Origin of the sequence: Micromonospora sp. WMMA1923 (assembly GCF_049179195.1) — a bacterium.
In the GTDB taxonomy this organism is placed as follows: Bacteria; Actinomycetota; Actinomycetes; order Mycobacteriales; family Micromonosporaceae; genus Micromonospora; species Micromonospora yangpuensis.
Genome location: NZ_JBMHLZ010000001.1, coordinates 5550439 through 5781124 on the forward strand (window position 1 = coordinate 5550439; position 230686 = coordinate 5781124).

At 71.7% G+C, this 230686-nt stretch carries 216 protein-coding genes, 5 tRNA genes and 4 pseudogenes (2 of these 225 running past the window's edge); 118 read left to right on the forward strand and 107 right to left on the reverse strand.

Going from position 1 to position 230686, the window contains the following annotated elements; genetic code table 11:
* Together ACN28G_RS25180 and ACN28G_RS25185 are read left to right on the forward strand one after the other, a co-directional pair.
* Positions 1-1616, forward strand: the 3' portion of a protein-coding gene (locus ACN28G_RS25180) for an asparaginase domain-containing protein (protein ID WP_421480476.1). It extends 49 nt beyond the left edge of the window; only the last 1616 of its 1665 coding nucleotides appear in the window; its start codon lies beyond the left edge, outside the window; it ends in the stop codon at positions 1614-1616.
* Positions 1617-1645: 29 nt separating this feature from the next.
* Positions 1646-2497 carry a PhzF family phenazine biosynthesis protein gene (locus ACN28G_RS25185; RefSeq protein WP_421480477.1) on the forward strand — a complete coding sequence of 284 codons (852 nt, stop codon included), beginning with the start codon at positions 1646-1648 and terminating at the stop codon, positions 2495-2497.
* A 116-nt stretch (positions 2498-2613) separates the two neighbouring features.
* On the opposite strand, the gene ACN28G_RS25190 is transcribed toward ACN28G_RS25185, so the two are convergent.
* The 9 genes from ACN28G_RS25190 to ACN28G_RS25230 all read right to left on the reverse strand — a co-directional run bounded on the left by ACN28G_RS25190 (position 2614) and on the right by ACN28G_RS25230 (position 10896).
* Positions 2614-3024 (reverse strand): VOC family protein, encoded by a 411-nt coding sequence (locus tag ACN28G_RS25190; RefSeq protein WP_091445503.1) that lies wholly within the window; start codon positions 3022-3024, stop codon positions 2614-2616.
* A gap of 9 nt (positions 3025-3033) precedes the next feature.
* Entirely contained in the window at positions 3034-3522 is a 489-nt protein-coding gene (locus ACN28G_RS25195; protein ID WP_091445506.1) for a PhzA/PhzB family protein, read from the reverse strand.
* Positions 3523-3554: 32 nt separating this feature from the next.
* Entirely contained in the window at positions 3555-5390 is a 1836-nt protein-coding gene (gene asnB, locus ACN28G_RS25200; protein ID WP_421480478.1) for an asparagine synthase (glutamine-hydrolyzing), read from the reverse strand.
* Between the two features lie 41 nt (positions 5391-5431).
* Positions 5432-6049, reverse strand: coding sequence for a phenazine biosynthesis FMN-dependent oxidase PhzG (gene phzG / locus ACN28G_RS25205; RefSeq protein WP_421480479.1), 618 nt, complete (start codon positions 6047-6049; stop codon positions 5432-5434).
* A complete protein-coding gene (locus tag ACN28G_RS25210; protein ID WP_091445511.1) occupies positions 6046-6393 on the reverse strand; it encodes a hypothetical protein in 348 nt (115 codons plus the stop codon). Before ACN28G_RS25210 ends, phzG begins: the two co-directional genes overlap by 4 nt.
* 4 nt (positions 6394-6397) lie before the next feature.
* Positions 6398-8305, reverse strand: coding sequence for an anthranilate synthase family protein (locus tag ACN28G_RS25215; RefSeq protein ID WP_421480480.1), 1908 nt, complete (start codon positions 8303-8305; stop codon positions 6398-6400).
* On the reverse strand, positions 8302-8925 hold the full coding sequence (locus ACN28G_RS25220; protein WP_091445516.1) for an isochorismatase family protein: 624 nt from the start codon (positions 8923-8925) through the stop codon (positions 8302-8304). The genes ACN28G_RS25215 and ACN28G_RS25220 overlap by 4 nt, the downstream gene beginning before the upstream one ends.
* The gene (locus ACN28G_RS25225) at positions 8913-10145 is read right to left on the reverse strand and encodes a 3-deoxy-7-phosphoheptulonate synthase (protein ID WP_421480481.1); all 1233 of its coding nucleotides are present in this window, start codon (positions 10143-10145) and stop codon (positions 8913-8915) included. The genes ACN28G_RS25220 and ACN28G_RS25225 overlap by 13 nt, the downstream gene beginning before the upstream one ends.
* A 115-nt stretch (positions 10146-10260) precedes the next feature.
* Positions 10261-10896, reverse strand: coding sequence for a YybH family protein (locus tag ACN28G_RS25230; protein ID WP_421480482.1), 636 nt, complete (start codon positions 10894-10896; stop codon positions 10261-10263).
* A gap of 532 nt (positions 10897-11428) precedes the next feature.
* Between ACN28G_RS25230 and ACN28G_RS25235 the strand changes: the two genes are divergently transcribed.
* On the forward strand, positions 11429-11635 hold the full coding sequence (locus ACN28G_RS25235; RefSeq protein ID WP_139135810.1) for a hypothetical protein: 207 nt from the start codon (positions 11429-11431) through the stop codon (positions 11633-11635).
* A gap of 130 nt (positions 11636-11765) precedes the next feature.
* Here ACN28G_RS25235 and ACN28G_RS25240 read toward each other — a convergent pair whose 3' ends face one another.
* Positions 11766-13025, reverse strand: coding sequence for an IS701 family transposase (locus ACN28G_RS25240; RefSeq protein WP_421480483.1), 1260 nt, complete (start codon positions 13023-13025; stop codon positions 11766-11768).
* A 62-nt stretch (positions 13026-13087) separates the two neighbouring features.
* Positions 13088-13441 (reverse strand): RidA family protein, encoded by a 354-nt coding sequence (locus tag ACN28G_RS25245; RefSeq protein ID WP_373868335.1) that lies wholly within the window; start codon positions 13439-13441, stop codon positions 13088-13090.
* A gap of 205 nt (positions 13442-13646) precedes the next feature.
* Here ACN28G_RS25245 and ACN28G_RS25250 point away from each other — a divergent pair, with 205 nt between their 5' ends.
* Complete coding sequence (locus tag ACN28G_RS25250) at positions 13647-14678, forward strand: helix-turn-helix transcriptional regulator (RefSeq protein ID WP_091445528.1); 1032 nt, start codon at positions 13647-13649, stop codon at positions 14676-14678.
* Positions 14679-14859: 181 nt separating this feature from the next.
* Here the strand turns inward: ACN28G_RS25250 and ACN28G_RS25255 are convergent, their stop codons facing one another.
* Genes ACN28G_RS25255 through ACN28G_RS25265 form a run of 3 tightly spaced genes read right to left on the reverse strand, consistent with a single transcriptional unit; the run spans position 14860 to position 17739 of the window.
* A complete protein-coding gene (locus tag ACN28G_RS25255) occupies positions 14860-15714 on the reverse strand; it encodes an alpha/beta fold hydrolase (RefSeq protein WP_091445530.1) in 855 nt (284 codons plus the stop codon).
* On the reverse strand, positions 15704-16894 hold the full coding sequence (locus ACN28G_RS25260; protein ID WP_091445533.1) for a hypothetical protein: 1191 nt from the start codon (positions 16892-16894) through the stop codon (positions 15704-15706). The genes ACN28G_RS25255 and ACN28G_RS25260 overlap by 11 nt, the downstream gene beginning before the upstream one ends.
* A complete protein-coding gene (locus ACN28G_RS25265) occupies positions 16891-17739 on the reverse strand; it encodes a cytochrome P450 (RefSeq protein ID WP_175440706.1) in 849 nt (282 codons plus the stop codon). The genes ACN28G_RS25260 and ACN28G_RS25265 overlap by 4 nt, the downstream gene beginning before the upstream one ends.
* A 493-nt stretch (positions 17740-18232) precedes the next feature.
* Here ACN28G_RS25265 and ACN28G_RS25270 point away from each other — a divergent pair, with 493 nt between their 5' ends.
* The 4 genes from ACN28G_RS25270 to ACN28G_RS25285 are packed head-to-tail and all read left to right on the forward strand — an operon-like array spanning position 18233 to position 23359.
* Positions 18233-19345, forward strand: coding sequence for a methyltransferase domain-containing protein (locus ACN28G_RS25270; protein WP_229688263.1), 1113 nt, complete (start codon positions 18233-18235; stop codon positions 19343-19345).
* A 24-nt stretch (positions 19346-19369) separates the two neighbouring features.
* Positions 19370-20521: an acyl-CoA dehydrogenase family protein gene (locus ACN28G_RS25275; protein ID WP_091445537.1), complete on the forward strand. Its 1152-nt coding sequence runs from the start codon at positions 19370-19372 to the stop codon at positions 20519-20521.
* Positions 20511-22001, forward strand: coding sequence for an amino acid adenylation domain-containing protein (locus tag ACN28G_RS25280; RefSeq protein ID WP_421480484.1), 1491 nt, complete (start codon positions 20511-20513; stop codon positions 21999-22001). The genes ACN28G_RS25275 and ACN28G_RS25280 overlap by 11 nt, the downstream gene beginning before the upstream one ends.
* Complete coding sequence (locus tag ACN28G_RS25285) at positions 21998-23359, forward strand: NAD(P)/FAD-dependent oxidoreductase (protein ID WP_421480485.1); 1362 nt, start codon at positions 21998-22000, stop codon at positions 23357-23359. The genes ACN28G_RS25280 and ACN28G_RS25285 overlap by 4 nt, the downstream gene beginning before the upstream one ends.
* Positions 23360-23473: 114 nt before the next feature.
* Here ACN28G_RS25285 and ACN28G_RS25290 read toward each other — a convergent pair whose 3' ends face one another.
* The 3 genes from ACN28G_RS25290 to ACN28G_RS25300 form a co-directional block, all read right to left on the reverse strand.
* A complete protein-coding gene (locus ACN28G_RS25290) occupies positions 23474-23617 on the reverse strand; it encodes a hypothetical protein (protein WP_175440707.1) in 144 nt (47 codons plus the stop codon).
* 376 nt (positions 23618-23993) lie between these two features.
* Positions 23994-24066 (reverse strand) — tRNA-Arg (locus ACN28G_RS25295).
* A gap of 34 nt (positions 24067-24100) precedes the next feature.
* Positions 24101-24191: transfer RNA gene (locus ACN28G_RS25300), tRNA-Ser, on the reverse strand.
* 954 nt (positions 24192-25145) lie between these two features.
* Between ACN28G_RS25300 and ACN28G_RS25305 the strand changes: the two genes are divergently transcribed.
* The gene (locus ACN28G_RS25305; RefSeq protein WP_421480486.1) at positions 25146-25784 is read left to right on the forward strand and encodes a hypothetical protein; all 639 of its coding nucleotides are present in this window, start codon (positions 25146-25148) and stop codon (positions 25782-25784) included.
* On the opposite strand, the gene ACN28G_RS25310 is transcribed toward ACN28G_RS25305, so the two are convergent.
* Positions 25745-26515, reverse strand: a complete 771-nt coding sequence (locus ACN28G_RS25310) for a type II CAAX prenyl endopeptidase Rce1 family protein (RefSeq protein WP_421480487.1) — start codon at positions 26513-26515, stop codon at positions 25745-25747. The two genes, ACN28G_RS25305 and ACN28G_RS25310, sit on opposite strands and share 40 nt — an antisense overlap.
* Positions 26516-26691: 176 nt before the next feature.
* Between ACN28G_RS25310 and ACN28G_RS25315 the strand changes: the two genes are divergently transcribed.
* Positions 26692-27810, forward strand: coding sequence for a globin domain-containing protein (locus tag ACN28G_RS25315; protein ID WP_421480488.1), 1119 nt, complete (start codon positions 26692-26694; stop codon positions 27808-27810).
* A 103-nt stretch (positions 27811-27913) separates the two neighbouring features.
* Here the strand turns inward: ACN28G_RS25315 and ACN28G_RS25320 are convergent, their stop codons facing one another.
* Positions 27914-29440 carry a peptide deformylase gene (locus ACN28G_RS25320; RefSeq protein ID WP_421480489.1) on the reverse strand — a complete coding sequence of 509 codons (1527 nt, stop codon included), beginning with the start codon at positions 29438-29440 and terminating at the stop codon, positions 27914-27916.
* A 256-nt stretch (positions 29441-29696) separates the two neighbouring features.
* On the opposite strand from ACN28G_RS25320, the gene ACN28G_RS25325 reads away from it, so the two are divergent.
* Complete coding sequence (locus tag ACN28G_RS25325) at positions 29697-30416, forward strand: IucA/IucC family C-terminal-domain containing protein (RefSeq protein WP_175440828.1); 720 nt, start codon at positions 29697-29699, stop codon at positions 30414-30416.
* Positions 30417-30466: 50 nt separating this feature from the next.
* On the opposite strand, the gene ACN28G_RS25330 is transcribed toward ACN28G_RS25325, so the two are convergent.
* Positions 30467-32284, reverse strand: a complete 1818-nt coding sequence (locus ACN28G_RS25330) for a hypothetical protein (protein WP_421480490.1) — start codon at positions 32282-32284, stop codon at positions 30467-30469.
* Positions 32285-32493: 209 nt separating this feature from the next.
* Between ACN28G_RS25330 and ACN28G_RS25335 the strand changes: the two genes are divergently transcribed.
* A complete protein-coding gene (locus ACN28G_RS25335; protein WP_091445552.1) occupies positions 32494-33204 on the forward strand; it encodes a class I SAM-dependent methyltransferase in 711 nt (236 codons plus the stop codon).
* 216 nt (positions 33205-33420) lie between these two features.
* Here ACN28G_RS25335 and ACN28G_RS25340 read toward each other — a convergent pair whose 3' ends face one another.
* On the reverse strand, positions 33421-33954 hold the full coding sequence (locus tag ACN28G_RS25340; protein WP_091445554.1) for a YbhB/YbcL family Raf kinase inhibitor-like protein: 534 nt from the start codon (positions 33952-33954) through the stop codon (positions 33421-33423).
* A 178-nt stretch (positions 33955-34132) separates the two neighbouring features.
* Between ACN28G_RS25340 and ACN28G_RS25345 the strand changes: the two genes are divergently transcribed.
* Positions 34133-34618, forward strand: coding sequence for a hypothetical protein (locus ACN28G_RS25345; RefSeq protein ID WP_139135811.1), 486 nt, complete (start codon positions 34133-34135; stop codon positions 34616-34618).
* Between the two features lie 56 nt (positions 34619-34674).
* Positions 34675-35061 (forward strand): winged helix-turn-helix transcriptional regulator, encoded by a 387-nt coding sequence (locus ACN28G_RS25350; protein WP_091445559.1) that lies wholly within the window; start codon positions 34675-34677, stop codon positions 35059-35061.
* Between the two features lie 16 nt (positions 35062-35077).
* Here ACN28G_RS25350 and ACN28G_RS25355 read toward each other — a convergent pair whose 3' ends face one another.
* From ACN28G_RS25355 to ACN28G_RS25405, 11 genes are all read right to left on the reverse strand, one after another.
* A complete protein-coding gene (locus tag ACN28G_RS25355; protein WP_091445562.1) occupies positions 35078-35485 on the reverse strand; it encodes a RidA family protein in 408 nt (135 codons plus the stop codon).
* Positions 35486-35714: 229 nt separating this feature from the next.
* A tRNA-Ser gene (locus tag ACN28G_RS25360) sits at positions 35715-35801 on the reverse strand.
* Between the two features lie 108 nt (positions 35802-35909).
* Positions 35910-36362, reverse strand: coding sequence for a hypothetical protein (locus ACN28G_RS25365; protein WP_421480491.1), 453 nt, complete (start codon positions 36360-36362; stop codon positions 35910-35912).
* A 15-nt stretch (positions 36363-36377) separates the two neighbouring features.
* Complete coding sequence (locus ACN28G_RS25370; RefSeq protein ID WP_421480492.1) at positions 36378-36725, reverse strand: hypothetical protein; 348 nt, start codon at positions 36723-36725, stop codon at positions 36378-36380.
* Positions 36726-36746: 21 nt separating this feature from the next.
* Positions 36747-37589 (reverse strand): hypothetical protein, encoded by an 843-nt coding sequence (locus ACN28G_RS25375; RefSeq protein WP_421480493.1) that lies wholly within the window; start codon positions 37587-37589, stop codon positions 36747-36749.
* Positions 37570-38814, reverse strand: a complete 1245-nt coding sequence (locus ACN28G_RS25380; RefSeq protein ID WP_421480494.1) for an XRE family transcriptional regulator — start codon at positions 38812-38814, stop codon at positions 37570-37572. Before ACN28G_RS25380 ends, ACN28G_RS25375 begins: the two co-directional genes overlap by 20 nt.
* A gap of 234 nt (positions 38815-39048) precedes the next feature.
* A complete protein-coding gene (locus tag ACN28G_RS25385; protein ID WP_421480495.1) occupies positions 39049-39591 on the reverse strand; it encodes a GntR family transcriptional regulator in 543 nt (180 codons plus the stop codon).
* A 32-nt stretch (positions 39592-39623) separates the two neighbouring features.
* Positions 39624-40331, reverse strand: coding sequence for a PP2C family protein-serine/threonine phosphatase (locus tag ACN28G_RS25390; RefSeq protein ID WP_421480496.1), 708 nt, complete (start codon positions 40329-40331; stop codon positions 39624-39626).
* Entirely contained in the window at positions 40328-40909 is a 582-nt protein-coding gene (locus tag ACN28G_RS25395; protein ID WP_421480974.1) for a UTRA domain-containing protein, read from the reverse strand. The genes ACN28G_RS25390 and ACN28G_RS25395 overlap by 4 nt, the downstream gene beginning before the upstream one ends.
* Before the next feature lie 46 nt (positions 40910-40955).
* Entirely contained in the window at positions 40956-41282 is a 327-nt protein-coding gene (cutA, locus tag ACN28G_RS25400; protein ID WP_091445574.1) for a divalent-cation tolerance protein CutA, read from the reverse strand.
* Complete coding sequence (locus ACN28G_RS25405; RefSeq protein WP_421480497.1) at positions 41279-41887, reverse strand: helix-turn-helix transcriptional regulator; 609 nt, start codon at positions 41885-41887, stop codon at positions 41279-41281. Before ACN28G_RS25405 ends, cutA begins: the two co-directional genes overlap by 4 nt.
* Positions 41888-42116: 229 nt before the next feature.
* On the opposite strand from ACN28G_RS25405, the gene ACN28G_RS25410 reads away from it, so the two are divergent.
* From ACN28G_RS25410 to ACN28G_RS25420, 3 genes are all read left to right on the forward strand, one after another.
* Positions 42117-42461 carry a hypothetical protein gene (locus ACN28G_RS25410; protein ID WP_421480498.1) on the forward strand — a complete coding sequence of 115 codons (345 nt, stop codon included), beginning with the start codon at positions 42117-42119 and terminating at the stop codon, positions 42459-42461.
* On the forward strand, positions 42448-43659 hold the full coding sequence (locus ACN28G_RS25415) for a helix-turn-helix domain-containing protein (protein WP_421480499.1): 1212 nt from the start codon (positions 42448-42450) through the stop codon (positions 43657-43659). The genes ACN28G_RS25410 and ACN28G_RS25415 overlap by 14 nt, the downstream gene beginning before the upstream one ends.
* Before the next feature lie 180 nt (positions 43660-43839).
* Positions 43840-44817 carry an NAD(P)H-quinone oxidoreductase gene (locus tag ACN28G_RS25420; protein ID WP_421480500.1) on the forward strand — a complete coding sequence of 326 codons (978 nt, stop codon included), beginning with the start codon at positions 43840-43842 and terminating at the stop codon, positions 44815-44817.
* Positions 44818-45228: 411 nt separating this feature from the next.
* Here the strand turns inward: ACN28G_RS25420 and soxR are convergent, their stop codons facing one another.
* Positions 45229-45666, reverse strand: coding sequence for a redox-sensitive transcriptional activator SoxR (soxR, locus tag ACN28G_RS25425; RefSeq protein WP_091445578.1), 438 nt, complete (start codon positions 45664-45666; stop codon positions 45229-45231).
* 45 nt (positions 45667-45711) lie between these two features.
* On the opposite strand from soxR, the gene ACN28G_RS25430 reads away from it, so the two are divergent.
* Both ACN28G_RS25430 and ACN28G_RS25435 read left to right on the forward strand, forming a co-directional pair.
* Positions 45712-46413 carry a transketolase gene (locus tag ACN28G_RS25430; protein ID WP_421480501.1) on the forward strand — a complete coding sequence of 234 codons (702 nt, stop codon included), beginning with the start codon at positions 45712-45714 and terminating at the stop codon, positions 46411-46413.
* Positions 46414-46556: 143 nt separating this feature from the next.
* Complete coding sequence (locus tag ACN28G_RS25435) at positions 46557-47438, forward strand: transketolase family protein (protein ID WP_421480975.1); 882 nt, start codon at positions 46557-46559, stop codon at positions 47436-47438.
* A 26-nt stretch (positions 47439-47464) separates the two neighbouring features.
* Here ACN28G_RS25435 and ACN28G_RS25440 read toward each other — a convergent pair whose 3' ends face one another.
* Complete coding sequence (locus ACN28G_RS25440; protein WP_091445583.1) at positions 47465-48166, reverse strand: glycosyltransferase family 2 protein; 702 nt, start codon at positions 48164-48166, stop codon at positions 47465-47467.
* A gap of 122 nt (positions 48167-48288) precedes the next feature.
* Between ACN28G_RS25440 and ACN28G_RS25445 the strand changes: the two genes are divergently transcribed.
* Positions 48289-50721: a collagen-like triple helix repeat-containing protein gene (locus ACN28G_RS25445; protein WP_421480502.1), complete on the forward strand. Its 2433-nt coding sequence runs from the start codon at positions 48289-48291 to the stop codon at positions 50719-50721.
* 179 nt (positions 50722-50900) lie between these two features.
* Here the strand turns inward: ACN28G_RS25445 and ACN28G_RS25450 are convergent, their stop codons facing one another.
* The 5 genes from ACN28G_RS25450 to ACN28G_RS25470 form a co-directional block, all read right to left on the reverse strand.
* Positions 50901-52355, reverse strand: coding sequence for a sensor histidine kinase (locus ACN28G_RS25450; protein WP_421480503.1), 1455 nt, complete (start codon positions 52353-52355; stop codon positions 50901-50903).
* Positions 52348-53040, reverse strand: a complete 693-nt coding sequence (locus ACN28G_RS25455; protein WP_091445587.1) for a response regulator transcription factor — start codon at positions 53038-53040, stop codon at positions 52348-52350. The genes ACN28G_RS25450 and ACN28G_RS25455 overlap by 8 nt, the downstream gene beginning before the upstream one ends.
* Before the next feature lie 66 nt (positions 53041-53106).
* Positions 53107-53571 (reverse strand): hypothetical protein, encoded by a 465-nt coding sequence (locus ACN28G_RS25460; RefSeq protein WP_091445589.1) that lies wholly within the window; start codon positions 53569-53571, stop codon positions 53107-53109.
* Positions 53572-53649: 78 nt separating this feature from the next.
* Positions 53650-54771: an aminoglycoside phosphotransferase family protein gene (locus ACN28G_RS25465; protein ID WP_421480504.1), complete on the reverse strand. Its 1122-nt coding sequence runs from the start codon at positions 54769-54771 to the stop codon at positions 53650-53652.
* A 420-nt stretch (positions 54772-55191) separates the two neighbouring features.
* A complete protein-coding gene (locus ACN28G_RS25470; protein WP_421480505.1) occupies positions 55192-56364 on the reverse strand; it encodes a thiolase family protein in 1173 nt (390 codons plus the stop codon).
* A 114-nt stretch (positions 56365-56478) separates the two neighbouring features.
* Between ACN28G_RS25470 and ACN28G_RS25475 the strand changes: the two genes are divergently transcribed.
* Entirely contained in the window at positions 56479-56940 is a 462-nt protein-coding gene (locus ACN28G_RS25475) for a PH domain-containing protein (RefSeq protein ID WP_091445596.1), read from the forward strand.
* Between the two features lie 43 nt (positions 56941-56983).
* On the opposite strand, the gene ACN28G_RS25480 is transcribed toward ACN28G_RS25475, so the two are convergent.
* Positions 56984-57895, reverse strand: a complete 912-nt coding sequence (locus ACN28G_RS25480) for a rhomboid family intramembrane serine protease (protein ID WP_091445599.1) — start codon at positions 57893-57895, stop codon at positions 56984-56986.
* A gap of 56 nt (positions 57896-57951) precedes the next feature.
* Complete coding sequence (locus ACN28G_RS25485; protein WP_091445601.1) at positions 57952-58482, reverse strand: peptidylprolyl isomerase; 531 nt, start codon at positions 58480-58482, stop codon at positions 57952-57954.
* 84 nt (positions 58483-58566) lie between these two features.
* On the opposite strand from ACN28G_RS25485, the gene ACN28G_RS25490 reads away from it, so the two are divergent.
* Complete coding sequence (locus ACN28G_RS25490; protein ID WP_421480506.1) at positions 58567-59430, forward strand: hypothetical protein; 864 nt, start codon at positions 58567-58569, stop codon at positions 59428-59430.
* 331 nt (positions 59431-59761) lie between these two features.
* Here the strand turns inward: ACN28G_RS25490 and ACN28G_RS25495 are convergent, their stop codons facing one another.
* Both ACN28G_RS25495 and ACN28G_RS25500 read right to left on the reverse strand, forming a co-directional pair.
* On the reverse strand, positions 59762-60859 hold the full coding sequence (locus tag ACN28G_RS25495; protein ID WP_421480507.1) for a PLP-dependent aminotransferase family protein: 1098 nt from the start codon (positions 60857-60859) through the stop codon (positions 59762-59764).
* Between the two features lie 143 nt (positions 60860-61002).
* Positions 61003-61461 (reverse strand): ester cyclase, encoded by a 459-nt coding sequence (locus tag ACN28G_RS25500; RefSeq protein ID WP_091445608.1) that lies wholly within the window; start codon positions 61459-61461, stop codon positions 61003-61005.
* A 171-nt stretch (positions 61462-61632) separates the two neighbouring features.
* Between ACN28G_RS25500 and ACN28G_RS25505 the strand changes: the two genes are divergently transcribed.
* From ACN28G_RS25505 to ACN28G_RS25530, 6 genes are all read left to right on the forward strand, one after another.
* Positions 61633-62082, forward strand: a complete 450-nt coding sequence (locus tag ACN28G_RS25505) for an NUDIX domain-containing protein (RefSeq protein WP_091445610.1) — start codon at positions 61633-61635, stop codon at positions 62080-62082.
* Complete coding sequence (locus ACN28G_RS25510; RefSeq protein WP_091445612.1) at positions 62079-62846, forward strand: hypothetical protein; 768 nt, start codon at positions 62079-62081, stop codon at positions 62844-62846. The genes ACN28G_RS25505 and ACN28G_RS25510 overlap by 4 nt, the downstream gene beginning before the upstream one ends.
* 78 nt (positions 62847-62924) lie before the next feature.
* Positions 62925-63656 (forward strand): sugar phosphate nucleotidyltransferase, encoded by a 732-nt coding sequence (locus ACN28G_RS25515; protein WP_091445614.1) that lies wholly within the window; start codon positions 62925-62927, stop codon positions 63654-63656.
* Positions 63644-64711 (forward strand): iron-containing alcohol dehydrogenase family protein, encoded by a 1068-nt coding sequence (locus ACN28G_RS25520; protein WP_091445616.1) that lies wholly within the window; start codon positions 63644-63646, stop codon positions 64709-64711. The genes ACN28G_RS25515 and ACN28G_RS25520 overlap by 13 nt, the downstream gene beginning before the upstream one ends.
* A complete protein-coding gene (locus ACN28G_RS25525; RefSeq protein WP_421480508.1) occupies positions 64686-65408 on the forward strand; it encodes a CDP-alcohol phosphatidyltransferase family protein in 723 nt (240 codons plus the stop codon). Before ACN28G_RS25520 ends, ACN28G_RS25525 begins: the two co-directional genes overlap by 26 nt.
* Positions 65409-65551: 143 nt before the next feature.
* Positions 65552-66076 carry a DinB family protein gene (locus ACN28G_RS25530; protein WP_421480509.1) on the forward strand — a complete coding sequence of 175 codons (525 nt, stop codon included), beginning with the start codon at positions 65552-65554 and terminating at the stop codon, positions 66074-66076.
* A gap of 338 nt (positions 66077-66414) precedes the next feature.
* Here the strand turns inward: ACN28G_RS25530 and ACN28G_RS25535 are convergent.
* The 3 genes and pseudogenes from ACN28G_RS25535 to ACN28G_RS25545 all read right to left on the reverse strand — a co-directional run.
* Positions 66415-66546 (reverse strand): annotated as a pseudogene (locus tag ACN28G_RS25535) (DUF397 domain-containing protein); the annotation flags it as partial.
* Between the two features lie 18 nt (positions 66547-66564).
* Complete coding sequence (locus ACN28G_RS25540; protein WP_091447781.1) at positions 66565-67341, reverse strand: GntR family transcriptional regulator; 777 nt, start codon at positions 67339-67341, stop codon at positions 66565-66567.
* 2 nt (positions 67342-67343) lie between these two features.
* Positions 67344-67874, reverse strand: coding sequence for a GntR family transcriptional regulator (locus ACN28G_RS25545; RefSeq protein ID WP_091445625.1), 531 nt, complete (start codon positions 67872-67874; stop codon positions 67344-67346).
* 313 nt (positions 67875-68187) lie between these two features.
* Here ACN28G_RS25545 and ACN28G_RS25550 point away from each other — a divergent pair, with 313 nt between their 5' ends.
* The 5 genes from ACN28G_RS25550 to ACN28G_RS25570 all read left to right on the forward strand — a co-directional run bounded on the left by ACN28G_RS25550 (position 68188) and on the right by ACN28G_RS25570 (position 72356).
* A complete protein-coding gene (locus ACN28G_RS25550; protein ID WP_189021535.1) occupies positions 68188-68358 on the forward strand; it encodes a hypothetical protein in 171 nt (56 codons plus the stop codon).
* 58 nt (positions 68359-68416) lie between these two features.
* A complete protein-coding gene (locus ACN28G_RS25555; RefSeq protein WP_175440709.1) occupies positions 68417-68581 on the forward strand; it encodes a hypothetical protein in 165 nt (54 codons plus the stop codon).
* Positions 68582-68813: 232 nt separating this feature from the next.
* Complete coding sequence (locus ACN28G_RS25560) at positions 68814-69983, forward strand: helix-turn-helix domain-containing protein (RefSeq protein ID WP_175440711.1); 1170 nt, start codon at positions 68814-68816, stop codon at positions 69981-69983.
* Positions 69984-70227: 244 nt separating this feature from the next.
* Positions 70228-71634, forward strand: a complete 1407-nt coding sequence (locus ACN28G_RS25565) for a hypothetical protein (protein WP_139135813.1) — start codon at positions 70228-70230, stop codon at positions 71632-71634.
* Between the two features lie 131 nt (positions 71635-71765).
* Positions 71766-72356 carry a hypothetical protein gene (locus tag ACN28G_RS25570; protein ID WP_421480510.1) on the forward strand — a complete coding sequence of 197 codons (591 nt, stop codon included), beginning with the start codon at positions 71766-71768 and terminating at the stop codon, positions 72354-72356.
* Between the two features lie 58 nt (positions 72357-72414).
* Here the strand turns inward: ACN28G_RS25570 and ACN28G_RS25575 are convergent, their stop codons facing one another.
* Positions 72415-73620 carry a glycosyltransferase family 4 protein gene (locus ACN28G_RS25575; protein ID WP_091445631.1) on the reverse strand — a complete coding sequence of 402 codons (1206 nt, stop codon included), beginning with the start codon at positions 73618-73620 and terminating at the stop codon, positions 72415-72417.
* 25 nt (positions 73621-73645) lie between these two features.
* On the opposite strand from ACN28G_RS25575, the gene ACN28G_RS25580 reads away from it, so the two are divergent.
* From ACN28G_RS25580 to ACN28G_RS25720, 29 genes and pseudogenes are all read left to right on the forward strand, one after another.
* A complete protein-coding gene (locus ACN28G_RS25580; protein ID WP_091445633.1) occupies positions 73646-74506 on the forward strand; it encodes an Fpg/Nei family DNA glycosylase in 861 nt (286 codons plus the stop codon).
* Between the two features lie 311 nt (positions 74507-74817).
* On the forward strand, positions 74818-76329 hold the full coding sequence (locus tag ACN28G_RS25585) for a sugar transferase (RefSeq protein WP_229688289.1): 1512 nt from the start codon (positions 74818-74820) through the stop codon (positions 76327-76329).
* A gap of 19 nt (positions 76330-76348) precedes the next feature.
* Positions 76349-77572, forward strand: coding sequence for a sensor histidine kinase (locus ACN28G_RS25590; RefSeq protein ID WP_091445637.1), 1224 nt, complete (start codon positions 76349-76351; stop codon positions 77570-77572).
* Positions 77569-78324 (forward strand): LytR/AlgR family response regulator transcription factor, encoded by a 756-nt coding sequence (locus ACN28G_RS25595; protein WP_091445639.1) that lies wholly within the window; start codon positions 77569-77571, stop codon positions 78322-78324. Before ACN28G_RS25590 ends, ACN28G_RS25595 begins: the two co-directional genes overlap by 4 nt.
* A gap of 85 nt (positions 78325-78409) precedes the next feature.
* The gene (locus ACN28G_RS25600) at positions 78410-79567 is read left to right on the forward strand and encodes an ATP-binding protein (RefSeq protein ID WP_421480511.1); all 1158 of its coding nucleotides are present in this window, start codon (positions 78410-78412) and stop codon (positions 79565-79567) included.
* Positions 79564-80058, forward strand: a complete 495-nt coding sequence (locus ACN28G_RS25605) for a roadblock/LC7 domain-containing protein (protein ID WP_091445645.1) — start codon at positions 79564-79566, stop codon at positions 80056-80058. Before ACN28G_RS25600 ends, ACN28G_RS25605 begins: the two co-directional genes overlap by 4 nt.
* Positions 80055-80399, forward strand: a complete 345-nt coding sequence (locus ACN28G_RS25610; RefSeq protein ID WP_421480512.1) for a DUF742 domain-containing protein — start codon at positions 80055-80057, stop codon at positions 80397-80399. The genes ACN28G_RS25605 and ACN28G_RS25610 overlap by 4 nt, the downstream gene beginning before the upstream one ends.
* Positions 80400-80582: 183 nt before the next feature.
* A complete protein-coding gene (locus tag ACN28G_RS25615; RefSeq protein ID WP_268239659.1) occupies positions 80583-82286 on the forward strand; it encodes a helix-turn-helix transcriptional regulator in 1704 nt (567 codons plus the stop codon).
* Positions 82287-82552: 266 nt separating this feature from the next.
* A complete protein-coding gene (locus tag ACN28G_RS25620; RefSeq protein WP_091445649.1) occupies positions 82553-83230 on the forward strand; it encodes a response regulator transcription factor in 678 nt (225 codons plus the stop codon).
* On the forward strand, positions 83227-84279 hold the full coding sequence (locus tag ACN28G_RS25625; protein WP_091445652.1) for a HAMP domain-containing sensor histidine kinase: 1053 nt from the start codon (positions 83227-83229) through the stop codon (positions 84277-84279). Before ACN28G_RS25620 ends, ACN28G_RS25625 begins: the two co-directional genes overlap by 4 nt.
* Positions 84276-86264 (forward strand): DUF4153 domain-containing protein, encoded by a 1989-nt coding sequence (locus ACN28G_RS25630; protein ID WP_421480513.1) that lies wholly within the window; start codon positions 84276-84278, stop codon positions 86262-86264. Before ACN28G_RS25625 ends, ACN28G_RS25630 begins: the two co-directional genes overlap by 4 nt.
* Positions 86265-86398: 134 nt before the next feature.
* A complete protein-coding gene (locus tag ACN28G_RS25635; protein ID WP_229688271.1) occupies positions 86399-86803 on the forward strand; it encodes a hypothetical protein in 405 nt (134 codons plus the stop codon).
* A 1-nt stretch (position 86804) separates the two neighbouring features.
* Positions 86805-88445: a cation acetate symporter gene (locus ACN28G_RS25640; RefSeq protein ID WP_421480514.1), complete on the forward strand. Its 1641-nt coding sequence runs from the start codon at positions 86805-86807 to the stop codon at positions 88443-88445.
* Between the two features lie 146 nt (positions 88446-88591).
* A complete protein-coding gene (locus tag ACN28G_RS25645; protein ID WP_091432269.1) occupies positions 88592-89356 on the forward strand; it encodes an ABC transporter ATP-binding protein in 765 nt (254 codons plus the stop codon).
* A complete protein-coding gene (locus ACN28G_RS25650) occupies positions 89341-91047 on the forward strand; it encodes an ABC transporter permease (RefSeq protein ID WP_421480515.1) in 1707 nt (568 codons plus the stop codon). The genes ACN28G_RS25645 and ACN28G_RS25650 overlap by 16 nt, the downstream gene beginning before the upstream one ends.
* Positions 91048-91094: 47 nt before the next feature.
* Positions 91095-91751, forward strand: a complete 657-nt coding sequence (locus ACN28G_RS25655; protein ID WP_421480516.1) for a hypothetical protein — start codon at positions 91095-91097, stop codon at positions 91749-91751.
* Between the two features lie 47 nt (positions 91752-91798).
* Complete coding sequence (locus tag ACN28G_RS25660) at positions 91799-92314, forward strand: SRPBCC family protein (protein ID WP_421480517.1); 516 nt, start codon at positions 91799-91801, stop codon at positions 92312-92314.
* Positions 92315-92320: 6 nt separating this feature from the next.
* A pseudogene (locus tag ACN28G_RS25665) lies at positions 92321-92875 on the forward strand (flavin reductase family protein); the annotation flags it as partial.
* Between the two features lie 344 nt (positions 92876-93219).
* Positions 93220-93567, forward strand: coding sequence for a DUF485 domain-containing protein (locus ACN28G_RS25670; RefSeq protein ID WP_091432283.1), 348 nt, complete (start codon positions 93220-93222; stop codon positions 93565-93567).
* Positions 93564-95240 (forward strand): cation acetate symporter, encoded by a 1677-nt coding sequence (locus tag ACN28G_RS25675; protein ID WP_421480518.1) that lies wholly within the window; start codon positions 93564-93566, stop codon positions 95238-95240. The genes ACN28G_RS25670 and ACN28G_RS25675 overlap by 4 nt, the downstream gene beginning before the upstream one ends.
* A gap of 146 nt (positions 95241-95386) precedes the next feature.
* On the forward strand, positions 95387-96364 hold the full coding sequence (locus ACN28G_RS25680; RefSeq protein WP_091432290.1) for an NAD-dependent epimerase/dehydratase family protein: 978 nt from the start codon (positions 95387-95389) through the stop codon (positions 96362-96364).
* Positions 96365-96441: 77 nt separating this feature from the next.
* On the forward strand, positions 96442-97662 hold the full coding sequence (locus ACN28G_RS25685) for an LCP family protein (protein WP_421480519.1): 1221 nt from the start codon (positions 96442-96444) through the stop codon (positions 97660-97662).
* Positions 97663-97886: 224 nt separating this feature from the next.
* A complete protein-coding gene (locus tag ACN28G_RS25690; RefSeq protein WP_421480520.1) occupies positions 97887-99110 on the forward strand; it encodes an LCP family protein in 1224 nt (407 codons plus the stop codon).
* Between the two features lie 177 nt (positions 99111-99287).
* Positions 99288-100229: an LCP family protein gene (locus ACN28G_RS25695; RefSeq protein WP_175440712.1), complete on the forward strand. Its 942-nt coding sequence runs from the start codon at positions 99288-99290 to the stop codon at positions 100227-100229.
* Between the two features lie 62 nt (positions 100230-100291).
* Positions 100292-100627: a rhodanese-like domain-containing protein gene (locus ACN28G_RS25700; RefSeq protein ID WP_091432311.1), complete on the forward strand. Its 336-nt coding sequence runs from the start codon at positions 100292-100294 to the stop codon at positions 100625-100627.
* Positions 100628-100640: 13 nt separating this feature from the next.
* Positions 100641-101423 (forward strand): glycerophosphodiester phosphodiesterase, encoded by a 783-nt coding sequence (locus ACN28G_RS25705; protein ID WP_421480521.1) that lies wholly within the window; start codon positions 100641-100643, stop codon positions 101421-101423.
* A 44-nt stretch (positions 101424-101467) separates the two neighbouring features.
* Positions 101468-102925 (forward strand): PAS domain-containing sensor histidine kinase, encoded by a 1458-nt coding sequence (locus tag ACN28G_RS25710; protein WP_421480522.1) that lies wholly within the window; start codon positions 101468-101470, stop codon positions 102923-102925.
* A gap of 63 nt (positions 102926-102988) precedes the next feature.
* Positions 102989-103402 carry an ATP-binding protein gene (locus ACN28G_RS25715; protein ID WP_175440378.1) on the forward strand — a complete coding sequence of 138 codons (414 nt, stop codon included), beginning with the start codon at positions 102989-102991 and terminating at the stop codon, positions 103400-103402.
* A 117-nt stretch (positions 103403-103519) separates the two neighbouring features.
* Positions 103520-104404, forward strand: coding sequence for a DUF5926 family protein (locus tag ACN28G_RS25720; protein WP_421480523.1), 885 nt, complete (start codon positions 103520-103522; stop codon positions 104402-104404).
* Here the strand turns inward: ACN28G_RS25720 and ACN28G_RS25725 are convergent.
* Complete coding sequence (locus ACN28G_RS25725) at positions 104390-105670, reverse strand: arginine deiminase (RefSeq protein WP_421480524.1); 1281 nt, start codon at positions 105668-105670, stop codon at positions 104390-104392. The genes ACN28G_RS25720 and ACN28G_RS25725 overlap by 15 nt on opposite strands.
* Before the next feature lie 159 nt (positions 105671-105829).
* Between ACN28G_RS25725 and ACN28G_RS25730 the strand changes: the two genes are divergently transcribed.
* The 4 genes from ACN28G_RS25730 (at position 105830) to pheA (ending at position 108935) form a co-directional block, all read left to right on the forward strand.
* Positions 105830-106573, forward strand: coding sequence for a hypothetical protein (locus ACN28G_RS25730; RefSeq protein ID WP_421480525.1), 744 nt, complete (start codon positions 105830-105832; stop codon positions 106571-106573).
* 175 nt (positions 106574-106748) lie between these two features.
* Entirely contained in the window at positions 106749-107201 is a 453-nt protein-coding gene (locus ACN28G_RS25735; RefSeq protein WP_091432254.1) for a hypothetical protein, read from the forward strand.
* Positions 107202-107531: 330 nt separating this feature from the next.
* Entirely contained in the window at positions 107532-107975 is a 444-nt protein-coding gene (locus ACN28G_RS25740; RefSeq protein WP_421480976.1) for a hypothetical protein, read from the forward strand.
* Positions 107976-107984: 9 nt separating this feature from the next.
* Positions 107985-108935: a prephenate dehydratase gene (pheA, locus tag ACN28G_RS25745; protein ID WP_091432257.1), complete on the forward strand. Its 951-nt coding sequence runs from the start codon at positions 107985-107987 to the stop codon at positions 108933-108935.
* A 91-nt stretch (positions 108936-109026) separates the two neighbouring features.
* On the opposite strand, the gene ACN28G_RS25750 is transcribed toward pheA, so the two are convergent.
* From ACN28G_RS25750 to ACN28G_RS25760, 3 genes are all read right to left on the reverse strand, one after another.
* Positions 109027-109743 carry an AIM24 family protein gene (locus ACN28G_RS25750; RefSeq protein WP_091432260.1) on the reverse strand — a complete coding sequence of 239 codons (717 nt, stop codon included), beginning with the start codon at positions 109741-109743 and terminating at the stop codon, positions 109027-109029.
* A gap of 86 nt (positions 109744-109829) precedes the next feature.
* Positions 109830-110192, reverse strand: a complete 363-nt coding sequence (locus ACN28G_RS25755; protein WP_175440377.1) for a metallopeptidase family protein — start codon at positions 110190-110192, stop codon at positions 109830-109832.
* Between the two features lie 211 nt (positions 110193-110403).
* A complete protein-coding gene (locus ACN28G_RS25760) occupies positions 110404-110835 on the reverse strand; it encodes an OsmC family protein (protein WP_421480526.1) in 432 nt (143 codons plus the stop codon).
* A gap of 297 nt (positions 110836-111132) precedes the next feature.
* On the opposite strand from ACN28G_RS25760, the gene ACN28G_RS25765 reads away from it, so the two are divergent.
* From ACN28G_RS25765 to ACN28G_RS25775, 3 genes are all read left to right on the forward strand, one after another.
* The gene (locus ACN28G_RS25765) at positions 111133-111849 is read left to right on the forward strand and encodes a hypothetical protein (protein WP_091432266.1); all 717 of its coding nucleotides are present in this window, start codon (positions 111133-111135) and stop codon (positions 111847-111849) included.
* A 305-nt stretch (positions 111850-112154) separates the two neighbouring features.
* On the forward strand, positions 112155-112976 hold the full coding sequence (locus ACN28G_RS25770; protein WP_091432318.1) for an HAD family hydrolase: 822 nt from the start codon (positions 112155-112157) through the stop codon (positions 112974-112976).
* Positions 112976-113788, forward strand: a complete 813-nt coding sequence (locus ACN28G_RS25775) for an HAD family hydrolase (protein ID WP_091432321.1) — start codon at positions 112976-112978, stop codon at positions 113786-113788. The genes ACN28G_RS25770 and ACN28G_RS25775 overlap by 1 nt, the downstream gene beginning before the upstream one ends.
* A gap of 1 nt (position 113789) precedes the next feature.
* Here ACN28G_RS25775 and ACN28G_RS25780 read toward each other — a convergent pair whose 3' ends face one another.
* Positions 113790-114392, reverse strand: a complete 603-nt coding sequence (locus tag ACN28G_RS25780; RefSeq protein WP_091445661.1) for a bacterial proteasome activator family protein — start codon at positions 114390-114392, stop codon at positions 113790-113792.
* A 269-nt stretch (positions 114393-114661) separates the two neighbouring features.
* Between ACN28G_RS25780 and ACN28G_RS25785 the strand changes: the two genes are divergently transcribed.
* Together ACN28G_RS25785 and ACN28G_RS25790 are read left to right on the forward strand one after the other, a co-directional pair.
* Positions 114662-115444, forward strand: a complete 783-nt coding sequence (locus ACN28G_RS25785) for an alpha/beta hydrolase family protein (protein ID WP_421480527.1) — start codon at positions 114662-114664, stop codon at positions 115442-115444.
* Between the two features lie 74 nt (positions 115445-115518).
* On the forward strand, positions 115519-116712 hold the full coding sequence (locus ACN28G_RS25790; RefSeq protein WP_091432327.1) for an ABC transporter substrate-binding protein: 1194 nt from the start codon (positions 115519-115521) through the stop codon (positions 116710-116712).
* Positions 116713-116799: 87 nt separating this feature from the next.
* Here ACN28G_RS25790 and ddaH read toward each other — a convergent pair whose 3' ends face one another.
* Positions 116800-117633, reverse strand: coding sequence for a dimethylargininase (gene ddaH, locus ACN28G_RS25795; RefSeq protein WP_175440389.1), 834 nt, complete (start codon positions 117631-117633; stop codon positions 116800-116802).
* Between the two features lie 59 nt (positions 117634-117692).
* On the opposite strand from ddaH, the gene ACN28G_RS25800 reads away from it, so the two are divergent.
* The gene (locus ACN28G_RS25800; RefSeq protein WP_091432333.1) at positions 117693-118151 is read left to right on the forward strand and encodes an Lrp/AsnC family transcriptional regulator; all 459 of its coding nucleotides are present in this window, start codon (positions 117693-117695) and stop codon (positions 118149-118151) included.
* A 65-nt stretch (positions 118152-118216) separates the two neighbouring features.
* On the opposite strand, the gene ACN28G_RS25805 is transcribed toward ACN28G_RS25800, so the two are convergent.
* From ACN28G_RS25805 to mobA, 3 genes are all read right to left on the reverse strand, one after another.
* Positions 118217-119323 carry a T3SS (YopN, CesT) and YbjN peptide-binding chaperone 1 gene (locus ACN28G_RS25805; RefSeq protein WP_421480528.1) on the reverse strand — a complete coding sequence of 369 codons (1107 nt, stop codon included), beginning with the start codon at positions 119321-119323 and terminating at the stop codon, positions 118217-118219.
* Positions 119324-119426: 103 nt separating this feature from the next.
* Positions 119427-119681: a DUF6457 domain-containing protein gene (locus ACN28G_RS25810; protein WP_091445665.1), complete on the reverse strand. Its 255-nt coding sequence runs from the start codon at positions 119679-119681 to the stop codon at positions 119427-119429.
* Complete coding sequence (mobA, locus tag ACN28G_RS25815) at positions 119678-120424, reverse strand: molybdenum cofactor guanylyltransferase (protein ID WP_373868334.1); 747 nt, start codon at positions 120422-120424, stop codon at positions 119678-119680. The genes ACN28G_RS25810 and mobA overlap by 4 nt, the downstream gene beginning before the upstream one ends.
* A 114-nt stretch (positions 120425-120538) precedes the next feature.
* On the opposite strand from mobA, the gene fdhD reads away from it, so the two are divergent.
* Complete coding sequence (gene fdhD / locus ACN28G_RS25820) at positions 120539-121390, forward strand: formate dehydrogenase accessory sulfurtransferase FdhD (protein WP_091445667.1); 852 nt, start codon at positions 120539-120541, stop codon at positions 121388-121390.
* Between the two features lie 62 nt (positions 121391-121452).
* Here fdhD and ACN28G_RS25825 read toward each other — a convergent pair whose 3' ends face one another.
* Positions 121453-122160 carry a GAP family protein gene (locus ACN28G_RS25825; protein WP_091432339.1) on the reverse strand — a complete coding sequence of 236 codons (708 nt, stop codon included), beginning with the start codon at positions 122158-122160 and terminating at the stop codon, positions 121453-121455.
* Between the two features lie 139 nt (positions 122161-122299).
* Positions 122300-123340 (reverse strand): DUF4192 domain-containing protein, encoded by a 1041-nt coding sequence (locus ACN28G_RS25830; protein ID WP_091432342.1) that lies wholly within the window; start codon positions 123338-123340, stop codon positions 122300-122302.
* A gap of 172 nt (positions 123341-123512) precedes the next feature.
* On the opposite strand from ACN28G_RS25830, the gene ACN28G_RS25835 reads away from it, so the two are divergent.
* The 5 genes and pseudogenes from ACN28G_RS25835 (at position 123513) to ACN28G_RS25855 (ending at position 130444) form a co-directional block, all read left to right on the forward strand.
* Complete coding sequence (locus tag ACN28G_RS25835; protein ID WP_421480529.1) at positions 123513-124427, forward strand: fructosamine kinase family protein; 915 nt, start codon at positions 123513-123515, stop codon at positions 124425-124427.
* Positions 124424-125434 carry a GTP 3',8-cyclase MoaA gene (gene moaA / locus ACN28G_RS25840; RefSeq protein ID WP_091432348.1) on the forward strand — a complete coding sequence of 337 codons (1011 nt, stop codon included), beginning with the start codon at positions 124424-124426 and terminating at the stop codon, positions 125432-125434. The genes ACN28G_RS25835 and moaA overlap by 4 nt, the downstream gene beginning before the upstream one ends.
* A 2-nt stretch (positions 125435-125436) precedes the next feature.
* Entirely contained in the window at positions 125437-125682 is a 246-nt protein-coding gene (locus ACN28G_RS25845) for a MoaD/ThiS family protein (protein ID WP_421480530.1), read from the forward strand.
* A 164-nt stretch (positions 125683-125846) separates the two neighbouring features.
* A pseudogene (locus tag ACN28G_RS25850) lies at positions 125847-127163 on the forward strand (metallophosphoesterase); the annotation flags it as partial.
* An 83-nt stretch (positions 127164-127246) separates the two neighbouring features.
* Positions 127247-130444 carry a UvrD-helicase domain-containing protein gene (locus ACN28G_RS25855; protein ID WP_421480531.1) on the forward strand — a complete coding sequence of 1066 codons (3198 nt, stop codon included), beginning with the start codon at positions 127247-127249 and terminating at the stop codon, positions 130442-130444.
* A 139-nt stretch (positions 130445-130583) separates the two neighbouring features.
* On the opposite strand, the gene ACN28G_RS25860 is transcribed toward ACN28G_RS25855, so the two are convergent.
* Positions 130584-131444 (reverse strand): prepilin peptidase, encoded by an 861-nt coding sequence (locus ACN28G_RS25860; RefSeq protein WP_421480532.1) that lies wholly within the window; start codon positions 131442-131444, stop codon positions 130584-130586.
* A 494-nt stretch (positions 131445-131938) separates the two neighbouring features.
* Here ACN28G_RS25860 and ACN28G_RS25865 point away from each other — a divergent pair, with 494 nt between their 5' ends.
* Positions 131939-132442, forward strand: coding sequence for an LppU/SCO3897 family protein (locus ACN28G_RS25865; protein ID WP_421480977.1), 504 nt, complete (start codon positions 131939-131941; stop codon positions 132440-132442).
* Positions 132443-132614: 172 nt separating this feature from the next.
* Complete coding sequence (locus tag ACN28G_RS25870) at positions 132615-133856, forward strand: ATP-binding protein (protein WP_091432358.1); 1242 nt, start codon at positions 132615-132617, stop codon at positions 133854-133856.
* A gap of 39 nt (positions 133857-133895) precedes the next feature.
* On the opposite strand, the gene ACN28G_RS25875 is transcribed toward ACN28G_RS25870, so the two are convergent.
* Positions 133896-134441, reverse strand: a complete 546-nt coding sequence (locus tag ACN28G_RS25875) for a GNAT family N-acetyltransferase (protein ID WP_421480533.1) — start codon at positions 134439-134441, stop codon at positions 133896-133898.
* A gap of 138 nt (positions 134442-134579) precedes the next feature.
* Here ACN28G_RS25875 and ACN28G_RS25880 point away from each other — a divergent pair, with 138 nt between their 5' ends.
* Together ACN28G_RS25880 and ACN28G_RS25885 are read left to right on the forward strand one after the other, a co-directional pair.
* On the forward strand, positions 134580-135125 hold the full coding sequence (locus ACN28G_RS25880) for a DoxX family protein (RefSeq protein WP_091432364.1): 546 nt from the start codon (positions 134580-134582) through the stop codon (positions 135123-135125).
* 301 nt (positions 135126-135426) lie between these two features.
* On the forward strand, positions 135427-136875 hold the full coding sequence (locus ACN28G_RS25885) for a glycosyltransferase 87 family protein (protein WP_091432367.1): 1449 nt from the start codon (positions 135427-135429) through the stop codon (positions 136873-136875).
* Positions 136876-136974: 99 nt separating this feature from the next.
* On the opposite strand, the gene ACN28G_RS25890 is transcribed toward ACN28G_RS25885, so the two are convergent.
* From ACN28G_RS25890 to moaC, 4 genes are all read right to left on the reverse strand, one after another.
* A complete protein-coding gene (locus tag ACN28G_RS25890; protein ID WP_091432369.1) occupies positions 136975-137373 on the reverse strand; it encodes a molybdenum cofactor biosynthesis protein MoaE in 399 nt (132 codons plus the stop codon).
* 104 nt (positions 137374-137477) lie between these two features.
* Entirely contained in the window at positions 137478-138737 is a 1260-nt protein-coding gene (locus ACN28G_RS25895) for a molybdopterin molybdotransferase MoeA (protein WP_421480534.1), read from the reverse strand.
* Positions 138738-138870: 133 nt separating this feature from the next.
* On the reverse strand, positions 138871-139341 hold the full coding sequence (locus ACN28G_RS25900) for a MogA/MoaB family molybdenum cofactor biosynthesis protein (protein WP_421480535.1): 471 nt from the start codon (positions 139339-139341) through the stop codon (positions 138871-138873).
* Positions 139338-139829: a cyclic pyranopterin monophosphate synthase MoaC gene (moaC, locus tag ACN28G_RS25905; protein WP_091445673.1), complete on the reverse strand. Its 492-nt coding sequence runs from the start codon at positions 139827-139829 to the stop codon at positions 139338-139340. Before moaC ends, ACN28G_RS25900 begins: the two co-directional genes overlap by 4 nt.
* A gap of 568 nt (positions 139830-140397) precedes the next feature.
* Here moaC and ACN28G_RS25910 point away from each other — a divergent pair.
* The 4 genes from ACN28G_RS25910 (at position 140398) to ACN28G_RS25925 (ending at position 145390) form a co-directional block, all read left to right on the forward strand.
* Positions 140398-142923 (forward strand): putative bifunctional diguanylate cyclase/phosphodiesterase, encoded by a 2526-nt coding sequence (locus ACN28G_RS25910; protein ID WP_175440390.1) that lies wholly within the window; start codon positions 140398-140400, stop codon positions 142921-142923.
* A gap of 68 nt (positions 142924-142991) precedes the next feature.
* Positions 142992-144332: a glycosyltransferase 87 family protein gene (locus ACN28G_RS25915; RefSeq protein WP_421480536.1), complete on the forward strand. Its 1341-nt coding sequence runs from the start codon at positions 142992-142994 to the stop codon at positions 144330-144332.
* A 10-nt stretch (positions 144333-144342) separates the two neighbouring features.
* Positions 144343-144975 carry a phosphoribosyltransferase gene (locus tag ACN28G_RS25920; protein WP_421480537.1) on the forward strand — a complete coding sequence of 211 codons (633 nt, stop codon included), beginning with the start codon at positions 144343-144345 and terminating at the stop codon, positions 144973-144975.
* A gap of 19 nt (positions 144976-144994) precedes the next feature.
* Positions 144995-145390 (forward strand): zf-TFIIB domain-containing protein, encoded by a 396-nt coding sequence (locus ACN28G_RS25925; protein ID WP_175440391.1) that lies wholly within the window; start codon positions 144995-144997, stop codon positions 145388-145390.
* 70 nt (positions 145391-145460) lie between these two features.
* On the opposite strand, the gene dnaB is transcribed toward ACN28G_RS25925, so the two are convergent.
* A complete protein-coding gene (gene dnaB / locus ACN28G_RS25930) occupies positions 145461-148235 on the reverse strand; it encodes a replicative DNA helicase (protein ID WP_421480538.1) in 2775 nt (924 codons plus the stop codon).
* Positions 148236-148634: 399 nt separating this feature from the next.
* Here dnaB and ACN28G_RS25935 point away from each other — a divergent pair, with 399 nt between their 5' ends.
* Positions 148635-150746 (forward strand): hypothetical protein, encoded by a 2112-nt coding sequence (locus ACN28G_RS25935; protein WP_421480539.1) that lies wholly within the window; start codon positions 148635-148637, stop codon positions 150744-150746.
* A gap of 155 nt (positions 150747-150901) precedes the next feature.
* On the opposite strand, the gene rplI is transcribed toward ACN28G_RS25935, so the two are convergent.
* From rplI to rpsF, 4 genes are all read right to left on the reverse strand, one after another.
* On the reverse strand, positions 150902-151348 hold the full coding sequence (gene rplI / locus ACN28G_RS25940) for a 50S ribosomal protein L9 (RefSeq protein ID WP_091432390.1): 447 nt from the start codon (positions 151346-151348) through the stop codon (positions 150902-150904).
* 14 nt (positions 151349-151362) lie between these two features.
* On the reverse strand, positions 151363-151602 hold the full coding sequence (gene rpsR / locus ACN28G_RS25945; RefSeq protein WP_007073789.1) for a 30S ribosomal protein S18: 240 nt from the start codon (positions 151600-151602) through the stop codon (positions 151363-151365).
* A gap of 41 nt (positions 151603-151643) precedes the next feature.
* Positions 151644-152186, reverse strand: coding sequence for a single-stranded DNA-binding protein (locus ACN28G_RS25950; RefSeq protein WP_421480540.1), 543 nt, complete (start codon positions 152184-152186; stop codon positions 151644-151646).
* Positions 152187-152266: 80 nt separating this feature from the next.
* Positions 152267-152557: a 30S ribosomal protein S6 gene (gene rpsF / locus ACN28G_RS25955; protein WP_067301247.1), complete on the reverse strand. Its 291-nt coding sequence runs from the start codon at positions 152555-152557 to the stop codon at positions 152267-152269.
* Positions 152558-153120: 563 nt separating this feature from the next.
* On the opposite strand from rpsF, the gene ACN28G_RS25960 reads away from it, so the two are divergent.
* Together ACN28G_RS25960 and ACN28G_RS25965 are read left to right on the forward strand one after the other, a co-directional pair.
* Complete coding sequence (locus ACN28G_RS25960) at positions 153121-153912, forward strand: deoxyribonuclease IV (RefSeq protein WP_091432393.1); 792 nt, start codon at positions 153121-153123, stop codon at positions 153910-153912.
* Positions 153909-156278 carry a hypothetical protein gene (locus tag ACN28G_RS25965; protein ID WP_421480541.1) on the forward strand — a complete coding sequence of 790 codons (2370 nt, stop codon included), beginning with the start codon at positions 153909-153911 and terminating at the stop codon, positions 156276-156278. Before ACN28G_RS25960 ends, ACN28G_RS25965 begins: the two co-directional genes overlap by 4 nt.
* A gap of 16 nt (positions 156279-156294) precedes the next feature.
* Here ACN28G_RS25965 and ACN28G_RS25970 read toward each other — a convergent pair whose 3' ends face one another.
* The 3 genes from ACN28G_RS25970 to ACN28G_RS25980 form a co-directional block, all read right to left on the reverse strand.
* A complete protein-coding gene (locus ACN28G_RS25970; RefSeq protein WP_421480542.1) occupies positions 156295-157806 on the reverse strand; it encodes a glycosyltransferase family 87 protein in 1512 nt (503 codons plus the stop codon).
* Between the two features lie 737 nt (positions 157807-158543).
* Positions 158544-161567, reverse strand: a complete 3024-nt coding sequence (locus tag ACN28G_RS25975; RefSeq protein WP_421480543.1) for a transglycosylase domain-containing protein — start codon at positions 161565-161567, stop codon at positions 158544-158546.
* A gap of 194 nt (positions 161568-161761) precedes the next feature.
* Positions 161762-162235 (reverse strand): DUF5318 domain-containing protein, encoded by a 474-nt coding sequence (locus ACN28G_RS25980; RefSeq protein WP_091432411.1) that lies wholly within the window; start codon positions 162233-162235, stop codon positions 161762-161764.
* A gap of 188 nt (positions 162236-162423) precedes the next feature.
* Between ACN28G_RS25980 and ACN28G_RS25985 the strand changes: the two genes are divergently transcribed.
* Positions 162424-163062 (forward strand): PadR family transcriptional regulator, encoded by a 639-nt coding sequence (locus ACN28G_RS25985; protein WP_091432413.1) that lies wholly within the window; start codon positions 162424-162426, stop codon positions 163060-163062.
* Positions 163063-163085: 23 nt separating this feature from the next.
* Positions 163086-164165, forward strand: a complete 1080-nt coding sequence (locus ACN28G_RS25990) for an inositol-3-phosphate synthase (protein ID WP_091432416.1) — start codon at positions 163086-163088, stop codon at positions 164163-164165.
* A 63-nt stretch (positions 164166-164228) separates the two neighbouring features.
* Here the strand turns inward: ACN28G_RS25990 and ACN28G_RS25995 are convergent, their stop codons facing one another.
* The 3 genes from ACN28G_RS25995 to ACN28G_RS26005 form a co-directional block, all read right to left on the reverse strand.
* Positions 164229-164615: a hypothetical protein gene (locus ACN28G_RS25995; RefSeq protein WP_421480544.1), complete on the reverse strand. Its 387-nt coding sequence runs from the start codon at positions 164613-164615 to the stop codon at positions 164229-164231.
* On the reverse strand, positions 164612-164818 hold the full coding sequence (locus ACN28G_RS26000) for a ribbon-helix-helix protein, CopG family (protein WP_091432422.1): 207 nt from the start codon (positions 164816-164818) through the stop codon (positions 164612-164614). Before ACN28G_RS26000 ends, ACN28G_RS25995 begins: the two co-directional genes overlap by 4 nt.
* A 486-nt stretch (positions 164819-165304) precedes the next feature.
* Positions 165305-165562 (reverse strand): hypothetical protein, encoded by a 258-nt coding sequence (locus ACN28G_RS26005; protein WP_421480545.1) that lies wholly within the window; start codon positions 165560-165562, stop codon positions 165305-165307.
* Between the two features lie 465 nt (positions 165563-166027).
* On the opposite strand from ACN28G_RS26005, the gene ACN28G_RS26010 reads away from it, so the two are divergent.
* Positions 166028-166246 (forward strand): DUF397 domain-containing protein, encoded by a 219-nt coding sequence (locus tag ACN28G_RS26010; RefSeq protein ID WP_421480546.1) that lies wholly within the window; start codon positions 166028-166030, stop codon positions 166244-166246.
* Between the two features lie 145 nt (positions 166247-166391).
* On the opposite strand, the gene ACN28G_RS26015 is transcribed toward ACN28G_RS26010, so the two are convergent.
* The 3 genes from ACN28G_RS26015 to ACN28G_RS26025 all read right to left on the reverse strand — a co-directional run bounded on the left by ACN28G_RS26015 (position 166392) and on the right by ACN28G_RS26025 (position 170982).
* The gene (locus tag ACN28G_RS26015; RefSeq protein WP_091432435.1) at positions 166392-166871 is read right to left on the reverse strand and encodes a methylated-DNA--[protein]-cysteine S-methyltransferase; all 480 of its coding nucleotides are present in this window, start codon (positions 166869-166871) and stop codon (positions 166392-166394) included.
* Positions 166872-167267: 396 nt separating this feature from the next.
* Entirely contained in the window at positions 167268-169295 is a 2028-nt protein-coding gene (locus ACN28G_RS26020; RefSeq protein WP_421480547.1) for a S8 family serine peptidase, read from the reverse strand.
* 226 nt (positions 169296-169521) lie between these two features.
* Entirely contained in the window at positions 169522-170982 is a 1461-nt protein-coding gene (locus ACN28G_RS26025; RefSeq protein WP_091432439.1) for a CCA tRNA nucleotidyltransferase, read from the reverse strand.
* Between the two features lie 126 nt (positions 170983-171108).
* On the opposite strand from ACN28G_RS26025, the gene murJ reads away from it, so the two are divergent.
* The 7 genes from murJ (at position 171109) to ACN28G_RS26060 (ending at position 179837) form a co-directional block, all read left to right on the forward strand.
* Positions 171109-172851, forward strand: a complete 1743-nt coding sequence (gene murJ / locus ACN28G_RS26030; RefSeq protein ID WP_091432442.1) for a murein biosynthesis integral membrane protein MurJ — start codon at positions 171109-171111, stop codon at positions 172849-172851.
* A gap of 451 nt (positions 172852-173302) precedes the next feature.
* Entirely contained in the window at positions 173303-174916 is a 1614-nt protein-coding gene (locus ACN28G_RS26035; protein ID WP_091432445.1) for a protein kinase family protein, read from the forward strand.
* A gap of 40 nt (positions 174917-174956) precedes the next feature.
* Positions 174957-175820, forward strand: coding sequence for an RNA polymerase sigma factor SigM (gene sigM / locus ACN28G_RS26040; protein WP_421480548.1), 864 nt, complete (start codon positions 174957-174959; stop codon positions 175818-175820).
* Positions 175817-176920 (forward strand): hypothetical protein, encoded by a 1104-nt coding sequence (locus ACN28G_RS26045; protein ID WP_421480549.1) that lies wholly within the window; start codon positions 175817-175819, stop codon positions 176918-176920. Before sigM ends, ACN28G_RS26045 begins: the two co-directional genes overlap by 4 nt.
* 197 nt (positions 176921-177117) lie before the next feature.
* A complete protein-coding gene (gene trxB / locus ACN28G_RS26050) occupies positions 177118-178068 on the forward strand; it encodes a thioredoxin-disulfide reductase (RefSeq protein WP_091432451.1) in 951 nt (316 codons plus the stop codon).
* Between the two features lie 33 nt (positions 178069-178101).
* Positions 178102-178425: a thioredoxin gene (trxA, locus tag ACN28G_RS26055; RefSeq protein WP_091432453.1), complete on the forward strand. Its 324-nt coding sequence runs from the start codon at positions 178102-178104 to the stop codon at positions 178423-178425.
* A 245-nt stretch (positions 178426-178670) separates the two neighbouring features.
* The gene (locus tag ACN28G_RS26060; protein ID WP_091432457.1) at positions 178671-179837 is read left to right on the forward strand and encodes an N-acetylmuramoyl-L-alanine amidase; all 1167 of its coding nucleotides are present in this window, start codon (positions 178671-178673) and stop codon (positions 179835-179837) included.
* A 152-nt stretch (positions 179838-179989) separates the two neighbouring features.
* Here the strand turns inward: ACN28G_RS26060 and ACN28G_RS26065 are convergent, their stop codons facing one another.
* The gene (locus tag ACN28G_RS26065) at positions 179990-180658 is read right to left on the reverse strand and encodes a GNAT family N-acetyltransferase (protein ID WP_091432460.1); all 669 of its coding nucleotides are present in this window, start codon (positions 180656-180658) and stop codon (positions 179990-179992) included.
* Positions 180659-180965: 307 nt separating this feature from the next.
* On the opposite strand from ACN28G_RS26065, the gene ACN28G_RS26070 reads away from it, so the two are divergent.
* Both ACN28G_RS26070 and ACN28G_RS26075 read left to right on the forward strand, forming a co-directional pair.
* Complete coding sequence (locus tag ACN28G_RS26070; protein WP_091432463.1) at positions 180966-182279, forward strand: PLP-dependent aminotransferase family protein; 1314 nt, start codon at positions 180966-180968, stop codon at positions 182277-182279.
* 8 nt (positions 182280-182287) lie between these two features.
* Positions 182288-183301 (forward strand): D-alanine--D-alanine ligase family protein, encoded by a 1014-nt coding sequence (locus ACN28G_RS26075; RefSeq protein WP_229688276.1) that lies wholly within the window; start codon positions 182288-182290, stop codon positions 183299-183301.
* A 261-nt stretch (positions 183302-183562) separates the two neighbouring features.
* On the opposite strand, the pseudogene ACN28G_RS26080 reads toward ACN28G_RS26075, so the two are convergent.
* From ACN28G_RS26080 to rpmH, 9 genes and pseudogenes are all read right to left on the reverse strand, one after another.
* Positions 183563-184237: pseudogene (locus ACN28G_RS26080) on the reverse strand (hypothetical protein); the annotation flags it as partial.
* A 912-nt stretch (positions 184238-185149) separates the two neighbouring features.
* Positions 185150-186229 (reverse strand): ParB/RepB/Spo0J family partition protein, encoded by a 1080-nt coding sequence (locus ACN28G_RS26085; RefSeq protein ID WP_091432466.1) that lies wholly within the window; start codon positions 186227-186229, stop codon positions 185150-185152.
* A gap of 41 nt (positions 186230-186270) precedes the next feature.
* On the reverse strand, positions 186271-187476 hold the full coding sequence (locus ACN28G_RS26090; RefSeq protein ID WP_421480550.1) for a ParA family protein: 1206 nt from the start codon (positions 187474-187476) through the stop codon (positions 186271-186273).
* Between the two features lie 245 nt (positions 187477-187721).
* Entirely contained in the window at positions 187722-188459 is a 738-nt protein-coding gene (rsmG, locus tag ACN28G_RS26095; RefSeq protein WP_421480978.1) for a 16S rRNA (guanine(527)-N(7))-methyltransferase RsmG, read from the reverse strand.
* A 118-nt stretch (positions 188460-188577) separates the two neighbouring features.
* The gene (locus ACN28G_RS26100; RefSeq protein WP_091445691.1) at positions 188578-189177 is read right to left on the reverse strand and encodes a protein jag; all 600 of its coding nucleotides are present in this window, start codon (positions 189175-189177) and stop codon (positions 188578-188580) included.
* A gap of 215 nt (positions 189178-189392) precedes the next feature.
* A complete protein-coding gene (yidC, locus tag ACN28G_RS26105; RefSeq protein ID WP_091432473.1) occupies positions 189393-190391 on the reverse strand; it encodes a membrane protein insertase YidC in 999 nt (332 codons plus the stop codon).
* 3 nt (positions 190392-190394) lie between these two features.
* The gene (yidD, locus tag ACN28G_RS26110) at positions 190395-190634 is read right to left on the reverse strand and encodes a membrane protein insertion efficiency factor YidD (protein WP_217628897.1); all 240 of its coding nucleotides are present in this window, start codon (positions 190632-190634) and stop codon (positions 190395-190397) included.
* Between the two features lie 44 nt (positions 190635-190678).
* A complete protein-coding gene (gene rnpA, locus ACN28G_RS26115; RefSeq protein WP_091432479.1) occupies positions 190679-191074 on the reverse strand; it encodes a ribonuclease P protein component in 396 nt (131 codons plus the stop codon).
* 30 nt (positions 191075-191104) lie between these two features.
* Complete coding sequence (rpmH, locus tag ACN28G_RS26120; RefSeq protein ID WP_067300964.1) at positions 191105-191242, reverse strand: 50S ribosomal protein L34; 138 nt, start codon at positions 191240-191242, stop codon at positions 191105-191107.
* A gap of 645 nt (positions 191243-191887) precedes the next feature.
* On the opposite strand from rpmH, the gene dnaA reads away from it, so the two are divergent.
* From dnaA to ACN28G_RS26145, 5 genes are all read left to right on the forward strand, one after another.
* A complete protein-coding gene (gene dnaA, locus ACN28G_RS26125; protein WP_421480551.1) occupies positions 191888-194083 on the forward strand; it encodes a chromosomal replication initiator protein DnaA in 2196 nt (731 codons plus the stop codon).
* 861 nt (positions 194084-194944) lie between these two features.
* On the forward strand, positions 194945-196078 hold the full coding sequence (gene dnaN / locus ACN28G_RS26130) for a DNA polymerase III subunit beta (protein WP_091432486.1): 1134 nt from the start codon (positions 194945-194947) through the stop codon (positions 196076-196078).
* An 80-nt stretch (positions 196079-196158) separates the two neighbouring features.
* Positions 196159-197031 (forward strand): phosphogluconate dehydrogenase (NAD(+)-dependent, decarboxylating), encoded by an 873-nt coding sequence (gene gnd, locus ACN28G_RS26135; RefSeq protein WP_091432490.1) that lies wholly within the window; start codon positions 196159-196161, stop codon positions 197029-197031.
* A 15-nt stretch (positions 197032-197046) separates the two neighbouring features.
* Positions 197047-198180: a DNA replication/repair protein RecF gene (gene recF / locus ACN28G_RS26140; protein ID WP_091432493.1), complete on the forward strand. Its 1134-nt coding sequence runs from the start codon at positions 197047-197049 to the stop codon at positions 198178-198180.
* A gap of 25 nt (positions 198181-198205) precedes the next feature.
* The gene (locus tag ACN28G_RS26145; protein ID WP_091445694.1) at positions 198206-198850 is read left to right on the forward strand and encodes a DUF721 domain-containing protein; all 645 of its coding nucleotides are present in this window, start codon (positions 198206-198208) and stop codon (positions 198848-198850) included.
* A gap of 7 nt (positions 198851-198857) precedes the next feature.
* On the opposite strand, the gene ACN28G_RS26150 is transcribed toward ACN28G_RS26145, so the two are convergent.
* Positions 198858-199412: a hypothetical protein gene (locus ACN28G_RS26150; RefSeq protein ID WP_421480552.1), complete on the reverse strand. Its 555-nt coding sequence runs from the start codon at positions 199410-199412 to the stop codon at positions 198858-198860.
* A 554-nt stretch (positions 199413-199966) separates the two neighbouring features.
* Between ACN28G_RS26150 and gyrB the strand changes: the two genes are divergently transcribed.
* From gyrB to ACN28G_RS26180, 6 genes are all read left to right on the forward strand, one after another.
* Entirely contained in the window at positions 199967-201913 is a 1947-nt protein-coding gene (gene gyrB, locus ACN28G_RS26155; RefSeq protein WP_091432500.1) for a DNA topoisomerase (ATP-hydrolyzing) subunit B, read from the forward strand.
* A gap of 194 nt (positions 201914-202107) precedes the next feature.
* Positions 202108-205824 carry an intein-containing DNA gyrase subunit A gene (gyrA, locus tag ACN28G_RS26160; RefSeq protein WP_421480979.1) on the forward strand — a complete coding sequence of 1239 codons (3717 nt, stop codon included), beginning with the start codon at positions 202108-202110 and terminating at the stop codon, positions 205822-205824.
* Between the two features lie 4 nt (positions 205825-205828).
* Positions 205829-206737 (forward strand): DUF3566 domain-containing protein, encoded by a 909-nt coding sequence (locus ACN28G_RS26165; RefSeq protein WP_091432507.1) that lies wholly within the window; start codon positions 205829-205831, stop codon positions 206735-206737.
* Between the two features lie 147 nt (positions 206738-206884).
* A tRNA-Ile gene (locus tag ACN28G_RS26170) sits at positions 206885-206958 on the forward strand.
* 42 nt (positions 206959-207000) lie between these two features.
* Positions 207001-207129, forward strand: coding sequence for a DLW-39 family protein (locus ACN28G_RS26175; protein ID WP_217628753.1), 129 nt, complete (start codon positions 207001-207003; stop codon positions 207127-207129).
* Positions 207130-207151: 22 nt separating this feature from the next.
* Positions 207152-207227: transfer RNA gene (locus ACN28G_RS26180), tRNA-Ala, on the forward strand.
* 66 nt (positions 207228-207293) lie between these two features.
* Here the strand turns inward: ACN28G_RS26180 and ACN28G_RS26185 are convergent.
* From ACN28G_RS26185 to ACN28G_RS26195, 3 genes are read right to left on the reverse strand one after another with little or no spacing between them, the layout of a single operon-like run.
* Positions 207294-207695: an arsenate reductase ArsC gene (locus ACN28G_RS26185; RefSeq protein WP_421480553.1), complete on the reverse strand. Its 402-nt coding sequence runs from the start codon at positions 207693-207695 to the stop codon at positions 207294-207296.
* Entirely contained in the window at positions 207692-208429 is a 738-nt protein-coding gene (locus ACN28G_RS26190) for an aquaporin (protein WP_421480554.1), read from the reverse strand. The genes ACN28G_RS26185 and ACN28G_RS26190 overlap by 4 nt, the downstream gene beginning before the upstream one ends.
* Positions 208426-208794: an ArsR/SmtB family transcription factor gene (locus ACN28G_RS26195; RefSeq protein WP_421480555.1), complete on the reverse strand. Its 369-nt coding sequence runs from the start codon at positions 208792-208794 to the stop codon at positions 208426-208428. The genes ACN28G_RS26190 and ACN28G_RS26195 overlap by 4 nt, the downstream gene beginning before the upstream one ends.
* Before the next feature lie 102 nt (positions 208795-208896).
* Here ACN28G_RS26195 and ACN28G_RS26200 point away from each other — a divergent pair, with 102 nt between their 5' ends.
* The 5 genes from ACN28G_RS26200 to ACN28G_RS26220 all read left to right on the forward strand — a co-directional run bounded on the left by ACN28G_RS26200 (position 208897) and on the right by ACN28G_RS26220 (position 216022).
* A complete protein-coding gene (locus ACN28G_RS26200) occupies positions 208897-209358 on the forward strand; it encodes an ArsI/CadI family heavy metal resistance metalloenzyme (protein WP_421480556.1) in 462 nt (153 codons plus the stop codon).
* Between the two features lie 261 nt (positions 209359-209619).
* The gene (locus ACN28G_RS26205; protein WP_421480557.1) at positions 209620-211653 is read left to right on the forward strand and encodes a serine hydrolase domain-containing protein; all 2034 of its coding nucleotides are present in this window, start codon (positions 209620-209622) and stop codon (positions 211651-211653) included.
* A 16-nt stretch (positions 211654-211669) separates the two neighbouring features.
* The gene (locus tag ACN28G_RS26210) at positions 211670-213025 is read left to right on the forward strand and encodes a sensor histidine kinase (protein ID WP_421480558.1); all 1356 of its coding nucleotides are present in this window, start codon (positions 211670-211672) and stop codon (positions 213023-213025) included.
* Positions 213022-213678, forward strand: coding sequence for a response regulator (locus ACN28G_RS26215; protein WP_091432525.1), 657 nt, complete (start codon positions 213022-213024; stop codon positions 213676-213678). The genes ACN28G_RS26210 and ACN28G_RS26215 overlap by 4 nt, the downstream gene beginning before the upstream one ends.
* A 97-nt stretch (positions 213679-213775) precedes the next feature.
* On the forward strand, positions 213776-216022 hold the full coding sequence (locus ACN28G_RS26220; protein ID WP_421480559.1) for a helix-turn-helix domain-containing protein: 2247 nt from the start codon (positions 213776-213778) through the stop codon (positions 216020-216022).
* Between the two features lie 9 nt (positions 216023-216031).
* Here ACN28G_RS26220 and ACN28G_RS26225 read toward each other — a convergent pair whose 3' ends face one another.
* Both ACN28G_RS26225 and ACN28G_RS26230 read right to left on the reverse strand, forming a co-directional pair.
* Positions 216032-216721: a helix-turn-helix transcriptional regulator gene (locus tag ACN28G_RS26225; RefSeq protein WP_217628754.1), complete on the reverse strand. Its 690-nt coding sequence runs from the start codon at positions 216719-216721 to the stop codon at positions 216032-216034.
* Positions 216722-216796: 75 nt separating this feature from the next.
* On the reverse strand, positions 216797-217297 hold the full coding sequence (locus ACN28G_RS26230) for a response regulator transcription factor (RefSeq protein ID WP_421480560.1): 501 nt from the start codon (positions 217295-217297) through the stop codon (positions 216797-216799).
* 283 nt (positions 217298-217580) lie between these two features.
* Between ACN28G_RS26230 and ACN28G_RS26235 the strand changes: the two genes are divergently transcribed.
* A complete protein-coding gene (locus ACN28G_RS26235; protein ID WP_421480561.1) occupies positions 217581-218327 on the forward strand; it encodes an AfsR/SARP family transcriptional regulator in 747 nt (248 codons plus the stop codon).
* Here the strand turns inward: ACN28G_RS26235 and ACN28G_RS26240 are convergent.
* The 13 genes in view from ACN28G_RS26240 to ACN28G_RS26300 are tightly spaced (at most 51 nt apart) and all read right to left on the reverse strand, a layout consistent with a single transcriptional unit that may run on beyond the window.
* Positions 218314-219366: a zinc ribbon domain-containing protein gene (locus ACN28G_RS26240; RefSeq protein WP_091432538.1), complete on the reverse strand. Its 1053-nt coding sequence runs from the start codon at positions 219364-219366 to the stop codon at positions 218314-218316. The two genes, ACN28G_RS26235 and ACN28G_RS26240, sit on opposite strands and share 14 nt — an antisense overlap.
* Entirely contained in the window at positions 219363-219944 is a 582-nt protein-coding gene (locus tag ACN28G_RS26245) for a phage tail protein (RefSeq protein ID WP_091432541.1), read from the reverse strand. The genes ACN28G_RS26240 and ACN28G_RS26245 overlap by 4 nt, the downstream gene beginning before the upstream one ends.
* Positions 219945-219961: 17 nt before the next feature.
* The gene (locus ACN28G_RS26250; protein ID WP_091432544.1) at positions 219962-221923 is read right to left on the reverse strand and encodes a putative baseplate assembly protein; all 1962 of its coding nucleotides are present in this window, start codon (positions 221921-221923) and stop codon (positions 219962-219964) included.
* Entirely contained in the window at positions 221923-222333 is a 411-nt protein-coding gene (locus tag ACN28G_RS26255; protein ID WP_091432547.1) for a GPW/gp25 family protein, read from the reverse strand. The genes ACN28G_RS26250 and ACN28G_RS26255 overlap by 1 nt, the downstream gene beginning before the upstream one ends.
* A gap of 4 nt (positions 222334-222337) precedes the next feature.
* The gene (locus tag ACN28G_RS26260) at positions 222338-222709 is read right to left on the reverse strand and encodes a PAAR domain-containing protein (protein ID WP_091432550.1); all 372 of its coding nucleotides are present in this window, start codon (positions 222707-222709) and stop codon (positions 222338-222340) included.
* Positions 222710-222724: 15 nt separating this feature from the next.
* On the reverse strand, positions 222725-224488 hold the full coding sequence (locus ACN28G_RS26265; RefSeq protein ID WP_421480562.1) for a VgrG-related protein: 1764 nt from the start codon (positions 224486-224488) through the stop codon (positions 222725-222727).
* Entirely contained in the window at positions 224475-225206 is a 732-nt protein-coding gene (locus ACN28G_RS26270; protein WP_091432555.1) for a peptidase M23, read from the reverse strand. Before ACN28G_RS26270 ends, ACN28G_RS26265 begins: the two co-directional genes overlap by 14 nt.
* A complete protein-coding gene (locus ACN28G_RS26275) occupies positions 225206-225634 on the reverse strand; it encodes a phage tail protein (RefSeq protein ID WP_091432558.1) in 429 nt (142 codons plus the stop codon). Before ACN28G_RS26275 ends, ACN28G_RS26270 begins: the two co-directional genes overlap by 1 nt.
* A 51-nt stretch (positions 225635-225685) precedes the next feature.
* On the reverse strand, positions 225686-228943 hold the full coding sequence (locus ACN28G_RS26280; protein WP_421480563.1) for a hypothetical protein: 3258 nt from the start codon (positions 228941-228943) through the stop codon (positions 225686-225688).
* 6 nt (positions 228944-228949) lie between these two features.
* Complete coding sequence (locus ACN28G_RS26285; RefSeq protein ID WP_175440397.1) at positions 228950-229108, reverse strand: DUF6760 family protein; 159 nt, start codon at positions 229106-229108, stop codon at positions 228950-228952.
* Positions 229105-229581: a hypothetical protein gene (locus ACN28G_RS26290; RefSeq protein ID WP_421480564.1), complete on the reverse strand. Its 477-nt coding sequence runs from the start codon at positions 229579-229581 to the stop codon at positions 229105-229107. The genes ACN28G_RS26285 and ACN28G_RS26290 overlap by 4 nt, the downstream gene beginning before the upstream one ends.
* The gene (locus ACN28G_RS26295; RefSeq protein WP_091432567.1) at positions 229578-230018 is read right to left on the reverse strand and encodes a phage tail protein; all 441 of its coding nucleotides are present in this window, start codon (positions 230016-230018) and stop codon (positions 229578-229580) included. The genes ACN28G_RS26290 and ACN28G_RS26295 overlap by 4 nt, the downstream gene beginning before the upstream one ends.
* Before the next feature lie 30 nt (positions 230019-230048).
* Positions 230049-230686, reverse strand: partial view of a phage tail sheath family protein gene (locus ACN28G_RS26300; RefSeq protein ID WP_091432570.1) — the end only. 913 nt of this gene lie beyond the right edge of the window; 638 of the gene's 1551 nt are visible here — the last part of the coding sequence; its start codon lies off the right edge, out of view; the stop codon is at positions 230049-230051.

Below are 230686 nucleotides of genomic sequence, written 5' to 3' on the forward strand. Positions count from 1 at the left end.
TCGCCGGGCCGACGGCGACCATCCTGAATACCCCCGACCTGGTCACGTCGAACAAGGCCCGCACCCGGCACGGCCTCGCACCCCGGCCGGGCCGGTTCGACGCACTGCGTCCGCAGCGGCTGGCGGCGCCGGTCACGGCATACGTCGAGGCGTACAGCGCGCATCCACTCGAACGCGACGCGGCACACCTGTACGCGCCGCCGGACGGCTGGCTCGACACCGACGGCGCGTTCCACACCACGCAGCCGACCGGCGACGCCACCCCGGTGTTCGTCGTGGAGCTGCACCCCGACGACGGGCTGTACCCCCTGCCCTATATGGGGCGGCAGCGTGACGGTTCAGCGTGGGAGGAGGCCGCGACCGCGCCGTACGCGCCGTCGGAGGCGGCCCGGCAGACGTTCTACCCGGACGCGCGCCGCCTCTACGAGGAGATCGAACGGTTCGGGCTGGGCGATCACGGCACGCCCGTCGAGTTCGGTTCGATCGCCGACTTCGACTTCTTCCGCGCGGCCCCGTCGGGTGGCTACACCGCAGGTCCGGACGGGGAGCGGCCCGGCCGTGACTTCTTCGTCTACTACCCCTACCACCTGCAGAGCGAGCCGCACCTGGGTGACCTCGCCGGGGCGACCAACCAGGTCCAGGCCATCCTCGCCGCGGGTGAGCACGACGGCGTGCAGTGGCTCGAGGGCAGCCCGACCGTCGACGAGACCCTCTACTGGCTCGGCCTGTTGATCGACACGACGGTGCCCCTCGTCGGCCACGCCGCCCAGCGGCGGCATCACTCGCTGAGCGCCGACGGCGACCGTAACGTGGTGGACGGAGTGAAGTACATCGCCTCCGGCGTCGCCCTCGACGCGCAGGGTGTCGACCGGGTCGGCGCCTGCGTGATCGTCGACGAACTCGTCTACACCGCTCGCGACGTGACCAAGGTCGACGCTCGGCCGGGCGGATACGAAGTCACCGGCGGCCACGGGGGAATCGTCGCCGACCTGGGCGGGTACGGTCCCCCGCAGCTCACCTACCTGCCGACGCGCCGGCACACCGCGCGCTCGCAGCTGCGCCTCACCGTGCTACCGAAGGAGGTGACCGGCGTCGCCGGCTCGTTGGAGTCGGGCGTCACCCTGCTCGGCGTCGCGACGAGGGACGGTGACGGGCTGATCCCGGAGGCCATGCCCAGGGTGACGATCACCAAGTACAGCCGCTACGCGGTGGAACCGGGCGGCGATCCCCAGGTGGGCGACGAGGTGGAGATCCTGGCCCGGATCCGGGCCAATCTCGCCGCTGCCCCGCTCGCCGGTTTCGTCTGCGAGGGCATGTCGCCGTTCGGGATGGCGGACCCGGCGAAGAACTTGGCGCTCGGTGTGGCCATCTTCGCGGGGATGCCGGTGGTGCGTACCGGCCGTGGCAACACCGGCGGCATGGCGTACCGGACGGATCCGACGTTCATCGTCGGCAACAACCTGACCGCGACCAAGGCCCGGTTGCTGCTGATGGCTGCCCTGCTCAAGTACGGTGCGCTGCCACCGGCCACGGACCCGTTCCGGCCCACCCACGCCGAGCGTGCGGTGACCGAGCAGGCGGTCGCCCGCTACCAGGCGCTGTTCGACACCCATTGACCCAGCTGAGTTCCGGATGGAGAGAGCCTGTGGGCACTCACGAGTACGTGGTGGCGGACGTTTTCACGGAGACGGCGTTGGAGGGCAACCCGGTCGCGGTCTTCCTGGACGCGGCAGCCCTGTCCGCCGAGCGGATGCAGCAGATCGCGAACGAGATGCACCTGTCGGAGACCGTCTTCGTGCTGCCTCCGCGCCGCGACGGTGACGTGCGGGTCCGCATCTTCACGCCGGTCAACGAGCTGCCGTTCGCCGGGCACCCGACCCTGGGCACGGCGATCGTGCTCAGCGAGCTGAAGCCGGTCGGGGAAATCCGGATGGAGACCGCCATGGGGACGGTGACGTTCGACATCGAGCGGTCCACCCGGGACGGGCGCGGCTCGGCGAGTTCGTGGCAGCCCGTCCCCACATGGGGGCGCTACGACCGGGCCGAGGAGCTGCTCGCCGGGCTGGGTGTCCCGGCCGCCGACGCCGTCCTGCCGGTGGAGGTCTACGACAACGGGCCGAGGCACGTGTTCGTCGGTCTGCCGGGCGTACCCGAGTTGTCCGCGCTGGAGCCCGACCAGCGCGTTCTCGCCCGGCTGCCCGACATGGCGGCCAACTGCTTCGCGGGTTCCGGCAGGCAGTGGCGGCTCCGCATGTTCTCGCCCGCATACGGCGTCGTCGAGGACGCCGCCACCGGTTCGGCGGCCGGTTCGTTGGCGGTGCATCTGGCGCGGCACGGCATGATCCCGTTCGGTGAGTGGATCGAGGTCCGGCAGGGCGTCGAGATCGGTCGCCCGTCGACGATGCGGGCCCGGGCCACCGGTGCACCGGACCGGATCGAGACGGTCCAGGTCGCCGGATCCGCGGTCGTGGTGGCCCGGGCGACGCTCTACACGTGAGCCCCGGCGGTCCCGCCGACGCGCGGTGAGCCGACAGACCGAGGTGGGCCCGCCCTGCTGTCAGCGGGCGGGCCCACCTCGGTGGCTGCCGTGCCGGATCGGCCAGGTGCGGCTGGTCAGCCCTTCGACCGGGTGATGTTGACCATCCAGAAGATCCCGAACTGGTCGATGAACGAGCCGGCCTCGTCGCCCCACACCTGCTTGTTGAGCGGCATCGTCACCGTGCCGCCGACCGACAGCCGCTCGAAGTACCCGCGCAACGCGGGATCGTCGCCGCCGAGATAGATGGCGACGTTGTTGCCCGGGTGGAACGGCACCCGTTCGGGGACGTCCCAGGCCATCAGGGTGAACCCGTCCGGGGTGGTGAGCACCGCGTGCATGATCTTGTCGGCGGCCATCACGTCGGACGCGCCGTACTCGGTGAACGTGCCGATCTTCAACTCGCCGCCGAGGACCTCGCGGTAGAACCGCAGGGCCTCCCGGGCGTTGCCATTGAAGGCGATGTACGGGTTGAGTCGAGCGGTCATCTGCTGCTCCTAGGTGGGGATTCCGCCGCGGTCGATCGTCGGCACCTCGATGCCCAGCGCCCGGAGCTGCTGGAACGGGTTCATGAATTCCCGCTGGCGGCGGATCTTGCCATTGTCCAACTCGAACGAGTGGATGAAGTGGTTGCGGTAGTACCCGGGCGGGTACGCCGGATAGAGGATCTGACCCTCGCCGTCGCACTCGACCCAGAACCGGTTCGGGTCCTGCGTCTCGAAGATCTCGACGTTCGTCCACTCCCAGTCGGGGAACATCCGCAGCGACCACTCGCCGTGCGCCCGGAGCAGTTCGTGGCCCTGTGAGGCGACCGGCTGCCCGGTGTCGGTGGTCCACAGGCCGGCGCTGCCGTCCTCGGTGAACAGCAGGTAGCGGGTCAGCCGGTTCTCGCCCATGCGACTCATGTAGTCGGTGACGGTCGCGCGGTTGCGGGCACGCAGGTCCACTTGGTCGGTGAATCCCGGAAGCTGGGTCTCGGTCGTCAACGGAAGTCCCTTCTCAGCCGGTAGCGGTCAGGTCAGAACCGAAGCTCGGGGCGGTAGATGTCCAGCCAGGTGCTCAGGTCGAGCACCCGCTCCATGCCGTTGCGGATCTCGATCGGCAGGGCGCCAGACTCGCGGGTGATGTCCTCCAGGTAGGTGCGGTCGACCAGGTTGAACACGGGGCTGTCGGTGGCGAGCAGGTCCCTGCACTGCTGCAACAGGGCGCTCGTGTACATCGGGTCGAGCGTGGCTGGATACGGGGCCTTCACCCGGTCGAGGACCGACCGGGGGAGCAGGTCGGCGGTCGCGGCCCGAAGCAGGCTCTTCTCCCGCCCGTCGAACGTCTTCATCGACCACGGGGTGTTGTAGACGTACTCGACCAGCCGGTGGTCGCAGAACGGCACCCGGACCTCCAGACCGACGGCCATGCTGATCCGGTCCTTGCGTTCGAGCAACATCCGGACGAAGCGGGTCAGGTGCAGGTAGCACATCTCGCGCATCCGGAACTCGTGGTCGCTCTCGCCGTCGACCCGCTCGATCTCGGTGAGCGCCTCGGCGTACCGGTCCCGGATGTAGCTGGGCAGGTCGAGAGCGGCCGTGATGTCGGCGTTGAACCGATCCGACACCTGGGCCTTCGCGCCGCTGACGAACACCGCCATCCAGGGGAAGGTCGCCGCGGCCTGTGCCTCCGGCTGGAAGAACCACCGGTAGCCGCCGAAGACCTCGTCGGCGGACTCGCCGGACAGGGCTACCGTGGAGTGCTGACGGATCGCCTGGAACAGCAGGTACAACGAGGTGTCCATGTCACCGAGGCTGAGCGGACTGTCCCGGGCGGTGATCACCGCCCGCCGTACCGCGGGGTCGGCGATGTCCTGGTGGTTGAGGACCACCGACTCGTGCAGCGAGCCGACGTGCGCGCTCACCTCGCGCGCGTACGGGGCGTCGGTGGTGGCGCGCAGATCGTCGGCGACGAAGTCGTCCTCGCGTCCGGTGAAGTCCACCGCGAAGCTGCGCACCTTCTCACCGCGTTCGCCGAGCTTGGCGGCGGCGATGGCGGTAATCGCGCTGGAGTCGAGCCCACCGGACAGCAGGGTGCAGCGCGGCACGTCGGAGACCAGTTGGCGTTCCACCACGTCCCTGAGTAACGAGCGGACGTTGGCGATGGTGGTCTGCAGGTCGTCGGTGTGCGGGCGGCTCGGCAGCGTCCAGTAGCGGTGCTCGCGCAGGCCTGCGCGGTCGACGGTGACGATCCCGCCGGGCAGCACCTCGTTCATCCCGCACCAGACGGCGCTGCCGGGCGTCTGGGTGAAGCTGACCAGCTCCCGGATCCCCGCCAGGTCGACGACACGTTCGGCCAGCGGGTTGGCGAGGATCGCCTTGGGTTCGGAACCGAAGAGTACCCCGTCGTCGGTGCGATAGTAGTAGAGCGGCTTGACGCCGAGCCGGTCCCGGATCAGCACCAGCTTCTCGACCCGGGAGTCCCACACGGCGAAGGCATACATGCCGTTGAGCCGTTCGGCGACCGCCTCGCCCCATTCCAGGTAGCCGTGCAGCACCACCTCGGTGTCGCTGCGGGTCCGGAAGCGGTGACCGCGGCGTCGCAGTTCGCCGCGCAGCTCCCCGAAGTTGTACACCTCGCCGCTGTAGGTGATTGTCACGGTGCCGTCGTCCGTCTGCACCGCCATCGGCTGGGTGCCGCCGTCGATGTCGATGACGGCGAGCCTGCGGTGGCCGAGCCCGGCGTGCCGGTCCAGCTGGACACCGGCGGCGTCCGGGCCCCGGCAGGCCATGGTTGCCGTCATCGCGTCCAGGTCGGCCTGGTGTCGCGCCAGATCCCGATCGTACGAGACCCAGCCCGCAATTCCGCACATCTCGTCTACCTGTTCCTCTCGAGCGAACTGTCCGGGTGTGGTCAGGGTTGGAGGCGGTCGGACCTCCACCCGGTGCCGTCGCGGTCGAAGCGCAGCCGACGGTGCAACCGGTCCGGGCTGGACTCCCAGAACTCGACCGACTCCGGCTCAAGCAGGTAGGCCAGCCAGGCATCCGGACGGGGCAACGGCACACCCCCGTCGCCGAGCTGCCGCGCCTGCTCGCGCAACGCGTTCTCGTCGGTGAGGGGCGCGCTCTGCTGCGACGCCACCGACATCGGGTGGGTGGCGACCGGCCGGGCCATCCACAGGGCGTCGGCCTCGTCGGCGCCCAGCGGGCCGGTCGGCCCGCTGACGACCACCTGGCGGGCCACCTCCCTCCAGTAGAGGACACCCGACGCCCAGCGGTTGGCCGCCAACTCCCGGCCCTTGCGGCTGCCGGAGTGACTGGCGAACAACAGTCCGGTGTCGCGCACGGCGAGGACCTGCACCATCCGGGTCGACGGGCGACCGTCGGCGTCGGCGGTCGCCAGCGCCAGCGCACCGGGCTCGCGGACGGCGTCCGCTCGCGCGGCGTCCAGCCAGCTCCGCAGCAGCCCCATCGGCTCGTCGGGCGGAGTGGCGAAGACATTGCCACCCAACTGCTGTGCGGACGTGCTCACGACGGATTCCGGACGGGTCCGAATGCCAGCCCACGGTCGTCGGACGGCCCGGCGTGCAGTCCTTCCACGATGGCCTCCACCTCGGTCATCATCCGTACGGTGGGCGGGTATCCGATCAGCTCGGTGGCCCGGTTCGGCGGCAGGGGCGCGGACAGGTCGGCGGTGGCGTCCCACAGCATGACCGCGCCCCAGCGGTTGGTCTCCCGGTCGGAGATCCAGAACTTCAGACGCATTCCGTGTACCCGCTCCCACGGATGCACGCCCTCCTCCCGCAGGTAGTCGCGCAGTGAGTCGATGGTCTGGGTGGATCCGGCAAGGTCCCACCAGGAGATGGCGGCCTTCATGCGTTCATGACCCCTCGATGTGTGTCAGCGATGCCAGCAGGTCACCCAGCACGCGTTCGCCGTCCTGGGTGAGCACCGACTCCGGGTGGAACTGCACGGAGCTGAAGTGGGCTCCGCGTAGGGCGTGCACCTCACCGGTGGTGCGGTCGTGGCTGACGCGCACCTCGCCGGCCTTGGGACTGTGGAACTGCTCCATCCGCCCGTACGCGACGAAGGAGTTGTAGAAGCCAACCCGTGCCGGGGTGCCGAACAGGTCGATCTCGCGTTGGACACCCTGGTTGGGGATGTCCCGGCGCCGCAGCGGCAGGCCGAGGTGCCGGCACAGCAGTTGGTGGCTCAGGCACACCGCCAGGAACGGGGTACGCCGGGCGAGGAGCTGGTCGATCACCTCGGTGAGGCGGCTCATCCGTGGGTCGGCGGTGTCGCTCGGGTCACCCGGACCGGGGCCGAGGACGACGAGGTCGTGGGCGTCGAACCCGGGGCGGGTGTCGAACCGGGTCACCTGCACCGCCAGGCCGAGTGCCCCTAGCTGGTGGGCCAGCATCGCGCTGAAGGCGTCCTCGGCGTCGACGATCAGGGCTCGGCGGCCGGCCAGGGCGGGCTGCGGCTGCCTGCGGGTCTGCGCGTCGCTGAGCCAGAAGCTCGCGATCGCCGTGTTGCGGCGGTCGAGCGCCTGCCGGATCAGTGGGTGCCGGTCGAGGCGTTCGCCGACGCCCAACGCGGAGAGGACCCCGGCGGCCTTGGTGTGGGTCTCGGCGACCTCGGCGTCGGGATCGGAGTGCCGGACGAGCGTGGCACCGACGCCGACCTCGATGCTGGCGCTGTCGTCGGTCTCCGAGGGCCGGATGTCGACGGTGCGGATCATGATGGCGGCGTCCATTGTCCGTGCGCCACCGGCGTCCCGGCCGATCAGGGCCGCGATGCCGCCGTAGTAGCCGCGGCCGTGCGGTTCGTAGCGGGCGATCACTCGGAAGGCGTTTTCCAGCGGGCTCCCCGTCACGGTCGGGGCGAACATGGTTTCCCGGAGGATGTCCCGGGGGTCCAGACTGCTGGGGCCCTCGATGTTGTACTCGGTGTGCGCGAGCCAGGCCATCTGCCGCAGGAACGGGCCGACCACCCGGCCCCCACCGTCGCACACCCGGGCCATCATCTTGAGCTCCTCGTCGAGGACCATGTACAGCTCGTCGGTCTCCTTGCCGTCGGTGAGGAAGTCGAGGACCTCCGCCAGCACCGGCCCAGTCCTCGGGTAGCGGTAGGTGCCGCTGATCGGGGTCATCGCCGCCACGCCGCCACGCAGGCTGATGTGCCGTTCCGGGGTGGCGCCGACGAAGGTCCGGGTGCCGGTGTGCACGAGGAAGGTCCAGTAGGCGCCGGTCTCCCGGGCGAGCAGCCGGCGGAACAGGCTCAGCGCCGTGCGCGGGGAGTACCCGGTGACGGTGGTGACGTACGACCGCTTGATAACGAAGTTCGAGCCGGCACCGGTGCTGATCTCGTTGGCGAGTACCGCACGTACCGTGTCGGCGTAGGTGTCGTCCTCCGTGTCGAAGCCGCCGTTGGTGAGGCTGATCGGCTCGTCCGGGAGGTGTTCGAACGCTTCGGCCCTGGTCATCGAGCCCTGTTCGGTCACCGACAGGGTGATCAGCGGTGACCCGTCCGCGACGGCGGTGAATCCCCGCTCGGTGATTTGCTGGTGGGGCACCAGCACCAGCGTCTCGTGTAGCGCCTCGTCGCCTGGTCCGGCCCCGTGGAGCGGGGCGTCGGGGAGTGGGACGTCGGCGAGCCGGGCGACGGCGCCGATCCGGCCGGACAGGATCTCCACTCGGTCGCCGTCCACCGACTCGGGGCGGTGCAGCAGGGCGAATGCCTCCCGGCCGGGATCGACGAGCTGTCGGAGCAGACGGGGCGCGTTCACGGGAAGACCTCCTCCGTGGTGGTGACCACCGCGCAGCGCGCGGCCGCGTAGTCGAGCGTCAACTGGTGGTGGTCGGCGGAGAAGTCACCGATGGCGTCGGCGACGAGGAAGGGCTGGATGTCGTTGGTGAACGCGTCGAGGGCGGTGGCCAGCACCCCGACGTGCCCGTAGACCCCGCAGACGATGAGCTGGTCGCGACCCTGCCGGCGTAGTCTGGCCAGCAGGTCCGAACGGTGGAACGCGCTGTAGCGCCACTTGGTGAGAATGTGGTCCGCCGGTCCGGGCGCGAGTTCGGTGACGATCTCTCGGTCGCCGGGTTGCCCGCTCATCCCGGGACCCCAGATGTCCTTGAGCAGGCCGCGCTCCTGCTCGGTCATGCCTCCGGGCTGGGCCGTGTAGTAGGTCGGCACGCGGAGTTCGCCGCATCGCTGGCGTAACTGGACGCAGTTGCGGACCAGCGGCTCGCGTACCGACGGGGCGAACGGGCCGAGGAAGTAACGCTGCATGTCGTGGACGAGCAGCGCTGCCCGGCTGGCGTCGGGAGTCCACTGCGCGATGCTGGCGGGCAGGTCACCCGTGGTCGGAAGCGGGTAGGCGGCGATCGGTGTCAGGCCCGGCACGATTTCTCCTCAGCCCGGTTCGTCAGGGGTATCGCCTGCCAGGCGGAGACCACGGTCTGCGCCTGGCGGAAATTGAGCCGCGGGTCGCAGAGCGAGGTGTACCGCCGGCCGGCCGGCTCGCCGCTGTGCCCGTCGTCGATGCACTCGGTCACGTCGTCGGGGGTCGTCTCGAGGTGCATGCCGCCCGCGACGCCACCTCCGGCGTGCACCGCGACCTGGAACGCGGTGACTTCCCGGATGATGGTCGACAGGACGCGCGTCTTGCGTCCGGTGGATGTGGTCACGGTGTTGCCGTGCAGGGGATCGACCAGCCAGACCACCGGGTGCCCGGCAGCGCGTACGGCCCTCACGAGCGGCGGCAGCCGGTCAGCGGCCACGTCGGCGCCCAGCCGGGCGATCAGGGTGAGACGGCCCGGTTCCCGCAGTGGATCGAGCCGTGCGCACAGGGCGAGCAGGTCGGCGACCGTCATCGTCGGCCCGACCTTGCACGCGACCGGGTTAACCACCTGGGCGAGCAGGGCGACGTGGGCACCGTCGAGCTGCCGGGTCCGCTCACCGATCCACGGCCAGTGGGTGGAGGTGAGTACGAGTCGGCCGGCGCGGTCACGGCGCAGCATCGGAACCTCGTAGTCGAGCAGCAGCGCCTCGTGGCTGGTCCAGACGGGCGCATCGGCGGCACGGCCGGTCCGGAGTTCGCTGATGGTCCGTCTCGCCGACCGGTATCCCACGAGCAGCCGCTGCGGGTCGGGCCGGCGTGCCAGCCGGGTCGCCGCAGGATCGTTTACCAAGTGGCCGCGGTAAACGGGCAGGTCGACGCCGTCGACCTGTTCGGTGGGCCTCGACCGTGGCTTGGCGTACTGGCCGGCGATGCGGCCCACCCGGACGACGGGTCGACCGGTGGCGGTGCTCATGGTGTTGGCGAGGGCGTCGAGCAGGGCCACCTTGCGCCTGACGTGTTCCGCGGTGCATTCCGCAGGGTCCTCCGCGCAGTCACCGGCCTGCAGTACCTGTGCGTGCCCGGCGGCGACGTCGGCGAGTGAACTCTGGAACGTGGGAAGTGACTCCGCCTCGATGAGCGGGGGGAGGCTCGCCAAGACGTCGCGGATTTGCGTGACCTGCGCCGGGTCTTCCCATTCAGGTTGCTGCTGGGCGACCTTGGCCGGTGGAACATCGAGTGAGATGGCGTTCACACTCTCTCCCAACCTCGGACATTTCGGCATTCGCTGGTTACTTCAGGTGTGGCCCGCAGTCGATTCGGCTGGTGAATCGGCTGCGGGCTCACTTACCGACGTGCTGTGGAGTGCGTGAGAGAGACGCGGTCAGTGGATGGGCCGATCAGCTGTGTGGCGGGTAGGGATTGTCCTGAATGTAGAGCCAGGTGCCGTTCACCTGCTGGCGGACGATGTCGCAGAAGTTCCCCGAGAAGCTCACCCGGGTGCCGTCGGGCCCGTCCTGTTCGAGCGTGTAGGTGCCCATCACGGACGCTGAGCGACCAATCACCTTGTTTCCGACGCGCGTTCCGCCGGCCTCCACGATCTGGAGCGGGTTGACCTGGAGGATCGGGTCTGATTCGAACCACTCGACGTAGAACGCGCGAATGGCGGCATGGCCGCGAATGACCGATCCGTCCCAGTCGATGATGGCCGCCTCGCGCTCCTGGAGCGCGATGATCCCGTCGACGTCCTTTGCCACGATCCGCTGACCGAGGAGGTTGATCAGCTCGGCGGGGGTCTGGGCGCCGGCCTGGAGGGCGGCGGCGTTGGCGGCGGGGGCCGGTGCGGCGGTGGTGGTCGGCGCGACGAATCCGGGCACTCGGGCGTGCGCTGCGTGTCCGGCGGAATGGTTGGTGTGTGCCGTTTGGGGGCTGTTCGTATCGGTCTGGCCATAGGCGGAACTGGCCCCGAAGAGGGTGCCGGCGGCCAGCAGGATACCGCAGGCGACAATGGGTAGCGTGCGCTTGATTTCATGCATGACTGTCTCCCCCTAATTGGAAGTGGTTACTAGGGTTTGAGTCGCTCATCTGGCCCGTCATTTACGGGCACGCTTCATGATCCCCGGTTTGTTGTTCGGCGGTCCGATGGCATTGATACAACAGCCCGCCTCTGACCCTGTCAAGACACATTAAGCTCGGGCTGCGACAGTATTTCAACATCATGAATCGCTTGGTGGGGCGTTGTGCCACCGACTCGTGCTTACTACCAGCCAAAACGCGAATCTCCGATTCTCTCCTTCCGGAAGGATGCCCCCAAAACGCGCTGGCCGAAGTTGTGGACTACAGTTGCGGATCTTGGTCTCATGGTGGTCGCACGGCGGTTTGCGAATCCCGTCGGCGCACTTACCTAAACTTTGGCCGTTTTGCTGGCTTTCGGTAGTTCGATCTGGGTGATGGCTATTTCGTAGGTGACGCCGCAGGATGCGTTGTGTACGTCGTTGGTGTTTCGTGCGGGTGCGGGTGTGTCGGTTGCGGGTATCGGCCAGGTCGATCGCGGTGCCGTCGATCGCGGTGACCAGCAGGCCGAACGCGTACGACTCGGGGCCGAACGTCGGTGTGGACCGGGCGGCGTCGGTGAACACCTGCTCCGTCACCGCCGCCGGGAGCCTGGCCCGGGCCTTCGACACCGCCGCCGCGGTCGGTACGCCCTCGACCCGGGTGCGGGGGGTCCGTGAGATCACCCGTGCGGCCACCACCACCGGCATGAATACCGGATGACGACAGCCTGGCTGGAGTTCAAATGAGAGCGATGGTCCGATTCGGACGGCGCCGCCGGTGTGTTGTCACGGCCGAGCTCCCCGCCCCTGCCACTGCCCGAGGTCCGACCGGTGCCCGGTCGACCACGCCCTTACGAAGTCCGCTGGTGCCCCGAGCCACTGCGCAGCGGGTGGCTCGCTACGCCGGTGCCCACGCCGGGGCGGCAGGCCGCGACCTGCCGGGGCTTGCGGGGGGCGGGGCAGGCATCGGGCGCGGTTGCCAGTTGCACCGTGCGGAACGCGTGGGCGAGCATGCACGTGGTGATCGTGTGGTGCCAGGCGGTCCAGGTGCGCACCTGGTACTGGTCGAGACCGATCAGTTCGTCGCCGGGTTGCTCCGGCTGCCCCGCGCGGTGTCGCCGCTCCGCCGCGCTGATCAGGACGGACGCGGGTGTACGGCGGCGCGCGTGGGCCACGAAGTAGGCGACATCGTGCGGGTTGTCGACCGACCGCCGCATCATGAGCGACTGGGCGAACCCACGGGTGGGGACCTCGCCACCGACCAGCAGGCTGCCGCCGAGTCCGACGAGCGCCCAGTCGTGCGTACGTCCGGTCGTCCGTTCGGTCCGGCGGTGCCAGTAACTGTCGGCGATCTGACCGAGGATCTGTTCGGGGCCGGTCGTGGTGGCCGACCTGGTTGCACCGACCCTGATCAGGGGCAGCGTCGCCGGCACGGCCGCGATGTACGGCAGGGCACGCTGCACGCACCAGTCGCGGACCTGCGGATGCTGGGCGTATCCGTCGTCGAGGCTGACCCAGCTGAACGGCACCGCCGCATCGACTGCCTCGGCCAGCAGCTCGACGGCCTGCTCCGGCCGGGAGGCGTACGCGACGTCGGCGGGAATGCCCGCCTTCCTGCGGCGCACCGAGTCGGCGATCCAGGTGCGCGGTAGGTGCAGCCGATGCCCGACGTACGCCGTCCCGGCCGGCGCGGCGTACGCCAGCATGACCGCGACCTGGCAGTTCTCGACGCGGTTGGTGAGCGTGCAGTGCTGCGGTCCCACCCCGACGGACTTGTCGCCCCGCTTGATCACCTGGGCGTCGCGGATGACGAGCATGGCGTCCGGGTCGCCCAGGTGCTCGATCACGTACGAGCGGACCTCGGACTCCAGGGCGTCGGCGCTCCACGCGCCCCGCGACAGCAGCGCCTGCATGCGGCCCGGGTGGCTGTGCCCGGCCCGTTCGGACAAGGACCAGCAGTTCTTCTTCGGCAGGTCCGACAGCAGCCCTTCGACCAGATCGTGGAAGACGACGCGGGGCTCGGGGCGGGCGAACACGTGCCCGACACGGTCCGTCAATTGTCGCAGTTGCGACGCCCAGCCGGGGGGCAGGCCGTTGGCCACCAGGGTCACCCAATCTGCCAGCTGCCCGCGCCGGACGGACCGGCGCGAGCAGCGAGCGTGGCGAGGTCGGTTCAGGCGACGGCGGTGCCCTCGAGCTCGACCAGTTGGCCGGGGATCGCCAGGCGCGTCACCCCGAGCATCGTCGTGGTCGGCGCGACACCCGCAGCCCCCAGTCGCCCGGCGAGCACGCCATAGTGGGGGAACAGCTGGTCGACGTCGGTGGTGTAGACGTTCAATCGGATGAGGTTCGCCAGGGTCATGCCCGCTTCCTTCAGCACGGCCTCCAGGTTGTCGACGCACAGCGCGAGCTGCGCGGCCATGTCGCCGTCGTGCTCGGGCTTACCCTCCGGGCTCATCGACGTCTGTCCCGAGACGTACAGCGTCCGGGTCTGACCAGAAACGACTTCACCCTGGTTGAAGCCCATCTCGAGCGACCAGTTCACCGGGTTGACCGCGATACGCTCTGCTGCCACAGTTACTCCTTGACTCATTGAGGGCGAGCTCGGTTGAGGACGCGTGCGTCACGCTGCCTGAGCAGGTGGCGTGACGCGCTTCTGCGGACGAGTGTCACAAGGAATCACGACACCTTGTGTCAGGTATTCCGGGGCTGTCCCTGGCTAGAGTTGTCCTGTGCGCGCCGATCGGCTTGTCTCGCTGATGTTGCTTCTTCGCCAGCGTGGTCAGTTGACCGTCGACACCCTGGCGCGGGAGCTCGAGGTCTCCACCCGCACGGTGCTGCGTGACGTCGAAGCGCTGTCCGCCGCCGGTGTGCCCGTCTACACCGAGCGGGGCCGCCACGGAGGCGTCGCTCTACTACCCGGCTTCCGCGCTGAGCTCACCGGCCTCAACCACGACGAGACGCTGGCCCTGGTAACCGCTGCCTCCGCCCGGGGTGAACAGGTCTTCGGTCTCGGTGGCGCCCTCTCCTCGGCCATCCGCAAGGTCGTGAACGCGCTGCCCGACGGCCATCGGGTCACCGTCAGCGACGCGGCCCAACGGCTACTCGTGGAGCCGGAGACCGATCTGCTCTCCCGCAGGCAGGCTGCCCGAGCCGTCCCTGACAGCACCATGCTGACTGTCCGGCATGCCGTGGTCGCCGGTAATCGGCTGCGAATCCACTACGCGGCTCGTGACCAGAACCCACTGTGGCGCACGGTCGACCCGGTGGGCCTGGTGACCGTGCGCGACCGGATGTATCTGCTCGCGACCCGCAACGGCGAAGATCGCACCTACCGGTTGTCCCGAGTGCTGGCCGCCGAGGAACTTGACGAACGGGCGCAGCGCACCGATCACATCGATCTCGACTTGCTCTGGAAGCAGCGGTGCGCGCAGTTCCTGTCCGCCGACCACATCTCCGTGTCGGTCAGGGTCGCCCCGATGTGGCGTGAGGAACTGCTGGCCAGTGCCGTGGCCGTTCGCGCCGAAGAGCCCGACACGGACGGCTGGCTGCGCCTCAACGTCACCTTCGAGAACCTGCGGCATGCCGTCTGGGCCGTGTGGCAACTCGGCGCCGATGCGGAGGCACTCTCCCCGCCCTCCCTCCGGGCCGCTCTGGGCTGCCGGGCGGCGACGCTCGCCGACCTCTATGACAACTCCGGGGACGCCCATCGTCACGCGAGTGCTGCCCCGTCCCCGGCCGCCCCGGGTGACCGGCGAGAGTGACGGTTTGAGAGGGCATCGAAACCGCTTCGGGATGTACGCCGTACCTGTCCACCCCGAGGGAGAAGCCGCCCATCGCCCGGAGACCCGCACTGCGGGTGTACCGCAGACTCATGGGCGCGGTTCGTCCCGACCGACCCACGCCGGGCCCGCACCCGCCTCGTGCTCCGGTGCCGTCACTGCGTCACCCGGTGGCCCGTGCGCTGGTGAGCAGAGCACGCAGCGCCGCGCCGAACGCCGCGGGGTGGGTCCGGTACCCCTCGTGGCCACCCGGCAGGTCGGCCAGGTGTACGCCGAGTACGGCCGCGAGCCGGGCGGCGGAGCGACTGGGGAAGGTGTCGGTCTCTCGGCCGGTGGCGGGCACGATCGTCGGGGCACCCGTGCGCAGCGCCGCCCAGCCGGCGGCGCTGACCTGGTATTCCCACGTCGCACGCGCCTCGCCGGTGAGGAAGGCGTTGATGTTCGCGACAGTCCGACTGCTGGGCGGCTCCCACACCACCTCGTCCTCGCGGTCGCGTGGATCGTGGGAGGGGTCTCCGAAGCCGGCCCGCAGGACCCTGAGCGCCGCCTGCCAGCCGGACTCCGCGTGGACCCGGCGGGCGTCGCGGTGCAACCTGTCGTACTCGGCGCGCTCGGACGCGGTGGCGAGCGACCGCAGCGGGGACTCGTGGGCGACGAGGACACTCACCCGCTGCGGCCGGCGCCATGCGAGTTCCAGGCCGATGACCGCGCCGGTGCTGCATCCGAACACGTCGACGGGGGCCGCGCCGAAGACGTGGTCGGCCAGCGCGCCGGCGTCCTCGGCATGCCGCTCGAGTGACACCGGGCGCCCCGGGTCGTCCACCGTGGTGCGGGTCTGGCCCCGGCGGTCGTACGTCAGCACGGTGTGGGTCTCGGCGAGCCGGGTGGCGAGCAGATCGGCGGCGTGCGCGTCACCACCGCCGCTGGGCAGCAGCATGAGGGGCGGGCCGGCACCGCGTACGACGTGGTAGAAGTCCGCGCCGTCGCCCCGGAACGTCCCGGTTCGGTCAGCGGCCACCGTCGTCCCCGCCCTGGCTCTGGAAATGCTTCGCCCGCGCGAGATCACCGTTGGTGAGGCCGTGTCGCCGGAAGTACATCCGTGGGTTGAAGTACACCGCGATCCGCGCGGGTCCGTCGGCGGAGCGCTGTGCGCTGAGGAACGAGTGCGCGTACATCTCCCTGTCGGCCTCGCCGCCCAGGAAGAACCGCGCGCAGCGCTCGTAGGCGTCGCGGCTGCGCGCCGACACGTCGTAGGCGTCGAGGACCTCGCGGATCATCCACTGCGCCTCCGCGTCGGAACGGCAGCGCGGGGTCAGCCCGAACTGGTGCATCACCGACTCGATCGGACGCGTGCCGCCGGGTACGAGCGAGACGTAGGTGCCGTACGACCAGAACCGACGGTGGTTGGAGCGCCATTCGAGCCGGGTCCGCGCCGGGGTCCCCGGTGTCCACGCGGATCGTGCCCAGGCGCGGCTGGCGATCGCGGCCATCGTGGGCCCGTCGCCGAGGTCGGCGCGTGGCCCCAACCGGTCCCAGCGGGCGAGGCGTTCCGGGGTGAGGACCCCGCGGTGCTGCACGTACAGCTTCGTCCTGGCTGACGGTCCGTCCGCGAGGTCGAGGCACAGGTAGGAGACCGTGTCGTCGTCGTGCATGGCGCCGGCGATCACCTGCCACTGGCCGGGAAAACCGAGCGCGGACAGGGCCGCGTCGACGCGCGCGGCCGTGTCGGCGGGGTCGGGGCCGCCGAGCCACAGATGGATCTTGCCGCTCGGTGGTCGACCGGGCACCCAGCCCATGGTGTGGAACGCGGCCATGGGCGGGCGGTCGGCCGGTCGGGGTGCCACGAGGTGCTCGATCCGCCGCAGCCGGCTCAGATCGAGGCCGTGGGTGGCGCTCAGGCGCGCGCTCAACCGTTGCGCGCTCTCCCAGTACGACACCGGGTTGGCGGGTTCGGCGTGCGCTTCGACCGAGGCGCGCAGACCGAGCGGCTCGTCGCCGAGCACGACGGAGAGTTCGAGCGGTGTGCTGTCCGCGGTGAGCGTCGACCACGCCGGCGGGGTGTCGAGCAGGCGATGTCGCCACGTCTCCCCCATGAGCTGGACGTCCGCCGCCGCCTGGTCGGCGAGTTGGTCGAGGCCGGCCGCGTGGCACAGTCCTCGCACGGCGGCCTCCGCGTGCTCGCCGCAGGTCGTGGTCACGGCGTGAACCTCATCGGCAGGCTGGCGATCCCGTTCACCACGGCCGACACGAGGTGACGCGGAGGGCCGGCGAGAGCGAAGTGGACGCCGCTGTCGGCGAGTTCGTCGACGACGGCGGTGAGCAGGGTGCGTGCCGCCGCCGCGCCGACGCAGAAGTGGGGGCCGAGCCCGAACGCGAGGTGCGGGTTGGGCGCGCGGCGGGGATCGAACCGGTCGGGCGACGGAAACACGGACTCGTCCCGGTTCGCCGACGCGATCCAGGCCACCACCCAGTCGCCCGCGCGCAGCCGCGCCCCGCCGAGTTCGACGTCCGTGGTGACCCGACGCACCAACTGCCGGGCGGGGGTGGTCCAGCGAGCCGCTTCGTCGACCAGCCCGGGAATCACCGACCGGTCGTCGACGACCGCCTGCCACAGGTCGGGCGTGCGCGCGAGGTGCAGCAGCAGGTGGAGCGCGACGCTCACCGTGGCGGTGTTGCCGCCGACCAGCGCGCTGTGGACGTTCAGCATGATCCGGCGCCGGGTCAGCGCGGTGCCGTCGACAGGGGTCGCCGACAGCGCCCCGATCAGCGTTTCCGGTCGGGACAGTGACGTGGGCAACGAGGCCCTGATCGACCCGAAGAGCCGGGAACTCGCGCGTAGGACGGTCTCGTCCTCGTCTCCGTCCCGGTAGGACGGGTCGCCCGGGGCGATGGTGGCGAGGGCAGCCGTGACCGCGTTGTCCCAGTGTTCCTCGGGCATCCCGAGCAAGGGTCCGGCGGCGATCATCGGGAGCTGCCGCAGTGTGGTGGCCAGATCGTGGACGCCTCCGGCGAGCATCGGGCGCAGCAACCGACGCACGCGCACGCGGATCTCGGTCTCGTGCGCCCGGACGGCAGCCGGCCCCACCGCGCGGTTGGACGGCCGGCGCAGCGCCGTGTGCTGGGGTGGGTCCGTGAGCGCCAGAGCCTGGCCGCCAGCCGGATCAGGTGCGCCGACACAGGTGAGCACGGCGCCCGAAGTGGAGCTGTAAACCGCCGCGTCGCGTAGCACCGTGTGACATTCCGCATAGCGGAAAAACGACCAGCATTTCGTCCCGTTGGGGGCGACGTCCTTACGCACCGGCTCGGTCCGCCGCAGTGCCCGCCACGCCGCGTGCGCACCACCCTCCGGATAGGAGGTGGCGTCAAAGCAATCAAAAGTGGACATCACATGTGCTGCTCGCGAGCGGCCTGATTCCGCAGCCATGCCGTATCACCGCCCTGCGCCGACGACAACTGCCGTGAGCTTGCCAGACTCTTGCACACTCCCACAAATAGTTGGATCATGGCGAGACCCCCTCACCAGGGAAGGCAAGACAGTGGACGACATCGAACGGGCAATCCACGGCTTCATCGCGAACGTGCTGCTGGAGGGCGAGGACATCTCGTTCGACGAGCACACTCCGCTCCTGGAGCACCGGCTGATCGACTCACTCAACGTAGAAGAGCTCATCGCTTTCATCGAGAGCACCTATTCGGTTACGTTGAGCGACTGGCCGCACTCGAAGTGGGAGACCATCCAGAACATGGCTGGGCTCATCCACGCGCATTCCCCACACTTCCCGGAGGCCGCCATGAGCACCACACCCGAGGCCATCGTCACCGATTACGAAAAGTCAGTCGCTCGTTACTGGAACGAGAAACTGGACGACCCGATCAACCTTCTGCTCGGTGCCGAGGACGGGCTGGTCCACCACCACTACGGCCTCGGGGACTACGACCCCGCGGTGCTCTCCGGCAGCGGCGCCGACCGCGAAGCCGCCATCATCCGGGAGCTGCACCGGCTGGAGTGCGCCCAGATGGACGTCGTGCTGGACGCGCTCGGCGGCATGGAGCCGGACAACCGGTTCCTCGACGCCGGGTCGGGCCGGGGCGGTGGCTCGTTCAGCGTGCACCGCAGGTTCGGCTGCTGGGTGGATGGCATCACCCTGTCGCAGGCCCAGATCGACTTCGCCACGAAGCTGGCAGCGCGACACGGCTGCACGGACAAGGTCGCCTTCCACCTGCAGAACATGACCCGAACGCAGTTCCCGGACGGCCACTTCGACCGGATCCTCACCAACGAGACCACCATGTACGTCGACCTGGCCGCCGCGTTCGGCGAGTTCGCCCGGGTCCTGCGTCCCGGCGGTCGCTACGTCTGCGTCACCTACTGCGTCAACGACGCGATCGCGCCGACCAGCGCGGACTGCGAGGCGGTGGACGCGCACTACGGGACCCGGATGCACAAGCGCAGCGAGTACCTCGCGGCGTTGTCCGCCGCCGGGTTCTCGCCCAGTCAGGTCACCGTCCTCAACTCCCAGACGATCCCGTACTGGGAGCTGCGCAGCCACTCCGAGCACCGGACCGGCGTCGAGCGGGCGTTCCTCGACGGATACCGGTCCAACGTGCTGCAGTACGTGCTGATCGTGTCCGAACGCCTGCCGGCCTGACCCGGGCACCCCCGCCGAGGACACATGGACTTCGCACCGGACCCCGACCAACGGCTGCTCGCCGACAACTTCCACGCCCTCGGCGTCACGCTCAACGCCTCGGACGAGCACGACCGCCACGGCGGGACGTACTTCAGCCGGCAGAAGTGGCGACGGTGCGGAGACATCGGCCTGCTCGGACTCAGCCTTCCCGAACGCTGGGGTGGGCTCGGGCTCGACTCGCTGAGCACGGCCATCGCGATCGAGGCATTCGCCCGCGGGCACGAGGACCTGGGGCTCGTCTTCTCCGCCTGCGCCCACCTGTTCGCGGGCGCGATGCCGATCGCGGCGCACGGCACCGACTCCGTACGGGACGAGGTGCTGCCGAAGCTCGGGTCGGGCGAGTGGATCGCGGCCAACGCGATAACCGAGGCCGAGGCGGGGTCCGACGTCTACGCCATGCGCGCCACGGCCGTACGCGACGGCGACCGGTACGTGCTCGACGGCGTGAAGAGCTACGTGACCAACGCTCCCCTGGCCGACGTGTTCGTGGTGTACGCGAGCACCGATCCCCGCAGCGGTTACCTGGGCATCAGCGCGTTCGTCGTCCACCGCGACACACCCGGGGTGACGGTCGGCTCGCCGCTGCCGAAGACCGGGCTCGCGTCCTCGCCACTCGCCCCGGTCTACCTAGACGGTGTGGCGGTGCCGGTGGCGAACCGGCTCGGCGGCGAGGGCGACGGGCGCGACGTCTTCACCGGGTCCATGGAATGGGAACGTACCTGTCTGTTCGCCGCCTACGTCGGCGCCATGGACCGTCAACTCGGCAGGACCGTCGCGTACACCGGCGAGCGCCGTCAGTTCCGCAAACCGCTCGCCAGACACCAGGCCGTCGCACACCGACTCGCCGACATGAAACTACGTCTGGAAAGCGCGCGTCTGCTGCTGTACCGCGCCTGCTGGGCGCGCGACCAGGGAACGGTCCGCCCGCTCGACGTGTCGCTCGCGAAGCTGGGCATCAGCGAGGCCGCCACCCTCAACGCGCTCGACGCCGTACACCTGCACGGCGGTGCGGGCATCGTGGAGGGTTCCGGCGTCGAGCGGGCCATCGCGGACGCGGTGCCCGCGGCGCTGTTCTCCGGCACCTCCGAGATCCACCGCGACGTCATCGCGGCGCAGCTACGCCATGAGACTTGAGGAGCACGTCCTCCGCGCCGCCACGGCGACACCCGACGCGGTGGCCGTGTGCGGTCCGGACGCATGCCTGACCTATCGCGAGCTGAACGCCCGCGCGGACGAGCTCGCCGCCGGACTGCGAGCGCTCGGTGTCGATGCCGGTGACCGCGTCGTCCTGTGGTTGCCGAAGTCCGCGTTCGGCGTCGCGGTCACGCAGGCGGTACTGCGGCTGGGCGCGGCCTACGTACCGGTGGACCCGCGCGTTCCGGCACTGCGGACGGCGGCCCTGATCGGCGACTGCGCACCTGCCGCGGTGGTGACGACGGCCGGGAGGGCCACCGACCTCGCCGGGCAGACAGCGCTACCGCCCGCGCTGGTCGGCCACGACGATCTCGCCCGGTGGGACCTCGCTCCGGCGCAACGCCCGCCCCGGCCGTCGACACGGGACGTCGACCTCGCCTACGTGCTCTACACGTCGGGTTCGACCGGAAATCCCAAGGGCGTATGCGTCAGCCACTCCGCGGCATCCGCGTTCGTCGACTGGGCGGCGGACGAGATCGGCCTCACCGGCGGCGACCGCCTCGCCAACCACGCGCCGTTGCAGTTCGACCTCTCGGTGTTCGACCTCTTCGCGGCGTTCCGGGCGGGCGGTTCCGTGCACCTGGTCCCGGAGTCCACCCCGGCGCGGAACCTGGTGCGGTTCATCGACGACCACGCCATCACGGTCTGGTACTCGGTGCCGTCCGCGCTGACGATGATGATCGAGTTCGGACGTCTCCTCGACCATGACCGCCTGCCGCTGCGCACCGTCGTGTTCGCGGGCGAGCCGTTCCCCATCGAGCACCTCCGGGCGCTGCGCCAGCGCTGGCCCGCACTGGACCTCTACAACTTCTACGGCCCCACCGAGACCAACGTCTGCGCCTTCCACCGCGTCGGGGTGATCCCGGCCGACCGCACCGCGGCGGTGCCGATCGGCACCGCCGCCGCAGGCGACGAGATCTGGGCCGTACGCCCGGACGGAACGATCGCCGAGCCCGGCGAGGAAGGCGAACTGATGGTCGCCGGGCCGACGCTGATGACCGGATACCTCAACGCCGAGCCGCTGCACGGCCCGTACGCCACCGGCGACGTCGTGCGCCGACTCTCCGACGGCGCGTTCGAGTACGTCGGCCGCCGCGACCACATGGTCAAAGTTCGGGGCTACCGGGTGGAACCGGCCGAGATCGAGGCGGCGCTACACGCTCACCCGGATGTCGTCGAGGCCGCGGTCGTGGTCACCGGGACCGGTCACCGGGCCCGCCTGCGCGCCTGGGTGCGCACCCGATCCGGACACCCCCTGCCGCTGGGCGAGGTCAAACCGTTCCTCGCGCAGCGACTGGCCCCGCACCTCGTTCCCGACAGCATCCGCACGATCGACCGGCTGCCGCGAACGCCCAACGACAAGATCGACCGTCGTGCGCTGGTCGAGAACCACACGACTGCAGGGAGGGACGGATTGTGACTGCCGAGACCTACGACGTCTGCATCATCGGAGGTGGCCCCGCCGGTTCGACCACCGCGTCGTACCTGGCTAAGGCTGGTCTGCGTTGCATCGTGTTGGAGGGCGACCGGTTCCCCCGCCCGCACGTGGGCGAGTCGCTGGTGCCGAGATCCACGGTCGTCCTTGAAGAGATCGGCGTGCTGGACAAGATCGACCGGGCCGGGTTCGCGCGGAAGTACGGCGCGGCGTGGACAGCCGCGGCGGATGACGCCCCGACGGTCGACGGCGTGGTGCGTTACCGCCGCCACTTCTCCATCCCGCAGGTCGCCGTCCGGTTCGCCGAACGCCAACAGACCGGGGTCTCGCACGAATACACCTATCACGTCGACCGGGCCCGCTTCGATCTCTTGCTGCTGGAACATGCCGCCGAGCTGGGCGCCACGGTGCTCCAGGAGGCCCGGGTCGGGCGGGTGGACCTCGACGGCCCGATGAAACGCGTGACCTTCCGGCGGCACGGCGTGACGTCCGAGGTGCACGCGCCGATGGTGGTCGACGCGAGCGGCCGCCGCACCATGCTCGGTCGCCAACTCAAACTCAAAGTCGCCGATCCGGAGTTCAAGCAGTACGCCGTGCACTCCTGGTTCGAGGGCCTCGACCGGGAGGCGGCGAGCGGCACCACCGGCATCGGCGACTACACGATCATCCACTTCCTTCCCTTCGCCGGATCCTGGATGTGGCAGATCCCGATCTCGGACACCGTGACCAGCGTCGGCGTCGTCACGGAGAAGGCCCGCCTGCGCGAGGCGAGCGGTGACCTGGAGACGTTCTTCGACTCGTGGGTGAGCACCCGGCCACCGCTGGCACAGGCACTGCGCGCCGCCCGACGACTGCGCCCGTACACCGCCGAGGGCGACTACAGCTACTCGATGCGCGAACTGTGCGGCGACGGATGGGTGCTGGTCGGCGACGCCGGGCGGTTCGTGGACCCGATCTTCTCCAGCGGTGTCGGCATCGCGCTCAGCAGCGCGCGGCTCGCCGCGAGCAACATCATCGCCGCCGCACCGCTCGGCTTCCCGAAGTCCGCGTTCGCCGAGTTCGAGCGCAAGTCGCGCAACGCCACCCAGTGGTGGCGCAACTTCATCAGCCTCTACTACCGGCTGAACGTGTTGTTCAGCTCCTACATCCGCAACCCCGAGTACCGGCTCGATCTCATCCGGCTCCTCCAGGGCGACTTCTTCGACGACGACGAGGAGCCGGCGGTGCTCGGCAAGATGCGGGAGAAGTTGGCGTTGGTGGAGAGCAACCCGAACCATCCGTGGCACAGCGGCCTCCGGTCGTTGCAGCCGCAGTCATGGCGGGACGGCTCCGTGGAACGCTGACCCGACAGACTCCGGGCGGGGCCGGTCATCCACTCGCCGCGTCCGGGGTCCCAACGGGGTCGCGCCTCCATACGCCGAGGTCTAGCTTCGGGCAACAGGTTGTCCGTCTCTGCGTCATCGGGGCATCGGCGCGTACTCGGCGACCAGGTACGACCGGTAGGAGATCACTGCGGGAATCGTCACGTTCAACTTCCCCGCCGTCGTGGTCAGCACCTCCTCGTATCCCCACAGCCCGCCGGAGCGCGGGTCGACGATCACCGTGTACTGGGCAGGCCAAGGTCGTCACCGCGTACGCGATGACCGATCGACGGCGGGGAAGCCGTCGGTCAGTGCGGCCACGGTGCGGCGAATCCGGGTCTCCGCCACCGGGTCGGTCTCGCCGGAGCGCACGACGTGATGCAGTTTCTGCTCGGCGATCCCGATGCACCGCCCGTCGCCATCCCAGCCGACAGCCCCGACCGCCCGCGAATCAGAAGCTGTACAACCCTCCCCACCTGCCCCGACATTCACCACCGCCGAAACAGACGAGCACCCACGGAGCACCAACGTCCCACCAGGCGGGACCGATGGCCGCGAAGATGGGAAAGAAAAAGCCGCGACCCCTGTCCTAGCAGGTCACGGCCTTGATCATTTGTGCGCCCGAAGGGACTCGAACCCCTAACCTTCTGATCCGTAGTCAGATGCTCTATCCATTGAGCTACGGGCGCTGGTGCTCGGCCAGTCTACACACCGGCTTTCGCGCGGAGACTCCGGGATTCGAACCCGGGAGGGGCTTTAAGACCCCAACCGCATTAGCAGTGCGGCGCCATAGACCAGACTAGGCGAAGTCTCCTCGGTGGCCCGCAGACCACCGCGGCTGAGGATACAGGCCGACACCCATGCGGGGCAAAGCGACTATCCGACCCACCCGCGCCGGCCCCGCACGGCCGCCGCCACCACGGGCCCTTCACGCTGTACGTGGGCCGGATCAGGGCTAGTCTCCATCGATATGCAGGAGGAGCCGCCCAGCGACCCGCCCCGCCGCACCAGCCGCGACGCGTCACCGAGCCCCGGGGTTCGAGGAGGCCGTGAGCTGCGCGGGAGGACGCCCCGCAGCCGCTCCACGAAGCCGACCTTCACGCCACCGATCCAACGCGACGAGACTGCCCGACCCGACGAGACTGCCCGACCCGACGGAACTGCCCGACGCGACGAGGCACACCAACGGGACGAACCGAGCACGGGGGGCGATACGAACCACCCAGGCGGTCAGTCGGGGGCGACTCCAACACAGCGGAAGTCGACCCGCCGCACGAAGGCGGCACCCACCGTGCTCTTCCAACCGCCCGAGGCGACCGACCCACCGTCCGCTCCGCGACGCAGGGCGGTTCCACCCGCTCCGGCGCCCGGACCCGAGTCGCCGGGCAGGCCAGCGAGCGAGACGAGTGATCCACCGCACACCAGGGCCACTCCCGCAAAGAAGATCACTCCCACGAAGAAGGCCACTACGGCAAAGAAGGCTGCCCCCGCAACGAAGGCCACCACGGCGAAGAGAGCCACTCCAGCCCGCCAGACTCCGGAGCAGGCAGCCAGCCCGGAGCAGGCAGCCAGGCCGAAACCGGCAGCCGCACCGGGGCACCAGGACGCCACCGGTACGCACGCCACCGCCAGGCCGGCACCCGCAGGTACGGCGCGTACCGGCGGCCTCACCGCGCGCCTGGTCGACCATCCGGGGTTCGCACCGGAGCTGCTCGCCCTAGCCGCGGTCGACGTGTTGGGGCCGGGCGCACGGGCCTGGGCCGACCGGGTGCGCGCAGGTTATCCGGAGGCGGACTCGGCAGGGCTGGCCCGGCTCGCCACCCGGCGGTTCGTGCGACGGGCCGGGGTGGGTGGGGCGACTGCCGCGACGGCCGGGCTCTTCGCACCGGTGGCCGAGTTGGCGGCGGCGCTCTGGACGCAGGCCGATCTGGTGCTCCACCTGGCTGCGGCGCACGGTCGGGATCCGGCCCACCCGGACCGGGCGGTCGAGTTGCTGGTCCTGACCCGGGTCCACCCGGACGCCGACGCCGCCCGCACCGCGCTGACCGCCGCCCGCACCGCGATCAAGCCACCCTCCGAGGCCGCGATCAAGCCATTCTCCGAGGCCGGGATCAAGCCACCCCACGAGGCCGTGGACGAACCGCAGCACGAAGCCAAGCCACAGCCGTGGTCGGAGCTGGTGGAGGGGGCGCGGCGGTTGGCGGCACCGCTCGCCGCGCAGGATGGCGGCTGGTGGGCGGTGCGGTTGGCGGCGCGGTTGCTGCCGGGGGCGGCGGTGCTCGCGGCGGCGGCCGGCGACAGTGCCGCCGCCCAGCGCCTGGCGGCCCGCGCGACGGCCAGCTACCGGCACGCCGGCCGGGAGACTACTCAGAGCCAGTCGAACCATTCCCGGGGAAGCAGGGCGTAGCCGACGAAGGCGAAGATGTCGAGCAGGGTGTGCGCCACGATCAGCGGCATCACCCGTCGGGTCCGCAGGAAGAAGTAGCCGAACACGATCCCCATCACCACGTTGCCGACGAACGCCCCGAAGCCCTGGTAGAGGTGGTACGAGCCGCGCAGCACGGCGCTGGTGGCGATGATCACACCTACCCGCCAGCCGAGCTGCCGCAGCCGGGTGACCAGGTAGCCGACCACGATCACCTCTTCCAGGATCGCGTTCTTGAACGCGGCCAGGATCAGCACCGGCACCGCCCACCAGTAGTCCGGCAGCGCCGCCGGCACCAGGCTGGCGTTCAGACCGAGCTGGGCGGCGACCCAGAACAGCGCCAGGCCGGGCAGGCCGATCAGCGCGGTCAGGCCGACGCCCCGGGCCAGGTCGGAGGCGGGTCGACGGCCGTCAAGGCCGAGGGTCCGCACCGCGTCGCCGGGGTCCCGGTTCACCAGGTGTACGGCGAGCAGCACCGGCAGCAGCGCGAAGGCGATGCCGAGCAGTTGGTACGTCAGATCCAGGTACGGCCGCGCCGACTGGGAGGTGTTCAACGAGGCGGTCTGGTTGGACAGGCCTCCCTCGGCGGTCAGCTTCGCCACGATGGAGACCGTCGCGTACACCGCTGACTGGCCCAGGGAGAGTCCCAGCACCAGCAACGCCTCGGTGCCGAGGGTCCGACGGGACGCCTGGCGGTTCAGCTCGACCGTCACCGCACCACTGTGCCCGACGGCACGCCGTAAGCCACACCACCCCACCCGTGACCGCACCCCGGACAAGGCCCACGACAGCGGCAGTATGAGCCGATCGCACATTCTGTGCGACCACCGGGCACGCTCCGTGGCCATCCTGTGCTGGCCCGATCCGCCGTACCCGAGGGAGCGTGCCAGTGGAAGACGTCGCGCGGCTGCTGAAGGAGAGCTGGACCCTGGTCGAGTCCGACCGGGAGCGGCTGAGTGGCCTCTTCTACGCCCGGCTCTTCCTCCTCGATCCTGAGCTGCGGAAGTTGTTCCCGGCGGAGATGTCCGGCCAGGGTGACCGGCTGCTGGAGGCGATCGTCACCGCCACCCAGTGCGTCGACGACCCGGAGAGCTTCGACGAGTACCTGCGGTCGCTGGGCCGGGACCACCGTAAGTACCACGTGGACGCCGCGCACTACGCGACCATGGGGGTGGCGCTGTTGGACGGGCTGCGCCGCACCGCCGGCGACGACTGGACGCTGGAGTACGACCAGGCCTGGCGGGACGCGTACGCGGCGATCTCGGCGAAGATGATGGCCGGCGCGCAGGACGACCCGAACCCGCCGTTCTGGCACGCCGAGGTGCTGACCCACAAGCGGCTCGGCCCGGAGACGGCGGTGTTGACCTGCCGGGCCCTGCAGCATCCGCTGCCCTGGCAGGCCGGCCAGTACGTGAGCGTCGAGGTGCCCCGGCACCTGCCCCGGGTGTGGCGGACGTACTCGGTGGCGAACGCGCCGAACGACGACAACGTGCTGGAGTTCCACGTCCGTACGCCGTCCGGGGCGGGCTGGGTCTCCGGCGCGTTGGTCCGCCGGACCCGCCCGGGTGAGCTGCTCCGGGTGGCCGCGCCGATGGGTTCCATGGTGGTGGACCGTTCGTCGAGCCGGGACATCCTGGCGGTCGCCGGCGGGGTGGGGGTGGCCCCGATCAAGGCCCTGGTCGAGGAGCTGGCGACCTGGAACAAGACCCGTTGGGTGCACGTCTTCTACGGTGCCCGCAACGCGGCGGACCTGTACGCCCTGCCGGGCCTGCGGGAGCTGGTGGAGGCACATCCGTGGCTCTCGGTGACCCCGGCGTGCAGCGCGGAGGCGGACTTCGACGGCGAGACCGGGGACATCTCCGAGGTGCTCGGCCGGTACGGCCCGTGGACGAATCACGACTGTTTCGTCTCGGGTTCGGCCCGGATGGTCCGGGCCACCCTGCGGGCGCTCGCCTCCGACGACGTGCCGCCGGCCCGGATCCGGTACGACACGTTCGGCAGCCTCTAGGCAGCAGACTTTCCTCCCCCCATGCCGGGTCGCGTGCCCCTGCCCCCTGGGGCACGCGACCCGGCCCCCTGTCGTCAGGATCCCGGCATCAGGACCCCCGGCATCAGTACCGCCAGGGGTGGCCGGTTTCGCGGTACTCCTCGACCGGCACCAGCGGTACGCCCGGTGCCATCCGGTCGACGTAGAGCCGCCCTTCCAGGTGGTCGACCTCGTGGGCGACCAGCCGGGCCATGCCGAACTCGAACGAGGTGATGATCCGGCTGCCGTCCCAGCGGGCGTGCTCGACGTCCAGGCGCAGCGGTCGGGGCACCAGTCCCCGGTGGTCGAAGAAGGAGAGGCAGCCCTCGTACTGCTCGTCGGTGTCCGGTGAGGCGTCCACCACCCGGGGGTTGAGCAGGACGACCGGCTCGGCGCTGCGGTCGGGTGGGCGGACCACGGCCGCCGCCCAGGCCAGCCCGAGTTGCGGGGCGGCGATCCCCACGCCCTTGCTGAACGGGTGCAGCTCGTCCAGCCGGGCCAGCGCGGCGGTCATCCGGTCCACCAGGTCGCGGGCGGTCTGCTCGTCGCGGGGCAGGTCGAACTGCCGGCTGGGTTGCCGGAGCAGGTCGGCGCCGCGTTGCACGATGCCGAAGGCGCGCATCCGCTCGCTGGCGCGTACCCGGTCGGTGGCCTCGGGGTCGTCGGGGTCGGTGCCGGGCTGGTTGCGGAAGCGCCACTGCATCCGGTAGCGGGCGTTGAGCGGCGGGTCCTCGGTCGACCAGTCGAAGATCGCCCGGTCGTCCTCGTCGTGCCGGCTGACCGGGGTACGCAGCGGGCCCTCCTCGGCCGAGAGTGAGGTCTCCGCCCCCCAGACCTGGGGGTCGAGGTCGGTAGGCAGGTTCAGCCGGACGGCGAGGTGCCGGGTGGGCAGCCGGACGGCCCGCTGGAACCAGGGGCCCCACTTCTCCCGCCCGACCTGGTACGAGTACTCGATGGTGGCCCGGTGGCCGGGGTAGAGCGGGAAGCGGCGTTCGCCGTTCTCGAAGAGCAGCCAGATCTCCTTGAAGGCGTCCCGGTCGTGCTTGGCCCGCCAGTGCATCGGCTCCTGTTCCTGGCCCTCCTCCCGAACAGCGTGCAGTTGCAGCTCGGCGAAGGTCAGCGGGTGTTCGCGGTGGTGCCGGTTGGAGCGCCCGGGGTCGCTGGGGTACCTGTCGACGGCGACCCGGGCGAGGTAGCGGGTGACCGGTTCGGTGCCGGCGTTGTACAGCTCCCGGCGGATGACGCAGCGGTAGCCGTCGGGGGTGTGGATGAGGGTGGCCAGCTCGCGTTCGACGATGAGGCCGGTGCCGGGTGGCATCCACTGGCCGGGCGAGGGTGGCTCGCGGTGGGCCGGCACGGAACGGGCGTGCCGCAGCTCGTCGTACTCGCAGAAGCGTTGCCAGATCGCGCCGCTGGCCTCCAGGACGGCCTCGGCCCGGCGGGCGAAGTCCTCGGTGGGTCGGTGCCGGCGTCCCTCGACGTGGCTGACGTACGACGGGTCGAAGCCCATCATCGTGGCGAGCTGTTTCTTGGACAGCCCCCGGCCCGTGCGGTGTCGGGCGAGCTCGGTGGCGAAGAGGTCGGCGGCCCGGTCGAGCGGTGAGGCGGTCATCGGCTTCCTCGGAGCAGGGAAGTACAATTTTCACGTTGAGTGCCCGGATGCATACAGAAGTGCCATATTGTCGACAAGTTGCTTGACAAAGCGAGCATCTTTCGCGTCACCCGAAACGGCTACCGCTTCCGCCGAGGAGTGGTTAGGTTAGCCTTAGCTGAAACGGTGACGTCGGGGGGTGGGTCCAGTGACAACGGTGCTGCCCCGGCACGACACCGCCAGCCTGCTCGCTCCGGTGACCGCCACCCTGCGGGCCATGTTCGGCACCGACGACCTGCCCGGCCTGACTCCGGGCCTGCTGGTGACCGACGAGTACGGCTGGTCGCCGGCGAGCACCCTGGTCGACGGCACCCGCCTGCCGCAACTGCTCACCGAGGCCGCCGCCCGCTGGGGCGGCACCCCGCACGCCTGCGCCGCGCTGGCCTGGAAGTCCTACAGCTACTGGGCCGCCCTGCCGGTGGTCCTCGGCTGGGCCTCGGCCCGTCGGGTCCCGCTGGCCGACGCCGACGACGTGCTGATCCACTTCGCCGACCGGCGTCCGTTGATCACCCTGGGGCTGCGCCGGTCGACCACCGTGGCGGTGCTCCCGCACGACCCGCTGGCCCTTTCCGGGCTACCGCAGGTCCGGGTGGTCGCCGACGAGGCCGAGTTGCTCACCGCGCTGCGCGCCTCGCTGCTCGACGCCCACCTCGCCCCGCTGGTCGAGGCGATCCGGGGCGAGGTCCGCATCGGCACCCGTACCCTGCTCGGCTCGGTGGCCTCCGGCATCGCGCACGGCGTGCTGCGGGCCGCCGACGCGCTGCCCGGCTCCTCGACCGAGGCGGTCGGGACCCTGCTCGACGCGCTCGACCTGGCCGACCTGGTCGAGCTGGTGCCCGGTCCCGGCGGTGCGCCGACCGTGCAGCGGCGTACCTGCTGCCTGGCCTTCACCCTGCCCCGGCCGAAGCTCTGCCAGGGCTGCTGCGTCACACCCTGACCGACCCGGCCCACTGACCGGGGCCCGGCCCACCATTCGACCGGCCCGGCTCAGTCGATCAGCGGGCGCACGTCCCAGAGCCACACCCCACCGGTACGCACCGGCTCGATCCCGGTCAACGCGGTCATCCCCCGCCGCAACGCCTCCTCGCGCGGGTGCGGCCCGAGCACCACCACCCCGGCCCGCCAGTACCGCAGGTCGTCCAGGACGGCGAGCCGGGTCTGCGCGGTGATCGGCGGCACCTCCCCGGTGCGCCGGATCTGGTCGAAGAAGGTACTGGTGGTGCGGGGTGGGGCACCGAAGATGCCGATCCGCCCCTCGGGGGCGTCCGGTCGGGTGTCCGGGCCGAGGAAGTACCCCCGGGCGATCGGCATCTCCAGCCCGGTCTCCGCCGACCAGCGCAGCGGCTCGGCGTAGTTGCTGTCCGGCATCGGCAGGGTGACCAGGCTGCGCCCGCCGGCCAGGTAGGGCCGCCAGGCGCCGGCGGTGACGAACTGGGGGGTGGGCTCGATCCGCGTGGTGGGCAGCGGGGTCGGCAGGATCGGCACCAGCGCCATCGCCAGCACCAGGGCGGTCACGGTACGGATCGGCCGGCGCTGCTGCGGATGCTCCCGGGCGAGTTGGCGGACCCGCTCGGCGCCCAGCGCCAGCAGCACCCCGACGATCGGGGTGATCGCCAGCGACCAGCGGGTGGGCACCACCGAGTGCAGGACGGGCAGGTTCTCCAGCAGCGCCCAGGGCCCGGGTACGCCGGTGGGGTGCCCGTTGAAGCGGATCTCCCGCCCCAGCGACAGCACCGCCAGCAGCAGGCCGAGCACGGCCAACCCGACCACCACCACGTTGCGCCGCAGCCACCACACCAGCGCCGCGACGAGGATCACCAGCGGCCAGCCGAAGAAGGCGTTCTCCTCGGTCGGGTTGACGGCCAACCGGCCCGCGCCCTCGGGGTCTCCGGCGAACGACTCCCCGGCGAAGGAGACGAAGGACCACAGGTCGGTCGAGTAACCCCGGATCAACCGCGACAACCCCTGGTACGCGCCGGGCCCGAAGAACTGCACGTGCAGCGGGTACGCCAGCAGCGCCCCGGCGAGCACGGCGACCACGGCCAACCCGGCGAGGAACGGTCGGGCACTCCGGCGCAGCTCCGGCCGGCCGATCGCCAGCGCGGCCACCACCACCCCCAGCCCGATCGCGGTGACCAGCAGGATCTCCAGGTTGAGGAAGGCCTGCCAGACGATCAACAGCCCGAGCAGCAGGCCGTTGCGCAGCCACCGGCCGGGCTCGGCCAGCCGCAGGGTCCGCCAGACGATCAGCGGTACGACGTACTGGGCGACGATGTTCGGGTGCGCGTTGGCGTGCGACACCATCGCCGGGGCGAACCCGCAGAACGCGGCCCCCAGCCAGGCCGGCCCCCGGCTGCCGACCACCACCCGGGAGAGCACGAAATACCAGCTCGTCGCGGTCAGAATCAGGGCCCCGGTGAGAAAGACCAGGAAAGCGGCGCGTGGCCCGGCCAGCAGGGTCAGTGGCGACAATGGCAGTGATACCGATAATACGGAGGTATTTGCCACCAAATTGACACTCTCCGGAACGTTCATCCGGTCCGAGCCGAACGGATAGGCAAAATCGGTCACGACTCGCGCACCGTGTGCCATCATCCACTCGAACTGCGCCTGGTCCGTCGGGTTGTCCCGCACCCCGTGACCGGGATCCCACCAGAGCCGCAGCGTCACCCAGAAGGCGAGCACGACGAAACTCGCCACGGCGGCCAGGTCCGTCCAGCGCCCGGAATGTGGTCGTACCGCACGGTTTTCCGGCTCGCCGTCCGAGCCGGCACCTCCGGTCGGTCCCGATTGGTGCGTAGTCATAGCAATTCATAGCGTAGTGAGGCTATGACGGCCGCGTGGCGGCTTTCGGGGTACTGACGTACTATGTACCGGGTTCGCTGACCGCCGATCTTCGCGCCGCCCCGACCGCTATTCGGCCATCCCGGTCCCCCGTTTCCGTCACCACTCCGGCGGATGGTTCACTCTGTCGGTCCAGGCGCGGGTCGAGGCATACCGTGAGGAATCGACGCATGGCAGAAATCACTGGGGATCAGCGCGTCCAGTCCGAGGTCCTAGAAGGCCTGGCTACCGCCGTCAACCACCGCACGTGGTTCGTCGAACTGGCCCTGCCCTACCTGGGCGAGGACCCGATCGAGATCGGCAGCGGGCTGGGAGACTACGCCCTGGCGTGGGCGCCGCACGTGCCCAAGTTCACCGCCACCGAGGCCGACCCGGACCGGCTGGTCTCGCTGAAGGAACGCCTCGCCGACCAGCCCAACATCGACGTACGGCAGATGCTGCTGCCCCACTTCGAGCCCGCCGAGCACAGCGCGGCGGTGTCGTACAACGTGCTGGAACACATCGACGACCACGTGGGTGCGCTGCGCAGCATGCGCGACCTGGTCCGGCCCGGTGGCGCGGTGATCATTATCGTCCCGGCGTTCCAGTTCGCGATGGGCCCGGCGGACATCGCCACCGGACACGTCCGCCGGTACACCAAGAAGACCCTGGCCGGCGCGATGACCGAGGCCGGCCTGACGGTCGAGAAGATCCACTACGCGAACGCGCTCGGCCTGATCGGCTACTTCATGGCCACCAAGGTCTTCCGGCTGATGCCGAAGGAGGGCCCCATGGTCAAGGTGTACGACACCCTGGTCCTGCCCGCCACCAAGGCCGCCGAGCAGCTCGTCCGCCCGCCGTTCGGGCAGTCCGTCTTCGCCGTGGCCCGCGTCCCGTCCTGACCGCCCGGCACCACTCCTCCCTCCCCCACCCCGCAGCGCCCCGCCCGCGCCCTGCACCTCCGCTCCGTCCCGCGCCACCGCCCGCGCCACCGCCCGCGCCACCGCCTGTGCCACCGCCAGGCGCCGGCCGACGCCGGCAGGCGGGCCCGACGATTTCCAGGAAACAGTGGCCTCACCCGACGTGGAGGCCACTGTTTCCTGCTTGTGGGGGCTCGCTCAATCCTTGATCTGGTACGTGGGCCGGATCACCGCACGCGCCAGGGTGTGGAACGCCAGGTTGAACCCGACGTACGCGGGCGTCGCGTCCGCGCCCACCCCGAGGCTCTCGGTGTCCAGGGCGTGCACCGCGAAGACGTACCGGTGCGGCCGGTCCCCGGGCGGCGGCGCGGCACCGCCGTACCCGCTCTGGCCGTAGTCGTTACGCACGCTGAACGCGCCACCCAGGTCGGCCTCGGCGACCCCGTGCGGCAGCTCGGTCACCGAGGCCGGCACGTCGACCAGCACCCAGTGCCAGAACCCGCTACCGGTCGGCGCGTCCGGGTCGAAGCAGGTCACCACGAAGCTCTTCGTCTCGGCCGGGAAGTCCGACCAGGCCAGCTGCGGCGAGACGTTCTGCCCACCGGTGCTGTCGTGCGCGTACGTGGCGTCCATCGGCTCGCCGTTTGCCACGTCGGTGCTGGTGAGCGTGAACGACGCCACGGTGGGCAGCAACTCGTACGGGTCCGGGGCGATCGGTCGTTCCAGGGTCATCGGGACGGATCCTTCCGGTTCGCGGATGTCTGCGCCCCCTTCATACCCCGCCACCACCCCCTCCCCCACCCGACATCACCGCCGGGAAGTCGACGGGACATTGCTGGACGCGATCGGGCGGTAGCCTCGCTCGGTGATCGCGATGCCCACTCCCGTTCGGTCGCGGCGTACCCGAACGGTGTTTTTCGCTGCCCTCACCGCCGCTGCGGTTTCCTGTGTCGGGCTGCCCGCCGGTCGGGTGGTGCTGCGGGGCTTCACGGCGATGCGCGGGGAGGCGACGTCGACCGCTGCGGCCGAGGCGTACCTGCGGGCGGTGTTCGAGTCGGGCGAGGGTACCGAGATCAGCCGCTGCCTCTGTGGAGAGGATCACGACGCCCGGTTCCGTGAGGCCCGGGAGCTGCGCCGACAGATCGAGCCGTACGCGAGCTTCGGTGTCGACGTCGACGCGACCAACTGGCGGAGAATCGGCACGGAGGGCACGGTCGCGGCGACGGTGAACCTCCGCTTCACCCAGATCGACCCGGGTACGGGCAACGTCACCTTCACCGAGGGCACGCCGACGCAGTGGCGGTTCCACACCAGGGAGGAGCAGGGCCTGACCGGCGGCTGGAAGGTCTGCCGCATCGAGGCCCCGCCCCTGTGCGGCACGTACCTGCGCTGCTGAACGCTGCAGAGGCGCGCTCGCTTGCAGTAACTCAGGCGCTGGTGGAGAGTGGCGGGATGGGTACCAGGCAGGAGATCAGCGAGTTGCCGCCGGACGCCGACCTGGCGCGGGCCGACTCGCTGGCCCGTGAGATCTTCTCCGACATCGCCAACAAGTGGGCGCTCCTGATCATCGAGTTCCTCGGGCAGCGCACCATGCGCTTCAGCGAGCTACGCGACGCCATCGGCGGCATCAGCCACAAGATGCTCACCCAGAACCTGCGCACCCTGGAACGCAACGGCCTGGTCGAGCGGCACGTCCACGCCACCGTCCCACCCCGCGTCGACTACACACTCACCGAGGCTGGCCAGGCCCTCCGCGGGGTGGTGGATGGCATGTGCGGCTGGACCCAACACCACCTCGGCACGATCGAGGCCTGCCGCAGCCGGTTCGACGCCTCCTGACGTACCCGATGGGTTGTCAGTCGAGGACGGCGGTGGCCTCGATCTCCACCAGGTGCTCGGGTACGTCCAGGGCCACGATCCCGAACAGCGACGCGGGCGCGGCCGGGGTGACCCCCAGCTTCGCCGCCGCCCGACCGATCCCCTCCAGCAGTACGGGCATCTGCTCCGGCTTCCAGTCGACCACGTGCACGGTCAACTTCACCACGTCGGCGAAGGTGCCGCCGACCCCGGCGAGCGCCGTGGCCACGTTCAGGTAGCACTGCTCGACCTGCGCGGCGAGATCACCCTCACCGACGGTCCGGCCGTCGGCGTCCCCGGCGACCTGTCCGGCGACGTGCACGATCCTGGTACCGGTCGCCACCGACACCTGCCGGTACACCGGGACCTCCGGCAACCCCGCCGGGTTCACCAACGTCACAGCCATGCTGAATGCCTCCTCGCCTGCTCGTTTCCGGGTACGGGAGAAACGTAGATGAGCCTCCCCGAACTGGGAAGAACGCACTTTTTCGTGACCAGGTCACCTTTTGGTGACCGCTCCGACGGCCAGCGGCATCGAGGCTGGCGGGCTGGCTCCCCCCACCAGGCCCCCAACGAGCACTCAGCCCCGGCCGGCAGACCGAGGCTGAGCTGGGTAAGGGGAGATCATCAGTGGGCGGAGGGTGTGGGATTCGAACCCACGAAGACATCGCTGCCTTACCGGTTTTCAAGACCAGCGCCATCGGCCTCTAGGCGAACCCTCCCGGAGCGTGCCCCGTGGGGCACGACCGTCGACCAGTCTGCCAGAGTCCGCCCAGCGGCGCTCTGTCGTACCCCTCGGCTGAACGCCGACGGTGAGCACCCGCCGCGCCTCAGCGCAGCCGGTCCGCCACCTGCGCCAGGCCGCCCCGGATCAGCTGCCCGTACGGGTCGTCGCCGAGCGCGCCGATGGTGGCCTGCGCCTGCTGGAGGTGTTCCCGGGCCCGGTCGAGGTCACCGAGCTTGCGGTAGCACTCGCTGAGGTTGAGGTGCAGCGACGGGTACAGCGCGGCCACCGACATCGGCACCCCGGCCTCCGCGATCCGCGCCTCCGTGATCAGGTCGGCGGCGGCCAGCGCCCGCAGATCCCAGAGCAGTTCCTGCTGTACGTCGTCCTGCACGTCCGCCATCGCGTGCGCCAGGGTGCAGCGTTGCAGCGGGTCACCCTGCTCGCCGCCGATCTCGTCCCAGATCTCAGCAAACTGCACGCGAGCAGCATCCCGCCCGCCCTGGTGACCGAGCTGCACAGCCTCGCCGATCCGCAGAAGCGTCGGCTCAGTGATCATGCGTGTCTCCTTCCGTCAGGCCACCCACCGGCCAGCGTTCAGCTCGGGAAAGCGCGCACTCCACAATGCACGGAGGCGAGCGGGCAGCCACAGCACCGGCCATAGTTTCCGCAACGTGTTGGCGTCGAGACACCGGTTCAGGTACGCGACCTCGGTGGCCTGACTCAACACCGTCTGGTACATCAGTTGGCGGTCCCCATCGTCGTCCAGGTCGTAGGTGCTGTCACCGGACCAGTCCATCCTGCGGTCGAGTGTGATCAGACCGCCGACCGGACCCCGCAGGTCGGCCAGGCTTGCGGCGATGACGTAGTGCCGCTGGTCTTCGTACCGCGAACCAGGCGGCGCACGTCTTTCCCTGACCATTTCCACAGCCTCCGGGCGGAGTCAGACCGCGTACGCGGCCGTGGCGTCGTCGCTTCGCTTGTTGCGGGCCCATCGCATGCAGGACGGGTCGGCCGCCTCGAACGCGCGTACCCTTCTGATCAGCTCGGTGGGGCCGTGCTGATCGAGCAGGTCGAGCACGTCGGGCCAGTCCAAGAGCTTGAACAGGGCCACCAGGCGGGCAGCTCCGTCGGTCAGGACGGCCACCCGCCGGATCGTGTCGAGCGGGATCTTCCCGGTGATGGCGTACCGGGCAGCGGTTGGATCGGCAGCCGCGACCCAGTATCCGCCCGGTGTGTTGCGGGCGGCCAATTCGGCGTGCTTCATCCGGAGCAGGGCAGCCTTTTTCTCGGCTGACCCGAACGGATACCGGTCGGCTTCCTCCCGTTCGACACGAGCCGTCCGGTCCACCCGATCGTCCGCGACGACCTTGAGCCCGTCGGCAGTGTCGATGATGACGGTCACGTCGCCGAGGACCAGATACTCCAGCACGGTCTCGTTGAGGCGTAGCAGGGCCACAGCCGCCGACGGCGTGCCCGGGTGCAACAGGTCGCAGGTGGCACGGTGCTGGTCGGCCAACGCCTGGATGCTGGTCATCAGCGTGCTCGGCAGGCTGGCGTCTAGGTCGGCCGCCAAGCCGGCGAGAGTGGAGCCGAGCTTGGCGACCAACCAGGAGATGCCGTGCATGCACCCCGTGCCGGTGCGAGCTGTGGCCCCGTCCAAGACGACGATCTGGTTCTCGCTGGCCATCATCCAGTCTTCGTTGCAGGCCTTCGGGTCGCCCGCTTCTGATGCTGCCGAGATTGACCATCGCAATCGGCAGGTTCTACGCACCGAGCTGTCCAACTTCTTCGAGGAAGTCTCTTGCCGCCGGCACGGTTGGGTAGGTGCGGACAAACGCGTCGCGCAGTTCGCCCGTCACCATCAGGAGCGAGGGCAGAGACTTTCGCTCGCCCGAGATCGCCTGCCGGCCCCACTCCACCGCCTGCTCGACGTCGCCCTGCCGGGCTGCGACGACAGCCAGCGTGATCTCCGCTTCGGCGATTCGCATCGGCTTGCGGGGCGTACCGTCCAGGTCGGTGGAGGTTCTGATCACCTCCTCGGCGTACACGGTGGCCCGGTCGTTGTCGCCGAAGAGGCGGTAGCAGTCCATCGCATAGAAGTCGAACTTCGCGGGGTCCACCACGAAGTGGTGGTCGACATCCTCCGGGTAGGGCAAGGTCTCCAGGACAGCGCGTCCGTGGTCGAGGGCCTTCTCCATCTCCCGGTAATCGCCGATCCGCGCCCAGGCCTTGGCCCGCTGCGCCGCGAGTTGCACGGTCACGCTTCGCCGGGAGGCCGTCTGCTCCCCTTCCGCGGCTGCTACCAGCACCCCACGGTAGTCACCTTGGGTGATGGCGAACCAGGCCGCCATCTCGTGTGCCCAGCCGATGACGTCCACGTCGTCGGCCTCCTGCCCAAGCGACAGTGCCGCCCGTCGGGTGGCCTTGGCTTCGCGTCGCAGCCCCAGGTCGTACTCGACACAGCCGACCAGGAGCAAGACGAGCCCGGCAAGGGAAAGGATCTCCCGGTGCTGGGCGAGGGTCAGGCGGCGGTCGAGCAGTCCACAGATCCGGCGTAGCCAGGCGTGTCCTTCGACCGACAGTTGCTCCGGGCTGAGGTAGGGGTATTCGGAGCAGAGGCGGTCAGCGGTGATGCGCAGCGCGTCGAGGGTTGCCGGTGAGACGTCCGAGGCGCGTAGCCGGGCAACCAGTTCGAGCGTGTCCAGTCCGGTGCCGTCGATCAGCTCGGCGCTGGCTCCGCGCGGTCCCGGGCTGGGAAAGAAGGCAGCGCTCACGGTACCGAAGGTCTTGGCGATCAGCGGCTTGTAGAAGGCGTCCGGCTCGACCTCGCCCGTCTCCCATCGTTTCCAGTTCCTCAGCAGACTAGAGGCAGCGGGCAGGGGCCTGTCGGAATGGCTTGTCAACGCGCGCACCGCGTCCGGTTGGGACCAGCCACGCGCCTGCCGCTCGGCCCGCAGTCGACGCGCCCAGACGGGTCGCCCGTCGTCGTGCCCGTTGCGGTCGGCCATGCCCCTGAGTATCGCTCCGCACCGCTGGTGGCAGGAAGGGGACATCGGGCTGTCCTCACCCCTGACACTGGTGGACCGCCTGCTTCCTGTCGCAGACTCAGCGGTACCCCTCACCCACCATGCCGGCACGGCAGACGTCCGGCCCGAGCACTCTTCGACGGTGCTTTCCCGGTAGGCAGGAGGCGATCACCGAACGACGAATCAATTCTTGCTGGCCCGGGTCACCTTCACCGGTCAGGCGGAGAAGGTGTAGTCGAGGAGGTAGGCGCTGCCGTCCAGGACCATCCGGTTCACTTCGACGCACCTGTGCGAGTCATCGAAGGCGTGCCGGGTGATCTCGACGACGGGCGTGCCCTCCGGCAGGTCGAGGCGGTCCGTCTCCTCCGGCACCGGCATCCGGGCTCGGAGGTATTCGGTGAAGGTCGCCGGGGCGTGCCCGTTCTCGGCGAGCCGGGCGTAGATGCCGCCCGGACCGGCGTCGGTGTGCATGATCGGCGTACGCCTGGCCAGGTCGACGGGTAGGTACGAAGAGGCCAACTGCACGGGCCGATCCTCGACCAGAAACCTCCGGGAGCGGAAGACGACCAGGCTGCCGACGTCGATCCCCAGCGGTTCGGCGACCCAGTCGACGGCCGCCGTCTCGCCGGTCACCACGTCGACCGTACGCGGCCGGTCGGCCGTGTCCGCCTGCTGGATGGCTTGGCCGGAGCCCCAGCGCTGACGAGCCAGCCGGCCCGGCGAGCTACGCCGGATCGGATGGAACTGCGGAACGGTCACCTCCACACTCCTCCCGCTCAACCAGCTTGTTCTCAGTGCTGCTCGATGTCGGCGACGACTGCCGTGACGTTGTCGGGGCCGCCGTGTTCGAGGGCCAGGTTGATCAGCTGGTCGACGGCATCCTGCGGCGTTTCGGCGCGGAGCGCGGCGTGCAGCAGGTGGTGTGGCACGTAGGAACTGAGTCCGTCGGAGCAGAGCAGAAGCCTGTCCTCGGGCCGCAGGGTCAGTGGGGTCAGGTCGGGCGACCGTCCGTCCGCCCGACCGTCGAGGAAGCGGGCCAGCTTCTCGGGAAGATGGGGTACGTCGGCAGAGTCGGCCACCAGGTGGCGGTAGACGTGATCCTCGGTCAACTGGACGATTTGGCCGTCGCCCGGCCCTCCCCGGAGCAGGTACGCGCGGGAGTCCCCGACGTTCGCCAGCACGGCCGATGTTCCGTTGTGGAGCAATGCGACCAGGGTCGTACCCATCCCGGCCAGGTCCGGCTCGGCCTCGACCCGTTGCCGCAACGCGTCGTTCGCGGTGCTGATCGCCCCGCCCAGCGTGGTGGCCAGCGCCGAGGCCTCCACCGCGCGGTCGTACAGCTTCATCGTGTCGATCACCGTCGTGCTGGCGACGTCACCGGCCACGTGCCCACCCAGCCCGTCGGCGACGGCGAGCAGGTTCGGGCCGACGTGGTACGCGTCCTCGTTACGCCGTCGTACGAGACCGAGGTGGGAGGCGGCTGCCACGCGAAGGATCATGACTCACCTGCCTGGTCCGGGGCGGGTGGGTTCGCGGCGTCGTCCGGCCACGGGTCGCGGGCCGACTCGTCCCGGTGCAGGACGTGGATCGTCTCCACCCGGTCGCTGGCGACGACGTACTCCGTCACCTCGACCGGCTTGCCGTCACCGCCCGAGGTGCCGACCCGCACGATCTCCAGCACCGGCAGGTTGGTCGGGATCTCCAGCAGGGCAGCCTCGTCCTTGCTGGGCATCCGGGCTCGGTGGATCTCCATCCAGCTGATCGGCCAGTGGCCGGCCTTCTCCAGCCGGTACAACCAGTCACCAGGCCCGGGTGCCTGTGCGGAGACGCCGGGGATGTCGGCGACCCGGGGGTGAATCCACGAGACGTTGATCTGGAAGGGCGGCTCCGACTCGGGACCGGTGACCCGGAACCGGCGCAGGACCGCAGTGCCCGGTGACACGCCGAGCAGTCGAGCGATTCGCGGATCGTCCAGCGCCTCGACCGAGGCCACCGGCGGGATGTGGTGTTTCCACACCTCCTTGCTGGAGGCGGAGGGGAACGAGTAGCCGGGGGCGACGTGGTTCCGCTTCACCAGGTTCCCGCGCGGCCGACGGGGTCCACGCTGGCCGGGTCGCACGTGGTCAGGCCGATTCGGTCTCGGTGAGCACCCAGTCGACGTACGCGGGGTTGCCGGCGATCACCGGGAGCGCGATCACACAGGGCACGTCGTACGGGTGCTCGTCGTTGGCCCGCTGCACGATCTGCGGCACCAGACTCACCCGCGTGTGCAGCGCCACCCGCGCCTCGGGCTCGTCCTGCACCGCCCCCTCCCACCGGTACACGGACCGGATGGCGGCGATGTTCTGGCCGCACGCCGCCAGCCTGTCGTCGACCAGCCGGCGGGTGAACTCCACCAGCCAGTCGGCGCTGTCAGCCGTGATGACGACCTCGCAGATCTCAGTGCTCACAACCTCGGTTCCCCTTCGCTCTTCAGCCGGTTGACGATGCTCAGCACTTCGTCCTCGGTCTTGGCGATGGCACCCCAACCGGTGAGGATCGGCCCGTCGTAACTCAGCCCCACCCAGCGTCCGGTCATCTGCTGCCCGTGCTGGTGCAGTGCGAAGTAGAGCGTCCCTTTCGACCGGACGGCTGCCTCGTCGGCGACGTACCAGCCCATCAGCACTTCGTTGTCCCACAGTCGCAGCTCACCGCGCCACAGGTAGCCGCCCTCGTCGAACTTCTGGGTGCCCCGGGTCACGGCGAGCACGTCGAGGATGTCGCCCTTCTGCCGCATCCGGATCCGGTGCGGGTTCAGGATCTCCTGCCCCTTGTTCCAGGTCTGCCAGCAGGCCCACCACTCGCCGGTCAGGTCGATCCGGTGCACATCCTCGCCGGCCAACTCGTCGACGGTGATCTCCAGGGCGCGAGCGATCGACCGGGCCACGGAGAGGGTGGGTTGGGTCTCGCCAGCTTCGTACCGTCTGATCTGCCGCTTGTCCACGCCGACCCGAGCGGCCAGGTCCGCTTGCGACAGGCCCAGGACGCTACGGCGCTGACGCATGATCTCGGACATCTCCACCCCTCATATCTTCCGGGGACACACCTGTCCGCACAACGCCCGACCCACCACGCAGGCAAGGGCGTTGATGTCCTTGACAGGGGACTTGGTAGTCCTCAAACTACAGGACGTATACGTCCCCCAACAAGGGACATGAAAGTCCTTTCTGCTTCGCTCATCTCTTCGACCCATCTCGTCGAGGAGAGCAGGTACCCCAGTCGCCACCAGTGCGAGGAGGACTCCCATGCGCAACCGGGTGTCGTACGACGAGTATTTGCTTCGGGTTGCGTTGACCTTGGCGCGGCGGCACCGGTCGGTGTGGTCCTGGCGGCGGTGGCGGCGGGTCTGCCGCTGCGGCGCGGAGCTGCCCTGCCGGCAGCAGCACCGGGTACCGATCAACCGGGGCCACTGGCCCGACCAGGAGCAACCCCGCGCACGCAACCAGCGGTCCCTCGGCGAGCAGATGCAGGAGGCCGAGCACAACGCCGCGCGGGCGCGGATCCTGGCGCAGGCCGAGGCGGAACGGATTCCGGTCGAGGAGACGACCCGGGCGGTACCGGAGTGGTGGTGGCGGCGTGGGCGCGGCTGAGCGGCCCAACCAGCGGGAGTTGCCGATCGGGCGGCAGGTGGCGCAGTGGCGGGTACGGCGGCGGATGACCCAGCAGATGCTCGCCGACCGGCTGGGCAAGTCGAAGAGCTGGGTGGACAAGGTGGAGCGCGGCGTACGTACCCTCGATCGGGTTTCGGTCCTGCACGACCTGGCCGGGGTGCTGCGGATCGCCCCGGCGGCGCTGCTCGACCCGGCCCGGCCGCCGACGGTCACCGTGGGTGCGGTCGACGGCGTGGAGGGGGTACGCGCGGCGCTCGCCGTCGGTGAACCGTCGGGGTGGCAGGCGGTGGGCTCGGGCGCGGAGGTGGCCGGGCGGCTCGGGCACGCCTGGTTGACGTACCAGCATGCCCGATATTCCCAGTTGTTGCGGATTCTGCCGGAGCTGCTGGCGGTCGTGCGGCACGCTGCCGAGGCGGGCATCATCGAGACGGGGACGCTGGTGCGGGCGTACCGGCTCACCGGGCAGGCGCTCGTCAAGATCGGCGAGGCCGAGTTGGCCTGGCTGGCCGCCGACCGGGCGGTCACCCTCGCCGCCGGAGAGCCGCGATGGTGCGCCGCCGGCACGGTGCCGCTCGCGCAGGCGCTCCGCAGCCTCGACCGGCCCCAACTGGCGTACGCCGCAGCGCTGGCCGCCGCCCGTCAACTGGCCGCCGAGGTACCCGGTGCACCGGCGGCCCGCGCGCTGCACGGGGCGCTGCTGATCGAGGCCGCCCTCGCCGCCGCCGACCAGCCCGACACCGCAGTGGGCCTCGACCGGGGTACGGCCGACGGGCTGTTGCAGCAGGCGGCGGCGAGCGCCCGGCTGGTGGTCGACGGCGAGGATCCGGAGTGGACCGGGTTCGGGCCGTCCGCCGTCGGGCTCGCCCGCGCCACGGCCGCCGCGCTGGCCGGCGAGACCGACGACGCCCTTGAGCGGTACGCCCGGCTGAGCGCCCGACCGGGGTGGCGGCGGCTGCCCGTCGAGCATCGGGCGGCGTACCTGCTCGACGTGGCGCGGGCCTGCCTGCGCGTCGGCGACCTGCTCGCGGCCGGCCGCCTGGTGATGATGGCGGAGCAGACGGCCCCCGCCGAGGTACGGACCCGGCCGTACGCCCGTGACCTGGTCACCGGGATCATCCGCGGTGGTGGGGCGGCGAGTGCGCTGATCCGGCTCGGTGCCGACCTCGGCACGGCCTGACCCCTCGGCCGGACAGGCGGCAGGAGTCGGACGGGCAGGCGGCGGAAGTCAGACAGGCAGGCGGCGGGCGGACGGGCAAGCGACGGTATCGGGCGGGCAGGCGGCGATCGTTGAGCGGGCAGGCGGTGGGAGTCGGGCGGATGGCTCGTCGGGGCTGGACCGGTGGGGTATGACAGGGGGATGCGAGCGATCACGATTCCCGAGCCCGGTGGACCCGACGCGCTGGTCTGGAGCGAGGTGCCCGATCCGCAGCCGGCTCCCGGCGAGGTGGTCGTGGCCGTCCGCGCCAGTGCGGTCAACCGGGCTGACCTGCTGCAACGGCAGGGGCACTACCCGCCCCCGGCGGGCGCTTCGGCGTACCCGGGATTGGAGTGTTCCGGGGTCGTCGCCGCGCTCGGGCCGGAGGTGACCGGCTGGACGGTCGGGCAGGAGGTCTGCGCGTTGCTGGCCGGCGGCGGGTACGCCGAACGGGTGGCGGTGCCGGCCGGGCAGCTGCTGCCGGTGCCGGCCGGGGTGGACCTGGTCGACGCGGCGGCGCTGCCCGAGGTGGCCTGTACGGTCTGGTCGAACGTGGTCCAGCTGGCCGGGCTGACCCGGGGCGAGACGCTGCTGGTGCACGGTGGCGGCAGCGGGATCGGCACCTTCGCGATCCAGCTCGGTACGGCGCTCGGGGCGACCGTGCTGGCCACCGCCCGATCGGCGAAACACGACCGGCTGCGGGCGCTGGGCGCCGCACACCTGATCGACTACCGGGAGCAGGACTTCGTCGAGGAGGTCCGGCGGATCACCGACGGCCGGGGCGCGGACGTCATCCTGGACATCATGGGCGCGTCCTACCTGGGGCGGAACGTGTCGGCGCTGGCCACCGGCGGCCGGTTGGTGGTCATCGGGATGCAGGGCGGACGCAAGGGCGAGCTGGACCTCGGCGCGCTGCTGGCCAAACGGGCCTCGGTGAGCGCCACCGCCCTACGGTCCCGCCCGGTCGCGGAAAAAGCGACAATCGTGACCGGCGTACGCGAACAGGTGTGGCCGCTGGTCGAGGCGGGCGCGGTCCGGCCGGTGGTGGACCGGCGGCTGCCGCTGGCCGACGCGGCGCAGGCGCACCGGCTGGTCGAGTCCAGCGACCACCTGGGCAAGGTCCTACTAACCCTGCCCTGACCCGAGCACTACGACGCCGGCGCACTGCGGTGCCGAAGACCTGACCGGAGAACCGACCACCTCGCACGACCTGCCCGGTTTGCCGCTTTCGACAGGGCAAGGAGTGTAGATCTTGGACACTTACCGTCCAAATAGAACGGTAAGTGTCCAAGATCTACCTTGGCGGCCCGCCTCGATGGCGGTGCGGTGCGTGCGTTGGTGGGGTTGGCTGGGGAGCGGGACCAGCTTGCACCGATTTGGCACGATTTACACCTGAGCTGCCTGCGGCAGGCCGAGGATCTTGGAAGAATTCGGCCCCTCCAGGGGCACATTTCTTCCAAGATCTTTTGACCAGAGCTGCGCCGCCGAGCGAGGCAACCTTGACCAGAGCCGCGCCACCCAGCGAGGCGGCATCCGGCGTTCGGCAAGCGGTCAGCGGGGCAGGAGCCGGCGGGGGCCGGGGCCCTCGGCGGCCAGCTGGTCGACCGGGTTGTAGAGCGTGCAGCGTTGCAACGACAGGCAGCCGCAGCCGATGCAGCCGGTCAGGTCGTCGCGGAGCCGGGTCATCAGGTCGATCTTCTCGGTGAGCCGGTCCCGCCAGGCGGTGGAGAGCTGCGCCCAGTCGTCGGGGCTCGGGGTCCGCCCGGCCGGCAACGAGTCCAGCGCCTCCCGGATCTCCTCCAGCGAGACGCCTACCTGCTGGGAGATCCGGATGAACGCCACCCGGCGCAGCTCCGCGCGGGCGTACCGGCGTTGGTTGCCGCTGGTGCGCTCGGCGCTGATCAGGCCGAGCCGCTCGTAGTAGCGCAGCGCGGAGGCGGCGACCCCACTACGGGCCGCGAGTTGGCCGATCGTCAGAGACTCGGGCATGAATCACCTTGTGCTGAAGTCGACTTCAAGTTGCAGGCTAAACCCATGACAACGACCACCGCCAGGGTGGGCCGGCTGCCGACGCCGGTCGCGCCCTACTTCGATCGGGTACGCGCCGGACGTGCGTTCGACGCGAATGTCTACTCCACCGTCGACGTGCTCTGGGTGCTCTACGACCGGGTACTGCGGATCAGCCCGGAGACGGTGGACGAGCCGGACCGGGACCGGTTCCTGCTCTCCAAGGGGCACGCCGTGGCCGGGTACTACGCGGTGCTCGCCGCCAAGGGTTTCGTACCCGCCGACTGGCTGGACGACCAGGGCGGCCCGGAGAGCCGGCTCGGCGACCACCCGGACCGGGTGCTGGTGCCCGGGGTGGAGATCGGCTCCGGCTCGCTCGGGCACGGCCTCGGGCTGGGCGTCGGCACCGCCCTCGGCCTGCGCGCCCAGGGCCTGCTCACCCCCCGGGTGTACGTGCTGCTCGGCGACGCCGAACTGGACGAGGGATCCAACCACGAGGCGATCGCGTACGCCGGTGCCACCGGCCTGGGCAGCCTGACCGCGATCGTGATCGACAACGCCTCGGCCACCCACGGCTGGCCCGGTGGGATCGCCAGCCGGTTCACCGTCAACGGCTGGACCGCCGACACCGTCGACGGCCGGGACCACGAAGCCCTGCACACCGCCCTGACCCGGTCGCATCCCGATCGGCCGCACGTCGTCGTCGCGGTCGTCAACTCCGAGGAGTGAACATGTCCACCACGACCGCCCCGAGTTCCACGAGCGCCCAGCACTCCACGACCGCCCTGAGTTCCACGAGCGCCCAGCACTCCACGACCGCCCCGAGTTCCACGACGCCGGCCGGGCGGGACGCGATGGTCGAGGAGACGATCATGCGGCACGCGTTCGTCGACACGATGACCGCGATCCTGGCCGAGGACCCGCGTACCGCCCTGGTGCTGGCGGACATCTCCGCCTCGGCCTTCCATGTGGCGGCCGACCGCCATCCCGACCGGGTGCTCAACGTCGGCATCCGGGAACAGTTGATGCTCGGGGTCGCCGGTGGGCTCGCCCTGACCGGGCTGCGTCCGGTGGTGCACAGCTACGCGCCGTTCCTCGTCGAGCGGGCGTACGAGCAGATCAAGCTGGACCTCGACCACCAGGCGGCGAGCGCGGTGCTGGTCGGCATCGGCGCGTCGTACGACCGGGCGGCGGCCGGTCGGACCCACCTGAGCCCCGCCGACGTGGCGCTGATCGACACCCTCGACGGGTGGACCGTGCACGTGCCGGGGCACCGCGACGAGGTGCCCGACCTGCTGCGCTCGACGGTGGCCGGCGACTCGTCGGCGTACCTGCGATTGTCTGCCGAGTCCAACGACCGGCCGCGCGGCGGCGACGGCACGTTGCAGTTGGTCCGGGACGCCGGGCCGGGCGCTGCGCTGCTGGTGGCGGTGGGGCCGCTGCTGGACATCGCCCTGGCGGCGGTACGGGAGCTGCCCGTTTCGGTGGCGTGGACCCACCGGCCCCGACCGTTCGACACCGCCGGGCTGCGGGCGCTGGCCGGTACCGAGGTGATCCTGGTCGAGCCGTACCTGGCCGGCACGTCCAGTCGGGTGGTCGGTGCGGCACTTGTCGACCGGCCGCACCGGCTGCTGGCGCTCGGGGTCGGGCGGGCGGAGCTACGCCGGTACGGCTCCGCCGAGGACCACCACCGGTGGCACGGCCTGGACGCGGCCGGTCTCCGCCAGTCGGTGACCTCGTTCCTGACGCCCTGACCCGAGCGACCCAGGCCGGGTCGGGGTCAGCGGGGCGCGGTGGGCTTGCGGCGGGTACGTTCCCGGCCGAGGATCCAGAGTGCCTCCACGCCGTCCTTCCAGGTGATCTTCTTGCCCTCCTCGCGGCCCCGCGCCCGGTAGCTGATCGGCACCTCGTACGGGCGGATGCGCTGGCGGAGCAGCTTGCCGGTCACCTCGGCCTCCATGCCGAAGCCCCGGGACCGGATGTCCAGCGAGCGGTAGAGCGCCACCGGCATCAGCTTGAAGCAGGTCTCCAGGTCACCGATGTAGGAGTTGAACATGATGTTCGCCGCCATGGTGACGCCCTTGTTGCCGATGACGTACCAGAAGCTGTAGGCGCTGTGGCTGCCGAAGGTGCGGTTGCCGTAGACCACGGTGGCCCGCCCGTCGAGGACCGGGTCGAGCAGCTTGGGGATGTCCTGCGGGTCGTACTCCAGGTCGGCGTCGAGAATGACCATGTACTCACCGTCGGCGTTGTCCACGGCCGTGCGGATCGCCGCGCCCTTGCCCCGGTTACGCGGATGCGTGATCACCCGCAGCCGGGCGTCGTCGGCCCGGCCGAGGATCTCGCCGGTGCCGTCCCGGCTACCGTCGTCGACCACGAGCAGCTCGATCTCGCACGGGTAGTCGACCGCCAACGCCTGCTTGAGCGCGTCGGCTATCCGGTCCTCCTCGTTGTAGACCGGCATCAGGATCGAGAGCTTCACGGGATTCTCCACGGTGGGGACAGTAAATCCGACCTAGCCTAGCCTGGTGGTTCGGCAGAACGTGGTCGCCACCGCCGAAGGGCGGCTCGGTGCGTACAGCTGGATGGTGTTTACTTCCCGCCATGTCCGCCGGGTCCCTACTCACGGTCCTGCCCGTCGCCACGATGATCGCCCTGGCGTACGCCGTCAGACCTGTCGAATCGACAGCCGTGGCACCGTGGCGTCTGGCGGTGGTCCGGGCGGCGCTGATCACCGGCGGGTACGCGGTGGTCGTGGTGGAGCTGTTCGGCGCGCTCGGCGTCCTCACCCGGCCGGCGTTCGCCGCCGCCTGGCTGCTGCTACTCGCCGCCGCCGCGACCGCCGCCTGGCGCCGCCACCACCGCGACCTCGCCACCCGGTCCGCCGCTGCGGGCGGCCCGGGTGAAGATCGCGGCGTCGCCGGGCGACCGGGTCGGCCCGACGCCGCGGGCGGCCCGGGTGAGGACCGCGGCGCCGCCGGGCGGCCGGGCAGGTCGGGCGCTGCGGGCCTGGTCGGCCGGTTGCGGACCTTCTGGGGTACGACCGGAGTCGGCGACCGGCTGCTGGCCGGCACGGTCGGCGTGCTGATCCTGGTCGAGCTGCTCATCGCCCTGCTCGCCGAGCCGAACAACTTCGACTCCCAGACCTACCATCTGCCGAAGGTGGAACACTGGGTGGCCCAGGGCACCCTGGAGTTCTGGCCGACGGCGATCCACCGGCAGGTGACCATCCCGCCAGGTGCCGAGTACCTGCTGCTGCACCTGCGGCTCTTCACCGGCTCCGACGTGCTGCACAACCTCGTCCAGTGGGCCGCCGGGGTGCTCTGCGTACTGGTGGTCGCCCGGATCACCGCGCAGCTCGGCGGCGGCCGGCGGGCCCAGTTGCTCTCCGCGTTCGTCCTGGCCACCACGCCGATGATCGCCCTACAGGCCACCAGTACGCAGACCGACCTGGTCGTCGCCGCCTGGGTCGCCTGCGTGGCCACCCTGGTCCTGGACGGGCTGCACCGCCGCAGCGGCCCCGCCACGGTGCTCGCCCTCGGGGCGGCGACCGGGTTGACCGCGGTGACCAAGACCAGCGGGCTGATCGGCGTGGGACCGCTGCTGCTGCTCTGGGGCCTCGCCCAACTCCGCCTGGCGTACACCGCCACCCGCCCCACCACCGACCACACCGGCCGAGCCCAACCCCAGTTGGCGTACGCCGCCAGCCCCGGCCGGGACCTGACCACGACCGGCCCAAGCCGGGCGACCGCCGTTCAGGGTGGGGCCGACCCCGGCGGCCTGACCACGACCGACGCAAGCCGGACGGCGGCCGCTCGGGGCGGGGCCGCGAGCGGTGGGGGACGGGGGCGGCAGGTCGCGGTCACCGTACTCGGGTCGGTGTCGATCCTGCTGGTCGCCGCGTTGCTGGTCGGCCCGTTCCTGGTCCGGGTGACCGCCGAGTTCGGGCATCCGCTCGGGCCGCCGCGCCTACGCGAGTCGATCCCGATGGAACGGCACGATCCGCCGGCGATCCTGGTCAACGCGCTCCGGATCGGGCACACCGCGCTGGACACCCCGTTGACCCCGCTGGGCCGGGCCGCCGCGTCGGCGATCGTCGCCGGGGCCGAGGCGATCGGCGTCGACCCGCAGGACCGGGCGATCACCTTCGGGCGGGAGAACTTCCCCGAGCCGTCCTGGTACCCGGACGAGGACCGGGTGGCGTTCCCGCTGGCCGGCTCGCTGGTGCTGATCGCTGCGGTACTGGCCCTGGCCCGGCCGGCCCGGGTCAGCCCGACGGCTCCCGGCTCGGTACGGGCGTACGCGACGGTTGTCCTGGTCACCCTCCTGCTGCACACCTCGATGATCAAGTGGCAGCCGTGGGGGAACCGGCTGCTGGTCTACGCCCTGACGTTCGGCGTACCCCTGGCCGGTCTCTGGCTGGCCACGCTCCTGCGCCGCAGGTACGACGACACCAGTGCCGGTGCCGGCCGGGACAGCGCCGCTGCCGGCAGCGGTGATGGCGGCGGCAGTGCCGGCGGCGGTGCCGGCGGCGGCAGTGCCGGCGGCGGCAGTGCCGGCGGCGGCAGTGGGCGGCGGTCGGTGGCCGCCGGGTTGGTCGTCACCGTGCTGGCCACCTCGGCGTTGGCCGGGGTGCTCGCCCTGTCGTACGGCTTCCCGCGTCGCCTGGTCGGGGCCGGTTCGGTCTTCACCACCTCCGAGTGGGACACCCGGTTCCTGCGTCGGCCACAGTGGGCCGACGAGTTCCGCTGGGCCGCCGACGCGGTGCGCGCCGACGGTGCCCGCCGGATCGGTCTGGTGCAGCAGAACGACAACTGGGAGTACCCGTGGTGGCTGCTGCTGCGCGACGCCGACGGCGGATCACCCGAGTTGGTGGCCCTGCAGTCGGTGCTGCCCGAGCGTCCGCCGGCCGACCCGGCGTCGGTGGACGCGATCGTCTGCACGGGTACCCGGTCGGTCTGTGCCGACCTGGTGCCGGAGGGCTGGCAGGTGCGGTGGCGCGGCTACGTCGGCTACGCACTACCTCCCACCCGCTGACCAGCCCTCGCCCCACCGGCGTGTACTGGCTCCCGCCGCCGAAGTCCGCCGGCACGTGTTGGCGCCCGTCCGCCGGCACGTGTTGACGCCCGTCCGCCGGCACGTGTTGGCCGCTGCCCAGCCGGCGATGGTGAGAGGGGTACCCCGCTCTACCAAATGCGTTAACAGGGGGCCCTTCCTTACCGGCTGGGCAGGGTTACGGTGAAGGCGGCGCCGCCTTCGGGGGCGTGGCCGGCGGTGATGTCGCCGCCGAGGCGGCGGACCAGGCCGGCGGCCAGGGCCAGCCCGAGGCCGCTGCCCACCTTGCGTACCCCTCGGTAGCGTCGGTGCAGCTCACCCCGTTCGAAGGCCACCGCCAGGTCGTCCTCGGTGAAGCCGGGTCCGCCGTCGCGTACCTCGATGACGCCGCCGTCGGTCGCGGACGCCCCGGCCGCAGAGCCGTCGGTCGCGGACGCCCCGGCCGGACGGACCGCGACCACCACCGGGGCTCCCGGCGGGACCACCCGCAAGGCGTTCTCCAGCAGGCCGTCCACCACCTGCCGGATCCGGCCCGGATCGGTGTACGCGGACACGACACCGACCGGTCCGTCCTCGGCCGACAGCCCCTCGGCCGGTGGCGGCAGGTCGATCCGCAGGGGTACGCCGGCCGCCGCGTACCGGTCGGCCCAGTTCCGGCCGATGTCGGCGACCAGGCCGGCCACGTCGACCGGTACCGGTTCCAGCGGGAAGTCGGCGGCCTCCAGCCGGGCCAGCGCCAACAGGTCGCTGACCAGCCGGTCCAGGTGCCGGGCCTCGGCCAGCATGGTGCGGCCGGTCGCCGGCACCGCCGCGCCGTCGATCACCCCGTCGGCGAGCGCCTCGGCGTAGCCGCGCAGTGCGGTCAGCGGGGTACGCAGCTCGTGCGACACCGAGAGCAGGAACTCCCGTTGCCGTCCCTCGCTGGTGGCCAGCGCGGCGGCCAGCCCGTTGAGCGCGTACGCCAACTCGGCGACCTCCTCGGGCGGCTCGGGCGACAGCCGGACGGTACGGTCACCGGCACCCAGCCGGGCGGCGGCGGTGGCCGCCTCACGGATCGGCCGGGCCAGCCGGCGGGCGAGCAGCAGTCCGGCGGCCACCCCGGCGGCGAGTCCGGCGAGCAGCGGTAGCCAGAGGCCGCCCGCCATCCGTCGCCACACCCCGGGGCTGGTCGGCCGGGTGAGCACCACGGCGTCGCCGCCGGGCAGGGCGCGCCCTTCGACGAACGACCGTTCGCCGGCGACCAGCCGTCGGCCGGAGACGTCGTGCCCGGCGGCGAGCCGGCTGACGACCTGCCGGGACAGCCCCGGCCGGTCCGCGCGGCCAGCCTCGATCAGGTGGACGGTGACGTCCTGTTCGGCGAGTTGGTCGACCAGTCGTCGACCGGCGGCGTCGGGTGGTCGGGTCCGCAGCACGTCGACGGCGAGCCGGGCCTGGTCGGCCAGCGCCTCCTGGTCGCGCCGTTCCGCGCCGCGTACCGCCACCGGTGCCGCGACCAGCGCGGTGACCAGCACCGACACCAACGCCACCGCGCAGCTGACCAGGACCGCGCGGGTGGTCAGCGTACGGGTGAACCGGCCGGACCGGCGGGGCGTCGCGGCTGCGGGCGGGTCAGCCATCGGCGGCGTACCCGACGCCCCGGTGGGTCCGGATCACGCTGGTCGGCCCGAGTTTGGCGCGTACCTGTGCGACGTGCACGTCGACGGTGCGGGTGCCGGCGTGTGCGGCGTACCCCCAGACGGCGGCAAGCAGTTCCTCCCGGGTGAAGACCCGTCCGGGCCGGGACATCAGGTGGGCGAGCAGGTCGAACTCGGTGGAGGTGAGCTGCACCGGGATGCCCGCCGAGGTCACCGTCCGGCGGGCCGGGTCGAGGGTCACCCCGCCGACCACCCGGGGACGGTCCACGCCGTCGGGCCCACCGGCGGTCCGCCGCAGCACCGCCCGGATCCGGGCGACGAGTTCGCGGGGGCTGAACGGCTTGGTCACGTAGTCGTCGGCACCCAACTCCAGGCCGACGATCCGGTCCACCTCGTCGTCGCGGGCGGTCAGGAACACGACCGGGGTCCAGTCGCCGGCCTCCCGCAGCCGCCGGCAGACCTCCGTACCGGCCAGGCCGGGCAGGGCGATGTCCAGCACACAGGCCACCGGACGCAGCCGCCGGGCGGCGGCCAGTCCGGCGGCACCGTCACGTTCCAGGTGTACGCCGTAGCCATCCCGGCTCAGGTAGAGCCGTACCAGGTCGGCGATGGCCGGCTCGTCCTCGACGACCAGGACGAGCCCGCGGTGCGGCGTGTCGACGGTCACCGGCTCATGATTACCGACCGGTGCCGGCGGTGGTCCCCGGCACGTGTTCGAATCCGGTAAGGACGCTCAGCCGGCCACGGCGGCATCCGGCCGGGCCGGGGTGCCGGGTGGTTGGAGCCGGAAGGCCTGACCGAAGAGGGCGTCCAGGTGCCACAGCTGCTTCGGGTGGTGGGCCGGGATGACGAACCGCTCGCGGATCCCGTCGATCGCGGTGACGGCCAGCTCGATCGCGGGCGACCTCGGATCGGCGTGCCAGTTGACGTTGCTCAGATCCCGCAACTCGCTGTTGAGGTGCAGCCGCAGCCGGTGCAGCACCCGGCTCTGCTGGATGACGACCAGCCGGTGGTGGGTCAACAGGAGCAGGTGGTCGGCGGCGACGGGGCGGTCCGGGCGACTGCACCGGGCCACCAGGATGGTGGCGTCGCCGGAGCCGACGCAGCGGCGGAAAATCGACATGTGTCGACTGACGGTCTGCACCGCCAGGCCGGCCTCGGCGGCGGCCGGGAGGAACGTTCGGGAGAACACATCCATGCAGGTGACAACGACGGCACCAGACAATGTGATGTGGGACACGGCCAACTTTGTGAAAGTTCCACGCCGAGGCCGTGGTCAGAGCGGCTCCGGCTCGAAGAGTTCGGCGAGCCAGCCGGGGACCGCGTCGGCATACTCACCCCGGGCCGGGTCGTCGGTGCGCAGGGCCCGCCGCCAGGACAGCGCCCGGCCCACCTTGGCCGTGGTCACCGCCAGCCCGACCGCCTCCAGCAGGGTCCGCCGGTCGTACCGGTCCGACCAGATCTCCAGGTACGCGTCGCGCAGCCGGCCCAGCGCCGGATCACCCGCCGACAACCCGAAGCGGTACGCCGCCGAACGGAGCGTCACCAACAGGCTGCCGAACGGGTGACCCACCGAGGCGTCCCCCCAGTCGAAGAAGCGGTACCCGTCGACCGTGGCGAAGACGTTGGCATCATGCAGGTCGTCGTGCTGCACCGTGGCGGGCGGCCCGATCCCGGCCAGCCGCTCACACACCCGGGCGAACTCCGGCCGGTACCCGCGCAACCGCTGGTACGCCTCAGCGGTCGGCCCGCCAGGCGAGTCGAGCAGCAACGCCGCCCGGTCCTCCAGCAGGTCGGCGAAGAGCTGCGGCAACACCTGCGGCCGGTGGTCCGGCACCCCGAGCGCCACCAGCTCGTCGACCTGCCGGCCGGACTCACGTTGGAGCACCGCGTACCGGGTCAGGGCCGCCTCCCACCGGCCCAACCCATGCCCACCAGCCCTGCCACCGTTCGGGCCGGCCGGTTCACCGGTCACGGACTGCGGAGCCGCCCCCGCCGCCGCCGGCTGCGCCCCCGACTCGGCCGGTTCATCGGTCGCGGACTGCGCAGGCTCGCCTGCCGGGCGGTCCCGTTCGGTGCTCTCCCGCAGGGTCTCGCCACCGTCGGGCAGGAGCAGCCAACCCCGGTCTGGCCGGACCGCGAGCGGGGTGAGCACCGCGTCAGGATCCAGTCGGCTCAGCGCATCGACCAGGCCCGCCTCGTACCGGGTGCCGATGCTGTTGGCCTTGAACCAGACCGGCCCGCTCCCGGTCGGCACCCGCCACACCAGCGACCAGGGCCGTACCCGGGGTTCGACCTCGCCGGTGATCCGCCGGCCGGTCCGGGCCAACTGCTCGGCGATCCAGCCCCTGGCCGCACGCTGCCACACCGGGTCCGACCAACCCGCCTCGCGCGGCACCTCCGACACCCCAACGGACGGTTGCGCCGACACGACAGACGACTGCGGCTGCGACACGGCAGGCGACTGCGGCTGGGGTTGCGGCTGCGACACGGCAGACAGCTGCGGCTGCGGCGCGCCGGACGACTCCCGCGACACGGCAGACGGTTGCAGCGGCACGTCATGAGGCTGCGGCACGGTCACGGTGCGGAGCCTAGACCAGCGATGCCGACATCAGGGGGCATTAGCTCGGTCATGATCGACTCGGTTGGGTCGATATGGCGGTGTCAATCCGCCTCGGACCCCGCAACATCAGCCCAACCGAGTCGATCATGACCGCCCAGACCCGAAAGCCGCCCGGCCCAGAAGCCTGCCGTCGCAAAGGCCCGCTCGGGCCGAGAGCCCGCCCGCTCGGCGCGGAGGCCGGCTCGGTCGCCGGGGTCAGAGAAGTTCGACGACGGTGGCGTTGGCCATGCCGCCGCCCTCGCACATCGTCTGCAGGCCGTACCGGATTCCGTTGTCCCGCATGTGCCCCAGCATGGTGGTCATGATCCGGGCACCGGAGGCGCCGAGCGGATGGCCGAGGGCGATCGCGCCGCCGCGCGGGTTCAGCCGCTCCGGGTCCGCCTCGGTCTCGGCCAACCAGGCAAGCGGTACCGGGGCGAAGGCCTCGTTCACCTCGTACACCCCGATCTCCTCGATGCCCAGCCCCGCGCGGCGCAGCGCCTTCGCGGTGGCCGGGATGGGGGCGGTGAGCATGGTGACCGGGTCGTCGGCGGCGACCACGGCGGTGTGGATCCGGGCCAGTGGGCGCAGCCCGTGCCGGCTGGCCCATTCGCTGGTGGTCACGGCGAGCGCCGCCGCCCCGTCGGAGATCTGCGACGCGGACCCGGCGGTGACCACGCCGTCGGCGCGGAACGGGGTCTTCAGCTCGCCCAGTCTGGCCAGCGTGGTGTCCCGGCGGATGCCCTCGTCGGCGATGACCGTGCCGCCGTCGGCCAGCGGCACCGGGGCCAGCTCCGCATCGAACGCCCCGGCGTCCTGCGCCGCCGCCGCCCGGACGTGGCTGGCCAGGGCGAATTCGTCAAGCTGGGTACGGGAGAAGCGCCACCGCGCGGCGATCAGCTCCGCCCCGACGCCCTGGTTGAACGGCAGCGGCTGGTCGTCGGCGAAGCCCTCGACACCCCGGTACCGGTCGCGGAGCTGATCGCTGAAGGGCAGGCCGTCGGCGACACTGGAGCCCATCGGCACCCGGGTCATCGACTCGACCCCGCCGGCCACCACCAGATCGGCCTGACCGGCGACGACCGTGGCGGCGGCGAAGTGCAGCGCCTGCTGGCTGGAGCCACACTGCCGGTCGAGCGTGGTGCCGGGCACCGATTCGGGCCAGCCGGCGGCGAGGACCGCGTTGCGGGCGACGTTCCAGGACTGCTCGCCGACCTGGGACACGCAGCCCCAGACCACGTCGTCGACCTGTGCCGGGTCGATGCCGGTCCGCTCGGCCAGCGCCCGCAGCACGTGCGCGGACAGGTCGACCGGGTGGACGTCGGCCAGCCCGCCCTTGCGCCGCCCGACCGGGGTACGTACCGCGCCGACGATGACCGCGTCACTCATGTTTACTCCCGGGTAACCTGAGCCGACCCCGATCCTACGTCGCCCGGCCAGCCCCTCCCAGCACCGGACGCCGCCGCCCAGCCTCGCCCAGCGGCCGGCTGGCATGCTGGACGGGTGCAGCCATCGACGTTCCCCACCCGGCAGTGGCGGGTCCCGCCGACGGTGCCGGTGATCAAGTTCGCCCTGGCGGCCGGTCTGGTCCTGCTCGGTCTGCTCCTGGACAACGGTGACCAGGTCGGGTTGGCCCTGGCCGGTCTGATCGCCGCCGGGTTGGCCGGCTGGGCGCTGCGTGACCTGGTGGCTCCGGTCCGGCTGGCCATGGACGCCGACGGTCTGGTGGTCCGGGTCGGGTACGCCGGCCGCCGCCGGTTGCCCTGGTCGGCGATCGAGCAGATCGACCTGGATCGGCACTCCCGGCGCGGGCTCACCACCGAACTGCTGGAGATCGACGCCGGGGAGTCGCTGTATCTCTTCGGGCGCTACGACCTGAACGCCCCACCCGCCGAGGTGGCCGACGAACTGCGCGCCGCCTGGCCCCACCCCGACCAGCCCCACCCCGGCGACACACCCGCCTGACCGCACCGACACTGTCGTGTCAAGTGGTCGCGGCGGGACGGGCTCAGCTGAGCAGGGTGACCGTGCGGACGACCGCGGCGGCGAGCAGGGCGATCACGATGGCGGCGGTGCCGACGGTCTGCACCAGGGTGCGGTTGGACCGTGGGGCGTACGCCATCACCAGGGCCAGCAGCGCGCCGGTGACCAGGCCACCGAGGTGGCCGGCGATGGAGATGCCCGGCACGGTGAAGGTGAAGATCAGATTGATCACCAGGATCGGCAGGATCGCCGAGGTGTCCCGGCCCAGCCGTCGCATGATCACGAAGATGGCGGCGAAGAGGCCGAAGATCGCGGTGGAGGCACCGGCGGTGGCCTGGTTCGGCGCGCTGAACAGGTACGCGGCCACGTTGCCACCGAGCCCGGCGACCAGGTAGAGCGCCAGGAACCGGGCCGGACCGAGCACCGCCTCCAGGGAGCCGCCGAGCACCCAGAGCGCCCACATGTTCAGCAGCAGGTGCAGCACGCCGTAGTGCAGGAACATCGCGGTCAGCAGGCGGTACCAGTCGCCCTGGGCGATGCCGCCGATGGTGCCGTCGGCGAAGACGGCCTGGCCGAGCACGGCACCCCAGTTGGTGAGCGGGGTGCTGCCGCCCATCAGGCCACCGAAGCCGGAGCCGCCGAAGGCCGCGTCCCCGCCGCGCGCCGAGGCGATGGAGACCAGCATCATCAGCACGTTCAGCGCGATGAGCGTCTTGGTGACGTAGCCGTGCTGGCCGGCGAGCCCGCCACCGAAGGCGGTGCGCGCCGGCCGTACGCTACGACGACCTTCCTGAACGCAGTCCGGGCACTGGTGCCCGACGGCGGCGTCCCGCATGCAGTCCGGGCAGATCGGCCGATCACACCGGGCGCACCGGACGTACGTCTCCCGACCGGGGTGCCGGTAACAGACCGGGGTGGTCGGCGGGGACTCGCTCACCGGGCCCGTCCTGGGCAGCGCTCAGTCATGCGAGCAAAGGTACCTCGCAAACCGGCTCAGGCCGGGTTGCCCTCGATGGTGACGCGCTCGATGACCACGTCCTGCAGCGGCCGGTCGCTCGGGCCGGTCGGGGTGTTGGCGATGGTGTCGACGACCTTCACCGAGTCCTCGTCGGCGACCCGGCCGAAGATGGTGTGCCGGTTGTTCAGGTGCGGCGTCGGCGCGACGGTGATGAAGAACTGCGAGCCGTTGGTGCCGGGGCCGGCGTTCGCCATGGCCAGCAGGTACGGCTGGTCGAAGCGCAGCTCGGGGTGAAACTCGTCACCGAACTTGTAGCCCGGACCGCCCCGGCCGGTGCCGGTCGGGTCACCCATCTGCACCATGAAGCCGCTGATGACGCGGTGCGAGATGGTGCCGTCGTAGAACGGCCCGTTGCCCGGCTGGCCGGTCCGCGGGTCGGTGTACTCCTTGTTTCCCTGGGCCAGGTCGACGAAGTTGCGGACGGTCTTCGGCGCGTGGTTCGGGTAGAGCTCCAGCCGGATCGGGCCAGCGTTGGTGTGCAAGGTGGCGTAGACAGCCTCGGCCACGGGTACTCCTCAGTCGTTGGTCAGTTCCATGCGGATCCTCCCATGTGCCCGATGTGGCAGTGCGGAGGCATCCGTTGGTGGAGGATGACGGAGGAACTACTCCCAGGAGGTGGGACCGTGTTTGGAATCGGGCGGCGGAAGTCCCAAGGGCAGCTGGCCAGGGCCGAGCTGAACCAGAGTGTCGGTCACCTGAAGCAGGCGGCCACGTACGCCGCCAGGGGTGCCGGCGCGACGGTCGGTCCCCGGGTCGAGGCGGCCCGGGGCTACGTGGCGCCGGCGGCGGTGAAGGTGCGTGACGGTGCCGCGACCGGCTGGGGTGCGACGGTGACCACGCTGGCGCCGCTGGCGGTGGCGGCGCGCAGTGGTGCGCTGGAGGCCACCTCGGCGTCGAAGAAGGCGGGCCGTAAGGCCGGCGTGGCGACGAAGAAGGCGAAGGCGAAGAACGTGCGCCTGGCCCAGCAGAAGCTCGGCCGCCGCAGGCCGGCCCGTCGGCGTGGCGCGATGCTGACCGGGCTGCTGGCCGCCGGTGCGGTGGCCGGGGTGGCCGGGGCGTTGGCCATGCGCCGCCGCCGGGAGCAGCTGGAGTGGGCCGAGTACGACCCGACCGAGAGCCTGGAGCCGATGCGCGACGAGGTCGAGACCATCGAGGTACGCACCAGTGGCGCGCCGGTGCCGAGCGCCCCGCTGGCCGAGGCGTCGCGGATCGACTCGACGGTGACCGGCGCGTCGACCACGTCGAGCAGCTCCCCGGTGGCCGGCGGCCCGACCGGTGCGGGCAGCTCGGCGGTGGCGGGCGACAACAGCGCCTCCACCAGCCAGCCGGGCCGGCAGCCGGTGGTGCACCCGACGGACGAGGTGCCGTCGGTGGCCGAGGGTGCCCGGGACGTCACCGGGCGTCCGGCCGACGACATCAGCAAGGCGGTCGAGGCCGGCAAGGCCCGCAACTGACTGTCCCCCTCCTGTCCGGTCGGGTCACCGCGACAGGCGGCCCCGACCGCACCAGCCGCCCGCGGCGCGTGGACGTGACGACGTCCGCGCGCCGCGGGCGTACCCGTGGTGGGGGTGTGGTGTCGGGCGGGCCGGACCGCGTCAGGGGGGTGAGGGCGATCCGGCCCACCCGACACCGGTGGGGGCGGGGGTGATGCTCACCACGCCACCCACCGGCACGGATGCCCAGGCAGACCGGGTGACCGTGCCCACAACGTGAATGGCGCTCGCGACATTGTGGGCAGAGGACCACCTGGTTGGGGACCCCTGAGGGTCACCATCCGATAACTTTCTACCGGCCGCGCACCTCGGCGACCGCTGCGGCGAGCCGCCGTACCCCTTCTTCGATCTTGTCGGCGGTGACCGCCGAGAAGGCCAGCCGCAGCGCGTGCCGGCCGCCCTCCTGGACGAAGTCGCTGCCCTTGACCACGGCGACGCCACGCTCGGCGGCGGCCGGCGCGAGCGCGTCCACCTCGACGTCCTCGGGCAGCTCCACCCAGAGGAAGTAGCCGCCGTCGGGCTCGACGAACGAGGCGTCCGGGATGTGCCGGCGCAGCGACTCGGCAAGCACCCGGGCCCGCTCACCGAGGGCGGTGGAGACGGTGGCGATCGAGCGGTCGATGTCACCGGAGACGCAGAACTGGTGCACGATCGCCTCGGAGACCATGCCGGGCGAGATGTACAGGTTGGTCGCCCGCTTGGCGATGTCGGCGATCAGGTCGGCCGGCCCGACCAGGTAGCCGACGCGGACGCCGGGGCAGACCGTCTTGGTGAAGCTGGAGGCGTGCACCACCACACCCCGGGTGTCCAGGGAGAGCATCGACGGCAGCGCCTCGCCCCGGAACCGGATGTCGGCGTACGGGTCGTCCTCGAAGATGGTGAAGCCGTACTCCGCGGCCAGGTCGAGCAGCTCCCGGCGCTTCTCCAGCGACAGGGTCACCCCGGCCGGGTTCTGGTAGTTCGGGATGACGTGCGCCAGCTTCGGACGGACCCCGGACTCCAGCAGCTTGCGCAGCTCGGCGGTGTCCAGCCCGTCCGGGGCGACGGTCACCGCGTGCACCTCGCTGCCGAGTTGCTGCAGGTTGAGCAGGGTGCGGTCGTACGTCGGGCGCTCGACGACCACGGCGTCACCGGGGCGTACCAGGTGGTCGAAGAGGAACGCGTCGGCCTGCAACGAGCCGTTGGTGACCAGCACCTGCTCGGCCGCGACGCCGTGCTTGTCGGCGATCCACTTCCGCAGGGGCGGGTACCCGACTGAGGTGCCGTACGCGGTGATCCCGGCGGGGTCGGTGTCGAAGGCGCGGACGGCGGCGGCCTTGAGGCCCTCGACGTCGACGATGTCCAGCGAGGGAGCGCCACGGGCGAAGGAGATCAGCTGCTCGGCGGTCATGGTTCCAGAGCGTACGGCCGGCCCTGGGCTGCGCGTCGACGGCACGGCGATGTCCGCATCCTGAGCCACCGGACGGGTGACCCGCCCCGGCCGCTCGGCCGGACGGACCGGACCGGGAGGGCGGACCGGGCCGGACCGCAGGGTCAGGCCGCGAGGCTGAGCGGCTCGTGCGCCAGCCCCCGGGACAGCCCGCTCACCCGCACCCCCAGGGCCAGGTAGAACTGCCCCCAGTCGAAGTAGGACCGCCAGGCTGCGATCTTGCCCCGGCGGACCCGGACCACGTCCACCACGTCCCAGCTCAGCGTGCGGCCGGTCGGAGCGATGGTGCCCAGCGGGGTGTGCAGCACCCCGGTGTGGGTGCCGGTGAGCCGCTGCTCCAGCGCCATCCCGCCGGCTGTCTCCACCCGCCCGGTCAGCTCGACCCGCAGGTCGGGAAAGGCCCCGGTCCAGGTACGCATCAACGCCGGCAGCTCGATCGGGCGCACCGTGACCCCGGGCATGCTGTAGAAGGCGTCGTCGGCGTAGAGGTCGGGCAGGCGGGCCACGTCCCGCCGCAGGACCATCGCGTACTGCTGACCGGCGAGTCGTTCCGCGTGGCTCATGACGCCCTCCCCTACGGGCCACGGCCCGTCCGCGCCCACCCACATCCCTACCCGTCGATCCACGGCTCACACCTGTTTTGGCTGATCAAAGCCGTATTGCCCGACGGTGTCCCGGACTCCGACCGAACGCGACCATCGCCTAACCGGCGGCCGGCTCGCTAGGGTCGAGAGGTGTCCACCGAGCCTCTACGCTGCGTCGGCGCGCTGATCGTCGACGACGACGGCCGCATCTTCTTCCAGCGGCGGTCCCCGCAGCGACGCCTCTTCCCCAACACCTGGGACGTCGTCGGCGGCCATCTGGAGCCGGGCGAGGAGGTCCACGACGCGATGCGGCGCGAGGTGACCGAGGAGACCGGGTGGACCGTGTCGCACGTGCTCGGCCCGGTCGGCGTCTACCGGTACACCGGTAACGACGGGCTGGACCGGGTGGAGAGCGACTTCCTGATCCGGGTCGACGGTGACCTCGACCGACCCCGGCTGGAGGTGGGCAAACACACCGAGTTCCGCTGGCTGACCGAGGACGAGCTGGCCGTGCTCGACGAGGACCGCGAGGTCAACGACGGGCTGATGCGGCGGATCGCCGAGGACGCCTTCGCCGCCCTCCGCTCGATCGGTCGGTGAGCGACGCGGTCGAGCTGGCGTCGCACCGGTTCGCGGGGCTGGTCGCCCCGACCATCGACCGGGTTGTCGTCGCCGGCATCCTCGCCGGCCGCGACGGCGGCGGCGCCGAGCTGAGCCAACGGTACGGCGGCCCGCTGGCCACCGGTTTCCTCGTCGAGTTCCGCACCCGGCTCGCCGCCCCCGGCGGGACGGTCAGCGCGGCGGGCTTCGCCGGGGTGACCCGCCACCGCGACCCCGCCACCTGCACCCGGATGCTGGACAAGCACGTGGCGCACGGCATGCTGCACCGCCGGGCCGACGGCGCGTTCTCCGCCACCGAACGCGGTGCCGCCTTCCTCACCGAGATCTACCAGGTGCACGCCGAGGTCACCGAGGAACTCTGGGCCGGCCACGACGAACGGGTGGACCGGCTGGTCACCACGCTGGGCCGGCTGCTGGCGTACGCCCTGGTGGCGGTGGAGGAGGAGACCGGGCCGAGCGAGGCGTTCACCGCCGTGGCCCCGCCGTACGAGCCGGACGGCACCGCGCCGGGCGTGCTGCTGCTCAACCGGCTCGGCGCGCTGCGGTACCACCGGGCGGACGCGCACGCCGCGGCCTGGACGGCGGCGGGACACACCGCGCAGAGCGTGGAGGCGTTGCCGGCCGGCCCGGAGCAGCGGGCGATAGCGCTGGAGACCGATCGCCGGGCCGCCGCCCCGTACACCGTGCTGACCGCCGAGGAGCGCCTGGCGATGCTTGCCGACCTGGCCGCCCTGCCCGGCTGAGCCGGTTGGCCCGAGGGGTGGGGGGCGGCAGCGCTATCCTCCACCGATGACCACAGTCGTACGAGGGGGGACGTTGGCATGATCGGGATGGTGCTCGCCGCCGGTGCCGGACGCCGGCTGCGGCCGTACACCGACACCCTGCCCAAGGCGTTGGTGCCGGTGGACGGTGACACCACCATCCTGGACATCGCGCTGCGCAACCTGGCCGAGGTCGGGCTCCGGGAGGTCGTCATCGTGGTCGGCTACGCCGCCGACGCGGTCCGCGACCGGCAGGCCGAGCTGGAACAGAAGTACGGCGTGACGCTCACCCTCGTGCAGAACGACAAGGCCGAGGAGTGGAACAACGCCTACTCGCTCTGGCTGGCCCGGGAGCACTTCGCCCGGGGCGTACTGCTGGTCAACGGGGACACCGTGCACCCGGTGAGCGTGGAGAAGACCCTGCTCGCCGAGCGTGGACCGGGGATCCTGCTGGCCATCGACAACATCAAGCCGCTGGCCGAGGAGGAGATGAAGACCACCTTCGACGCCGCCGGCCAGCTCACCCGGATCACCAAGCTGATGGACCCGGGCCAGGCGTACGGGGAGTACATCGGCGCGACCCTGATCGAGCCGCAGGTGGCTTCGGCGCTGGCCGACGCGCTGGAGGCGACCTGGCGGCGCGACCCGAACCTCTACTACGAGGACGGGTACCAGGAGTTCGCCGACCGTGGCGGCGAGGTGCGGGCGGCCCCGATCGGGGACGTCTCCTGGGTCGAGGTCGACAACCACGACGACCTGGCCCGCGCCCGGGAGATCGCGTGCCGCTACTAGCCCGTACCGTCAACACGCCCCTGGCCATCGAGGTGCGCCGGGGCGCGGTGGCCGACCTGGGCCCGCTCCTGGCCGACCGGCGGATCTCCGCCGGTGGGGACGTGGCGGTGGTGGTCGGCCCCGGGCAGGGCGAGAAGATCGTCGAGCTGTGCCGGCCTTCGCTGGGCTCGGCGGACGTCTTCACGGTCACCGGCGGCTCGCTGGACTCCGCCAACGAGCTGGGCGACCGGCTGCGGCGGCGCAACTACGACGCGGTGGTGGGCATCGGCGGCGGCCGGACCATCGACACCGCCAAGTACGCCGCCACCCGGTACGGCATGCCGATGGTGACCGTGGCGACCAGCCTGGCCAACGACGGCATCGCCTCGCCGGTGGCCTCGCTCACCCACGAGGGCGGCAAAGGCTCGTACGGCGTGCACATCCCGATCGCGGTGATGGTCGACCTGGACTTCGTGGAGAACGGGCCGGACCGGCAGACCCAGGCCGGCATCGGCGACGCGGTGAGCAACCTCAGCGCCTGCGCCGACTGGGAGTTGGCCCACCGGGTACGCGACGAGCCGATCGACGGCCTGGCGGTCACCCTGGCCCGCACCGGCGCCGAGGCGCTGATCAACCATCCCGGCAAGATCTGCGACGACGGCTTCCTGACCACGCTGGCCGAGGCGCTGATCCTGGGCGGCATCTCCATGTCGATCTGCGGATCGAGCCGCCCGGCCAGCGGCGGCGACCACGAGATCTCGCACGCCGTCGACCAGCTCTTCCCGGGCACCTCGTCACACGGCGAGCAGGCCGGGCTGGGCGCACTCTTCTGCACCTTCCTCCGCGGCGACCTGGAACGCTTCGGCCAACTCGCCCGCTGCCTGCACCGGCACGGCCTGGCCACCACCCCCGCTGAGCTGGGCCTGACCGACGAGCAGTTCGTCGAGGCGGTGCAGTACGCCCCGGGCACCCGACCGGACCGCTACACCATCCTGGAACACCTGGCGATGCCGGCTTCCGAGACCCGGGGGCGACTGGCAGACTACGCCGGTGCACTCCGCGACCACCTTGGCTGAGCCGTCCCGTCCCACCGTCGCCGACTTCCACCGGGTCAACCGGGGCGGCGGCCTGTTCAGCGAGTCGGTAAGCCAGTGGCTGGGCGCGGTCTTCGCCCTGGTCGCCCAGCGGCTCGGCCTGCGCCCCACCGCGCTGACCATCACCAACCTGCTGCTCGGCCTGGCCACCTCGGTCACCGTGGTCGCGCTCGCCCCGGCCGTCGCCGACGGTTCGGTGCCGGCCTGGCTGGTCGGCCTGGTCGCGCTGGTCGGCTGGCAGGTGGCGTACGCCCTGGACTGCGCCGACGGCCAACTCGCCCGGGTCACCGGTCAGGGCAGCCCCGCCGGCGCCCGGGTCGACGTGCTCTGCGACGTGGCCGCCCAGATCGCCCTGGTGGCCGCCCTGGCCGCGACCGCCGTGGCGCAGCGCCCCGACACCCCGACCTGGCTGGTGGCGACCTTCGCCGGCACCTGGATGGTCAACCTGGTCACCTCGGTGATGCAGTCCGGCCCGAACGCGGCCAGCATGGTCACCTCCACCTCGCTGCCGGTACGCCTGGTCAAGCTGGTCCGCGACTACGGCGCGGTCATCTTCGCCGCGGCGCTGGTGCTGGCGCTGGCGCCCGCGCTGGTGTTCTGGGTGATCGCGGCCTTCACGCTCGTCAACGGCGGCTTCCTGCTCGCCAGCATCGCCTTCTCCGCCCGCGCCTCGTTGTAAGGAAGGGCCCCCTGTTAACGCTTTCTGTATAGCGGGGAACCCCTCTCACCTCCGCACCGCTGGGCTCGACGCCGGCTGGGCCGCGGGGCCAGGTCGGCAGATTCCGGTCGACCCGGAGCCCGCCGGTGTGACAGGGTCGCCCGGTGCCCGCATCCCGTCTTGAACTGCTCCGCTGGCAGTTCGACCTGGCCTGGTCGCTCTTCGAATACCATCTGGACCGGCTGGAGCCGGCGGACTTCCACTGGGAGCCCGCCGCGCACTTCTGGGCGGTACGCCCGGACGCCGCCGGCCGATGGGTGCCAGACTGGGCAGACGCCGAGCCCGACCCGATCCCCGTCCCGACGATCGGCTGGCTGACCTGGCACATCGGATGGTGGTGGACGGTCACCATCGACCATTCCCGGGGGCGTGCGCCGCGGGAGCGTACCGAGATCGACTGGCCAGGTGACGGCGACCGGGCGGTAGCGTGGCTGCGTGGCCTCCGTACCGAATGGTTGGTGGTCCTGGACCAGCTCAGCGACGCGGACCTCGACGCCACCGCGCCCTTCCCCTGGCCGAGCGACCCCGCGCACACCGTCGCCCACCTGCTCGCCTGGGTGAACACCGAGCTGACGAAGAACGTCACCGAGATCGGCCAGCTCCGCCTACTCCGGCACGCCCGCACCTGACCCCGCCGAGCCCTCCCCGCCCCGCTGAGCCCCCCGCCCGCCGCTGAGCCCCCCGAAAGATCTTGGAAGGAAAATACCCCCATGGGGGCCGAAATCTTCCGAGATCTTTCCGCCCCCACCCCGCACCGACGTGCTGCTCGGCGGCTGGCGCCCCATCCGGCTCCCGCTGCCCAGCAACTTGTCGCCCAGGGAGGGCCGCCCCCAACCCGCGCCGTAGATCTTGGACACTTACCGTCGAAATAGGACGGAAAGTGTCCAAGATCTACACCTTTCCGGGTACGCAGAGAGCAACGCCCCGACTCTCGGGAGGGAGCCGGGGGGACTGTGACTGGTCGGGGCTAGTTGTTCCTCAGGGAGTCGACGAAGGTACGCCAACCCTGGGCGTCGAAGGCGAGGACGGGGCCGGCCTTGTCCTTGCTGTCCCGGACGGCGACTCCGCCGCTGAGGTCGGCCACTTCGACGCACGCGCCGCACCTCCAAGAGGATTATCAATCGGCGGCCGGGGCGACAATGTGGTGGTACTGCAGTTCGTACATGTGCCCGGCCTTGACCATCACCGTTGCCTCGATCGGGCGGCGACCCTCGGCGTAGACGACCCGGAAGGTCCGCATGATCGAGGTGTCCGGCGGAAGTTCCAAGGCAACATGCTCCTCAGGGGTCGGAGGGCGCGTCGACACCTGATCGATGAACTCGTAGGGTGCGATTCCCATGTCACCGAGAGCGCGCAGCGCTCCGCCCTTGATGCGCCGCTTCTCGGCAAGCGGAGTCCCCCGCGCGAGGTCGACCGGGTAGTAGGAGTGCACCAGCTCGGCGGGTTCGTCGTCGAGTCGCAGGAGCTGCTTGCGCAGTACCGCCACCTCACCTTCGCCGAGGTCGAACGCCAGTCGCACCTGAGCGGGCGGGGCAACCTCGGCGACATTCAGCAGGTCGACCACCCCCTTCAGGCCACGTCGCTCGGCCTCGCTGAGCCAGGGGTACGACTGCCCGGCTGGCGGAGGAGCGATGAAGGCCGCCGGCGTGACGATGTGCTGCGGTCGCTCACGAACGAACACACCCTTGCCCGGCGCGCTGTCGGCGTAGCCCTCCCGCTTCAGAACGGCGACGGCGTTCTGCACCGTCTGGTTGGGCACGCCGTACTCCTGCTGAAGCTGTGCGGTGCTCGGCAGCTTGCTGCCCGGTGACAGGTCCTTGGCGAGGATCATCGCCCGCAGGTCGGCGGCGATCTGCTGGTGGCGCGAACGTGGGTCCTTGGCAAGTCGAGGCATGATCACGCCCTGCTCTGGTAGCGGAGGTGCCGTCCGGCGGCAGTCATCGTCATGACGCTGTACTCGAACGGAGTGTCATTCGTGTCGAATGTGACCCGGGTCAGGACGATCACCGGGTCCTGTTCGGAGATGTCCAGGTCATGTTGCTCCCTCAGGGTAGGCAGCCGCGCGGTGATGTCGTCCACGGCGTGACCGGGAGCGTGGCCGAGCGTGGCGAGCAGCGTGACGGCACCGCCAGGGATCTTGGCGAGGTCGGCCAGTGGCGTTCCGGTGGCGATGCTGCCCGGATAGTAGGAGTCGGTGAGTTCGACCGGCTGGCCATCCAGCAGCATCACCCGCTGCCTGAGCACGACAGGCGTGTCCGGCGCCAGCCGCAGGGCCTCGGCCACCTCCGGTGGTGCGGCAAGCTCCCGTGCCGCGGTGATGTGCTGGGTTCCCCGTTTGCCCGTCGAGGCGGCTTCGCTGGCCCACGCATCGCCACCGCCGGGGGCCAGGTAGCGGTCCGACGTGCTGCTCGGCTGCCGATGACTCATCCGACTTCTCCTCTCCAACGCGAGAACAACTCTACTGCCCTACTCAACAACGCTAATCCTCCCTCCTTGTGCCTTACCTGGTACGGCAGTATGGTTTCCCTAGTTCTGGGAGCCCTTGCCAGCCCGGACCGCTCAGCAGACCAGGACCGCCGAAGCGAGGCCGCGCAGAGCCGCCGATCACGAGGGGACGTAGGCACATGGCACAGAAGTTGGACACACCCGCCCGACACACGTTCAGGAGCACGTCGGAAGCGCCGGTGACCTACCTGCCACGGCGGCCGTTGCTCACTTTGGCGAGTGAACACCGGGCGGGATGCTGACCGTGACCGCCCGACGCACGCCCCACCTGGTCCAACAGGCCTGGTACGTCCTCGAATACCACCGGCACCACCGCTGCCCGAACTGCACGGCCAGCGCCTGGTGCCGGGAGGTCATACTCGCGCGCTCCCGGATCGCGGCCTGGCACCGCTACCGACGGCGTTAGCACGAGCGCTACCGATCACGGCGGCAGCCGCCACGACAGCAGTCGTAAGGGGATGGTGATGATCAGACGTACCCGTAAGGATTCTGACCGGCCGAGCGGGGCCGAGGTCCAGGCCGCCGAGCACGAGGCCGCCAGGCAGCGGATTCTCGCCCAGGCCGAGGCCGAGCGGACCCCGCTGGATGACACCACGCGGGCCGTGCCCGTCGGCAAGGTCCGGCGGTGAGCGTCGACGAGCCGACGGACCCGGCGGCCCTCTGGGTCGTGGGGCGGCGGATGGTGGCCGTCCACGAGGCGGGTCATCCGTGCTGGCGGTGCACTGCCGACACGGTCGCCAGCTGCCGCGAGGTGCGGTGGTGGCGGGCACGGCTCGCCGCCCTGGCCCCGCGAACAGCGGTGGCGACGCGAACAGCAGTGGCGACGCGAGCGACGGTGGCGACGCGAACAGCGGTGGCGTCGTGAACGACGGTCTGCCGGTCGGTCGGCGGGTGGCGTACTGGCGGCAGCGGCGGAAGATGTCGCAGCAGGTTTTCGCCGACCGGCTCGGTAAGTCCAAGTCGTGGGTCGACAAGGTCGAGCGTGGGGTACGCCGGCTGGACAAGTGGTCGGTGTTGCGGGAGGTGGCCGACGCGCTCGACGTCGACCCGGACCTTCTCCTGGGCGAGGCCACCCCGCCCCGGCCCGCCGACGAGGCCACCGCCGACGTCGAGCCGATCCGGGCCGCGCTCACCCGCTACCCCGGCCTGCTGCCGACGACAGCCGACCAGGCCCCGACCGATCCTGCCGGGTACCGGACCCGGCTCGACCACGCCGACGCGGTCTACCAGCATGCCCGGTACCCGGCGCTGCTGCGGCTCCTACCCGACCTGCTCGACGACGCCCACGACCGTTGTCTCCCCGCCGACCTGCGGGTCCAGGCGTACCGGCTGACCACCCAGGTCATGGTGAAACTCGGCGCGCCGGAGTTGGCCTGGCTGGCCGCCGACCGGGGCCTGACCGTGGCCACCGGCACCGACGATCCGCTGCTGGAGGCGGTCGCCGCCACCCCGTTCGGTCAGGCGTTGCGGGCCGCCGGTCGGCAACGGGCCGCGTTCGAGACCACGATCACCGCCGCCCACCAGGTCGCTCCGCTCACCGACGAGCCGGGTACCACCGCCGGGCGCTCGGCCTGCGCGACCCTGCTCGTCCAGGCTGCCCTCGCCGCCGCCGAACACGGCGATCCGTCGGCCACCCGGGACCTGCTCGACGATGCCATCGTCCTGACCGAACCGGACGGTCCCGCCCGGACGGCGGTCGACGCGGCCCGGGTCACCGCCACCGCCACCCTCGGCGATCATCGCACCGCCATCGACCTACACCAAACCCTGACGGTACGACCGCAGTGGCCGGCCCTGCCGATCGAACACCGGGCCGCGTACCTGCTCGACGTGGCCGGGGCGTACCTGGCGGCCGGCGACGCACCCGGGGCGGCCCGGACCCTGCGGGCCGCCGACCGGCTCGCCCCACCCGAGATCCGGGTACGCCCCGCCGGTCTGGCCGTCCTGACCGAGACGTTGACCAGATCGCCGGCACCGGACCCGCACCTACTGGCCCTGGCCGAAGCGGCCGGACTGCACGGCGCGTGGTGACGGTCGGGCCCGGCCCGAGATCGGTGTCCTTCGAGCCGCCGGTGGCCGTGTCGACGAGCCGACGTGGACGGCCACTCGCCGGCGAAAGACTCGGCACTTCCCGTTGAACCGACGACCCCTCGCATCCGTGCTGACGGTATCCGACCGCAACCGTGGGGCAACGACGAAGCAGTCACCGCCATGCGGGCCGCGTCCAGGTGGAGAGCCGCGGGGCTCTCCGAGCCGATCCAGCAAAGGTTGACAGATGCCAGAGAAGTTCAGCGTCGAAAAGCGGAAGGAACACGTCCTGGCGTGGGCGGAGGCCAGCCTTGCCGAGGAAAAGTCGAAGACTGCATACGCGAGGGAAAATAATATTTCGCCCACGTCGCTGCACAGTTGGATAAACGACGCCAACGGCGCCAGCTTTACCATCGAGGAAAAGGAGCTTGTCAACCGGGCGAGACGAGTCGCAGACCTCCAGACCTACTCGCCCGCAGAGCGCAAACAACACGTTGCAGAATGGGTCAAGGAATGCCTGAAGAAGGCTACACCAATCAACGCCTACGCGGAGATGAATGGCTTTTCAAACACTACTCTGAAAAATTGGATAAACGGGAAGGGTGTCACCTTCACACCCGCCGAGCAGGAATTGATCAACCAGGCAAAACGAGCTATCTCCAAGCAGACCTACTCGGCCGAGGAACGCATCGAGCACGCTGTGAGCTGGGCAAAGGAAGGCACTGCACGCGGAACAACCACCACCGACTACGCCACAAGAAACAACATTGCACCCGGCACACTGAGAAGTTGGGTCTACGAGAATAGCGGCGTCATCTTCACACCCGCCGAGCAGGAATTGATCAACCAGGCAAAACAAGCCACTGAACGAACCTTGCCGGTCGAGGCACGCATAAAACACGCCTTGGGCTGGGCAGCGGAAAGCATTGCAAACGAAACAACCATGGCCGAGTACGCGGCAGAGAACGGGATTTTGACCGCGACACTGAGAAGTTGGGTGAACGGGAGTGGCAACGTCACTTTCACACCCGAACAACAGGCAACCATCAACCAGGCGAAGCGAGCCGCCTCCCAGCGGACCTACTCGGCCGAGGAACGCATCGAACACGCCATTAGCTGGGCACAAGAAGGCATTGCACGCGGAACAACCATGACCGAATACGCTGCAAGGAATGACCTGGCATTTCATACACTAAATAATTGGATCCACGGGCGCAGCGTCACCTTCACACCCGAACAACAGGCAACCATCGACCAGGCGAAGAAACTTCAAGCCCGCCCGGCCTACTCGGCCGAGGAACGCATGAAACACGTGTCAGGCTGGTCATCGGAAAACAGCACACACGGAACAAGCGTGATCGAGTACGCGGCAAAGAACGGGCTTGCGGCCGACACGCTGCAAAGATGGGTTCACGACCGGCAGAACCAAGCTACGCCTGAAGAAAAGGCTCAACTGGAGAAAGAACGACATGCGACCGACGTTGCGAATGCAAATTCGATGGTGGCGCGCGCGGCCGGGAGCCGCATGAGGAAATACACCTGGATGACCTCAGCCGGTGCCGGTGCCAGCTCCAGCGCCGCGGAACCTCCTGCTAAGACCTGGCATTCCGATCGGAACACGGCGGAACGGCGGAGCCAGTCCCCCCGATCCTGAGCTGGTCCCGCCCCGGCGGACCCGGGGCGGTCCGAACGCTGCATGGCAGCGACCGAGGTCACGAACGGGGCCGGTCTCGGCCGGCCGAGGTCGAGTGTCCGGCAGATCTCGACAGCGAGGAGGAGGCAGGAGTGCTTCCAGTCGATGAACGCAAACGGCATGCCCTGGCCTGGGCGGACGAAAATCAAACCGGCGACGGCAGGGGGTATACGGCGTACGCGAGGGACAATGGTTTGCCCATGACAAATCTGCGAAATTACGTCAACGGCCAGAAAGGCGTGATCTTCACCGACGGAGAGCAGCAAAGAATTGACCGGGCCAAAGAAGCCCGTGAGCGTTTCTCAGCTGAAGTCCGCAAGCGGCACGCCCTGAGATTTTCGGACGAAGTTCTGCGCGGCCGGACAGTAACGGTGGCGGAGTACGCACGTCGGCACGACATTAGCGAAACCAGCCTCCGCAGCTGGCTCGACGGAAAGGGCGTCACATATACCCCTGACGAACAGCGGAGAATAGACTCCGCCAGATCCTTTCGCCTTCCGTCGGATGACTCCGTGACAATTTCGACCAGGAATCAGGTGGCGGCGGCTGCGGCAGGAATGAGGACCTACGGCTGGATGACGTCGTCCCGCAGCGCTCCCAGCGCCTCCGGCTCCGCCCGCAATCCGGCCAGCCAGGGGGATCCCGCGCCGAGCGAGCAGCGGCGGAGCCAGTCACCTCGGTGAGCGCAGCTCCTGGCACGACCGACGGCCGCGCCTCCGGCCACCGCCGGAGGCGGCTCGGTCAGGCGCGGGCGGCGGCGAGTGAGGCGTACACGTCGATCAGGCGTTTGGTGACCACGTCGGGGTGGAAGGTGCGCTCGTAGCGCGACCGGGCCGGGGCCGACAGCGCGGCGGCCCCGGCGGCGGCGACCGGCAGGGCGGCGGCCAGGGCGGCCGGCTCCGGGGGCACCACCCAACCCGCCTCACCCGGCACCAGCGCGGCGCCGGCGGGCGTGCCGGGGGTGTCCGCGCCGACCAGGAACGGGATGCCGCCGAGGTTGGTGCCGAGCACCGGGCGGCCACTTGCCAACGCCTCGATGATCACCGTGGGCAGGACGTCGTGCCAGGTGGAGGTGGCCAGCACGACCGCGCTGGCGTCCAGGGCGGCACGGACCCCGGTGCGGTCCAGCGGGCCGAGGAAGGTGACGTCGGCGCGTTCGGCGGCGGCCGCCTCGACCAGCGGACGCAGCTCACCGTCACCGGCGATGCGCAGCGGGCCGAGCGACCCGTCCGGGTGCCGACGCCAGGCCTCCAGCAGCAGGTCGAGGCCCTTCTCCGGGGAGAGCCGGCCGAGGAAGAGGAACCCGTCACCGAGCGGGGCCGGGGTGCCCGGGTCGGGAATGGCGTTCGGCTTGACCACGATCCGGTCGGCCGGCACGCCGTAGTCGCGCAGGTGGTCGGCGACGGCCGAGGTGAGCGCGATGAACCGGTCCACCGAGTGCCAGGTGCCCCGGTGCACGGCCAGGGTGGTGGCCATCAGTGCGCTCTGCACGGTCGAACCCCGGTAGCAGCGGTGCTTGATCGCCGGCACGCCGAGCACCCTGCCCCGGCAGTCCTGGCAGATCTTCCCGTCCCGGAAGTACAGCCCGGAGGAGCAGACCTGCCGGTAGTTGTGCACCGTCTGCACCACCGGCACGCCGTGTTTGTGCGCGGTCCGCACCACCCAGGGCGAGAGCAGCGGGTACGGGTTGTGCAGGTGCAGCACGTCCGGGCGGTGCTCGGTGAGCAGCCGGGACAGGTCGGCCTGGGCCTTCGGGGCGAAGATCGGTGAGATCGGCAGCAGCGCCTTGGCGCCCTTCGACATCGAGGGGATCTCGTCGGAGCTGCGCACGAACGGCAGCACCTCGACCCCGGCCGCCCTGAGCTGGGCGATCTCCACGTCGACGATGGTGTTCTCCCCGGACGGCTGAGCTTCCCGGTACCGGTTGTGCGCCACCACGATTCTCACGCCGACACACGCTACCGTTAGCCCTGTGCCGGAACTACCGGAGGTTGAGGCGCTCGCGGGTTATCTGCGGCAGCGGGCGGTCGGGCGGCGGGTCGACCGGCTGGAGGTCGCCGCGATCAGCGCCCTGAAGACGTACGATCCGGCACCCGGCGCGGCAGCCGGCCGGACGGTGGTGGACGCCGGGCGGCACGGCAAGTTCCTCGACGTACGCCTCGACGGCGACCTGCACCTGGTGGTGCACCTGGCCCGGGCGGGCTGGCTGCACTACCGGGAGGGCTTCTCCGCCGCCGCCCCGTTGCGCCCCGGCAAGGGCCCGATCGCCCTGCGGGTACGCCTCGACGACGGCTCCGGCTTCGACCTGACCGAGGCGGGCACCCAGAAGAACCTCGCCGCGTACCTGGTCACCGATCCTGCGGCGGTGCCCGGGGTGGCCCGGCTCGGCCCGGACGCGCTCGCCGTCGACCAGGTCGCCTTCGCCGAACGGATCCGCAGCCGGCGGGGGCAGATCAAGGGGGTGCTCACCGACCAGCAGGTGCTCGCCGGCATCGGCAACGCGTACTCCGACGAGATCCTGCACGCCGCCCGGCTGTCGCCGTTCGCGCTCACCGACCGGCTCACCGACGACCAGGTGGCGGCCCTGTACGGGGCGACCCGGCAGGTGCTGCTCGACGCGGTGCAGCGGTCGCTGGGGCAGCGGGCCGCCGAGTTGAAGGCGGAGAAGCGCTCCGGGCTGCGGGTACACGCCCGGACCGGGCTGCCGTGTCCGGTATGTGGCGATACCGTGCGGGAGGTGTCGTTCAGTGACTCCAGCCTCCAGTACTGCCCCGGCTGCCAGACCGGCGGCAGGCCGCTCGCTGACCGCCGGCTGTCGAAGCTCGTACGGTGAGTGACGACCGCGGCCGTAATCTCCCTTCGTGGGCCGAACCTCCCGCTTGCCTCTGCACCGCCCCCGCCGACCGCCGGTATAGTGGCCCGGTCCCCGGCTTCTGATTGAGGCGGAGCCGGCCAGATCCCCCCGAACTCCATCCGACGCACCCGACTTGACGTGGGTGTCCGGTGGGGCCCGGGTGGGAGACTGGAACGGTGGGCGACGCGGGCCCTCACGGCAAGTGAGCGGCACCGGTCATGCGGGAGGACAAGGGTGAGGTGACGACAAGCCTCCAGCGCCCGGTAACCAACGAAGGCCGGAGCAAACTCGTGCGGCACGTCGACAGCTTCGAGATCCAGCCGCCCACATCGCCGTCGCACAACGGCGTACCCCGGTCGGTGTGGGCCAAGGCCAGGCGGCGGGTGTCCCGGTGGCACCGCCCCTACATCGCGCTGTTGCTCCTGCTGGACTTCGGGGCGGCGGCGGTGGCCAGCCTGATCGCGATCGAGGCGTTCGACCAGTCGCGGGCCGGTTTCCACGACGCCGACGTCGATCCGACCTGGTTCCACACCGTGGCGTTCCTGCTGCTGCCGCTGGGCTGGATGGTGATCCTCTGGGGTAACCGGGCCTACGACCGGCGGTACCTCGGGCTCGGCCCGGACGAGTACAAGCGGGTGATCCGGGCCTCGGTGGCGGTCGCCGCGACGGTCAGCTTCCTGGCCTTCGCCACCAAGACCGACCTGTCCCGGTACACCGTCGGCACCGCCCTGCTCGGCGCGCTCCTGCTGATCCTGCTCAACCGGATGCTCTGCCGTTTCGTGCTGCACGTGGTCCGGCGCAACGTGGGCCAGGCCGGGCACCGGATGGTGCTGGTCGGCACCCTGCCGGAGTGCCTGGAGGTCTACACCGCGGTGACCCGGGTGCCGGCCGCCGGGCTGGTGCCGGTGGCGATCCACATCACCGACGGGTACGCCGCCGCCCGGGGCGTGGAGACGCCGGTGCCGGTGCACTCCGGCCGGGACGTGCTGGCCCTGGTCCGCGAGGTCGGCGGGGACACCATCGCGGTCTGCGGCTCGGCCAGCGCCGAGCCGGGCGAGCTGCGCCGGCTGGCCTGGCAGTTGGAGGGCTCCGGGGTCGACCTGGTGGTCGCGCCGCAGCTCACCGACATCGCCGGCCCCCGGGTGCACATCCGGCCGATCGAGGGTCTGCCGCTGCTCTACGTGGAGGAGCCGACCCTGTCCGGGCCGGCGCTGCTGGCCAAGAACGTGATGGACAAGGTCGCCGCCGGGCTGGGCCTGCTGATGCTGGTGCCGGTCTTCCTCGCCATCGCCCTCGCCATCAAGATCTCCGACCGGGGGCCGGTCTTCTTCCGGCAGCCCCGGGTCGGTCACGAGGGGCGGACCTTCCGGGTCTGGAAGTTCCGCACCATGTACGTCGACGCCGAGGACCGCCTGGCCAGCCTGGTCGACCAGAACGAGAACGACGGCATGTTGTTCAAGATGAAGGAGGACCCCCGGGTCTTCCCGGTCGGCCGGATCCTGCGCGCCTCCTCGATGGACGAGCTGCCCCAGCTGATCAACGTGCTCTGGGGGGAGATGTCGCTGGTGGGGCCGCGTCCGCTGCCCGCCGACGACGGCGACTTCCTGGGCGACGTCCGGCGCCGGCTGCTGGTCCGGCCGGGCATGACCGGGCTGTGGCAGGTCTCCGGCCGCTCCGACCTGTCCTGGGACGAGGCGGTCCGGCTGGACCTCTACTACGTCGACAACTGGTCCCTGGCGTACGACCTGAGCATCCTGTGGCGCACGGTCGGCGTGGTGCTGGCCCGCAAGGGCGCGTACTGACCCGGGCGGGGATCCGCAGGTGACCGCCGATGTCTCCGTCACGCTCGGGGTGATCGTGCTGGTCGGTGCGGTGGGCACCGCGCTGTGGGTGCTGGTCCGGTTGCGGGCCCGGCGGGGCATCGTCACCGCCACCCAGCGGGCCACCTACGAGGTGCTGCACACCGCCGGGCTGGCCGCCGAGCCGCTGCGGGGCGGCCTGACCGAGGCGGGCGCGGCGAAGGCCGTACGCCATCTGCGGGCCCTGGTGGGCGCGACCGGGCTGGCGCTCACCGACCGGGCCGAGCTGCTCGCCCTGGACGGGCGGGGCGGCCACCACGCGCCGCAGTTGCTGGCGGCGGCGCTGCGCACCGTGGCGGCGGACCGCTCCACGGTGCTCGGCGAGGCGGAGCTGCCCTGCGACCGGGTGGACTGCCCGGTACGCGGGGCGGTGCTGGCCCCGCTGCGGGCCGCCGGGCGGGTGGTCGGCGCGCTGGTCGCGGTCGCCGACGGCCCACCCGCGCCGGGTCTGGTGCAGGCCACCCTGGAGACCGCGTACTGGGCCGGCAACCAGCTCGCCCTGGCCGAGCTGGAGTCGTCCCGGGAGCGGCTGGCCCGCGCCGAGGTACGGGCGTTGCGGGCGCAGATCAGCCCGCACTTCATCTACAACGCGCTCACCGCGATCGGCTCGTTCGTCCGGACCGACCCGGAGCGGGCCCGGGAGCTGATCCTGGAGTTCGCCGAGTTCACCCGCTACTCGTTCCGGGCGCACGGAGACTTCACCACGCTCGCCGAGGAGTTGCGCTCGATCGACAGGTACCTCACCATCGAGCGGGCCCGCTTCGGCGACCGGTTGCAGGTGCGGTTGCAGATCGCCCCGGAGGTGCTGCCGGTGACCCTGCCGTTCCTCTGCCTGCAGCCGCTGGTGGAGAACGCGGTCCGGCACGGGTTGTCCCGTAAGCCGGGCACCGGCATGGTGAGCATCGAGGCCCGGGACGCGGGCGCGGAATGCCATATAACGGTGGAGGACGACGGAGTGGGCATGGACCCGACGACCCTGACCGCCGGGATCGCCGACCTGACCGGGGCCGGCAGCGACCCCGGCGAGGACGCCGGACAGCACGTCGGCCTCTCCAACGTCGACGAGCGGCTCCGGTCGGCCTTCGGCGACCGGTTCGGCCTGGTCGTCGAGACCGGCGTCGGCTCGGGTACGAAGGTGAGCCTGCGGGTGCCGAAGTTCCACCCCGGCGTACGGGCCACCGCGTGAGCGGCTTCCTGCGGGTGCTGGCGGTCGACGACGAGCCGCCGGCGCTTGACGAGTTGGCGTACCACCTGCGGGCCGACCCCCGGGTGGCCCGGCTGCACACCGCCGCCGACGCCACCGAGGCGCTGCGGGTGCTGCGCGACGACGACGTGGACGTGGTCTTCCTGGACATCCGGATGCCCGGCCTGGACGGCATGGAGTTGGCCCGGGTGCTGCGGCGGTTCGCCCGACCACCGGCGATCGTCTTCGTCACCGCGTACGACGACGGCGCGGCCGACGCCTTCGACGTGGGTGCCACCGACTACGTCCGCAAGCCGGTCCGTGCCGAACGGCTCACCGAGGCGCTGCGCCGGGTGATCGGCTCCCGGGTGGTGCCCAGCCACCCGGCGGCCCTGGCCCGCGCCGAGGAGGATCCGACGATCCCGGTCGAGCTGGCCGGCAGCACCCGGATGCTGCCCCGCTCGGCGGTGCGCTGGGTGGAGGCGCAGGGCGACTACGCCCGGCTGCACACCGCCGACGGTTCGCACCTGGTCCGGGTCTCCCTGGCGACACTTGCCGAGCGCTGGGCCGATGCCGGTTTCGTCCGGATTCACCGCTCCTACCTGGTGCAGTTAAGGTTGATCACCGAGCTACGGTTGGTGAACTCCGGGTACGTCGTGGTGATCGACGACACCGAGCTGCCGGTGAGCCGGCGACACACCCGGGAGCTGAAGGACCGGCTGGTCCGCGCCGCCAAGCAGGACTGGGGTCGCTGACCGTAACGCGGGAGGTGACGTACGGTCGTGTCGAAAAACCGTGTCGAACCTGTTCGACATCGACGCCTGCCGTTTGGCTGGGACAATGGGTGAGCACGGCTGGCGGCGGCGGCTGACACGGCGGCTGGACCCCGCCGCGTACGTCCCCGGGCCGGTCAGCGCACCCGAGGCCGATCCGTGGCCCTCGATCTGCGCAGCGGTCTCCGGGCGGCTGCTCGACACGGCCCAGCAACTGCTGCCGGCGCTGGAGCAGGCCCAGGCCCGCGCCGACGACCCCGAGCAGCTGGCCCTGCTGTACGCGGTCGACCACGGCCTGGCCCGGCTACGCCGCCAGGCGGAGAACCTGATGGTCCTCGCCGGCCAACCGGTGCCCGACGCCGAGCCACAGGTGACCAGCCTGGCCGACACCGTCCGGGCAGCCACCTCGGCGGTCGCGGACTACCGCCGGGTGGAGATCGGTCCACTGCTCGACCTGGCCGTCACCGAGCAGGGCGCGGACGACGTGATCCGCATCCTCACCGAACTGCTCGACAACGCGGTCCGGCACTCCCCGGAGCCGTACCCGGTGCTGGTCTCGGCCCACCGCACCGACGCCGACCAGGTCATGGTCCGGATCACCGACTCCGGCCCCGGTGGCCGGGCCCTGGCGGTCGACGAGGTGAACGCGATGCTCGCCGGGCGGACCCCCCCGACCCGGCCCGACCGGGCCGGCGCTGCGGCCCCGGCCCGGCCCGACCGGGCTGCCGTGCGGCTCGGCCTGCTCGTGGTACGTGAGCTCGCGCTCGCCCACGGCATCGACGTCCACCTGACGGCCGGCTCCGCCGGCACCACCGCGACCGTCCTGATCCCGACGGCGCTGCTCTGCGACCTGCCCGCGCCTGCGGACCCGGCAACCCCGCGCCACCTGACCTCGACCCGCACCACCCCGCCCGACCGGTCCGTGCCACCCGACCGACCCGTGCCATCCGACCGGTCCGTGCCGCCCGGCCGGTCCGCGTCGGAGTCCGGGCTGCCCGTGCGGCCCACCGCGCCGGGCCCGCTCGCGGTGGCCACCGGTCCGCTCGCGGTGACCGCGGCCGGCCTGCCCCGACGGCCGCCGGCGCGGGTTCGTGACGATCCCGGACCCACCGGACCGCCGGTCGAGACCGATCCGACGGACCGGCAACGCTGGCCACAGGAAATGGCCGACTTCACCAACGCCATCGCCGCCCACGCCGCCCTGAAGGTCGAGGAAGATCGATGAACGATTTCGGTGCACCGCCAGTCGACGTACCCCGCAGCGCCGATGACGTGACCTGGTTGGTCGACCAGTTCGCCGACCGGGTTCCCGGGGTCACCCACGCGCTCCTGATCACCTCCGACGGGCTGCTGCTGGCCGCCTCCCAGGGCACCGCCCGCAACCTCGGGGAACGGCTCGCCGCCTCCACCTCCGGCCTGTTGAGCCTGGCCCAGGACGGCGGCAACGTCCTCGGCGTCGGCCGTCCGGAGGCCCTCACCGTCCGCTACCCCGGCGGGCACCTGGTCTGCATGCGGGCCGGCGACGCCGCCTGCCTGATGATCGCCGCCTCCCCGGCGGCTGACCTGGGGGTGATCGCCAACGAGATGCTCCGGCTCATCGACGGGGTCGGGCCGGCGTTGACCCCGCAACTGCGCTCCGAGTTGGGGGTGCTCGCCCCCGAGCCCGGCGGGCTGCTCGGCGTACTCGGGCCGGAGCCCCGGAGGCTGCGACGGTGACCCACCCGAAGGCGCGGCCGTACACGCTCACCGGTGGCCGGACCCGGACCCGGCAGCCGTTGCTGCTGCACACCCTGGTCTCCGCGACGACGCACGCCCCGCCGCTGCCGCTCCGCCCGCTGGCACCCGAGGCACACGCCCTGCACGCGCACACCGGGGATGCCGCCGTCTCGGTCGCCGAACTCTCCGCCGCCGCCGGGCTGCCGCTGGGCGTGACCCGGGTACTCGTCGACGACCTGGTCACCGCCGGACTGTTGACCGTGCACGCCGACACCTACCAGAGCCCGTACGATCCCGGCCTGCTGGAACGGGTCCGCGACGGCATCCGCCGGATCGCCTGAACGCCGCCGCCGGGCGTGCCGACATCTTCGGGCCTGGTCGCCGGGGCCGGGGCCGGCGGCGGGGGACCGCGGAGGTGGGCGGGACCGGCGTGATCGCTGCGATCGGTTAGGGTCGGCTCGCCGTGTGTCGCCCACGTTGGACGGACGGGTCCGACACCTCCGCGCGGTGTGAAGGGCCACCGAATGATCGATCCAGAGCAGATCCAGGAGGTACGGCGGGCGCTCGGCCGCCGCCTCGCCCACCGGCGCCGGGAACACGGGCTGATCCAGGAGGACGTCGCGCGGCAGGTGCACAGCACCCGCAGCACGGTGGCCAACGTGGAGAACGGCCGACAGATGGCCGACCGGATCTTCTGGTTACGCTGCGAGACGCTGCTGAACGCCGGTGGCGAGCTGATCACCGGTTACGACCGGTACCAACGGCTGGAGCTGCAACGCCGGGCGGAGCGCGACGAAGCCGCCCGACGGGCCAGGTGGGGTGAACTCGGCCGGCTGACCGCCGGCTCACCCGACCTGGCTCTCGGCGGGCCCGCCGGCTCCGCTACCTCGGGCGCTGGCCCGGCCGCCGCCGGCCCGACCGTCGCTGGCCCGGCCGTCGGCACGCCCGCTGGTTCGGGCGCTGGTTCGGGCGGCCCGGTTCTCGGCGCGCCTCCTGGCTTGGGCGGCGCGGTTTCCGGTCTGCCCGCTGGTCCGGCGGCCGAGGCGGGGGCGGGACTGGTGATGGCGGTCACCTCGCTGCTGGCCGAGGTGGCGCAACGGTCCACCGGGGAGGGCGAGACGTTGACCGTGCCGGCCCCTCGCGGGCAGTACCTTCCCCGGACCTCGCTGGACGTCGAGGTGTATCCGGCCGTCGAGGAGGGCCGCAACCTCGCCACCATCCCCCGCCCCGGCGCTCATCGACGCTGGCGCAGGTCCCTGCAACGCCGGCTGGTCGTCGGCCACGTCGACGCACCCGCCCACTCCGGCATCTTCGCCCTGGACTCCCGCCAGGCGTGTCGCCGGCTGGTGGGGGTCGGCGAGGACAGCCGCCTGCTCATCCCCCGGGTCTACGAGTTGGACGCGATCACCGGCGCGGTGCTCTGGGCGGTCGCCAACCTCGACCAGTCGCTGCTGCTGGACGACGCCCGGCTGGACACCTCCCGGATCGCCGCCGCCCAGTACGCCCGGCTGACCAGATCGGCGGTCAGCGGTGAACTCGCCGCCGAACTGGACACCGTGTCCCGGCTCTGGCTGGGCTCGGCGTTCTGCGCCGACCACATCCGCCGGCACTGCGCCAGCCTCACCGAACTGCCGGTCTTCTGGAGCCGGGAGCAGCGCGGCGAAGAGGCCAGCACCTGGCTGTTCTTCGGGCACAAGCTGCGGTACCTGCGAACCACCGCCGACCGGTTCGCCACCGCCGGACAGCGGATGACCCGGATGTTCTGTGTCCCACCGGCGGCGGTACGTGCCTCGTCGGTGTCCGAGCGGATCCTGCTGCTGCTCGCGGTGGCGTTGATCGAGTCCCTCGGCACCCAGACCGCGATCACCGACGAACCCGAGTACGGCACCCTGCCCGGTGTCGTACTCGGTGGCCGACGCGCCATCGTGGCGAACTGGCTGCGCGCCGACGGCGTGTGGCACGTCGACGTCACCGACCACCGTCCCACCCTCACCGACTACCGGAACGCGCTCGGCGACGTACGGGCCCACTCGGTGATCGCCGCCGACAAGCCCGGCGACCGGCTCCGCAACCTCGCCGAGTACCTGGCTCTCGACTGGCGCTGGCTGCGCGCCCGCTGCGCCGCCCTCGGCGAGTACGGCCTGGCCGGCATCGCCGAGCCGCGCAGCCGCCTGATCTCCCTCGACGGAGTCGACCTGGCCTGCCGATTCGTCGGCACCCAGCGCTGAGACCGGGCGTTGTCCACCGAGTTATCCACAGCTTCGACGAGTTATCCACAGCCTGTGCACAACGTGCGGCGGTTGATCGACTCGGTTGGGCTGATATGGCGGGGTCCGCGGCCTGTTGATACCGCCATATCAGCTCAACCGAGTCGATCATCAGTCTCCGATGACCAGTACCACCGCTGGCCGTGGTGCCCCGACGCCCCGTTCTCCACAGGTTGTTCACAACCTGCGCCACCGATCTCCACGGCTGCTGCCTACAGTTCGAGGGCATGAGGGAACGCCGGGTGCTGGTGGTCGAGGACGAGCCGACGATCGCCGATTCGGTGGCCGCCCGGTTGCGGGCCGAGGGTTTCGCGGTGGATGTCGCCGCCGACGGGCCGAGCGCGGTTGACCGGTTCCACGAGGGCCAGCCTGACCTGGTCGTACTCGATGTGATGTTGCCGGGGTTCGACGGCCTGGAGGTGTGCCGGCGGATCCAGGTGGACCGGCCGGTGCCGGTGCTGATGCTCACCGCCCGGGGTGACGAGACGGACCTGTTGGTCGGGCTCGCGGTGGGAGCCGACGACTACCTGACCAAGCCGTTCTCGATGCGGGAGCTGGCCGCCCGGGTGCACGTGCTGCTGCGTCGGGTCGAGCGGCTGACCGCCGTGCCGACCCCGGCCCGCCAACTCGGCGACATCGAAATCAACTTTGCCGAGCGGCGGGTACGCCGGGCCGGGGCGGAGGTGCACCTCACCCCGATCGAGTTCGACCTGCTGGTCCATCTTGCCGGCCGGCCCCGCACGGTGCTGCCCCGGGAGCGGCTGCTCGCCGAGGTCTGGGGCTGGGCCGACGGTGCCGGTACCCGGACCGTGGACAGCCACGTCAAGGCCCTGCGCCGCAAGCTCGGCGCGGACCTGATCCGGACCGTACACGGCGTCGGGTACGCCCTGGAGGTTCCGTCGTGACCGACCACGCCGCGGTGATCTGGCTGAACCGGGTGCTGCCCCGTCCGTTGGATCCGGTCCGTTCCATCAAGGTCAAGCTGGGTGTCCTGCTGGTCACCTCGGGTACCGCCGGGCTGTCGTACTTCTGGTACGCCATCGGCTGGCTGCCCCCGATGACCTCGGCGACGGCCATCGGGTTGGCGCTGCTGACCTCCCAGGTGCTGGCGCACGGGATGACCTCACCGCTACGCGAGATGACGGCGGCGGCCGGCGCGATGGCCCGGGGCGACTACAGCCGTCGGGTCCGCGCCACCTCCCGGGACGAGGTGGGCGAGCTGGCCCAGGCGTTCAACAAGATGGCAGCCGACCTGGCCGTCGCCGACCAGCGTCGCCGGGAGCTGATCGCCAACGTGTCGCACGAGTTGCGCACGCCGATCACCTCCCTGCAGGGGGTGCTGGAGAACCTCGTCGACGGGGTGGCCGAGCCCGACCCGGCGACCCTGCGCGTCGCACTCACCCAGACCGAGCGGCTCGGGCACCTCGTCGTCGACCTGCTGGACCTGTCCCGGTTGGACGCCGGCGTGGTGCCGCTGCGCCGGGTCCGGATCGACCTGGCCGACTTCCTCGACGAGGCGGTGGAACACGCGGCTGCCAACGCGGCCGGCGTCGGCCGCGACGTCCGCTTCCAACTCGGCCCCCTGGCCACCCCGTTGACCGGGTACGCCGACCCGTGGCGGCTGCACCAGGTCTTCGCCAACCTGCTGGACAACGCCGCCCGGCACAGCCCACCGGGGGCGACGGTCCGGGTGACCGCCGAGGAGCGGGACGGCCTGCTGCACTTCGAGGTCAGCGACGAGGGTGCCGGCATCCCCGAGGCCGAACGGTCCCGGGTCTTCGAACGGTTCACCCGAGGCGACCGCTCCGGCGACGGCGGTACCGGCCTCGGCCTGGCCATCGCCCGCTGGGTGGTGCATCTGCACGGCGGCACCATCGCCGTCCTCGATCCACTCCCACCAGGCGGCGGCTGCCGCATCCAGGTGACCCTCCCGATGGGACAGGAGGCCCGATGACCAACCCGCCTGACGCCGACCCGACGCCTCGACCGCCGCTGCCCTCCTCGACGCCGCAGCCGGCGCTGCCCTCGCCGACGCCGCAGCCGCCGCTGCCCTCGCCGACACCGCAGCCGGCGCTGCCCTCGCCGATACCGCAGGCGGCGAAGTCCTCGCCGACACCGCAGCCGGCGCTGCCCCGGCAGCCGCTCCCACCAGCGATGTCCCGGCCGCCGCTCGCATCGCCGGCGTCCCGGCCGTCGTTTCCAGCGGCGCCCCGGCCGTCGCTGGTACAGCGGCGCTGGCCCGGTCCGAGGCGACCGGCCCGTCCGGTCGCTCTCGGGGCGGTCCTCGCCGCGACCGCCGTCTGCGCCTCCGTGGTACCCCTCGACCGGCCCGGCCTGGGCTGGCTGGTCGCCGCCCTGGCAGCGGCGGCGGCCCTGACGACCGTCGCCGCCACCGCCCACCCGGCCGAGCCGGCGGCTCCGGCCGACTCCCCGGGTGGCGTCGGGCCGGTGGGTTCCGCTGGTCCACCCGCACCGGCCGGGTCGGCTGGTGCCCCCACCGGGCCGGCCGGGTCCGCTGGTGACACCGGACCCGCCGGGTCCGCTGGTGCCCCCGCCGGACCGGCTGGTCCCGCAGCTAGCGCTGCCCCCACCGGGCCGGCCGGTTCCGCAACTAGCGCCGGGCCCGCCGGGCCGGCCGTTCGTCCCGACGGCACGGGGGTGCCGGGGCGGATCGGTCGGTTCGGTTGGGCCGGCGCCACGCTGGCGCTCGTCGCGGTGGGGCCGGTCCGGGCCGCCGGTTGGCTCTTCGTGCTCTGTCTGCTCGCCGCCGTGGTCACCGGCACGTTGGCGGTGACCGGTGGGCGGAGTCCGCTGGGCATGCTGGTGGGCGCGTGGCTCCCGCCGGCCGCCGTGTTCCGGGCCCTGCCCTGGGCGAGCCGGAGCCGGCACCGACCGCACGGCGGCACCGGTCCGGGTGGGGTGGGGCGGGTACTGGTCAGTGCGGGCGTCACGGCGGTGCTGCTGCTCGTCTTCGGGCTGCTCTTCTCCTCCGCCGACGCGGTCTTCGCCGACCTGCTCGGAAACCTGCTGCCGGAGGTCTCCGTACCGGGGGTCATCGGTTGGGTCTTCCGGTTCCTGTTGGTGGGGGCGGCGCTGCTCGGTGCGGCGTACCTGCTGGCGGCGCCGCCCGACCTGACCGGCCTGCACGTCGGCGCGGCCCGGCCGGTACGCCGGCTGGAATGGGCGGTACCGCTGGGGTTGCTGGATGTGCTCTTCGCCGCCTTCGTCCTGGTCCAGCTGACCGTGCTCTTCGGCGGCGCCGGACACGTGTTGACCACCGCCGGGCTGAGCTACGCCGAGTACGCCCGGGGCGGGTTCTGGCAACTACTCGCCGTCTCCGCCCTCACCCTGCTGGTGCTGGCCGGCGCCGGTCGGTGGGCACCGCGCGCCACCCGCGCCGACCGGATCCTGTTCCGGGTCCTGCTCGGCACGCTCACCGGGCTGAGTCTGGTCGTCGTCGCCTCCGCGCTGTACCGGATGCAGGTCTACACCGACGCGTACGGGGCGACCCGGCTGCGGCTGTTCGTGGCGACCGTCGAGCTGGCCCTCGGGTTGATCTTCGTCTTCGTGGCGGTGGCGGTGCTGCGGATGCGCGCCGGCTGGCTGCCCTCGCTCGTCGTCGGTACCGCCGTCGTCGCCCTGCTCGGTCTGGCGGCGGTGGACCCGGACCGGTCGATCGCGGACCGCAACGTGGACCGGTACCTGCGGACCGGCTCGATCGATCTCGACTACCTGTCCCGGCTCTCTGCCGACGCCGTCGTCGCCCTGGACCGGTTGCCGGAGCCGCAACGCTCGTGCGCGCTGCGGTCCGTCGCCGACGCGGTACCCGCCGACGGCCTGTGGGCGGCGAACCTGGGACGGTCGCGGGCCCGCGACCGGTTGACCGACCGCCCGGTCCGGGCGGACGACCTGGCCTGCCCGCCCGACTGGTCCCGGTGACGGCCGGCCGCCGGTCGTCCGAAACCCGACGACCGGCGGCCCCACCGATCGCCTGCACACCCGACGGCCGGCGGGGTCGGCCAACCCCGACGAGCGGGCCTTGACAAACGGGGGCGGGCGGTGAGACTGCGTCAGTGGCCGCACCCATCCCCGCACCCCGGCGACCGGAACCGACCGGGCGGACCCGTGTCGTGCTCGCCGAGGTGGTGCGCAGCGACACCGCCGCCGACCGGACCCGGGCCGAGCTGACCGAGCAGACCCGGGTGGGCGAGGCGCTGGTCCGGGGCCTGGTCCGGGCCCAGCTCGCGCTGGCCGTCCGGATGTCGCTGGTGGTGGCGATCGGGCTGGGCGGGCTGCCGCTGCTCTTCGCGATCGCCCCGTCGATCGGGCGGGCCACCCTGTTCGGCGTCAACCTGCCGTGGCTGCTGCTGGGGGTGGTGTCCTTTCCGTTCCTGATCGCCGTCGGCTGGGTGTACGTGCGGCTGGCCGAACGCAACGAGCAGGATTTCACCCACCTGGTGCAGCGGCCGGAGCGCTGAGGTGGGCAACGTCTACGTGGTACCGGCGATCGTGGCGGTCACCCTGGTCACCGTCGGGATCGGCTTCTACGGGCTGCGGCTGGCCCGGACCACCTCCGACTTCCTGGTCGCCTCCCGGTCGGTCAGCCCGACCTGGAACGCCGCCGCTATCGGCGGGGAGTACCTGTCGGCGGCCAGCTTCCTCGGCATCGCCGGGCTGGTCCTCAAGTACGGCGTGGACGTGCTCTGGTACCCGGTCGGTTTCGCCGCCGGCTACCTGGCGTTGCTGCTCTTCGTCGCCGCACCGCTGCGCCGCTCCGGCGCGTTCACCCTGCCGGACTTCTGCGAGCTGCGGTTGGGCTCGCGTCGGCTGCGTACCCTGGCCACCGTCTTCGTGATCTTCATCGGGTGGCTGTACCTGGTGCCGCAGCTGCAGGGGGCGGGGCTCACCCTGGCCACGCTCACCGGCTCGCCGTACCCGGTGGGGGCGCTGCTGGTGGCGGTGGTGGTCACCGCCAACGTGGCGCTCGGCGGGATGCGGGCGATCACCTTCGTCCAGGCGTTCCAGTACTGGCTGAAGCTGACCGCGCTGGCCGTACCCGTGATCTTCCTGGCGTTGCAGTGGCAGGCCGACGCCCGCCCCGCGGTGACCCCGCCCGACGGGCCGACGTTCCGGACCGCGACCACCGTCGTGGTCGAGCACCGCGCGACCCTCACCCTGCCCGACGGCGACACCCGGCAGGTACGCCCCGGCGACGAGCTGACCTTCGCCGCCGGTGACCCGGTACCCGAGATCACCGGCACCGCCACCAGCGCCGCCGACTGGCTGCTGCCCAGCACCGCCGGGGACGACGACCGGGGACTCTTCGCCACCTACTCGCTGATCCTGGCCACGTTCCTGGGCACCATGGGCCTGCCGCACGTGCTCGTGCGGTTCTACACCAACCCGGACGGGGCCGCCGCCCGCCGGACCACCCTGGTGGTGCTGGCCCTGGTCGGCGTCTTCTACCTGCTACCCACCCTGTACGGGGTACTCGGCCGGATCTACACCCCGCAACTGCTGGTCAGCGGAGAGACCGACGCCGTGGTGGTGCTGCTGCCCGGGGCGGCCCTCGGCGACGGCACCACCGGCCGGCTGCTCGCCGCGCTGGTCGCCGCCGGGGCGTTCGCGGCCTTCCTCTCCACCTCGTCCGGCCTGCTCACCAGCGTCGCCGGGGTGATCTGGACGGACGTGCTGGGCCGCGGCTCGGTGCGCGACTTCCGGCTCGCCACGGTGATCGCCGGTGGGATCCCGGCCGCGCTGGCGCTGAACGTCTCCGGGCTGGACGTGTCGCAGGTGGTCGGGCTGGCCTTCGCGGTAGCCGCGTCCAGCTTCTGCCCGCTGCTGGTGCTCGGCATCTGGTGGCGCGGCCTGACCGACCTGGGCGCCACCGCCGGAGTGCTCGCCGGTGGCGGCGCGGCGATCACCGCCGCCCTGGTCACCGTGCTCGGCCCACCGCTGTCGGGCTGGCCGGCCACGCTCGTCGCCCAGCCCGCCGCCTGGACGGTGCCGCTGGCCTTCTCGGTGATGATCGCGGTGTCGATGCTCACCCGCCGCCATGCCCCCACCGACGTCGCCACCATCATGCTCCGCCTCCACACCCCCGAAGCCCTCCGCCTGTAAGGAAGGGCCCCCTGTTAACGCTTTTCGTATAGCGGGGCACCCCTCTCACCGCCCACCGGGGCGGACGAAGCTCCTGCCTGGGGAGGAGACACAGGTCGTACCGCGGCGGGATCAGCCGGTGGCGGTCGCGGGCTAGGGTCGCAGGCATGACTGAGGAGCACCGGGCGCTCGCGCTGCGCGGGCTGGTCAAGCGGTTCGACAGCAAGGTGGCGGTCGCCGGCGTCGACCTGGACGTGCCGACCGGGTCGTTCTACGGCCTGCTCGGCCCGAACGGCGCGGGCAAGACCACCACCCTGTCGATGGCCGTCGGCCTGCTGCGCCCCGACGGTGGCCAGGCCCAGGTGCTCGGGTACGACGTCTGGACCGACCCGGTACGCGCCAAGCAACTACTCGGCGTGATGCCCGACGGGGTACGCCTCTTCGACCGGCTCGACGGGGCGGAGCTGCTGGCGTACCACGGCTTGTTGCGCGGCATGGACCCGGCGGTGGTGGACCGGCGCGCGGCCGAGCTGCTGGACGTCCTCGCGCTCGGCGACGCCGGCCGGACGCTGGTGGTCGACTACTCGGCCGGCATGAAGAAGAAGATCGGCCTGGCCTGCGCGCTGCTGCACGGCCCCCGGCTGCTGGTACTGGACGAGCCGTTCGAGGCGGTCGACCCGGTCTCCGCCGCGCTGATCCGCGACATCCTGCACCGGTACGTCACCGGTGGCGGGACGGTGGTCTTCTCCAGCCACGTCATGGAGGTCGTCGAGCGGCTCTGCTCGCACGTGGCGATCCTCGCCGACGGGGTGATCAAGCGGGTCGGCACCATCGACGAGGTACGCGCCGGCCGGGCGCTGGAGGACGTCTTCGTCGAGGTGGTCGGTGGTCGGACCGCGACGGGTGAGGAGTTGGCGTGGCTGTCCCGGTGACCACCCCGCCGGTCGTCGCGCCCACCGAACACCTCCGGCCGGTCCGGGCCCGACACTTCGTCCGGCTGAAGCTGCGGGTGACCAGGAACAATCTCCGAGGCCAGAGCTGGCGCGTGGCGCTGTTCGTACTCGGGGTGTTCTTCGGTCTCTGGTTCGCGGTGGGTGGCTTCTTCCTGTTCGCCGCGCCCGGCCTGGCCGACGGCGGCCGGTACGCGATCCTGGCCGGTGCGCTCGGCGGCGGCCTGGTGACCCTGGGCTGGCTGGTCCTGCCGCTGGTCTTCTTCGGGGTGGACGAGACGCTCGACCCGGCCCGGTTCGCGCTGCTGCCGCTGAGCCGGCGGACCCTGGTCACCGGGCTCTGCGCCGCCGCCCTGGTCAGCGTGCCGATGGTGGCGGCGCTTGTCGCGTTCGCCGGGCTGGTGCTCACCGCCGGCCTGCTCGGCGGCTGGGCGGCGGCCGTGGTCAGCGTACTCGGGGTGCTCTCCGGGTTGTTGCTCTGCGTCGCCGGCAGTCGGGCGTTGACCAGCGCGTTCGCCACCATGCTCCGGTCCCGTCGGGTCCGTGACCTGGCGGCCGTCCTGCTCGCGGTGTTGGCGGCCATGCTCGCCCCGATCCAGCTCGCGCTCACCGCCGCGCTGCGCGACGCGGACTGGGACCGGCTGCTGGGGATCGCCCGGGTGGTCGGCTGGACCCCGCTCGGCGCACCGTGGAGCGCCGGCATCGAGGTGGCCGAGGGACGGGCCTGGGCCGCCGCGCTGAAGTTGCTGATCACCGGGGTGAGCGTCGCGGCACTGTTGCTCTGGTGGTCCCGGTCGTTGGAGTCGGCGATGACCGGTACGGCCAGCGCCGGTGCCGCCCCGGCCCGCCGTGGCCCGGCCGGCACCGCCGTGGCCCGGCTGTTTCCCCGGCCGCTGGGCTGGCTCGGGCGGACCCGGTTCGGTGCGCTGGTGGCCCGCGAGTGCCGGTACTGGTGGCGGGACGCCCGCCGCCGGGCCAACCTGATCACCCTCGTGATGGTCGGGATCTTCGTGCCGGTGATGATCAACGTTGGCGGCGCCGGTTTCGTCTTCGACAGCGAGCAGGGGTTCAGCTCCGCCGGTCCGACCTCACCGCTGACGGCAAGCGTGTCGATGGTCTTCGTCGGGGTGCTGGCCGCGGTGACGCTCGCCAACCAGTTCGGTTTCGACGGCAGCGCGTACGCGGCGAACGTGGTCGCCGGGGTGCCCGGCCGGGTCGAGTTGCAGGCCCGGATGGTGGCCTTCTCGGCCTACGTGGTGCCGCTGCTGGGGGCGCTCTCGGCCGTCATGGTGCTGGTGCTGGGTGAGCCGGCCTGGATCGGCCTGACGTTGGGCGTCCTCTTCGCCACCTACGGCGGCGGGCTGGCGGTCAACTCCTTCCTGTCGGTGCTGGGCGCGTACTCGCTGCCGGAAACGAGCAACCCGTTCGCGATGAACACCGGCGCGGGGATCGCCCGCAGCATGCTCACCCTGGTGTCGATGATCGTCTCGGCGGTCGTGGCGATCCCGATGCTGGTCGCCGCCGTCCTGCTCGGCGACGCCTGGTACTGGTTCGCGCTACCGGTCGGCGTGGCGTACGGGGTGGGCGCGGCGTGGCTCGGCGCGTACCTGGCCGGAGACGTTCTGGACCGCCGGATGCCGGAGCTGCTCGCGACGGTGACCCCACGCCGCTGAGGATGGGTACACTCCATCCCCATCGACTGGCGGATCGAGGAGGCACGATGTCGCGCCGGACCGGTAAGCCTTCCTACCTGCTGGCCCGCCCCGACAACCGGCGACGTCTCGTCGCGGTCGGCGTGGGGCTCGTCGCGGCGGCGGTCCTGCTGGGCGGTGGCATCGGCTACGGCGTGGGACGACCGGATGCCACCGAGGCCAGCATCGCCGACATGCGACGCGCCGAGACCGAACGCGACGTACAGCAGATCGCCGACCTCACCGCGCTGGCCCGGCAGACCCGCGACCAGCTCTCGCCCATCCTCACCGCGCTGCGGCCGGACGGACCGGCACCCGACCCGGCGCAGGCCCGCCAGTGGCAGCAGACCATGCGTACGGTCGCCGAGCCGTTCGCCAACCCGCCGTCCGGCAGCACCGCCACCAACGTCGCCCGCGGTGGGCTGCGCAGCGCCGTCGACCAGGCCGCCGTGGCGGTGGACGCGTACGCCCTGGCGGCGGAGTCACCGGCGGCCAACCGCAAGGCGCTCACCGACATCGCGGTCCGGCAGGCGACCCTCGCCGCCACCACCTGGTCGGTGGCCGCGACCCAGCTCGACCAGATCAACATCGACGCGGGCCACGGCCACCAGCACGTCTACCTCGACACCGGTCAGGACGGCGGCGCCTTCACCCCCGACCACGCCCCGGAGGGCACCGGCGGTTGAGCCGACTCGCTCGGGCCGGCCATGGGTGGCGGGCGCACAATGGGGCGATGCCTGTCGTCGAGTCGGTGATCATCGTTCCCGTGGCCCCCGAGCTGGCCTTCGCCGTGTCGCAGACGGTCGCGCCGGTGCGGTACCGCTGGGATCCCTTCGTCCGGGAACAGCACTTCGTCGACGGTGCCACCCGCCCCGGCAAGGGGGTGCGTACCTTCACCCGCTCCCGGCACGGGCTGACCATGGTCAGCGAGTACGTCTCCTTCGCCCCGCCGACCAACGTCGGGATGAAGATGATCCGGGGGCCGTGGTTCTTCGAGATGTTCGCCGGTGGCTGGCGGTTCGCCCCCGGCCCCGAACCGGACACCACGCTCGCCACCTGGCGGTACAGCTTCCGCTGCCGGCCGGCGTTCCTGCGCCCGATCGCCGACCGGGTCGGGGTCTGGCTGCTCGGCCGGGACATCCGCCGGAGAATCACCGGGTACGCCGCCGGCTGCGCCGACGAGCAGGTGCTCGCCGCTGCCCGGGAATCCCTCTCCGGGCCCGCTCAACAGCCGGAGAGTCACGGTTAGCTTCGTGCCCCAGTCCGGCGCGGCACAATGTTTCACGTGAATCATGAGCCGGGTGCCGAGATCCACCACACCGACCCCTTCGCCGTACCCGTCGGTGACCGCTCGCCGGTCCGGCGGTTGCGGGGGCGGCTGGCCGCCCCGGTCACCCTCTGGACGGCGCCCGGCCCGGCCGGGCTGACCGTATCGTCCACGCTGGTCGCCGAGGGCGAGCCGGACCGGCTGCTCGGGCTGATCGATCCGGAGTCGGACCTGTGGGCGGCGGTCGAGGATTCCGGTCGGTTCACGGTTGCCCAGTTGGGCCCGCCACACCGGCAACTCGCCGACCGTTTCGCCGGCCTCTTCCCGGCCCCGGGTGGCCTCTTCGCCACCGGCGAGTGGACCGAAACGTCGTACGGGCCGGTGCCGGCCGACGCCGGTGGCTGGGCGGGGTGCCGCCTGGACGTCGCCCGCGAATACGGCTGGGGCCTGCTGGTGGAGGCCACGATCGAGACGGTGGAACTGGCCGAGGAGACCGCACCCCTGCTGCATTACCGAGGCCGCTACCACACCCTGAAGGACTGACCGCCCTCGACAGCATCGGACATGCCTGCCGCCGTCACCCGCCCAGCAACGGGCTGCGGGCTGCGGGCTGCGGGCTGCGGGCTGCGGGGGCTGACGTTCGGCGGCGGGCGGGGGATGAGCCGGCGAGGTGAGAAGGGTGCCCTGCTATACCGGAAGCGTTAACAAGGGGCCCTTCCTTGCACGGGGGGGGGGGACCGTTCGGCGGGGTGACGTGGGTCACTGGGCGCAGCTAGTCGGCCGTTCGGCGCAGCCGTCGACCGGTACCGATCTGGGCCTATCCGGTAGGGCGGTGCGCTTCCTACGGTCGCCCAAACCCCCACGCCTGTGAAGGTGGTGATCCACAGATGTCCACGGACACACCCGCTTCGGCCCCCCACGGGCCCGAGCGGTACCTCGCCGTACAACGGTCGGACGAGTTCGCCGGGTTGCGTCGCGCGCTGCGCGGCTTCGTCTTCCCGATGACCGTCGCGTTCTTCCTGTGGTACGCGCTCTACGTCATTCTCTCCGCGTACGCCCGGGGCTTCATGGGCACGAAACTGTTCGGCACCAACATCAACGTGGCGCTGATCTTCGGCCTGCTCCAGTTCGTCTCGACGTTCCTGATCGCCTGGTTCTACTCGCGGTACGCCGACCGGAAGATCGACCCGATCGCCGACAAGATCCGCGGCGAGCTCACCGGAGGTGAGTCGTGAGCGCACTCTTCGCGGCGGAGGCCAGCGGCGGTGGTACCGCCCGTACGCTGACCATCACGCTGTTCCTGCTGCTGGTGGCCGGCACCCTGGCGATCACCATCTGGGCCAGCCGGCAGACCAAGACGGCGACGGACTTCTACGCCGGCGGCCGGTCCTTCACCGGCTTCCAGAACGGTCTGGCCATCGGCGGCGACTACATGTCGGCCGCCTCGTTCCTCGGCATCGCCGGCCTGATCGCCCTGTACGGCTACGACGGCTTCCTCTACTCGATCGGCTTCCTGGTCGCCTGGCTGGTCGCGTTGCTGCTGGTGGCGGAGCTGCTGCGGAACTCCGGCCGGTACACCATGGCCGACGTGCTGGCGTTCCGGATGCGGCAGCGTCCGGTGCGGACGGCGGCGGCGGTCTCCACCATCACGGTGTCGATCTTCTACCTGCTGGCCCAGATGGTCGGGGCGGGCGCGTTGGTGGCGCTGCTGCTCGGCATCCGGCCGGGGACCACGTTCCTCGGCATGGGCGCCGACACCGCCAAGGTCGCCACGATCGTGCTGGTCGGCGCACTGATGATCATCTACGTCACGGTCGGCGGGATGAAGGGCACCACCTACGTGCAGATCGTCAAGGCGGTGCTGCTGATGGGTGGCACGCTGCTGATGACCATCCTGGTGTTGGCCAAGTACAACTTCAACCTCTCCGCGCTGCTCGGCGACGCGGCGGCCTCGTCGGGTCAGGGCACCGCATTCCTGGAACCCGGGCTGCGGTACGGCGTGGAGGTCGCCGGCAACGCGACGCAGACGTTCTACAACAAGGTGGACCTGCTCTCGCTCGGCATCGCGCTGGTGCTCGGCACGGCCGGCCTACCGCACATCCTGATCCGGTTCTACACCGTGCCCACCGCCAAGGCCGCCCGCAAGAGCGTGCTCTGGGCGATCGGCATCATCGGCACGTTCTACCTGTTCACCCTGGCCCTCGGCTTCGGCGCGGCGGCGCTGGTCGGCAGCGAGGCGATCGTCGCGCAGGACAAGGCCGGCAACACGGCGGCGCCGCAGCTCGCCGAGCGGCTGGGCATCGACTTCTTCGGCGGGGACATCGGTGGCGCGGCCATGCTGGCGATCATCGCGGCGGTCGCCTTCGCCACCATCCTGGCGGTGGTGGCCGGGCTGACCCTGGCCTCCTCGTCCAGCCTGGCGCACGACTTCTACGCCAACGTGATCAAGCGGGGCGAGGCGTCCGAGCGGCAGGAGGTGAACGTCGCGCGGATCTCGGCCTTCGTCATCGGCGCGGTCGCCATCGTACTGTCGATCTTCGCGCAGAACCTGAACGTGGCCTTCCTGGTGGCGCTGGCCTTCGCGGTGGCCGCCTCCGGCAACCTGCCGGCGATCCTGTACAGCCTGTTCTGGAAGCGGTTCAACACCTCGGGCGCGGTCTGGTCGATCTACGGCGGTCTGCTGGCGGCGGTGCTGCTGGTGTTCTTCTCACCGGTGGTCTCCGGCGCGCCGACGGCGATGTTCCCGGATCACGACTGGCAGTGGTTCCCGCTGTCCAACCCGGGCATCCTCTCCATCCCGTTCGGTTTCCTCTGCGGCTGGATCGGCACCCTCATCTCCAAGGAGCACGACGAGGACAAGTACGCGGAGTTGGAGGTGCGCTCGCTTACCGGCGCCGGCGCGCACTGAGCCGGACCTGGCCGCACCCCGGCCGGCCCGCCGGTCACAGTTTCACCGGCACCCTGGCCGCGCCACTCGGCCCGAAGGTGAGAGGGGTCCCCTGCTATACGCCAGGCGTTAACAGGGGGCCCTTCCTTTATCGGTAGGGTGCGGGTATGAAGGTTGCTCCGCGCTTCGGTACCGGTCATCGTGTCCTCGTCACCGGGGGGGCCGGTTTCGTGCCGTCGCACCTGGTCGACTCGCTCGTCGCCCGGGGCTGCGCGGTGGTGGTGCTCGACAACTTCGTCACCGGGTCCAAGGAGAACGTCGCCCACCTGGTCGACCGGCCGGGCTTCACGCTGGTCGAGGCGGACATCTCCGACGGGCTGCCGACCGACCACCCGGCCCTGGCCGAGCGCTTCGACGCCATCCTGCACATGGCCTCGCCGGCCAGCCCGACCGACTTCGCCACCCTGCCGGTGGAGATCCTGCGGGTCGGTTCGGTCGGCACCCTGCACCTGCTGGAGCGCGCGGTCGCCGACGGTGCCCGGTTCCTGATGGCCTCCACCAGCGAGGCGTACGGCGATCCGCTGGAGCACCCGCAACCGGAGACGTACTGGGGCAACGTCAACCCGATCGGGGTACGCAGCGTCTACGACGAGGCCAAGCGGTTCTCCGAGGCGGCCACCATGGCCTACCACCGGTACCGGGGGCTGGACGCGGCGATCGTCCGGATCTTCAACACGTACGGGCCGCGGATGCGCCCGGACGACGGTCGGGCCATCCCCACCTTCATCTCCCAGGCGCTGCGCGGTGAGCCGATCACCGTGCACGGTACGGGGAACCAGACCCGCTCGATCTGTTTCGTCGACGACCTGGTGCGGGGCATCCTGCTGCTGCTCGACTCGACCGAGACCGGCCCGGTCAACTGCGGCACCGAGCACGAGCTGACCATGCGGCAACTGGCTGAGTTGATCGTGTCACTCTCCGGCAGCAGCTCCGAGGTGACCTACGTCACTCGGAGTGCCGACGATCCGGAGAAGCGCCGACCGGACCTCACCCGCGCCCGGGAACTGCTCGGATACGCCCCGACGGTGGGCCCGGAGGACGGGCTGCGGCGGACCATCGAGCACTTCCGTCAGCGACTGGGGTGACCGGCGCGACACTCGCCGAGGCCAACCTGTACATCGCCTGAGGGCAATACTGGCGCGCGCTACGTACCCTGAGTTACATGTCAGCGACCAGCTCAGCCGGTGATTCGCTTCCGTACCTGCACCGTGGTGCCGGGCGCGCGTCGGTCCCCGGCCCGGCCCGGGGCGCCGGCCGGTCCCGGCCGGCCGCCCAGTGGTACCCGTCGCACGACGACGGCCCGGCGGGCGCCGGCCCGGGTGGGCCGGGCGGGCCACGTCAACCCGACGGACCGGCCGGCCCCGCCCCCCGCGGTCGGCAGCCGCGCTGGCGGCGCGGCGTCCTGGTGGTCGGGGTGGTCGCGCTGGTCCTGGCGCTGGTCGGCGGGGGCGGGGCGTGGTTCTACACCCGCAGCCTCAACAGCGACCTGGCCCGCACCGACCCGTTCTCCGAGATCACCGGCGGCCGGCCGGCGAAGACCGTGGACGGTGCGCTGAACATCCTGCTGGTCGGCAGCGACTCCCGGGACCCGGACGCCCCGGTCGAAGAGGCGAGCAGGTGGCGGGCCGACACGATCATCGTGATGCACATTCCCTCCGACCACCGCTCCGCCTACCTGGTCTCCATTCCCCGGGACCTGTACGTGCCGATCCCGGAGGCGGCCAACGCGGAGTGCGGATCGGGCAACCGAGGCAAGATCAACGCGGCCTTCGCATTCGGTGGACTGCCGCTGGCGGTACGCACCGTGGAGTGCTTCACCGATGTCCGGTTGGACCACGTGATGGCCATCGACTTCGCCGGTTTCAAGCAGGTCACCGATGCCCTCGGTGGGGTCGACCTGAAGGTCGAGCGGACCACCACCTCGATCCACAAGCCGTTCCGGACCTTCGAGAAGGGCACCAACCACATGAACGGCGCCGAGGCCCTGGACTGGATCCGGCAGCGCAAGCAGTTCCCGGACGGTGACTTCGCCCGAATGCGTCACCAGCAGGAGTTCCTCCGCGCGTTGATGGACAAGGCCGCCAGCTCGGGCACCCTGACCAACCCGCCCAAGCTGAACGCGTTCCTGCGGGCGACGACCGACGCGGTCACCGTGGACCAGGGCTTCTCCCTGGCCGACATGGCGCTGCAGTTCCGCAATCTGCGCGGCGAGAACCTCACCTTCGTGACCAGCCCGCACGCGGGCAGCGAGACCATCAACGGCGAGTCGGTGGTGGTCTCCGACCGGGAGAAGGCTCTGGCGATGTACCAGGCCATCACCGCGGACACCATGGCCGAGTGGGTGCAGGCCAACGAGAAGCCCGCCGACTCGGGCGGTAGTTGACGGTTCCGTTTCGAATTCGTTTCGACAGACGTCATCGTCGGTCGGTGACCGTGGGTGCGCGCCGCGCCACCGGTCACCGACCGGTCGTATCCGTCGGTACGTTCGGCCAGTTAATTGAGGCGAGCAGGAAGAACAACGGCAGATTACCGCCGGGGGAACTCGCCACGAGGGGCCCGGATCCGTAAAGTGATCCCTCCCCTCTTATCACGCGAACTGGAGCACGCATGCCGGTTCAGACCCGCCGTCGATCCTCGGCATCGACGCGTCCGAGCGCGGCCGCCAAGGCCTCGGCGGCCATCCCGTCGCAGCGTTCCGGCGGTGGGAAGCCCCCTGGCGACCCGCCGAAGCCGGCGAAGAAGCGCCGTCGCAAGGACCCGCTCTGGGCCCGGATCACCGTCGTGGTCGGCGCGGTGCTGATGGTGACCAGCGGAGCGGCCCTGGCCGGCAGCAAGGCCGTGATCAGCCAGGCCACCGGGAGCATCGCCCAGCGCAACCTGCTCGGTGAGGCGGGCAAGTCCGACGCCGAGGGTGGGGAGAGCCTGGAGGGTCCGATCGACATGCTGCTGCTCGGGGTGGACGCCCGGGAGCGCTGGGCCGCCGACGACGTCCGGGCGGACAGCATCATCGTGCTGCACATCCCCGCCAGCCACGACCAGGCGTACCTGATCTCCATCCCCCGGGACACCGAGGCGGAGATCCCGGAGTTCAGCAAGAGCGGTTACCCCGGCGGCACCGACAAGATCAACGCGGCCTTCCAGGCCGGCGCCCGCAACGGCGGCGGCTGGGAGGGCGGGGCCCAGTTGATGGCCCAGACGATCAAGAAGATGACCGGGGTCAGCTTCGACGGCGCGGCGATCATCAACTTCGGCGGCTTCAAGAGCGTCATCGACGCCCTCGGCACCGTGCGGATCTGCGTCAGCCAGGAGGTCAAGTCGGCCCACATGTCGTACGTGGACGACAAGCCGATGTGGAACGCGGACGCGAAGAAGACCGGCAAGGCCCGCACCCCGGTGGTGCACAAGAAGGGCTGCCGGGAGATGGAGGGCTGGGCCGCGCTGGACTACTCCCGGCAGCGCTACGGGCTGAAGAACGGCGACTACGACCGCCAGCAGAACCAGCAGCAGCTGATCAAGGCGATGGCCCGTAAGGCCACCGAGAAGGGCATCCTCTCCAACCCGGTCAAGCTGCAACAGCTGACCAAGGCGGCCGGTAAGGCGTTCATCCTCGACACCGGCAAGGCCTCCCTGCCCGACCTGGTCTTCACCATGCGGGGGGTCACCGGCAACGAGTTGACCATGCTGCGCACCAACGGCGGCAACTTCCACGGCAACGCCAACGGCCGGGAGACGCTCAGCCCGCAGACCCTGGAGATGTTCCAGGCGGTACGCAGGGACGAGCTGGGCGAGTTCATCTACACCAACCCGGCGATGCTCTCCACCCGGAAGTAGTTTCCCCGAACGCCACTGATCAGGCAGGACGTCTCCGTAGCCTGACGTGAGAGGTATTCACGTCAGGCTACGGAGGTGGGCGCCACGTCCAGGGCGGCACAGACCGGACCCCGGCGCCGGGCCGGGCGACGACGGGCGCCCCGCTGGGCGCGGATCCTGCTCGGCGCCGGGCTCGTCCTGGTCCTGCTCGCCGGGGTCGCGGTCGTCGGGCTGCGCCTGCTCGGCGACCGGTACGAACGGACGGTGCTCCGGGAGCAGCTGCTCGACCCGACCGCCCGGCTCGACGGCACCAGCCTCGACGGCCCGCTGAACTACCTACTCGTCGGCTCCGACCGGCGACCCGGCGACGACAACCCCGCGCAGCGCTCGGACAGTATCCTCATCGTGCACGTGCCGGCCGGGCTGCGTCAGGCGTACCTGATCTCCGTACCCCGGGATCTGCTGGTCACGATCCCACCCGGCGGCGGCTTCACCGGTGGGGAAGACAAGATCAATGCCGCGTACGAACACGGCGGCGGCGGTCAACCGGGTGCCCGGCTGCTGTCGGCGACCCTGACCCGGCTCACCGGACTGCGCTTCGACGGCGCGGCGCTCATCGACTTCGCCGGCTTCCGGACCGTCATCGACCTGCTCGGCGGGGTCCGGATGTGCGTGGACACCGAGGTCCGCTCGATCCACACCGGCACGGTCTTCCGCCCCGGCTGCCAGCAGATGGACGGCCGGCAGGCGCTGGACTACGTCCGGCAGCGCTACGACCTGCCCCGGGGCGACTACGACCGGCAGCACCACCAGCAGCAGCTCCTGCGGGCGATGTTGGAGCGGGCCGGCCAGACCGACCTGCGCCGCGATCCGGTCAAGCTGGACCGGGTACTCCGGGCGGTGGGCAGCGCGCTGACCGTGGACACCAACGGCGTACCCCTGCAGGACCTGCTCTTCGCGCTCCGCGCGCTGCCGGCCGACGCCCTGCACGGCGTGCAGATCCCGTCCTCCCCGCAGACCATCGACGAGGTCTCCTACGTCGTGCTCGACGACGGCGGCACCGGACTGTTCGCCGCACTGCGGGACGAACAGCTCGACGGGTGGGCCGCCGCCAACCCACGCTGGGTCAGCAAGCTGTGACCTCCGTACCGTTCCGCCCGGCCTCCGCCGGATCGACCGGACGAGGATCTAGGTTGGTACCCGTGTTCGGACCCCAGGTACCCACCATGCCCGTGACCGAGATCGCCGACGACACCTACCTGCTCGACGTCCGGGAGGACGACGAGTGGGCGGCCGGCCACGCCCCACAGGCCCATCACCTGCCCATGATGGAGCTGCCTACCCGGCTCGCCGACGTCCCCACCGACCGCGAGGTGGCGGTGATCTGCCGCTCCGGTGGCCGCTCCGCACAGGTGGTGGCGTACCTGATGAACAACGGTTGGGACCAGGTGCGCAACGTGGTCGGCGGGATGGGCGAGTGGGCCACCGCCGGACGACCGGTGGTCGACTCCGACGGGCGACCCGGCCGGGTGCTCTAGGGCCACCGACGTCATGGCCGAACCACTGGTCTTCGCGCACCGCGGCTCCTCCGCCGACCTGCCGGAACACACCCTGGCCGCGTACCTGCGGGCGTTGGCCGACGGCGCCGACGGCCTGGAGTGCGACGTCCGGCTGTCCCGCGACGGACATCTGGTCTGTGTCCACGACCGTCGGCTGGACCGGACCAGCAACGGTCACGGCCTGGTCAGTGCCCGCACCCTCGCCGAGCTGGACCGGTTGGACTTCGGCTCCTGGCATCCCGGCTGCGGGCCCGCCGGGCCGCCGGACGAGTCGCACACCCGGCTGTTGACCCTGCAACGGCTGCTCGACGCCGTGCTGGCCGCCGGCCGCCCGGTCCGGTTGCTGATCGAGACCAAACACCCCTCCCGGTACGGGCGTGACGTCGAACGCCGGCTGGTCGCCCTGCTACGCCGGTACGGCCTGACCGAGCCGGGCCCCGACGATCCGGTACGGGTCACCGTGATGTCCTTCTCCCTGCTGGCCGTGCGCCGGGTCCGGGCGCTGGCACCGCGGCTGCCCACCGTGCTGCTGATGGACCTGCCGCCGCGCTGGCTGCGCCGGGGACACCTGCCGTTCGGCACCCGGATCGCCGGCCCCAACGTCGAGCTGCTGCGTACCCGCCCGTGGCTGGTGCCGGCGCTGCGGGCGGCCGGCCACCAGGTGTACGTCTGGACGGTCAACGAACCGGCCGATCTCGACCTGGCCCTCGCCGCCGGGGTGGACGGGCTGATCACCGACCGGCCCGCGCACACCCTCACCCGCCTCGGCAGGTGAACCGGGGGGTGCCCGGTGCCTCTCCGACCGGGCACACTCACAGCATGCCGGAGCACACCGATCTCACCGCCCTCATCACCGGCCAACGCACCGCACTGGAGATGCTCAACTCGGGTTCCGCCGCCCTGCCCGCCCTCACCCGACTGCTCCAGGAGGTCCAGCCGGCCCTCGGCGCGGCGGGCATGGCCTTCGTGGAGTTCACCCCGCAGGGCGGCCGGGTGATCGCCGCGACCGGGGCCAGCGAGTGGACCCTCGGCCGACCACTGCCGGCCTCCGATCCGGCCACCGTCTGCCTGCTCACCGGCCCCAGCGTCCAGCAGGTCCGGATGACCCACCTGCCCGGTCACCTCGCGGGTGAGCTGGCCGAGCGGGGCCTGCGGTGGATGGTCGTCGGCCGGGCCGAACTCGGTGGGGTGACCGTGGGCAGCCTGCACGTGCTCTACCCGGAGGCGCGGGATTCCCTGGACGCCACCGAGCGGGCGGTCGTCGGGTACCTGGCCGCCTGCGTCGCGCACCTGTACGGCAATCGCAACGGGCTGCCCGTACACACCGAGGGGCCGGTGGTGGCGGCGCTGGCCGACGGTCTCGCGGTGGTCGACCCGGACGGCCGGGTACGGCTCTGGAACCCGGCAGCCACGCAGGTCACCGGCCACTCCGCCGCCGAGGCGCTCAACCGTCCGCTGCCGTTCCCGTTGCCGCCGCCCGGCCGGGCGCTGGACCACCGGCTGCCCGACGGCCGCTGGCTGAAGATCAACTCGGGTGAGCTGCCGGGGCCGGGCAACCTGCGGGTGGTCACCTTCCGCGACATCACCGACCAGCAGCGGCGGGACCGGGACCGCGAGTTGTTCGTGGCGGTGACCAGCCACGAACTGCGCACCCCGGTCACCGTGATCAAGGGGTACGCGGACACCCTCTGCAACCACTGGGACTCGCTCACCGACACCGATCGTCGGCAGGCCGCCCTGGTCATCGGTCAACGCGCCAACGAGCTGGCCCGACTGGTCGACCGGCTGCTCTCCTCGGCCGCCGAGGCCGCCCCCGGCGCGGAGCCACCCGCCCGGTTCGACCTCGGTGCGGCCCTGCGGGACGCGGTCGCCGACCTGCCCGCCGAGATCCGCGAGCGGCTCCGCCTCGACCTGCCCGCCGACCTGCCCAGGGCCTGCGGGTTCCGGCAGAACCTGGCCACCGTGCTGACCGAGCTGAGCACCAACGCGGGCAAGTACTCCCTGCCCGGCGCACCTATCGAGATCACCGCCGACGCCGACGAGCAGACGGTCGCGTTCCGGGTCAGCGACCGGGGCATCGGCATCCGCCCCGAACACGTGGAACGGGCCTTCGAACGGTTCTGGCAGGGTGAGTCCGGTGACCGGCGTCGGTATCCCGGTGCCGGGCTGGGCCTCTATCTCGTCCGGCAGATCGTGGAACAGCAGAATGGGTGGGTATCACTCCGCCCTCGAGCCGGGGGCGGTACGGTCGCAGAGGTGCGGCTGCCGCGCGGGTGACCGGTGCGGCGACAGGGTGAGAGGGCGACCGTGGAAACGGGACGGACCGAGCGTTCGTGGTGCGTGGTGGTGCCGCACCATGCCGTCGGCGCCCGGTTGGCCCGGCGCCGGTTGGCCGACGAGCTCGTCGACGTCGTACCCCCGCTGCTCCTGCCCGACCTGGTAGCCGTCCTGGCCGAACTGGTGGGCAACGCGGTCCGGCACGCCGACGCGCTGCCCGGCGGGGTGGTCCGGGTCGCCTGGCGGCTCTGGTCGACCCCGCACGGGGTACGCGTCCAGTTGCGGGTCACCGACGGCGGTTCCGCCGACGGCCCGCGGCTGCGGGTGGCCGGGCCGGACGCGGTGGGCGGCCGGGGGCTGCACATCGTGGCCGGACTGTCGACCCGGTGGGGCGTGGACCGCGACGGCCTGGGCCAGAGCGTCTGGGCCGACTTCGAGCCCGCCACCGCCGCCCGGGGAGACCTGGTCCCCACCTGAGCCGGGCCTGGTCGCCGGGTCGGGTCTGGTCGTCCGGGTCGGGTCGGGCCTGGTCGCCGGACCGGGCCGGGCCTGGTCGTCCGGGCCTGGTCGTCGGGTCGTCTAGGCTGTCTCGGCGTGAGCAAGCGTCGAAAGAGTCAGCGGGCCGGCGAGGCCAGCCCGAAGCGCACCAAGGTACGCGACGTCTTCGTACCCCGGCCCTTCGAGGGGTTGGTCGACGAGCCGGAATGGATCGCCCTGCGTGAGCTGGTGCCGGCCGCCTCCGCGCCGCTGCGGCTCACCGAGGACCTGGTGGCCGAGCACGGCGACCGCCCGGTGGTCCTGGCCACCGTGCTGCCGATGGCCGCACCGGCGATGAGCCGGGCGGACGGTCAGGTCTTCGTCGGCCTCCAGCGGCACCAGCAGTCCGGCGACGTCTCCCGGGACCTGGCCGAGGCGCTGCTCTGCGCGCTGCGTACCGAGCCGGGTCAGCCGGTCCAGGTGCCCCCGATGCCCGGCGAGGGACCGCGTCTGCAGGACGTCCTCGTCGACGCCCCGCTGGAGATCAGCATGCACGAGGGCTTCGAGTTCTGGCTGGAGCCGGAGGCCGCCGGGAACCCGACCGTGCAGGCGTCGCTGGAGCGCGCCAACGCCGCCGTCTACCCCACCGTGCGGCTCTCGGCGGCGCGGGCCGCGTACTGGTGCCAGGTGCCGGAGAAGGCGCACGTGCGGTGGGTGCTGCCCGACGACGAGGACGCCGCCCTGGACACCCTGGCCCGCCTCGGCGCGGCCGGCACCCTGACCCTCGGCGACCACACCCGCTTCGCCGGCATGTTCCGCGCGCACGGTCGCCTGGCGCCGGTCTGGGACCTGCCCCCGGACGTGCCGGCCGCCGAGTGGGAGGACCCGGTGACGCAGTTCGCCAAGCGGTACGCCGAGGCACTGGCCGACCCGACGCCCCTGGACCCCGCGGGCCGCCGGGCGAGGCAGGGCCTGGTAGGCCGCCAACTAACCCTCCGCTGAGGGGTAAGGAAGGGCCCCCTGTACATCAGAAAGCGATAGGAAGGGGCCCTTCCTTACACCTGGGAGGGGGTCGCGGGTGACGGGGCAGGACATGCAGCGGGGGCCGCCCCGGCCGGAGCCCAATTCGGAGCCGGCGATCCGGATCACCTCGATGCCGGCCCGTTCGAGCTGGGCGTTGGTCTCGACATTGCGTTCGTAGCCGACACAGAGCCGGGGCGCCAGGGCGAGGGTGTTGTTGCCGTCGTCCCACTGCTCCCGCTCGGCGGTGACCGGGTCCAGACCGGTGTCGATGACCCGGAGCCGGTCCAGGCCCATCGCGTCGGCGGCGGCGCGCAGGAACGGTGCCGGGCCGCTCACCCGCGGCTCGCCGTCGGGCTCCGCCACCACCGTGTACGCCGCCAGCGTGTCCGCCACGTTCGGGTACATCAGCACGGCGTCCACGTCGACCATGGTGCAGACCGTGTCCAGGTGCATGGTGGCCCGCTCCTGGGCGATCGGGACCACCAGCATGGTGTGGGCCAGGTCGGCGGCGAAGACCTGTCGGGCGAGGCGTTCCGCTCCGGCCGGCGTGGTCCGTTCGCCCACCCCGACGGCGAGCACCCCGGGGGCCATGAGCAGCACGTCACCGCCTTCCAGGTGTTCCAGCCCGGGGTGGTAGACGAGTTCGGTGCCGACGAACCGGGGGTGGTGCCGGTAGATCGCGTCGGTGAGCGTGCTCTCCCGGCGGCGGGCCGGCATGGCCAGACTGGTGACCGCCACCCGGTCGCCTACCCAGACCGCGGAGTCCCGGGTGAAGAGCAGGTTGGGCAGCGGGTCGATGACGAAGTCGTGCCGGTCCAGCAGGCTGTAGACCAGGCCGCCGGGGCGCTCCGGGCTGATCCGCAGTTCCTCGTGGGCGAGGCCGGCGATGAGCACGTCGGCGAGGGCGGCGGGGTCCAGATAGGCCAGCTGCTCGGCGGTCCGGCGGCGTAGGGCGTCACCGAGCCGGGGCGAAACGAGCACCTGCTCGGTGAGGTGACTGCGGGCGTCGGCGACCGCGAGTGTCTCGGCCAAGAGGTCGGCGAGATACAGCACCTCCACCCCCCGACCGCGCAGCGCGGCGGCGAAGGCGTCATGCTCCTCCTGCGCCCTGCCCACCCATGGGATGGCGTCGAACAGCAGCGAGTCGTTGTTCCGGGGGGTGAGCCGGGCGAGTTCCGGTCCCGGCCGGTGCAGGATGACCGTGCCGAGCACGCCGACTTCGCTGTCCACGTAGTGAGTCACCATGGCAGGGTAGGCAGGGATTGACGGCATGCGGAAAAAGAACCGTGGATGAATACGGCATTCATCCGCACTCACTCCGGCGCTCCGACTTGCCGACCACCGCCCCTGGCGACGTAGGGTAGTGGGGACATAACTTCGAGGGACCTTTTGCCGGAGGTCGCGATGACTGTCTTTCCCGCACGACGAGCCGTACCCACCGGTCGGGCGCTGCCGCCCGCCGATGCCTCCCAACCGCCCCGGGGCGAGTCCCCCGGTCTGCTGGGAGCGGCTCGACCGACACCCATGGAGTGGGCTCGTCGCCGCCGGGCCGAGCGCGGTGCGCGCCGGCTCGAGGCCGCCGGGGCCCGTGCGCTCGGGCAGCTCGACCATCTCGGGCCCTCCTGGCATGTCGTCGAGTGGCCCCGGACGGACGTGTCCGACCTGCTGCTCGACCACGGCCACGACGAACGTGCGGGTTACCTCGCCATCGGGCCGAGCGGGCTCTTCGCGATCACCATCGCCGACCACGGCCGGGCCCGGGTGCTGGTCGCCGGGGACGTGGTGCAGATCAACGGCAAGCGTCCGGCGTACGTCCAGGAGACCCGGCGGGACGCCAAGCGGGCCAGCAAGGCGCTCTCCGACGCGGTCGGGCTGCCCATCCCGGTGACGCCGGTGCTGACCTTCGTCGGCTCCGGCGTCATCAGCGTCTACGGCCTGCCGAAGGACTGTCTGATGGCGACCCACCGGGAGCTGGACCGGCTCCTCGTGGCCGGGGGCAACCGGATCAGTCCGGCCACCGCCGACAAGCTGTCCCAGGTCGCGCAGCATCCCGGGACCTGGCTGAACGGCACGTACCGTCCCGCCGCCGACTACCGGTGGTACGACGAGGGCCGAACGGCCGCTGACAAGGCGGCCAACCGCCGGTAACGTCTCGGGCGACGCCACGTGGCCCGTTCCACCGAGCTGTCTCGTCCCTCCGTCCACGCCGTCCGCGTTCGGGTGTCCGGCTCCACCGGCGACCCGGCAGCGCTCCGGCGTGGCCGGGCGGGAAGCACGACGACCGGCTAGCGTGGACGGACCGGCGGTGTACCTAGGAGGCGCGGTGGCCCACGTCGAACTCTCGCTCTCGGAAGCCTTCGTGCCGACCGTACGGGCCGACGAGCCGGAGTACGACAGCCTCCACAGGTGGGCGGCCACCGTCTCACACGCGGCCGAGCCCTGCCTGCTGATCGACGCGGAGACCAGGGTGGTGGCTGTCTCGTCGTCCGGCTGCCGGCTGCTCTGCCTCGGCCGACCGGAGGACGTGATCGGCCTGCCGCTGCTCGACGGTGGCCTCCGGCTGCTCGACTTCACCGCGTACCGGGGTGAGCTGACCGAGCAGGACACCGACAAGATCCCACCGCTGCTGGCCCTGCACTCCGGCCGGCTGGCCCGGGGACTGCTGCGCATCCAGGCCGCCGCCGGCGCGCCGGACGCGACAGTGGACGCCATCTCCACGCCGGTGCTCACCGGCAGCGTGGTCGCCGGCTCGCTCACCTTCCTCTCCGAGGTCTGACGCCCGTCCGCTCCTTCACCGGGGGCCGGATGCCTCCTACGATGAGCTGAGCCACCCGACCACAGCCATGCCCATCGATACAAGGATCGGCTCGTGCCGCCCAACCCACCGCGCCGCCCCCGGTACCTCGTCGGGGTCGCGCTGCTCGCCGCCGTACCGCTGGCCGCCTGTGGCACCCCGCCCGAGCTGCAGCGGTCGAGCGCACCGAGGCCGACCGTGTCGGCGCCCAGCGCCGTCCCCACCGATCCGGCCGCCGGTCCCGCGCCGGGCGGAACGGTGCTGCCGGAAGGGACGGCGGCGCCGGGTCAGCCAGTGTTGCCCGGTCAGCCGATGCTGCCGGGGACGGTGTTGCCGGGTCAGCCGGTGTTGCCGGGCGGGACGGCGGGCCCGGTGCTGCCGGGCGTGCCCGGTGGTCCCGGCGCCGTCGGTGGCCTGCCCGGCCCGGCACCGGGCCCGACCGGCCTCGGCCCGGTCGCCACGGCCTGCGCCGACGGGCCCACCGGCAGCCGGGTGATCGCGCTGCTGCGGGGTCCGGCGGCAGTGCTGCCCGACAGGGTCCAGACCCGGGTACGCACCGGACCGCTCTGCGCTGACGACTGGCACTACACGGTGCTGGACGTGACCGGACACGAGGAGCTCCAGGTCGTCACCCGGGGCCGGTCGAACGCGCCGGAGCTGGTCACCGCCGGCACCGACGTCTGCTCCGCCGAGGTACGGGCCACGGCCCCGGCCGGCATCCGGACGCTGGCCTGTCCCGGCGAACCAGGTGCGTAGGCTGTCGACATGCCCGGAACACCGCCGACCCGTTTCGTCTACCTCGGCCCCGAAGGCACCTTCGCCGAGCAGGCGCTGCGCACCGTCCCCGCTGCCGAACACGGCACCCGGACGCCCGCCCGCAGTGTGCCCGAGGCGCTGGAGAACGTTCGCAGCGGCGACGCCGACGCGGCCCTGGTGCCGCTGGAGAACTCGATCGGCGGGGTGGTCGGGGTGACCCTCGACGAGCTGGCCGAGGGGGAACCGTTGCTGATCACCCGCGAGGTGGTCCTGCCGGTGGACTTCGTTCTCGCCGCCCGCACCGCCACCCCACTGACCTCGGTACGCGCCGTGGCGGCCCACCCCCAGGCCTCCACCCAGTGCCGGCGGTGGCTGCGCACGTACCTGCCGGACGCGGTGGTCGTGGACGTCCTCTCCAACGGCGCGGCGGCAGCCGGCGCGGCCACCGGCGAGTACGACGCGGCGATCTGCGCCCCGATCGGGGCGGCCCGGCACCGGCTGGCCGTGATGGCCGACAAGATCGCCGACCATCCGGACGCGGTCACCCGGTTCGCCCTCGTCTCCCGCCCCGGCCCACCACCACCGGCCACCGGCGACGACCTCACCTCGCTGGCGGTCTACATCGCCCACGACCGGGTGGGCGCGCTGCTGTCGGTGCTGATGGAGTTGGCCGTCCGCGGGGTGAACCTGACCCGGATCGAGTCCCGCCCCACCGGGGAGGCCCTGGGCCGGTACGTCTTCTTCCTCGACTGTGCCGGGCACGTGGCGGACGCCCGGCTCGGTGAGGCGCTGCAGGGGCTGCGTCGGGTCTGCGCGGACGTACGCTTCCTCGGCTCGTACCCCCGGCACCGCTGGACCGCGACGGACGAAGACCGGCCGGTGCCGGCCCCGGCCGGTCTCTCCGACGCCGACTACACCGATGCGGCGGCCTGGCTGGCCCGGCTACGCACCGGCGAGTGAGGCACCGCGCGGGCCGGGTTAACGCGCGGGCCGGGTTAAGAGGGGGCCCCTGCGCTACCGGAAGCGTTGACCGGGGGCCCTTCCCTACCGCTCAGCTGAGGAGGCTGCCGAGGCCGCCGCGCTGCTCCTGCTGGCCGCTGCCGGTCACCGGTGCCTCCTCGGAGGGCTGCACCACCACGAACCCCTGCCCGGCGAAACTCATCGTGAAAGCCTCACCGGTACGCCGGCCGAGCAGGGTGCCCAGCCCGAGCTGCTCGGCCCGGTGGTAGCCGGTCTGCAGGCTGGCCGACCAGCAGACCGCCGCCTGCGGGTCGACGTAGGTGGGTGCGTCGACACTGAGCACCACCGGGGTGCCCTTGGTGGTGATGGCGATCCGGCCGTGCCCGGTGAAGACGCAGTTGAACAGGCCGGACGACGCCATCCCGGCCCCGCCGACCATCCGGACGTCGTACTGCAGGCCGGAGTCGAAGGCCAGCACGCTGGAGCCGTTGATGGAGAGCGCGTCCCCCGGCTCCAGGTCGATGATGTGCACGTCCTTGGCGAAGTCGGCGAGGAAGAGGTCACCCACGCCGGTGACCTTCATCAGCGGGACGCCCTCGCCGGTGAGTTTCTGCTTGAGGAACTTGCCGAGCCCGCCGGAGCCGAGCGCCTGGAACTGCATCTGCCCCTGATAGGCGACCATCGACCCGACCCGGGCCATCGTCTCCCCGTTGAGGGCGATCTTCAACATCTTGGAGTTCTGCAGCCGCATACCGGGCTGCGCGGACTCCCTCTCCAGGTTCTCCGCGGAGAACAGCTCGCTGCGCATGGTGAAGGTGCCTCCTGATTCGCGTACCTGCCTGTGAAGGTAGGTCAGCGCCGCAACCGGCCGGCATCCGCCGAACCGGCAGCAGGTCAGCCCCAGCCCAGCTCGTGCAGCCGCTCGTCGTCGATGCCGAAGTGGTGGGCGATCTCGTGCACCACGGTCACCGCCACCTCCTCGACGACGTCTTCGTCGGAGTCGCAGATCCGCAGGATCGGTCGGCGGTAGATGAAGATCCGGTCCGGCAGCACCCCGGCGTAGTCCCAGCCCCGGTCGGTGAGGGCGTGGCCCTCGTAGAGGCCGAGCAGCTCCGGCTCGCCCGGTGGCGAGTCGTCCTCCACCAGGATCACCACGTTGCTCATCAACCCGAGCAGTTCCTCGGGCACCTCGTCGAGCGCCTCACCTACCAGTTCCTCGAAACGTTCTCGGCTCATCTCGACGGGCACGTCGTCCATTCTGCCGGCAGCCGGGCCGGAACGCCGGGCGGCGACCGATGCCGGGGACCGGGCGGGTTCGTCAGGCGACGGCCAGGCTTCGCCGGGTCGGCCGGCGGGGCAGCGGCCGGACGGGAGCAAGGGCCGGCCGGGGTGGCGAGGTCGAGGGATGCCCGACCCCCCGCCCGGAGGCGGGGCGGCCGGGTGCCCGTCGAACAGAAAGCGGTGTACGTCAGGCGGCGAGGCGCGCGCTGAGACTGATCTGCGCGCCCGGGGAGAGCAGCCGCGAGATCGGGCAGTTCTCCTTGGCGGCCTCGGCGAGCTTGGTGAACTGGGCCTCGTCGAGGCCCGGCACCTGGCCGACCGTCTCCAGGTCGATCCGGGTGACCGTCATACCGGCGTCGGTCTTGTCCAGGTGGACCTTGGCGGTGGTCTGCACCGAGGTGGCCGGCGAGCCGGCGTCGGCCAGCGCCTTGCTGAGCGCCATCGAGAAACAACCGGCGTGGGCCGCGCCGATCAACTCCTCGGGGTTGGTCCCCTCGCCCTCCTCGAAGCGCGACTTGAACGAGTAGTTCCCGGCGAGGCCGCCCTTGCCGGTGCTGATGGTCCCGGACCCCTCGGTGAGGGTGCCCTGCCACTGTGCGGATGCGGTACGGATAGGCATTCCCCGACGCTAACCGACGCCGGGTCCAGCGGCGACCGTCCCACCGACTCGGTGCCCGCCCGCCGGTCCGCCCCGCCCGCCACGGGCGGGCCACGACACCGGCAGGTACGACATCCGCGGGCCAGGGCGTCGGAGGGTCGGGACCCGGCCGGCGACCGCCGGTTGTGTCATGATTCGGCGGGAGGCCGACGGCCGGGTCCAGCCCCGGCACGGCCGGGTCCAGCCCCGGCACGGCCGGGTCCAGCGGCAACGCGGGTCCACCGACGGCTCAGGCTCGCGCAGGCGGAAGGGTGGCCGATGTCCCAGGATCTTCCCGTTCCCCGGCAGAACGACCGCTCCGACGGGCCGGCCGTCCTGGAATGGGGACCGGACGAGCCGGCGGCACCGTCGTCGGGTCGTTTCGGGCGTACGCTCGCCGGCCTGGGCCGGGACCGACGGCTACCGCCGGTGCTGGCCGGGTTGGGCGCGGTTGCCGCGATGGCCTCGCTGGTCGGCGAGTGGCTGGTGATGACCGTGCCGGACAGCGGCCCCGGGGCGGACACGGTCCTGCGGGTGCCCGGCAACGTCTCCGAGGTCGGCGGCTTCGGGGCCGGTTACCTGGTCGGCCTGCTGGTGCTGAGCGCTGTGGTGGTCCTCGCGCTGGCCGGCACCCCGGCGGTACGGCCCAACGCCCGGTTGGCCGGGTTGGCGCTCACCGGAGCGCTGCTGGCGCTGCTGGTGGCCACGGCCTTCTCGCTCGACGAGCCGAGCCAGCGCACCCTCTTCTACTCCCCCGAGGACGGCTTCCAGGTCGAGTACGGTCGCGGCCTGGTGATGGCCTTCGTCGGCTGCCTCCTGCTCGTGGCGGCGCTACAGCTCAGCGGCCAGGCCACCGAGGCACCGACCGACAGCCCCGGATGGCGGTGGCCTGGTCGCCGGGACCGCCCGCAACCGGACGACGACGAGCTGCCCGCTCCGGCCGACCTCACCGTCGGACCCGCCGTCCCGTTCGCCCGCCCCGAACCCCCAGCCTGACCGCACCATCCCACCCCGACACCCACCCCACCGCACCCCGGCGCCCGCCGCACAGGATCTTTCAGGCACGTAGGGGAGCAGCCCCACGGGTGGCGGGGCAGGGGCAGCGGAGGACGGGCGGACGGAGTGCGGGGCAGTGGCTGGTCAGGGGGTCACCGGGTGGTCGCCGCGGGTTGGTGCCCGATTCGCGCGGAAGCCATGGTTGCGACCGGTTCACCGAGGTACGGTTGCTGCCCGCCGTTGGAGGATCGGAGGCACCGACGACCGGACGACCGGGCCCGACGGCGGCGGGCGAAGGAGGAGCCATGACCCGCCCGGGACTGCCCAAACTGATCGCCACCGACCTCGACGGGACGTTGGTACGCAGCGACGACACGGTGTCCGCGTACACCCATGGTGTGCTGGACCGGGTCCGGGCCGCCGGCATCCCGGTGGTCGGCGCGACCGGCCGCGGACCGCGACTGACCGAGCTGACCCGCAACGACATCCGGGCCGCCGACTACCTGGTGATGGCCGGCGGTGGCCGGGTGGTGGACCAGAGCGACCCCGACGGCCCGGTGGTGCTCTGCGACGAGCGACTCTCCGGCGAGGTGCTGGCCCGCCTGCTGGTGGACCTGGAGGCCGAGGTCGGCCCGCTGACCGTGATGGTCGAGGCGCTGGACGACCACGACGCGCCGCTCTGGGGTGACTACCACCCGAGCTGGCCCTACCAGGACCGGTTCGAGGAGCGCACCCGCGCCGAGTGCATCTCCGGCGACGTGATCAAGGCCTTCGTCCGGACCGCCGACCACCACGTCGACCACCTGTTGGAGATCGCCCGCCGGATCGTGCCGCCGCAGGTGGCCACGCTCACCCAGGCCGGGCTCGGCTTCGTGGAGATCTGCCCGCCCGGGGTGGACAAGTCCACCGGGCTGACCGTGGTGGCGCAGGCCCTCGGGGTCGACCCGGCGGATGTGCTGGTCTTCGGGGACATGCCCAACGACCTGCCGATGTTCGAGTGGGCCGGCTGGGCCCGGGTGGCGGTGGCCAACGCGCACCCGCTGCTGCGGTCCGCCGCCGACGAGGTCACCCTGCGCAACGACGACGACGGGGTGGCGGTGTATCTCGATCGGCTACTCTCGCGCTGATGGGAGAGACCCCGCGCCTGGTGGCCACCGACATCGACGGCACCCTGCTCAGCGACGACCGGACGATCAGCCGCCGTACCGCCGACCTGCTGGCCCGCATCCGCGCCCAGGGCACGCCTGTCGTGCTGGTCACCGGCCGCCCGATCCGCTGGCTGGACCTGGTGTACGAGCAGCTCGTCGAGCCACTGCCGGCGGTCTGCGCCAACGGCGCAGTGGTGTACGACCCGACCACCGACGAGGTGCTGCGGGCCGACCCGCTCGCCCCGGACATCCTCGCCCAGGTGGCCCAGCGGCTACGGGCCGAGGTGCCCGGGGTGAGCTTCGCGGTGGAGATCGGCGACGGCCGGCAGATGCGGCACGAGGCGCACTACCCGCTGCGCTGGGACTCCGACGACGACGCGATCCGGGCCGTCGAGTCGGTGGAGGAGCTGCTCTCGGCACCGGCGGTGAAGCTGCTGGCCCGCGGCGGTGAGCAGGATCCGGACCTGTTCCTGGCGGTGGTGGCCGGGGCGTTGCGGGGGCTGGCCGAGGCGACGCACTCGTCGTACACCGGGTTGGTGGAGATCTCGGCGAGCGGGGTGACCAAGGCCGCCGGCCTGGCGTGGTACTGCGAGCGGGACGGCATCGCCGCCCGGGACGTGCTGGCCTTCGGCGACATGCCCAACGACGTGCCGATGCTGACCTGGGCCGGGCGGGCGGTGGCGGTGGCGAACGCGCACCCCGCCGTCCTGGCGGTCGCCGACGAGGTCACCTCGGCGAACTCCGAGGACGGCGTGGCCGCGTACCTGGAGAAGATCTTCGGGGTGGGCTGAGTCAGAGGTACTGACCGGTGTTGTGCCCCTCGCCGCCGGGCTGCCCCATCCCCGGCATGCCCGGGATGAGTCCGCCGGGGCCGCTGGGCAGCGCCCGCTGCCCCGAGCGCATCTGCTCCAGCTGCACCCGGGCGGCCATCTGCTGGGCCACCAGCGCGGCCTGGATGCCGTGGAAGAGGCCCTCCAGCCAGCCGACCAGCTGGGCGTGGGCGATCCGCAGCTCACCCTCGCTGGGGGCCTTCTCCTCGGTGAAGGGCAGCGAGATCCGCTCCAGTTCCTCGCGCAGCTCCGGGGCGAGGCCCTCCTTCAGCTCGACGATCGACCGCTCGTGGATCTCCCGCATCCGGTGCCGGCTGGCGTCGTCGAGCGGAGCGGCCTTGACCTCCTCCAACAGCTGCTTGATCATGCTGCCGATCCGCATCACCTTGGCCGGCTGCTCGACCAGCCGGGCCGGGTCCTCGCCGCCGGCCGCCTCGTCGGTCTGCACGGTGCCGACCGGTCGCCCGTCCGGGCCGACCACCACCACGGTGCCGGGCACGCCGGTGCCGTCGCGGTCCGGCTCGTCACTCTGTCCAGCAGAACGTGCTTGCGTCATGGCACCCATCTTGACCCAGGGCCGCACCGCTCCGCTCGCCGGGACCGGTGGCGGAGCACGCCGCGGACCGGACCGGGCCGTGCGCCGGCACCGGATGTCCCATTCGGGCAGTGATCCCACACCGACCGGGTCGATTCGGGCCATCCCATGGCACGGGGCCGGAAGTCGCCACGTACCGGGCGGCCGTGGCGGTCCGCGACCGCCGGCCGTCACCGTGGGTGCTGGCCTGCACCGATGTGGGGCGCCGGGCGGACGGTCGACGCGCTAGGGTCGCGGCCATGGCCACCGATCCGCGCGCCGTACTCACCCGGCCCGCCCCGACAGCGGACAGCATCGTCCACTACGGCGGGCATCCGGATCAGGTCGCCGACGTCCGCCGCCCCGCCGGCCAGGGCCCGCCCCGACCGCTGGTCGTGGTGATCCACGGCGGTTTCTGGCGACCGGAGTACGACCGCGGCCACACCGGCCCGCTGGCGGCCGCCCTGGCCGGGCTGGGACACCCGGTGGCGCAACTGGAGTACCGCCGCGGCACCGGAGGGGCCGACACCCTGTCGGACGTGGTCACCGGGGTCGCGGCGCTGCCCGGACTGGTCGCCACCGCGTTGGGCGACCAGTTGGCACCCGGCCCGCCGATCCTGCTCGGGCACTCGGCCGGCGGACAGTTGGCCCTGCACGTCGCGGCGGTCGCCCCGCAGGCCGTCGGCGGGGTGCTGGCGCTCGCGCCGGTCTCCGACCTCGCCGAGGCGTACCGGCTGGATCTGGACGGTGGGGCGGTGGCCGCGCTGCTCGGCGGTGGCCCGGCGGAGTTTCCCGACCGGTACGCCGCCGCCGACCCGAGGAGCCGGCTGCCCCTGCGGCGCCGGGTGGTGGTGCTGCACGGAACCCTCGACCAGCAGGTGCCGGTGGCGATGAGCAGGGCTTTCGTGGCGACCGCACAGGCGACCGGATCCGAGGTCGAACTCGTCGAGATTGATCGATGTGAGCATTTCGCGCTCATCGATCCCGATTCGGCGGCCTGGCCCCAGGTGACCAGCGCGTTACGGTCCCTGCACAATGATTGACGCAGCACTTTCGAACAGGTAAAACGCCGAGGGGCGGTGATCAGGCCCCTGCCACTGACCTGGAGAGGACTTCGGTGTCGCCGATGAACCGCAGACGGGCACTGCAACTGTTGGCCGCGCTCGGCACCACCGGGCTGGTCGCTGGTTGCGGCTCCGAGGACGAGAGCGCACCGACCGACAACGGCACCCCCGTCAAGATCGGTCTGGTCGCGCCGACCACCGGGGGTCTCAAGCCGATCGGCACCGAGATCATCAACGGGTTCAAGCTCTTTCTCGACCTCAACGACCAACGGTTGGGCGGCCACCCGGTCAACCTGATCACCGCCGACGAGGGCGAGACCGCCAAGTCCGGTCAGGCAGCCGTGGACGGGCTACTCAAGCAGGGCGTACTCGCCCTCACCGGGGTGGTCAGCTCAACGGTCATGATCGGCATCCGGGACCTGGTCGAACAGGCCAGGGTGCCCCTGGTCGGCTCCAACGCCTCACCGGCCGCCCTGCAGAGTGTCGTCTACATCTGGCGCACCTCGTACGTGCTCAACGAGCCCGGCGAGGCGATGGGGTCGTACCTGCGGCAGCAGTTCCCGCGCGGCGGCCGGATCGCCATGATCGCACCGGAGAACGTCGGCAGCCGGGACGTCATCGAGGGCTTCCGGGCCGGCTTCGGCGCCGACGACCCCCGCATCGCCGACCCGGTCGTCTGGACCGACGCCACCACCGAGCCCGGCAACGACACGTACACCGCCGACATCACCCGGGCGTTGAACCGCAACCCGACCGCGGTCTTCTGCTTCTTCACCGGCCCGTCCGCCGTGCAGTTCATCAAGCAGCTGCGCCGGGCCGGCTACCGGGGCGCGGTCTACGCGCCGGGCTTCCTGACCGAGGGTACGGTCCTCAGCGAGAGCCGGGAGGCCGACGCCGAGGGCATCATGACCGCGCTGAACTACTCGGCCGACCTGAACAACACCGCCAACCGGGAGTTCGCCTCGGCCTACCGCAGGATCTACAACTCCTCGCCGACCACCTACGCGATGGCCTCCTACGACGCGGCGCAGGTGCTCGACTCGGCCATCCGGCTCGCCGGCCCGACGCCGACCGCGCAGGAGGTCAACCTGGCGATGGGCAAGGTCGGTCAGATCGACAGTCCGCGTGGGCCGTGGCAGTTCAACCAGTCACGTACCCCGCAGCAGCGCTGGTACCTGCGCAAGGTCGACCGCGACGGCGAGCTGCTCTCCAACGTCCTGGTCAACGAGCTGGCCACGCTCGGCTGACCTGACCTGACCTGACCTGACCGTGGCCGGGCGGCCGGGCGGCCTGAGACGGCGGGCGGTCCGGGACGGCGGGCGGCCTGGGACGGTTCAGGGGCGTAGCTCGGCGACGCAGCACTTGACGCTGCCGCCGCCCTTCTTCAACTCGGCCAGCTCCACCGGCACGGGCTGGTAGCCGACGGCCCGCAACCGGCCGGCGAGCCGGGTGGCCTCGCTGTTCAGGACCACGTTCAGCCCGTCGCTTACCAGGTTCAGCCCGAACGCCAACGCGTCGGTGTCGTCGGCGAGCACCGCGTCCGGGAAGAGCTGGGCGAGCACCTGCTGGCTGGCCGCAGAGAAGGCACCCGGGAAGTAGCCGACGTTGCCGTCGTCCAGCGCGGCGAGCGCGGTGTCCAGGTGGTAGAAGCGTGGGTCGACCAGGTTCAGCGACACCACCGGGCGGCCGAGGGCCTCCTGCGCCTCGGCGTGGGCCGGCAACTCGGTCCGGAAGCCGTACCCGGCCAGGATCAGCCCGCCGTGGGCCGCCGGCAGGTACGCGAAGTCGCCCTCGCCCTCGTTGGTACGCAGCGGCGCGACGAACCGCCAGCCACGCTCCCGGTAGAAGGCCTGGTGCGCGGCGGCCTCGGCGGCCCGCTGCTCGTGCTTGAACCGCGCACCGTAGCCGGTGCCGTCCACCGTGAAGGCCCCGTTGGCGGCGTACACCATGTCCGGCAGGCCGGGCTCGGGATCGAGGACGAACACCTCGTGGCCCAGCCCGGTCAGCGTTTCCCGGAGCCGGTCCCACTGCTTGACCGCCAACTCCGGGTCGACCGGGGTCTGCGGATCCATCCACGGGTTGATCGCGTACTCGACGGTGAAGTGCTCCGGCGGGCACATGAGGTACGTCCGCTTTCGCGCGACTCGCTGCTGGTTCACGGTCACCAAGCGTAGGTAGCGTACAACTTTGGTAACAGCCATGAACATTGCTTCCCGAGGGCGGAACGTTGCAGATAGACGGCGTGGATCAGCAGATCATTGCGTTGCTCGTCGCGGACGCGCGCACTTCGTACGCCGACATCGGTCTCCGGGTGTCACTCTCCGCACCTGCGGTGAAGCGGCGGGTCGACCGGCTCCGCTCCACCGGGGTGATCAAGGGCTTCACCGCGGTGGTCGACCCGGCGGCGGTCGGCTGGACCACCGAGGCCTTCGTCGAGCTGTTCTGCGCCGGCCGCACCACCCCGGCACAGCTCGGCGCGGCCACCCGGCGGCACCCGGAGGTGGTCGGCGCGTACACCGTCTCGGGCGAGGCCGACGCGCTGGTGCACCTGCGCGCGGCCGACATCGGCCACCTGGAGGCCGCGCTGGAACGCCTGCGCGCGGAGCCCTTCGTGACCTCCACCCGGAGCACCATCGTGCTCTCCCGGCTGGCCGAGTCCCCCGGGGTGGGGCCCAGCACCCGCTGACCCGACCTGACCCGCCGGCCACAGCCCGCGGGCGGGCGGGCCGGCGGGCCGGCTTGGCGGGTGGTTCAGAGGTACATGCCGGTGCGGTGCTCCCCGTCGTCGTCCCGCTTCGCCGGCTTGTCGCCCTCGCCGAAGAAGCGCTTCCCGCCGAACTCGCCGTGCAGCCGGTCGTCCAGCTCGTCGGCGAGCCCGGTCATCACCTGCACGGCCAACATCAGGTGGGTCGGCTGGAAGTCCCGGCCGAAGACCGGGATGGACGCCCAGACGGTGTCCTCGGCGCAGTACAGCCGGCCGATCGGCATCCGGTTGGTCAGCTCGGAGAGCTTCACGTACAGCCGCTCGGTCGGCTCGACCTCGGTCAGCACCGGGGAGAAGACGTCGACCAGCGGGGGGTTGTCCCGGATCCGGACGAAGACCATCGCCGATCCGGCGCGGATGTTGATGTCGCCGTCCGAGTCGATCTGCAACTTGTCGGACTCGGACTTCAACATCGTCGAGACGACGGTACGCACCCGGTCGTCCAGGGCGAGCACCTGCTCCTTGGCCGGCTGGGCGCTCGCCGCGGCGGCCAACGCCTCGTCGAGATCGGCCTCGACGTCGCGGTCCGGCCCGAACTCGCTGCGGGCGGTACCCAACGGTTCCACCGGGACCGGGGCACCCTGCTCGTCGTGCACCAGGTAGACCAGGAAGGCCGGGTGCGGTGCGCCGTACACGTCCCGCAACGTGCGGGAGAGCAACGCGGCGAGCTTGCTCGCCTCCGCCGTGGTGACGGCCAGGCCGAAGTCCTCCCCCGACCCCTCGACCACCCCGGGCGGCGACCAGCCGAGCGCGATCATGTCCGCCACCGCCGACCGGTCCAACCGGTAGCCCTGGGGGAGGGTGGCATTGCCGACGGCCCGCGCCGTCACCTGCCCGTCGGCGCCGAGGTCCACGCTGATCGAGTAGACGGCGTCCCCGGTGCCGGAGGCGGTGGGGTCCAGGGTCAGCTCGACGTGGGTGCCGGCGGGCAACTCCCGCAGCCGTTCGGCGAACGCCCGGGCGAACTCCTGCCACGCCTGGGTCACCTTTGCCCGCAGGTCGGCCGTGGTCGGCGCGTCGAGCAGAATCGACTCGTGGTGGTCCGGCGTGGCACCGGATGGGTCAGTCGGCGCCGAGGGGTGCTCTGCCGTCATAGATCGCCTCCGTCCGTCAAGGTCACCCTACCCAGAGCAGCAGACGGCGCAGAAAGCCGCGACCGGGATCGGACACTGCCGCCGGTGCCGCGAACAGGTCCGGTCAGTCCGGCCGGTCGCCGCCGAGTTCCACCGGCCAAGCACCGGCCAGCGCGCTGAGCCGGTCGGCCGTCGCGCCCGGATCGGCGCCCCGCCCCACCGCCAACCCCAGCAGGTACGCGGTGACCGGCGCACCCGGACGCACCACCTGGTGGGCCACGTCCCGGGCCAGGTCCAGCACCGCCGGCACCGGCACCTGAGCCGGGTCGAGCCCCAGCTCGGCGCAGGCGGCGGTCACCCAGTCGTCCAACACTGTCACCGTGTCCACTCCTCTGCCCGGCGTACGTCGTCGTCAGTGTCGCAGTCGAACCAGGGTGGTGGCCCCGTGCCGGACCAGGGCAGGTCCACGATGGTGAGCCCGGCCAGCAGGGCCCGTACCGGCGCACCGTCGAGCCGGCCGTCGCGCTGCCCGGCCAACCGGTCCAGGGCCGCCCGCAGCGACGCCACCCGCCAGACACCGCAGAGCGACTGCCGACGGCCGTCGGCGTCGACGTAACAGACCCCGTCCGCCGGTGCCTCGGCCAACCGTCGCACCAGCCCGGCCACCGCGGCCGGGGTGAGCAACGGCAGGTCCGCGGCGAGCAGGGCAACTATCCGGGTACCCGGATCGAGCAACGCCAGTCCGGCCGCCGCCGCCGCGACCGGCCCACCCCCGGCCGGTTTTTCCCGGGTCACCCGTACCCCGACCAGCCCGGCACCGGACCGGACCGGCTCCGGGCCGACCAGGACACGCGCGTCGGTCAGGGCAGGCGGGTCGGCGTCGGCGGGAGTCGGGCCGACCAGGACACGCGGATCGGCGTCGCCCGGAGTCGGGCCGACCAGGACACGCTCGTCGGCGTCGGCGACCGCGGCCAGCACCCGGTCGAGCATCGGCCGGCCGCCGACCGGCACGCGGGGCTTGTCCACGCCGCCCATCCGCCGGGCCGCACCGCCGGCCAGCACCACCGCCGCGTACCCACCCCCGCCGCCCACCGTTCCCCCGTCCACCGTCCTGCCGTCCACCGGGCTCACGGTAGCGGCATGGGTGGTGTGCCGCCGTCGATCGACCCCGACGAGCAGCACTCGCCCGGGTGCGGCTCCGGGCGGGCCCGGGTGGTGGCAGGGCAGGATGGCGGGATGGGACGGGCCACTGATCGACGCGAGGTGCACCGGATCGACCTCGACGCGCCGCCGGGCCGCACGGCGGTACGCCGGCCGGACAGCCTCAGCGCGGAGGAACCACTGGAGATCCGGGTCGGGCCGGCCGGACCCAACCGGCGTCGACCGCTCGCGGTGACCATGCGGACCCCCGGCGACGATCTGGACCTGGCGATCGGCTTCCTGCTCACCGAGGGGCTGATCCGCTCCGCCGACGACGTGCACACCGCCCAGCTCTGCGCCGGCACGGAGACTCCCAACACGTACAACGTGGTCGACGTGGTGCTGAGCCCCGGGGTCCCCGAGCCGGCCACCGACCCGGCCCGGAACTTCTACACCACCAGCTCGTGCGGGGTCTGCGGCAAGGCGAGCATCGACGCGGTGCGTACCCGGTCGGTCTTCGCCGTGGCCGACGACCCGCTGACCGTGCCGGCGGCGGTTCTCGCCGAGCTGCCCGACCGGTTGCGGGCAGCCCAGCGGGGCTTCGCGCGGACCGGTGGGTTGCACGCGGCCGGGCTCTTCACCGCGGGCGGCGACCAGGTGGTGCTGCGTGAGGACGTGGGCCGGCACAACGCGGTGGACAAGGTGATCGGCTGGGCCGTCCGGGAGCGGCGGTTGCCGCTGGCCGGGCACCTCCTGCTGGTCTCCGGACGGGCCAGCTTCGAGCTGACCCAGAAGGCGTGGATGGCCGGGATACCGCTGCTCGCGGCGGTCTCCGCGCCGAGCACCCTCGCCGTCGACCTGGCCGACGAGGCCGGCCTCACCCTGGTCGGTTTCCTCCGGGGGCGGACCATGAACGTCTACACCCACCCCCGTCGAGTCGAGGTGTGACGGCATGGACCAGCGATCGATGCAGCCTTCGGGCCCTTGTTGACTCTGGCGACAGCGGCTGGTCAGCCGCCGAGCAGGGTGGGCCAGAGGCGCGCGGCGGCGTCCCGGGCGAGCAGGAACCCCGCGATGCCGAGGATCCAGCCCATCGTGCTGCCGGCCTTCTCCGTGATCCAGCGGTTCAGCCGGACCAGCAGTGGCTCGATCGTCGCCGGCAGGGCCACCCGCGCACCGAGCAGCAGCACCGCCGGCAGCACCATGACCAGGCAGTACCCGCCGAGCAGGGCCAGCGTGGTGGGGCCGGCCAGCTCGGCGGTGGCGAGCAGACCGATCGCGGCGAGGTACGGCAGCATCGTCGCCACCTCCGCCAGCGCCGCCAGCAGCGCCAGCCCGACCAGCCACCGCAACGAGGAGTCGCCGCTGGTGGCACGATCCCGCCACCGCAGCACCCCACCGCCGCTACGCCGAGGTCGTTTGCCGTCGTACCGGAAGCTCAGGGCGAACAGCCCCACTCCGAGTGCCAGCTGGATCCAGTACACCGGCGTGCTGTCCATCGTCGTGCCGAGGGCGGCCACGATCCACTCGCCCCCGAAGGTGATCAGCACCCCGACCGCGAAGTAGAAGACGGCGATCGTGCCCAGGTAGGCCAGGATCCGTGCGATCCGGACCGGGCCGGCCGCCAGCAGCAACCACACCGGGATGAACAGGGTCCCGATGCTTGTGCTGTCGATCAGGGCGAGCCCGCCGAGGGATCCCAGCAGGGTGTTGCTCACGCGACGGTGTCTCTGGGAGGCATCACGTATCCAGTCTCGTGGTGCCGACCGGGCGTCGGTTCGTCGGAGAAGACGATCTGGGCGTACATCCTTCGACCGAGGCTGGCCCGCGCCTCCCGCCGCGTCCGGGTCGTCTCCTTCAGGTACGGCGGGGCCGGCGCTGGCGGGGCCGCAGCAGGGCCGCGGAGGCGACGGTGGGCCAGCCATCCAGTTCGGACGGCGGGATGCCGCGCCGGAGGACGTCGTCCAGCAGCAGGGCGAGCGAGTAGTCCGGATGCTCGACCAGTGCCCGTTCCAGCGTCACCGCGGCCAACGCCCCCTGCCCCGCCCGCCAGGCGGCGAAGGCGAGCAGGCTGGCCGGTGCGGCGCTGAGGGCCGACTCGGTCCGGCGCAACACGTCCGACCAGAGGGCGATGTCCTCGTCCCGCCCGTCGGTACGTTCCCAGGCGTGGTCGCGCACCGGCAGGTGGGTCAGGAGCAGGCCGAGCCAGGCCACCTCGTCGTCGGTGAGTGACTCACCTCGACGCTGCCGCCGTTGGGCGGCGCGTACCGCCGCTCGACCGGCCGAGCGGAGCGCCCGGTCGTCGGGCAACTCGGTGTCGGCGGTCGACATCAGCGCCACCAGCCGCTGCTCGGCCCGGTCGGTCGCCTGACCCATCGCGGCGCGGGCCGGACCGTCGACCGGCGCGACCTGTGCGGTCAACGCGGCCCGATCGGGCAGGGCGACCTGCCCGGCGAAGACCGCCGTGGCGCTGACCTCGCTGGCCCGGGCGTCGTACGGCGTCCCCTCGGGTGGGCAGCAGTCGGTCTCGGTGCACAGGTAGGACCAGTACCGGCCGTCGGCGACCCGCAGGGCGTCCAGCAGGAGCAGGCCGCTGCCGGTGAGCGCCGCACGGACCGCGTCGACGGAGCCGGTGACCCGGGCGGGTGGCCCGTAGCCGAGCACCGTCGCCGCCTCGGCACGCTGCCGACCGACCACCTCGGCGAGGTGCCGGGCGGGTGGCAGCGGATCGGCCCCCTGGTCGGGCAGGTCGGCTCGGGCGGCGAAGACGATCTGGCGGCCCCGCAGCGCGACGACCACCACGCTGTCGACGGGGTGGAAGCCGATCAGGTACGGCACGGCGGCGATGAGGTCGGCGGGGGACCGGACGGCGAGTCGAGGACGGTCGATCGGAGTCATGCCGGCAGCCTGTCCGGTGCCGTCGCCGGCAGACAGCCCCTGTGGACGACACGCGGCTTATCCACAGATACGGAGAGTAGTCCTCCTGGTCAGCGCGTTTCCAGTGGTTATCCGGATCCGTTCCGACCGCGACCGGCCCCAAGCCGTCGGTGGCAGCGGCTACCTTGCGCTCATGGACCTGGCCTATCTGCGGGCGCATCCGACCCGCCTGCCGACGTTCCTGACCCACCAGCGGATCCGGGAGACCCCGGTCGCCGGCGGCTCGATCTGTGCCGCCTCCCGCCTCACCCTGGACGACGGGCAGTCGCTCTTCGCCAAGACCTGGCCGGAACGGGCGGGGCGGCCGGTGCCCGAGGACTTCTTCACCACCGAGGCGGCCGGGTTGCGGTGGCTGCGCGAGGCGGGCCAGGTCCCCGTACCCGAGGTGGTGGTGGCGCTGCCGGAGCTGTTGGCGCTCGACTGGGTGGCGTCCGGCGAGCCGACGCCGGAGGCGGCCGAACGGTTCGGCCGGGAGTTGGCCGGTCTGCACCGGGCCGGCGCGGCGTCGTTCGGCGCGGACCGACCCGGTTTCATCGGGGCGCTGCCGCAGGACAACACCCCCGATCCGGGCCCGTGGCCGCAGTGGTTCGCCCACCGCCGCCTCGTTCCGTACCTGCGCGCGTCGGTCGCCAACGGCGCGCTCACGCCGACCGAGACCGCTCTGGTCGATCGGGTGATCGACGGCATCGACTCGTTCGGTGGCGACGAGCCGCCCGCCCGCGTACACGGTGACCTGTGGCCGGGCAACCTGCTCTGGGGCGCCGACGGGCGGGTCTGGTTGGTGGACCCGGCGGCACACGGCGGTCACCGGGAGACCGACCTGGCACAGCTGGCCCTCTTCGGCGGGGCACCGCACGGCGACCGGATCATGGCCGCCTACCGCGAGGCGTGGCCGCTGGCCGACGGGTGGCGGGAACGGGTGCCGCTGCACCAACTGCACCTGCTGCTGGTGCACACCGCGCTCTTCGGTGCCGGGTACCGGTCGGCGGTCGCCGCGGCGGCCCGCGCCGCGTTGGGCGGCGTCGAGCGCGCTACCGTCGACCGATGAGCGCCCAGTCCACCGCCGGGCTCCTCGTCGACCGGTACGGCCGGGTCGCCCGGGACCTGCGAGTCTCGCTTACCGACAAGTGCAACCTGCGTTGTACGTACTGCATGCCGGCCGAGGGGCTGCCCTGGTTGGCCGGGCCGGAGCTGCTCACCGATGCCGAGGTGATCCGGCTGATCCGGGTCGCGGTGCAGCGGCTGGGCGTGACCGAGGTGCGGTTCACCGGCGGGGAGCCGCTGATCCGCCCCGGGCTGGCCGGCATCGTGGCCGCCACGGCGGAGCTGCGACCCCGCCCCCGGCTCTCGCTGACCACGAACGGCATCGGGCTGGACCGGTTGGCTCCCACCTTGCGAGCCGCCGGCCTGGACCGGGTGAACGTGTCGCTGGACACCCTGGACGCCGACCGGTTCCACCGGCTCACCCGGCGGCCGAGGCTCGACGCGGTGCTGGCCGGGCTGGCCGGTGCGGCGGCAGCCGGCCTGACCCCCGTGAAGATCAACTCGGTGCTGCTGCGGGGGGTCAACGACGACGAGGCACCCGCCCTGCTGCGGTACGCCCTGGCCCACGGCTACCAGTTGCGGTTCATCGAACAGATGCCGCTGGACGCCCAGCACGGCTGGGACCGGGCCACCATGGTGACCGCGGCGGAGATCCTCGCCGCGCTGCGGGCCGAGTTCGACCTGCGGCCCGATCCGACGGTACGCGGTGCGGCACCCGCCGAGACCTGGCTGGTCGACGCCGGGCCGGCCCGGGTGGGCGTGATCGGCAGCGTGACCCGTCCGTTCTGTGGTGACTGCGACCGGACCCGGCTCACCGCTGACGGTCAGGTGCGGGCCTGCCTCTTCGCCACCGAGGAGTCCGACCTGCGCGGCGCGTTGCGGGCCGGCGCGGACGACGACGAGGTGGCCCGCCGCTGGCGTACCGCGATGTGGGGCAAACGCGCCGGTCACGGGATCGACGATCCGAGCTTCCTGCAACCCGCCCGCCCGATGTCGGCGATCGGAGGCTGACGGTGCAGGTGACCGTGCGGTACTTCGCCGGCGCCCGCGCCGCCGCCGGCTGCCGTGAGGAGACCGCTCCGGCCGGCCGCTCGCTCGACGACATCACCGCCGAGTTGGCCGCCCGCCACGGCGACCGACTCGCCGCCGTACTGCGGGTGGCGAGTTTCCTGGTCGACGGAGTGACCTGTCATGATCGTCGGACACCACTGCCGGCCGGGTCGACGATCGACGTGCTGCCGCCCTTCGCCGGCGGCTGAGGGAGGCTTCCGTGTTAGCGGTCCTGGGGTTCGTGGGCACCCTTGCGCTGGTCACCGGCCTGATCCACTTCTATCTGTGGCGGCGCCTGGTGCGCGACACCACCCGGCCCGGCCGCGCCCGGCGGGTCGGTGGTGTGCTGTTCCTGGTACTGGCGCTGCTGGTGCCGGCGACCCTGATCGGCACCAACGCCGGCCTCTACTGGCTCGCCTGGCCCGGGTACCTCTGGCTCGCGGTGATGTTCTACCTGCTGGTCGTCCTGTTCCTACTGGAGCTGCCGATGCTGGTCGCCCGGCAGGTGCTGCGCCGCCGCCCGACCACCACCGGTCCGGCCCCGACCGGACCGAGCGATCCGGTGCCGGCCTCCGCCGAGCCGGCGAACCCGGTGCCGGCCTCCGCCGCGCCGACCGGCGTCGGAGCCGAGCCGTCGCAGGCCGGCACCGACCGGCCGACCGCCGCTGGTTCGCCCGGCAGCCGGGCCACCGCCGTCGCCGACCCGCCGGCCACCGGCGGCGCCGGCCTGCCGACCGCCGCCGATCCGGTGCCGCCGGCCGTCACCGCCACCGATCCGCCGCCGGCCGGCGGTACCGGGTCGGCCGATCCGCCCTCCGCCGACTCCGACGGCCGGCAGGTCGCCGACCACGACCCGCACCGGCGGCTGCTGCTGGCCCGGGGAGCGGCGATCTTCGCCGGGCTCACCGCCACCGGCCTGGTCGGATACGGCGTACGCACCGCGACCGGCCCACCGGAGCTGGACCGGGTCCAGATCCCGCTGGCCAAGCTGCCCCGGAGCATGGACGGCCTGCGGATCGCCACCGTCAGCGACATCCACCTCGGGCCACTGCGCGGGCGGGTGCACACCGAGCGGATGGTCGCGGCGATCAACCGGCTCGACGCCGACCTGGTCGCGGTCGTCGGTGACCTGGTCGACGGCACGGTCGCCGAGCTGGGTGAGGCGGCGGCACCACTGCGGGACATCCAGTCGCGGTACGGCAACTTCTTCGTCACCGGCAACCACGAGTACTACTCCGGCGTCGAGGAGTGGGTGACCGAGGTGGATCGGCTGGGTCTGCGCGTGCTGCAGAACCAGCGACAGGAGATCCAGGCCCGGGGTGGGGTCCTCGACCTGGCCGGGGTCAACGACGTCAGCGCCGACGGGGTCGGGGTGGCCGCCCCGCCGGACTACGCCGCCGCGCTCGGCGACCGGGACCCGAGCCGACCGGTGGTGCTGCTGGCCCACCAGCCGGTGGCGGCGTTCGAGGCCGCGAAGTTCGACGTCGACCTGCAGCTCTCCGGGCACACCCACGGTGGTCAGATCGTCCCGTTCAACCTGCTGGTCCGGCTGGAGCAGCCGGTGGTCTCGGGCCTGGGCGAGGTCGACGGCACCAAGGTCTACGTCACCAACGGGGCCGGATTCTGGGGCCCGCCGGTGCGGGTCGGCGCCAACCCTCAGATCACCCTGGTGGAGCTGCGCTCCGCCTGACCGGCGGGGTCGACGGGGATTGCGGAGGTCACGGGTGTGCGTGGCGACGGCTGGGTACTTGTGCCGGCGTGACAGGATGCGGCGTGCCTCCGTTCAGCTCCGTACCCCCCGGTGGCCTGCCGCCATTCGTCGCGGACCTGCACATCCACTCGAAGTACTCCCGCGCGTGCAGCCGCGACCTGACCCTGCCCAATCTCAGCTGGTGGGCCCGGCGCAAGGGCATCGGCGTGCTCGGCACCGGCGACTTCACCCACCCCGCCTGGTACGACCACCTGCGGGAGAACCTGACACCGGCCGAGCCCGGCCTGTACCGGCTCGGCCCGGAGGCGGAACGGGAGGTGGCCCGGCAACTGCCGCCCCGGCTGGCCGACGCGGCGGAGGCCGACCCGGTCCGGTTCATGCTCAGCGTGGAGATCTCCACCATCTACAAGCGGGACGACCGCACCCGTAAGGTGCACCACCTGGTCTACCTGCCCGACCTGGACGCGGTACAGCGGTTCAACGCCGCCCTGGCCCGGATCGGCAACATCGCCTCCGACGGCCGCCCGATCCTCGGGCTGGACTCCCGGGACCTGCTGGAGATCACCCTGGAGGCGAGTCCGGACGGGTACCTGGTGCCGGCGCACATCTGGACCCCGTGGTTCTCCGCGCTGGGCTCCAAGTCGGGCTTCGACGCGATCGCCGACTGCTACGCCGACCTGGCCGGGCACATCTTCGCGGTGGAGACCGGGCTCTCCTCCGACCCGGCGATGAACTGGCGGGTCGGCAGCCTCGACGGGTACCAACTGGTCTCCAACTCCGACGCCCACTCCCCGCCAGCGCTCGGCCGGGAGGCGACCGTACTGGCCTGCGGGCGGGACTACTTCGCGATCCGGGAGGCGCTGCGCACCGGCGCCGGGCTGGCCGGGACCATCGAGTTCTTCCCCGAGGAGGGCAAGTACCACGCCGACGGGCACCGGCTCTGCGGGGTCAACTGGTCCCCGGCGCAGACCCGCGCCGCCGGTGGAAGCTGCCCGGAGTGCGGCAAGCCGCTCACCGTCGGCGTGTTGAGCCGGGTCGAGGAGCTGGCCAACCGGCCCGACGGGTACCGCCCCGACCACGCCCGGGAGGTCACCCACCTGGTGCCGCTGGCCGAGATCCTCGGCGAACTCAACGGGGTGGGGCCGAAGTCCAAGAAGGTCGGTGGCAAGCTCAACGAGCTGGTCGCCGCGCTCGGCCCGGAGCTGTCCATCCTCACCACCGTCGAGCTGGACGAGATCGGCCGGGTCGGCGGTGAGCTGCTCGCCGAGGGCATCCGCCGGTTGCGGCGCGGCGAGGTCCGCCGGGTGCCGGGCTACGACGGCGAGTACGGCGTGATCACCCTCTTCGCCCCGGAGGAGCTGCGTTCGCCGACCGACACCCAGGCGGAGACGCTGTTCGACGTACCGGTGCCGGCGCAGCGGGTGCCGACGGAGCCGGCGCCGAGGCCGAAGCCCAAGCGCCCGACGGCGGCGAAGGCCGAGCCGAGGCGTCGGGCCGCGCCGCAGCCCCCGCCGCCCCCACCGATCCCCGCGCAGCCCTCGCCGCACGAGCCGTTCGAGCCGATGCTGGCCGGCATGGAGGAGGTCGGCACCGGGTTGCTGGACCGGTTGGACGCGATGCAGCGGGTGGCCGCCTCCGCGCCGGGTGGGCCGCTGCTGATCGTCGCCGGTCCGGGCACCGGCAAGACCCGGACGCTCACCCACCGGATCGCCTACCTCTGCGCCGAGCTGAACGTCTTCCCGGAACAGTGCCTGGCGATCACCTTCACCCGACGGGCCGCCGAGGAGCTGCGGCACCGCCTCGACGGCCTGCTCGGACCGGTCGCCGAGGACGTCACCGTGGGCACGTTCCACTCGCTGGGGCTGAGCATCCTGCGGGAGAACACCAAGGCGGCCGGCCTGCCGACCGGCTTCCGGATCGCCGACGACACCGAACGGACGGCGGCCCGGACCGAGGCCGGCGACGATCCGGTCCGCTACCGCGCACTGCTGCGCAAGCAGGACCTGGTCGACCTGGACGAGCTGCTCACGCTGCCGGTGGAGCTGCTGCGGGCGGACCGGAAGCTGGCGCAGCGGTACCGCAACCGCTGGCAGTGGATCTTCGTCGACGAGTACCAGGACGTCGACGCGGTCCAGTACGAGCTGCTGCGGCTGCTCAGCCCCGCCGACGGCAACCTCTGCGCGATCGGGGACCCGGACCAGGCGATCTACTCGTTCCGCGGGGCCGACGTCGGCTACTTCCTGCGGTTCTCGCAGGACTTCACGGACGCCCGGCTGGTCCGGCTGAACCGCAACTACCGGTCGTCGGCACCGATCCTGGCCGCCGCGGTGCAGGCCATCGCACCGTCCTCGCTGGTCCGGGGACGTCGCCTCGACCCGGCCCGGCTGGACCCGGAGGCCCCGCTGGTCGGGCGCTACTTCGCCAGCTCCGTCGCCGACGAGGCCGACTTCCTGGTCCGTACCATCGACGAGCTGGTCGGCGGGCTCTCCCACCGGTCGCTGGACTCGGGCCGCATCGACGGCCGCGCGACGACGCTCTCCTTCGCCGACATCGCCGTGCTGTACCGCACCGACGCCCAGGCCGCACCGATCATGGACGCGCTCGCCCGGGCGAACATCCCGGTGCAGAAGCGCTCACACGACCGGCTGCGGGACCGGCCGGGCGTGGCCGCGCTCGCCCGCGAGTTGCGGCACGCCGACGGGCTGGACGGCGCGTTGACCGCCCGGGTACGGCTGGCCGGGCAGGTGCTCGCGGACCGCTTCTCGGTGCCCACCCTGGACTCCCCCGGCGGCGTACGCCCGGAGGACGTGCGCTCGGCGGTGGACCTGCTCATGCCGCTGGCCAGACGCTGCGGCGACGACCTGCCGTTGTTCCTGTCCCAGCTGGCCACCGGTGCCGAGGTGGACGCGATGGATCCGCGTTCCCAGGCGGTCACCCTGCTCACCCTGCACGCCGCGAAGGGGCTGGAGTTCCCGGTGGTATTCCTGGTCGGCGCGGAGGACGGCCTGCTGCCGCTGCGCTGGCCCGGATCCGTCCCCGACGACGAGGCGGTCGCCGAGGAACGCCGACTCTTCTTCGTCGGACTGACCCGGGCCCAGGACCGGCTCTACGTGACCCATGCCACCCGGCGGGCCCGGCACGGCCCGGAACGGGACTGCGCCCCCTCGCCCTTCCTGGACGCCATCGACCCGGGCCTGTTCGAACGGTTCGGTGAGAGCGAACCCCGCCGCCCCCGCGACCGCCAACTCCGCCTCATCTGAGGTGTAAGGAAGGGCCCCCTGTTAACGCATCCGGTAGAGAAGGGTCCCCTTCTTACTCGCTGCGTCGGGAGGGGTTGCGCGCCGGCACGGGGTGCGCGCTTGACGCGCCGGGACGGGGGGTGGGTCGGGCGGTGGGTGGTCAGCTGGTCAGGAGGGCGAGCCAGGTGCCGGCGAGCAGGGCCGGGCCCACCGGCAGCGCGGTGTCCCGGCGGACCCGTCCGGTGGCCAGCAGACCGAGCACGGCGAGCCCGTTGAGCAGGTGCGGCAGGACCAGCCCGGTCAGCACCGTCGACCAGCCCAGCCAGCCGAGCGGCAGGCCGAGCACCGTACCGAGCTTGACGTCGCCGAAGCCGAGCCGGCTGCCAGGTGCCAGCGCGAGCAGCACCTGGACGAACCCGCAGACCGCGGCGGCGGCGACGGCGGTGAACAGCCGGCCGGGCGTACCGGCCAGCAGCGCGGCGGCGGTGAGACCGGCCGCGCCGAGCAGTCCGGCGGTGGCCACCAGCGGATCGGGCAGCCGGAGGCAGGTCAGGTCGACCACGGCGAGGATCAGACCGACGGCAGCCATGGCGAGAACCGCCGGCAGCCCCGGATCGCCGTCGAGCGCCGCCGCGAGGGTACCGAGGACGACCGCCCCGACGACGGCGCCGGTGGCCGCCGGTACCCAGGAGGGAACGCGGCGGACGCGTACCCGACCGGCGAGGAACGGTCGGTCGCCGGCCGACCGGGACGGTCCGGACGCGGGCGGTGCGGACGCGGGCGGGCCGGACGCGGGTGGGCCGGACGCGGGCGGGCCGGACGCGGGCGGTGCGGACGCGGGCGGGCCGGACGCGGGCGGTGCGGACGCGGGCGGTGCGGACGCGGGCGGTGCGGGGCGTCGCCCCGGCGGAGCTGCCGGGCTCGCCGAGGTGGGGGTGGCCAGCCGCCGACCGGCTCCCGGTAGGACGGCTCCGATCAGCGCACCGAGCAGCGCGGCGGTGACCGGTACGCCCAACGACATGGAGCGGATGGTATCGATGGTCGGAGTGTCGCACCTGGAGGGCGTGAGCTGACCCGAGGTCACGCTACGGTTACCTGGGCGTTGGCGGCACTGGGCAGAGGTCGCCCCGACTCACCGGGAGGACGCGCATGGCGAACGACGGGTCACCGGCCGGCGGTCCTCCCGACGCGTGGCAGTGGCGACGGCCGGAGGACACCTACGGCCCGCGGGACGAGCGCGACCGCCCCGACCCGGACGGCCAGCGCCGCGCACCCGAGCCCTACCGACCCCACACCGGCCCCGACCGGTACGGACCGCCGGCGAACCCGCCCGGACGCGATGGATGGGAGCAGTACGCGCCGTACCAGCGGCCACCGGACGGCCCCGGGTACCGGTCTGCCGGCGCGGACCCTGGTCCGCCCTGGCCACCGCAGGGGACATCGCCACCGCCGGGAACCCTTCCGTCCGGAGGCACCCTGCCGGCTGCGGTGGCGGCGATTCCGGCGTACCCGGTGATTCCCTATTCTTCCGGTCCCGCGGACGCCGGTGCTCTGGACGGCGAGCCGCCGCGACGCCGCCGGTGGCCGTTGATCGCGGTCTCGGCCACCCTCGTGACGCTGGTGGTCGTCGGGGTATCGGCGGTCCTGCTGCTGCGGGACCGGGCGGACCAGGTGCCGGTGGCCGACCCGTCGGAGCAGCCGGCGGTGGTCGAGCCCACCGCGTTGCCGACCGGAAGTCCGGCCACGGGGGGCGCGGCACCGGAGTCGTCGGCGGACCCCCGGTTCGTCAAGGTGGGGCAGTGCGTACGCAACGAGGGGCCCACCGGTGGTCGTCCCGAGTTGCTGATCACCGAGTGCGGGACGAGGACGTACGAGGTGTTGCGCCGGTTCGACGAGGCCACCAGTGGTGAGAGGGACGCCGAGGCCAAGTGCGCCAAGGTCGAGGGGTACACCAACTGGTACTTCTTCGACAGCGAGCTGGACACTCTCGACTTCGTGCTCTGCCTCAAGCTGCGCTGAGCCCCCTCGCAAGCTGGGCCGATCAGGTCCGGCCGGCGCCGGTAGGGGGATCTAGGGGTTTCTACCGTCCACGCTAGAGAGCCCTAGTCTTCGCTCGACCGGGTCGACACGCCGGTAGCGTCCTATAGGCGCATCTAGGTTCGCAGCTAGACGGGCCGATACTGTGCGATACGTGGATCCGGTCCGCAACCCGTACGCACCCGGTGCCGGCCAGCGCCCGCCCGAGCTGGCCGGGCGCGGGCGCGAGCTGGACGTGTTCGACATCGTGCTGGAACGCATCGCCCGGGGGCGGCCCGAGCGCAGCCTGATGCTGACCGGGCTGCGCGGGGTGGGCAAGACCGTACTGCTCAACACGCTGCGCTCGCAGGCCATCGGGAAGCTCTGGGGCAGCGGCAAGATCGAGGCCCGTCCGGACCAGTCGCTGCGTCGACCGGTGGCCGCCGCCCTGCACATGGCGGTGCGGGAACTCGCCCCGCGGCACCGGGCCCCGGACCGGATCGACGGCTTCCTCGGCGTGCTGAAGGCCTTCGCCCAGCGGGACGCGCCGGGCGGACGCGGTGGCAGCCCGCCCAAGCTGCGCGACCGCTGGCAACCCGGCATCGACGTACCGGCCAGCAGTGGCCGGGCCGACTCCGGTGACATCGAGATCGACCTGGTCGAGCTGCTCACCGACGCGGCGGCGGTGGCCAGCGACGTCGGCACCGGCATCGCGGTCTTCATCGACGAGATGCAGGACCTCGGCGCCGAGGACGTCTCGGCGCTCTGTGCCGCCTGCCACGAGTTGTCGCAGCTCGGCGCGCCACTGATCGTGGTCGGCGCCGGTCTACCGCACCTGCCGGCCGTGCTCAGCGCCGCCAAGTCGTACTCCGAGCGGCTCTTCCGGTACCAGCGCATCGACCGGCTCGACCGGATCGCCGCCGACCAGGCGCTCTGCGCGCCGGCCGAGCGGGAGCAGGTCGAGTACGAGCAGAAGGCGCTGGACCTGCTCTACGAGTCCTCCGGCGGGTACCCGTACTTCGTCCAGGCCTACGGGAAGGCGACCTGGGACCACGCCCCGCGGTCGCCGATCACCGCGGCCGACGTCCGGGTGGCCGCGCCGGAGGCCGAGGCCGAGTTGGCGGTGGGGTTCTTCGGGTCCCGCTACGAGCGGGCCACGCCGGCGGAACGGGAGTACATGCGGGCGATGGCCAGCCTCTCCGGTGCGGCCGGCGAGAGCGGCGCCGAGCCGCGGGACGACATGGACGCGGCGGTGCCGACCGCCGAGATCGCCCGCTCCCTGGACCGGAAACCGGCAAGCCTCTCCCCGGCCCGGGACGCCCTGATCAAGAAGGGGTTGATCTACTCGGGTGAACGGGGCACGGTCGCCTTCACCGTGCCGCACTTCGGCCGGTACCTCCGCACCCAGCCGGCCTGATCAGACCAGCCGCCGGCGCGGCTGCGCAGCCGCGCCGGCTCAGACCTTCGACCAGGGCGGCGGGAAGATCACCTCGCCGGCCGGCACCGGCTCCGGTTCGCTGGTGGCCGGCGGCAGCACCAACGCCTGCCACGGCTCACCCAGCCCGGACCACGGGCTGGTCAGCCCCATCCGGTCGGCCCGGGTGAAGCCGAACCGACGGTAGTAGGCCGGGTCACCGAGCACCACCACGAGCCGCTCGCCCAGCTCGGTGGCGGCGTCGAGGGCGGCCTGCACCACGGTCGTACCGTGTCCGGTGCGTTGCCGGTGCGGCGCCACCGCCACCGGCCCCAGGGCCAACGCCGGCGCGAAGCCGGTCCCGGTACGCACCCGGACCCGGGTCAGCAGGGCGTACCCGACGACCTCACCGCCGTACTCGGCGACCATTGCCAACTCCGGCAGCCAGGCCTCGCTGCCGCGTAGCTCGTCGACCAGGCGGACCTCGCCCGGGAAACCCACGTCGGGGCGGGCGAACGCGGCGGCGATCACCCGCCGGACCGGTCCGGCGTCGGCCGGGCCCTCGGGTCGGAGCCGCAGAGTGGTCACCCGGGTGACGTTACTCCCTGCTGCCGATCCATCCGCGACGGTGACCGGCTTTCGGCGTGGCGTCGGCGATCCGCTTCTCCGAAGTGCGGATCGGCGGTTGCCGGGGTAGCCGCCGCCGGGACGGGGTATGACTGAGCAATGAAACCCGTGCGTTCCCTCGCCCGTGTCATGTTGAGCGGCATCTTCGTGGTCAGCGGTGCCCGTAACCTGCAGAACCCCGGCCGGGTGGTACCGGCGGCCAAGCCGGTGACCGACCGGGTCGCCCCGCTGATCGAGCGGAACTGGCCGGGCGCGCCGACGGACACCGAAACGCTGGTCCGGGTGAACGCGGGAGTCCAGCTCACCGCCGGTCTGCTCTTGGCCAGCGGTCGGCTCACCCGCCCGGCGGCGCTGGTCCTCGCGGGCACGTTGGTGCCGACCACCGCCGCCGGTCATCCCTTCTGGAACACCGACGACCCGGCGGCGCGCGCCCAGAACCAGATCCACTTCCTGAAGAACCTCGGGCTCTTCGGCGGTCTGCTGCTCGCCGCGGCGGACACCGAGGGCCGGCCCGGGCTGCGCTGGCGGGCGGGGCACCGGATCGGCCACTCGCGCCGGTCGGTCGAGCGCGCCGTCCGCACCGCCCGGCGGGAAGCCAAGATCGCCGTACGCTCCGCCGCCACCGCCCGGCGACTGCCGGGGTAGCCGGCCCTGCCCGGCGCCTGCCGGGGTAGCCGACCCCGCCCGGCGACTGCCGGGGTAGCCACCCCCGCCCGGCGCGTACCGGACCGACCTGCACGAACAGCCACCCCTCCCGGGCCACCATCCCCCAAGGCCACGAATCACCTGAACCATTCCTTAGGCGTTAACGCGGCGGAAATGTCGCAAACAGGTGTGGGATCGGACACGGTCGGATAACGCGGGAGGCAAAGACGTGCGGCACCGCTCTAGGCTCCGTGCAGGACCTGGACGGACAAGACGACCTTGGTATGGGGGTGGCCACACCGTGCCGTCGACCGTCGGGAGACGGGCGGAGCGCCTCGCCCACGTCCAGCGCCTGGCCCGGCGCGTCGACCGCCGGACCCTCGCCCGGGTAGGCGTCGTCGCCGCCACCGCGTACGCCGCCTGGCTCGCCGTGGGGCTGTTCGGCCGGCCGTACAACTTCTTCGACATGAAGATCTACCACGGCGCGGTGGTGTGGTGGGCGAGCGGCCGTGAGCTGTACGACTTCATCTCCCCGGGCACCACCCTCGGCTTCACCTATCCCCCCTTCGCCGGCCTGCTCATGCTGCCGATGGCCCGGATCCCGGTCGACGTCGCCGGCCTGCTCAACGCGGTCGGCAGCATCGCCGCGTTGGCGGTCGTGCTGGCCGGGTTGCTGCGCCCGATCGTCGACCGGCTGGGCTGGCCGCTCTGGTTCACCGTGGGTGTCGCGGTGCCGCTGGCCCTGGCCATCGAGCCGGGCCGCGAGACGCTCGGCTACGGGCAGGTCAACCTGCTGCTCTTCGCGCTGATCATGGCCGACCTGATCGGGTTGCGCTGGCGGGCCCGCCGAGGCACCCGGTACGACCCGACGGCCGGGCCGCTGCACCGCTTCGTCTACAGCGGGGCCTGGGCCGGTGCCGGGATCGGCCTGGCCACCGCGATCAAGTTGACCCCCGCGCTCTTCATCGCCTACCTGATGATCACCCGGCAGTGGCGGGCGGCGCTGACCGCGATCGCCACCACGATCGGCGTGACCCTCGGCAGCTTCGCGGTGGTCGGTGACGAGGCACGGGCCTACTTCGGCGGTGTCCTCTGGCAGACCGAGCGGGTCGGTGCCGCCGACATGACCCCGAACCAGTCCCTGGCCGGCCTGCTGGCCCGACTGTACGACTCGATCGAGACCCCCGGGCTGCTCTGGTTGGCCTTCTCCGTGCTGATGCTGGCGCTCGGGCTGTCCCGGGCCGCCAACTCCCGCGCCGACGGTGACGAGTTGACCGCGTTCACGCTGGTCGGGCTGACCGCCAACGTGATCAGCCCGATCTCCTGGACGCACCACCTGGTCTGGGTCGTCCCGGCGGTGATCGTGCTGGCCGACGCCGCGGTACGCCGCCGGGAGGCCAGCCGTGGGCTGGCCCAGCGCCCCGTCCAGGCCTCGTCCTACGGCGGGCTGCCGGGGGTGAACGGGCTACGCCCGCCGATCTGGTACCCCACCCTCACCGGCCTACGCCACGGGGTCGCCGCCGTCGGGTTGTACCTGCTCTTCCTCATCTCGCCGATCTGGCCGTACGAGCACCAGCTTCCCGAGGTGTCGCACTACCAGGACGGCCTCTTCGGCGCGCTGATGGAGAACTCGCTGGCGCTGGCCCTGATCGTGCTGGTCGCCGCGTTGCCGTGGCGTCCGGGTGCCGAGCCCGCCTTCTACGCCGACCGGCTCAGCCGACCCGCCGCGCCGGGCCTGGCCCGCCGTTGACCGTTGGGCGGGCCGGGGCCGCCGTTGACCATGGGCGGGCCTGGCCCGCCGTTGACCGTGGGCGGGCCGGGCCGCCGTTGACCGACCACCGCAGCCCGGTCACGGGCAGTTGACCCATTCCTCGGTGCCGTCGGCGAACACCTGGTGCTTCCAGATCGGCAGTCGGGCCTTCACCTCGTCTACCAGTCGGGCGCAGGCGGCGAACGCGGCCGCCCGGTGGGCGGTGCTGACCGCCGCGACCAGCGCCACGTCACCGATGTCGAGCTGGCCGATCCGGTGCGACACGGCGACCGCGTACACGTCGGGTTCCGCGGCGATCTCGGCGGCGACCTCACGCAACACCCGGGCGGCACTGGGATGGCCCTCGTACTCCAGGCTGACCACCGCCCGACCGTGGTCGTGGTCGCGGACCACACCCTGGAAGGAGACCACCGCGCCGGCCCGCCGGTCCGCCACCGCGGCCTCGTGCGCGGCCAGGTCCAGCGGCTCGTCGGTCACGGCCGGATGGACGGCGGGCGACGCCGCAGCGGGTGACGACGGCCCCACGGCGGCGGGAGACGACGGCCCCACGGCGTCGTGAGACGCCGCGGCGTCGGGCCGGTTCACGAGGCCCGCTCGCCGGGAAAGAGCGGCAGCGGGACGAAGGGCACCCGGGCACCGGGTTCGCCCGAGTTGCCCGGCCGGATCACCGCGAACCCGTCGGCGCGGGCCAGGCCGCGCAGCATCGCGGAACCGACGTGGCGCACCGGGTACGCGGTGCCCGCCACCCGGTCCAGCCGAACCAGCGCCAGATGGGTGTAGTCCCCCCGACCGGGCACCGACTCGGCGAGCGTGACCTGCGGCAGCAGCGGCATCTGCCGCCCCTGCAGGCCGGCGAGCAGGGGTGCGACCAGGGAGACCAGGGCGACGATGGCGGACTGCGGATTGCCCGGCAGGCCGGCCACGAATCGCACCCGACCGTCGTCGGAGGTCACCCGGGCCAGCAGCATCGGGAAGCCGGGACGGACCGCGACGGTGTTGACCACGTAGTCGGCGCCGAGGGCTTCGAGGGCGGGGTGCAGGTGATCGACCGGGCCGTGCATCGTGCCCCCGGTCGTGCAGATCAGGTCGGCGCCGGCCAACGCCTGCCGCAGGGCCGCCACGTGGGCCGGCAGCGTGTCGGCGACCGGGCCCACCACGTCGGCCGGACGCACCTGGCAGCCGTACCGGCGCAGCCAGGAGGGCACGGCCGGGCCGAGCGCGTCCCGGACCCGACCGGCGGTGGGCGGCCCCGAGGTCAACAGCTCGTCGCCGAAGACCAGCAGCGCGGCGCGGGGCGGACGACGGACCCGCAGACTGTCGTGGCCGCAGGAGGCGGCCAGTCCGAGCAACGCCGGGTCGACCGGGGTGCCGGCCGGCAGGAGCTCCTCACCGGCGCGCGCCTCCTCGCCCGGCAGCCGCCACTCGGGGGCCGGGCGGGGGGTGCCGGTGATCCGACCGTCCGCGGTGCGTTCGGACTCCTCGATTCGCAGGATCGCGGTGGCTCCCGCCGGGACCATCGCCCCGGTGGCGATCTCCACCGTGCTGCCCTCCTCGGCCAGCGGGGGCGGGGCACCGCCGGCGAGCACCCGGCCCACGACCTGCCACGGCCCCGCGCCGCGTACCGCCCAGCCGTCCACGCTGGAGGTGGGGAAGGCCGGCAGGTCCGTCCGGGTGGTGAGCGGCTCGACGAGGGTGTGCCCGTCGGCCTCGGCGAGGGACCGGTTTGTCGCGGGAAGCGCGGCGGCCAGACCCACCGCGTACACCCGCGAGCGGGCCTCCTCCCAGCCGGCCGGCGGCGGCGCGACGACCGGCTCGGCGGCCGGTGCGGCTTCCGTACTCACGGGACCCACCCTTCCTTCGCGGCTGCCACCGAGCCTAGCCGCCGCACCGGCCGGGCCGCCGGGCTCAGGCGGCCGGCGGTGGGCTCAGGCGGCCGGCGGTTGGGTCGCGGACAGGTCAGTCGTCGCGGACAGGTCAGTGGTCGCCGCCGCCGAGCTGGTCGACGGTGTGCGCCAGGATCGGGCCGAGGACGGCCAGGCCGTCCCGGGCTCCGCCGGTCGAGCCGGGCAGGTTCACCACCAGCATCCGGCCGACCACCCCGGCCAGGCCCCGGGAGAGCGCCGCGGTGGGCACCTGCGCCCGGCTGTGCGCCCGGATCGCCTCGGCGATGCCGGGAATCTCGTAGTCGAGCAGAGCCCGGGTCACCTCGGGGGTCCGGTCGGTGGGGGTGACGCCGGTGCCACCGCTGGTCAGCACCACCTGCATCCCGTCGGCGTGGGCGGCCCGCAAGGCCGCACCCACCGGCTCACCGTCGGGCACCACGACCGGCTCGTCCACCACGCAGCCGAGGCCCCGCAGCCCGTTGACCAGCAACGGACCGCTGGTGTCCGGGTAGACCCCGGCAGCGGCCCGGTTGGAGGCGACCACCACCCGGGCCCGGATCACGGCCGGTCCGCCGGCCGCTGCCACTGCCCCGTCTTGCCGCCGGACTTGCTCAGCACCCGCACGGCGTCCACCGAGGCCGCCGGGTCGACCGCCTTGACCATGTCGACCAGGGCGAGCCCGGCCACCGCCACCGCGGTCAGCGCCTCCATCTCCACCCCGGTCCGGTCGGCCGTGCGGGCGGTGGCGGTGATCTCGACCGTGTCGGCGGTGACCGTCAGGTCGACGGTCACCCCGTGCAGGGCGATCGGATGGCAGAGCGGGATCAGGTCAGGGGTCCGCTTGGCGCCCATGATGCCGGCGAGCCGCCCGACGGCGAGCGCGTCACCCTTCGGCAACCCGTCCCGCCGCAGCAGGTCGATCACCTCGGGCGTGGTGCGGAGCAGACCGGCGGCCACGGCCACCCGGCCGGAGACCGGCTTGGCCGAGACGTCGACCATGCGGGCCGCACCGGCCGGGTCCACATGGGTGAGCTGCGCGGGATCGGTCACGTACCGGAGCATATCGTTCCGCTACGACGGCGGGATTCCGCCGCACCGCGCATTGCCGGATCATGGCCGTTTCCATCGAGGACCGTATTGTTGTGGCGCGCGTCCGGCAATGCCCGCCATTCGTTGCGGCAATCGCGACACGTCGGCAACGCTGCCGTCACCTGGGCGGCCGGTCCGGACCGGACACCGGGGCGGGGTACGCGGGCCCGGCACCGACCGGCGAGAATGGAACCGGCCACGAAGTGCCGGAACGTCCAGCTACCAGACGATTGCGGAGGGGCGCGTAGCACCGCGCTCCGTTCCGGATCAGTGGACGGAAAGTAACCAATTCCCGGCCTCTTTCCTAATCTTGCCCATAACGACATTTATGTCTTCTAAACGGGCCAATCTTCCCCTAGTCTTCAGGACATCGAAGCGGCGCCCGCTTTCTTGAAAAACGTCCTTGATGCGTACGGGAAACCGAAGGGAGCGACACCATGCGTGGCAGCGACTGGACCTGAATCACCAACCAGGTCAATCGGACAGCTAGACTTCGAGTCCCGACGAGGCGGTACCCACTGGGAGTGGCGTGACACTTTCCCAGCGACGAGGAAACGAGACCGATAAGCGGCTCCGGCTGCTCGTCGGTCTCGTCGTCGCTCTCGCCTGTCTGGTCCTCGCCGCCGCCCTCACCCTTGCCCTGACCTCACCGTTTCCGACGTCGGCCACCGACGGAGCGACGCTGGTGATGCTGGCGTTCCTCATCGCCGTCGGCACCCTGGTCACCATTCGGATCCGCATCAGGTCGACCAACCACTCGATCAGCTGGAACGAGACGGCCATCATCATCGGCGTGGCGATCGCCCCCGGACCGTGGGTGGTGCTCTGCACCGCGATCGGCATCGCCCTCGCCTTCCACCGGCTGGCCCGGGTCAAGCTGGCCTTCGGCATCGGCAAGAACGTCCTGGTGGCAGCCGGAGCGGCGGCCACCCTGTCCGCGCTGGACTGGCGCTGGCCACCGGAGCATCCCCTCGACATGGTGCTGCCCCTGTCGGTCGCGTACCTGGTCGCCGCCGTCCTGGACGACGTGTTGGCGATGCCGGTCATCGCCCTGGCCTCCGGCACCCGGGTGTCCCGGCAGTTCCGCACCAACCTCGACCTGCGACTCGCCGGCTTCGCCGCCCGCTTCGTGGTCGCCCTCTGCACCCTGCTGATCCTCCGTGAGGACCCCCGCCTGCTGCTCGCCATCCCGCCGCTGGTGCTCAGCCTGCACCTGGCCTGGTCCGCCCGGGTGCGCAGCCGCACCGAACAACAGACCTGGCAACGACTGGCCAGGGCCACCGACGCCCTCAACGTGGTCGACCTCGACCGGGTGCTGACCACCGCCGTCACCCAGGCCGCCGAGCTCTTCTCCGCCGACGAGGTCGAGATCCAACTCCGCCCCGACGGCCGCACGGTGGGCGGCACCGCCAACGGCATCACCCACGACGGCACACCCGCCACCGCCGACCCCCACACCGGCACCACCGTCCCGATCGCCCTGGAAGGACACGGGGAGACCGACGACGTGGGCGTCCTACGGCTGCGCTTCCACGGCCCGGTACGCCTCTCCGAACGCGAGCAGTACACCCTGCGTACCTTCGCCTCCGCCCTCTGCACGGCGGTCCGTAACGCCCAGGCGTACGCCGAACTGGCCCGGGTCTCCGCCGAACACGCCCACGCCGCCAGCCACGACGCGTTGACCGGACTGGCCAACCGCCGGCACCTGCTGGACCAGGGCACCGAACAGCTCAGCAACCGACACGCCGACGGGGTGACCGCCCTGGTCCTGATCGACCTCAACCACTTCAAGGAGGTGAACGACACCCTCGGCCACGCCGCCGGCGACCAGGTCCTGATCGAGGTCGGCAACCGGCTCCAGGCCGCGGCCCGCCCCGACGACCTGGTGTCCCGCCTCGGCGGCGACGAGTTCGCCGTGCTCCTGCGCGGCCTGCCCGCCCCCGCGGTCGCCGCCCACCGGGCCGAGGGCCTGCTGAGCGCGCTGAACGAACCCTTCGACCTGGACGGCATGCGGATCAGCGTCGAGGCCAGCGGCGGCATCGCCGTACCCGGCGCGGCCGGCGGCATGCCGGAGCTGCTGCGTCGCGCCGACGTCGCCATGTACCAGGCCAAACGCACCGGCCAACGACTCTGGACATACGCCGCCACCAGCGACACCGCCGACCTCGGCCGGCTCACCCTCGGTGGCGAACTCTCCCGCGCCGTCGCCGACCACGAGTTCACCGTCAGCTTCCAACCGATCGTCGACCTCGGCACCGGTGAGGCGATCGGCGCCGAGGCCCTGGCCCGCTGGCACCACCCCACCCACGGGCTGATCGATCCACTGCGGTTCCTGGAGGCGGTGGAACGCTCCGGCCTGCTACCCGCCTTCGCCGAGGCGATCCTCGACCAGGCGCTGGTCGCCGCGAAGAGCTGGCGCGCCGCCGGTTTCGACCTGCCGGTCGCGGTGAACGTCTCCCCCCGCAGCCTGCTCGACCCCCGCTTCCCCAACTCGGTCCTGGCCCGGTTACGCCGCCACGACCTGCCACCGGACCGGCTGATCCTGGAGCTGACCGAGACGCTGACCCTCAGCCAGCTCGACGTGGTCGACCAGGTCCTCAACCGGCTGCGCGACGCCGGGGTCCAGCTCGCCCTGGACGACTTCGGCACCGGCTACTCCTCGCTGTCGCTGCTGTCCCGGATCCCGGTGCACGAACTGAAGATCGACCGCAGCTTCGTGACCGCGATGGAGACCTCGGCCGAGGCCGCCGCCGTCATCCGCTCCACCCTCGACCTCGGCCGCAACCTCGACCTCGTGGTGGTCGCCGAGGGGGTGGAGAGCGAGCCGCAACGCCGCGCCCTCTGGCAGCTGGGCTGCACCGCCGGCCAGGGCCACCTCTTCGCCCGCCCGATGCCGGCCGGGGCGCTGCTGGCCGCCTTCCGACGCGGCTCCGGCGGACAGCCCGGATCCCTGGCACCACCGCTGCACGACGCCGGCGCGGTGATCCGCCTCGCCCCCGGCCGACGCCAGCCAGGTCGGGGCCGGCCCACCCGCCAGCCCCAGCTCCCGACCTGACCCACCCCCGCCTGCGGCACCATCGGGCCCGTCACCCGTCGCGGCGGCGTTCTGCCAGACTGGCCCGCGTGACCGTCGCCGCCACCCCGGACTCCCGCAACCGCTGGCAGCGACTGGACCGCGCCGGCGGCGGCCTCGGCCCCGACCTCGTCCTCTACGCCGGATCGGCCGCCTTCGCGGCGGTCACCGCAGCCGTCTCCACCCTGCCGCCGCACCGGGCCTGGGGGGCGGTCGCCGCCGTCGGCTACCTCGTCGCCACCCTCGTCGCCGCCACCCAACTCCTCGTCCGCCGTCGCCGCGCCGACGCCCGGCTGGTCGGTACCCCGGCGCGCTGGGCCGTCACCCTGCTCACCTGGGCCGGCACCGCGCTGCTGCCCCTGCTGCTGCAGAGCGCCCAACGGGCCGCCGGGCACGCCCACCGGGCACAGGAGGAGGTACTGGTCGTCGAGGACTCCGGCATCCGCCTGGCCGACCACGGCACGCCGTACCTCACCCGGGACGCCATCGCCGCCCTCCCCGCCGACGAGCGGCTGCTCGGGTACACCCCGTACCAGCCGGGAATGGCCCTGTTCGGGCTGCCCCGCGCGGTCGTCGACACCTGGTGGACCGACGCGCGGGTCTGGTTCGCCGTGGCCACCGCGATCGTGCTCGCGCTGGCCGTGCGGACCCTGTGGCCGGGCCCGGCCACCTCGTGGACCCTGTGGCCGGGCCCGGCCACCTCGACCGACCGGCACCAGGACAGCAGTCTGCTGCTGCGCGGCGTACAGGCGGCCACCGTACTGCCGATCTGTGCGCTGACCCTGGCCACCGGCGGCGACGATCTGCCCGTACTCGCGCTCTGTCTGTTGGCGTTGGCCCTGGCCGCCACCGGCCGGGCCGGACTCGCCGGCGTGGCGGTGGGGCTGGCCGGGGCGTTGAAGCTGCTCGCCTGGCCGATCGCCGTCGTGCTGATCTTCTGGGGGCTGACCCGCCGGGCCGGCGGCCGGGTCGCCGCCGGCGCGCTCGGCCTACCGGCGCTGGCCCTGCTCCCCGCCCTGCTGGTCGACCGGGACGCGCTGGTGGAGAACGTGCTGCGCTTCCCGCTCGGCCAGGGCCTGGTGACCAGTCCCGCGCAGTCGCCGTTCCCCGGCCACCTGATCGCCACCACCCTGCCCGCCGGGCGCGCGGTGGCCGCCGCGCTGCTGGTGGCCGCCGGAGTGGCGATCGCCGTCCGGCTCGTCCGCCGTCCGCCCCGCACCGCCGCCGCGACCGCCCTGATCTGCGGGTACGGCCTGCTGGCCGCCATCGTGCTGATGCCCTCGACCCGCTTCGGCTACCTGCTGTACCCGCTCGCCCTGGCCGCCTGGGCACCCGCGCTGGCGGCCACCTCTTCCGCCAAGGAGCCGACGCCGGCCGAGGTCAGGGCGTAAACCTAGAGAAGTGACTACCTTCCGCAACCGGGCCGATGCGGGTACGGCACTCGCCGAGCGGCTGTCCGGCCTGGCCGGCCGACCCGACGTCACCGTCCTCGGGCTGGTCCGCGGTGGCGTGCCGGTGGCCCGGGTGATCGCCGACCGGCTCGGTGTCCCGCTGGACGTCCTGGTGATCCGCAAACTGGGCCTGCCCTGGGCCCCCGAGGTGGCCTTCGGTGCGCTCGGTCCCGGCCGGGTACAGGTCCGCAACGACGAGGTGGCCGACCAGCTCGGTCCGGCCGAGATCGCCGAGGTCGACCGGCGTGAGCAGGCCGAGTTGGACCGCCGCGAGCAGCTCTACCGGGCCGGCCGGCCACCGGTGGACCTGGCCGGACGCACGGCCGTCCTGGTCGACGACGGCCTGGCCACCGGGGCCACCGCCCGCGCCGCCGTCGAGGTGACCCGGCAACTCGGCGCGCGGGCCGTGCTGCTCGCCGTACCGGTCGGCTCACCGCAGGCCTACCGACTGCTCGCCGGTACGGCCGACGAGGTGTTCTGTGTCGAGCTGCCGGCGGACTTCGTCTCGGTCGGCAGCTACTACGACGACTTCCACGAGGTGTCCGACGACGAGGTCGTCGACGCGCTGTCGGCCGACCGGTGACCGCAACAGGTACCTTCGAGTGATGCAGCTCATCTGTCCCAAGTGCCGCGGAGAAATGCGTCAGTACGAACGCAGCGGCGTCGTCATCGACCAGTGTGGAGAGTGTCGGGGGATCTTCCTCGACCGCGGTGAACTCGAGAAGCTGTTCGAGGCGGAGGCGAACTGGAACCGCCAGCAGGGCGGCGCACCACCCCCGCCCCGGCCCGCCCAGCAGCCGGGTTACGGCCAGCCCGGCTACCCGCCGCCCGCACCGCCAGCCCCGCACCAGCCCGGCTACGGCGCGGTCCCGCCGCCCCCGCCGGCGCACGGCTACCCGCCGGCCCCCGCCTACGGGCACGGCCAGCAGCACTACGGCTACCACGGCCACCACAAGCGCAAGAAGCACAAGGGCTTCCTCGACGAGATGTTCGGCTGATCCCGCATCCGGTCCCGGCGGCAACCAGCGTCGTGACGGCGCTGGTTGCCGCCACGGTCATCCCGCCGGGTCAGACGATCGCCATGTCCACGAAACGGGACAGGTGGAGTTGCGCCGCCACGGTGACCGTGTCCGTCGGCCCGTTCCGATGCTTGGCGATGATGAAATCCGCTTCGCCAGCCCGGGGTGACTCCTTGTCGTAGTAGTCGTCCCGATGCAGAAGTATGACAACGTCGGCATCTTGCTCAATAGACCCAGACTCGCGCAAATCGGACAATTGAGGGCGCTTGTCGGTACGTTGTTCCGGGCCTCGGTTCAGCTGGCTGACCGCGATGACCGGGCACTCGACCTCCTTGGCCAGCAGCTTGAGCCCCCGGGACAGGTCCGCGACCTCCTGCTGCCGACTCTCGGTGCGCTTCGGCGAGGTCATCAGCTGCAGATAGTCGACCACGATCATCTTGAGGTCGTGACGCTGCTTCAACCGCCGCGCCTTGGCCCGGATCTCCATCAGGTTCATGCTCGGCGTGTCGTCGACGAAGAGCGGCGCCTCGCTGATCTCGCCCATGCAGCGGGCCAGCTTGGTCCAGTCGTCGTCGGAGAGCTGGCCGCTGCGCAGCACGTGCAGCGGCACGCGGGCCTCGGCCGAGAGCAGTCGCATGACGATCTCGACCTTGCTCATTTCCAGACTGAAGATCGCCGCGGCCTGGTTGGCCCGGATGGCCGCGTTGCGGGCGAAGTCCATCGACGCGGTGCTGTTGTGCGTCGGGATCATGGAGCGACCCGCCAGGTACAGGTGGTCGGAGTTGTCCACCGTCACGCAGCGAACCGGCACGCTCGGCACCGGCCGGACATCAACGATGTACCGGCTCCCGGTCCGGGAGTTGCTGTCGCTGCACCGACGCCCTCGGTGCGCCTCGCGCTTGCGCGGCAGCCTGAACACCTCGTCGGTTGTCGTGAAGTTGAGGTTGTAGGCCACAGACGACTCGGGGGTCCGGCCAGACACCAGCTTTCGGGCCACCGAGCAGCGGTACCCCAGGCTGACCACAAGTTCGTAGACACCCTCGGCCAACCTCGACGACGTCGTGGTGAACTGCACGTTGCCGCGCAGGGTGACGGTGCCATCGGTGTCGAGTAGCCCGGCAAGTAGCGTGCGCCGCTGCCGTTCGCTGGCCCGCAGGTACTGCTGGGGAATGTGCTTGTTGTTCAGCACGCCCGCCGCCCGGAGCGCCTTCATCAGCGAACTTGGTTGACCATGGCAAATCGGGCAGTCGGCGCGACCGACGCAGCCGCATCCGCGCCTGGGCCGGATCGTGTACAGCAGCGGCGAGGCCGTCGACTGCGTGGTATCGAAGCCCTCCTGCTCAACGAGGCGAAGGATCTCTGGATCGGCGGTGGTGATCCGGCTATCCGCGCTGTTCCCGTCTCCGAGCCACGCCCCCAGCGTGTACGGCGCGACCGGCAGGTCCTGGGCCGGCAGCGCCAGCGGCTGGGCGTTCTCGACCGCGTGGTTGGCCCGGCCATCGGTCGGGTGCCGCAGCGTCGCCGCGATGTGTTCCGTGGTGACGGCCCAGTCGTGGCTCACGGTCACCTCGGCATTCATCTTCCGGTTCACCCGGTCGGACAGCACGCCGAACAGCGCGTGCGCCGAGTAGGCGCAGATGGTGCGCCTCCACGGCTGGCCACGCCTGACGTACTCCCGCTGCACCGCCCCTGCCGTGCCCACCTGGCTGCCGACGACGTGTAGGACGTTGCGGAACTGCTCACCTGCGGACTCGACCGGCTCTGCAAAGGTGATGAGTCGGTCAGGGGCGGCCATGGCCACGCGGTGTGCGGCAGCAACGGCGAGCCGAGCATCCTCGCTCCACTGGTGCGAGGGGCGCATCTCGGTGCGCTGGCGGCGTGAGGCACGGGTGGTGGTCTTCCACAGGTGCTCGGCGTCGGCCACGATGACAGAGCCGTCCGAGAACTCGACCTCGTAGCAGGGGCGGCCGTGCATGACGTCGAAGGCGTTGGTGATGGTGGTCGGCTTCCCGTCCGCACCGAGCAGCCGGTCGCCGACCCCGACCTCGCCCATGGTGGTCCAGCCCTCGGGGGTGGGCAGGGGGGTGTCCAGGGCGAGCGCCTTGCCGAGACCGGGCCGGCCGGCCACGATGATCAGCTGGCCGGCGTGCAGGCCGTTGAGGAGGCGGTCCAGGTCGGAGAAGCCGGTGGGGACACCGGTCATCATCCCGCCCTGGGCGCCGACCGCCTCGATCTCGTCGAGGGTCGGCTGGAGCATGTCGGCGAGGATGGCGAAGTCCTCGCTGACCCGGCGCTCGGTGACGTCGTACACGGCCTGCTGGGCGAGGTCCACCACGTCGTCGACGTCCCGGCTGCCACCGGCGGCGGTGCCGTAGCCGAGCTGCACGATCCGGGTGCCGGCCTCGACCAGACGGCGCAGCACGGCGCGCTCGCTGACGATCCGGGCGTAGTAGCCGGCGTTCGCCGCGGTCGGCACGGCGGCCATGCAGGTGTGCAGGTACGGCGCGCCGCCGATGCGGCCCAGGTCACCGGAGTCGGCCAGCGCGGCGGCGACGGTGATCGCGTCGGCCGGCTCGCCCCGACCGTAGATGTCGAGGATGGCGTCGAAGATGGTGGTGTGCACCGGGCGGTAGAAGTCGTTGGGCTTGAGGATTTCCACCACGTCGGCGACGGCGTCCTTGGACAACAGCATGCCGCCGAGTACGCACTGCTCGGCGGCGATGTCCTGCGGCGGGGTCTTCTCGAACTGGCCGTCCCGGGGGGCCGGAGCGGGCCCCTGCCCGCCGACCCGCGGCTCCGTCCGCCTGTCGTCGGTGACCGACACGGGACCCCCCTCCGATGCGTCGATCGGCCCCGGCGGGACCGCCGGGGTGTGGACAAACTGCCGACCTACCGGCCCGCTCGATCGGGGGCCATCGCACGGCCGGTCGGGGGGTAACCATACGGAACCCGAGGTCAGCGACTCAACAACGCCGGTGGACGAGCCTCGGGACAACCTGTGGACAGCGCCCGGATGGTTGTGTGCAGCGTGTGCACAACCTGTGGACAACGGTTGGGGAATTCTCGGCCGCACGCTCTGGAGCTGCGGGTTCGTCGTCCCCACCCTGTGGACGAAGAATTTCTGGTCAGGTCGGGGGTCGAATCGTCCCGTACTATTTGCTGCAGACGGCTACACCTGGACAGCGGGTTGCACATTCGGTTGAGAAGGGGTCACGCTCCGGCCGTGAGCTACCGGGACTGGGGACGCGGGGAGGGCAGCCCGCCCGAGCGTCAGTCGATCGCCCCGTGGGCCGATACCGTCGAGCCGCTGCCGGTCGCACCGGACGCCGCCGAGCGGTACCGGACGCCGAGCCGCCGACGGGCCAGCGAGCGTGGGCAGCAGGAGCCGGTCGACACCTACCTGCCCCGGTGGGCGCTGGAGTCGGGCGTCGAGCGGGTCGACGGTGGTGGTCGGCATGCGGCCCCCGACGACGACGTACCCGCCAGGCCCCGGGCGGGTCGGCGGCGGGCGGCGGAGTCCACCGGCGGGCGCCGACGGGCCGACGAGGCCTCGTGGCGCGATGCGCCGACCTCCGGGACTACGCCGACCTCCGGGACGGCCCCCACCTCCGGGACGGCCCCCACCTCCGGGACGGCGTCGGACGCCGACCACACCCGGGAGTGGACCTTCGACCGCCCCCAGGAGCAGGGGTACGTCGGAAGCCGGCGGGCCGATGCCGACGAGGACGAGCCGGTGTCGGGCATCATCCCGCGCAGTCGCCCGCGTCGGTCGTCCGCGCGCCGGCCGCAGGTGGTGTGGAGCAACCTGGAGGAGCCTGCCCGGGGTGACGAGCCATCTGGTGCTACCGGCTCAGCCGGTGCGGCCGATCCGGTTGGTGCGGCCGATCCGGAGCCGCCGACCCGGCGGAGCCGTCGGGGCCGGTCGGCCACGGCAAGCTCCTGGGCCCCTTCCTCTGACGAGGACCCGGTCGAGTCGGCGCCGGAGCAGGCGGCACCGGGGCGTCGGGCGGACCGGACCCGGCAGGGCCGTCGGGCGGCGCGGCGCGACCGGGCGGACCGGGCCGGCGTGGTGGACCCGGCCGACCAGCCTCCCGTCGATCCGTGGGACGCCTCCGGCCTGGAGACCTGGCACCGGGCTATCGGGGCCGACGATCGCTGGGACGAGCCCGGGGGCGCCTTCGGCGGCCGGACCGACAGCACCGGTCAGTTTGACCGGCTCACCGACACCGGCCAGTGGAACGCGGGCGATGCCGGTCGTTGGGGCGTGGACGCACCGGGCCGGGTCGAGACGGGTCGGGACGGGTCGGGTCGGGACCGGGCGGGCCGGGACCGGGCGGGCCGGGACCGGGCGGGCCGGGACCGGGCGGGCCGGGACGGGACGGGACGGAGCGGTCCGGGGCGCTGGGACGATGGTGACACCGGCACCGGGGATCGCGGTGACGCTGGCCCCTGGGGCCGTGGTGACACCGACCGTTGGGACCGGTTGCCCGGTCCGGATCGGTGGTCGGACGTCGGCGGGATCGGGGTGTCGCCGACCAGTGACACCGGCCCGCCGGTCAGTGGCGGTTGGCAGGGCACCGGGCGCGACAGCGCCGCCGACGGTTGGGACCGCGCCGGGGGCAGCGTCTCCGGTGGTTGGTCAGGCGCGCACGGCGCCGCACGGGACGACACCGGCAGCTGGTCCGGCAGCGTCAGTGGGGCGGGTCCTGCCTCGTCCGGTGCGGGCTGGTCCTGGCCACCGGAGCAGACCACCGGGGAGTTCTGGCCCGGTACCCGGTTGGCCGGTGACGACCCACGGTGGATGGAGCCGCCCGCCTCGGCCCCGCAGTCCCCGGCGGCCGCCTACACCGTGCCCCGGTCTCGCAGCGCCAACCGGCGTCGGGCGGCCGAGGGGCCGCGTACGGTGTCGTCGGTCGGGCGGCGGGCCGCAGCGGTGGGGCAGCCGTCCTGGTCCCGGCGACTGGAAGATGATCTTCTCGATCCGGATCCGAGCGGACCGTTCCGGCCGTTGGTCTACACGGTCGCCTGTTACGTGGTGCCGGGGATCCTGGTCTTCCTGTGGTTGCTCACCCTCGACGGGCAGGCGCCGCCGGGTTGCGTCACGGACATCACCGGCGGTGGCTGCGACTCGGCCCGGTCCCAGGCGTTCGGCTCGCTGGTGGCTGGTACGCCGCGGTTCGGGTTGGCACTGGCCGGCAGTCTGGTCGTCGCCGAGCTGTTGCGACGGGTGGGCACGACCTGGCGGCCCGCGACGATAGCGTTGGCCTCGGCGGTGGTCGGCGGTGGCCTGTCCACGGTGCTGATCAGTGTGGTGACCGGTCAGCCCATCGGCTGACCGCTGGCCCCGATGTCCACGACCCCGGGTTCACTCAGGGACTCCGGGTGCACTCAGGGACTCCGGGTTCGCTCGGGTACTCCGGGCCGATCAGGACCGGAACACGAACCGGGCCCGCACCTGGTCGGTGCGGGCCCGGTCGTCGTACGGGTCGTTCAGCCCTGCTGGACGTTCAGGTCGAACTTGGCGGTCACCTCGGGGTGCAGTTTGATCCGCACCGGGTAGGAACCGGTCGACTTGATCTGGCCGGGCAGTTCCAGCCGACGCCGGTCGAGGGTCGGACCGCCGGCGGCCTTGACGGCGTCGACGATCTCGTTCGGGGTGACCGAGCCGAAGAGCCGGCCACCGTCACCGGCGCGGGCCTTCAGGCTGACCTTCAGACCTTCGAGCTGGTCCTTGACCTCGTTGGCGTGGCCGAGGTCGCGGATCTCCCGGGCCGAACGGGCCCGCTTGATGACCGTGACCTGCTTCTCCGCACCCTTGGTCCAGGTGATCGCGAAGCCCTGCGGCAGCAGGTAGTTACGGCCGTAGCCGTTCTTGACCTCGACGATGTCACCCGGGGCACCGAGGCCGGACACCTCCTGAGTCAGGATGATCTTCATTTCGGTGCCTCCTCTCAGCGTGCCGTGGCGGTGTACGGCAGGAGCGCCATCTCACGGGCGTTCTTGACCGCGCGGGCGATCTGCCGCTGCTGCTGCGACGTGACGCCGGTCACCCGCCGAGCGCGGATCTTGCCGCGATCGGAGATGAACTTGCGCAGCAGCGCGGTGTCCTTGTAATCGATGTAGGTGATCCCGTCCTTGTCGAGCGGGTTCACCTTCTTCTTCGGCTTGCGAAGTGCCGCAGCCTTGGCCATTGACCTTGCTCCTGGTTTGCGATCGCGGGCGCTCGGCGCCATTAGAACGGAGGCTCCTCGTCGAAGTTGACGCCCGAACCAGCGCGCGAAGGAGTCGGCGCGGCCGAAGCCCACGGGTCGTCGAAGTTGCCTCCGCCGCCCTGGCCACCACCGCCACCGGAACCCGAACCCGAGCCGAAGCCGCCGCCACCGCCGCCGGAGCGGGACATCTTCTGCACCTTCGCCGTGGCGTAGCGCAGCGACGGGCCGATCTCGTCGACCTCCAGCTCGATGACGGTGCGCTTCTCACCCTCGCGGGTCTCGTACGACCGCTGACGCAGTCGACCCGAGACGATCACGCGGGCGCCCCGCTGGAGCGACTCGGCGACGTGCTCCGCCGCCTGCCGCCACACGGTGCAGGCCAGGAAGAGCGGCTCGCCGTCCTTCCATTCGCCAGAGGCCTTGTCCATGAACCGGGGCGTCGAAGCGACCCGGAACTTGGCGACCGCCGCACCGGACGGGGTGAACCGCAACTCGGGGTCATCGGTCAGATTGCCGATGACCGTGATGGTGGTGTCTCCTGCCATGACCATCTCCTCGCGCACTCAATCTGCTCGCGGTACAGGCTCTCAGAGCCGTACGACAGAGCCGATGAGGTTGATCCGGACGAACGGGGGTTGAATGCTTAGCGCATCTCCGGCCGGATGACCTTGGTGCGCAGCACGGACTCGTTGAGCCGCAGCTGACGGTCCAGCTCGGCCACCGCCTCAGGCGTCGCCTGCAGGTCGATGACGGCGTAGATGCCTTCGGCCTTCTTGTTGATCTCGTACGCGAGGCGCCGGCGGCCCCACACGTCCGTCTTCTCCACCGAGCCACCCGCGGTCCGGATCACGTTCAGGTACGTGTCGAGCGACGGGGCGACGGTGCGCTCCTCGAGGCTGGAGTCGAGGATCACCATTACTTCGTAATGACGCAAGACGTGCTCACCTCCTGTGGGCTAAGCGGCCACGGTCCTTCCGTGGCAGGAGGTCGTGCGTCGTGGCCCGCCCGTACCGGGGGAACCCGGCCGGACACGGACAACCGGACCAGGATACCCGGCCCGGACGATCTTCTCCGAGGTGGTCGGCGAGGTGGTCGGAGGAGGAGTGCCGACAGGGGTCCGCCCCGGCACGCGTGTGCGGGCGAACCCCTGTCGAGGTGACCGCGGGGCGTCCCGTCCGCATTCCTTGGGTGGGACCTGGGGAGGAACGACCACACCGATGAGGTTGGACCGAAGACGCCCCGCGGAGCTTTATTGTGTTGTTATCCCACCGTACAACGCCTCTGATGGCTTCTAGTGGTAAATGCGGTAATTTTCCGATCTGATGCAGAGCTGCCGGTACCCGGCCGGACGACGGACCGACCGGCCGCCGTACCCAGCGGTTGGGCATCGATCCCCATCCAGGGCAACGAGGCCCCGCCCGGCGGGTGACGCGCCGTCGGTCGTGGACGGCCCGCCGCTGTCGGTCGGTGTCGGGGTGGCGACGTAGGCTCGCCTGCATGCGTATCGGAGCCCATGTCGATTCGGTCGACCCGCTGGCCGAGGCGGCGGCCCGCGCCGCGGAGGCGGTGCAGTTCTTCCTCGCCGACCCGCAGGGATGGAAGGCGCCGCAACCCCGGCCGGACGCCGACCGGCTGCGGTCCGCCGACGTGGACCGCTACGTCCACGCGCCGTACGTCATCAACGTCGCCACCCGCAACAACCGGATCCGGATCCCCAGTCGCAAGCTGCTCCTGGCGCACGCGAACGCGGCCGCCGCCATCGGCGCCAAGGGGCTGATCGTGCACGGCGGGCACGTCAACGCCGGTGACGACCTCGCGGTCGGCTTCGACAACTGGCGTAAGACCTTCGCGTACGCGGCGGACTCCGGTGGCTTCCAGCTGCCGGTCCTGATCGAGAACACCGCCGGTGGGGACAACGCCTGCGCCCGACGGCTGGACGCGCTGGCCCGGCTCTGGGACGTCGTCGGCGAGTACGAGGTCGGCTTCTGTCTGGACACCTGCCACGCGCACGCCGGCGGCGAGGAGCTGCTCGGCCTGGTCGACCGGATCAAGGCGATCACCGGGCGGATCGACCTGGTGCACGCGAACAACTCCAGGGACGCGTTCGACTCGGGCCGCGACCGCCACGACAACCTCGACGGCGGCACGATCGACCCCGAGCTGGTGGTCGCCCTGGTCCGGGCGGCCGACGCACCGGTCATCGTGGAGACGCCCGGCGGCGTCGAGGGCCAGCGCGCGGACATCACCTTCCTGAGAGATCAACTGGGTACGGGAGCCTCGGCGGCATGACCACGGAGCAGTCCGACGCGACCGACGGCGGCCGGTCCACCGCAGACACCACGGGCGAGTCCGAGCAACCGGCCACGACCCGGCCGAAAACGCCGGACGAGGGTACGTCGACCGCCGACAAGCCGGCGGTGCCGGCAACCCAGCAGCCGGTGGAAGCAACGGCGGTAGACCAGCCGGTGGAGCCGGCGGCGGCACAGCAGCCGGTGGAGCCGGCGGCGGCACAGCAGCCGGTGGAGCCGGCGGCGGCACAGCAGCCGGCGGAAACGGCGGCACAGGAGCCGGTCAAGCCCTCTGCGGCACAGAGCAGCACCGCGGAGGCCGACGCCAGCGCCGGCAAGGGCGACAGCGCGGCAACCGACGCCAGCGCCGCGAAGAGCGAGAACACGAAGAAGAACGACCCCGCCGAGGCGGACGGCAGTGCCGAGCCGGGCCGTACCGACGTGAAGGGCACGCACGGGAAGCCGGTGCGCGCCTGGTGGCGGCGATGGCGCGGTGGCCCGAAACGGCCCGGCACCGCGAGCGGACCGCCGGCCGGCGGCGGGCAACAGGCCGGCGGAGCGGTGCGGGTCGACGGCGCGGAGACGGCGAAGCCGGACCCCTGGGAGGCGTTCTCCCCGGCCGGTGAGCCGGTGCCCACCCGGTTGGGTCGGGCCACCCGTGCGGTCGGCCGGTTCCTGGTGCACGAGTGGACGCTGGCCGTGGTCGGGGCACTGGTGCTCGCCGTGGCGTTGACCTGGCCGGCGTTGCGCTACCCGCTGCACACGCTGCCGCAGGACATCTGGGATCCCAGCCTGCAGGCCTGGCAGATGGCCTGGTCCGGGCACATCCTGCTGACCAACCCGGGGCAGCTGTGGCAGGCCAACGCCTTCTACCCCGAGTCGTGGAGTTTCGCCTTCTCCGACACCCTGCTCGGCTACGCCCCGGCCGGCATGATCGGCACCGGCCCGGAGGCGGCCGTCCTCCGCTACAACATCATCTTCGTGTTGGCCCACGCGTTGGCCACGATCGGGGCGTACGCGCTGGCCCGGCAGCTCGGCGCGGGCCGGATCGGCGCGGCGGTGGCCGGCGTCAGCTACGCCTACGCGCCCTGGCTGCTGGCCCAGGCCGGCCACCTGCACGTGCTCTCCAACGGTGGCATCCCGTTGGCTCTGGCCATGCTGGCCCGGGGGCACGGCTGGTCGCTGCGGTACGGCTACCGGCCACGACAGCGGCACGAGGGCTGGGCGTACGCGGGTTGGCTGGTCGCCGCCTGGCAGCTCAGTCTCGGCTTCGGCATCGGGCTGCCGTTCGCGTACTTCCTCGGTGGCGCGGTGCTGGTCGCAACCGTCACCTGGTTCCTGCGGCGCTACCTGGTCCGGCCGGTGAAGCGCCCGTTCGGGGCCCGGCTGCTGGTGGCCGACCTGGTCGGCGGGGCGCTCTTCGCCGCCGTCGGTGTGCTGCTGGCCATCCCGTACTTCAAGGTGGCCGAGCTGCACCCGAACGCCGCCCGGACGCTCGGTGACATCGGGGTCTACTCGCCACCGCTGTCGGGCTTCTTCACCGCGCCCGGTGAGTCCCGGGTCTGGGGTGGCCTGCACGAGGGTGCGCGAGCCGCGCTGCCCTGGCCGCCGGAGATGACCCTGCTGCCCGGCTTCGTGCTGTACGCGCTGGCCGCCGGTGGGCTCTTCTTCTCGGTGTGGCGGTTGCGGCACCGGCTGCTGCTGCTCGCCGGGGTGCTGGTCAGCATGGTCCTGTCGATGGGCACCGAGTTCTTCGGTGGCACCTGGACGTACGGGCCCCTCTTCGAGTACCTGCCCGGCTGGAACGGGATCCGGACCCCGGGCCGGCTGATGCTCTGGGCGACGCTGCTGCTCGGCCTGCTCGCCGCCGGCGCGGTGACCGCCTTCTGCATCCGGGTACGGGAACTCGCCGCCCAACGGATCCCGTCCTGGCCGGGGCCCTGGCTGCGGCTGGCGACCCTGCTGCCGCTGCTGCTGGTGATCGCGGAGGGTCTGAACGCCACCCCGCACCCGGTGGCGCCGCCCCAGCCGGCGGCGATGCGCAGCGTGGAGGGCCCGCTGCTGGTGCTGCCGAGCAGCCAGAACCACGACCAGCCGGTGATGCTCTGGACGACCACCCGGTTCCAGGACGTGGTCAACGGCGGCAGCGGCTTCACGCCGGCACAGTTGGAGGACGTCCGCCGGGTCACGTTGAGCTTCCCGGACCAGACCAGCGTCGACTACCTGCGCACCCTCAGCGTGGCCAACGTGGTGGTGGTCCGCGACCAGCTCGCCGGCACCCCGTGGGAGGTGACCGTCGACAACCCGGTCGAGCAGCTCGGCATCACCCGCGACGACCGGGGCGACGTGGTGATCTTCCGGCTGTGACGGCGGGTGCCACGGCTCAGGCCGGTACCGGCTCCTTCGGCGCTTCCACGGCGGCCGAGCGGCGTCGCCACCGGTCCACCCAGGGCGCGTCCTCGGCACCGTCGAGCACCCCGCCGTCGGGATCGTCCGGGTAGGTCGCCCGGACCGCGTCCCGCTCCGGGTGCAGCACCTCCCGGACGATCAGCACGCAGAGCAGCAGGACGGTGCCCCAGCGCAGTGCCGCGGCGAGCACGAACACCCCTTCGGGGAAGACCGGCGTACCGGTGGCCGAGCCGAGCAGCTCGCCGTAGAAGGCGACGAAGTAGCCGACCTCGGCCAGTTGCCAGGCCAGGAAGGCACCCCACTTGGGGCGGGCCAGCACCAGCAGCGGCAGCAGCCAGAGCACGAACTGCTGCGACCAGACCTTGCTGGTCAGCAGGAAGGCGGCGACGACGAGGAAGGCGAGCGGGGCCAGCCGGGGACGCACGGGTGCCCGGACCGCCAGCACGGCCACCCCGAGGCAGGCCAGCCCGAAGAGGGCGTACGACAGGTAGTTGAGGGTGTGCACGTTGGCGCTGAGCCAGTCGAACGGCCCCTGGGACCCCGGGTCGCCCAGGTTGATCCGGCCGTCGAGGTAGCGGCCGATGTACCAGAGGGTGCCCCAGTCGATCGGCCGGGTGCTGTTCAGCTCGAAGAACCGGTTCCAGCCCTCCGGGTAGAGCAACGCCACCGGCAGGTTCACCGCGACCAGGGCGGCCAGTCCGGTGCCGAGCGCGGTCAGCGCGGCCCGGACCCGACCGGAGCGCAACCCGAGCACCAGGATCGGGCCGAGGATGAAGATCGGCCACATCTTGGCCGCACCGGCCAGACCGAGCAGCAGACCGGCGGTCGCCGGCCGGCGACGGGCCCAGGCGAACAGCCCGAAGGCAGCCACCCCGATGGCGAGCAGGTCCCAGTTGACGGTGGCGGTCAGCAGCAGTGCCGGGGCCAGTGCGAAGAGGGCGGCGTCCCAGGGTCGTCGGCGGCGCAGGGCGAGGATCACCGCCACCGTGGCCACCGCGAGCACGCTCAGCACCAGGGCGTTCGCGTTGTACGCCCACTGCCCCTGGTTGATTTCCGGATTGTCCTTGCCGAGGTGATACACGGGCAGCCCGAGCACCCCCATGAAGGCCCCGGTGAGCACCGGATACTCGACCGGGTGGTCCCGGTAGGGCACCTTGCCCTCGTTGAGCCCCTCGGCGTAGTAGAGCGCCAGCACGTCGCTGTAGCAGAACCGGGTGTACTGCACGTTGTTCTGCCAGGCCCCGGAGTGGCAGGGCGACTTCTGCACCCAGTGCAGGGCGAGCGTCAGGCAGACCAGGGCCAGCACGATCCGGGTGGCGGTCCAGAACCGGCGCTCGGCGGTGGCCGGACGGTCCAGTGAGGTCGCGTGATCACCCAGCGGACCGCCGATCAGCTCCGAGGTGCCCCGGACGAAACCGTCCGAGCGGGACGGGTGGTCGGTCCGTGTGGACCCGGCGTCGGTGTCGGCGGTGGGCTCGGTGCTCATGTCCAGTCATCCTGCCGTATCGACATCCGCGACAGAAGCTCCTCGGGCCGAACGACAGCGACCGGGGCGATTCATGCACCCGACGACCACCAGTCCACCTTCCGCTTGACGGAGCACAGCCCCCACCGCTTCGAGACCGGGCGGCCGGGGGACGCCGCCCACCCGACACCCGACCGGCCGCCGGACGTCTAGGGCCAATCATTGCCTGGCGTGCCGACAGGGCCAGTCACACAAGGGGAATTGCCTATCATCTTCGGCATGATGTGCGAGAGAGCTACCAGGGAATGAGCCGGATCAACTGGTTGAAGCCTACCTGGGTAGCGCTGTGGGGAGCCGGCGTCGTCGTACTCCTGTTGATGCTGCCGATCTGGATCTTCGGTGCCGGTAGTCACGAGAAGAAGAGCTGCGGAAACGCCCTTTCGACGGATCTTACGCCGTGGCGGAATGTTCCGGACGGAGACTACTGGGACAGGGCCTATCGATCCTGCAACAGTCAGCGAATCGATCGGATCGCCTGGGCTACCGGAGTAATGTCTGTGACATTCTTCGCCGTTACGGCATTGGGTGCCCGCCACCGGCAGCCGACAACTGGAGCCGGAGGTAGTCAGGGCTCCGGCAACGTCGTCGGATGACAACCGCCTGAGCAGGGCCGAAACGCCGTCGGCGGCCGGACGATGCAGTCCGGCCGCCGACGGCGATCGATTGTTGGGTCCCGGGGTCAGCCCGGGACCCGGTGCTCAGTCTTCGTCTTCGGTCTGGTTACCGGGTCCTGGATTGAACCCGCCGCCCGGCCCACCCGGGCCGTTGTTGCCACCACCCCCGAAGCCCGGACACAACGGATCGGTCTGCGGGTCGCAGCCCGGACCACCGTTGTTGCCACCCGGGCCGCCGTTGTTGCCACCAGGACCGGTCGGTGGGGCCTCCGGCTCCGGCGCCGGGGGCGGAGGCGGAGGGGGCGCCTCGCCGTTGCCGGCCTCCTGGTCGCCCATCCCGGTGATGTCCGGCAGCGACTCCTTGTCCTGGCCCTTCAGTGCCTCGTCCATGTACTTCTTCCACAGCATCGACGGGATCGTGCCACCGCCGATGTTGTTGCCGTCCTTGTCGAGGATCTTCGGCTTCTCCGGGTCCCGGCTGCCGATCCAGACCGCCGTGGCCAACTGCGGGGTGTAGCCGACCATCCAGGCGTGCGCGTTCTCCGCCGAGCCGGCGTGTTCCCAGGTGCCGGTCTTGCCGGCGGCCTGCCGACCGTCGTCCAGCTTGCCGTTCTGGCTCTTGGCGGTGATCTCCTTGAGCACTGCGGTCACCTCGTCGGCGACGTCCTTGCGGACCCGCTGCTCCGGGTCGAGCTTCTCCCCGGTGCCGGCGACCTTCTCCATCTTGCCGGTGTCCTTGTTCTGCCGCTCCACCGACAGGACGAAGTGCGCCTTGTTGTACTTGCCGCCGTTGGCCAGGGTGGCCAGACCGTTGGCGTGGTCGAGCACCGTGACCGGGTACTGCCCGTACCCGACGACCCGGTCGAACTTGCTCGGGGCGAGGTCCTCGGGCTTGTTCTTCATCAGGTCGTACGGCTTGGGCGGGTCGGTGGTCCACATGGTGCTGACGCCGGACTGCCGGGCCAGGTTGACCACCTTGGCCGGACCGATCTTCTCGGTCAGGTGGAAGAACGGCACGTTGTACGACTGGACGGTGGAGACCTCCAGGGTGCAGTTCTTGCCACAGATGCCGGCCCCCCGGTTGGCGTTCTGCACCTCGTTCTTGAAGCCCTCCGGCTTGAACGGGGTGGCGTCCCAGCGGGACTTGACCGAGATGCCGGCGTCGATCGCCGCCGCCAGGGTGTAGACCTTGAACGACGAGCCCGGCGGATGACCACCGACCAGGTCGCCGTTCTGGTTGGTGTTCTTGCCGGCGTAGTCGAAGTCCGCCCCGCTGTCACCACCGTAGTAGGCGAGCACCCGGCCGTTGCGCGGGTCGATCGAGACCACCGCCGCCATCAGGTTCTTCGGCTGGCCGGCGAGGACCGAGCCCTTGCGGCCCGGCTGGGCGGCCTTCTCCAGGGCGTTCTGCATCTTGGCGTTGATGGTGGTCCGGATCCGGTACCCGCCGCCGCGCAACTCGTCGACGCAGTTCGGCTTGTTCTCGGCGCCGGAGTTGCTGCACACCCCCCACTGCTCCAGCTCCGCCCGGACGTAGTTGACCACGTTGCCCTTGGGCGTGTTGACGCCGAAGCCGTTGCCGTCCTTGGCCTGCTTGGCCACCTTCGGGTACTCGGTGGGGCGTTCCGGCTTGCCGGGGGCGCCGATCCAGCCCTCGGCCTGCATGCCGTCCAGGACGTAGGTCCACCGGCCCTGCGCGTCGGGCAGGTTGACCGCCGGGTCGTACCCCTTGTGGGTGGCGGTGGCCTGCGGCTGCTTGATCATCGCGGCGAGGACCGCGCCCTCGGCGACGGTCAGGTCCTTGGCCCGCTTGTTGAAGAAGGTGCCGGCCGCGGCCTCGATGCCGTACGCGCCGCGCCCGAAGTAGATCACGTTGAGGTAGTGCTGCATGATCTCGGGCTTGTCCATCTGGTCGTTGAGCTTGGAGGCGAGGATCGCCTCCTTGACCTTCCGGGCGTACGTGTCGTCCTTGAGGCTCTCGAACGCGTTGCGGGCGTACTGCTGGGTGATCGTCGAGGCACCCTGCCGGTCGCCGTTGGAGAGGTTGTTCCAGGCGGCCCGGGCGATGCCCTTGTAGTCGACGCCGGAGTGCCGGTAGAAGTTCCGGTCCTCGGCGGCGGCCACCGCGTGCTGGACGTGCTCCGGGATGTCCTTGATGGTGACGATCGTGCGGTTCTCGTTGCCGAGCTTGGCCACGACCGTCTTGTTGTCGCTGGCGTAGACGGTGGTGCTCAGCGGCAGCGGCACCTCGTCGGGCAGCACCACGGTGGTCGAGTAGTAGGTGAAACCGACCACGCCGAGCCCGGCCAGCATGACGAAGACCGCGAAGCTGGCGATCAGCATGTTGATCCGTTTGCGCTTCTTGGCCCGCTTCACCGCGTCCGGGTCGCCGCTGCGACCCCGGCGACCGGGACCACCCGGCCCCCCTGGGCCACCGGGACCACCGGGTCCGCCGGAGACCGGGGAGACGGCCGCGCGGGCCACCGAGGCCCGGCCGGCCGAGCCGACGGCCGCCCCGCCCACCGCCGCCGCACCGACGCTGGCCCGGCCGGAGCCGGCACCGACGCTGGCCCGACCGGGCGCGGCGGTACCCACACTCGCACGACCGGCCGATCCGGAGCCGGGGGCCGGGGAGACCGGCACCGAGGCCCGACCGGAGCGGCCAGGGGTCGCACCGCCCGGGTACCCGCCGCCTGCCGGGGAGACCGGCACCGAGGCCCGGCCCGGCCCGGCCCGGCCGACCGACGCGCTGCCCGTACCCCTGGACGCCGGCGGCTGGGCCGCCCCGTAGGAACCGGACTGGGCACCGCCGTAGGAGCCGGGCGGCGACGCCGCGCCGCGGGCACCGGGCGGCTGGGCCGCCCCGTAGGAACTCTGTGGCCCCTGGGCCGGCGGTGAGGCCGCCCCCCGGACCGGTGCGGAGCCGCCGACCGAGGCCCGGCCGCTGGAGGCGGCCCCCCGAGGGGTGGCCGAGGCCGAGGCCCGGCCGGTCGGAGCCGCGTCGTCCTGCGCAGGTGACCAACCGGTCCCCGGCGGCCGGTACGCGTCATCCGCACCCGGGATCTGCGCCCGCCCATGCGGGGAACTGGGATCGCCGTACGAGTTCATTCCTCACACCCTGCCGGTCGCGGTGGGGCGCGGGTACGCCGCCACCGGTTTGCCGTGAGTTGAAACACCCGTCAGCACGTCCGACTCGGGTCGGTACGACCGGGTTGTTTCGCTACTAACCGGATCAATTACGCACAAGAGCTGCCAGCCGTCCCGCTCGTACACGATGCCGGGACCGACCGAGTCAGCCAGTTTCACCGTTGCGCCTCTCGCCTTCGCCGGGGGGTCGAGCCGGTGCCCGCCCCCGGGGTCACGGCACCGCCCATCGCGTCCTGCCCCGGACCGCCCTCCGGGTCGTCGACGAGCCCGTCCCGCCCGAGCAGGTACTGCTCCACGAGGTGGTTCCAGTCACAGCCGAGGCACACCTCCACCACGAAGACCTGGAACTCACGCAACGTCATCGCCAGCGCGGGCAGCTCGTCCCGGGTGCGGGCCTGGCCGGCGGACTGCTTGAGCTCGTCGCCGTAAATGTAGTGGACGTGCGTGAGGTTCTCACTACGGCAGATCGGGCAGCGCTCCTCGGTGGACTCGCCGTGGAAGCGCGCGGCGTTCTTCAGATACGGCGAGGCGTCACAGACGTCGTACGTGCCGACCCGCCCGGCGAGGAGCTCACGCAGCACCGCCCGCTTCTGGAGCGAGTAGTCGACCACCTGGCGAGACCCACGCATGCGGCAAAGGGTACGCGGTCCGGACCGACGAGGCGACCACGGTAACGATGCGTGAGCGTGACACGCCGAAATCCGGGGTTTGCCCTACCCACCGCGAGGGGCTACGGTACCGATGTATCGGCCCGATACATCGAGGCGGGCACCGATACCGGTGAACGTCCAGGGGTGTGGGTGGGAAGGGGAGGCGCGTGCTCGAGCTCGCCATCCTCGGCCTCCTCCAGGAAGCCCCGATGCACGGATACGAGCTGCGCAAGGAGCTCACCGCGAAGCTCGGCGCCATCCGGGCGGCGATCAGCTACGGCTCGCTCTACCCGACGCTGCGCCGGTTGCAGACGGCGGGTTGGATCACCGAAGCCGCCGAGACGCCCGCGACGGCAGACGAGGTCCCCGCGCTGACCAGCCGGCGCGGGCGGGTGGTCTACGAGATCACCGCGGAGGGCAAGGAACGCTTCGCCGAGCTGATCGGGCAGGCCGGCCCCGAGACGTACGACGACACCGGCTTCGGCGTGCACTTCGCGTTCTTCGCCCGCACCGACCAGGCGACCCGGCTCCGCATCCTGGAGGGCCGCCGCCGCAAGATCGAGGAACGTCGTGAAGGCCTTCGCGACGTGCTCGGTCGGGCTGCCGAGCGGCTCGACGCGTACACCCTGGAACTTCAACGCCACGGCCTGGATGCCTGTGAGCGTGAGGTCCGCTGGCTGGAGGAGCTCATCGCCAACGAGCGCTCCGGCCGCGCACCGGCAGCCCCCGACCCGGGGACCGCCGGTGTTCGACGAGATGATCCCAACCCGCCCCCGCCTGGCGAGTCCAGGACAGAGCGGCCGTGATGAAGAAGAAGGAGGCAGACGCTATGGGCTCCGTCCGCGTCGCCATCGTCGGTGTGGGTAACTGCGCCTCGTCCCTGGTCCAGGGCGTGGAGTACTACCGCGACGCCGACCCGAACGACCGCGTTCCGGGTCTCATGCACGTCACCTTCGGCGACTACCACGTCTCGGACGTGGAGTTCGTGGCGGCGTTCGACGTGGACGCCAAGAAGGTGGGCATGGACCTCGCGGAGGCGATCATCGCCAGCGAGAACAACACCATCAAGCTCTGCGACGTACCGCCGACCGGCGTCAGCGTGCAGCGCGGCCCGACCTTCGACGGTCTGGGCCAGTACTACCGGGAGATCGTCCAGGAGTCCGGCGCCGAGCCGGTCGACGTGGCGCAGGCGCTGCGCGACGCCCAGGTCGACGTGGTCGTCTCCTACCTGCCGGTCGGCTCCGAGCAGGCCGACAAGTTCTACGCCCAGGCCGCGATCGACGCCGGTTGCGCGTTCGTCAACGCCCTGCCGGTCTTCATCGCCTCCGACCCGGAGTGGGCGCAGAAGTTCACCGACGCCGGCCTGCCGATCGTCGGCGACGACATCAAGAGCCAGGTCGGCGCCACCATCGTGCACCGCGCCCTGGCGAAGCTCTTCGAGGACCGCGGCGTCGAGCTGCTGCGCACGTACCAGCTCAACTTCGGCGGCAACATGGACTTCATGAACATGCTGGAGCGCAACCGCCTGGTCTCGAAGAAGATCTCGAAGACCCAGTCGGTCACCTCGCAGATCCCGCACGAGATGAGCAAGAGCGACGTGCACATCGGCCCGTCGGACCACGTGCCGTGGCTCGACGACCGCAAGTGGGCGTACATCCGCCTGGAGGGCCGCTCCTTCGGTGACACCCCGCTCAACGCGGAGCTGAAGCTGGAGGTGTGGGACTCGCCGAACTCGGCAGGTGTCATCATCGACGCCGTCCGGGCCGCGAAGATCGCCCTGGACCGCAAGATCGGTGGCCCGATCCTCTCGGCCTCCTCCTACTTCATGAAGTCCCCCCCGGTGCAGTACGCCGACCACGAGGCGCACGCCGCCGTCGAGGGCTTCATCACCGGCGAGGTCGAGCGCTGACCCGCTGAACACCAGCAGCACCGCCGAGGGCCGGGTCCGCGTGGACCCGGCCCTCGCCGTCGGTCACTCCGACATCTCCAGGTACGGCGACAGCCGCATGGCCAGTTCCTCAACCGAGTCGACCTCGCCACTGGTCAACGCATCGGTGAGGGCCATCCGGTCCTTGGCGGGCATGTTCAACAACATGTCGGCCCGTTCCAGGCAGACGTCCAGCGCCGTCCAGGCAAGGCTGGCGTTCCACAGGTCGAGCGGACGCCAGACCATGATCCCGTGCAGGAGGGCTGCTACCTGGTTCAACAGCTCGGGGTAGACCCGGCCGTCCAACAGACGTGCGTGAGGACGGGCGGCAGCGGCGACGAGGATCCCCCCGTCCCGCACCACGGTTCGTGAGGCCGTGCAACTGGAGAGCAGGAGCAGCAGGTCTTCGGCGTCGGGCCAGGCTCGCGTCACCGGTCCCCCAACATCTCGTAGAACTCTGCGTTCCGCTCACGAACCCGCCTAGCGGCCTGGCGGGTCCACTCGTTGCGCGCCTGGCGGTCGAGGTACTCCTGGATGGCCAGCTCGACGGTCTTGTGCATCGAGCGATGCTCAGCCTCGGCCAGCTCACGGAGCCGCTGTTCGATTTCGGGCTTGAGCGTCAGGGTGAAGGCCATACCACTTTTGTATAGCTCTTCAGGGGGCGCGTCAACCACGCTTGGCACTACCTCTTCCTCCTTGTTGATCGATCATGAGCTGCCCGGGTGTTGATCCGAGCACGGCCGCCGGCAGGCCGCATACCGACCAACGGCAGGGCAGCGAGGCCGGACGCGGAGACATGAGAACCAGATGTGTAACCGCCGCCCCGCCCGTCGAGCTGGTACACGTCCAGCCAGCACCAACCGTCGTAGGTGACCAGGTCTTCGCGGACCCGGATCACCCGAGCCAGGAACGGCCGACTGGCAAACTGGATGCCGGCCGCCCGGGTCACCTGCACCACCTCGCCGGCCCTCACCACCCGTACCGCCGCCAGGCCCGGATCCGGGCCCGCGCCACCTCGACCGCCGGGCACCAGCCGACGCAACAGGCCTGACACCTGTGGTGCCGGTGGAATTCGAGCACCCGCCAGGCGGAGTGGACCAGACCGGGAAGCCGCCGCCCGGTCACCACCGCGACCTGGCCGCCCGGCCGACGGGATCGCCGCTGGGCACCCGCCCCGACTCGCGCGCCGGCCGCGGCTCGCGCACCCGCCCCGGCTCGCGCACCCGCCCCGGCTCGCGCGCCCGCCCCGGCTCGCGCGCCGGCCGCCAGCGAAGCAGGGCCACCAGGCGAGACGCCGGCACCGCCCCGGGCAGCACCGGCAGCCCCAGCTCGACAAGCCGGTCGGCCGCCGCGTTGGCCGGCCGGCACGGCCCCGGCACGCGGGCAGATCCGGCACGAGCCACCCCGGTCGGGTACGTGCGCGGCGATGATCTCGTGTGCGGCACGGCTCTCTCCAACCGCGCCCGACTCTCGTGCAGCCCCATCGACGGCGTACCCCTCGCAGGATGGGGCGGACGCGCGGCCCGGCACCGCCGCGAGGGGGATTCGCGGCGGGGACCACGCGCCCGCCCGGCTCGACGCCCGGGTGCGCTGTCGGGTCCGCGCACCCAGGCCCACAACCGAGGGGGTACGCACCACGCACGCGCGCCGGTGCCCGCTCCTGACGGGTACGGCGTGGTAGACAGTCGGGGAGTCGTTCCCCGGGACGCCGTCCAGCGTGATGTGTCTCCCGTTCGGCTCGTTGCCGGACCGGGGTGGGCAATGCCGCCAAGCCGACCCACCCCGGTCCGTCCTACCTCGACCACTGATCACCTTCGGTAACCACAGCCACACGCAGACAGATGGTGCCGAACGAACATACGTTCACGCTTCGCGCGCAATGGCTCGGCGTCAGCACCCGCAGCGGCAACGGCAGCGCCAACTGCGTCGAAGCCGGGCCGGTGCTCGACGGCAGCGGCCGGTTCGCCGTACGCGACAGCAAGGACCGCACCGGCCCCACCCTGCTCTTCCCCGCAGCCGACTGGACCACCTTCCTCAGCAGCCTCCCTACCCCACCTGCCTAGCCAGCGGTTGCCGATCCACCAGGCAACAGGCCGGGCCGGGGCGGGGCGGGGCGGGGCGGGGCGGGGCGGGGCGGGAAAGCCCTTCCGGCGTGAGAAGGGTGCCCTTCTATACCGAAAGCGTTAACAGGGGGCCCTTTCTTACCCGTCAGGACCAGGCGCGGCGGAGGGCGACGCCGGCTTCGAGTTCCAGGAGCTTCACCTTGCGGGGTAGGCCGCCACCGAAGCCGACCAGCTTCCCGCCCGCACCGACGATCCGGTGGCAGGGGACGATCACCGGCACCGGATTGCGGTTGCAGGCGACCCCGACCGCCCGCGCGGCCCCTGGATCGCCGAGGGCCCTGGCCACCTGGCCGTAGGTAAGCGTCTCCCCGTACGGAATCAGGGTCATCTCCCGCCAGACCGCCCGCTCGAACTCCGAGCCCCGGCGCAGCACCACCGGCACGGTGAACTCGGTCAGCTCTCCCGCGAAGTACGCCCGCAGCTCACCGACCGCCTGCCGATCCAGCTCGGCATCGGGGGCCTCCACCGCCGAGGGCACCCGGCCGAAGTGCGCTCCGCACACCCCGCCGGAGTCGGTAGCCACCGAGAACTCACCGATCGGTGAGTCGACCACGATCCAGCGCATGCGCCCATAGTTCCCGGTCCCGCCGGCACAGCTGCAGGCAGTCCCATCACGGCGGCCTTACGGGGCCTGACGAACCTCCTCGCCAACCTCGGCGCGTCGCAGAACGTCGTGCCGACGCCGGTCACCGAGAACGCACCGATCGAAAAGTCGAGCACGATCCGACGCGCCCCAGCATCTTCCCCGACCACCGCCACCAACGGTTATGGGGAGATCTGTGGCTGCCATAGCAACCACAGATCTCCCCAAAGGCCCGGTTGGCGCGAATGCCACGCGCATCGGTCCCGGAAAGATCGACTACTTCCGGGCTGAGCCACTCAGTCCCGCTGGCGGGCCTGTCCCCGCGTAAGAAGGGGCCCCTTCTATACCGGAAGCGTTAACAAGGGACCCTTCCTTACATCAGGCGGCGGAGAAGTAGAACTTTTCGCCGTTGCCGAGGCCCAGGGTCTCGCTTTCCCAGTTGATGTTGCGGCTGGAGATGAGCTGGCTGGTGCCGGCGCTGCCGGCGGTGACGGCCTGCACATCGATGTAGGCCCGCACGTAGACGGTGCCGTCCGGGTTGTAGTCCAGGAAGTCGAAGACCTGCCAGTCACCGATGGAGGTGCTCCGGGCCACCAGCGGCTTGCTGCCGGCGCTCTCCGCGGTGACGTACTTGCCGTTGGAGAGGGCCTTCAGGGCGAAGTAGCCGCCGTCGAGGTTGACCACCTCGAACTTCTCCCAGGTGCTCACGCTGGTCTTGCTGGGGATCAGCGGGGACTTGCCGGCGCTGGGCGTGGTGACGAACTTGTTGCTGGCCCGGGACTTGATGCTGACCACCGGCGCCGGGGCGTCGAGGTCGAACTTCTCCCAGGTGCTGATGCTGGTCTTGCTGGCGATCAGCGGGGACTTGCCGGCACTGGGCGTGGTCACGTACTTGCCGTTGACCGTGGCCTTGAGGCTGACCGTACCGTCGGTGTTGTGGACGAGCTGGAACTTCTCCCAGCCGCCGATCGCCGACGCCTTGGCCAGCAGCGGGCCGGTGCCCTTGCTCTGTGCGGTGACGAACTTGCCGTTGGCCTTGGCGCGCAGGCCCACCAGCCCACCGCCGGCGTCGACGATGTCGTACTTCTCCCAGCCGCCGAGCACGCCGGCCTTGGCCAGCAGGGGCTGGGTGCCCTTGCTCTGCGCGGTCACGTAGGCCCCGTTGGAGCGGGCCTTCAGGCCGAAGGAGCTGCGGGCCACCGAGTTCTTGCCGACCCGCAGCATCCGGTCGATCGAACCGTAGCTGTCGTGCACGGCGCCGGCCGAACCGTTGGTGACGATCGCGTCCCGGACCTGCTTCGGGGTGAGGGCCTTGTTCGCCTGCAGCAGCAGGGCCGCGGCCCCGGCCACGTGCGGCGACGCCATCGAGGTGCCGTTGAAGGCGATGCTGCCGCTGCTGGTGCCGGCCTTGGCCGAGACGATGCTCGCCCCGGGGGCGAAGATGTCCAGGCAGCTGCCGTAGTTGGAGAACCAGGCCCGGTAGTCGATCCGGTCGGTGGCTCCCACGGTGATGGCCGCCGGAACGGCCGCCGGGGAGACCTCGCAGGCGTTCTGCATGCTGTTGCCGGCCGCGACGGCGTAGGTCAGGCCACTTGAGATGGACCGGTTGACCGCGTCGTCGACGGCCATGTTGATGCCGCCGAAGCCGAGGCTCATGTTGACCACGGCCGGCTTGGCCGCGTTGGCGGTCACCCAGTCGACGGCAGCGAGGATCTGCTCGCTGGAGCCGCTGCCGTAGCAGTCCAGCACCCGGACGGCGACCAGGTCGACCTCCTTGGCCACCCCGTACTTCGTGCCGCCGACGGTGCCGGCGACGTGGGTGCCGTGCCCGTCGCAGTCCTCGGCGATCGGGTCGTCGTCGACGAAGTCCCAGCCGTTGACGGCCCGACCACCGAAGTCGGCGTGCTTGACGTCGATACCGGTGTCGATGACGTACGCGGTGACGCCCTTGCCGGTGGCCGAGTAGGAGTAGGAGTTGTTCAGCTTCGGGGTCACCTGGTCGATCCGGTCCAGCCCCCAGGAGGGCGGGCTGGGCTGGCTGGCCGAGGCGGTGGCCCGCTGGACCTGCTCGACGTAGGCCACGGCCGGGTCGGCCGCGACCTGCTGGGCCTGCCGCCGGGTCATGGCGGCGGAGTAGCCGTTCAGGGCCTTGGTGTAGACCTTGCGGACCTTGCCGCCGTTGGCCCTGGTCAGGGCCGAGGCGGTGGAGCGGACCGTGGTGGCACTCGCCTTGCCCTTGAGCACGACGATGTACCGGTCCGGCACGGCACCCGGGTGTTCGGTGCCGCGCACGGGTGCCCGCTGACTGTCGCCCGGGGCCGCCAGCGCGGCGGATCCGGTGACGGCGCAGGCGACGGAGGTAGCGCAGACGAGGGCGAGCCCGGCCGCCGCAGAGCGGCCTATCACGCCACGACGTATCACTGTGTGAACTCCCCGTTGGGTCGTCGGCGTCCATCCTGGCCGCCGAGGAGCGAATGGCCCGGCCGGGCGAAGACTCGCGAGGGGGCCGGGTTGATCCTGCACCATCATGGATGGTGGTCAACGGATTTCGGCTCAGCCGAACGGTCGATACGCCAGCGTTTCGTCGTCACATTCACGACACCGCCGGGAAGGACGGTCCACACCGGACCGGTCAGTCGAGGATGCCCTGCTCGCGGGCCCAGCGCAGCAGCTCCGCCTCGGCCGCGTCGCGGTCCAGCGGGCCGTGTTCCAGGCGCTGTTCCTTCAGGTGCTTCCAGGCCCGTCCGACCATCGGCCCCGGCGGTACGCCGAGCAGCGCCATGATGTCGTTGCCGTCCAGGTCGGGGCGGACCCGGGCGAGGTCCTCCTCGGCGGCGATCCGGGCGATCCGCTCCTCCAGCGCGTCGTAGTCGCCGGCCAGTTGGGCGGCCTTGCGCCGGTTGCGGGTGGTGCAGTCCGAGCGGGTCAGCTTGTGCAGCCGGGTCAGCAGGTCACCGGCGTCGGTGACGTACCGGCGCACCGCCGAGTCGGTCCACTCGCCCCGGCCGTACCCGTAGAAGCGCAGGTGCAGGCCGACCAGCTTGACCACCTGGCTGGTGACGTCCTTGGGGTAGCGCAACGCCTTCATCCGGGCCTTGGTCAGCCGGGCCCCCACCACCTCGTGGTGGTGGAAGCTGACCCGGCCGTCCGGGCCGACCGCCTTGGTCGCCGGCTTGCCCACGTCGTGCATGAGCGCGGCCATCCGCAGCACGAAGTCGGGCCCGTCGGACTCCATCGAGATCGCGTTGCCGACCACGGTCAGGGTGTGCTCGTAGACGTCCTTGTGCTGGGCGTGCTCGTCGATCTCCAGCTTGAGCCCGGTCAGCTCGGGCAGGAAACGCTCGGCCAGGCCGGTGTCGACAAGCAGCCGCAGCCCGGTGATCGGGTCCGCGCCGCAGAGCAGCTTGGTGAACTCGTCGCGGATCCGCTCGGCGGTGATCCGGTCCAGGTCGGCGGCCATCCGGGTCATCGCCGTCCGGACGTCGGGGTGCACCGCGAAGCGCAGCTGGGCGGCGAACCGCGCCGCCCGCAGCATCCGCAGCGGGTCGTCGCCGAAGGACTCCCGCGGCGTTCCGGGGGTACGGACGAGCTTGGCGGCCAGGTCGTCCAACCCGCCGTACGGGTCGGTGAACCGGTGCTCGGGCAGGCTCACCGCCATCGCGTTGACGGTGAAGTCCCGCCGCCGCAGGTCGTCGGCGAGGCTCGTGCCGTACTCGACCACCGGGTTCCGGCTGACCTGGTCGTACGCCTCGGCCCGGAAGGTGGTGATCTCCAGTCGCAGCCCGTCGCGCTGGGCCCCGATGGTGCCGAACTCCCGACCGGTCTCCCAGATCGCCTCGGCCCAGCCCTTGATGATCCGCAGCGTCTGGTCGGGGTGCGCGTCGGTGCAGAAGTCCAGGTCGTCGCCGAGCCGGCCGAGCAGCGCGTCCCGGACCGAACCGCCCACCAGGTGCAGCTCATGACCGGCCCGCGCGAACCGGCGGCCCAGCTCGTCGGCGACCGGGGAGACCCGGAGCAGTTCGGCGACGGCGTTGCGCTGCGCGGCGGTGAGATCGCGACGGTCGGTGACGGGGGGTACGGAGGCCTCGGACATGGGATCGCCAGACTATCGGGCGGCCGACCGCGGATATCCGCCGGGCGCGGGTAACCGCTACCGATTGACTAAGGTCTTGGGCGTGCGGGCCGGGACCCGGGCCGTGGAGAACCTGGGAGGCGACAGATGAGCGGCGGGCTCTACCGCAGCGCGAACTCCGCGCAGGGTGGCTGGCCGCCGCCGGACGACGGCGCGACCTTCATCTCCGCCGAGCCGTTGAACCAGCCCGGGGTGGAGGCGACCGCGCCGCCGCCGGAGGTGGTCGCCGAGACCAGCGCCGCCGCCAACAGCGCGGTGATGGCGCTGGGCAGCCTGGTCAGCCGGGGTACCGGCTTCATCCGGAACCTGATGATCGGCGCCGCGCTGGGCAACCTGGTGGGCAACGTCTACACCACGTCGATCTTCCTGCCCAACCAGGTGTACGAGTTCCTCCTCGGCGGCGTGCTGACCAGCGTGCTGATCCCGGTGCTGGTCCGGCGCAGCAAGTCCGACCCGGACCGGGGCGAGGCGTACGCCCAGCGGCTGCTCACCCTGGCGGTGCTCGCCCTGGCCAGCGCGGTCCTCATCGCGGTCCTCGCGGCACCGGTGCTGACCAGCCTGTACGCCGGCGGCAAGGACCAGGACTACACCGGCCTGGTCACCAAGCTGTCGTACCTGATGTTGCCGATGTTGTTCTTCACCGGGTTGAGCGCGCTGATCGCCGCGGTGCTGAACACCCGGGGGCACTTCGCCGCGCCGATGTGGGCGCCGATCCTCAACAACCTGGTGGTCATCGGGGTCTTCGGCCTCTACATCGTGGTCTACGGCGCGCAGGCGCAGAGCCCCGGTGACCTGGGCTGGGGGCAGATCCTGCTGGTCGGCGGCGGCACCCTGTTCGGGGTGGCGGTGCAGGCGATGGGCCTGTTGCCGGCGCTGCGCAAGGTCGGCTTCCGGTGGAAGGCCCGGTTCGACTTCCGTCAGCTGGGCCTCGCCGAGTTGGCCAAGCTCGGCGCGTGGATGTTCTGCTATGTCGCGGTCAACCAGCTCGGCCTCTTCGTGGTGGTCAACCTGCTCACCCGGGCCGCCGACGAGGACAGCGCCGGTCTGCTGATCTACAACAACGTCTTCCTGCTGATGATGATGGCGCACGGCATCATCGCCGTGTCGATCATCACCGCGTTGATGCCCCGGATGAGCGCCGCCGCCGCCGACGGCCGTTTCCACGACCTGACCGCCGACCTGTCCCGGGGTACCCGGATGGTCACCGCGGTGCTCGCCCCGATCGCGGTCTGTTACGCGGTGCTGGCCGCGCCGATCTCGGTGGTGGTCTTCCGGTACGGCGCGTTCACCGGCGACAACGCGGTGGCCACCTCGACCGTGCTGCTGGTGGCGGCGGTCGGGCTGGTCCCCTTCGCGATCAGCCAGCTCTTCACCTTCGCCTTCTACGCCCTGCCGGACACCCGGACCCCGGCGCTGGTGAACATCCCGGTGGTGGTGCTGCGGGTGCTGCTGCAGGTCGGGCTCTTCGTGGCCTTCTCGGCCACCTTCGCGGCGGCCGGCATGATGCTCGGCAACGCGGTGTCGTACGTGGCGGCGGCGGTGCTCTCCGCGATGCTGCTGCGCCCCCGGGTGGGCCGGATCGGGCTCGGCGACATCATGCGAACCATGGGCAAGGTGGTCGTCGCCGCCGTCGGCGCGGCCCTGGTCGGTCTGCTGGTGGTCAGCCTGCTCCCCGGTGACCGGGCGGAGCTGAGCTGGCTGGCGGCGGCGGCGCAGCTCGCGATCGGCGGCGCGGTGATCGGCGGGACGTACCTCGGTCTGGCGATGCTGCTGCGGATCGGGGAGATCACCGAGGTGGTCGGCATGGTCCGCCGGAAGCTCGGTCGCTGAGTCCGCCGTCGGTGCCGGCGGTGACACGCCCAGGTGCGAAACTTTCCTCCGGTACGGAACGTGAGCAACGATCACCAGCCTGGGGATGAGCCTGTGGATAACTCCGCGATTCGCGGGTGAACCACCCTTTCAGCCTGTGGATAACTAACCGTAAGGTTGAGCATGGGGGGACCGTCGGTGGGAATCTGGAGGACGTCGCCGGGGCAGCCCCTGCGTCGACTCCCCGCCGGGAACCTCTAGATTGGTTGGTACATGTGCCAGCAACGCGGCTGACATCGGCCGTAACCGGACGAGATCCCCAGCTTCCGACACCCTGCCGGGTACGGCCGAAAGATGACATGTCGGAGGGCCGACCAACCCGGGTAAGGTCGCTCTCGACGGATACGGCACACCCCGGCGCTCCGCGTCGACCCGGTCGGCCGGTTCCATCGAAGGCAGAGCGGAAAGCCACATGCCCAGCAGCGCGGGTCCATCGATCGACACGATCACCGAGGGAGGACGGGTGACCCAGGTCGGCGAGGGTCAGGATACGGCGGAGAGCGCACCGCCGGTCGCCACCTTCGGTGCTCCCACAGCCGGTGAGATTCTCGCCGAGCGGTACGAGCTGGTCGAGCACATCAACAACGACAGTGCGGGCCGGCTGGTCTGGCGCGGGGTCGACGTCATCCTGCGCCGGCCGGTCGCGGTCGTGCTGCGCTACCCCGGCGGCGACTCGGCCACCGAGATGCTGCAGGCCGCCGTCGCCGCCAGCCGGGTCATCCACCCCAACCTGGTAGGCGTCTACGACGCCATCGACGAGGCCGACCGGGCGTACGTGGTCCGCGAGTGGGTGGACGGCCAGTCGCTGCGGGAGCTGGTGGCCCACGGGCCGCTGGACCCGGCGCGGGCCACCGCCATCGGCAACGCCGTGGCCAGTGCGATGGCCGCGGTGCACGCCACCGGCATGGTGCACGGCAACGTGCACCCCGGCACCGTCATGATCAGCGATGACGGCCGGGTGGTGCTGGCGGACGCGCGCACCGACGGCGGGGACAGCCAGGAGAACGACATCCGGGCCATCGGCGGGGTGCTCTACTTCGCCCTGACCGGCCACTGGCCGCACGCCGAGGTTCCGCTGCGGGGTGCCACCGCCGGGCACGGCCGGGCCGCCATCGGCGACGCGGTGCGCGACGCCAGCGGCACGCTCGCCGCGCCACGGCAGGTCCGGGCCGGCGTGCCGGCGTACCTCGACGACCTGACCATGGACCTGCTCGACCCGGCGATCGAGCCGCCCTCGTCGGACGTGCTCGCCGCCGAACTGGCCCGTCTGGACATCCCCGGCGAGGAGCAGTTCCTGGAGCCGACCGGGCCGCTGCGCTTCGCCGCCGACACCGGCGAGGAGCCCTCACCGCTGGCCGCCGCCGGTGGCCGCAAGGTCGCCGTCGGCATCGCCGGCGTGCTCACCGTCGCCCTGGTGGCGATCCTCGTCGGCATCAGCGTCTGGGGCGGTGACGAGCAGCAGGACCCGGAGAACACCCCGGCGGCCCTGCCCTCGGCAAGCGCCCCGGTGGCCGAGGACACCACCCCGCCGGCGGCCCAGGTCCGCAAGCTCGACATCGCCGGCGCCCGGGTCATCGACCCGGACAGCCGGGACCGGCTCGGGCTCGACGGCGTCGAGAAGGCGTACGACGGCGACCAGGACGAGGGCTGGGCCACCCAGACCTATCGTGGGGCACCGAACTTCGGCGGCTACAAGCGCGGCATGGGTGTCTGGATCGACCTCGGCACCGAGCGCACCGTCAAGTCGGTCCAGGTCAACCTCTCCGCCGTCGGCGTCTCCGCCCAACTGCTCTCCGGCACGATCGACGCGCCGTCGACCAACGCCGGCGACGACCGGATCATCAAGGAGTACGCCAAGGCCCCGATCGGGCAGCCGTTCGAGGACCACGACGGCACCACGATGACCTTCAACGGCTTCGACGCCGACGCCAAGTACCGCTACCTGCTGTTCTGGATCACCGAGCTGCCGCCCACCGACGGCGGCTTCAAGGTCGGCGTCCAGGAGATCACGGTCCAGGGGTCGTGACCGGGGCGGGACGCGGCTCCGACGTACCCCGGGTGTGACGATGGCCGGCGGCGAGCGGACCTCCGGGCCGGCGACGAACGTCACCGGCCCGGTGACCACCGGCCCGCCACCGGTCCAGGCCCCGGCGGTACCGGAGGTCTCCGACCTCGACCTGCTGCACGCCCACGTCGCCGGCGACCGGCACGCCTTCACCGAGCTGTTCCAGCGGCACCGTGACCGGCTCTGGGCGGTGGCGGTGCGTACCGCCGGTGACCGGGAGGAGGCCGCCGACGCGTTGCAGGACGCGATGCTGTCGGCCCACCGCGCGGCGGCCGGGTTCCGGGGCGACTCGGCCGTGACGACCTGGCTGCACCGGATCGTGGTGAACGCCTGCCTGGACCGGATCCGGCGCCGCAAGGCCCATCCCACGGTGCCGCTGCCGGACGGGTTCCGTCCGGACGAGGACGGCCGGGTTACCGGCGGCGTCGAGCCGGTCGCCCCCGCGCCGGACCACGACACCGCGTTGGTGGTCCGCCAGGCGCTGGCCGAGTTGCCGGTGGAGCAACGCGCCGCGCTCGTCCTGGTCGACGTGCAGGGCTACCCGGTCGCCGAGGTGGCCCGGATCCTCGGCGTGGCCGAGGGCACGGTCAAGAGCCGGTGTGCCCGGGGGCGGGCCCGGCTGGCGGTACGGCTCGGACACCTGCGACCCACCTCGGGCGGCGCCCGCCAGACCGCGGAGAGCGCCCGTGAGACGGCAGACAGCGGCCGCCCCACCTCGGGCAGCGACCGCCCCACCTCGGGCAGTGGTGCCACCACTGGTCCGGTCGGCGTGCCACCGGTCACGCCAGGGAACCGTCGAGCCGTGGACGGCGTCGGATCGGCGTCGGGGCGTTCCCGACGCGACCCCATGCGGGAGGAATCGTGACGGCCGGGGAGTTCCGGGAGGTCGACCTCGACCTGCTCGCCGACTACCTCGGCGGCGCGCTGGACGGCACCCCGGACGAGTCCGTCGTCGCCCGGCTGGTCGCCGAGGACCCGGCCTGGGGTGCCACGTATCAGCGGCTCTCCGCCGCCCTGCCCGCGGTCCGGGCCGACCTGGTCGACTGGAGTGCGTCCACCCCGGCGCTGCCGGCAGCGGTAGCCGACCGGATCACCGCCGCGCTCGTCGCCCAGCCGCCGTTGAGCGCCGAGCCGCGACCGACCGTTCAGGAGCCGCTCACCGCCCAGGAACCGCTCACCGTCGAGGAGCCCGTCGCCGCCCAGCCGCCGCTCGGTGCGGCCGCTGCCGCAGGGCCACTCGCCGGGGTGGGTGAGCGGCGACGGCAGCCGCCCGCTCCCCGGTCGGCGGACGGCTCCGGCGGCTCCGGCGGCTCCGGCGGCTTGAGTGGTCCGGGCGGCCCAGGTAGCTCGGGCGGCTCGACCGGGCCCGGTCGACGACGGCGGCGGTGGGCCCGGATCGCCGGTCCGGTCGCGGTCGCCGCGGCGTCGCTCGCGGTCGTCGGCCTCGGTGTCGACGGGTGGGTCACCGGTGGTGACGACCGGGCGGCGGACACGGCGCTGAGCGAGACCGCCCCGGAGGCGGCCGGGCCGATGGCCGCGATGCCCTTCACCCTCACCGCCGTACCCGGGTTGAGCAGCGGTGTCGACCACACGGCCGAGACGCTGGCGGCCGGTGGCCTGGCCCCGGCCGTACCCCGGCAGTTCGGCACCCACGCGGACGGGCCCGCACGCGGCACGGACGGCCCGGACCGGGCCACCGAAGAGCAGCGACGGCAGGTCCCGGCCGCCCTGGCCCGGCTCACCGACCGGCCGGCGTTGGACGCCTGCCTGGCCGGGATCGCCGGCGCACACGGCAGCTCGCCGATCGTCGTCCAGGTGCTCGACTACGCCACCTTCGAGCGGCAGCCGGCGCTGGTCGTGGAGTTCGTCGACGCCCGGGGTGCCCGGTGGGCCTGGGCCAGCGGCCCGCGCTGCGGCCTCGACGGCTCCGGCGCGGACACCCGCTACCAGGCACGGGTAGGGTGAGGTCGCGGTCATCGGTGCGGGCGACGGTGACCGCACACGTGACGGAACCCACCGGCTGACCGGTTCGGGAATTCCCGGTTCGTGCGATGACGTTCTGCAAGTCAGCGCCGGCGCCGCTGAACCCGTCGGCACCCGGATCGCCATCGTCCCGGCGGCAGGTCGGAACGGACGGCGACAACACACATCAGGAGACGGCAGTGGAAGAGGTCCGAAACCTCATCATCATCGGCTCCGGGCCAGCCGGTTACACGGCGGCGGTCTACGCCGCCCGCGCCAACCTCAATCCTCTGGTCATCGAGGGCTCGCAGTCCGGCGGCGCGCTGATGACCACCACCGAGGTGGAGAACTTCCCCGGCTTCGCCGACGGCATCCTCGGCCCCGAGCTGATGGACAACATGCGCAAGCAGGCCGAGCGGTTCGGTGCGGAGTTCCTCACCGACGACGTGACCCGGGTCGAGCTGGTCGACACCGGCACCCCGGGCTCCGACGCGGCCAGCACGGTCTGGGTGGGCGAGAGCACGTACCGGGCCCGCGCTGTCATCCTCACCACCGGTTCCGCCTGGCGGCCCCTCGGCGTGCCGGGCGAGCAGGAGTACCTCGGCCACGGCGTGTCGTCCTGTGCCACCTGTGACGGCTTCTTCTTCCGCAACCAGAACATCATCGTCGTCGGTGGTGGTGACTCGGCGATGGAGGAGGCCAGCTTCCTGACCCGGTTCGCCGAGTCGGTCACCATCGTGCACCGGCGTGACTCGTTCCGGGCCAGCAAGATCATGGCCGAGCGGGCGTTGAGCAACGAGAAGATCAAGGTGGAGTGGAACTCGGTGGTCGAGGAGATCCTCGGCGCCGACGGCAAGGTGACCGGGGCCCGCATCCGCAACGCGCACACCGGCGAGAGCAAGGTGCTGGACGTGACGGGGGTCTTCGTGGCCATCGGCCACGACCCGCGCAGCGAACTCTTCCGTGGTCAGGTGGAGCTCGACGACGAGGGGTACGTGAAGGTCGACGCCCCCGGCACCCGCACCAACGTGCCAGGCGTCTTCGCCGCCGGTGACCTGGTCGACCACACCTACCGACAGGCGATCACCGCCGCCGGCACGGGCTGCGCCGCCGCCCTCGACGCCGAGCGCTTCATCGCCACCCTGAGCTGAGAGAAACCGAACACTTCCCGGAGGAGGGTCATAGTGGGAACGACCAAGGCGGTCACCGACGCCAGTTTCGCCAGTGACGTGCTGAAGTCCGACAAGCCGGTACTTGTGGACTTCTGGGCCGAGTGGTGCGGGCCGTGCCGGAAGGTCTCGCCGCTGCTGGAGGAGATCGCGGGCGAGATGGCCGACCAGGTCACCATCGTCAAGCTCAACATCGACGAGAACCCGGAGACCGCACGGGCCTACCGGGTGATGTCGGTGCCGACCCTCACCGTCTTCAAGGGCGGCGAGCCGGTCCAGTCGATCGCCGGGGCCAAGCCCAAGGGCGAACTGGTCAGGCTGATCCAGTCCGCGCTCTGACCCCACCTGCCACGAACCCCGTCACCCCGGGAGGGTGACGGGGTTCGGTGCGTCCGGGCCCGGATCCCGTCGGGGCCGTTCCCGCCGGCCCGCGCGGGCCCGGGCCTGGTCACGGCAACCGACCGCGCAGGGTCAACAGCCACGGTACGCTCCGTAGGCAGCCGTGAAGAGGCATGCCCTTCGTCGACCTACCGGTCGTTCGGCAGCGGTCAGGCTGGTCAGCATCCGCACAGAGGGGGTCGTGCGTGCGTCCGATCCGACCCGGTGACCGGGGAGCCGCGGTGCGGGAGATCCGGTCCGTGCTGACCGGGCTCGACCTGCTCGCCCCCTCCGACGGGCGCAACTGCGACGAGTTCGACCTCGACACCGAGCGCGCGGTGCGGGCCTTCCAGCAGTCCCGGGGGCTCAGCGTCGACGGGCGGATCGGCGAGGAGACCTGGCGGGCGTTGGACGCGGCGCGCTGGCGACTCGGTGCCCGTACCCTCTATCACGCCGTTCCCGAGCCGTTGACCGGCGAGGACGTCCGCTCCCTGCAGGAGCGTCTGCTGGAGATGGGTTACGACGCGGGCCGCGCGGACGCCATCTACGGGCTGCGCACCGCCCGCGCGGTGGCCCAGTTCCAGCGCGAGGTGGGGCTGAAACCGGACGGATCGTGCGGGCCGCACACCATGGGCGCGCTGCGCAGACTGGGCCGCAAGGTGGTCGGTGGTCGGCCGCAGTGGTTGCGCGAGTCCGACGCCATCCGGCAGTCCGGTCCCACCCTGGTCGGCCGGACCGTCGTCATCGACCCGGGGCACGGCGGTACGGACCCCGGCGTGGTGGTGCCGGACGGCCCGTTGCGCTGGACCGAGGCCGACCTCGTGCACGATCTCGCCAGCCGGCTGGAGGGCCGGCTCGCCGCCTCCGGGGTACGGGTGCAGCTGACCCGGGGGCCGGCTCCGCTGGCCTGCCTGCCGGACACCGACCGGGTGCAACTGGCCAACTCCCTCGGTGCGGACGTCTTCATCTCGTTGCACACCGACCGGCACGTCAACCCGGTGGCCGAGGGGGTGGCCACCTACCACTACGGCACCGACAACGGCGTGACCTCGGCGACCGGGGAACGCCTCGCCGGCCTGGTGCAGCGGGAGATCGTGGCCCGTACCGGTCTGCGGGACTGCCGGACCCACGCCAAGGCCTGGGACCTGCTGCGGTTGACCCGGATGCCGGCGGTACGCGTCGAGGTCGGCTACCTGACCTCCCCGACCGACCGGAGCCGACTGGTCGACAGCCGCTTCCGGGACCGGGTCGCCGAGGCGATCGTGGCCGCCGTACAGCGGATGTACCTGCCGATCGAACGGGACGTACCGACCGGCTCGATCGACGTCAGCGAGCTGCGCGCGGTCATCGCCGCCGGTACGGCGGCGCGCTGAGCAGAGCCGCCGGTGCCGCAGCGCGGTGAGCAGAGCCGCCGGGGCTGTAGCGCGGTGAGCAGAGCCGCCGGGGCTGTAGCGCGGTGAGCAGAGCCGCCGGGGCTGTAGCGCGGGACCCGGCCGCCGGCAGGGGTCGACTTGCGCGGGGGCGCTCAGTTCGGGGTGGAGCGGGTGGCCGGCGCCGGACGTACCGGGCGCAGGAGCGTCTCCGGGCTCATCGAGCCGAGCAGTTTCTCCAGCGCGTACTCGACGTCGGACTTCCAGCTCAGCGCGGTGCGCAACTCCAGCCGCAGGCGCGGATAGCGCGGGTGCGGCCGGACCGTCTTGAAGCCCACCGAGAGGAAGAAGTCCGCCGGAGCCAGGCAGCCACCGCCCCGGTCGCCGTCGTCGTCACCGAACTTCGCGTCACCGAACGCCTCGATGGCCTTGATCCCCCGCTTGGTCAGGTCACGGGCGACGCCCTGCACCAGCATCCGGCCCAGCCCGCCGCCGGCGAAGGCGGCCACCACGTGCGCGGTCATCAGCAACGCCGCGTCGGCCGAGACCGGGGAGGTGGGGAACGCCATCGACCGCGGCACGTAGGCCGGGGGCGCGTACATCACGAAACCGGCGGGCATCCCGTCGACGTAGACGAGCTTTCCGCAGGAGCCCCACTCCAGCAGGGTCTGCGAGACCCAGGCCTCCTTCTCCAGCCCCGGGTCACCGGCCGCGCGGGCCCGATCGGCGGAAACCGGGTCGAGCTCCCAGTGGACGCACTGCCGGCACGGCGTGGGCAGGTCCTCCAGGGTGTCGAGGGTCAAGCTGACCAGACGTCGCGACATTGACGTATCCCCACAATAGGCTCGGAGAGGAGGCTCCGGCCCCGGCATCCGCGTGCGGATGCCAATCACGCAACGTTGCCGCCGCTGTCGGGGCCCCGACAGGCGATGGTACGCCGTCGACGGACGGTACGGGAGGGGACGCGCGAAGCTGGGAGCCCGGTCCGGGATGTGGGCGGACTACCGGTCCTACCACATCCTCGGCCGGCTGGGGACTACGATCGACCAACCGGTGTCCGTGCCGCCATGGTCGCCGGTCGGCGGGGTATCCCAGAGCGGGAGCTACCCGAGACGCGATCGAGGTGATGTCATGACCGGCACGACGCTCGACGACTACACCGACCGGTACGCCCGGCGGGTCCGGGGCATGACCGCCTCGGAGATCCGGGCACTCTTCGCGGTGGCCAGCCGGCCCGAGGTGGTTTCCCTGGCCGGCGGCGCCCCCTACATCGCCGCGCTGCCGTTGGACGCGGTCGGCGAGATGCTCGGCAAGCTCGGCTCGGAACACGGCACCACCACCCTGCAGTACGGCATCGGCCAGGGCACCCTGGAGCTGCGGGAGCGGATCTGCGAGGTGATGTCGCTCTCCGGCATCGACGCCGCCTGTGGCGCCTCCCCGGACGACGTGGTGGTGACCGTCGGCGGGCAACAGGCCCTCGACCTGGTGGCCCGGCTCTTCCTCGACCCGGGTGACGTGGTGCTCGCCGAGGGGCCGACCTACGTCGGCGCACTCGGGGTGTTCCAGGCCGCCCAGGCCCAGGTGGTGCACGTGCCGATGGACGGCGACGGGCTGGTCCCGGAGGCGCTGGAGGCGGCCATCGCCGAGCTGGCCCGCGCCGGCCGGCGGGTCAAGTTCCTCTACACCATCCCGACGTACCAGAACCCGGCCGGCGTGACGCTCAGCGACGAGCGCCGGGAACGGGTGCTCGACATCTGTGAGCGGGCCGGGCTGCTGGTGGTGGAGGACGACCCGTACGGGCAGCTGGGTTTCGAGGGGGACGCGCCGCGGCCGTTGCGGGCCCGCCGCCGCGAGGGGGTCTTCTACCTCAGCACCTTCTCCAAGACCTTCGCCCCGGGTCTGCGGGTGGGCTGGATCCTGGCCCCGCACGCGGTGCGGGACAAGCTGGTGATCGCCAGCGAGGCGCAGATCCTCTGCCCCAGTGGGTACGCGCAGGCGGCGGTGACCACCTACCTGGCCACGATGCCCTGGCGGGAACAGCTCAAGGTCTACCGGGAGGTCTACCGGGAGCGGCGGGACGCCCTGCTGACCTCGCTGGCCGACCTGATGCCGGCGGGCACGACCTGGACCCGACCGGCTGGTGGGCTCTTCGTCTGGGCGACCCTGCCGGAGGGGCTCGACGCCAAGGCCATGATGCCCCGGGCCATCGCCGCGCGGGTGGCCTACGTGCCGGGCACCGGTTTCTACGCCGACGGCAGCGGCACCGGCAACATGCGGCTCAACTTCTCCTTCCCGTCGCCGGAACGGATCCGGGAGGGGGTCCGCCGGCTCGCCTCGGTGATGGAGCAGGACATCGCGATGCGCCGGGTCTTCGGCACGGTCGGCGACGCCGGTCCGCGCCGGAGGCAGGCCGGCGCGGACACCCCCGGCCCCGACTTGGCATGATTCCCGGCATGGGTGCCACCTCTGCCGAACGGTCCGCTGCGACCGCCGCCACCACCGCCTTGACCGAGCGCACCGCCGCCGACCTGCACGTGCTGGTCCTGGCCGGTGGCCTCTCCTACGAACGCGACGTGTCGCTGCGCTCCGGCCGCCGGGTCCTCGACGCGCTGCGGGCGGTAGGCGTGCAGGCCGAGCTGCGGGACGCCGACGTCGCGCTGCTGCCGGCGTTGACCGCCGACCCGCCCGACGCGGTGGTCATCGCGCTACACGGGGCCACCGGTGAGGACGGCTCACTACGGGGCGTCCTCGACCTCTGCGGCATCCCGTACGTCGGTTGTGACGCCCGCGCGGCCCGACTGGCCTGGGACAAGCCGTCGGCCAAGGCGGTGCTGCGCGAGGCCGGCATCCCCACCCCGGACTGGGTGGCGCTGCCCCACGACCGCTTCTCCGAGCTGGGCGCGGTGGCGGTGCTGGACCGGATCGTCGACCGGCTGGGGCTGCCGCTGATGGTCAAGCCCGCCCAGGGCGGTTCCGGGTTGGGCGCCGCGGTGGTCCGGGATTCCGCGTCGCTGCCCGCCGCGATGGTCGGTTGCTTCGCGTACGACTCCACGGCCCTGGTCGAGCGGTACGTCGCCGGGATGGACGTGGCGGTCTCCGTGGTCGACCTGGGTGACGGCCCGCAGGCGCTGCCGCCGGTGGAGATCGTGCCCCGCAACGGGGTGTACGACTACGCCGCCCGGTACACCGCCGGTCGGACCACCTGGCACGCGCCGGCCCGCCTCGACCCGGAGGTGGCCCGTACCGTCGCCGACGTGGCGCTGGCCGCCCACAACGCACTCGGTCTGCGCGACCTCTCCCGGGTCGATCTGATCGTCGACGCCAAGGGCCAACCCCACCTGCTCGAGGTCAACGTCTCCCCAGGGATGACCGAGACGTCGCTGCTGCCCCTGGCGGTCCAGGCCGGCGGCCTGGACTTCGGTCGGGTGCTCGGTTCCCTGGTGACCCGGGCCGCCAACCGCACCTGACGCACCGCACCCGTTCGGCCCACCGCACCGCCTGACCCGGCGCTCGCCTGCCGTCCGGGCCCGACCGCTGCGCTCGCTGACATCTTCACCGCTTCTTGGCTCTGGTGGCTTCCCGACGGTGGGAAGCCACCAGAGCCCGTTTTCGGCCTCCGCGCAGCGGTTCCGCTCTCCCGCAGGGGTCGTGTTCTCCGCCGCGGCAGTCCGCTCTCCCCACTGGTTCCGTCTCTTCCCGCCGGGGCGAGGCATGCGCGGAGCGGGTCAGGGTTGTTCCTCCGCCGCCTCGATGACCGAGGTGGCTTCCTCCTCGGCCCCGCTCGGGCCGGGGGAGGAGGACTGCGCGGCCAGACTCGACGGCGCCTGCCACTGGATGCGCGGGGGTTCGGCCAGCGGCCGGCCACCGAACTCGGCCAGCCAGGCGGCGATCATCGCGAGGTTCTCCCGCCACTGCTCCTCCGAGATGGGCGGGAGGATCGAGTCCCACAGCGAGAGGAACGTCCCGCGCAGCTGCAGCCGCCCGTACGGCCGGGCCAGGAACCACATGTGGAAGTGCTCCGAGCCGTCCCCCCACCGGTTCACGTGAACTCGGGCCACACCGTCGAGGGACCGGATGGCGCGTTCCAGCCGTACCGTCATCACGCCCAGCTCGGCGGCGAGCAGGCTGGGCAGATCCCCCAGGTCGAAGTGGGACCGGGATTCCAGGATGAGGACCATGGGCAGGCCGGTGGGCCGGTCCATGGCCCGCACCCGCCACCGTTCACCCACCCAGATGTACGCGTCGTCAGGTGCGCTGCAGGCGGTGCACTCGCGGTCGCCCTCGCCCTTACGGGGAGGCTCCTCCGAGACTGGTTCGTCGAGCTGCTTGACCCGCAGTTCCCCCTCGAAGGGGAACGACGGCCACTGGGTGAAGTCCGGGACTGAGGGCGGGGTGTCGTGCACGAAGCTGACCCTAACCGAGTCCGCCGTCGCTGTCCCTCCCCGGATCTACCCCAAGCTGCGGGGCCCGCCTCGGCAGACAACCCGCCCGTCGACCGGATATCCCCAGGGTTGTCCACAGGTTGCTGATGCCCCACCACACCCCGTCATCCACAGGTTGGCACCCCGATTGACGCGGGGTTTCACGTGAAACAGGGATGCCTGTGGAAAACCCCTGTGGATAACTTTCAGGGTTCACGTGACTCCGACTCCCGGAACGAGCGGCGCTCGACTCACCCTCGTTCCTCTACCCGGCCCGACGGCCGACGCGAGCCGATGGCCGACGCGAGCCTGATGGCCGAAGGAGTGGTGGACCGGGCGGTACCGACTCACCCGGCTGCTGCGGGCCATCGTCTCCGACCAGTCCTGGGTACGCCACGTCGTCGGGCAGACCGACCAGCGCCGGCGGGAGCAGACCGTCGCACGTCCGGCCGAAGCGCCTCCCAGGCCGGCGCACCATCCGGACCCGCACGGCCGGCCGGGTGGCGACGCCCGGGCAGGCCGGTACCGGTGACTCCGGGAGGCGGTGCGAGCAGGAGGAGTGCGAGCAGCGGGCGGCGCCTGACCGGGAGAGGGTGAACGAGGCGGGGACAGCTCGGCTCGTTTCACGTGAAACGCGGTGCACGCCGGTCGCCGGTTGCGGCCGACCGCCGCCGTTTCACGTGAAACAGCCCTTGCGTGGCCGGCCTTGGGCGACTGTTTCCCTTCCTGAACGACGGCTCCCGGCCAGGGTTCCGCCCGCCGAGGCGGCGCGACCACGACCATGACCCGGCCGATGCAGCGTGGCGCCAGCCTGACTCCCGACCCCGGCCAGAAAAGCGGGGTGGGTGAGGACTCCGGTCAGAGAGTCCTCACCCACCCCGGGGGCGGCGGAGATCAGTCCGCTGACTCCTGCTGCTCGACGCCGATGATGCCGACGATCCGCTCCAGGTCGTCGACGGTGGCGAACTCGATCGTGATCTTGCCCTTGCTCCGGCCGATGTCCACCTTCACCCGGGTGTCGAACCGGTCCGAGAGCCGGTCGGCCAGATCCGTCAGGGCGGGCGCGTGTGGCTTGGTGCGCCGCTTCGGTGCCGCGTTCGTTGCCGAGCCGTCACTGAGGGCCAGGGCGACGATCTCCTCGGTCGCCCGTACCGACAGGCCTTCGGCCACGATCCGCAGCGCCAACTGCTCCTGCGCCTCGGGCTCGTCCAGGCTGAGCAGGGCCCGGGCGTGCCCCGCCGAGAGCACTCCGGCCGCGACCCGGCGCTGGACCTGGGCGGGCAGGTTGAGCAATCGGATGGTGTTGGAGATCTGCGGCCGGCTCCGGCCGATCCGCCGGGCCAGCTCCTCGTGCGTGGCACCGAACTCGTCCAGCAGTTGTTGGTAGGCGGCAGCCTCTTCGAGCGGGTTGAGGTTCGCCCGGTGGATATTCTCCAGGAGCGCGTCCCGGAGCATGGCGTCGTCGCGGGTGTCCCGGACGATCGCCGGAATCGTCTCCCGGCCGACCTCCTGGGCGGCCCGCCAGCGCCGCTCGCCCATGACGATCTCGTACTTCTCGTCGTCGAGCTGGCGTACCACGATCGGCTGGAGGAAGCCGACCTCCTCGATCGAGGTCTTCAACTCCTCCAGCGCTTCCTCGTCGAAGACCTGACGGGGCTGCTTGGGGTTCGGCACGATCGAGTCGACCGGGATCTCGGCGAACCGGGCGCCCGGCACCGGGCTCAGTACGGGCTCGATCTCGACCGGCGCGGCCGCCTGCGGGTCTGCCACCGACGCGGGAACGGCCTCCGCGCTCACGACGACACCGTTTGTGGATTCCCGGGCGTCCCCGACCGGGTCGCCGGAGTGGGAACCGGTCTCCACCGGCACGGCAGCAACGTGGGTCTCCGCGGGCACGACGGCGGGCTGCGCCGGCCCGGTGGGAATGAGTGCTCCGAGCCCACGGCCCAATCCGCCACGAGGACGATTCTTCATGCGACGCCTCCCAGCGACTTGTCCGCACTACACATTCCGGCTCACCGGTTCTCCTTGGCCCCACGCTCTGCGATCTCCTGAGCGGCCTCGAAGTAACTCGTTGCCCCTCGTGATCCGGGATCGTAGGTCATGACCGACTGGCCGTAGCTGGGTGCCTCGGAGACGCGGACGTTGCGGGGGATGACAGCCTGGAGCACCTTGTCGCCGAAGTGGTTGCGCACGTCCTGCTCCACCGCGTCGGCCAGTCGGGTACGCCGGTCGTACATGGTGAGCAGGATGGTGGAGACGTCGAGGTTCGGGTTGAGGTGCTGCCGTACCAGGTTGATGTTGTTGATCAACTGGTTGAGGCCCTCCAGGGCGTAGTACTCGCACTGGATCGGGATCAGTACCTCCTGGGCGGCCACCAGGGCGTTCACCGTGAGCAGGCCGAGCGACGGCGGGCAGTCGATGAAGACGTAGTCGAAGTGGCCCGGGTAGGCGGCGATGGCCCGGACCAGTCGGGACTCCCGGGCGACCACTGACACCAGCTCGATCTCGGCACCGGCCAGATCTATGGTCGCCGGTACACACCACAGGTTGGGGATGCCCTCCACCCCCTGGGCCACGTCGGCCAGCGGCACACTGTCGATCAGGCAGTCGTAGACGTCCGGAACGCCGGTATGGTGCGGCACGTTGAGCCCGGTCGACGCGTTGCCCTGCGGGTCCAGGTCGATGACCAGCACCCGGTTGCCGTGCAGGGCGAGCGCCACCGCGAGGTTGACCGTGGTCGTGGTCTTACCCACGCCACCCTTCTGGTTCGCGACGCACATGACCCGGGTCCGTTCCGGACGAGGCATCGTCACCTCGCCACTCGGATTAAGGATCTGCACGGCGCGCATCGCCTCCATAGCCAACGGTGGATCATCCTCTTCGCGCGTCGGGGTTTCACGTGAAACGTACGCGGTCGCGGCGACTTCCGTCGCCCCGTACGCCTCCGCTGAGGTCACTGTCGGGTCGGCCGCGGAGTGTGCGGAAACGGCGCCGGCCGGAGCCGGTTCGGCGTCGGTCAGGTCCGCGTCGACCGGCTCCCTCCCTACCGTCGGCGGGTCACGCCGTACCACGGGTTCGCAGTCCGGCGCGGTGGAGCCGTAGGGGCCGTCCGGCCAGTTCGGGTGGCCGGTTTCACGTGAAACATCGTCCACTGCGGAGCGACGTCGCCCGGAACCGGTCACGTCTGGATCGTCGTCGTACCTGTCGTCGTCATGCACCTGTCATCCCTGCCCGCTTCGGATGGTCGGTCCGCACCCCGTCAACTGGGCACATCCGCGCTCGCGGTAGAACGCGCGGCCCGGCGGGAGCGGCCGTGGTCCGAGGCACCAACACCGCCCGCTCCACACTATCGACGCGCGGTCAGCCTACGGCGGACGGGCGCAGCGGGTCCACGTCGGGTTTCCCGAGTCCGCTCACCCTGGTTCAACGACGGCGCGGCGAGCCGGAAAGGGCAGCATCCGGATCAGTGTCCCCGGGGTCGCCCACCACGACGCCCGGCCCGCGCCCGCTTGGCCGGGGCCTGGCCGCGTACCTGCTCCCGCACGACCTCCACCACGGTCGTCGGTGGCTCGATCAGGCCGACTCCGCACTGGTGCACGGTGGGCTCACCGCCACCGAGACGCTTGACCGTGCTCAGGTGTTCGGCGATCTCGGCGGCGGCCGAGGAACCCTTCAACGCCAGTAGCCGCCCACCGCGCCTCGCCAGTGGCAGGCACCAGGTGGCCAGCCGGTCCAACGGGGCCACCGCCCGCGCGGTCACCACGTCACCGCTGAACGGCCCGGTTCCGGTACTACCCGTCGCCGCCTCATCCGCCCGGCCGCGGAACACCCGGACCCGTCCGGCCAGGCCCAGCTGCTGCACGACCTCGATCAGGAAGACGGTACGCCGGGCGAGCGGTTCGACCAGGGTCACCGTCAGGTCCGGGCGGGCGATCGCCAACGCCAGACCGGGCAGCCCGGCACCGGACCCGACGTCGATCACCACCGCGTCCGGCGGGATCCGCTCGGCCACGACCGCACAGTTGAGCAGGTGCCGCTCCCAGATCCGGGGCGCTTCCCGGGGACCGATCAGGCCCCGGACCACCCCGTCGGTGACAAGCAGTTCCGCGTACGCGGCAGCCAGGTCCAGTCGGTCACCGAAGATCTTCGCCGCGGCCTCGGCCAACTCCGGCGGCAACACCGCCTCGGCAGCGGCCGGCACACCGTCTCCCGGCTCGGTGCTGCTCGGCGGGTCGGGGAGGTCGACATGCCGCGGCCCGGGCGGCGTACCACCCGGGCCGGACACGGCAGCAGCCGTACTGTCGTCGCTGGTCACGCGGTCAGTCCGCCGGCCGTACGACGATGCGCCGGTTCGGCTCGACGCCCTCGGACTCGCTCTGCACGCCGGTGGCCGCGTTCACCACGTCGTGCACGCACTTGCGCTCGAAGGCGGACATCGGCTCCAGCCGGACCGCCTCGCCGTACTCCTTGACCTTCTCGACGGCGTTCTTCGCCACCGCGGCCAGCTCCTTGCGCCGGTTCGCGCGGTATCCGCCGACGTCGAGCAGCAGCCGGCTGGGCGTACCGGTCTGCCGGAACACGGCCAGCCGGGCCAGTTCCTGCAGCGCCTCCAGGGTGGCCCCGCGCTGTCCGACCAGGCTCTGCAGCCGGCCGCCGACCACCTCCACCATCGGCCGGCCACCGGAGACCAGCTCGTCGATGTCGCCGTCGTAGTCCAGGATGTCGAGCAGGCCCTCGACGTAGTCGGCGGCGATCTCGCTCTGCCGGAACAGCTCGCTCTCCGCCGGGGCCTTCTTCTCCCGGGGCCCCGCCTCGGTCTCGGTGTCGGTCTCGTCGGGACCCTCGGCACCGTTCGCCACGATCGGCCCGGTCTCCGAGTCCGCGGACTGCTCGGTGCGGGGGATGCTGGTGTCGGTCACGGTTTCATCTCCGTACTCGCTCGGCCGGACCTTGGGTCCGTTGATCTCCCGCAGGGCCGTCGGCGGGAGGTCGCCGATGCCCACGGGCACGTCTGTCCGGGCGGTCTCGCCCGTGACCGCGCGGCGCGCGGTGGTCCGACCGGCGCCTGCCGTACGGCGGCTGCTCGGGTCGGTGCCGGCCGCCGCCGGAGTGGTCCCGGCGGCGGCCGAGTGGTCTAACCCTGTCGCTTGCTGGGGCGGGGCTTCTTGGCGTTGGTCGGCTTGGCACCCGGCTTCGGACCGGCGACCTTGGGGGCGGCCGGCTTGGCCGGCGGCGGGGGTGGCGTCTTCTTCCGGCCGAGGAGCCCACCGGTGGTCTTCGCCGCCGGCTGGACCGGGTTACGGGTGGTCGCGCCCGGCTTCGCCGTGTTGGCCGTCGGCGGCGGGGGGAACTTGCGCAGGACCCACTGCTGCTGGCCGAGGGTGAAGAGGTTGTTGGTCACCCAGTAGATGATCACGCCGATCGGGAAGATCGCCCCCGAGATCAGCAGCGAGGCGGGGATGCCGTAGAGCATCAGCCGCTGGATCATCCGCTGCTGCGGGTCCTCGGCCCAGCCGGTCTTGAGGATCATCTGGCGGCTGGTCAGGTAGGTGGTGCCCATCATGACCAGGACCAGGATGCCGGCGATCACCTTGACGGTGGTGCCGTTGGCGTTGAGGCGGGACAGCTCCTCGGCGGTCGAGCCGAACTTGCCGGCGATCGGCGCGGTGAAGAGCGTCGCCTGGGAGGCGCTGTTGAACTGGTCGACCGTCCAGCCGTACAGCGTCTTGCCGGCCTCACCCTTGTCCGGGTTGAGTCGACGCAGCACGTGGAAGAGACCGAGGAAGACGGGGATCTGGAGGAACATCGGAAGGCAGCCCATCAACGGGTTGGCCTTTTCCTTCCGGTACAGCTCCATCATCTCTTTCTGGAGCGTCTCCCGGTCACCCTTGTGCTTCTCCTGCAGCTCCTTGACCTTGGGCTGGAGCGCCTGCATCGCCCGCTGCGACTTGATCTGCTTGACGAAGATCGGGAAGAGGATCACCCGTACGGTGACCACCAGGAAGATGATCGCCAGGATCCAGGCCCAGTTCGTGCCGATGACCTCGCCGACCGGTACCCCGATGGCGTCCCAGGCCGAGTGCCAGGCCAGCAGGATCCACGAGATCGCGTAGTAGATCCAGTCGAGACTCAATTCTCAGGCTCCAGTCACATCGGCACGGCGGCGGTCGCCCGGATCCGGAACCGGGTCGTGCCCACCTGGGTGAAAGGGGTGGCAGCGCGACAGGCGCCGGACCGTCAGCCAGGCTCCCCGCAGCGCGCCATGCCGGGCGAGCGCCTCGACGGCGTACGCGCTGCACGACGGGTAGAACCGACAACGAGCCGGCAACGCCGGGCTTACCCAACGACGGTACGCGACGATCGGCCCGGTCAGCACCCTGGCACCCGTCGAGGTGCGCCGCGGGGCCGCGGATTCGTCGCTCACCGGGACCGCCGCCCCCGCGCGGCACGTGCGGCGGCCAGGGCCGCGTCGAGGTCGGTGCCGAGCCGGGCGTACGACACCTCGGCGGCGGACGGCAGGGCACGCACCACGAGGGTGCTACCCGCCGGCAGCTCGGTCGTCCGCTCGCGGACCAGGTGTCGGAGTCGTCGGCGGACCCGATTACGGACCACCGCCGGCCCGACGGCCTTGGACACCACGAAGCCGACGCGGGTCGGTGTCGAGGCTTGCTCGGCACCGCCGTCCCGCGCCGGCTTCGGCGAACTCGCGGGTGTGGTCAGGTGGACGACGACGGCACCGCGACCGGCCCGTCGGCCAGCGCGAACCGCTACGGCGAAGTCGGTGCTGCGCCGCAGTCGTTGTGCGGCCGCCAGCACGACTGCCCACGTCCCCCGGACCGGTCAGCCTCAGGCCGACAGGCGGGTGCGGCCCTTGGCCCGGCGGGTCGAGAGGATGGCGCGGCCGGCACGGGTACGCATGCGCAGCCGGAAGCCGTGGGTCTTGGCACGCCGGCGGTTGTTCGGCTGGTAGGTGCGCTTGCTCACGTCAGGCTCTCCGTTTTCGTACGCCCCGGGCGCGGGAGCGCCGGGATCGTGTGGTGGTCCAGGCCACCTCGTCCGGTGACCCCCTCCGATCGGTGCTCCCGTCCGACCGGTGCTGCCCAGCGTCGCGGAACCCTGGATGGTGCGGGGTAGCGACTGCGGGCAACAAGCACCCCACACCCTAGCAGAGGGCGTCAGAGCAGCCGCTCCAGCCTACGCAGCGGGGCAACCACCGTCAAACAAGATCGACTTCGGGGTCGGTCCGCTGACCGAGACCGATGCGGCGGTTTTCACGCATACCGACAACGACGACGGCACCCCGGCGGTTGAAGGCCTGTGGACAACGCTGTTAGCGTGCCCGTTTGCGGTCATCGTCGGAAGGTCCGGCTTGTCACCGAAAGGCAAGACCGGACAAGGTAGTGGATCGTTCGGCACGGTGGACCCGCTTTCCACCCCGTCAAGTCGAGGGGGCGGCCGGACCTGCCTCCGGCGGACAGCCCACAATCGGTCGGTACACAGGCTGTGGATAACTTGTGGACAACGGTCTGTGTAGTGAACGTTTCTCCTGCTCAGGAGGGGCGACGTCGACAGCGGTGAAGCTGGCGGCAGCATGGCGGTCGGGAGCAGAGGCGAGGGGGTGGCACGACGGTGGCCGGAACGACCGACCTTGCCGCGGTGTGGACGGCGACGACGGATGATCTCGCAGACGAGATCATTTCCGCGCAGCAACGCGCCTACCTGCGCCTCACCCGGCTGCGCGCCATCGTCGAGGACACCGTCCTGCTCTCGGTGCCGGACGCCTTCACCCGGGACGTCATCGAGTCCCGGCTCCGGCCGGCCATCACCGAGGCGCTCACCCGTCGACTCGGCCGCCCGGTCCAGGTGGCGGTCACCGTCCGGATCACCGACGACCCCTCCGCCGGCCGCCCGGCAGGCACCGTCTACCGCAGTGCCGACACCGGGGACTTCGACGCCGTACCCGACGACCACCGCTTCGCCGGTGCCGACCGGCCCGGTGGCGACCGGTTCGACGGTGGCGACCGGTTCGAGGACGCCGACGACCGACGGTCGATGAGCGTCCCGCCGCTCTTCCCGGACCTCGACCAGTCCCGCCAGGCCGGCCCGCACGATCGGAGCGATCCGCGCGATCAGGCCGGCCCGCACGATCGGGGGGGCCCGCACGGCCAGGGTGTCCCGCGCGGTGAAGCCGACCCCCGCGACCAGGGTGGCCGGTACGACCAGGGCGACGAGGACGACCGGAACCGCCAGCCCGCCCGGGACGGGGACAGCCGGTCCGACCAGCACAGCCGGTCCGACCAGCACAGCCGGTCCGACCAGCACAGCCGGCCGGACCGGCACCCGGACCAACGGACCGACCCGCACTCCGACCGGTACGACCGCCAACGGGAACACCGGGGAACGGCGCCGGAACACCCGTCCCGACCGGGAGAACCCTCGGACGACCAGCGCCCCGGTTCGATCCCGGCCAGCCGGGCCGGCCAGGAACCGCTCTTCGGCGCGGCCTTCGGTGAGTCCCTCCGGCGCGACCGGCCCGGCGGAGACCGGCCAGGTTTCGGCGAGCGCCCCGGCCACGACCCCTCCGCCGGTGGCCTGGCGTCGCCGGCCGGGCTGGCCTCCGCCGCCGGCATGCGCCCCTTCGAACCCCGGTACCGGCAGGACCCGGGCGGCGGCCGGGACCACCTGCGCGGCCTGCCCGGCGACGGGGCCACCGACAACGGCCCGGGACGCGGCGGCGCCGATCACCGACCGGGTGGTCGGGACGACCGTCGGCTCCCCGGCGGTACGGAGAGCAGCGGCAACCGACTCAACCCGAAGTACATGTTCGAGACCTTCGTGATCGGCTCCTCCAACCGGTTCGCGCACGCGGCGAGCGTGGCGGTCGCGGAGTCACCGGCCAAGGCGTACAACCCGCTGTTCATCTACGGCAGTTCCGGGCTGGGCAAGACCCACCTGCTGCACGCCATCGGGCACTACGCCACGACCCTGGGCAACGCCCGCTCGGTCCGGTACGTCTCGACCGAGGAGTTCACCAACGACTTCATCAACTCGTTGCGTGACGACAAGACCAGTGCCTTCCAGCGACGCTACCGCGACGTCGACATCCTCCTGATCGACGACATCCAGTTCCTGGAGAACCGGGAACGCACCCAGGAGGAGTTCTTCCACACCTTCAACACGCTGCACAACGCCAACAAGCAGATCGTCATCACCTCCGACCGGTCGCCGAAGCAGTTGGCCACCCTGGAGGACCGGCTGCGGACCCGCTTCGAGTGGGGGTTGCTCGCCGACATCCAGCCGCCGGACCTGGAGACCCGGATCGCGATCCTGCAGAAGAAGGCCGCCCAGGAGCGGCTCTATGCCCCGCCGGACGTGCTGGAGTTCATCGCCTCCCGGGTGTCGAACTCGATCCGGGAGCTGGAGGGCGCGCTGATCCGGGTGACCGCCTTCGCCAGCCTGACCCGGTCGACCGTCGAGTTGGCGCTGGCCGAGGAGGTCCTGCGCGACTTCATCCCGGACGGTGCCGGGCCGGAGATCACCGCCGACCAGATCATGGTCTCCACCGCCGACTACTTCGGGGTGAGCCTGGAGGACCTGCGCGGGCACAGCCGCTCCCGGGTCCTGGTCAACGCCCGCCAGGTGGCCATGTACCTGTGTCGGGAGCTGACCGACCTGTCGTTGCCCCGGATCGGGCAGGCGTTCGGCGGGCGGGACCACACCACGGTGATGCACGCCGACCGCAAGATCCGGCAGCAGATGGCCGAGCGACGCTCCCTCTACAACCAGATCGCCGAGCTGACCAACCGGATCAAGCAGACCACCTGACCCCGGGTACGCCGCCGACCGACCTGCCCAGGTCGCCACCGCCACCGCACCCGCACCCGCACCCGCACCGCGACCCCACCGCACCGCGTCACGGCCTGTGACGGCCCCCACATTCGTTAGCCCGGCCACCCTTCGGCCGGGCTTTTTCGTGCCCCGGGGTTGCCCCTCGACCCGGTAGAGCCCGCAGGATCGGCCCATGCCCGTCCACAGCGTCCACAGGCTGTCCACAACCAGTTATCCACAGTCAGTGGATAACCACGCTGCGCACCGCCTCGGTTACCCACAGGTTGTGGAAAAACCCTGGGGACATCCTGTGGATGGCTGTGGACGACTGTGGACAGCCAACCCCCGTTGTCCACCGATCCGGACCGGGCTGTGCATAGCCTGTTGAAGGTTCTGGGGAAAACTCGGGTTCGGCCGGCGCACGTCATCCACAGGACTGGGGAGAAAGTCTGTGGATATCCGGTGGATAACCGGTGGACGACGGTGGATAACTTCGCCGTCCGGGCGCCCTGTGGACAACTACGCGAGTTTTACACCGGGTTCTCCACAGCTAACCCACCGGTGCACAAGCGTCCTGAGCTGGGAAAAGCCGAGTTTTCCACAGTTTGCACAGGTGCTACGAAGACGATGGGTTATCTCTTCTAAGAGAACAAAAACCAATCATCACCGTTGAGCTTCCTGTGGATCGCAGTCCGGAGCGGCCGAGCACCCTCGGCCGGCACCCCGCAGCAACCGGGGCCGGGCGCACCGCCGATGCCCCCGCGCCCTAAGGTTCGATGGGAACCCGCACGGTCAGGTGGGTCGGTAGGCAGCGGTCGGCATGAGAGAGTTGTCGTCGACGTCGACGCGGAGGCATTGATGAAGTTCCGAGTGGAGCGCGACGCGCTCGCCGAGGCTGTGGCGTGGACCGCGAAGAGCCTGCCCAGCCGGCCGTCCGTTCCGGTGCTCGCCGGCGTACTGCTGCGGGTCACCGACGGAAACCTGCAGGTTTCCGGCTTCGACTACGAGGTCTCCAGCCAGGTGGCCGTGGAGGTGCAGGGCGACGCCGACGGCGCCGCGCTGGTCTCCGGGCGGCTGCTGGCCGAGATCACCAAGGCGCTGCCCGCCAAACCGGTGGACATCGCCGCCGTCGGGGCCCACCTGGAGCTGGTCTGCGGCAGCGCCCGGTTCACCCTGCCCACCATGCCGGTGGAGGACTACCCCTCGCTGCCCGACATGCCGGAGAGCGCCGGCACCGTCGACGCCGCCGCGTTCGCCGCCGCCGTCGCCCAGGTGGCCATCGCCGCCGGCCGGGACGAGACCCTGCCGATGATGACCGGCGTCCGGCTCGAACTCTCCGGCAGCTCCATGGCGATGCTGGCCACCGACCGGTACCGGCTGGCCCTGCGCGAGATGGACTGGCAGCCGGACGACCCCGAGGTGAGCATCAACGCCCTGGTCCCGGCCCGCACCCTGAACGACACCGCCAAGGCGCTCGGCCCGCTCGGCGGCCAGGTGACCATGGCGCTCTCCCAGGGCGCCGCCGGCGAAGGCATGATCGGTTTCGTCGGTGGCACCCGGCGCACCACCAGCCGCCTGCTCGACGGCGCCAACTATCCGCCGGTGCGTTCGCTCTTCCCGGCCAGCCACAACGCCGAGGCCCGGGTCTCGGTCAGCACCCTGATCGAGGTCGTCAAGCGGGTCGCGCTGGTCGCCGAGCGGACCACGCCGGTCCTGCTCGGCTTCAGCGCCGACGGGCTGGTGGTCGAGGCCGGCGGCACCGAGGAGGCTCGGGCCAGCGAGGCGATGGACGCCACCTTCACCGGTGACGAGCTGACCATCGGCTTCAATCCGCAGTACCTCATCGACGGCCTGGCCAACCTCGGCTCGCAGACCGCCGTGCTGCACTTCGTCGACGCCTTCAAGCCGGCGGTGATTTCCCCCGCAGACGAGGATGGCGAGGTCGTTCCCGGGTACCGCTACCTCATCATGCCGATCCGCGTCTCCCGCTGATCGCATGACGGCGCGGATCGGCATGACGACGCCGATCCCGTGACGACCCCGCGAACCCGACCCACCGGAGGTAGGAACCCATGCAGCTCGGCCTGGTAGGACTCGGCCGGATGGGCGGCAACATGCGCGAGCGGCTGCGGGCCGCCGGTCACGAGGTGGTCGGCTTCGACCGTGACCCGGCGCTGAGCGACGTCGCCAGCCTGACGGAGCTCGCCGAGAAGCTGCAGGCACCCCGCGCGGTCTGGGTCATGGTCCCCGCCGGGGTCACCGACGCCACCATCGACACCCTCGCCGAGTCGCTCGGCGACGGCGACATCGTCATCGACGGCGGCAACTCCCGGTTCAGCGACGACGCGCCCCGGGCCGAACGACTCGCCACCCGTGGCATCGGCTACCTCGACGTCGGGGTCTCCGGCGGCGTCTGGGGCCGGCAGAACGGCTACGGCCTGATGGTCGGCGGCAGCGACGAACACGTCGCCCGGCTGATGCCGATCTTCTCCGCGCTCAAGCCGGCCGGCGAGTTCGGCTTCGTGCACGCCGGGCCGGTCGGTGCCGGGCACTACGCCAAGATGGTGCACAACGGCATCGAGTACGGCCTGATGCACGCCTACGCCGAGGGCTACGAGCTGTTGACCGCCTCCGAGCTGGTCACCGACGTACCCGGGGTGGTCAAGGCCTGGCGGGACGGCACGGTGGTCCAGTCCTGGCTGCTCGACCTGCTCGACCGGGCCCTGGAAGCCGACCCGGAGCTGACCGAGCTGAGCGGCTGGACCGAGGACACCGGCGAGGGCCGGTGGACCGTCGACGAGGGCGTCCGGCTCGCGGTGCCGCTGCACGTCATCTCCGCCGCCCTCTTCGCCCGGTTCGCCTCCCGCCAGGACGACTCACCCGCCATGAAGGCCGTCTCCGCGCTGCGCCAGCAGTTCGGCGGACACGCCGTCCACAAGCGCTGAGCGGCCCCGCCGCCCGTGTACGTCCGCCGGCTCGAACTTGTCGACTTCCGCTCGTACGAGCGGGTCGCCGTCGACCTGGAGCCGGGTCCCAACGTCCTGGTCGGCGCGAACGGCGTCGGCAAGACCAACCTGGTCGAGGCGCTCGGATACGTGGCGACCCTGGGTTCCCACCGGGTCGCCACCGACGGGCCGCTGGTGCGGATGGGCGCGGCCGCCGCGGTGATCCGCTGCGCGGTGACCCACGAGGGCCGGGAACTCCTCGTCGAGCTGGAGATCGTGCCGGGCAAGGCCAACCGGGCCCGGTTGGGACGCTCGCCGGCCCGCCGGGCCCGCGACGTGATCGGCGCCCTGCGGCTGGTCCTCTTCGCCCCGGAGGACCTGGAACTCGTCCGTGGTGATCCGGCCGAACGCCGCCGCTACCTCGACGACCTGCTGGTGCTGCGCCAGCCCCGCTACGCCGGGGTACGCGCCGACTACGAGCGCGTCGTCAAGCAGCGCAACGCCCTGCTGCGTACCGCGTACCTGGCCCGTAAGACCGGCGGTACCCGGGGCGGTGACCTCTCCACCCTCGCGGTCTGGGACGCCCACCTCGCCCGGCACGGCGCGGAACTGCTCGCCGGGCGACTCGACCTGGTCGCCGCCCTGACCCCGCACGTGACGAAGGCGTACGACGCGGTGGCGGCCGGACGGGGAGCCGCCGGCATCACCTACCGCCCCTCGGTCGAGCTGGCCGACCCCACCGCCGACCGGGCCACCCTGGCCGAGGTGCTGACCGCGGCGCTCGCCGAGTCCCGCACCGCCGAGATCGAGCGGGGCACCACCCTGGTCGGCCCGCACCGCGACGACCTCGCCCTCACCCTCGGCCCACTCCCCGCCAAGGGGTACGCCAGCCACGGCGAGTCCTGGTCGTACGCGCTCGCCCTGCGACTGGCCGGCTACGACCTGCTGCGGGCCGACGGCATCGAGCCGGTGCTGGTCCTCGACGACGTCTTCGCCGAACTCGACACCGGACGCCGGGAACGCCTGGCCGAACTGGTCGGCGGGGCCAGCCAGCTCCTGGTCACCTGCGCGGTCGACGACGACGTGCCGGCGGCCCTGCGCGGCACCCGGTACCGGGTCGACGAGGGGACGGTGCGCCGTGTCGGATGACCACGCCGGCGGTCCCGGCGACCGGCTGCCGCCCCGACGTCCCAGCGGTCGGTCCGGGCCTCCCCGGCGCGCCGGCGGCCCGGCCGAACCCGGGCCGAACAAGGACACCGCCGGCTCGGGCGGTCCGCCCGCACCGGACAGCTCGGGCTCGGCGGGCGACGGGCCGAGCGGCCCGGAGTTGGCCCGCGCGGTCCTGGACGCCGCTCGGGCCCGTCGGGAGACGGCGGCGCGCACTCGGCGACGTACCCCGGGATCCGCCGGGGGTGACGGCGCCGCACGGCGGCTGCGCGGCTACTCCGGTCCGGGGCCGGACCCGCGCGACCCGCAGCCGCTCGGTGTCGTGCTGGGCCGGCTGATGAAGGCCCGCGGCTGGCAGCAACCGGCGGCCGAGGCGACGGTCTTCGGTGCCTGGGAGAAGGTGGTCGGCGCCGAGGTCGCCCAGCACAGCCGGCCGGTAAAGCTGGAGGACGGCGAGCTGACCGTGGAGGCCCGCTCCACCGCCTGGGCCACCCAGCTACGGCTGCTCGCCGGCTCGCTGCTGAAGCAGATCGCCAGTGAGGTCGGCCACAACGTGGTCCGGAAACTGCACATCCACGGCCCGGCCGCACCCTCCTGGTCGCGCGGTCCCCGCCGGGTCCGGGGCCGGGGCCCCCGCGACACCTACGGCTGAGACGGCCTCAGGCGTCGGCGTAGACGGCGTAGCCCCGGTCGGCGCAGCGCCGGTAGAAGGCGGCCAGCACGCCCAGCTCCGAGCAGGTGAAGCTCCACTGCGGTGGCGCCCCCGCCTCGTCCCGCAGCCCGTCGAGACGGGTGTCCAGCCAGCGCAGCTGCTGCTCGGCCAGGCGCCCGTCGGCGAGCAGCGACCGCAGCACCGCGCTCACCGACTCGAAGGTCACCGCCTCGCCGAACGGGCGGTGCGCCGCCACGAACCGCTCGATGCCGCCCGCGACCCAGGCGCACCCGTCCGGGTCGATCACCGGGTCCTCCTCCTCGGCGGCGGCGTCCGTGGCGTAGAGCACGTTCTCCAGGCCGAGGATCAGGTCCACCAACTCGGTGTACGCGGTCGCGCGGACCGTGCCGGTCTTCGCGATCAGCTCCGCGAGCGCGGCGGTCGGCGCGGAGACCTGCGGCAGATCCACGATCTCGCCGAAGTCGACGAACTCCGCCGGCGCCACCGGGTCGTAGAAACGACCGGTCCGTGGCCAGTGCACCGCGACGTTGTCCAGCCCCATCGGGCGTCACTCCTCACCGCAACGTGTCGAGCCGGTCATGCTGAGCCGATCGGGCCGGGCCGATCGCGTCGATCGTCCGCTTCCCGCCAGGAAAGATCAGAACCGGCCGGTCAGTGTCGCAAAGGTACGGTACGACGCTCCGGCGCCTGACGTCCGGTCCGTCCGATCCGGCAATCCGACCCGTTGGCCGGCGGCGCCCCCGATCAGCCCATGGCGTGTAAGGGGGGTCGCGGCCAGCGCGGTTCGGCCGGCTATGGAGTTCTCAGCCGCCGCGCAGGGGTGCCGAGTGGTGGTTCTGTCGTTCGCGCACAGTAGGATTGCGGGTGAGACGAAGGCCCGAGACGCAACGACGGGACACCGGCACTCGACGCCGTTGACCGATCCTCCCGTGTCGGGTCGAGCCGATCGCGATCCGCGGGCAACCGCGGCGACCGGCGTGTTCGGCCCGTACCCCGGAAAAGCCGGCCCGGTCCGCGCGCCGACGTCGCGTCCTGTCCGCCGAACCCGCGCCCGACGTGCCCTGCGGCGCGGACGGCGCGAGAAAGTGGCCGAGGGTGGCAGCGCAGGACAAGCAGGAGTACGGCGCCGAGTCGATCACCGTCCTCGAGGGGCTGGAGGCGGTCCGCAAGCGGCCCGGTATGTACATCGGGTCGACCGGCGAGCGCGGGCTGCACCACCTCGTGTGGGAGGTCGTGGACAACGCGGTCGACGAGGCGATGGCCGGCCACTGCGACACCATCGACGTGGTGCTGCTCGCCGACGGCGGGGTCCGGGTCACCGACAACGGCCGTGGCTTCCCCGTCGACCTCCATCCGAAGCTCAAGAAGCCAGGCGTCGAGGTCGCGCTGACCGTGCTGCACGCCGGCGGCAAGTTCGACGGCAAGGCGTACGCGGTCTCCGGCGGTCTGCACGGCGTCGGCGTCTCGGTGGTCAACGCCCTCTCCACGAAGATGGCGGTGGAGATCCACAAGTCCGGGTTCGTCTGGCGGCAGCAGTACCACCACTCCAAGCCCACCGAGCTGGAGAAGGGTGAGACGACCGACCGGACCGGCTCGGCGGTCTCCTTCTGGCCCGACCCGGACGTCTTCGAGACCGTCGACTTCGACTTCCAGACCATCTACCGCCGGCTGCAGGAGATGGCCTTCCTGACCCGGGGCCTCACCATCCACCTGCTCGACGAGCGGGTGCCGGAGGGCGAGGAAGGCAAGACCCGCGAGGTCACCTTCCGCTACGACGGCGGCATCGCCGACTTCGTCCGGCACCTCAACGCCTCGAAGAACCCGATCCACAAGACGGTGGTCGAGTTCGGCGCGGAGGAGGACGGCATGTCCCTCGAAATCGCCATGCAGTGGAACGAGTCGTACGGCGAGTCGGTCTACACCTTCGCCAACAACATCAACACCCACGAGGGCGGCACCCACGAGGAGGGCTTCCGGGCCGCGCTGACCGGCATCGTCAACCGGTACGGCGCGGACAAGAAGCTGCTCAAGGGCGACGAGAAGCTCTCCGGCGAGGACATCCGCGAGGGGTTGGCCGCGATCATCTCGGTCAAGCTCACCAACCCCCAGTTCGAGGGGCAGACCAAGACCAAGCTGGGCAACACCCCGGTGAAGAGCTTCGTGCAGCGGGTCTGCAACGACCGGCTGGTCGACTGGTTCGACCGGAACCCGGCCGAGGCGAAGACCATCATCACCAAGGCGTCCCAGGCCGCCCGCGCCCGGATCGCCGCCCAGCAGGCCCGCAAGCTGGCCCGCCGCAAGTCGCTGCTGGAGTCCGGCTCGATGCCGGGCAAGCTGGCCGACTGCCAGTCCACCGACCCGCGCGAGTCCGAGGTCTTCATCGTCGAGGGCGACTCGGCCGGCGGCTCGGCCAAGCAGGGGCGGGACCCGCGTACCCAGGCGATCCTGCCGATCCGCGGCAAGATCCTCAACGTGGAGAAGGCCCGCATCGACCGGGTGCTGAAGAACAACGAGGTCCAGGCGCTGATCACCGCGCTGGGCACCGGCATCCACGACGACTTCGACATGGAGAAGCTGCGGTACCACAAGGTGGTGCTGATGGCCGACGCCGACGTCGACGGCCAGCACATCCAGACCCTGCTGCTCACCCTGCTCTTCCGGTTCATGCGTCCACTTGTCGAGCTGGGCCACGTCTACCTGGCCGCCCCGCCGCTCTACAAGATCAAGTGGAACAAGAAGGGCGACGACGCCCAGTACGCCTACTCCGACCGGGAGCGGGACGGGCTGATCGCGCTGCGCCAGCAGAAGAAGCCGAACGCCAAGCCGGACGACATCCAGCGGTTCAAGGGTCTCGGCGAGATGAACTACCCCGAACTCTGGGAGACCACCATGAACCCGGCGACCCGTACGCTGCGTCAGGTCACCCTCGACGACGCGGCGACCGCCGACGAGCTCTTCAGCGTGCTGATGGGCGAGGACGTCGAGGCACGGCGCTCGTTCATCCAGCGCAACGCCAAGGACGTCCGGTTCCTCGACATCTGATCGGCCCCGCCCGGACCGGCCGGCTGGTGCCCGGCCGGTCCCCGGTCCACAGAGTTATCCACAGGTAGACCGGTTTCCACAGCGGTTATCCACAGCACGAAAACGACTCTAAGTCTGATAAGGGTTTAAAAGTGACGGATTCCCCCGAGCCCACACCCAGCGAGCCGGAGCTGCCGGAGGCCGCCGCCGCAGTCGTGGCGCACGACCGGATCGAGCCGGTCGGCCTTGAGGTGGAGATGCAGCGCTCCTACCTCGACTACGCGATGAGCGTCATCGTCGGGCGGGCGCTGCCGGACGTCCGGGACGGGCTCAAGCCGGTCCACCGCAAGATCCTGTACGCCATGTTCGACTCCGGCTACCGGCCGGACCGGGGCTACGTGAAGTGTTCCCGGGTGGTCGGCGACGTGATGGGTCAGTTCCACCCGCACGGCGACTCGGCGATCTACGACGCCCTGGTCCGGATGGCCCAGCCCTGGTCGCTGCGCTACCCCCTGGTCGATGGCAACGGCAACTTCGGTTCGCCCGGAAATGATCCGGCTGCGGCCATGCGTTACTGTATTACAGCAAATGCCCGAATTCGCACGGCCGATGGCAGCGTCCGGGTCGGCGACCTCGTGCCCGACGCTGCGCCGAACAGCGAGACCGACATCGACCTGAAGGTCCGGGACCGCAACGGCGACCTGGTGCACGCCTCGAAGTTCTTCCACTCCGGCGAGCACCCCACGCTGCGGCTGCGCACCCGCGAGGGGTACGAGCTGACCGGCACCCACAACCACCCGGTGCTCTGCCTGGTGGACGTGGCCGGGGTGCCGACCCTGCTCTGGAAGCTGCTCGCCGAGATCTCCCCCGGTGACCGGGTGCTCCTCCAGCGGACCGTGCCGGACGAGATCGGCTACCCGATGCTGGAGCACGTCGAGGCCGCCGTCCTCGCCGGTGCCTTCGTCAGCGAGGGCTGGGTCTCCGAGGGGCGAGCTGGCTTCAACAACGTGGACCGGGAGTTCTTCGTCCGGGTCCTGACCGCGTACGACCTCGCCGTCGGTGGTCCCCGGTACGTCAGTGAGCGGGTGATCGCCTCCGGCAGCACGCTGCACGAGCTGGACGTCCAGGACCTCACCGCGTTGCGCGCGAGTGTGCTCGGCGATCTGGTCGGGGCGCGTAGCGCCGCGAAGTTCGTGCCGGAGTTCGTCTGGCAGGGGCCGGCCGCGATCAAGCGGGCCTTCCTCCAGGCGCTCTTCGAAGGCGACGGCTCGTCCTCGCTGCTGCCCCGCAACACCATCCAGATCTCGTACTCGACCCGCAGTGAGCGGCTCGCCCGCGAGGTGCAGCAGCTGCTGCTGGAGTTCGGCGTGGTCAGCCGGCAGTGCCGGTACGACAGTGGCGAGATCAAGGTCGTGGTGACCAACCGGCGGGACGCCCGGATCTTCGCCGTGCAGGTCGGGTTCCTCGGTCGTAAGCAGGCCAAGCTGGAGTCCGAGCTGGCGTCGGTGCCGGCGACCAGCACGGCGCTCTCCGGCGACCACGTGCCGCTGGTCGGTGACTTCGTCCGGGCGCACGGGGCGACCCGGTGGACCGAGCGGGACTGGCTGCGCCGGCACAACGTGGACCGGATCGAGCGCTGGGAGCGGGACCGGGACGAGATCGCCGCCCGGATCACCGAGCCCGGGGTGCTCGACGTGGTCGAGCCGTTGGTCGACGGCCGGTTCTACTACGCCGAGGTGGCCGAGCTGGCCGACGCCGGGGTGCAGGCGGTCTACAGCATCCGGGTGGACACCGACGACCACTCGTTCGTCTCCGACGGTTTCGTCAGCCACAACACCGAGTGCAAGCTCGATCCGTTGGCGATGGAGATGCTGCGGGACATCGACGAGGACACCGTCGACCTGCAGGACAACTACGACGGCCGGGCCAAGGAGCCCACCATTTTGCCGTCGCGGATCCCGAACCTGCTGATCAACGGCTCCGAGGGGATCGCGGTCGGCATGGCCACCAAGATCCCGCCGCACAACCTGCGGGAGATCGGCGCGGCCGTGCAGTGGTGTCTGGAGAACCCGGAGGCCGACGAGGCGACCACCCTGGAAGCGCTGCTGGAGATCGTCAAGGGGCCGGACTTCCCGACCCACGGTCTGATCGTCGGCACCACCGCGATCCAGGACGCGTACCGCACGGGTCGTGGCTCGATCCGGATGCGGGCCGTGGTGGAGGTCGAGGAGGACAAGCGGGGCCGGCCGGCGCTGGTGGTCAGCGAGCTGCCGTACCAGGTGAACCCGGACAACCTGGCCGAGCGGATCGCCGAGCTGATCAAGGAGGGCAAGCTCGGCGGCATCGCCGACATCCGGGACGAGTCGTCCGGGCGTACCGGCATGCGGATCGTGCTGGTGCTCAAGCGCGACGCGGTCGCCAAGGTGGTGCTGAACAACCTCTACAAGCACACCCAGCTGCAGGAGACCTTCGGCGCGAACATGCTGGCGCTTGTCGACGGGGTGCCGCGGACGCTGAACCTGGCGCAGTTCATCCGGTACTACGTCGAGCACCAGATCGAGGTGATCCGGCGGCGGACGGCGTTCCGGCTGCGCAAGGCCGAGGAGCGGGCGCACATCCTGCGTGGTCTGTCCAAGGCGTTGGACGCCCTGGACGAGGTGATCGCGTTGATCCGGCGCTCGCCGACGGTCGAGGACGCCCGCCAGGGCCTGATCCGGCTGTTGGAGATCGACGAGATCCAGGCGACCGCGATCCTGGACATGCAGCTGCGCCGGCTGGCCGCCCTGGAGCGGCAGCGGATCCTCGACGATCTGGCCAAGCTGGAGATCGAGATCGCCGACCTGAAGGACATCCTGGCCAAGCCGGAGCGGCAGCGGCGGATCGTCTCGGAGGAGCTGGGCGAGATCGTCGCCAAGTGGGGTGACGAGCGGCGGACCAAGATCGTGCCGTTCGACGGCGAGGTCTCGATGGAGGACCTGATCGCCCGCGAGGACGTGGTGGTGACCATCACCCGGACGGGGTACGCCAAGCGGACCAAGGTCGATCTGTACCGGTCACAGCGGCGGGGCGGCAAGGGTGTCAGCGGCGCCACTCTGCGGCAGGACGACATCGTCAGCCATTTCTTCGTATGCTCCACGCACGACTGGATTTTGTTCTTCACCAACAAGGGTCGCGTGTACCGGGCCAAGGCGTACGAGCTTCCGGAGGCCAGTAGGGTGGCCAAGGGTCAGCACGTGGCCAATCTGCTCGCCTTCCAGCCGGACGAGCAGATCGCACAGATCATCCAGATCCCGAACTACCAGGTGGCTCCCTACCTGGTCCTGGCCACGAGAAACGGTCTGGTGAAGAAGACCCGACTCGAGGAGTTCGACTCCAACCGGTCGGGCGGGGTCATCGCGATCAACCTGCGCGATGAGGACGAGTTGGTCGGGGCGGTTCTGGTGGCGCCGGAGGAGGACCTGTTGCTGGTGTCGAAGAAGGCACAGGCGATCCGGTTCAACGCGACCGACGAGGCCTTGCGGCCGATGGGTCGGGCCACCTCCGGGGTGATCGGCATGCGGTTCACCGACGACGACGTGCTGTTGGCCGTCGAGGTGGTCCGGGAGGGGCTGGACGTGCTGGTGGCGACGAACGGGGGGTACGCGAAACGCACCCCGATCGAGGAATATCCGGTCCAGGGCCGGGGAGGTAAGGGCGTACTGACCGCGAAGATCACCGAGCGTCGCGGTGGCCTGGTCGGTGCGGTGGTGATCGATCCGGACGACGAGTTGTTCGCGATCACGAGCAACGGTGGCGTCATCCGGACTCCGGTGAAGCCTGTACGCCGTACCCGAGACCGGAACACAATGGGGGTCAAGCTGATGGACCTCCCGGACGGTGTGACTATCGTGGCGATTGCTCGCAATGCCGACGAGCCTGACGAACAGGACTAGTTGAATGACGGAGACACAGGCGAAGTCGGGGAACAAGGGGACCTCGGCCAAACCGGTCGACGAGGAGGCCGCGAAGAGCGGCGCACCAGCGACCGGCCGCGCGGCCGTGGGCCGGGCCACGGTCCCCGCCGACGCGCCTGCCCCGAAATTCACTCGGGCCCCCGGCATGGCTCCGCCGCCGGACAAGCCCGAGGATCCGGGGGCGGCCGGTAAGCCGGAGAAGACGACAGGTGCCGAGGCGAAGTCCGCCCCGGCGCCCCCGGCCCGTCCGAACACCACCCAGCCGATCAAGACAGGTTCGGCCGGTCAGTCCGGTTCCGGTAACCAGACCCGGCTCGGTTCGGCGGCCACCGGCACCCTGCCGCGGGTGAGTTCGCCCGGTTCGGGCGGCAAGCCCGATCAGGGGCGTCCGGGCGGCGGCACCGGGCGACCGGCAAACGGTGGCGGCCTGCCTCCGGGGGTCGGTGGCGCGTCCGCCGTCGGGGCCGCGCGGGTGGGTGAGGCGGTACGCTCCGCGCGTACCTCGGTCAGCTCGGCCGCGTCGCGCGGACCGCGCCGGGCCCGGCTGAACCTGAAGCGGATCGACCCCTGGTCGGTGATGAAGTTCGCCTTCGCCGTCTCCGTGGTGCTCTTCATCGTGGTGGTCGTCGCCACGTCGGTGTTGTATCTGGCGTTGGACGCGATGGGTGTGTTCCAGAGCGTGAACGACAGCCTCACCGACCTGGTGAACGCCGGTGGCGGGCAGAGCGGCGGGTTCCAGATCACCGCCCGTGGCGTGATCCTGACCTCGGCGTTGGTCGGCCTGGTCAACGTGGTGCTGTTCACGGCGCTCGCCACGCTGGGGGCCTTCGTCTACAACGTCTGTGCCGACCTGGTCGGCGGGATCGAGCTCACCCTCGCCGAGCGCGACTGAGTCTCGACGTCGACGCCGGGGTGTCCGCCAGGTGCGGCCCCCGGCGTCTCGCGTCGCCACCCCCTGCGGCGGAGTAGGGCCACGGGTGGGCGGTGACCCCGGTTTGGGCCGGGGTGGGCGGATGGGTTAACCTTGCTCGTCGCTTGCGGGGCTATAGCTCAGTCGGTTAGAGCGCAGAGCTGATAACTCTGAGGTCGCTGGTTCGATTCCAGCTAGCCCCACCGCACGTCCTCCGACATCAGTCGAGCGCTAGGGGTCGCCCCATGGTGAAGAAGCTTCTTTTCGTCGTCGGCATCGTCGGCGTGGCGGCCTTGGTTGCCAAGCGGGTCAAGGACTCCAATGACGAGCGCGCCCTCTGGCACGAGGCGACCACCGCTCCCGACCTGCGCTGATCCGGGCGGTTCGACCGCCTGCGGGGCCCTAGCTCAACTGGCAGAGCACTGCCTTTGCAAGGCAGGGGTTAGGGGTTCGAGTCCCCTGGGCTCCACCAGCACGAATACCGGTTGATCCCGGTCCCGAGTACAGCCATTCGTACCGCCAAGCGGGTTTGCCAGCGCTACGGCTTGAGCGTGGCGAGCAACCCGGTGACGTGGGTCTTGATGTCGTCGCGGACCTGGCGGACGACGTCGAGGGGTTGGCCGGCGGGGTCGGTGAGTTTCCAGTCCTCGTAGCGTTTGCCGGGGAAGACGGGGCAGGCGTCGCCGCAGCCCATGGTGACTATGACGTCGCTGGCTTCGGCGGTGTCCCAGGTGAGTCGGGCCGGGGTCTGGTCGGTGATGTCGATGCCGACCTCCCGCATGGCCTCGACGGCGGTGGGGTTGATCCGGTCGGCGGGCGCGCTGCCGGCGGAGCGGACCTCGACGGAATCTCCGGCGAGGTGGCGTAGCCAGGCGGCGGCCATCTGGGAGCGGCCGGCGTTGTGGACGCAGACGAACAGGACGCTGGGTTTGTCGGTCATCGGGGTGCGCTTTCTCGGGTCGGGTGGGGCACGACCACCGCGTCGGCGGCGTGTCCGGCGTGGGGGTACCAGGCGGCGAGGGCGGCGACGGCCACCAGAGCGCCGACGAGCTGGGCGGCGAGGAAGCCCGGCACGGAGGCGGGGGCGATGCCGGCGAAGGTGTCGGTGAAGGCCCGGCCGATGGTGACCGCCGGGTTGGCGAAGGAGGTCGAGGAGGTGAACCAGTAGGCCGCCCCGATGTAGGCGCCCACGGCGGCGGGCGCTGCGGTGGTGCGGCCGGAACGGGCGAGGGCGAAGACCAGCACGACCAGCCCGGCGGTGGCGACCACCTCGGCCAGCCACAGGTTCCCGCCGGTGCGGTCGGTGCGTGACCAGGTGACCGGTGGGAGCCCGAACATGAGGGCCGCCAGCACCGCCCCGGCGACGGCCCCGGTGACCTGCGCGCAGACGTAGCCGGCCAGGTCCCGCGGGGTCAGACCGGTCCCGAGCCGGCGGCCGAGCCACCAGTCGACGGCCGAGACGACCGGGTTGAAGTGCGCGCCCGACACGGGGCCGAACATCAGGATCAACGCGCCCAGGGCGAGGGCGGTGGCGACCGCGTTCTCCAGGAGCTGAAGCCCCACATCGGTCGGGGAGAGCCGGGTGGCGGCGATGCCGGCACCGACGACGGCGGTGACCAGCAGGGCCGTACCGGTGAACTCCGCGCTGGCCCGCCGGGCCAGGGTGAGACTCACTCGGCGGCCCGGGCGGCGGTGGGGATGTCCAACAGCGCGCCGAGCTGCCGGAAGGCTTCCGGGCGGACCCGGTACCAGACCCAGGTGCCGCGCCGCTCGGAGTCGACCAGGCCCGCGTCCCGCAGCACCCGCAGATGGTGGGAAATGGTGGGGCCGGAGAGGTCGAAGGCCGGGGTCAGGTCACAGACGCAGATCTCCGGTACGGAGGCGATCATCGACATCAGCCGGAGCCGGACCGGGTCGCCCAGGGCCTTGAACATCGGGGCGACCGTCGCCGCCTGGCCGTCGTCCATCGGGCGGGCCGCGATCGGGGCGCAGCAGGCCACGGCGTTCAGGTCGACCACCGGTAGGGGCTGTTTAGACACGCGTCTAGGTTGACAGATTTCAAAACAGAGGGCAACGTGGGGTCTGCTTCGAAAACCATCTAGGCAGGGGCCAGTCATGGTGCCCCTGTCGGGAGGAGAGCCATGTCCCGCGTTCAACTTGCCCTGCGCGTGTCCGACCTCGAAGGCTCCGTCGCCTTCTACTCGAAGCTGTTCGGCGTCGAACCGGCCAAGCGTCGCCCCGGCTACGCCAACTTCGCCATCCAGAACCCGCCGTTGAAGCTCGTACTCCTGGAGGGCGAGCCCGCCCAGCCGACCGTGCTGGACCACCTGGGCGTCGAGGTACCCACCACCGAAGAGGTCGACGCCGCCACCCGGCGCCTCACCGAATCCGGCCTGATCACCCTGGAGGAGAACAGCACCGAGTGCTGCTACGCCCTCCAGGACAAGGTCTGGGTACGCGGCCCCGGCGACGAGCCCTGGGAGGTCTACACCGTCAAGGCCGACTCCGACCAGCTGGGGAAGAAGGTCACCGCCAGCACCTGTGGCACTCCCGCCACCGACAACCAGCCAGCCACCACCGGAGCGACGGGGAGCTGCTGCTAGCGGCACCGTCCCGCCTGCCTGCGGCGGGCCGTGCAGTGGTTTCCGGTGGTCGTCTCCTGCCAGGGATCGATGACCTGGATGCCCGTGCCGGTGCTCCTCCGTCCGGTGGCCGGCGGCCTCCTACCCGGGTCGCAATTCGAGTGCCGTCCCGCGCCCGATGTCACCAGGAGCCCGCTCGAACAGGCTTGCCTGGTGCCCTCGGGTGACGCCACCGGGACCGGATCCCGGGCAGTCGAGGGCACCGGGAGGCGGCAGATCGACATGATCGACACAGATGCGTCGAGGCGACCCCGGGTCGTGCGGTTCGGTGCGGTCCTGGCGACCGTGGCGCTGGTCGGGGTGACAGCGGTGGGTTGTGGTTCCGGGCCACCGCAGGCGAGCGTGGCACCGTACGTCACGATTCCGGCGGCGCCGGGCGCGGCGACCGGCACGGCCGCCCTGACCGGCCCGGACGTCGAGGCCTGGCTGGACGGGATGCTGCCGGCCGCGATGCAGCGGACCGGCATCGCCGGGGCCACGGTCGCGGTCGTCGGCGACGGCCGGATCCTCACCACCCGGGGGTACGGCCACGCCGACACCGGTGGCGGGGCGGCCGCGCCGGAGCCGGTCGACCCCGAGCGGCACCTCTTCCGGCCGGGATCGGTGTCGAAGGTGTTCACCGCCGTCGCCGCGCTGCAGTTGGTGCAGGGCGGCACCCTGGAGCTGGATGCCGACATCGCCGGGAAGCTCGACTTCGACCTGCCCCGCAGCTTCGACGAGCCGATCACCCTGCGGCACCTGCTGACCCACACCGCCGGGTTCGAGGAGCGGGTAGCCGGCCTGATCGGTACCGAGGGCGACTCGACGGATCTGCGCCGGGCCCTGGTGACCGACCCGCCCGAGCAGATCTTCCGACCGGGTACGGTGCCGGCCTACTCCAACTACGGCTACGCGCTGGCCGGGTACCTGGTCGAGCGAACCAGCGGGATGCCCTTCGAGGAGTACGTCCAGCGGTACGTCATCGACCGGGCCGGGATGACCTCCTCGACCTTCGCGCAGCCGCTGCCCCCGGCCCTGCGGGACCGGATGTCGCAGGGGTACCCGAACTCGGCCGCCCCGGCGGGACCCTTCGAGTTCGTCGGCGTCCCGCCGGCCGGTGCGCTCAGCGCTCCGGCGCCGGACATGGCCCGGTTCATGCTCGCGCTGCTGGGCGAGAAGACGGATGACCCGGCGCTGCTCGACCCGCCCACCCTGGAACTGATGCGGCAACCGGGCCTGGACGCGGGCTCGCTCGGCACGCTGGCCGAGGGACCCCGGATGAGCCTCGGGCTCTTCGACGAGAGCCGTAACGGCCACCGGATCCTCGGCCACGGCGGTGACACCAACTACTTCCACTCCCACCTGCAGATCCTTCCCGACCAGCGGGCCGGCCTGTTCATCTCGCTGAACAGCGGCGGCAACGGCGGGATGGACAGCCACGAGCTGCGCCAGGCGGTGCTGACCGGCTTCGTCGACCGGTACTTCCCCGCCAAGGGCGACCAGTCCGGAGCCGGAGCGGGCGGGACCGTCGACGCGGAGACCGCGGCGGAGCACGCGGCGGTGCTGGCCGGCACGTACGAGAGTTCCCGGACGATGCGCAGCACCTTCCTGGCCACCGTAGGCCTGGTCGGTCGGACCAGTGTCGCCGCGTTGGAGGACGGGCGGCTGCTGGTCGAACCGGCACCACTGTCCACCACCCCCGCGGTGTACGAGGAGGTCAAGCCCTGGCTCTGGCGGGAGGTCGGCGGGCAGCGCACGCTCGCGGCCCGGGTCGTCGACGGTCAGGTGGAGGCCATCGGGTTCGATTCCGCCTTCGCCCTCCTGCCGGTCGACCCGCAGCGCGGCACCGGCCTGGTCGCCTCGGTCCTGGGCGCCTCGACGCTGGTGCTGGTGCTGACGGTGCTGGTCTGGCCGGTCGCGGCGGTCGTCCGTCGCCGACTCGGCCGGGCTCCACGCGGGCGGGCCGGGCGGACCGCGCGGGTGTTGAGCCGGGTCGCCGTCGCCGGTGCGCTGCTCGCCCTGGTCGGCTGGGCGGTCAGCCTGACCGCCATCATGGGGATGCGGGAGGTCCCGACGGCTGTCCTGCGCGGTGTGCAGGTGCTGCAACTGGTCGGCCTGCTCGGGGTGCTACCCGCCACGGTCCGGCTGGTCGACGAGGTCCGTCGCCGGGGCGGCTGGCCCCGGATCGTCGGTAGCGCACTGGTCCTGCTGGCGCTGGCCGGTACCGGGTGGTTCGCCGTCGAGTTCATGCTGCTCGCCCCGAGCATCTCCTACTGACTAGGAAGATCAGGCCATGACACAGCACAGCGGTACCGGCCCGGGGGCCACCGGCGTCCCGGGCCGGTACCGGCTCAGTGGGCGGCTGGACGGGTGGCTCACCCGGCTCGGGGTGACCGGACGGTTCGCCCGGGACTGCCTCCTGGCCGTGGTCGTCGCGGTCGTGACGTTCGTCCTGTTGGTGATGCTCTTCTGGGTCGTGCTGCCGACCGAGGAGACCGAGGTCGGCGCGGACCGGGCCCGGTTGGCGATCCTCCTCTGCTGCGGGCAGGCGCTGCTGCTCTGCCTGCGCCGGGTCCACCCGGGACGCTGCCTCGCGCTCGTCGTCGGCGTCCAGCTCGTGATCAATGCGACGATGCCGTCCGAACTGACGGTCCAGGGTGGTGCCACGCTGATTGCGGCCTACACCGTCGGCACCCTGCTCCCGGTACGGACGGTCGTCGTCGCGGTGGGCCTGGCCACGGCGGCCGACACCGTGGGTGCGGTCGCGGCCGCCGCCTCCGGCAGCCCGGCCCCGCTGCGGGCCGTCCTCGGTCACCTCGTGTCCAGTGCCCTGTCCTACGGCGGTGCGGCCTTCGTCGGCGGCTACGTCGCGACCCACCGGCGGTATCTGGAACTGCTGCGGGTCCAGGCGGTCGAGGCGGTCCGGGCGCAGCAGGCGAAGGTGTCGGCCGCGATCGGCGCGGAACGTTCCCGGATGGCCCGGGAACTGCACGACGTCGCCGCCCACCACCTCTCCGGCATGGTGGTGCAGGCCTCGGCGGTGGAACGGCTGATCGACCGGGACCCGGCGGCGGCGAAGGACGGGGTGGTCTGGATCCGCGCGCAGGGCAAGGAGACCCTGAACAACCTGCGGCTCGTGGTGGGGGTGCTACGCGGGCGACCGGAGGCGGACGGGGCCCCCGGTCCCGGCGAGGGCAACGTGCCCGTGCCGGGCCTGGCGGTGCTGGACGACCTGGTACGCACCGCTCGTGAGCTGGGCAGTTCCGTCGAGCTGACCCGGCAGGGCCAGGAACGCGAGCTGCCGCCGATCGCCGACGTGGCGCTGTACCGGACGGTGCAGGAGTGCCTGTCCAACGCCCGGCAGCACGCCCCGGGGGCTCCGGTGCGCATCGAGCTCCGGTTCGCCGCGCGCGAGGTGGCGCTGGCGGTGGTCAACGGACCCGCCACCCGACGTCCCGAGCCGACGGGCCGGACCAGCAGCGGGGTCGGGCTGATCGGCATGCGGGAACGGGCCCAGCTGATCGGCGCCCGGTTCGCGGCCGGCCCGACACCGGCCGGCGGCTGGTCTGTCACAGTGACGCTGCCGACCCGGGACGAGGCTCGGGCCACGTCGACGCGGGCGACCACGAAGGGAACCGAACCGACATGATCAGGGTGCTGCTCGTCGACGACCAGGCGGTGGTCCGGGCCGGTTTCCGGGTGATCCTGGAGCAGTCCGGCGAGATCGAGGTGGTGGCGGAGGCGTCCAACGGCACCGCCGCCGTCGACCTGGCCCGCCGGACGAACCCGGACGTCATCTGCATGGACGTCCGGATGCCCGGCGGCGACGGGCTGGCCGCCACCCGTCGGATCGTCGCCGAGGCGCCCGGGGAACCGCCGGCGGTGCTGGTGGTGACGACCTTCGACCTCGACGAGTACGTCTTCGGCGCGTTGGAGTCCGGCGCGAGCGGCTTCATCCTCAAGGACTGTGAGCCGGAGGAGCTGATCGAGGCGATCCGGCGGTTGGCCAACGGGCAGGGACTCGTCGACCAGGCGGTGACCCGGCGGGTGATCTCGGAGTTCGCCCGTCGTCGCCCGGTGCCGGAGTCCGACGCGCCGGCGGCGTACCAGTTGACCGCGCGGGAGACCGAGATCGTGGTGTTGCTCGCCCGTGGACTGTCGAACGTCGAGATCGCCACGGAGCTGTTCATCGAGACCAGCACCGTCAAGTCCCACCTCGGGCGGGCGATGGCGAAGATCGGTGCGCGGGACCGGTTGCAGACCGTGGTGTGGGCGTACCAACACGGTGTGGTTTCACGCTGATCTCAGGTCAGCTGGCCGGCTGGGCATCGGCCCGAATGTCTGTAACTATCCGTGTCGTGCTGTTGACAACGGGAGATGGCGGTTCGGGGGTGTCGGGATGAGTGGGCGACTGGGCGTGCTCCTGCGACGACACCGGACGGTCGCCGGGCTCACCCAGGAGGAACTCGCCGAACGGGCGGGACTGGCCGTGCGTACCGTGCGCAATCTGGAGCTCGGCTGGGTGACCCGGCCCCAGCGGCGGACGGTGGAGGAGTTGGCCGACCGGCTCGGCCTGTCGGCGGCGGACCGCTCCCAACTGGTGGCGGTCGCCCGGTGCCGCGACGACACCGGGGAGGACCGGACCGGTGCGGACGAGGACCGGGCCGGTTCGCTCCCCGGTGACCTGACCGACTTCGCGGGCCGGGCCGGCGAGCTGCACCGGCTCGCCGAGGAGGCCCAGGGGGCCGCCCGTGCCGAGGCGGCCCGGGTGGTGGTGGTCAACGGGCCGCCCGGGGTGGGCAAGACCAGTCTGGTGGTGCACGCCGCGCACCAGCAGGCGCGGCACTTTCCCCGCGGGTCGTTCTTCGTCGACCTGCGCGGCATGGACGACGAGCCGACCCCCCTGGCCCAGGCGCTCGACCAGTTGCTCACCGCGTTCGGGGTGGCCCAACTGCCGCCGTCGACCGACGCCCGGTTGACCCTCTACCGGACGCTCAGCGGCGAGGGCCGGGGGTTGCTGGTGCTGGACAACGCCCGGGACGAGGCCCAGGTACGCCCGTTGTTGCCGAACGGGCCGGGCTGGCTGGTGCTGGTCTCCAGCCGGAGCGCGCTGGCCGGGTTGGCCGGGGTACGCCGGGTGCCGCTGCGGGTGCTGTCGGAGGAAGAGGCGCAGCTGCTGCTCACCGGTGCGGTGGGCGGTGGACGGATCGCCACCGAGAGCGCCGCCGCGGTGGAGCTGGGGCGGCTCTGCGGGCGGCTGCCGCTGGCCCTGCGGGTCGCGGCGAACCGGCTGGCCGTCCGTCCGCAGTGGAGCGTGCAGTCGCTGGTGGAGCGGCTGCGCAACGAGCGGCGTCGGCTGGACCTGCTGCGCGCCGGTGACATCGAGGTACGCAGCGCGTTCGAGTTGTCGTACCGGCTGCTCGACACCCCGGCGCGGCGGGCCTTCCGGTCGTTGGCGGTGGTGCCGCTGCCGCAGTACTCCGCGCCGGTGGTCGCCGCACTTGTCGACGAGCCGGTCGCGGTCACCGAGGACCTGCTCGACGCGTTGGTGGACGCCGGCCTGCTCAACGCGGCGGCCACCGCCGGCCGGTACGTCCTGCACGACCTGCTGGCGCTCTTCGCCGCCGAACGGATCGACGCCGAGGAGAGTGCCGCGGACACCGACGCCGCCCGGGACCGGCTCGCCGGGCACCTGCTGGGTCGGATCGCCTCCGCCCATGGGTGGCTCGACCCGACCCGCTGGCGGCCACCGGCCGGGTTCCCCACCGCGCCTGCGGCGGTCAACTGGCTGGACACCGAACGGCCGGGCTGGTGGTGGGCGATCCGGTACGTCGCGACCCGGGGCCGCCACCACGAGGTGCTCGCCGCCGCCGGGCACCTGTACTGGTACGCCGAACGGCGGCACCTGGCGGTGCCCTGGGACGAGTTGTTCCGCCGGGCGGTCCGGGCGGCGCAGTCGCTCGGTGACCCGGTGGCCGAGGCGTTCCAGCGCAACAACCTCGGCTGGGCGTTGTATCTCCTGCACGACGACCTCGACGAGGCGTACGTCGAGCACCGTACCGCGTTGGCGTTGGCCGAAGCCGCCGGTGAACCGGGGATCGCCGGGTGGGCCCGGTGCTACCTGGCGGCGCTGCAGAGTCGGCGGGCCGACCCGGGTGCCGCGTTGGCGAACCTCCGCGACGCCCGACGGTTGCTGTTGGCGGCCGACGACCGGCTCGGCTGGATCGTGGCCTCGTACACCCTCTCGGATCTGCTGCGCTCGACCGGCCAACTCGACGAGGCGCTGCGCCTGGTCGAGGAGGCCGACCAGGGTTGGGGGTCGGCCCTGCCGGACCGGCCCGCCAGCCGGCCGCTGCGCGGCTGGGTACGGCACCGGTTGGGGCTGCTGCAGGCCGACCGCGGCCGGTTCGGTGACGCGGAGGCGGCGTTGCGCGGGGCGATCGAGGACTTCGACGCCGGTGACGACCTGGGCTGCCTCGGCCGTACCCACCTCACCCTCGCCGAGGTGCTGCTGCGGGCCGGGGCACCCGAACGGGCCCAGGTGGTGCTCGACCGGGCGACCGAACTCCTCGAAACGGTCAACGACGTCGGGTCGCTGGGCGAGGTGGCCCAGGTCCGGGCCTGGCTCGACGAGATCCTCGACTGACCGGGCGGGTCACCCGGTGGGGGCGCCGCGGCGGGTAACCAGGCCGAGGGTGAACGCCTGCCGGGTCAGTTCGGCCTTGTTGCCCACGTCCAGTTTGGACCGGATCCGGGTGAGGTAGGTGTTCACGGTCGCCTCGGAGATGCCGAGCCGCCGGGCCACCTGCGCGTGGGTCAGACCGTGGGCGATCAGCTTCAGGGTCTCGGCCTCCCGGGGGGCCAGCGCGGGCCGGCGGGGCGGGCGGTCCCGCCCGGGGCCGGGACCCGGGGCGCAGGGCGGCGCCGCCCGGCCCGGCGCGCGGGTGGCGCCGGGGCCGGGCGGTTCACCGCGCAGCCGGGCGGTGAACCGCGGACACAGGTAGAACCCGCCGGTGGTGGCGATGTCGAGTGCGATCCGCAGCTGGGCCTGCTCGCTCGCGGTGCTCACCACCGAGCGGGCGCCGGCCCGAATCGCCGCCACCGCCACCGTCATCGCCGAATCCGGCAGCATCACCAGCGTCGGGTGCCGGGGACAGGACCACCGCACCGCGTGCAGCAGTGGATCCACCAGGACGACGACGGTCTCCGGACCCGCGCCGCTGCCGGTCACCTCGCTCACCGTGTCCACCGTGACACAGCGTCGTACCCGCTCGTTGCCTCCGATCAGTTGGTGCACCCCGCGCCGGGCCAGCGGCTCGGACACCACCACACACACGTCGAACATCGGCCACCCCTCGGTGACAAGTCAACTACAGCGTGATGGGAAAGGCGAGGCAAGAAGACCGGCAAGAAACGGGCGTCAAACGGACAGGTAACCGAGCTCCACGGCGCGTCGGGTCAACTCGGCCTTGTTGGCGGCCCCGAGCTTGCGCCGCAGCCGCTTCGCGTACGTGTTGACGGTCTGCTCGGTCACCCCCAACCGGTGGGCGGCCTGCCGGTGGGTGAGCCCCTGGGCGATGCAGCGCAACGTCTCCACCTCGCGGGGACCCAGCGCGGCCGACGCCTGCGCTGCCCCACCGGCCAGCGTCGTCACCCCGGGCGACAGGTAGCTACCGCCGCTGAGCACCGCCGCCCTGGCCAGGGTGAACTCCTGGGCGCCGTCACCCTCGCGCAGCACCGCCCGCACCCCGGTCACCAGCAGCGCCAACGGGTCGACGCTCGACTGTCGGGGCAGGACCAGCAGCACCATCCGGTCAGCGGTGAGTGCGGTCAGCTGCGGCCAGCGGTCACCGGTCAGGTGGTCCCACCGCAGGACCACCGGCTCCGGCGCGCCGGCTTCGGGCAGATCAGCCGTCGACATCCGGTTGCTCCTGAGTGGACGGGGCCGTACCGGTGCGCGTGCACCGGCACCGACAATTAAAGCCCCTCGACGCGTCCCCGAACTGACGGCTGTCGGTGTCCCCCCGGACATCGAGAAGAATCCTCGGCGCGACCTCGTTGTCGCCCACCTCTCCCAGCAGCACAGGCCGTCCCGACCGTGTCGGGTGCCGTCGACGTCACCCGGCCGGTCCATCCAGCGGGGACCGTCCGGTCGTGGGCCGGACCAGATTCGCGAGGTCCTGGCGACAAGGGAGACAGATCACATGATTTCGACTCAGTTACGACTGTGGTGTTTCGGTGGCTTCCGGCTGGAGCGGGACGGACTGCCGGTCGACCTGTCCGGCATCCGCCCCCGGGTGCGCACCCTGCTGCGGTATCTCGCCGCCGAGGCCGGGCAGCCGGTGCACCGGGAGCGGATCATGGCGGCGCTCTGGCCGGAGCTGCCGGAGCGGGCGGCCCTCAACAACCTGCACGTCGGCGTCTCGACGCTGCGTACCTTCCTGGAGCCGGGAGTGGCCCGGGGCGCGTCCCGGTTCGTCGTGCGCGACGGCTGGACGTACCGGCTGGAGGTGGACGACGGAGGTTGCGACGTGTCGGCGTTCGGGGCGGCGCTGGCCGAGTCCCGGCGGGCCCGGTCGCGGGGCGAGGACGCGGCGGCCGTCCGGGCGCTGCGCACCGCCCTCGACCACTACGCCGGTGACCTGCTGCCGGAGGACGGCACCGCGGAGTGGGTGCTCGCCGCCCGGGACCGGCACCGGTCCCGGGCGGCGGAGGCCGCGGTGCTCCTGGCCGGCCTGGAGTTGACCCGGGGGCGGGCCCGGGCCGCCGTGGCGGCGGCCCGTCGGGCCCTGGAGCTGGACGGCTACCACGACGACGGCTGGCGGCTGCTGATCAGCGCACAACGGCGGGCCGGTGACGTGGCAGCGGCCCGGCACAGCCAGCAGACGTACGAGCGGGTGCTGCGGTCACTCGGCGTCGGGTCCCGCCCGGTGCACGTCACGGCCGCCTGAACACCTCCACCTCGGCCAGGGCCACCCGCCGCCCGCGCTGCTCGCCGTAGCTCGCCTGGATGGTCAACCGCAGCCGCGACACCCCGCCCGCCACGTGATGGAAGCTCTGCGGGCCCGGCCGGTCGGTCAGCCGCAACTGGCTGGCGCGCTCGCCGTCGCCTGTCGACAGGGTCATGGTCAGCTCGGCCGGGCGGGCCTGCTCGACGAAGGCGTCCTGCTGGGGCGAGGCACCGGTGTGCACGATGAGATCCAGCAGACGGATCGGCGGATCGAAGGTGAACTCGACGTACTCGCCGGTGGCGGGTCGGTCGGTGGCCGGCGCCCAGTACCGGTTGTTCAGCCCGTCGACGGTGGACCGGGCCGGATGACCGCGCGCCGCACTGGAGGCCGTCACCTCGCTGGGCAGCACCGCCTCGGGCGTCGCGGTCCGGTCCCGGACGGCGTCCACGACCGGCCCGGCGAACCGGGCCACCGCCAGCGCCACCGCGCCGAGCAGGGCCAGCACGAGCAGGACCGCCAGCAGCCGGCGCAGCCAACCCCCGCGGGACCGGCGGCGTGGCCAGCGCAGTCGACGCCACCACGGTAGGGCCCGGGGCGGGCCGGTGGTCGCGGTCAACGGGTTGCCGCACCGCCGGCAGAACGACCGGTCCCGCGGGTTGCCGGTGCCGCAGACCGGACAGGTCACGTCGTGCGGGCCGCCCGCCGGATCACCGGTGAAGTCCCGGACCACCGGTGGCGGCGCGACCGGCCGACCCGGTTGCACCGCCGTCGGCTGGTCGACTCGGTCGGTGGGATCGAGCGGGGCCGGCTCGGTCGGGGTGCCCTCCCGGGCCGGTGCGGTCTCGTCGGCCGGCCGTACCGGCACCACCAACGCGGCGGCCCGCCGCAGGTCGCGCTCGGCGGTGGGCGGAGCCGGCTCCGCGACCTCGACCTCCGGCGTCGGGGTGGCGTCGTCGTCCCAGGACAGGAACGCCCCGCAGGTGCCGCAGAAGCCGTCGCCCGGAACGACCTCGGACCCGCAGTTGTCGCAGCGCCTCACCGGGCCACCGTCCGGTCCGTCCCGGCCGGGTCCTCGCCCACCAGTGGCAGCACCTCCACCGTGTACGGCACGTGCGCCGGCCGGTTCGCCTCGACCACCGCCCGCAGCCGGGCGACCAGGGCGTCGCTGGGCTCCGGCGCGTACACCCGCACGGTAAGGGCGGGCACGGCGGACCCGGGCAGGGCGGTGCCGGGCGTGACCGACCAGGTGGTGCCGCCGCTCTCGACGATCTCCGGGACGAGCCCGGTGGCGAGGCGTACCTCCTCGGCCAGTCCGGCGGCGGTGCCGCGGACCCGGTGTCGGGCGACGGCCCCGGCGACCACCCGGCGGCGTTCGGCGGCCGGCCGGTCCCGCCCACCACCGGCGGCCACCCAGGAGCCCAGCCAGTCCACGAAGTCCGGCGGGGCCAACGCCGGGTCGAAGTACGCCCACAGGCTGTCCAGGGTGGCGTGCACCGGCGCGAGCACCTGGTCGAAGCCGCCGGTGAGGCGCTGGGCCAGGTCGTCGGCGGCGTAGACGGCGGGCAGCCGCCGGCCCAGCGGGTCGGGGGTGGCCAGTCCAGCGACTGCGGCGCGCATGGGTGGTTCCTCCTCGCTCAGGCGCCCGACGGGCGTTCGTCGACCCGGACCTGGTGCTGGTGGGAGAAGACGAGGGCGTGCCGATCCAGGTCGATCCGGGTGACCTGCTCACCCCGCCGGCCGGTCAACGGATCGGCGGGGAACATGCGGACCTCCTCGACCACCTCCACCCCCGGCAGCCGTTGCAGGACCCCGAAGATCTCCCCGGAGTGCACCTGCCGCCCGAACGGCCAACCCGTGCCCTCCGGCCCACCGTGCACCGGGTCGAGGTAGCGGTACAGGGTGGCGGTGGCCTCGCCGCGCAACTGGGCGGCGGCGACGTCGGGCCGGGGGACCAGCCGGACGACCACGGTGACCCCCTGGTAGAACGGCGGCTCCACGACCAGCCGGGTGCCGACCGGGCGGCGGGTGTCCAGATGCTCGGCGATGGTGGCGAGCATCCCGTCCGGGGGGACCAGGTCCTCGAAGTGCAGCCGGCCCTCCGCGTCGGCGACCGCCTCCGGCACCACCAGCAGCCGGACCCCGCCGGCGTCGCTGCCGTCACCGGCGGACAGGCAGCGCACCCGGGCGGCGGCCGGGCAGGCCTGCCGGGCGAGCAACTCGTAGTCGCGGGCGGTCACCGCCCGGTCCTGGGCCCGCAGCTGGACCGGACCGCGCAACCGGGCCTCCGCCACGGTCTCCCCGTCCACCCCGCCGGTGGCGGGCGCCCGGTTCTCCACCCCGGAGACGTACGGCATCGAGCTGCGCAGCACGGCCAGCGCGCCCCGGGCGACGTTGCCGCTGCGCCCGCCCCCGGTGCGGTAGCGCCGGACCCGGACCCGGGAGCCGGCGGCCGGTACGGCACCGTAGCGGCGTAACGTCCCGTCGGGCTGCCGGACGGCCGGCCCGAAGAAGATCTCCCCGGCGGTCCGGTCGAGCACCACGTGCCGGTCCTGGGGCCCGGAACCGCTGAACGAGTCCACCTCGGCCCACTCCAGCCACCCGGCACCGTCGGCGGTCTCCACCACCAGGGGCTGCTCGTCGCCGACGATCGGCGGCCGGGCCACCGTGAACCGCTGCCCGGGCACCCCCTCGGCCTCACCCACCTGCTCGCCGAGGATCGTCTCGGCGTGCACCGCGGTGACCGTGCCGCCGATGGTGGCCGCCTCGACCGAGCGGACCGTCGGCGAGGCGGCGTAGAACGGCTGACCCGGCCGGGCCTCGACCAGCCGGCAGCGCAACCAGCCGGCCCGCTGCCCGGCGACCACGCTGCTGATGTGGGTGGCCGGCACGTGCAGCACCACCTCGCCCGGCCGGTTCAACCCGCCGGTGTCGTCGTGGTCGACCTCGCAGGGCGACCAGTCCGCACCGGTCCACGCCTCCCAGACCAGCGGCGGTTGCCGCGGGTCGACCCCGACCCCCTCGACCCGGCTGTCCATCCGCAGCAGCACCGCGCAGGACGGCACGGCGGCGGAGAGCCCGAGCAGCATGGCGTCACCCACCGACGGGCTGGCCGGGAAGCAGGCCACGTCCCGGCCGTCGAGCAGCTCCTCGGTCCGGTCCGCCGGTGGGCCCTGGGCCGGGTGGCTGCGCAACCGGCTCAGCTCGCAGGGCACCACGGCCAGGTCCGTCGCGGTGGTGAAGACGATCGCCTCGTCGGTCTGGGTACGTTCGGTGCCCACCTCGGTGCCGGCGCGCAGCACCACCGGCTGGGTCTGCGGGCCGGAGAGCCAGAAGGTGACCTCGCCCCGGGCGGCCGTCGGCGGGAACGGGCGTACCCCGATCAGGTCGAGGAAGGCCAGGTAGTTCTTCTCCGGCACCCGGTTGAGCCGGTAGAGGAGCTGGTCGACCATGTGCGCGAACGTCTCCACCAGGGTGACCCCCGGGTCGGAGACGTTGTGGTCGCTCCACTCGGGGCAACGCTGCTGGATGAACCGTTTCGCCTCGTCGACGAGCTGCTGGAAGCGACGGTCGTCCAGGTTGGGCGCGGGCAGCGGCATCAGGCGGTGCTTTCCTCGTGGGACGGGATGACGTAGAACGGGAAGACCAGGTTCCGGGGGTCGTTGGTGCCCCGGACGGTGTACCGGACGTCGATGTAGAGCACCCCGACCTCCTCGGCGTCGAAGCTGACCACCACGTCGGTCACGTCGATGCGCGGCTCCCAGCGGTCCAGCGCCCGGCGCACCTCGAAGGCGATCCGCCCGGCGGTGTTCTCGTCGGCCGGGGCGAATACGTAGTCGTGCACCCCGCAACCGAACTCCGGTCGCATCGGCCGCTCACCGGGGGCGGTGCCGAGGATCAGCTGGATCGCCTCGACGATCTCCCGCTCCCGGTCGACCAGGGCGATCCCGCCGGTCGCGTCGGTACGCAGCGGGAACGCCCAGCCCGCACCGATGAACTGCTCGGCCACCGGCTCAACCCCCGATCAACACGGTAGGCGCGCCGGTGCTGACCACGGACTTGCAGGTGGTCTGGTCACCGCGTCGGGCAGCCTGGTGCCCGCCGATCAGCACCCGCCGCAGCGGCGGCGGCATGGCCGGCACGATCCGGTTGGTCAGCAGGAGCACCAAATGCTGGGGTGGCTTCTCGCACACGCAGACGGTGCCGACCACGGCGGCGGGTCGGCCCGCGATGAGCACGCTGGAGACCCCGAGCATCGGGGCACCGGGCGTACCGGGTGGCAGCGCCTGCCCACCGGGCGGGCCGATGGTCCCGGTGGGTGGGCCGGGGGTGAGCGCGGTGGCCAGGTGGCTGAGCTTGTCACCGATACGGGCGGCGGGCGGCATGGGGCATCCCTCCGGTCAGTTGAGCTTCACGAGTGGTGCCTGGATGTCGACCTGGGTGCCGCCGTCGACGGTGACCTTGCGTCCCCGCATGACCAGCTCGCCGGTGCCGGCGTCCAGGGTGATGCCCCGGCCCTTGACGGTGACCTGCTTCTGCGCCTCGATCTCGACGGTGCCGTCACTGCGGATCACCACCGAGGTCTTCCGCTCGTCCAGGTGCACGGTCAGCCGGTCCTGGGAGGTGACCAACCGGATCCCCCGGGGGCCGGCGGCGAGCTGGGACTCCAGGAACTCGATCCGGTCGCCGCTGCGGGAGGCGAACGAGCGCCGGTTGACCCGCCCGGAGGAGGAGTCCACCAGCGCGCCGTCGTGCGGTGACGGTCGGTCCGTGCCGTTGTAGAGACCCCCGATCACGTACGGGCGGTCCAGCAGGCCCTGCTCGAAGCCGACCAGCACCTCGTCGTTGACCTCCGGGCAGAACACCCCGCCGCCGCCACCCCCACCGAGCTGCACCGTACGGACCCAGTCGGTCTCGTACTCGCCGACGTCGGTCAGCCACGGGAAACGCAGCTTCACCCAGCCCTGGCCGACCCGTTCGGGGTGCCGACGGTCCACGTCGGCCTTGACGTTGGTGACGATCCCGGTGGCCAGCCCCGGCACCCGGCTCGCCCGGGCCGGCGCGGCGGCGGCGGTGGCCAGCCCCCAGGTCGACCGGTCCTGACGGCCACTCACCGTCAACCAGGTCTCGTAGACCAGGCCGGGGCCGAGCACGTGCCGGCTGGCGGTGATCGTGTACTTGCCCTCGAAGGGGGCGCCCACCTGTTGCAGGGAGATCGGCACACCGGCCCGCAGCAGGGGATTGCCCCGGAGGCCGACCTCCAGCTCCGCGAAGGCCCCCGTCACGTCGGCGGCCACCGCGCCGGCCACCGCCCGGGTCTCCGCGGTGGTCCGGTACGGCACGTCGGCCACGCAGAGTCGGGCCGTACCGAACGGGCTGGTGACCTTGTCCGGGGTGGTGCCGATCTGTACCTCGTCGCTGGCCTCGGCGGTGACCTCGGTCTTGAGCGGCTGCTTGCGGCGGACGTCCCAGCCGCGCACCGTCACCCCGGCCACCTGCCCGACGGAGGTGACGGTGGAGCGGACCGAGAAGAGGTTGTCGTCCATCTGGACCACGAACCGGCTCTGCTCGGCGGTCACCCCGGCACCGGGCGCACCGGCGGCCCGCACCGAGCGGCGGAACTCGAACCTCCCGTCGACGACGACCACCTCGGCGTCGTTGTCGACCGCGAGCATCTTGAGGAACTCCCAGTCGTTGACGTTCGGCTGGGTGACCGTCTCGTACACGGTGGAGGTGGCCTCGACCTGGCCGATCGGGATCCCGGCGGCGGCGGCGACCTCCCGGGCGATGTCGGAGGCCTTGCGGTTGACGAAGCTGCGGACCCGCTGGCCGCGCATCAGCCGGTGGGAGAGGTCCAGCGCCCGCAGGGTGGTGAAGGTGCCGACCCCGTCGTACTCGCACTCCAGGGCGACCACCTCGCCGGTGAACAGCGGCACCGTGGCGGGGTCCCGGCCGGTACGGACCCGGACGGTGACGTCCTTGCCGATGGTGATGCTGTTCTTCTCCAGGAACTTGCTCTCCGGGTCGCGGAAGCTCAGGGTGGCGGCGGCGGCGAGGTTGGTGCTGTCCTGGATCTCCGCCGAGACCAGCAGGTCGGCCCACTCCTTGGGCAGCTCGCCGGGTACCCCGATGACCAGGTTGTTGGTGTGTTCACCGCCGGACATGACGGTCCTCCCCGGTGGGCAACTCCTCCGGTGCGGGCAGGAGCAGTTGTCGTCCCGCCGTCAACCGGAGCGGGTCGTCGATGTCGTTGGCCTCGGCGATCACCCGCCAGACGGTCGGGTCCCCGTACTCGCGGTGGGCCAGCAGCTCCAGGGAGTCCCCGGCCACCAGGGTGTGCACCCGCCGGGCGCTCCGACTGCCCGAGGTCGGGTTCTGCCCCGGCGTGGCCCCGCTGATCTCGTGCAGGGTCAGCGAGCAGGTGGCCCGCAGCGGGGTGCCGTCCGGGTCGAAGAGGCTGTAGGTCGCGTTGATCTGGCTGACGTACGAGTAGAACGACACGGTCTGGAACTGCCCCCAGGCGAACTTCACCCAGGGTGGTGAGGGTGCCTTCGCGGCGATGCTCGCCTTCGTCGGCACACAGCAGGTGAGCAGGGAGTCGACCCGTTGCTGAACGGTGCGGGAGTGGGTGTCGGTGGCGTCGAGGAAGATCTCCAGACTCAACGTCCGGGGGCCGGAGCCGCTGAACTCGGCGACGCCGACGTCCTGCGCGCCCCGGACCACGTGCGGGATCCAGTTCGCCGACTTGGTCAACGCCAACTGCTGCGGGTTGAACATGAACGTGATCGGCCCGCCGAGGGTGCCACCGGGTTGGCTCCCACCCGAGGTCGGCGGCTGGTACCGCTGCAGCTGCGCGGCGACCTTGCCGGCCCGCGACCGCATCAGCCCACTTCCAGAAAGCCGTGGTACGCCAACTCGATGCTCTCGCTGGCCACCTCGGAGCGTTCCGGGTCGAAACTCGGCCCGGACCAGCGCACCAGCACCACGTCGGCGAGTCCCCACTGGACCAGCAGCGCCAGGTCGGGCCGGAGCGCGGCGATCTGGGCGGTGCCCCGGCGCACCCCGCTGGGCAACTGGGCCAGGTAACTGGAGACCTTCGCGGTGTCCCGGGTCAGCGGTCGGGTCAGCGTGACGTTGGAGTATCTCAACCGGGACGGCAGCTGCCAGACGAAGTCGTTGTTGCCGCCCTCCTGGTACTGCTCCAGCTCGACCTCGCAGCCGAGGCCGTCGCAACTGTTCCACTCGCCCAGGTCGATGCCGTCGATCTGGAGCCGGAAGTGGACGCTCGTCCCCGGGTCACCGCTGGCCATCGGGGTACCCCCTCTCGTGGTGCCGGTCTGTCCGTCGCCCCGGTGGTGGTCTCACCGGTGGCCGTCCCGCCACCGGCCGGAGCGTTCCCGGCTGGCCCGCAGATCGGCGCGGACCAGCCGGCTGATCGGTCCGACCAGCCGGTGTGCCAGGGCGTCGAGCTCCCGTCGGTCGAAGCCGCGCAGCATCGCCTCGATGTCCGGCTGCGCCGCCGGCTCGGCCGGTGCGCCGGTCTCCTCCCGCTGGACCGGCCCGAGCGACCGCTGTGCCACCCCGCCGACCTGCGGCCTGCCGGGGGAAGCCGCCCGGGACCCACCGGCGGATCCGGCGGAACGCTGGACCGTCGTGGATCCGGCGGTCCGTTGGACCATCGTGGGTCCGGTGGCCCGCTGGGCGGTCGTGAGACCGGTGGTCCGTTGGACCGTCGTGGGTCCGGTGGCCCGCTGGGCGCTCGCCCGCTGCCGGGGTGGACCGCCGGTGGCGGGTCGGGCCGAGCCGGCCGGATCGGGCTCCGGGCGTGCTCCGCTGTCGGATGCCGACCTCAGCGGCCGGTGCTCGGCCGACGCCGAGGTGCCGGTCACCCTGGTCCGGTGGCCGTCGCCGGGCGAGACGGTACGGGCAGCGCCGGCCCCGGGGTCGCCCTGCCCCGGCCCGACCGGGGACGGACCGGAACGGACCTGCCGCTGAACGGAGCGGGCCGGTGCCGGCGCGGCGGATGGGCCGGGGCGCGGACCGGCCGGGTTCCCGGTGGGTGCGGTGGTCCGCTGGGCGGCGGCCGACGCACTCTGGTCCGGGCCGGCCGCCGACGCCACGACGGCACCCCGGGTACGCCAGCGCACCGGCACGGTGGCCCGGGAGCTGGTCGGAGTGCCGGGCGTCGTCAGCGTCCCACTCAGGCCTCCGCTCAGTCGGGGCAGTTGGCGCTCGGCGAGCAGTGGCACCCGCTGTGGGGCCGGTGACGACACCCCTACCTCGCCCCGGCCGTCGGTCCGACGCAGCCGCTGAACCACCGGTCCGGCCGGGGGCGCCGTCGCCGCGGGGCCACCGGGCGTGGACCGGTTGGTGGCTGGCTGTCCCGGCACGGGTTCGGGTCGGCTGGCCGGCGTGCCGGGGCCGAGCGGAGTCGACCGGCCGACAGCCGACCGGCCGACAGCCGACCGGTCGGTTGCGACCCGGGCTGGCACCGACGGGCTCACCTGGGCTGCCGTGACCCGGTCCGGGTTCGGCCGGGCCGGTGCGGGCTGGACCGGGATCGACCGGCCAGGTGCCGGGGTGGTCGGCGGGCGGTGGGCGGCGCTCGGGGTGCTCGTCGGGGCCGTGCCCCGGGAGGCGCCGGTGGCGGTGGACGGAGCCCCGGCGGGGTTCCGCAACGTGGTCGACGGTGTGGCCGCCGTGGAGGCGGCGTCATCGGCGCGGACCACCGGCCGGCGACGCAGTGGGACGACCCGACCGGTGTGCCCGGGGGCCGCCGACCGTTGCAACGGTGTCGATCCGGCCGGGCCGACACCGTTGCCGTCGACGGTTCTGCCACCGCCACCGCCGCCGGTGCTGCGGGTGGTGCTGGCGGTCCCGCTCGTGCCACCGGGGTTCGGGGTGCCGGCGGGCGCCGCTGGTGGAGTGGGGCGGACCACCGGTGGGGGCGCGTCGGCGGGCAGGGGGTGGCCGAGCCCGAGCCGGGCCGGGCCGGGGGTGCTGCGGGATGGCGTGAGTGCTGCGGGGGGTTCGGGTCGCACCCGGGCGGTCTGGACCACCGGCGGGCCGGACGTCGCGGGGTCCGGCCGGGAGGGCACGGCTGCGGTGTCCCGGTGGGCGGTCGGATCCGGTGCGGGGTGCGGCGGGACGGCGGAGCGGTTGCCGGCCGGTGCCGGACCGCCGACGGCCGGTCGGGCCGTCCCGGCCGGGGTCGTGCCCCGGTCCGTCGTCCCGGTCGGGGTCGTGCCCCGGTCCGTCGTCCCGGTCGGGGTCGTGCCCCGGTCAGTCGTCCCGGTCGGGGTTGGGCCCCGGTCCGTGGGTGAGCCGGAGGTCGGGCCCCGTGACGTCGGTGGGCCAAGCGGGTTGTTGGTGGGAGCCGGCGCGCTGGCCGGGGACGAGGCGGGATCGGGTCGACCTGCGCGGGCGGGTGCCCGTTGGACGGTTGGCGGTGAGGTCGTCGAGCGACCCGCACCACCTCCCGTCGTGCTCCGATCCGTGGTGCTCCGGTCCGTGGTGCTCCGGTCCGTGGTGCTCCGGTCCGTGGTGCTCCGGCCCGTGGTGCTCCCGCCGGTTGGACGGCCGGTGGAACGTGGCCGGGCCGTCTCGGGCAGGGCCGGCAGGGGATCACCCAGCCCCAACCGGGCGGGTCGGCGTACCGGTGGCTGTCCGGACCGGTGCGATCCGGTACCGGCGGGGGCTGCGGCAGGGCCGGTGTGGTGGGTGGATCCCGCAGCCCCGGAGGGGACTCCCGGCCACCCGGAGGCCGGGCCGGGGCCGGCCGCGCCGGCCGCACCGGGAGCTGCGGTGCCGGGACGAGGGGTCGAGCTGGCGGCAGCGGCTGGGCCGGCGGCGGGACGGGCCGTGGTCGGGCTGGCAGCGCCCGGACGGGCAGTGGTCGGGCTGGCGGTCGCGGCGCTGGCGGCGGTCGGGCTGGCCGGGGTGGTGGCCCGCTGCACGGTCGGCGGGCCGGAACCGGAACCGCTGCGGGGCGAGCCGGTCAACCGTCGGGCCGGGCCGGCCGGCCGGGCGGTGACCAGCGGGCCGGCCGAGGCGGGACGCTGGACGGCCGGCCGGGACACCCGGTGGTGGTCCGCCGGCCCGATCACCGGTGGCGGGGAAGCAGGGCGGGCGTCGGGCGTGGTGGGCGTACCCGTCAGGCCGGTGCCGGAGTGATCCACCAGGTGGTCGGCGGGGCTGCGCTGGACCGCCGGCAGCTGCGGGGCCGGGCCCCGGTCGGTGGGCTTCTCGGTGGGCTTCGGACCGGGCCGGGAGCGGGCCAGGTCGCGTACCACCCCGAGGGGGGCCTGCTCGCTGACCAGATGGTCGAGCGGGGTGCGCAGGCTCGGGTCCTGCTGGGTGCTCAACCGGGTGGTGAACCGGGGCAGGTCGCTGACCAGCATCGGCGCGTCGGCCATCGCCCGTTGCATCGGCGGCAGGGCCCGCCAGGCCGGATCGACGGGTACCCGCTCCACGGTCCCGGTCGGCGCTGCTCCGGACAGGGTCGGCTCGGTGGCGGACCGGGCCCGCTCACCGGAGGGGTCGGCGGCGGCACCGGACGGGTCGGCGACCCGGGACCGGGTGCCGGCCACCAGTCGCCGCATCCTGTCGCGTAGCCCCATGGCACCTCACTGACCTTGGTTCATCCTGGTGTTGATGCGGGCGATCTCCGCCACGTACCGGGCCCGCTCGGCGTGGGTGAGACCGAGGATCTCGGCGTGTGGCCAGTGGAAGTGGTAGGCGACGTACGAGACCTCCTCGTGGAGCCGGTCGGCCCCGTACGTCACGATTCCCCCGGGCGACCACCGGCCAGGTCCACCTCGAACACCGACTCGCAGTCCGGGCAGGTCACCTCGGCGAGGGTGTGCCCCTCGGCGTTGATCCGGCGGTACAGGTCCTGCAGGAACGCCAGGTCGGAGGCGAAGAGCCGCTCGATGACCTCGGCGCGTACCTGGGTGATCGTGCCCAGCCGGGTGACCACCAGGCTGAGCAGGACGATCGACAGGTACGCCGGGTTCTGCTTGACCCGCAGGTCGACCAGGGGCGCCAACTCGTCCCGGGCGGTGGCCAGCCGCATGCTGCCCTCCCGGTGCACGGTGCCGTCCTCGTCGACGTACCCCCGGGGTAGGTGGAAGGTGAACTCCGTCTGGAGCCGGACCGGCGGGGGCGGCGCGACCACCGGCTGGCTCGGCTCCGCCGGCAGGTCGGCCGGGTCGACCAGGGTGTCGAGGCTGCCGGCGGAGACACCACGGCGTCTCACTGGGTGCTGATCTCTTCGTAGACGATGGTGACCTTCTCGCTCGCCGGGGTCGCGTCACCGGCCTTCAGTGACGGGCCCTCCCACCTGCTCACCCAGGCGTTGGTCAGGTCGAACCGGCGGGTCTGGGACTTGTCGGCGTTGGTGATGATGATGCTGATGTTCTGCCGGGCCGCGTCGATCGAGCCCTTCAGGAACGTCTCCTTGATCCACTCGGTGAAGGAGCTGCTCTGGTCCAGCCCCCGGGTGACCGTCACCTCGCCGGCCTTCCGGGCACCGGGGATCTTGCGGATGATCAGCTCGCCGGTGGGGGTGACGTGCTTGACCTCGATCGAGTCCAGCTCGACGGTCAACCCGCTGACCTCCTCCACCAGCTCCACCTGGATGCCGCCCATCTCCACCTGGAAGGTGTGTACGACAAAGCTGTCACCAGAGGCCATCGTGGCCGCCTTTCGTCATCGGGATCTGCGTCAGTCGCTGATCAGGCTGGTGCTGTCGGAGAACTGCGACAGGCGGAAGACGACGAACTCGGCGGGCTTGACCGGGCAGATGCCGATCTCGCACACCACTTGGCCCCGGTCGATCACCTCCGGTGGGTTGGTCTCGCGGTCGCACTTGACGTAGAAGGCGTCTGCCGCGGTCGCCCCGAACAGCGCGCCCCGCCGCCACTCCTCGGTGAGGAAGGCGGTGATGTTGCGGCGGATGGTGCCCCACAGTCGCTGGTCGTTCGGCTCGAAGACCACCCACTGGGTGCCGAGCAGGATCGACTCCTCGACGTAGTTGAACAGCCGGCGCACGTTGATGTAGCGCCAGGCCGGATCGGAGGAGAGGGTGCGCGCGCCCCAGACCCGTACCCCCCGGCCGGGGAAGGCCCGGATGCAGTTCACCCCGATCGGGTTGAGCAGGTCCTGTTCGCCCTTGGTGACGTTGTTCTGCAGGTCGACCACGCCTCGGAGCACCTCGTTGGCGGGGGCCTTGTGCACGCCCCGCTCGGCGTCGTTGCGGGACCAGAGGCCGGCCAGGTGGCCGCTGGGCGGCAGGAACACGCCCCGGCCGGTGCTCGGGTCGAAGACCTTCACCCAGGGGTAGTAGAGCGCCGCGTAGCGGG

Coding starts and splice junctions, on each gene's coding strand:
- ACN28G_RS26220 (WP_421480559.1), top strand. CDS start 213,776: ATGAGTGGGCGACTGGGCGTGCTCCTGCGACGACACCGGACGGTCGCC.
- ACN28G_RS25190 (WP_091445503.1), bottom strand. CDS start 3,024: ATGACCGCTCGACTCAACCCGTACATCGCCTTCAATGGCAACGCCCGG.
- ACN28G_RS25435 (WP_421480975.1), top strand. CDS start 46,557: ATGCGGCACGCGTTCGTCGACACGATGACCGCGATCCTGGCCGAGGAC.
- ACN28G_RS25605 (WP_091445645.1), top strand. CDS start 79,564: ATGAACGATTTCGGTGCACCGCCAGTCGACGTACCCCGCAGCGCCGAT.
- ACN28G_RS25340 (WP_091445554.1), bottom strand. CDS start 33,954: ATGACCCTGGAACGACCGATCGCCCCGGACCCGTACGAGTTGCTGCCC.
- ACN28G_RS26015 (WP_091432435.1), bottom strand. CDS start 166,871: ATGCGCTGGATCGTGGTCGACTCACCGATCGGTGAGTTCTCGGTGGCT.
- ACN28G_RS26260 (WP_091432550.1), bottom strand. CDS start 222,709: ATGCCGCCCGCCGCCCGTATCGGTGACAAGCTCAGCCACCTGGCCACC.
- ACN28G_RS25245 (WP_373868335.1), bottom strand. CDS start 13,441: ATGGGCTTCAACCAGGGTGAAGTCGTTTCTGGTCAGACCCGGACGCTG.
- sigM (WP_421480548.1), top strand. CDS start 174,957: ATGGCCGGCGGCGAGCGGACCTCCGGGCCGGCGACGAACGTCACCGGC.
- ACN28G_RS25555 (WP_175440709.1), top strand. CDS start 68,417: ATGATCAGACGTACCCGTAAGGATTCTGACCGGCCGAGCGGGGCCGAG.
- ACN28G_RS25690 (WP_421480520.1), top strand. CDS start 97,887: ATGCCGGTTCAGACCCGCCGTCGATCCTCGGCATCGACGCGTCCGAGC.
- ACN28G_RS25600 (WP_421480511.1), top strand. CDS start 78,410: ATGGGTGAGCACGGCTGGCGGCGGCGGCTGACACGGCGGCTGGACCCC.
- ACN28G_RS25705 (WP_421480521.1), top strand. CDS start 100,641: ATGGCCGAACCACTGGTCTTCGCGCACCGCGGCTCCTCCGCCGACCTG.
- ACN28G_RS25405 (WP_421480497.1), bottom strand. CDS start 41,887: ATGTCCGAGATCATGCGTCAGCGCCGTAGCGTCCTGGGCCTGTCGCAA.
- ACN28G_RS26250 (WP_091432544.1), bottom strand. CDS start 221,923: ATGCCGCTGCCCGCGCCCAACCTGGACGACCGTCGCTTCCAGCAGCTC.
- ACN28G_RS26215 (WP_091432525.1), top strand. CDS start 213,022: ATGATCAGGGTGCTGCTCGTCGACGACCAGGCGGTGGTCCGGGCCGGT.
- ACN28G_RS25805 (WP_421480528.1), bottom strand. CDS start 119,323: ATGACGGCAGAGCACCCCTCGGCGCCGACTGACCCATCCGGTGCCACG.
- ACN28G_RS25760 (WP_421480526.1), bottom strand. CDS start 110,835: ATGCCTATCCGTACCGCATCCGCACAGTGGCAGGGCACCCTCACCGAG.
- asnB (WP_421480478.1), bottom strand. CDS start 5,390: ATGTGCGGAATTGCGGGCTGGGTCTCGTACGATCGGGATCTGGCGCGA.
- ACN28G_RS25725 (WP_421480524.1), bottom strand. CDS start 105,670: ATGGTGACTCACTACGTGGACAGCGAAGTCGGCGTGCTCGGCACGGTC.
- ACN28G_RS25470 (WP_421480505.1), bottom strand. CDS start 56,364: ATGAGTGACGCGGTCATCGTCGGCGCGGTACGTACCCCGGTCGGGCGG.
- ACN28G_RS26210 (WP_421480558.1), top strand. CDS start 211,670: ATGACACAGCACAGCGGTACCGGCCCGGGGGCCACCGGCGTCCCGGGC.
- ACN28G_RS26235 (WP_421480561.1), top strand. CDS start 217,581: ATGATTTCGACTCAGTTACGACTGTGGTGTTTCGGTGGCTTCCGGCTG.
- ACN28G_RS25970 (WP_421480542.1), bottom strand. CDS start 157,806: ATGAGCACCGAGCCCACCGCCGACACCGACGCCGGGTCCACACGGACC.
- ACN28G_RS25775 (WP_091432321.1), top strand. CDS start 112,976: ATGGGAGAGACCCCGCGCCTGGTGGCCACCGACATCGACGGCACCCTG.
- ACN28G_RS25615 (WP_268239659.1), top strand. CDS start 80,583: ATGATCGATCCAGAGCAGATCCAGGAGGTACGGCGGGCGCTCGGCCGC.
- ACN28G_RS25365 (WP_421480491.1), bottom strand. CDS start 36,362: ATGATCACTGAGCCGACGCTTCTGCGGATCGGCGAGGCTGTGCAGCTC.
- ACN28G_RS25550 (WP_189021535.1), top strand. CDS start 68,188: ATGCTGACCGTGACCGCCCGACGCACGCCCCACCTGGTCCAACAGGCC.
- ACN28G_RS26070 (WP_091432463.1), top strand. CDS start 180,966: ATGACCGGCACGACGCTCGACGACTACACCGACCGGTACGCCCGGCGG.
- ACN28G_RS25670 (WP_091432283.1), top strand. CDS start 93,220: ATGTCCACGGACACACCCGCTTCGGCCCCCCACGGGCCCGAGCGGTAC.
- ACN28G_RS25780 (WP_091445661.1), bottom strand. CDS start 114,392: ATGGGTGCCATGACGCAAGCACGTTCTGCTGGACAGAGTGACGAGCCG.
- ACN28G_RS25230 (WP_421480482.1), bottom strand. CDS start 10,896: ATGCATGAAATCAAGCGCACGCTACCCATTGTCGCCTGCGGTATCCTG.
- ACN28G_RS25975 (WP_421480543.1), bottom strand. CDS start 161,567: ATGAACTCGTACGGCGATCCCAGTTCCCCGCATGGGCGGGCGCAGATC.
- ACN28G_RS25430 (WP_421480501.1), top strand. CDS start 45,712: ATGACAACGACCACCGCCAGGGTGGGCCGGCTGCCGACGCCGGTCGCG.
- ACN28G_RS26075 (WP_229688276.1), top strand. CDS start 182,288: ATGGGTGCCACCTCTGCCGAACGGTCCGCTGCGACCGCCGCCACCACC.
- soxR (WP_091445578.1), bottom strand. CDS start 45,666: ATGCCCGAGTCTCTGACGATCGGCCAACTCGCGGCCCGTAGTGGGGTC.
- ACN28G_RS26270 (WP_091432555.1), bottom strand. CDS start 225,206: ATGCGGTCGCGGGCCGGCAAGGTCGCCGCGCAGCTGCAGCGGTACCAG.
- ACN28G_RS26245 (WP_091432541.1), bottom strand. CDS start 219,944: ATGCGCGCCGCAGTCGCTGGACTGGCCACCCCCGACCCGCTGGGCCGG.
- ACN28G_RS26035 (WP_091432445.1), top strand. CDS start 173,303: ATGCCCAGCAGCGCGGGTCCATCGATCGACACGATCACCGAGGGAGGA.
- ACN28G_RS26280 (WP_421480563.1), bottom strand. CDS start 228,943: ATGGGGCTACGCGACAGGATGCGGCGACTGGTGGCCGGCACCCGGTCC.
- ACN28G_RS25450 (WP_421480503.1), bottom strand. CDS start 52,355: ATGGCTGACCCGCCCGCAGCCGCGACGCCCCGCCGGTCCGGCCGGTTC.
- ACN28G_RS25770 (WP_091432318.1), top strand. CDS start 112,155: ATGACCCGCCCGGGACTGCCCAAACTGATCGCCACCGACCTCGACGGG.
- ACN28G_RS26225 (WP_217628754.1), bottom strand. CDS start 216,721: ATGTTCGACGTGTGTGTGGTGGTGTCCGAGCCGCTGGCCCGGCGCGGG.
- ACN28G_RS25750 (WP_091432260.1), bottom strand. CDS start 109,743: ATGCGCAGCGAGCTGTTCTCCGCGGAGAACCTGGAGAGGGAGTCCGCG.
- rplI (WP_091432390.1), bottom strand. CDS start 151,348: ATGAAGATCATCCTGACTCAGGAGGTGTCCGGCCTCGGTGCCCCGGGT.
- ACN28G_RS26085 (WP_091432466.1), bottom strand. CDS start 186,229: ATGAAGAATCGTCCTCGTGGCGGATTGGGCCGTGGGCTCGGAGCACTC.
- ACN28G_RS26200 (WP_421480556.1), top strand. CDS start 208,897: ATGTCCCGCGTTCAACTTGCCCTGCGCGTGTCCGACCTCGAAGGCTCC.
- fdhD (WP_091445667.1), top strand. CDS start 120,539: ATGGGACGGGCCACTGATCGACGCGAGGTGCACCGGATCGACCTCGAC.
- ACN28G_RS26065 (WP_091432460.1), bottom strand. CDS start 180,658: ATGTCGCGACGTCTGGTCAGCTTGACCCTCGACACCCTGGAGGACCTG.
- ACN28G_RS25755 (WP_175440377.1), bottom strand. CDS start 110,192: ATGGACGACGTGCCCGTCGAGATGAGCCGAGAACGTTTCGAGGAACTG.
- ACN28G_RS25880 (WP_091432364.1), top strand. CDS start 134,580: ATGAAACCCGTGCGTTCCCTCGCCCGTGTCATGTTGAGCGGCATCTTC.
- ACN28G_RS25860 (WP_421480532.1), bottom strand. CDS start 131,444: ATGTCGTTGGGCGTACCGGTCACCGCCGCGCTGCTCGGTGCGCTGATC.
- ACN28G_RS25390 (WP_421480496.1), bottom strand. CDS start 40,331: ATGATCCTTCGCGTGGCAGCCGCCTCCCACCTCGGTCTCGTACGACGG.
- ACN28G_RS25380 (WP_421480494.1), bottom strand. CDS start 38,814: ATGGCCGACCGCAACGGGCACGACGACGGGCGACCCGTCTGGGCGCGT.
- ACN28G_RS25410 (WP_421480498.1), top strand. CDS start 42,117: ATGCGCAACCGGGTGTCGTACGACGAGTATTTGCTTCGGGTTGCGTTG.
- ACN28G_RS25965 (WP_421480541.1), top strand. CDS start 153,909: ATGACCACGGAGCAGTCCGACGCGACCGACGGCGGCCGGTCCACCGCA.
- ACN28G_RS25325 (WP_175440828.1), top strand. CDS start 29,697: ATGTTCGGCACCGACGACCTGCCCGGCCTGACTCCGGGCCTGCTGGTG.
- ACN28G_RS26295 (WP_091432567.1), bottom strand. CDS start 230,018: ATGGCCTCTGGTGACAGCTTTGTCGTACACACCTTCCAGGTGGAGATG.
- ACN28G_RS25980 (WP_091432411.1), bottom strand. CDS start 162,235: ATGCGTGGGTCTCGCCAGGTGGTCGACTACTCGCTCCAGAAGCGGGCG.
- ACN28G_RS25355 (WP_091445562.1), bottom strand. CDS start 35,485: ATGGCTGTGACGTTGGTGAACCCGGCGGGGTTGCCGGAGGTCCCGGTG.
- ACN28G_RS25830 (WP_091432342.1), bottom strand. CDS start 123,340: ATGACTCCGATCGACCGTCCTCGACTCGCCGTCCGGTCCCCCGCCGAC.
- ACN28G_RS25350 (WP_091445559.1), top strand. CDS start 34,675: ATGGGTACCAGGCAGGAGATCAGCGAGTTGCCGCCGGACGCCGACCTG.
- murJ (WP_091432442.1), top strand. CDS start 171,109: ATGAGCGGCGGGCTCTACCGCAGCGCGAACTCCGCGCAGGGTGGCTGG.
- ACN28G_RS25785 (WP_421480527.1), top strand. CDS start 114,662: ATGGCCACCGATCCGCGCGCCGTACTCACCCGGCCCGCCCCGACAGCG.
- ACN28G_RS26265 (WP_421480562.1), bottom strand. CDS start 224,488: ATGTCCGGCGGTGAACACACCAACAACCTGGTCATCGGGGTACCCGGC.
- ACN28G_RS25540 (WP_091447781.1), bottom strand. CDS start 67,341: ATGCCTCGACTTGCCAAGGACCCACGTTCGCGCCACCAGCAGATCGCC.
- ACN28G_RS26275 (WP_091432558.1), bottom strand. CDS start 225,634: ATGGCCAGCGGTGACCCGGGGACGAGCGTCCACTTCCGGCTCCAGATC.
- ACN28G_RS25515 (WP_091445614.1), top strand. CDS start 62,925: ATGATCGGGATGGTGCTCGCCGCCGGTGCCGGACGCCGGCTGCGGCCG.
- ACN28G_RS25740 (WP_421480976.1), top strand. CDS start 107,532: ATGCTGCCGGGGACGGTGTTGCCGGGTCAGCCGGTGTTGCCGGGCGGG.
- ACN28G_RS25330 (WP_421480490.1), bottom strand. CDS start 32,284: ATGACTACGCACCAATCGGGACCGACCGGAGGTGCCGGCTCGGACGGC.
- ACN28G_RS25710 (WP_421480522.1), top strand. CDS start 101,468: ATGCCGGAGCACACCGATCTCACCGCCCTCATCACCGGCCAACGCACC.
- ACN28G_RS25960 (WP_091432393.1), top strand. CDS start 153,121: ATGCGTATCGGAGCCCATGTCGATTCGGTCGACCCGCTGGCCGAGGCG.
- ACN28G_RS25500 (WP_091445608.1), bottom strand. CDS start 61,461: ATGAGCCACGCGGAACGACTCGCCGGTCAGCAGTACGCGATGGTCCTG.
- ACN28G_RS25210 (WP_091445511.1), bottom strand. CDS start 6,393: ATGAAGGCCGCCATCTCCTGGTGGGACCTTGCCGGATCCACCCAGACC.
- ACN28G_RS25620 (WP_091445649.1), top strand. CDS start 82,553: ATGAGGGAACGCCGGGTGCTGGTGGTCGAGGACGAGCCGACGATCGCC.
- ACN28G_RS25370 (WP_421480492.1), bottom strand. CDS start 36,725: ATGGTCAGGGAAAGACGTGCGCCGCCTGGTTCGCGGTACGAAGACCAG.
- ACN28G_RS25655 (WP_421480516.1), top strand. CDS start 91,095: ATGTCGCGCCGGACCGGTAAGCCTTCCTACCTGCTGGCCCGCCCCGAC.
- ACN28G_RS26185 (WP_421480553.1), bottom strand. CDS start 207,695: ATGACCGACAAACCCAGCGTCCTGTTCGTCTGCGTCCACAACGCCGGC.
- gnd (WP_091432490.1), top strand. CDS start 196,159: ATGCAGCTCGGCCTGGTAGGACTCGGCCGGATGGGCGGCAACATGCGC.
- ACN28G_RS25660 (WP_421480517.1), top strand. CDS start 91,799: ATGCCTGTCGTCGAGTCGGTGATCATCGTTCCCGTGGCCCCCGAGCTG.
- moaA (WP_091432348.1), top strand. CDS start 124,424: ATGAGCGCCCAGTCCACCGCCGGGCTCCTCGTCGACCGGTACGGCCGG.
- ACN28G_RS26165 (WP_091432507.1), top strand. CDS start 205,829: ATGACGGAGACACAGGCGAAGTCGGGGAACAAGGGGACCTCGGCCAAA.
- ACN28G_RS25545 (WP_091445625.1), bottom strand. CDS start 67,874: ATGAGTCATCGGCAGCCGAGCAGCACGTCGGACCGCTACCTGGCCCCC.
- dnaN (WP_091432486.1), top strand. CDS start 194,945: ATGAAGTTCCGAGTGGAGCGCGACGCGCTCGCCGAGGCTGTGGCGTGG.
- ACN28G_RS25630 (WP_421480513.1), top strand. CDS start 84,276: ATGACCAACCCGCCTGACGCCGACCCGACGCCTCGACCGCCGCTGCCC.
- ACN28G_RS25990 (WP_091432416.1), top strand. CDS start 163,086: ATGGGCTCCGTCCGCGTCGCCATCGTCGGTGTGGGTAACTGCGCCTCG.
- ACN28G_RS25335 (WP_091445552.1), top strand. CDS start 32,494: ATGGCAGAAATCACTGGGGATCAGCGCGTCCAGTCCGAGGTCCTAGAA.
- ACN28G_RS25460 (WP_091445589.1), bottom strand. CDS start 53,571: ATGGATGTGTTCTCCCGAACGTTCCTCCCGGCCGCCGCCGAGGCCGGC.
- ACN28G_RS25835 (WP_421480529.1), top strand. CDS start 123,513: ATGGACCTGGCCTATCTGCGGGCGCATCCGACCCGCCTGCCGACGTTC.
- ACN28G_RS25275 (WP_091445537.1), top strand. CDS start 19,370: ATGGACTTCGCACCGGACCCCGACCAACGGCTGCTCGCCGACAACTTC.
- ACN28G_RS26230 (WP_421480560.1), bottom strand. CDS start 217,297: ATGTCGACGGCTGATCTGCCCGAAGCCGGCGCGCCGGAGCCGGTGGTC.
- ACN28G_RS26150 (WP_421480552.1), bottom strand. CDS start 199,412: ATGGGGCTGGACAACGTCGCGGTGCACTGGCCACGGACCGGTCGTTTC.
- ACN28G_RS26175 (WP_217628753.1), top strand. CDS start 207,001: ATGGTGAAGAAGCTTCTTTTCGTCGTCGGCATCGTCGGCGTGGCGGCC.
- ACN28G_RS25280 (WP_421480484.1), top strand. CDS start 20,511: ATGAGACTTGAGGAGCACGTCCTCCGCGCCGCCACGGCGACACCCGAC.
- ACN28G_RS25320 (WP_421480489.1), bottom strand. CDS start 29,440: ATGACCGCCTCACCGCTCGACCGGGCCGCCGACCTCTTCGCCACCGAG.
- ACN28G_RS25645 (WP_091432269.1), top strand. CDS start 88,592: ATGACTGAGGAGCACCGGGCGCTCGCGCTGCGCGGGCTGGTCAAGCGG.
- ACN28G_RS25730 (WP_421480525.1), top strand. CDS start 105,830: ATGACTGTCTTTCCCGCACGACGAGCCGTACCCACCGGTCGGGCGCTG.
- ACN28G_RS25445 (WP_421480502.1), top strand. CDS start 48,289: ATGTCCGCCGGGTCCCTACTCACGGTCCTGCCCGTCGCCACGATGATC.
- ACN28G_RS25565 (WP_139135813.1), top strand. CDS start 70,228: ATGCCAGAGAAGTTCAGCGTCGAAAAGCGGAAGGAACACGTCCTGGCG.
- ACN28G_RS25420 (WP_421480500.1), top strand. CDS start 43,840: ATGCGAGCGATCACGATTCCCGAGCCCGGTGGACCCGACGCGCTGGTC.
- ACN28G_RS25495 (WP_421480507.1), bottom strand. CDS start 60,859: ATGACCGCCGAGCAGCTGATCTCCTTCGCCCGTGGCGCTCCCTCGCTG.
- pheA (WP_091432257.1), top strand. CDS start 107,985: ATGCCCGGAACACCGCCGACCCGTTTCGTCTACCTCGGCCCCGAAGGC.
- ACN28G_RS25490 (WP_421480506.1), top strand. CDS start 58,567: ATGACGGAGGAACTACTCCCAGGAGGTGGGACCGTGTTTGGAATCGGG.
- ACN28G_RS26000 (WP_091432422.1), bottom strand. CDS start 164,818: ATGGCCTTCACCCTGACGCTCAAGCCCGAAATCGAACAGCGGCTCCGT.
- ACN28G_RS26205 (WP_421480557.1), top strand. CDS start 209,620: ATGATCGACACAGATGCGTCGAGGCGACCCCGGGTCGTGCGGTTCGGT.
- rpsR (WP_007073789.1), bottom strand. CDS start 151,602: ATGGCCAAGGCTGCGGCACTTCGCAAGCCGAAGAAGAAGGTGAACCCG.
- ACN28G_RS25680 (WP_091432290.1), top strand. CDS start 95,387: ATGAAGGTTGCTCCGCGCTTCGGTACCGGTCATCGTGTCCTCGTCACC.
- ACN28G_RS26025 (WP_091432439.1), bottom strand. CDS start 170,982: ATGTCCGAGGCCTCCGTACCCCCCGTCACCGACCGTCGCGATCTCACC.
- ACN28G_RS25685 (WP_421480519.1), top strand. CDS start 96,442: ATGTCAGCGACCAGCTCAGCCGGTGATTCGCTTCCGTACCTGCACCGT.
- ACN28G_RS25765 (WP_091432266.1), top strand. CDS start 111,133: ATGTCCCAGGATCTTCCCGTTCCCCGGCAGAACGACCGCTCCGACGGG.
- ACN28G_RS25225 (WP_421480481.1), bottom strand. CDS start 10,145: ATGCCGAAATGTCCGAGGTTGGGAGAGAGTGTGAACGCCATCTCACTC.